Below are 230,686 nucleotides of genomic sequence, written 5' to 3' on the forward strand. Positions count from 1 at the left end.
CCACTGACCCCAGCTCGTTCATCAATAAGCGATTCGCCTCTTCCATCGCCAAAGGCAGACCGACCGCTTGCTCAAACCACAATACGAAGTCGTGAGTGGAAAAATGTAACACTGGTAGCTGTCGCTCCAACATAACGGCCTTTAGGATATGCGCGATGCGAACGTTATCAAAGGGGGAGGGTGAAGGGTTCATACTCGGGACACCTTTTATTGAGTAATACACAACCCAAATACTAGGGAGCTACTCTGTAAAATACCATCAACCCTTCCTATGTTTTATATGATTAAACCCTAAGCCTTCAACATCTCATCATCAAAAACAAAAAAACAGATTGATCAGTGGGGGGGCTTAAGTATAGGTATAAGGCACGCCCCTTTCAATTACAAGGATGTCATTGCACTATCAACTGTAAATGCATTACAAAATAATCAATGAGGCTAAATAATCTAGAGAGGGTGAAAAAAGTGGTAGAGTTATTACGTTATATGTCAACCCATATGACTGACTTACGTTGTTATAAATTTCCCGCTACGGTGTGTCGTTCGGGCTTCATCATTCGCTCTACCGCGTTACCCTCTCCCGAACTTATGTCAGGGAGAGGGTCCTTTTTTTTTGCAGAAGCCTTATTTACTGCTCACTTTGAAAAAACTCAATACCTGCTTTAAGGTCTCTGTTTGTTTCGATATGATATTGTTGGCCGATTGAGTTTGTTCAGCAACTGTCTAGAATGTGTTTGACCGTATCGTTTATCCCGCTAATCCGTTCTGTAATATCATGTGTGACCGCTCGCTGCTCTTCTGAAGCCGTTGATACCTGAGCATTCATCCCTGAAATATAGGTGACTTACTCACGAATGTCCCGAAAGGCTTGTGATACGGCATTCATCATTTGTTGGGCTATCTGCACCAGCAGTTTTGGATACTGAGTTAAGTGAGTACAATCACTAACGAGGTGAACCATGACAAACAAGAAGAAACGTATTATTTATTCTTTTGAATTTAAGGCTGAAGCTCTGAAGCTAGCAGATTAGCTGGGCATAGCTACGGCAGGCAAGACAGCTCTCCTTACATGAATCTCAGTTCTACGCTTGGCGCAAGGCTGTTAAGAAAGACATCATAACTAGTCGGTGAGAACAAAAGCTAGCTGCTGAAGTAGCCGAGCTTAAAAGGCAGTTGGCAGAAGAGATGGATATTGTAAAAAAAAGCCGTCACCGACTTCGCAAAAAATCTAAAACAGATTGTTTTGAATTCATGCTTGGACACCTGCTGCACTTTATTGTTGTCAGCATAGTAAGGTGTTCAGGGTTTCTCGAAGTGGTTTTTATTATTGGATTAAACATCGCCACAAGGCTATTCAACGCGAAGTAACTCGCCAATAACTTGACACAAAGGTTAAAGGACTAAATGGTTCAAGGCACATCCAGAAAGAGCTGTTTGAGAACGGTGATAGCCATGATGTTAAGCCAGCATGAAGTGTCAGAATTTAACGCCGAAAGCGGCACGCTGTTTAAGTGTACAATAGGATACCAGTCGCTCCAAACTTGTTAGCTCAGAACTTTAATGCAACGGCTCTTAATCAGAAATGGACGGATGATGTCAAGTATTTTGCTGTGATCATTGACCTTCACTCTCGACAAGTGATCGGTTGGTCGATGGATACCAAGATGATGGTAAATCTGCGAAGCATTATCAATGGCTCTACTTCGTCGAAGGTTCGCGGAGACAGTTATTGTTCATAGTGATACCAGTACTTGATCGAAAGATTATCAAGACCTCATCACTGCAGCAAAGTATGAGTAGGGGGGAATGCTTGTGTTGAAAACTTCTTCCATTCGATGGAAGTGGAAGAAGTTCAATACGAACCTTTCATTACTAGAGACGAGATATGTCAAATGGTCAGCGCTATTGGTTATCTAAGCCAAGTTGATTCTGAACAGCAAACTGTTGCTTAATAAAGAGTCAAGTTTGACTAGAGTAGTTCAGTTTTTTGAGTGAATTATAATGATTCATTATACTAAGTAATACCTCTCCTTGTATAATTTAGATTGACTCTTAGGGAATCAACCTTTTAGTCTGTTCATGATATAATAAACCTCATTCAGCTCCATTTTTATATAAAGGAAAATAGCGTGAAAAGAACAATGTTGGCGCCACTTTTAGTGGCATTACTTTCCTCAGCTTCTTGGGCTTCAGTAACCCCAAATGCTGAGGATTTTTGGTACTTCCAAGGCGAGCTAGGATACACGGTACTTTCTGAAGCTTGTTCAGATGGCTATACAGCATGCGAAGATTCTGGTGGTGGATTGGCTGGGAATATAGGGTACCAAATAACCCCTTATTTTGCTCTTCAAGGTGGCTATCGTTATTTGGGGCAGTTTGAACGTAGTCAAGGCAGCAATCAAAGTGAAGTCAAGCTGAGTGCATTAGAGTTGACAGCGGTAGGTTCTTACCCTCTGAATACTGATTGGTCCGTATACGGTTTGGTGGGAGCATCACTAGGGCAAAGTGTCTATACAAATGGGACAGTTCTCGATAACCTTTCCTCTAACGGAATGAATCTTAGCCCAACAGTTGGTACTGGGGTACGTTATCGCCTAAATAATCATTGGCAAACACATGCAGGAATTCAGTGGTCGCCGGATATGGCAGGCTCAACAACAGATGCAGGATTGGTGAGTCTTGGGATTCGTTACGAGCTTCCTTCAACTGAGCCTAGACAAACTGTGGTCGTTCAATCCGCTCCAGCTGAGCAGCAGGCCAAAATCAAAGAAGTGATTATCGAAAAAACACATCTGACGTTACCTTCTATCACACAAAACGCCTTTTTTGGTTTCAATGACGCCACGTTAACCGATGTAGCTAAACGTGAGATTACGGATGTTGTCACACGCTTAACCACTTATCCTAAAAGTAATGTACGCTTGTTAGGGTTTTCGGACAGTGCAGGAAGCACTGAGGTTAACAAAGTGATGTCAGAGCGTCGTGTTCAGGCGGTAGCGCAGTACTTGAAGGAGCAAGGAGTTCAACCTGAACAAATATCAATGGAAAGTTTTGGCAAGCTAGATCCAAGCTACTCAAATGAGACAGCAGAAGGTCGAGCGATGAATCGTCGAGTCAGTCTAATCATGGATGCTATTGTTATTGAGAGTGAAAAATAATGTATACGGCCTGAAGAACATCAGGCCCTTATCTCCCACATAATCTAAGTAATATCTTTATATAATTCCGAATGAAAAATTCGGAATTTTGATTGATTGTTTTATATAAAAAATATTCAATTGCGAGGTTTTTAGGTAAAGTATTGGTAACGCTGTGGTCTGATATTCTTTATCATCGTTTACCGACTACATAGAAGTCTCCCCTAAATACAAAGCCATCGATAAGAAAATATTTTTCTACAATCACATTGTGCTATCTGTTTTGATTTTTTGAACCATGTTTGTAGTTAATTTGTGGCTTTAATGATTAATACTATTGCATAAGCATAATATTAGTGGCATAAAGTTTGTCACTATTCTGTATAGAGTAAGTGATTTAGATGTCACTTTATCGTTATGAGTCAAGTACAAATATTTGAGGTCTCATGAGTTTATCTTATATCATTAACAAGAACATCAGGTTGGATTTAGGGTCTAATGAAATCAGACATTTACACACAGGGCTCACATTTCAGTTAGGTGCCAACGAAATAGATCTTTTAAAGTATTTGATTACCAACCCGGGCATTCTTTGTTCTAGACAAACTCTCATTGATCAGGTTTGGAGCTCAAAAGGGGTCTACGTTGAAGATGGTAGTTTAATGCAAACCATCTCTATGTGCCGAAAAGCACTACAGGATAAAGGTGGGAATATCATAGTGACGGAACGAGGCAAAGGTTATCGGTTCACGGCACACGTCACTACTGAAGAGAATACTGAGTTATGTGAAGATACCGATTTTGATCATCTTATTCTGAAAAAAGACAATTGGAAAACTTTCCTGAATATCAACAGCCTTCTTTGTTTTTCCATCCCAACTGTACTTTCATTTTGGATTTGCACCCTTTATTTTTTTCCAAAAAATACATCTACTTTTGTCAATCTATCTCCCTTCACAAAATGCCAAATAGTACAGAAAGAGCAAGTTTTATATAACTTTAGTAAAGGAATAAAGTATAGTATCGGTAAACTACATCTGCTCGTTGATGAAAATGGTCAATCCTTAAGTTTCACTGACTCTTTAGAAGGTGTAAATTGTGTTTATAAATAAAGGTATCCATTTTGCGTCATTGGGTGTTATCGGTTCCATTTTAGGTGCCTTAATCGGATATATTTGGTTTAGTGAAAAAAATATTGAGCTTGAAGGGATTTATAGCTCTGAAACATCATTTATTACTGTTGCGCATACCAATTTCGTCATCCATGAAAAACCTCATATAACCCTCAAACTTAATGGACACGATCAATATCACTTGTTTGTCACCTTATCCAAAGGCTTAGGCTTCATATCATCCGGTAATTTTGAATATAATGAGAAAAAACTGACTTTAAACTCGATCCATTATGAAAAAATAGTCCCGGATCGGCCTCTGACGTTTTTGGAAAAAATGTTGATAAGTCAAGGAACACTGATATTAGGCGGTGATATAGACTTAGTTATTATTGATAAAGACCGCTTTCTATTGATTAAACCTTATCATATTTCATACTTTTGTTCTAAACAGCGGTGTTGATTATCACTATAGTAATCTATATGACATCGTTAAGTATTTAATTATTATTACCAACACATTTATCCACAAAAACTGTGGATAAATGTTCGTTTCACTTGTTAAGTTAAATAGATCCTTACAGAAATTATATAAGTAGGTTTTTAATTTTTAATTAACTCTACCGCAGGTTAGATCCGATCTCGATCTAATGGTGGGTTGTTCATCCATTCAAATTTGACAGACAGGAATAACCTAGCTGCTAAAGAGAACAATATGGTTAAGAAAGCACTCTAATCTATTGATTAATAAGCAAATTAGTCGATTAAAACATTGTTATCTTGATGAGTTCCGTAAATGCTAATCAAAGTGACTCTGAGACAGCATTGAATGTTGAACTTGATAAGCATCTTGGGTACGAAAAGAATCCTCTAAGCCAAGCCTCTATAGGTATTCCACGAAGTCGATTATTATTGATGTTGGTGATTCAAGCTTCAAGTAAATTCTTGAAATGTAAAACATCGTCGAATGAGCCTCTGTTTTACATCATCTATTATTTTTTATTCTCTTTGATGTGATCCAAAATCAAAAGAGATGTTAAGAATAAGTCTTATCCTAAATTATTTATCTTATTTAAAAAATGCGTGTGTGCGTGTGAAAGAACAAAGAAAGTGTGAAAAAAATTGAAATAATAAATAATTAAACCAAACTACAAACTATGAAGGATCAAACTACTAATGAAAATGAATGTAAATATAATAACTAGCAGTGTGCTATTGTTTCCAGCACTCTCACTTGCCAACGATGGAGATCCTATAGAGCGCCTCCCTCTTAGCCAAGTACTTGCGGATGAAGAATCCATTGTTGCTCAGCAACCGGAAGGTTATGCCTTAGTGGTTGAATCTATTAGAACGTTGAATAACGATGAAGTAGAAAAAATAGCACCAAAACGAGCGAGCAACCCGGATAATGTTAAACGCATTGAGATGATTGTCTCAGAGCAAGATTGGAACCAACTGTTTCCTCAGCGAGATCCCGCCTACACCTATTTGAATTTCCTTAAAGCATCAGGAAAATACCCCGCTCTTTGTGGCGATTACGACGATGGGCGAAACGCGGAGGAGATCTGTCGTAAAACATTAGCTACCATGTTTGCCCACTTCACTCAAGAGACTGGTGGACATGATGCGAGCTCAGATACACCGGAGTGGCGCCAAGGTCTTTATTATCTCAGAGAGGTTGGTTGGGGTGAAGACACATCTGGTGGATACGGAATCTGCGACCCTGAAACATGGCAAGGCCAAGCTTATCCTTGCGGCACCAATCCTGATGGTACGTACAAAAGTTACTTTGGCCGTGGATCTAAGCAATTGAGTTACAACTATAACTATGGTCCATTTTCTCATTCAATTTACGGAAACGTAGAAAAGCTGCTTAATGAGCCGCAACTGGTAGCTGATACATGGTTAAACTTAGCCAGTGCTGTCTTTTTCTATCTCTATCCTCAACCCCCAAAACCGAGCATGCTGCATGTTATTGATGGAACATGGAAGCCGAATGAGAACGACTTGGCAGCAGGGTTAGTCCCTGGCTTTGGCGTCACCACCCAAATTATTAACGGTGGTGTAGAGTGTGGAGGTTCAGAGGAGCACATTCAATCCCAAAATCGTATCAAATATTATCAAGAGTTTTCTCGCTACCTAAGTGTCGAAATCCCTGATGATGAAGTTCTGGGTTGTAAAGGTATGAATCAATTTGATGCCAATGGCTCAGGCGCTCTTAACATCTACTGGGATGAGGATTGGTCATGGGATGAAAGTACACCTGATGGCCGCTCATATAAGTGTCAGTTAGTGGCGTATCAAGGTCCTTATTCATCATTTATAGAGGGCGACTATACCAAATGTGTCGAAGACAAATTTAACGTGACTGTCTACGACGACACCAACGGTAACCTACCTCCAACCGCGATGGCTGGTAATGATGTTGCTGTGAATATGCATCAGGCGCATGAAGTTGAACTATCAGGCTCTTACTCAACGGACACAGATGGAGAAATTGTTTACTATCAATGGCAACAAACAGACAGCTCTGGGATTGAACTAGGTTTTAATTCTCAAATTGGAGAGCGTGTAACGATTTCTGTTCCTGCTGTTGAACAGGAAATTGACTTCACCATTATGCTGACGGTGACCGATGATAAAGGCAAGCAAGACTCCGATACAATGACAATATCGACCCAAGATCTGACAGAAAATGAAGCACCAGTGGTATTCGTTTCTGGTCCAGAATCAGTGGTTGAAAAGCAAACCAACGTTTCTGTCAGCGCTTCGATTGAAGATAAGGATGAATCAGATAGCCATCTACTTTCTTGGCGGCTATCTGAGGAATTAGATTACATGCTCAGTAATAACGGTCAAACCATTACTTTTACCGCGCCAGAAGTAGACGTAGATACACCACTGTCCGCACACGTTTTAGTTGAGGATTCAGCGGGCAACCAAACTAAATCCTCTATGACAATGTTGGTGATGGATCTATCTGATGGTGGCAATGGCAGTTGTAACATGATCGATCCAAATGCAGGTGAATATCCGGCTTTTAACCCGGACCAGGTGTATACTGAAGAAAGTGAGCCAATTTCACATAATGGATTTGTCTATCAGGCTAATTGGTGGGTACAGGGCGATGAACCGACACCGGAGAATGGTGCTTGGGATCTATTGAGTAGTGTTGATCTTCCTTGGTCAGCAGCTACCGCTTATGACGGTGGTGCATTAGCCAATTATGGTGATCATCAGTGGCAGGCTCAGTGGTGGACTCAGGGGGAAGAACCAGGAACCGTTGACGTATGGGTTAATATTGGTCCAAACACCTGTTTGTAAGCCTTAAGGTCATATATGAGTCAGCGTTTACGTTGACTCTTTGCTTTTTTGTTCCCCCTACATAATCAATGCTTCCTCTAACTCATTATCAACACACTCTTTAAGCTCGAAGCCAGCTGTCTGGGGATTGACATACTATTTTCTTATCTTATGCTGTACTTTTTATCATCCTCGCCAAACGCTGCGTGAGCTTACGCGAGCGTTTAAGGCTAGGACTTGTCGCTCACCAAAAACATTTATAGGCGTTATCCGAAATGGCTGTGATTGGCTGGACCGGCTCTATGTAACTAGAGCCAGCTCCGTATGTCTTGTCCAATGCGAAGCAAGAGACAGCTTGATGAACAAGTACAGAAGACCCTTTCTATGAAAGTAATGCTGTTCGGTTTAGAGACTTGAACGATCCTAGGATCGATAACCCACATTAACTTTATTAGTGAGTTTTTTAGGTTTACTCAAGAATTGTTTTTGGCAAATGAAACCATTGAAGGTGATAAAAACTACGGGGCTGTGGTATCCTATTCAACTTAAATGGATAGAGCGAGCTTTGATTTTTACATCTAAAGTGAGTATTAGGAAATACTGCTTAGGGGGTGAGCACCAATGGAACAGAAAACAACGCTAGTAGGGGGAAGTGTTGGTATTAAAAAATCGACACTGAATCTGAATACTAATGGCGCTTATATCGATACTCTTTTATGGTAATAAATCGAATTACAGGAGATTAATTGTTGTTAAGTGAAATCAGCAGCTGTACTAATTCAGACCTGATCTGACAGTTACCCACTTTTCGACTTGGTGCCTGTCAGATTATATCTGGGCTAGATTCTTTTCAGCCACTTTCGTGGCCTGACCTTTCCCCGAGATCAGTACCACCTCAATGATGTTTCTTACCTTCACACTGCTTTATTGGCATACTCAACTGGCGTCATGTAATTGAGGGAGCTATGAGGCCGAATGTGGTTGTAATGCTCTCTCCATAGATTTATTTCGTAACGTGTCTCATCCAGAGTTCTGAACCAGTGTTGATTGAGACACTCATTTCTAAACTTACCATTTAAGCTTTCCACAAAGGCGTTTTGAGTTGGTTTACCAAGCTGGATAAAAGCAAGTGTTACCGAGGTTGCCTTAGCCCAAAAGAACATAGCCTTACTGGTGAACTCTGTGCCGTTGTCGCAAACAATATTGTCAGGCTTACTGCGCACCTCGAGCAGTTGAGTTAAAAATCGAGCAACCTGCTGATGCGGACACCAGTTGTCCAATGACCTCTCGTGAAAAGTCATCAACGACATTGAGTACGCGAAAACGTCTTCCATTACTCAACCGATCAGAGAAAAAATCCATCGACCAGCGTTGATTAGCTCGGGTAGGGTGAGCCATAATCAATCGAGGACGATATAGCTTTTTACGCTTCTTCGTTCTAACTTGGAGCCCTTCTTCCGTGTATAGACGATAGGTGTGTTTCTTATTCACAAACTAAGCCCTCTGTCTTTAGTAAGCCATGGAGCATCAGATAGCCGTAGCGAGAGTATTGGGCAGCGAGTTCTTTCAAGCGTTCGCGTAAACCCATATCTGACGGACTTTTAGGACAATATCGAAACGCTGTTCGACTCAAACACGCAAGCTTACAGGCCACTCTTTCACTGAATCGATGAGTATCAATGAGATATCGGACAACAAGCTTTCGAGAAGATGGTGTTACCACTTTTTTGAGACAACGTCCTTCATCGCTTCAACTTCGAGCAGTTTCTCAGCCAACAATTTCTTGAGCTTCCTGTTTTCAGATTCCAAATCTCTTAATCGTTTTGCTTTGTTCACTTCCACCCCTGCAAATTTGCTGCGCCAGTTGTAAACGTGCCCGATGATATTCCCATATCATGACAAATGTCGTCCACCTTAGCGCCAGCCTCGTGCTGCTTTATCGTCTTAATGATTTTTTCTTCCGTGTACCGTTTTTTCATTTTGAGATCTCCACTGTTTCTAGTGTATTAGAAATCTCATCAAAGTCATGGTGTAAATTGAGGGGGAAAGGTCAGGCCTTATGTACCTTCATCTATTTACGATCCGTAAACCTTGTATCTGGTACTACTAGACTTTTCACTCTGGTATCTAAGTACATCAAAGGAACTTTGTCTCATTGACATAATCCCTTGACCAAACCCATATGGATTTGATGACAGATTATTTGGTCATGTTCAGTAGCGATACCGCACTTTAACCTTTCCCACGCAAGTACTTGTGTCATATATTTTCCTCTGTAAGTTCAATCTTTGGCGTTAGCGCAATCACGCACGCATACTGCTTTCTATTTCCTCTAATCTTACAGTAAGCTCCCTCCATTTTCTTTACAAAACATTAAGTTAATATTGAAATAACTACCATACTATTAATGTGAAATGCTATTACGTTACTTTTGAGTCATATTCTCTGTGTGAAATGCTATTACGTTACTTTTGAGTCATATTCTCTGTGTGAATAGCTATTTGTTATTGTGAATAAAATACAAATTAACAGTTGTAAAAGCGTAATTGATTGTGTTTTTATGAAATATGTATGCTTACTCTATGTGTATTTTCGACGCACAACAAACATCAATTACCTTTTATAAGGGTTTTCTCATGTAAGGTTCTCGTTGCTGTTTGTAAATAAATATTTATATCTAGGAGAATTATAAATGAGAAAATTAATATTAATGGCTTTTTTTCTAATGTTTGGTCCATCTTTTGCTGATGCTGAGTCTAGTGAGTCAACAAATTACACGTTTGATACACAAGCATTCTATGAGGAGGTCGGGCCTAGCGTAATTGATATAACACTAACTGGATGGACAGATAAACCCGCTGACTACATAGATGGTAATAATCCCGATGGTGAAACATACAGTTGGCCTTTTATAACGGTTGTCTCTAATAATTGCTCTATTAATGTCACAGGTACCAATGACGAAAGTTATATCTTTGAATCACGATACGGCTGGATATTCACTTCTAAAATAGCCCCAGAGGAATGTGATATTAATCATATAACGCCAGTACCAGATAGAAATATCCTCTATTTCGATTTCAAACGTAACGAAGGAGAAGTGAACTATGACAACAGTATGAAACTAAGAATAACAATGAAGTCTGGAGAAGAGTTCAACCCTGAAAGCTTCTTTGTCATAGCAAGATATGTACAGAATAGCGACGGTGGCCTTGGCTTTTTAGACGAGTATCATATTTCCGAGTAACTTAGTCCATAAAGAGTTCCCTGATGAGGGCAACGTAGTTCACTTAAAAGGAGCCGCGTAGCGACTTGATATTTTTACCGCCCTAGACCGATTTGGCTTAGGGCGTTTGTCTATAAAGAGGATAGATAATTCGCCTCGAAGGCTCTTTAATCGTTTCGGCGTATTACCTAAAGACACCGCTTGACTTATCATTTTTAGCTGGCTATAAATTGGCAAGCGTACTTAAAGCTGATTTAATTAGGTAAGCGTCCTTGTTCGCGGCGGCTTGACTGCCTTCTCGTCTCACCAAGTTATAACCAAGTAGCAGTCCTCAGACGAACTCGACTGTTTTGCTTCTCAACACTAAAGCGTTGTGTTGCATTGAGCTCTTGATGTCACGATAACTTAATTCGATCTGTAACGGTCAACTATATTTGGAGACAGCTTTAGGCAGTTTTAAGTAATTCCATCTCATATTGTACTGGGGGAGATGTTACCCAGTTTGTAAGGTCGTCGCTTTTGATTATAAAACGGTTTGATGTAGTCAATTATGTCAGCAATCGCTTGTTGTCGAGTTTCGTACCCACGGTAGTTTACTCGCTCCGATTTCAAGCTTCTAAAAAGTCGTTCGGTCACAGTATTGTCCAAACAATTACCCGCCCGTCTCATGCTTGCCTCAATACCAAATTCTTTTAGTGAGTGTTTGTAAGATTCACTGGTATATTGACCCCCTTGATCTGGATGAAATACCACGCTGTCACAATCTTTCCGCTTTTGTACTGCCAAGCGCAGTGCGCGAGTCGTTAGCTCTCTATTAGGCTTATCGGAAAACGCCCAGCTAATAGTACTAATGCCGTTAGGATAAGCATTAACGCTTATACCTAAATGGGTATTTGGGTGGGACAAAAAGGACTGAACGTCGATACGTTCGGTCCTTTCTTTTATCAGGTAAAATGAAGTGGCTTATGCTCTCCCTCATCTGTTTGAGTTTACTTGGCAAAGTTCCATCAGGACTGAGTGCCAACCAACGTAATTGGGTATCTATCAAATTTATTGCAGCTGTAAAGCTTACTCTCGTTGGTCTTACATCGGCATTTTGAGCAATATGAATCATCTCTAAGCGCACCAAATTGTACGCCAGCAATACTCCCCAGAGCTCTTGTCTAACGCCAGCAGCAAAACGACTTCTCAAGGTGACCTCACTTTGTAGCTGAGTTTGCTTTATCTCACCGTAGCCTTATTCTATTTCCCAGCGCTGCCAATAGACAGCCAATAAGTCTTCTAATGAGTATTGTTCAGGCTCAACAAGTGATGTTATAAAATCTTCAATTTTGCCCTTTGGGTCTTTATAGAGGATAGGCGCGCTTGCCAATGAGTAGGTAAATTAGGGTTATTACGCCGAGCTTGGGAGGAGATTGGCATAGAGATAAGCATGTCGTTTTCAGCAAATTGCTTCACAACCTCATATCTTAATTTCCGTTTTACGGGGGTTAGCCAGTGGCTGTTAGAGGCTGCTGCATTCCACGATATCAATAGGTCGGCAGAAAAGTAGCAACGGTCAAATAGCGTGAGTGAGTTTGCTGGTACATCTGCTAACAATCGGCGTGCTAACGTGGCTTCACCAACCTGACATCGAATGCAGCACCCATCATAAAGTGAGTCTCGGTAGCCATCAGGCCGACCAGGCGAAGTTGAGGATAAGGTCTGTGTTTTTGAGAAATGAATCCAAATGTTTACGCGTTGTTTTCTGAATCTTGGCAACGAAAGGTTGTGCCATCCACGGCCATGATATTTAGTCCTAGCCCCTTATCTTTCACTAATGCGTTTCTCTCCCAAGCTGCCACAGAGGTTTTAAACAAAGCGGCGAGAGGGGCTTCATCTAAACGTTGCCTAGAGTCAGTAAGTACGCTAGGTGCAACACGAGACCAAGAATCCTAAGGCTTAGGTTGGAGAGCTAGGTCAAGAGAAATGCATACTTCTTTGATTGATTGATTGATTGATTTCGTTGTAGTCCCATCCAAATGACGAGCCAGACGGCTTGTTGCGCTGGTAAGCGTCGCCTTCTAATGCTTGCTTTAGACGTATCAAGCAAAGCTTGTTCTATCCATTCAAGCTGAATGGCATTAACTACAGACTCGTAATTTTTACNTCTAATGCTTGCTTTAGACGTATCAAGCAAAGCTTGTTCTATCCATTCAAGCTGAATGGCATTAACTACAGACTCGTAATTTTTACCATCCTCGATAGTCTCATGTGCCAAAAGCAGCTCTTGAGCAAACATAAAAAATCCCCACTAACCTTGTTAGTGGGGATTATCATACGATCTCAGGATCGTTCAAGTCTCTAAACCGATCAGCATTACAGCTAATAATACGGCATGAACATAAATCCATAATAACTGCGAGATAGAGCCAACCTTGTTGTGTCCGAATATAGGTAATGTCACCAGCCCGGTATTGGTTAAGTCTATCAGGGTTAAACTCGCGATTAAGCTTATTCGGCGCCTTTCCACCCGCTGGATAGTTATGCTGCTTTGGTCGTTTCGCAACTAAGCCAAGTTGTTTCATCCATCGACGAACTTTCTTGATGCCAATCGTAAACCCCATACTCTGTAATTCAGATCGCATTCGACGCTTCCCATACGTAGCATCCATATCACGATGAACTTATTTCATCGCAGCTCTCAATCGAACACTTTCAGTATCAATAACTTTGGGCTTTAACCGATAGTAAAATGAGCTAGCAGCGAGAGCTAAGCATCGGCAAATCTGTTGTATCGGGTAGCCTAACTTCTTTAGATTTACCGCAATTACTTGTTTTTGTTCATTTCCATTGCGAAGAAGGCCGAAGCTTTTTTTAACAGCTCATTATCACTTTTAAGCTGCTTGAGCTGTTTTTCTAACTCTTGAATTCGCAGTTGTTTAGCAGTCAGTGCTGTTGATTTGGGTGTAACGCCAGATTGTTCCTGCTTGTATTGAGTTACCCAGCGTTGAATTGAAGACAAACCGACACCCATTGCAGCGGCCGCGTCCTTATGTTTGTAACCATGAATGATCACGAGTTCAGCTACACTCACGTTTAAATTCGGGAGAAATGTTTCTTGGCATATGTAACCTCATTTAATCGAATGAAATAATACCTCTAAACAGATCTCCAATTTAAGTACCGTTACAAGTTGTTAGAGGGTGCTACAGCTAGCCTTCATAGTCGAGAGTTCTGAACTATTAAACTTTCGTAGCAGCATGGAAACTCTATAAAAAAGGAGCGATTCATCGCTCCCTTAATGATGAGAAAATGCTTACAAGAACGCGCGGTAAGGCAATTCTGGATCATTCTTGAAGATGTCAGCAAAGCCACGGGAGTGCTGGTAGTGCATGCGACCTTTGTCTGTTGGGTAAGTATACTTACCACCCACTTGCCAGAAGAAAGGTGCGAAGCTGTATTGAAGACGCTCTTTCTTCATGTTCCATAGCATTTCGATTTCACGTGGGTCGTTTTGGAAGTTAGCCCAAATGTCATGGTGGAATGGAACCACAACTTCACAGTTTAGAGACTCAGCAGCGCGAAGAATATCTGAAGACGTCATTTTATCAGTTACGCCACGTGGGTTCTCACCGTAAGAAAGCAGCGCTACATCGATTTTGTGGTCGTTACCGTGCTTCGCGTAGTAGTTCGAGTAGTGAGAGTCACCAGAGTGGTAAACAGAGCCGCCAGTTGTTTCTACCAAGTAGTTCACTGCGCGATCATCCATACCATCTAAAATGTCTTTATCTAGTGAAGACGTACCTTCTGGAAGAGTAACAAGCGCTGTACGGTCGAATGCGTCTAGAACCTTGATGTTTACGTCTTTGATGCGAATTTCGTCACCAACTTTAGCGATAACACAACGATCTTCTGGCACACCCCATTTCATCCATAAATCAACACACGCTTTAGGACCAATGAATTTCACGTGATCGCCACAGTTTTGTAGAACTGCTGCTGCAACGTTGATATCGATGTGGTCCCCATGGTCATGTGATGCCATTACCGCATCAATTTCTTTAATCGCAAATGGGTCTAGCGGGAAGATTGCAGTACGTAGGTTTGGTTGAAGCGCTTCAACACCACCCATACGCATCATTTGGTGTTGGTTTTTCATTTTTTGAACCGCTTGTGTCTTCTTACCAGTACCACACCAGAAGTCCATTGATAGGTTTGCACCTTCTTCAGATTTTAACCAGATACCTGTACAGCCAAGCCACCACATAGAGAATGTGCCTGGTTCAACGACAGTTTGTTCAATCTCTTCATTTAACCATGTGCCCCACTCAGGGAATGTATTTAGGATCCAAGATTCGCGAGTGATTTCGTTTACATTGCTCATGATAATACCTTTTATTTCAATAATTTGATTAATTTTGGATGTAGGGAGCCGAGCGCCTTAATTTGGACTAAGGCACTGAGCTGAAATTTATTATTATTTGAGGGCGGGTTAGCCCATTAGATTTACACTAAGATGACTTGCGTCCCTTGAGCTTCAATCTTTTTAACCACGTCTGGGTTGGCATCTTTACCGGTGATTACGATGTCTATTTGTTTAACATCGCAAAATAGCATTCCGGTCCTTTGACCAACTTTAGAGCTGTCTACCACAACGACTAATTTGTCGACTTGTTCTAACATCTGTTGTTCGGCAACGGCGGTTAGCATGTCGGCTTTATAGAGACCCGCATCAGTTAACCCTTTACCAGACGTAAACATCCAGTTCCCGGCATAGCCACCCAATGAGTTTGGTGCTGGGTTTAAAAAGATGTTCTGTGCCTTGTTGTACTGGCCACCAATGATGATCACGTCGTCATGATCTTCGTTGATCAAGTAGCTAGCGAGTGGGAAATAGTTAGTTACGATCTGAACATCATCCCCACACAGTTGCTGACCCAGTAGAAACGCGGTTGAACCACAGTTTATGACGACGGTGTCACCCGCCTGACAAAGCTCGGCAGCGGCATGCGCTATTTGAGCTTTCTCTTCATAAAACTCAGTACTGTTGATATTGAGCGGTGACCACTTTCTCTTTTGGTTTTCTATTCTTTCGGCGCCATTTCGTACCTTTCGAAGTCTGCCTAGCTCATCTAATTTTGCGATATCACGTCTAGCCGTAGCCGGTGAAACACTAAAACTATCAATAATATGAGAGACGTTAATCGTCTGCATTTCTTCCAGTAACGACAAGATGCCGTTGTGTCTTTGCACTTCGTTCATATTTATCACTCTATTTGTCTCTGTGACAACTTTATGATTACTTTTGATTTGTTTTGATTCTAATAATCACGTTTGTGATTGTCAAATATCCAGATAAGTAAAATCAGATCTTAATCACATTTTTATTTAAGTTGCTGTTTTTATTGTGTTTTTCTTTTTAAGTGTGATCCGAAGCTCAATTAACCACATTATTGAAGTGGATAATTGATATAAATCAAAGTAATCATAAATGAGCATTGAATGATTACTTTTGATTGTTAAAGTTTATCTCGTGAGCAAAACAAGACATCACTGAAACCTACAAACCATTAAAAATACAAATTATATCAGGGGTAAAGATATGGAGTTCTTATACGATATCTTCTATATTTTTTACAGTCAGGTTATGACCAAAGCACCTTTGCTGCTTGGTATCGTAACTTGTCTCGGTTACATCCTTCTCAAACGTGACGCAACAACCGTTATCTCCGGTTCAATCAAAACCATAGTTGGTTTTATGATCGTGCAAGTGGGGGCAGGAACGCTGGTAGCAGGTTTTAAACCTGTTATCGAAAAGATGAGTGAAATACATGGACTGACAGGCTCGGTAATCGACCCTTACACCTCCATGATGGCCACTATGGAAACCATGGGCGACAATTACTCTTGGGTTGGGTACGCAGTCCTTATGGCACTGGGCATCAACATTCTATTGGTTGCCTTCCGCAGAATTACGGGTATCCGCACCATCATGCTTACGGGACACATCATGTTCCAACAAGCTGGCTTGATTGCTGTTTTCTACTTCGTGCTTGGCGCGGGTATGTGGGAAACCATCATCTACTCTGCAATTTTGATGGCTCTATACTGGGGCATCTCTTCCAACATCATGTTCAAGCCTACACAAGAAGTGACAGGCGGAGCAGGCTTCTCTATTGGTCACCAACAGCAGTTTGCATCTTGGGTTGCAACGAAAGTTGCTCCGAAGTTGGGTGACAAGAACGACAGTGTAGACCACATCAATCTACCGAAATGGCTACACATCTTCCATGACAGTATTGCTGCGACAACTTTAGTCATGACGGCATTCTTCGGCATCATTCTTCTCTCTTTCGGTCTTGATAACCTTCAAGAGATGGCAGGTAGCACACACTGGCTGATCTACATCTTCGAAACGGGTCTGAAATTCGCGGTAGCGATTCAAGTTATCGTAACCGGTGTACGTATGTTCGTTGCTGAGCTTTCTGAAGCGTTCAACGGTATTTCTCAACGTCTCATCCCGAACGCGGTTCTTGCGATTGACTGTGCGGCTATCTACGCATACTCACCAAACGCAATGGTGTTCGGTTTCCTTTGGGGTGCAGTGGGTCAATTCACAGCAGTATTGGCGATGTTGGCTTTCGATGCGCCAATCATGATTATCCCTGGCTTCATTCCAATGTTCTTCTCTAACGCAACGATTGGTGTTTTCGCTAACCACTTCGGTGGCTGGAAAGCGGTGATGAAGATCTGTTTCGTGATGGGCATTATAGAGGTGGTTGGTTCAGCTTGGGCGATTCACATCTTCGCGCAATCAGGTACTGAGTTTAACGGCTGGATGGGTATGGCTGACTGGGCTCTTGTATTCCCACCAATCATGCAAGGTATCTCTAGCTCTAGCATGTTCTTCTTTGTTGTTGTCGCACTAGCGGGTGTTTACATGTACTTCGCATCGAAAGCCCTTCGTGCTGAAGAAGACGGCGAAGCACAACAAGCGCAAACTATGACAGCAGTAACTCCAGAAGGCGTAGAAGTTGAGGTTGAAGCGCCTAATTCTCAAGCGGCTAAGTCAGAAGCGCCTGTGAAATCTCAAGCGGTGGCTGAGGCTCCACAAGCGAGCGGCGCCATTGAACAGAAACCAGTACGAGTTCTTGTATGCTGTGGCTCTGGCCAAGGCTCATCAATGATGTGCTCTAAGAAGATTAAAGAGTTCTTAGATAAGAAAGGCGTACCAGCAACCACATTCAACAGTGCAATCACAGACTACAAATCACACTTAGGTTCATTCGACATCATCGTTACTTCGGTTGCGCTGGCTGAAAAGATTACCAATCTACCGGAAGGTAAACAGCAGCTAGCAGTGAAGAACATGATCATGGTGAAAACCTTTGGTGATGAGCTGATTTCACTTATCGAAAACAACTTCCACAAATAATTGAACTAGCCCAGCGGCAAAGCGGCTGGGCTAATAAAAATACTAATAACAAATTACTAAGTGAGCAAAACAATGAACTTGAAAGAATCTCTGATTACCAACAACTCAATCCAACTTAATGCAAAAGCAACCGACTGGCAGTCGGCTATCAAAATCGGTACTGATGCACTAGTTAAAGCAGGTGTGGCTGAAGAGCGTTACTACGACGCGATCATCAAAGCGATTTCGGCTGAAGGCCCATACATCTGTATTCACGATGCATTTGCTCTACCACACTGCCGCCCAGAAGATGGCGTGATCAAAACAGGCTTTGCATTAACAGTCTTAGAAACCCCAATTCTATTTGATGATGTAGATGAGCCAGTTGATGTGCTGATTACCTTGGCAGGTAAAGATTCAGAAGAACACATCGAAGGCACGATGCAGGTCGCGAACTTAATCGAGTTTGATGAAGACTTCTCAAAACTACGTGCATGTAAAACACCGCAAGATGTGGCGAACCTGATTGATATGGCGCTCGCACAAGCTGAAGCGGCTTAAGGAGTCGATATGTCCAAATATAGCCAATTGAAACAACGTGTTTTAGAAGCGAACTTGCAGCTTCCTAAGTACGGCTTAGTGACTTTTACCTGGGGTAATGTTTCTGAGTTTGACCGTGAAAATGGCGTGATAGCGATTAAACCTTCAGGTGTTGAATACAGTGACATGACGGCTGACGACATGGTGGTAGTGGATTTAGAGGGCAACATCATTGAAGGCAAGCTGAATCCTTCAAGTGATACTGCTACTCACCTGGAGCTTTACAAAGCGTTCCCAGACATCGGCGGTATTGTTCATACCCACTCTCGCAGTGCAACGATTTGGGCGCAGGCGGGCATTGATATTCCAGCTCTGGGCACGACACATGCTGACTATTTCTATGGTGATATTCCGTGTACTCGCAAGCTCTCGAACAGCGAAATTGCTGATCAATATGAGAAGAACACTGGCTTGGTGATCATCGAAGAGTTTATCCAGCGTCGTATCGACCCGATGGCAGTACCGAGTGTGATTGTGGCGGGGCATGCGCCTTTCTCTTGGGGCAAAGATGCCAAAGACGCCGTACATAACGCGGTGGTGTTAGAGGAAGTGTCGGCAATGGCATTGGCAACACGCTCGCTGAACAGCGGCATTAAGATTCAGCCGGAACTATCAGATAAACATTACCTACGTAAGCACGGTGAAAATGCTTACTACGGGCAGCAATAAGCGTGATGTGAGGAGAGGCGATGTATCAAGTATTGGCGTTAGACCTTGATGGAACCGTGTTGACCGATGATCACACCATCCATCCTGAAGTGAAAAAAGCGATCCAAGAGGCCAAGCAACATTGCCATGTGATGATCGTGACCGGTAGGCATCACACCGCAGCAAGGCCTTATTACTATGAGTTAGGGCTAGACACTCCAATTATCTGCTGCAACGGAACCTATGTGTATGACTACCAAACCGAGACTGTTTTAACTCAGGACGCTATCGAACATCAGCACGCTCTGACGTTCATCGACTTAGCACAGGAATACAAGCTGAAGATGGTGATGTACATCACCGATGCGATGACGTACTCCAACTACAACCCATTCGCCTACATGTTGGCGTTGGAAGAGTGGGCTGAGCAAGCGCCAGAGCACCACAAGCCAAATATCTATCGCGTGGATTCATTCTCAGAAACGGCTAAGAACACTGAGTTTGTGTGGAAGTTTGTGGTGGAAGGGGAGCAAGAGTCGGTTGACCGCTTGATGCAAATGCCTTGGGTCAAAGACCACTTTAATGGCGAACGTTCGTGGTCGAACCGAATCGACTTTGCCGCCAAGGGTAATAGTAAAGGCCGACGCCTTGCAGAATACGTGAATGAACTGGGTTTTCAGCCCTCCCAAGTGATTGCCATTGGTGACAATCACAACGACATATCAATGCTTCAATACGCAGGCTTAGGTGTAGCGATGTTTAATGCTGACGACACCATCAAATCGAACGCTCAAGCCGTATGCAAAACAGACAACAATCAAGATGGCCTTGCCTATCTAATACGTGAACAAATTAAAGGATAAACCATGACTAAACCAATGATTCAAATCGCCCTAGACCAAACGAACCTGCCTGCTGCTATTGAAGTGGCGAACAACGTAGAGAGCTACGTAGATGTTATTGAAGTGGGGACTATCCTTGCATTCGCTGAAGGCATGAACGCGGTTTCGACACTACGTAAAAACCACCCTGACCATATCTTAGTGTGTGATATGAAAACCACAGATGGCGGCGCGATTCTGGCTCGTATGGCATTTGAAGCAGGCGCTGACTGGATTACGGTTTCAGCAGCAGCGCACATTGCAACCATTGATGCATGTAAGAAAGTCGCTGATGAGTTCAATGGCGAAATTCAAATCGAGATCTACGGTAACTGGACTATGGACGACGCTCAAGCGTGGGTTGACTTAGGTATTACACAAGCGATCTACCACCGTTCTCGTGATGCTGAGTTGGCGGGCGTGGGCTGGACAGAAGCAGACTTAGTGAAGATGCGTGCTCTTTCTGAGCTAGGTATCGAGCTTTCTATCACTGGTGGTATCGTGCCAGAAGACTTGTACCTATTTGAAGGAATTAAAGCGAAAACCTTCATTGCTGGCCGCGCGTTGGCGGGTGAAAAAGGCCAAGAAACCGCTGAAGCACTGAAAGAGCAAATCAACCGTTACTGGAACTAGGAGGCGTTATGTACCAAAACTTAACGCGCCATCGTGTCGGGCTTTATGAAAAAGCCCTTCCGAATGACTTAAGTTGGGAGGAGAAGCTAAAAACGACGAAAGAGTTAGGCTTTGATTTCCTTGAAATTTCGGTCGATGAATCTGATGAAAGACGCAGCCGTTTAGACTGGTGCGATGAAGAGGTCTATGGCCTACGCCGCTTGTGTGAAGAGAATCAAGTGCCACTACAATCGATGTGTTTGAGTGCACACCGCAAGTTCCCATTTGGCTCAGCCGATCCGAAAGTGCGAGAGCAAGCCGTTATCCATATGGAGAAGGCCATTACGTTGGCGTACAAGTTGGGTATTCGCACCATTCAGCTTGCAGGTTATGACGTGTATTACGAACCTGCAGACAAAGCGACACACCTACGTTTTATCGAAGGTATGAAGCTCTCGGCACAACTGGCGGAGCGAGCAGGGGTGATGCTAGCCGTTGAGATCATGGATACGGATTACCTTAACTCTCTGAGTAAGTTTGAAGTGTTGAGCCGTGAGATTGATTCGCCTTATTTCACTGCGTATCCAGATGTAGGTAATATCTCAGGTTGGAACTATGACATAGTGACAGAGCTTAAGCTGAGTAAGCCGCGTATTACGCAGATTCACCTTAAAGACACGTATCGCGTCACTCCTGAATATAAAGGGCAGTTCCGTGATTTAGTGATTGGCGAGGGAGAAGTCGATTTCAATGCGATTTTCAAAACATTGAAAGAAACGGAGTGCGTAGTACCACTTGTTATCGAGATGTGGGCGCAAGATGAACACTGGAAAGAGAATATCTTGAAAGCTCAGGTTCGCTTAAACGAAGTTTGTCGTCAAACGGGTGTGATGCCTCTATTTGGAAATGAATGATTGGGAGCTAATTGCTCGGAAGTAAATCGTTTGGACAAGAAGCGCTTGGAAGCTCATCACGTAGTTTGAGATTGCGTAAAACAACAGAATAGCAGTAACCTATTAGCGAATCAAACATCGCTAATGTCAGAAAATTCATGCTCCTTTCTGGCAATAAAAACGTGCAGCATATTGCCCCCAATATATTGCACGTCCTGCTTTGTCTGCGGTGAAGAACTCGATCGTCGTTGGTTAGATAGCAACAGTGATGTGGTCGCGTCCTACCTTTGCCATCTCCATTAGCACATCGGTATGGTACTTCTTCTTCACGGTAACGTGAGTACCAATTTCACTGGCAATCTTTACGATTTCTAGTGCGTCTGTTGGGTGTAGAGAAGAGTCTTTGGCGATTTCGATATTTACGCCTAGTTTGACTAGTTCAATTGCGTTGGTGGAATGCATGATATTTTCCAGTTTTAATTTTGGGAGAAATATATTACTTTCGAACAATTTAACTCTGAGATATTCCTCCAGAAATCATATTTATATTGTTTTCCATAAGTATAACTCCGAGTTATTTTAATTAGATTGACTGCATAATCATGCAGGTGTGAAATGTCTTAATCAAAGTACAAGTTCGCACTGAACAACAATATTTAACTTATTTCTTTGTCCAACTTCGAGCTAGCTGGTGAAGCCAGCTCATGGAGGATGAATGATCGGGAGTTTAAATGATCGCTAGCCAACTTTTTTAAGCAGGGTGAACTAAGATGTAGGCTTGATGTATCTCGGTGTTCCACTCTTTCATTTCAGCAAGAAATAGGCTGTGAGCATTAATCGAATTGATAAGCTCTGGTGCACGCGCTAGTTGGATAAGCATCGATAGCGGGGTAACTTGATTGTGTTCTTTATCAAAACCATGTTCGACTTGCTCCTCTAGCATATAAAGGCTCCCAGGTTCCGCTTCACAACCCTCCTCAAACAGTCTTGATTCGATACCCTCTACGTCATAAAGGTGCACGAGTCGGTTATAAAGCTTTTCAGCACCGACGAGTTTTGTTTGCTTCGACTGTGAATTAAGTTGATGCAGTTTCATTTCTAGGTTCCCACTTTTTTCTTGCTACGCTAAGCATCAGTTTGATGTCTTTTTTTGATATTCGATAACGACTTATCGTTGAGCTTTGGCTTAAGGTACTTGATCAGTATGTCATTGCGTGATGTTACTGGAACAAAACGGGGAGATGCGGATACCTGACACAGCAAATGAAGCAGGGCGTGGGTAATGACATTGTGAAGGTTGTGGTAGTAGTCAAAGTCTCGTTTGATTTGCATAGCCAGGGGAACGTTGTGGGTCGAACCATAAGAATATGGGGGGAGCTGTGTTTTATCAACCGTAATACTGAGTTCAGAAGTGGTTTCCCATACTTTTAGTTATTCATGAATTACTAATGTTCGACCTTCCGAAAATGATAATTGTCCACTTTCGAGCTACGACCTAGATGTGACCACCAAGCGATTCTGTCGTACCAGTATGATACTTTAATACTCAGTTTTGGTAGTAGCAATTAGTATTAATCTTTATTTTTGGTCACGTTTAATCTTAACCGGTTCGAGAAGGGTTACTTGGCTGTTTAGTATCAAACTTAACCTTATTCCTCTCTTACACCACCCTCTAATGTCTCTATTGATGTCCCGCCACAGCACATTTTCCTTGATGGGTACTATGATTGTTGTAGCTGTTCATCCATTCGTCCAGATCTTTCTGTAATTCCTCCGTTGAGCCATACAGTTTCTTTCTGAATGTCACTTGGTGGAACTCATTTAATATGCTCTTGGGAAGCGTTCGCAGATACCTTTTTCTGTGGTGACATTACCTTGGTTTTCGTGTGGTCTATATCATTGATAGCTAGGCAGAGTTGGTAGTTGTGCTGTTCAACACGGCCATAGTATTCAGTACCTCAGTCAGTCAAGATTAGCAGCATTGGCACCCCATTTTAACGATTCCAAATAAACGTGTATACATGGAGAAACGTTACAAACACTTTACAAAGGGTTTGGTCGTACAAGAATGTTTGTTAGAGGCTTTGTTACTTGTTCTTATGATGAGAGCAGTACAGTTGCCATTGTTGAAGCTGCTAATATGTTGTCTGGAATTAATGCTTACCGACTCAGTACGCCATTGTATGCGGATACGGCCTATCCTGTTGTTGAGGCCACTCAAATTGAACTCGAAGCGGATGGGAAAATACGTAGCCGTGATGCATTAGCTTGGTACGTACAAGATATTTCCAAGCATGCACATTATTCTGAAGTGGTTGAAACATGGTGGAATATGAGAAGCTGCATTTTAACCCTACTGGCTTTCGTTCGTCACTCTTAGGTGGCCACATGAAAAAATCCTCGATGCTTTAAACAATAGTGGGATGTATGGACAATTAAAGAATGGCCTTTAGACATGCTCTCTAAGAAAAAGCGAGATAAAATTGGTTAAACACTAATGCGTATTAACATGAAGGAGATCGGGTAATCACATCGATGGAGATCAGTTTTCTCCGGCGTCATAGAACCCTCTTTTAACTTACATTTACTGATCTCCTTCCGTCAACTGACTACAGACTTTTCTCATTGATTCTCCCGCTAAGTTCACTTTGATGCTTCCGTGAACGAGACGGTCTAAGATCGCATCTGTGTGAGTCGCATCTCCGATAATCCTATGCCATTCCTCTATTGGGAGCTGGCTGATGAGCAAGGTTGAACCTTTTTGATAGTGCTGATCGATGATCTCCAGTAAGTCACTCCGCTGATTGGCAGTGAGTGGCTCTAGCCCCCAGTCATCGATGATGAGGTGCGCGCTCTTTGCAAGCTTTCCGAGAAGCTTGGAATAACTACCATCAGCATGACTTTGATAACACTCTTCTAAGAGGTTCTTTAGTCGGAAGTAGTAAACGCTATGGCTTTGTCGGCAGAGATGCCGACCTAGAGCACAAGCTAAGTAAGTTTTTCCACATCCAGTCGCTCCTGTAAGAAGGATATTTTGTTTCCTGTTTAACCATGACCACTTGCCAAGTTTCGTATCACGGATTTCTCTAGCTCTCTTCCTGAGCGGTAATCCAGTTCTTCTAACTCAGCATGAAGCCTGAAGTGCGCCTGCTTAAGCAGGCGCGCGATCCTTTGATCCGCTAGATGATCTGAAGTAGGTTGAGGGAGAGGCCGCTGGTCGAGTTCTTTCTCTAAGATGGATTTAATTCCTTTGAGTCGATAGACACCGGTCGCTAACGCTCGCTTGCACGCGTCATTCAGCCGGTGATAACCGTAGGGTTTATGTAGTTGCATTAACCCCATAAGATAACGATACGCTTGGGTCGGATGCTCTTTACTATCGAGGATATGGTTCATCAGTTTTACTGTCGAATCACCACTTATTGCCCCCATTCTAAGAAGCGTTCCGGTGTCCATTGTGCGTACTGACGGTGATTTTCTGGCTCTAATGTATTGTAACCGAACTGCTGTTTCCTTGGGTGGCTAGATACAAGTTGACCACTTATATGCGCTTCTAACTGCTCTCGCAGTAAGCGATATGGTACTGAGTAGTAATGTCCTTCAAGCTCTACATTATAGTCCATATGAACGCGCACTTTTTACGTAGGTGTATTGATACGTTTGCTGTGGGAGCGCGTTAGGCTCAGGTTTATCAAGCTGGGTGAAGAGCTCGTATCGAGAGCTCTTTAGCTTCTGCATCGGTCTTTGATTGAGTTCGACCAAGAGCTCCTTAATACGGTAGTTGAGTGAACCCAGGTTGAAGAAGGTTTCATGACGGAGCTTAGCCATTATCCACCTCTCTACGATTTGGACGGCAGTTTCTACCTTTGCTTTATCCTTGGATTTTCTTGGCCTTGAAGGCATCACAGAGACACCATAATGTGCCAACATCTGTTGGTAAGTAGGATTAATGTCGGGGTCATACCGACATGCTCTTGTTGTACTGCTTTTTGGGGTTTGAGCACCAATGGAACAGAAAACAACGTTAAGAGGGTTAAGTGTTTGTATTAAAATAAAAAAAAGCGCCACTGAATACAAATGGCGCTCATATCGATACTCTTTCCTAATCAGCTAATACAATCTGTCGTGCTCTGACTGGAATTTTGTGTAAGCACATCTAGTGACATGTCGGACGATTGACTCTGCCTCACTACTTGGCTGGTCTGTAAAAGGGCGATTTGTAAGCTCTACCGCAAATTTCCAATAGACCGCACACATATCAAAAGACCAATTTGGTCTATGTTCTCTCAATGCAAAGAAATCCTCGTTGCTTTCAATCGCTGGGTCACTATCTAGATAAAAAAACCAGTCGACGAGTTCTTTCATGAGTTTCTTGGTTAACACCTGAGTGTCACTCGTGGCGAGTTTTGATGGTAAAGGAAGGGCTCCATCAATAGCATAGACTAAGTGACAACCCTTTTCCCTCTGCTTGTGGTTAATGGTCGATACATTATAAAACCCTAGCTCTTCAAGCTTTTTCATCATCAATACATGCTGGCTTGGAGAGGTAATGAGGATGATTCTGTAGAGATGCCCTTGTTCATTACGGATCCCATACTGAATTTCAAAATCGACACCTTGCAAATCAAAAGGCTGTTTGAGTAGTTTTTCAAAATGTGGTGGCAGCTCTAGTGATGGCATACCTTTTATATACTCAGCGATACTTTCATCACTACTCGACGTTTGTACGTCAGTAATTACCGTTGAACTCACTGAGCGACAAGGGGAATAGAGCGTTTTTGGTTCAACGTGAACTGAATTCAGTGACTGCTTTTTGAGTAACTCAATGGCTTGATGCCAACTCATTTTCAAGCCATTTTGAGCTGAAACAAAGTCGAGTGCTCTAGCATGACTGAGCCGTTCACCATTAATTTTAGCTGAAGCTCTCAGCTTTTTAGCATCAGCCTTACAGGCACGCACAGTTCGCCCAGACGGAAAGATGAGGTGTTCAAAATGATCGGATTTTAACATGCACAATTCTCCCTATAGGGCATTGTATGTAGCCGCCTACACACGCCTAAGGAGGTTGTGTGAAAAAGTGAAGGTTAATTTGCTGATCTGAAGCGATCTTTGCCAAGGGCGGCTAACAGGGCGCAATAATCCCTTCACGCATTTTAAAGTAAGCATAACGATGAAGCAATGTAAAAACAGCCGCTGTTGGATATCAGGATCCCAGCTTGTTCAACCCTCACCTTGGTAAAGCGGCCTCAGTTCCCCCTGTAGGATGCTTGGTGAAACGTTGAATGAATACTGACCCAGCATATTAATATGTCGAGTCATCAGAGGTGATATACGTGCAATATCTTCATTGTTGATGCTTTCATGCTTGCTGACGTGAGCCACAGCTTCTTGTAAATAAATCGAGTTCCATAAGATGACAGCATTGGTGACTAACCCAAGTGCACTTAACTGATCTTCCTGACCTTCTCTGTATTTCTTACGAATTTCACCACGTTTGCCATGGCAAATATTTCTTGCGACAGCATGGCGGCTTTCCCCTCTATTGAGTTGGGTAAGGATCCGGCGACGATAATCTTCATCATCAAGGTATTTGAGTAAATACAGTGTCTTATTGGCCTTTCCAAGTTCGATGATGCCTTGTGTAAGCCCTGAAGGTTTGTCACTTTTTAATAATGACCGGACTAACTCAGAAGCTTTGACCTTGCCTAACGTGAGAGAGCCTGCCGTTCGCATCATCTCATCCCATTCAACAGTAATGCGTTCAGGCTTTAAGATATTGGTGGAAACGTCGTTCAGCGGCCCATAATCGGCATGTTTATCAAACCGCCACAAACTCGATGACCCAGCGTCAGCTAATCGAGGAGAAAATTGATAGCCTAGCAAGGCAAATAACCCAAAAATCAGATCGCTAGAACCGGCTGTGTCAGTCATTAGCTCCACAGGGGCTAGTGAGGTCTCTTGTTCGAGTAACCCTTCTAAAACAAACAAGGAATCTCGCAAGGTACCAGTTACGGTAATATCGTGAAAGCCACTGTATTGATTTGACATGAAGTTATACCAAGTAATGCCTCGATAACCGCCAAAGTACTTTTTATTAGGCCCAGAATTGACAGTACGTACTGGTGTGACAAATCGCATTCCATCGGCAGAGGCCACTTCACCACCGCCCCATATTTGCGCGATGGACAGTTTGCTTTGATGCTCCACTAAGCGCGCATTGGCTTTAATTAAGGTTTCTGAGCGCAAATAGTTTTGTTTCACCCACTGAAGCCTTGAGCGACTTAATGCCGGTATATGAGGTTTAATTAATGGTTCCAGTCCAATATTGCATGCTTCAGACATCAACACTGCACAAATACTGATATCAATATCTTTTGCTCTCGCCTTGGACTCACTGACATGGGTAAATTCTTCGGTAAACCCCGTAATGGCGTTGATTTCAACCAAGAGTTCCGTTAAATCCACTTTGGGGAGCAATTGAGTCAGTTGTTGTCTCAACTCCACTGTGGAGGCTGGCTCTTTATCTGGCTCCAGTGCTGAAATATTTAAACGAGGTTTATTATCCTTTGTTTCTACAGAGACTTGACTGTTCTCATCAAAGCGCGAAGCGACGAGATGAAAGGTTTCGTCGAGTCGGGTTTTTAATTGTTCTAATGCTTTTTGTGGTTCTACTGGATAGCTTAGGGAGCGGCAAACATGATGACGAGTCTGTTTCCATGCTTCTTTTGACAGCAACTTAGAGCGTGGATCTGACCAATTATTACTGTCTTCCAAAAACAGGTTTCGTCGACGTAGCCCATCTTGAAGCTGTGAAAGAAAACACAAGCAATAGCCTTGCTTGGAGATCTGGCCATCCTCTTGAAACACTAAGTGTTTCCATGTCGGCTTCACAATCTCAGTAGGCGCGTCTTTCAAAATACGCTTATGGCTGATCCCGCCTTCTTTCAAATAATTGTAGGCATTTAGCAAGGGCTCTCCAGCAGGAGAAGCTTTGAAAGGTACTTTATTGAGTAAGGTGGGTAAAAAGAGTCGTACACGACCATACTGCTCAACCAGCTCTTGATGGTACGGCGCATTAGCAGGCCTCACTAACTCTTTGACGGCATTCAGTGAATGACTCACTTGTTGTTTAGAAAAACGTTGGAAGATGGTCTCACGTAGGTGCTCATCTTTGATGTCATCATCGATGAGTAAACTGCATACTTGAGAAAGTAAAAGCGCTGATCTATCGAGATCTTTGAGTGTACGCAAACGCTTTTTTTGTCCGATATTTTTTGCAAGCGTACTCATTTGGGTGATCAGCATATCGAGAATATCAATGGCATCATCCAGTGTCGTCAGTCGATGTGTATGGATAAATGCCAGTAATAGGGATAACTTTTTGTCTTCAGGCATTCGAGCTAAACGATGAACAGAAGCCGTGACGGCATAACGGGCAATGGATTGAATACGAGCCTCTGGCAACGCTTCAAATGCAGCTTTCGGTATTGGGTAACTGAGAACGTGTTCATAGCGGCGGATAGCAGACACAAACGCTGGTCCACTCACAGTCGTCGGCCCTTTCCTTAAACGTTCTAAACGAGACTGCTTTCCACCGTCATGTTCAATTTCCAGTAACGTGTATAACTCTCTTGCTTGTTCTTCTGTAACTATCGACGCCAATCTTCGCCATAATCTTTTATCTGCTCGCTCTCTGACTTCCGCGACGAGACGAATGAGGACGGTTACTCCAGGTAGCAAGACCTTATTGTCTATCAACCACGAAGTGGCAAAGTCAAATAACGCACTTGGACGTTCGTTAGACACCCAAGTCCGACTGTACATTTGCCGAATAAGGCGAAATCCCATATGGGCGTCATGAAGCTCTTGATAGCCATAAGCTTGTTTGATTTCCCGATGATGCTCCCATAACGTATTCTTTCTCAAAGAATACCGATTCATAACTTCAATGTTTTTGATGTTCAATTGAGCAGCAACAAAGAGCAAGACATCTTCAGGAATACGGTCGAACTCCATAAAGAAAGTTCCGAGAAAACGTACGCAAGTCAGTTGTAAGGCAAAGCCGAGGCGATTGTGCTTCCCTCGATGCTTATTGATCAATGCTAAATCAAATTCATCCAGATGAAAGTATCGGGTAAGCTGTAATTCATTGGGGATGTCGGTAAAAGAACCGTATTGTTGCTTTTGCTCTTTTGTCAGGAATTCTACGGGCATGAAGGCATTTCTTGAATAGTGGAAAGATGGTAAACTTTGACTGATTATTAAGCTATTTGTTCCGTCGATATAGACCTATATTGCTGATACTAAAAGAGTTCTGTAGTAATTCACGAGTTGAGATACAACGTTCACTAAGCATGGTGATGTGGTATTAGTCATTCTATATCAGTTGAAGGTTCTGACTTATCTGTCTGTTGTTATGCAAATTAGAAAAGACTTTGATTATTATCGCTGTTTACACTCTACGGTGACCCACGCATTANGAAAAGGGCGTGCTCTATATGCTGGAAGAACATATAGAGCTTGGGTTTGATGCTGACAATAACCAAATCGCTCCCCTTTCTTTATTGATTGAGTCAGAAAGAGCGCCTGAGCTCGTAACCGTGATCAACTCACACGGATGCTTTATCGCGGAGATGAAAGAGTGGAATGTAATCACCAGTCAAGCCCACATTCTAATTCATCCGGTGTAAATCAATGTCATCACGGGATCAGATCAATAGCAACACCAACAATCGCACATACACCAAGAACCATCAAAGATACGATAGCGGTTATTGCTGTGGTACGGATCCATTTTAGCTCTTCACGCCTCATCAATAACTGCCGACGAAGAAATTCACCTTCCATTTTGTTGCGTTGCCAGCTATTTTCTTGAGCTTCACCGTACATTGATGCCAACTCATCGTCAGTGAGTTCATGTGGNGCCTCATCAATAACTGCCGACGAAGAAATTCACCTTCCATTTTGTTGCGTTGCCAGCTATTTTCTTGAGCTTCACCGTACATTGATGCCAACTCATCGTCAGTGAGTTCATGTGGAAGTTTAGGCATTTCCATCACCCTCCTTATATTGGGTCACAAAAATTTTTCTGCAACAGCACGTTTGCCCTTCGGATCCGAAGATTCTAACAAGTCCTGCTCTGGATAATAGAAGCCTGTCACGGATAAGTCGGTATCACCAATATCACCGATTTGCACTTTAACAGAAAGCTCAGTACCGTCATCCCAAGTATCTCTGATTGTTGCTTTACAAATTTCTCCGTGAAGCTCGAACTCAAACTGTTCATTGCTAGGCTGGTAATTTTTAACCGCAGTACGAATTAGCGTTTGACCAATTTTATCTCGCTTTTTCTGAGATAGCATATCTAAAGACCATTCTTTAATTGGTCCATACATCCCACTATTGTTTAAAGCATCGAGGATTTTTCTCATGTGCCCACCGGTGTATTGATTCACGAACAGCGATGAACGAGAGCCATGTGGAGTACCCAAAATGCAGCTTCTCATATTCCACCATGTTTCAGCCACCTCAGCATAACGTGCATGCTTGACAATATCTTGTACGTACCAAGCTAATGCATCACGGCTGCGGATTGTCCCATCCGCTTCGAGTTCAACTTGCGTGGCCTCAACAACAACAGGATAAGCCGTATCTGAGTACAACGGCGTATTAAGACGATAAGCATGAATATAAGGTAGCGCATTAGCATACTCAACAAGAGCATTAGCACCGTTTTCATCGTAAGGGCACGTCACAAAGCCTCTAACAAACATTCTTGTGTGATTGAGTCCTTTGTATAGTGTCTGTAGAGTCCCTCCATGCACATGCTTTCTGTCTGGAGTGGTTAAAATTGGATGCCAATCGGGATAGCCATCGACTGAGTGGCCTAACTCTTTTACTAATCGACTGAACTCGGCCACACCTTTTGCGGGATCAGAGAGACTTTTCGTTAAGTAATTAAGTGAAGACGCATTCGCTTCAGTTGCTGCAACGGGATTTCTGAACTCCATAATAAAACCTTACGTAAAATACACAACTTACGTTAAATTTACCATTTGCGAAAACCTAGATCAATACGAATATCTCTTGGTTTAAATTGGGTATACTCTATGAGTACTGGATATAAAATTAGATAAATTGGTTCGCTTTTATAGAAATCCTACCCTACGTGAACTACTATAGGGAACTCTACCCAAAACGAACTGGCAGGCTAAATTATGTTCATAAGAGCTTACCTAAGAGCATCAACTGATGAACAGGATGCTTTTCGCTCTAAGTTAGAGCTTACACAGTTTGCTAAGCAAAAAGGTGTACGAATAGCGAGTTTCTATGTTGAAACACAATCTGGTTCTAAATTAGATAGAGCAGAATTATCACGCTTAATTAAGGATTCACACCAAAAAGATATCTTGCTTATCGAAAAGGTAGATAGACTATCAAGACTACCTTATGAGCAGTGGAAGGTGCTCAAGCATCAGTTAGTGAATGCCGGTATTCACATCGTCGTACTCGATCAACCCATGACTCACGCAGTATTGGATGGCACAGCTGAGCATTCAATGATCTCAAAAGTGCTGACTGAATTTATGATTGACTTAGCCGCGGCAATGGCAAGAGATGATTATGAAACTCGAAGAAAACGTCAGGCCCAAGGGATAGAAAAAGCGAAAGCCTTAGGGAAATATCAAGGAAGACAACCCGATTACCAGCTCAGAGAAAATATTGCGCTTCTTTTGGATGAAGGGAAAAGTTGGTCAAAGATTCAAACACTACTGGGTTGTAGCCGTTCTACTATTGCTAAAGTAAGGAAACAGTTTTCCAGCAACGCCACCGACTCTCTACCTCGCCAATAAAATAGTTTTCGTTTACCATATGCACACTTAAGAATATGAATAAAGATTAATAACGTCATGGCACTATTGGATTTCAAACCGTTAAAGAGAGCGACTCAAGCTGGCTACAAACCTGTCGAAGGTGCTTTTGAAAGCCCTAAAACGTCGTCCTCTCTTTACGACTCCACCCCCGAGACACCAGAACCCCCACTCGAATGTCAGTGTCGAATCAAGATACATTGTGAGAAAAAAGACCTGAATGCTTTGACCGTAGGTGTCTGGACTCTTGGAAAAACCCAGGCAGACAAATCTATCACTCAATGGACTTCGATATCGGCGGATGACGGTACAACGTTGCTGACCGCTTTCTGTTTTGAAGAGGAAGAGAAAACGCTTTACCATGATGCTTTTCATCAAGCGGGTCACCCGACTTCGTACACCATCACTTCCACTTCATTATCGTCTGAACAAGTCAATGCCGAATTTGTTCCTGTTAAACTGGCTATTCAACCTCAAGAGACACGACTGGCTTGGGCAACAAAAGGGTATTTCTATCACTTTGTCGAACACCGTTTAGTCAAGGAGTATAAAGTGGTTGGCAATGGTCGTTGGACATTGCAACTGACTCGCTCAACTCATGGATTCTTGACCGATGAACTGATCTCGGAACATCACTACCCATCCATCTTGCTACCTTACCAAGTCGAAGGACAGGACGTGTCTCCACAGCACCTTCTATACCGAAAGGAAAAACTCACAGCAGAGACGCTGGCGAATATCAACCCAAGTTGGCTTAATGAGCATGCGCTAACTCTGGACCTAGCTCGTATTGTTGGGGAAAGAAAGAAGTCTCTCTTACCACGGCAACCTGCTTCTGAAGCAAACGAAGATGATGAGCTGCAAGCTAGTGAGCAAATGTGTCAAGCAGCTACGAAAGTACCAGAAGTGCCATCTCCGATTGAGTCACTGATGGATGTGCATCTGCTCGGGGACGTTTGGGGAACGTATCATGAATTAAAGCTATCAGATTCTGCGGTCAATATCATGGAAGACCGCACTGTCTCAAATAACGTACCTGTACTTAATCCGGGTCGTATGTACTGGCCACCATACAATCCCTTAGCCACAAAAGGGAAAAAAGATCTGAAAGTTATCTATACACAAGACGTAATAAAGTTTGCGGTACTTACACCAGATGAGTGGGCAGCATTCTTTGATACTTTTGACTATGTTAGGAACTTTAAGAGCACGGCGACAGGTCTATATGATGCTCGTGAAACAGCAAAAGCACTAGGTGGTGTAGGGGTTAGCGCTTTTGTGAGAAAAATTGACGGCGTAGAATATCTTGTGCTCAAGAATTACGACAAATGGAGTCAAACTCTACTGCACGGTAATGTATTCAGGACCACCAACGCACAAGTTGTCAAGTTAGGTCTTGGAGCGCTGGATTCAACCAAATCGATGGCAAAATATGTAAAAGTTTCAGCGCCTTTAGAGATCCTTGTAGGATCAGCAATTAATGTCCTTCAATATATACTGAATGATGAGTATACGTTGAGCGCACTTGCAGTCGATGAAGCAAAAATTCTGATGCAAATTTTGCTTGCTTCTGGTTTAGCCTTGGGAGCGGGTGCGCTTTTCCCCGTACTCGTTTCTACAGCTATGTATTCAGGTATAACCCTTGTTGTCAGCAATGCTGTGATTTGGACTGCTGATAAAATTACCGACTTTGAGAAGAAACTTATCCAAAAAGTATGGGAGTTATCGAAATGACCTATAGGCTGGTCTGGGGAATATGTTCATTATCGATATTGCTAGGATATGGGTGGTTGTGTTTTTGGTTCCTTAAGCCTTTTGTATCGGACGTAAACTTCGTTCTCTATGAACCTATTGGCTATCTGACCTCAGTGATTTTTGCTGGTTTTTCAGGATTTTTGGTCGTTTTAAGCCACCGATTCACTGAGGTTGTCTTACTTAGACCTAAAACCTTCCCTAGGAGCTTAGCTAAGTCTATGTTTATTCTAGGTGCGATAGTAGGTCTTGCTGTTAATCACGCCACCTTTTTTATATTGATAAAACCACACAGCATGATGGAGTGTAGCGCAAGTATGGGCTACAAAAATAATTTGATGTCTAAGTATGTTCTTGATAGCAACGATTGCGATTCAGCTAAGGAACAATAACCGCAATGGTCATTCATTAAATGATTTAAAATTATTTAAAACATAGAAACAAGCACTTAGCTTTATGAAAGTTGTCTCTTTTCCATCTGTGCTCAAACCATAAGACTTTGCTCGTGCTTGTTTACCGAATATTCCACCTTTTATCTAAGAGTCATTGCTCTTTGAGGGTACTATGGTTAAGCCTTTGACCGATGCTATTGCTAATGTTCCTGAAAGTCGTATCCAAATGTTGGACGCACGGCTCGCCTCGATTGATACAGACATGGCGGTTTCACTTTCCTTTGTTCGCCGAGCACAAGGGTTATCTTTTGATGATTTGGAACGAAAAGTGAGTGGTCTCAAAGGGTCGACACTCAAGCGGTATATGCAGCAAAGCTACGCGTCCATCCGCCCTCTTCATATGGTCGCAGCGATGTCTTGGGTTATGATGGTACCTATGACCAGTTTCTATTACGCACTCAAAGTAAAGGAACATTATCGTGGCATGGATAGCTATGCTGTCAAGGCGTTGTATTGCATTGGACGTTTACCGACAAAACAATTTGAACTGTATATTGAGATGGTCTTACAACTCATGGATGAGGGAGGTAAACAGCATTTTCAAGACTACCGAGAGCGGCTACTTTCTAGCACCCCGTTACCGACGTGTTATGAGCAACTCCTTCCTCCGGATGTATTGGATATGAGTGCTTTTGCTATTGATTACTATCGTTCAGCGGCAATCACCGTAAAGCATTTTAGGAAAAAGTATCAGATCCCAATAGAGGTTATAGCTCGTGTGTTGGGTTTATCAATATACCAGTATAGCCTTCTGGAAGATGTCAATAAAACAAGAGACTTTTCAGTGTCCGTAGGCTTTAGAGCTAAGTTAGGTTTCCAGCTAGATTCTCATGTAAACTTCACAAGCGAAATGAACCAATTTCCTCAATTTCACCAATTACGTCAGTTCCAGCATGTCAGAGACTCACTGACGACTAAAGCTTTAAGTCTAGTGAAAGCCCAGCATAAAAAACACGCGGTCGACATACTGATGAGTCTGTCAAAAATATACCTAGAAACTTAGGCGTTAAGACTGAAAGTGAAAATAATCAACCCAAAATACGCATTATCTTGGGTTGATTGTACCTAGCTACCACACAACAATGTAAAACAGTTATTTAGGTAATGGTTGCCAGTTGTTTTTGCAAGAGCAGCTGAGCCTCTGCCTGAGCAAGCATCGCTCTAACCACGGTTTCAGGATGCTGTAGATGCACAAGGTGGTCTGCATTTTTGATCACCACTAAGTGGCTGTTTGGAAGCTGTTGGGCAAACATTTCAGCGGTTTCTTTCGTGACATAGGGATCAAACTCCCCAACACAGATGGTACAAGGGGCGGTGATACGATCAATGTGACTTGGCGTGTGCACGAGAAGCCGAACTGAGTTTTCAAAAAACACGTCAATGCGCTCTTGAGGCATCGCCTTAATATTTCGCACGGTTGCTCTAATGATGGCCTTATTTTTAGGGATATTGTCATCGAGGACGGTCAATGATTCCGTAAAAGATTGTGCAAAAGCGCTTGGACTTACCATGGCTGCCGCAATCATTTTCTTGGTTGCTAATCGGCCAGAAGAAGGGATCCCTGGAACTCCGCCACAAATGGACATGGATTGTACATTAGGCCAGATATCGCAAAGCTCTACGGCCACAGCGGTCGCGTAAGAGAAGCCGATAATATGGGCTGCTTCCACCCCTAAATAACGAATAAAATCGCGCAACATTATCGCTTGATCTCTGATACTAACGGTTGACTCAAGATTTTCTGTGTGCCCAGTACCCGGTATTTCGATGGTGATACAGTTCATCTTGGTGGCAAACTGTGTTGAGAACGAGTGTACGCTTTCAATATCCTGTAAGGCCCCGAGTAAAAAAACAATATATTGCTCAGAGTCATCACAATATTGATAGGAGTAGCGATAGTGCTTGCCATTTAAAACAGTTTTGATGATGTCCATTATTTTAGCCTCTTTAGTTGAAATGGAGGCTTATAAATGATGGAGAAAACGATAAATGGCTAGGTAAAAATGAATATAAAGAACAGCATTTTGGAACAACGTTTAGCAGAAGCTGAGCAGCCAGTGAAAAACTTTATGGCTGATTTACTCGAAACGCTGGGGAAGCAAGCTCATAGTGCGAAAGAGCCAGAGTTGTACTTACGCTGCTTTGGCGCACAACTAGCGATTCGGCTGGTGTCATTTGAAGGCGATAAAACACACAGCAGCATGGAAGAGTAAGCTGATTTTTGGATTCAGTGAGTATTCCTCCTGACAGGTAATCGCTGAAAGCAATAATAACTGGTTGTGAAAGAGTATCGATATAAGCGCCATTTGTATTCAGTGGCGCTTTTTTTTATTTTAATACAAACACTTAACCCTCTTAACGTTGTTTTCTGTTCCATTGGTGCTCAAACCCCTTTATTGTTAAATTTGATAATTGATTAATCACTTACTACTTTTTTAGATAACTGCCGAAAATCATAAGGGGCAAGTTTTGAAAAGGTTAAAGGTGGTATTTCTAGTCCAGGTCATCGTAGCATTGACACTGGTGTTACTGGTCTCAGCATTTATTAAGTATCAGAATTTCAAAGAAAATTTACATCAAGAGTTGCTGGTTAATGTGCAAAATACCAGCCAAAGGATGTCGATTAGCTTGCCTAAAGCGGTTTGGGATTTTGACTTGGACACGGCAAAGGTGGCGATGTCGGCAGAACTGGATCTGCCTGAAATTTCAGCCATACAATTAATTGATGCTCAGGACAGCGAATTATTATTCCTAACAAAACAAGGTGAAGGAGACGAAAAAGAGCTTGTGGATGTCACAGATAAGCAAGCGTACACACCGGAAAACAGCCAATCAACCGAGCTGACCTTCATAGACTATGGTGAAGAAAACAAGGTCGGTAAGGTGGTTGTTTACTTCGATACTCATGCGATGGATGCCAAATTGGCTGACTCGCTACGAACCAACATAATTGAGTTGATCATTCTCGATATTATTATTTCCATTGTCATCATTCTGGCTCTGACAATGACGGTACTAAGGCCCATTTCTCAATTGACAGATGTTATTAAAGACTTAGCGTCAGGGGATGGTGATTTAACCAATAAACTGGCTTCGGCTAAATATCGTGAGTTTGATGAAATCACCAATGGGATCAATAGTTTCACTGAGTCTTTAAGAGTTATTGTCCAAGATGTTAATCAATCTTCTGAAGCCTTGGGTGAAAAAGCGTTGGCGAATGGGGCAACGGCAAGAACGAACGCAGAAAAGCTCGAATCACAGAAACATCAGCTTACGACCGTAGCAGCTGCGGCCACTGAGCTTAATCAGTCAGTCGCAACAGTCGCAGACACCGCCTCAGAAACTGCGCAACAAGCCCAAACAGCAACAAGCTTGGCCTCCAATGTCAACGAGGCAATTGAAAGCTCTGCCAGTGACATCATTAACATGCGTGAAGAAATGAATCATGTGAATGCAGAGATGCACATCTTGATTGAAGAGGGCGAGAAGATTACCACGGTGTTAAACGTCATTAATGATATTTCTGAGCAAACCAATTTGTTAGCACTGAATGCCGCGATTGAGGCAGCGCGTGCTGGTGAACAAGGGCGAGGTTTTGCGGTGGTGGCTGATGAAGTGCGTAATTTAGCTGTGAAAACCAGTGAATCCACGGAGCAAATCCAAAAAAATATTGCTGCGCTGGGGGTGGCCACCAAGTCAGTTGAGGATGAGTTGACTCGTATTGCCACCTTACTTGAATCAACCGCGGCTAGAGTCAGTGATTCGCAATCTTCGGTTGGAGAAGTTCAGAGCTTGATTACGATTATTTCCGATCGCAGTGGCCAAATTTCTCAAGCGACGGATGAGCAAAGGATGGCCGTTGAGGAAATCAGTCAGGCAATTGTAGAAGCATCGGAAGCGACAAATGAGGTTTCTTCAGGTGCGACTCAAAATGCCCAAAGAACAGAAGAAGTCTTGAGCTTAAGCCAGAGTATCGCCAGCCATATGGCGAAATTCCGCACTTAGGTTATTTCATAGAGGATATGTTATGAGAAATTTCGTATTACTGGCTTTCACAGCCCTATTTTCAATCACTGGTTATACTGCAACCATCACGGCAGCACAGGATCCTTGGGCACCATTTGTGCAAAAAGACAGTGCGAATCCTGGGGTGTCAGTTGAAATCATTACCGAAGCTTTCAAATCCCAAGGGCATGAGGTTGATTTCAAAATTATGCCTTGGACTCGGGCATTGAATGAAGTGAAAGATGGACGTATCGATGTCCTAGTGGCGACTTGGTTTACCAATGAAAGGACGTCTTACCTGAACTACAGCGATCCTTACTTAGAGAATTCGTTAAAATTCATTAAACGCAAAGGGGATGGGTTTGAATACAATGGCATGGATAGCTTGTCAGGTAAAACCGTGGGTATTATTCGCAATTACGGCTATGGTGATGACTTTTTAAATGCTTCTAATTTCAAAAAACCGGAGGCGAACGATTTGGTTGCCAATGCTAAAAAACTGATGGCGAAACGAATCGATCTGACTCTGGAAGATGAACTCGTGGCTAAGTCTACGTTGTCTGGGGCTGGCTTGAACCTAGACGATTTTGAGTTTACAAGTAATGCCCTTTCTGTGAACCCTTTGCATGTGACATCGGGATTAGCCAATCCGAATAACGCTGAGTATATTGAAGCCTTTAATAAAGGATTGGCAGAGATTAAATCTAACGGTACTTTTGAGAAGATTCTGGAGAAGTACGGTATTAAGTAAAATGAAATTCCTGTCACTAAAAGAACGCCAGCTTTCATGCTGGCGTTTATATTCCTATAGATGATTATGTTATTATTATGTTTTCTTTAATTCTCTTAAGTATAATTTATCAGAGCTCTTCTTAATAGTTCCATCCATAAAATAAGCGGTGATCTCCGATTCAATAAAAGAGAATCCTTCCCCATTCTTTTTAAACGTTATCTTGGGTAGCTTACTTATATCATCTAACCTGAAAAATTCATGAGAAGACAGTTGTATATTATGACTGCTACTGAACTTTATATCTAAGTGGTGTATAGGTTTAGGGGGAGTGATCGTTAAAGAGACACTGTTTTCAGAAGCGAATTCAAGTTCCACTGTAGCTTCTCCCCTTGACAAGTAACTCTCAAACATTTGACGTTGCATGAGTTTTCTATGTAGTCGAGCATCGTCACATGAAAATGTATAGCCTGAGAAAAATACTAAAAGTGTGATTATATATTTCATACCTGATCCCTAATCATGACCAGGTATTAGATAGTAAAAATATTAAATATATATTAAGAAGTATACTAATAATAATTAAAGTCAATGCATGTTGTCTCCATATGCAAATGTTTTTAATTGTGTTTTTATCGTATGGAGTAATAAAATGGTCACATTTGATATAAATAATTCTTCTCTTCAAACTTTGCCTAAATGAAGATTATCCATGTTAAAAAAAACACCAATAGCCGTTGCCATATTTGCATCGATGGCCATTTTATCGGGTTGCAATGATTCTGAAACAGAAGTTGAAAATCTAAGTGGTCGATGGACAACCGGAGACTTGCACATCCACTCTATTCAGTCGGATGATGCGCAAAGAAACTTAGAAGACGTATTGAATCACAGCTTTGAGAATTATGGTCTGGACTGGGCTATTTTGACTAACCATTTACGTATGTCTCAACGAGATCACGCCGGAGAAGATATACCAGAAGGTCCAATCCCTTTTTCTCTAGGTATGGAAAAATTTGAAGTACCATTTACTCAGTTTTCTCAACTCATGGGTCACTATCCAGGAAAGACGATCTTTTCTGCGTTTGAGTGGGATATGCCGGCGCACGAACATTTTAATATTGCTATTTTAGGAGATGAACCTCAGTCACCTGAGTCGTTAAAAGCCATTCAGCAGTTTGAGTATTACTTTACTGAACAACCTGCTAGCGCCTTCGACCTACAAGATGTGCTCGAATGGGAGGAACAAGGTGATAGAGCAAATAAGACGCACGATGATGCTTTAACTGCATTGGCTTGGTTACAGGAGCATTACCCTACCAGCAGCTTTGGTATGATCAATCACCCATCTCGCTATAACGATAATTATGTTATTTCCGACTTTCGTGAATTCCATGATACAGCACCTGATGTTGTTTTCGCGTTAGAGGGAATGATGGGGGGACAAATGGAACCAGATCGTGGCAGCTATGCTGAACCTTACAATGATAGTAACCTGCCTTACCGCTCTTATGGCGGCGCTGACTTCATCATTGCTGAGGTTGGTGGGCAGTGGGATGCACTATTAGGAGAAGGACGTCGAATTTGGAACTTTGCTAACTCTGATTATCACTTCAAAACCGATCATGGGGAATACAGTAGTGGTTATCGTCCGGGTGAGTATGCCAAAACCCACCTATGGATCCCAGATGCGGCTGAGCAGGGAATTAAGGGTATTCTAGAAGCATTGCGATCAGGTCGATCATTCAGTACCTATGGTGATTTAATTGATGCACTGAGCTTTAACGCCATGCATGATCGAGAAGTGGCCTATATGGGCGGTGATCTTTCAGTCAATCAGGGAGATGAAGTGACAATCACCATCCGCTTCAAAAGCCCTGAAACCAATAATTATGAGGAAGAAGTTGGGAGTAATGAGCCGGCGGGGATGAAGCCTGTTGTGCATCATGTCGATTTGATTGCGGGCGATGTTTACCCAAGAGCAAAACCGGGCACTCCGGAATATGATCAAGCGGTTAACCCATCAACGCAAGTAATTGCGCGTTTTACTCAAGATGATTGGACAGTGGATAGCGAAGGTTATGCAACGATGACGTTTAGCTTTACCGCTGAAGAAGACCAATACTTCCGTTTACGTGGCACTAACTTGGCACCTAATACCCCTCACGAAACGGATGAGTTTGGTAATCCACTCCCCGATGAGCATATTGATATTTCGGACCCCCAGTCAGAGTTTAATGCCATCAACGATCGTAACTATTATGACCTTTGGTTTTATTCAAACCCAATCTTTGTTTCTGTGTCAAAGTGAGCGCTATAGAGCAGGATGTGGCAAGCCACATCCTGCTAATTAGAGGCGAAGCCATCAGAAAGCTGACTTATATTCTCTGCGACCAAACAACGCAAAGAAAGTGATAAGGCATAAAGTTAATGGCCCAGTACTCCCTCCAGACTCCGCTTGTTCTGTTTCATATGTCATCGAAGTCAATACCCATCGGTGGTCACTAGGCCATACTTCTGGAGTGTATGGTATTTCGACATGGTCGTTAGCAAATGGGTAATCCGCATTTGGATCCGGACGGCCGCCGATGACAAAGGAATCTTTAACCTTCATTGGGTTAGAGACTGCATCTCGATAATAAATAAAGTCTATGCGATGAGCATCAGCCACACCATAATTACCCCAAGTAACGCCAGGGAAGTTAATTTCTGCTGGGAGATCGTTGTTTAATTCCTTATTGCGGTTCTGACGCGCTACATCATAAGTATCAACATACCCGAGATCATTGAGCATGATGTTAGACATTGGCATGGATGGAATGGCAAGAGGAATACGTTTTCCGCGGAGTGGTTTGTGCGCTTCATAGTCAGCAGCTGCCTGAGTATAGTCGTTATGACTTGGTTCGTTGTAGTCTCCGACAAAGAAAGCAGGGATAGAGTCACCAATCATGGCACTTTCTGAGATAATATTGTCATTGCCTTCTCCCCAGTTATCTGCAGCAGCTGTAACGATTTCTTCTTCGCTCCAACCTTGGTGTGCAGTGTAAGGTACATAATGATTAGCCCAGTCTGGGTCTAACCCTAGGTGTACTTCACCAAAGTAGAAGGGCTTACCATTAGGTAAAAGGACTTCGCAACCTTGTTTATGTTCGGCAACGACCTCTAATTTTGTGACGATACGATAGTTATGACAGCTATGCCATTCTTCCCCAGATTCGGACTCAAGTTGACTCTCAATAAACTCTGGGTCGAGTCCTTCTGTTTCCGGATGCATGTATTCCTGCATGCCAACCACATCAGCGTCGAGTTCTAAGATTGTTCTTATTACTTGTCCCCCACGGCCCATATGTAAACCATTCCAGTTATTGTCATCCCAACCGTAAAGGTCAGTCCGCCATACATTTGCTGACACTACTCGAATTTCATCACGAGATTTTTGAGGCAAGCGATTAACATAGAGTTGAGTATTGAGGTCATAGACAATTTCATACTTCTCAGAAGTTAAACCTGTAAAACGGTAGCCATCTTGGCTAATGCCCAGCTCTATGGCTCCTTCAGTCACTTCCTCTAAGGTATCATCACCGATGAGACCATCGTACGAAATAGTCACATTCTGCATTACTGAATTCGTCGTGGTGGGAAGAAGATCAGGATCAAAGTTGTTTGAAATGCCATCAATGTATTTTGGCAGGCCTTCTACTGTGACTGTTAAAACAGGGCGTTGTTCGACATTGAATGCCACACGTTGGCATTTTTCAGTGGTATAGTCAGACCCTTCTAAACAGGTGAGATAATAGTCTCCGGGAAGCTGAGGCGGCAAAGTGATGTTACCTGATTCCTCCGATAAATATGACCAGCTGCCGTAATTCTCATCTGGCTCAGAGCCATCCTTAAAAACGGCGACCCACTCTACACCTTGGTCCTCTGCTTCTACACCAGTATAGCTAACTGATATTTCATCAAGATTGGTGATTTTTTTATTGTTAATTTCTAGCGTTGTGGCTGCAGCATGGCTTGTGGCCAGCAAAGCTAGGGCAGCGACGCTGAGAGAAAATGACTGATTGTTCAAAATATCCTCCTTGTTATAAAGGTTGGAGAATATAAGTCACAAGTTTAAAAATGATGTTGCTTTTACTACACTTTCATTGGTTATTATTATATTTTTCAATTGTTTATAATTATATTGGGTGGCTTTTTCTGGAGCTTAGCTCAAGAAAATTTGACGGGCTTGTCTTTCGTTAGCCCTAGTTATCAAGACGCTACTTCACAAACTGGCCAACTCATTGACTTTTGGCATTGCCGTCAACGTGTGTTGGCGGCAATGTATTAAGAGTCTAATGTTTTATTTATATGGTCAATAATGAAAGCAAGTAATCACTTACATTTTTATGTTGGTACCTATACCGACGATCCAAGTCAGAGCCAGGGCATAGCTCAAGTAAGCCTCAACACTTCTTCGGGGGAGCTGACGCGACTTGATGATGCCATGGTGATACGCAACCCCTCTTACCTCACTCACATTTCCTCTGGTCTCTATACATTTTCTGAAGTTTCCCGTTCTGATAGTGCTGTTTTGGTGTTTCAGTCGGATGCTCGCTCTGACGTGTTGGCCATTGAAGGTGACTACCCTTGTCATATTGATGTGGATTGCCAGCAGCGATATGTGGCGGTGGCCAATTATGGTTCCGGAAATGTGAATGTCTACATGTTGGATGGCGATGGAAAGCCGCTCAAACTTGTCACGGACCTGTTTGTGGATGGCAAAGGAGCGAACAGTGAACGTCAGCAATCGCCGCACGCTCATCAGGTACAGTTTTTAAATCACACACCTCAGTTGGCTGTGGTCGATTTGGGCAGTGATTCGCTGCATCTCTATGACATTGATACACAAAGTGACCAGTTCCAACTTCATCAAACCGTGTCACTGCCTCCCGGCTGTGGCCCTAGGCATCTGGTGATGAATGGTGATGAAGACATGGCTTACGTTGTATGCGAGCTAGCGGAAACGCTGATTACGCTGACTAAGGAAGGTAACCACTGGCGTATGGTAGACCAGTGCGACTTACTGCCCGGCCAGCCAAAAGGAGAGGCCGCAGCAGCGATCAAGCTGTCTTCTGATGAGCGCTTTATTTACGTTTCTTGTCGTCAGCAGAATGCGATTAGCATTTTTGAGCTGGTGGATGGATTACCTTCGTGGTTAGCGGCGCAAGATTGTCAGGGCCAGTTTCCGCGAGACTTTACGTTATCATCTGATGGCAACTGGCTAATTGTCGCCAATCAACATTCTAATAATCTCGCTAGTTACCTGCGTTGCCAATCAACAGGTCTTCTTACTCCAGCCAATTACCAGTGCCAAGTGGATGCACCAGTATGTCTGATTGAGCATTTCGTTTAGAGGCGTGAGAACCTTTCGATAATTTGGTGTTATATCAATCTGGCCCTTCTTTCCCCATTCGTTTGGATGGGGATATTTTTCTAATGGGCTGAAATCTGACGTTTTATTTCATTCATTGTCTTCGCGGGTATTGATCTAATTTGCACTGTGAATGCTTTGCGCGTAGTAGTGATCTTTTTGTGAATACCCATCAAAAACTACGTGAATTCCTTAATGTGATTAATATCACATTTATCTATCTATAGATCGATCGGTTTAGTCAGTTAAAGGCGAGCAAATGACTTATTGCTCAATTGAACTGTTAGTCGGCAACTATCCCTTATCTTTCATGGCTTTCTTATGTGGCACGTCAACGGCGTTGTGGGCGATAAGTGGCTATTGATCAATACGTCAATTTCATAAATGGAAGGTTAGTTTCCAAGTTCGACAGATGAGCTTCAATTTCGATCTAAGCATAATGCGCAGAATGTAACATTGTATTTCAAAGTGTAACAATTAAACCGCATAAGCAGCATGGTTTTAACCGGATTGCTTATTTGATAACCCCACACTTTGCTTTGCGATGCTGCACATGCTCAACACATAAACATTCTAATGACTATAACAACCGGCCTTCAGGCATTGCCCTGCAACCGGACAAACATCGAGAAAGTTAATGGAAGCCTCAAGATATAAACGCATCCTGTCGAGGGGAAGTTTGGTGACCGCCATTCTGCTGCTCTCAGGATGTAATTCTGCTTTGCTTGACCCGAAAGGTGCTATTGGTGTCCAGGAAAAAGAGCTGATTATTACCGCTCTTTTGCTGATGTTGATCGTTGTGATCCCAGTGATTCTGATGACGATTTACTTCGCCTACCGATACCGCGCAACTAACACCGACGAAGAGTACGCGCCTGAATGGGCTCACTCGACCAAGATTGAAGTGGTGGTTTGGACGATTCCTATCATCATCATCGCGATTCTTGCCACCATTACATGGCGTTCAACGCACGAACTGGAGCCGTCTAAGCCTCTGGTGAGTGATGTGAAACCCATGACGATTGAAGTGGTGTCACTTGATTGGAAATGGCTGTTCATCTATCCGGAAGAACACATTGCAACGGTTAACTACGTTGTGTTTCCGAAAGATGTCCCGGTCAATTTCAAACTGACGTCAGACAACATTATGAACGCGTTCTTTATCCCACGCCTCGGGACGCAGATCTACGCGATGCCGGGCATGGTGACCAAGCTCAACCTGATTGCTAACCATGAAGGCGATTACAAAGGTTTTGCTTCTAACTATAGCGGCGAAGGTTTCTCGCAGATGAAGTTTACTGCGTCGGCTATGCCTGATCGCGCCGCATTCCTGAACTGGGTGCAGAAGGTCAAAGCCAGCCCAGATCGCATCGAAGACTGGGAGCAATTCCGCTCTCTGGCAGCGCCAAGTGTCGCTGAGCCAGTGACGCTGTTCTCCAGTGTGCCGCCGTTTTTGTTTACTGATGTCGTGACCCAGCATCCTGGTTCAATGAACTGTTTGCCTGAAAACCAAGGACAATCGTAATGTTTGGAAGATTAACTCTCGATTCAATTCCATACCACGAACCCATCATTGTCATCACCTTAGCGATTGTTGCTCTGGTTGGCTTGGCAGTGGTTGGCGCGGTGACCAAAGCAGGGAAATGGCAGTACCTGTGGAACGAATGGTTTACGTCAGTAGACCACAAAAAGCTTGGCTTTATGTACATCGCAGTTGCGATGGTGATGCTGATACGCGGATTTGCCGACGCGGTGATGATGCGCAGTCAGCAGCTGCTATCTTCTGCAGGAGAAGCGGGTTACCTACCGCCTCATCATTATGACCAGATTTTCACCGCGCACGGTGTGATCATGATTTTCTTCGTCGCTATGCCTCTGGTTATCGGCCTGATGAACATCATTGTTCCGTTGCAGATTGGTGCTCGTGATGTTGCCTTTCCGTATCTGAACAACCTCAGTTTCTGGTTGTTTATTGTTGGTGTCATCCTGACCAATATGTCGCTAGGCTTAGGTGAATTTGGTCGTACTGGCTGGTTAGCGTATCCGCCTCTGTCGGGTATTGATGCTAGCCCAGGAGTTGGGGTCGATTATTGGATATGGGCCTTGCAGATATCCGGTGTCGGTACCACGCTGACGGGTGTGAACTTCTTCGCCACTATCCTGCGTATGCGCACTCCGTCTATGCCAATGATGAAGATGCCAGTTTTCACTTGGGCGTCTCTATGTGCCAACATCCTTATCATCATCTCGTTCCCAATCCTGACAGTGACGATTGCATTGCTGACACTGGATCGATACCTCGGATTCCATTTCTTCACCAATGATCTTGGCGGCAACGTGATGATGTACGTCAACTTGATTTGGGCATGGGGCCACCCAGAGGTGTACATCCTGATCCTGCCAATTTTTGGTGTGTTCTCGGAAGTGACCGCAACCTTCTCTCGCAAGAAATTGTTTGGTTACACCTCGTTGGTGTGGGCAACGGTAGTGATTACTATTCTGGCGTTTGTTGTATGGCTGCACCACTTCTTCACTATGGGATCGGGTGCGAACGTTAACGCCTTCTTCGGTATCGCAACCATGATCATTTCCATCCCAACCGGGGTGAAGATTTTCAACTGGTTGTTCACCATGTACAAAGGCCGCATTCGTTTTACCACACCAATGATGTGGACGGTGGGCTTCCTGATCACCTTCTCAGTCGGTGGTATGACTGGCGTACTGATGGCGGTTCCGGGGGCTGACTTTGTTCTTCATAACTCAGTATTCCTAATCGCGCACTTCCATAACGTGATCATCGGTGGTGTGGTGTTTGGTTGCTTTGCGGCAATCACTTACTGGTTCCCGAAAGCGACTGGCTTCACGATGAACGAAGCTTGGGGCAAGCGTGCATTCTATCTTTGGATTGTCGGCTTCCTGATGGCTTTCCTACCACTGTACGCACTGGGCTTCATGGGCATGACTCGTCGCTTGAGCCAAGACATTAACCCAGAGTATTTCCCTCTATTGGCTGTTGCGGCGGCAGGTACTGCTGTGATTGCGATGGGCGTCGTATGCCAGTTCATCCAGATTTACGTCAGTATCCGTGATCGCGAACAGAATCGTGATCTGACAGGTGACCCATGGGGTGGCCGTACGTTTGAGTGGGCGACGTCTTCACCTCCGCCGTTCTACAACTTCGCGCATTTACCAAAAGGCGACGAACTGGACGCATTCTGGTATCAGAAGCAGAGCGGTGAGTTCGACCCAACCAAAGAAGTGGAATACGAACGCATCCATATGCCGAAAAACACGCCGACAGGTATTTATGTATCTGCATGGGCACTGGTATTTGGTTTTGCGATGATTTGGTACATCTGGTGGCTGGCAGCAGCGAGTTTCGTCGGCATCATCGTCACCTGTATCCAACACAGCTACAACGATGACGTTGACTACTACGTCGAAGTCGAAGAGATAAAAGCGATTGAAGCTGAGCGCCGTGCTCAGTTTGAAGAAGCAAATAAAAAACCTGTGCAAGATGATAATAAGAAAGACGCTCTGGAGGTGACGTATGCAAGCTAACATCGCGTCTCACGCTCATGATCACCACGACACCAGCGGCAACAAGCTGTTTGGTTTCTGGGTTTACCTGATGAGTGACTGCGTACTGTTTGCGACCCTGTTTGCGACTTACGCAGTACTAGAAAGCGGCTCGATTAGCGGGCCGACAGGTAAAGATATTTTCGAACTGCCGTTTGTGTTCGTTGAAACCATGCTGCTGCTGTTCAGTAGTATCACGTTTGGCTTTGGCATGATTGCGATGAAACGCAAAGATGTCGCGGGCTTAAAGCGTTGGTTGCAAGTGACTTTCTTGCTCGGGCTTGGCTTTATCGGCATGGAAGTGTACGAGTTCCATCACTTGATTGCTGAGGGCTACGGCCCACAGGCGAGCGCATTTCTTTCAGCGTTCTTCACGCTGGTGGGCACTCACGGCCTGCACGTGACGTTTGGTCTTATCTGGCTGGCGGTGTGCTATCACCAACTGTCGACGAAAGGTCTTAACGACAATATGGCGATGCGCTTTAACTGCCTGAGCCTGTTCTGGCACTTCCTAGACATTGTTTGGATCTGTGTTTTCACCATCGTTTACTTGTTGGGGGTAATGTAATGGATCAACATCTGGAAACGGGTGCATCGGATTACGTTAAAGGTTTCGTTGCATCTCTGATTTTGACCGTGATTCCGTTCTACTTTGTGTGGACGCAATCGCTGCCTGACACGACAACATATGTTCTTCTGTTTGGTTGTGCTCTGGTGCAAATCTTTGTGCACTTTAAGTACTTCCTGCATATGGAAGTGAAAACCTCCGATGGTCGCTGGAACCTAGTGTCACTGATGTTTACTGCCATCGTTGTCTTGATTCTTATCGCTGGCTCGGTGTGGATCATCTACAACATGAACGTCAACATGAAGCTGTAGGCCAGAGTATGCTGAAAAGTTATTTGTCTATTGCCAAACCGGGCATCATTTTCGGCAATCTGATATCTGTTGCGGCGGGGTTTTTCCTTGCCGCAAAAACAGAGCACGCAAGTCTGAACTTGTTACTGGCGACACTCGCTGGTGTCGGACTTGTGATTGCTTCAGGCTGCGTAGTGAACAACATCTTTGACCGAGACATCGACCAAAAGATGAAGCGCACTCAGAATCGAGAAACCGTCAAAGGTAATATCAATATCGATGTTGCTTTTGTCTATGCCTTGGTGATGCTGCTCAGCGGGACCGCCTTGTTGTTTCAGCTCGCCAATCCGCTGTCGGCAGTGGTAGTGCTTTTGGGCTACGTGTTTTACGTGTTTTTCTACACCATGTGGTACAAGCGTACGTCTGTGTACGGCACGCTGGTGGGTAGCATTTCCGGTGCAGTGCCACCTCTGGTGGGCTATCTGGCGGTAACAAACTACATCAGCCTTGAGGCCATTCTGCTGTTTACCATGTTCTGCTTATGGCAAATGCCGCACTCGTACGCGATTGCGATGTTCCGTATGCAAGATTACCGTGACGCGGGCATTCCAGTTTTGCCAGTGAAAGAAGGCATCAACAAAGCTCATCGCCATATGAAGGCATATGTTGCGGCTTTTGGTGCCGTCTCACTAGCTCTATTCCTATTGGGAGAGGCTGGCTATGAATACCTAGCGGTTACCGCTGTTGTGTGCTTCATGTGGACGCAGGTGACGTTTCGCAAGGTTGACTACAGCAATTACGTCCAATGGTCGAAATCGGTGTTTAAAGTCTCTCTGCTGGTGGTGATGAGCATCAGTGGTGTTCTGGGTCTGGAGCTGATTCCACTACCCATCTAACGAGTTAAGCGCTCCTTCCTGAATCTGCTAAGCCGATAACGGTTTTATGCCTGAGATATCCGATACCGGCATGTTTGTGTAAGCAGAGAAAGGGCGGGGCGCTTTTTATTGTTCGTAAGTAGATAACAGGTATTTTTTGACCTTAAGTAACGTATCGTATTTATACTCGCTCGTACTGCCATCAGAGTAGTATCCAGAAAAACCCTCTAAGTTGTTGCCCTGAGATATGTTGTTTTCACGTATCAGTGACCCATTTTCAAACTTGTACAGATAAGAAGTATATTGAGTACCTTTTATATCGAAGTGGTTTATGTCCCAGAGTATTTGGACTAAAAGGTACGGGTTGTTTCTTAAGGATATCTCATCCATACCGTTGAAAATCGGCGGTCCTCCTTCAACAGTATATTCGTCTACTTTGGTGGTCTTACTTCCGGTAGTGATGGACAGAAAGTAGGGAGCGTACTCGTGATCCTGTGCGGAAATATCAATCCTACCCCCTTGTTCTGTCACCAATGTGGCAATTGAGAAAGCGGGAAATGCAGTGGCCATAGCGAATGCTACTAGGGTGTTTTTTATTTTCATGACTATTGAAATCTCGCTCCAAAATGGGGAGGAAATGGCTTTGATACTTCTTTACCTTCATTACACATAGATAGCTTGCTTATTTTTCTACGATGCTATCTTTAAGGTTTTCGACTTCAAGATAATTATATACTCTCTCAGGAACTTTATTAGATTGATTATGTTTCCTCATTAGGTTGTAATAAATCAAATAATTTCTTTTCGCAAGTTTGTGGTTTTTTAATTCTTGATACGAATCAGCAAGGTTAAGGTAGGCGACAGTTCTATTAGGAACAATGGCTGTTAGTTTTTCTAAAATATCGATCGAAAATTTATGATATCCATCCTTAGAGAGATAATAAGCTATATTGTTATAATGGACTTGGTTTTCCTTTTTTATAGGGTATAGAGCATACAAATTTATAAATAGGTTTTTACTTATAGGTACTTCTTTTAATTTAAACCTTTTTTCAATCCAAGATAAATTATATTCAGAATCAACATAGATGTGACAATATTTATTGAATCCTTTGTCATTCTCCAGAAACAAAAGAGGTTCTAAGTCAGACACCGATGCACCCTCTAATAATATGTTAGTGTTCTTCTGACATTTTTTAGTTATTGAAAAGATACCATCTGATACATAACTTATATAAGATTTTGTTCTTCTTACTATAAATTCATTGTTTTCATACGATATGTATATTTCAAACTGTCCAGAGAAACTGTTACCTTTATTAACTATGGTGAATCCATCTGAGCTGGGTTTTATTTCTTTTAAAGTACTATACTCATCGATAGTAAAGTTACTAGCTTTGAGAACAAGACTATTACCCTTGTAGATAAACAGGGAATTATCAATAGGGTTGGTTTTTATCATGAATGATGAATTCGCAAAGTTCGCATTAAAATGCTCATCTTCAAAAGCTAAAGATGAGTTAATGAAAATTAACTGAAATATTGCTAATATCAAATAGTTTGACTTCATTATTCATTACACTTTTGTAGTTTCAATATGCCTTTATCGATGGGTAAGGAATAAAAAGGGAGATTAATCCTTTTTCCATCTGAATCGATTAACCCAAACCAATTAAACGAGATTCCATTTCTTATTTGGTTTATTTGTGCAATTGGATATGTAACATCTATTTTGTCAAATGGTATATCAAAGCCTCCTAGCCCGATATCTGACGAGCTGTAATATAGGTGATAACTATCATCATGGTTTAGGACTTTGGCTTTGATATATACTTGATTACTGGCCACTTCAATCACTGCTTCTTCATTCTTAATTGATACTTCCCCAAATGACTCATGAAAAGTCCCACATTCTAATGCATAATACCCATCAAAATTTTCACTTACTATTGAGTTAGATATGAGAGTGACTACAGCTAGTGATTTCATCCTTTTCAACCCCGAAGAATATAAATAGGTGATGGAAAAATGAATATTGTGAAAGTTATGGCGACCAAATGTTTCTTTCTAACACCGTTACTAATCATAACGATATTTCCTTATAATATAAATTCAATCTATTTTTGCAATATTCTTTGCTCTCGCTGTATAACTTGTTATTTATTTTACAGCTTTTGTTGATGTAGTCTTTCCATGGTTTCAGTGGCTGCTCTAAGGGTTTAGTATTATGTCCTTGACTGAAAATTAAATTACCAATCTCCACTCCAATACTCGGATCTAGAAATCTCGCTAAAAAATTTAGGATCTGGAAATGGTTCATATCTCCCACGCTGATTTAAATCTTCTCGCTTAAAAAAGACTCTGTTCCATTCGCCACTTGGATCCTTTCTTTCTGCTGCTAGTATTATATTTGAAGTTACATTCTTATATAGGTACTTGTATTTCCCTATATAAAAAACTATGGATTCATCATTAACGGAACCACCAGACGTCATTGACGTAGTAGAAGTTTTTTTTAGAGATTTCATTTTGGGAAAAGACCAACTCTATGTTACTTATGTTTCCGTATCTGTACGTAATCTCTTGCTCATTAAGGCAAAATGAGACTAAATTGTCATTTTCCAATATTACTGTGGATAATATTAACTCATTTTTATAGCAAAGTGACTGGCTATGAAATTTAGATCCACTTGCTGTAGATGAAAGTACTATTAAAGGTAAAGATAGAAAAATAGCTCTTTTCATTTTAAGTTTCAAAAGTTTATCTGAGCTTATACATTTCAATTTTATGGCATACTCAACACTGATTCGAGATAGGTATTGAGTTCTTTATACTCATTTGTCATACAAGAAGAGAAGTTAGCAAACTCTGCATCAGTATTTTCTGAATTATAAGTATGAAATTTGCATTTTGTCTCAGCATACTCTTCCCAAGAGCTAATCATTAAGGAAAATTTTTCTTTTCTTTTTGGAAAATACTCTTCTATTAGGTTCTTATTGTTCTCTACATTCTTGAATTCTGCCAATAGCTTTATGTTTTCATTATTATTGATGGCTTTGAGTTGTTCGTTTTCTGGTTCGTTGAAAGCCGAAACTGCTGGGAATCCAACGAGAATCAGAAGGTACAAATACTTTTGTCTGCTTAATGAAAGTTTATACATAACTAAATATCACTGTTCTAAAGGATTGCATGTTATTTTTTGTTTATAAACTTCTATCGTACATTTTTGACTATTCCATGGGGCCCCAACAACAAAATCTACATTACCTGAATTAACTTTTAAACTTGTAACATATATTGTTGGGTAATCATTTAATAGGTCTAGCCCGCTATCATCCAGTTTACAATATTCTTTTTTTTCTTTTTTATCTAATATTTCAACTGTTACACAAGGGTTACTTTTTTGAACATAAGAAACTATCCTTTCTTTTTTAATTGAGGGTGAGTAATTGGAATGATAGATACGTAACTCATCAATAAAAGCCGCTTTAGCTATTGACGAAAATAGTGTCAAGAATACCGCTATTTTCAATCTTCTGGAATTATGAATCATATGTTAAAATTAAATTTGACAGAAAAATGTTAATCAATCTTCTTGTTTAAAACCAAATAATTTGGAGTATACGGAGATGATTCTATTTGACTTATTTTTGACCAAACTAGTAGGTTGTCCTCTTGGCAGATAATAAACTTTGGATTGCTTGAAGAAAACGGATCTGTTGTCTCGCCTTTGTAACAGTTGGTGTCCATTTTGTTTAATATTATTGGTGGTCCGGCTTCAAGCCGGTCATTTATCTTTCTACCGTTATCAAAAGTAAAAAAATACTTAAGTGTTAATCTTTCACTTGAATTTTTTTCAATTTTTAAAAAATAAGTACTACTTGATTTTTCGCTTGTCCATTGACCTAATATTTCAGCATGAACACTTTGGGAAAAAATTACGACAAAGAAAATGGACTTTATAAAATTCATTAGTATACCCTAAAAATAATTAAATGAGCGTGCTCTGGTCAACCAACCTTCTCTAAACTTATCTTGGTTTGGTACATTATCAGCTCTATAGTTATAATATTCGATTCTCTTTTCTCGAAACGTGATATATAACTCCTTTTCTTTTCCTTGGGATATGAGCTCATTTGTCGCTTTTAAGGTGCCAGGCCCCATATTCCAGTCTTCGACAACATCACCTCCCAACGCATTTATGGCTCTTTGTAAAACCACAGCAGAGCCCTGAGGCGCATTGTAATAAAAATCTACAAATTGAAACGCTACGGGGCAGCTATTAATCTGATCTGCATAGGATTTTTTCCAGTAACCTTCTAAGAAAATAGCGTATGCTTGCTGGTCTGTGATATTTTTTAGAGTTTCGACGCTGGCCTCTACACCAAATAGCTTTTTAGAGTACCTTTTCCAAGTATCTAGTATGACACCTTTGTTTGTATGTCCTCCTACATCATCTGGATCGTTTATATAATCGCCTTCGTGTACCAATATTTCAGTATAAAACAAATGGCTCGGGTCACATTTTATCTTGGATTCTCCAGCTTGGGTAACAAAAGGCCAATAATGCCAGACACTTTTATCGTCTGGGAGCGTAATCTTGCTTTGTGTGTCTTGCATCCAGGAAAACTTATCCGCTCTTTCTCGTTCATGCTGTGAAAACATGTCGTGATGGTTCATGACCTCACTACGCCAAGGTGACTCTAGATAGTCCTTTTCAGAAACAAAACCTGTCATGTACTTTTCATCCATCACTTCTTTGGCGAGTTGATGAATCATAGAATAGCTATCTTTAGTGACGTCTGTATACCAGTCAGAAGGGTGCTTTGCGATAACGCGCTCAAAGTGTTTACGTTTGTTTTCTAAGTAAACTTTGGCTTCTCTTGGTTTGAATACCGAGAAATCAATCTCTTCACCTTTGGATAGCTCTTCGAGCAGTTGGCTATAGAACGCATTGGATACGCTCAGAGCGCCATCACTTCCACTGCCATCAATGATGATAAGAGGGCTTTCTTCTGCATTTTTTGGGGCAATCTTTTTTAAGAAAAACTCAGGCGGTTTTTCTACGGAAAATAGCTCTATGTGGACTCGGTTGTCTTCTTTCTTGGTGGCGTGGGCATCGTTACTGTACTCGTGAAGCCCCATATAGCCCAGTTCATCCCCCGCTTTCACTTCGATAGCGCCAAAGTCGATATTGAGTGGTAAGGGGAGGCCCAGCGTCACGACACTGCCATCACGTAGCGAGGCGGCATCCTTAGACATCCATTCTGGTTCAGAGACAGGCTCTGGGATCATCACTGAGGTGTCGTTAAGAATATCGAAATCGCTGTCTTTACCCGCAGCAAACCAGACGATTTTGCCTTTCATTTTCTTTTCGCTAGATGAAGGAGAGTCACCTAATTGAACAACACGGCACTTAATCATCTTATAAGTGTGGCCTCCAATTTCAAACCCTACGGTTTCTTGCTCTTCTGCATGCAAATATTCCAAAACCGTGCCGCTTGACATAGAGACTTTGCTTTCCACTTTCCCTCTTTCAGGAGCACCACCAAGTTTAAACGTTCGCACGTTCCACCCATCATCAACCAACTTATAGCGAGTCGTTAGCGATGAATTAGCCCCAATATCCGATGGTGGAGCAAGGTGCATGTAGAGAGAGTACAGTTTAAAGACTTCGTCATCCTTTTCTGGGTTTTTGTATTCATGTTCCAGTAGAACGAAGTTGTTACTGTATTTGAGTTCTTGGTCTTTGTATGTGGTGGTTTGATAGTCAGGGTGAATACGATACGCGATAATTTTCCCATCCATCATTGCTTGGATTGGTCTTAACCCTTTGCCCCATGGCACCATTTTGGATGTTAAATGAACACCACTGTGCCAACCATAACCTTGCCCTAGAAGGTAGCGCCCGCTTTTGACTTGATCGAAAAGTTTAGTGAAATCACTAAGCGTATGATAGGGCTCACCATTTCTTTGTGTTATAGGAAAAACTGCATCCATGAGGTCATACCTTAATCTGAGAAAACGTCATCAAAAACAATGAAAGAAGGACGGTTGAGGTTGTTGGCTTTGGTGTAGACAACAGCGTTGATTTCACCTGAATTCGTCGCGAAGCCCGATTGACCCGTGACATTAACGATGGTGCCAATCGCCATACCTGAGATGGTTAAAAGCTTATCGTTAGTCTGGGTTAGGATTTCACTGAAGACATCAGGAAGAGATCGAGACATCACTTTCATACCATCTCTGTACCCTTGAACGCCTTCTTGTACTGCCGTCAGAGAGCGAGCCTCGGCTTGGGTTTGAATAAACTCTAAGCGCGTGTCCAACGCGGCAATCAAGTCATCGATAAAGCCACAAAGCTGTTGATTGATAAGAGTCCATAGAACCATCTGAAGGTGCTGTATGGTATTACCTGTACCCAGCAAACGAAGCTTAGCGAGTAACTCAGAAGGTGGCTCCAGAAGATCGGCCTGGAATAGGATGCGCAGGATATCGCCGTTCTCATGCACTTTCTCGAAAAGGAGTTCAAGCAGGGATTCGTACTTTTCTAGTGATTCAAGATCTTCCTGAATATGGAAAAGGGATGAAACGAAAGACTCGGAGAAATCGTTAGAATGGTTTTTGCTGACCACATGGGGTGACAAGATTCGGCTTTGTTCGTAAACCATAGCCTTGAAATCATCATCGCTAAAAGAAGGCGAGAGCAAGATGCCCCAGTCATTGGAAACACCAACTTTGTCCTCCCAAAACGGCGCTCTTCTCCCCGCAACAAAAGTACAAAAGTCATGAGAATCTTCGTAGGTTTCTGTAGGAACATTCACAGGTAGAGTTGCGTTTGGGGTATAGGTGTCTGTGGTCTCTTTTAGCACCAAGATACATTCTTTTAGTGGTAAGCCGCCGACGGTGCCACAACCTGTTGAGTCTAAAACCCCGCCACCAATTGAGCCGCCACCAGATTCTCTGAGTTCAAACGGTGCGTTAGCGTAAGGTTGGCCATTAGGGTATTTGCAAGTGAGATCCAGCGTATAAGTACCTTCCTGATCTTCGGTGACAGATACCGATGGGTTCTGTACACCGCCAAGACACATAGTATTCGCTTTGTTCATCGTCATCTGGTCTGTCAGACGACACACTCCAATGCCTTCCATTGTTACAGTCGGAGAAGCCGAGATAAATTCGGCTTCGGACTCAATCGTTCCAGACGACACGCCTTTTTTGTCACCGCCTGCATCCCCTGTACTGACTGCAAACTTGCTGCCTTTGATAGCGATGCTGTTGCCACCATCCATAGAGACAGTCGTGGTTCCATCGACAAGATCGGCTGATTTTGCATTGTTACCATATGGAATGGGAACAACGGAAGGACCAACTGTGGTTAAACAAACATCGGGTAATGTGGCATTGGCTTCACCCCCCGATCCTTTATGGACCACGCTTAGCCCATTAGCACAAACTGTAACACCCATGACGCACCCTGAATTCTCATACAAAGATGGGTAATAATATAAAATAAAGCGCACATCAATCTCACCAAAAAACCAGTTAAAATGAATGGTTTAACGTTCTAAATAACTAAAATAAAAAATTTTGGCTGGATGTCTCACAAAAAGGGGGTTTAGCATTGTGAGGGGCGTCAATACTGGGGGGAGCATGACATATAGATAAGTGAATGTTAACGTCTGACTAATACATTTTTAATATATAATTAACCCACCCAAACGAGATGTAAATATGATTACAGCATTGGCGATCAATAATTATCGTTCGATCCTAAATCTGGTTGTTCCACTAGGCAGATTGAATGTGATCACGGGAGCCAATGGCACTGGCAAATCCAATTTGTATAAAGCACTTCGTTTATTGGCGGATACAGCGCAAGGTGGTGTGGTGTCTGCGCTTGCGACTGAAGGTGGCCTAGATTCAACTTTCTGGGCGGGGCCGGAAAAGATAACCAATGCGATGAAGCGAGGTGAACACGCCGTTGAAGCCACCGTTAGGCAGAAGGTCAAACGTCTCAAGCTTGGCTTTGCGACAGAAGAGTTCAGTTATGCGATTTCTTTAGGTTTGCCAAAACCAACGACATCGATGTTTGGTTTTGACCCAGAGATAAAACGTGAATGTATTTGGAATGGCCCGTTGTATCGACCAGCTAGTGCGTTGATAGACCGAAACGGGCCAGCGATCAAAGCGCGTGAAGGACGAAAATGGCAGGTAATTTCAAGCCATATCGCTACTTATCATAGCTTGTTCGATCAAATCGCCGATCCAATGGCGACGCCTGAGGCGTTTATGCTGAGAGAAACGATTCGTGGCTGGCGCTTTTATGATCATTTCAGAACCGACAAAGACGCCCCCGCAAGACTGCCTCAGCTTGGAACTCGTACTCCGGTTTTGCATCATGATGGTCGCGATCTGGCTGCAGCCTTACAGACCATTATCGAAATTGGTGACAAAGAGGTGCTTTACAAGGCCATCGACTATGCCTTTCCCGGTGCCACTCTCCGCATCGTTAATCAGGCTGATGGCCGATTCTCGTTAGAGTTTTCGCAGCATGGTTTATTAAGGCCATTAAGTGGAGCTGAGTTGTCAGATGGGACTTTACGTTACTTGCTGTGGGTGGCCGCTCTTCTTACGCCTAGGCCACCAAGCTTGATGATTCTTAATGAGCCAGAAACCAGCCTTCACCCAGATTTGTTACCTGCTTTAGCTCGTCTAATTTCTCACGCGGCAAAGAATACTCAAGTCTGGGTTGTGTCACATGCGCCTCGCTTGATTGCGGCTTTGGCTGAGCACCCTGAATATCATGCAATCCAGTTGGATAAGGAGTTCGGCCAGACGATCATTCCGGATTTAGACCCTCTTTCATCTCCAAATTGGTACTGGCCTGATTCTTAACTAGAAAGACCTCTTTCTATTTCTACTTCACCAACATGGGGCAAATAATGACCAATGTTCCTCTCGCTGAAGGCTATTAATGACTAAACTCAAAGTCATGTTCAGTGAAAGTGGTCTTTAGGGGAGGGCATAATGACAACCCAGAACATTCAGCACTTTTTTCATCCTGAGTCCGGCAGCTTGAGTTATGTGGTGGCAGATTCGGACACTAATGAGGCGATAGTGATAGATCCTGTTGCTGATTACGATGAGGAAAACTGTAAGATCAGCTTTGAATCCGCGCAGCAGATTATTGAGCACGTTAAACAAAATCAACTTCATGTCACCGCGATTCTTGAGACACATATTCATGCTGATCATTTGTCGGGTTCGTTCTATCTCAGTAAAGTACTACAAGCGCCTATCTACATTTCTGATCATGTCAAAGAGGTATACGCTAGCTGCAAGGATGATCTGTCACTTACCGATCTTTATCATTTTGAGCACTTCCTGTTGGAAAATGAACAACTGGATTTTGGCCATTCACATATAGAAGTATTAGAAACTCCCGGCCATCCACCATCTGATCTTACCTTTAAAATTGGTGATGCATTATTCGTGGGTGATTCACATCTTCATTCTGGAGAAGGGGATTTGGCTAAAGATAGCGACCCGACATTTGAGTCATTATCTAAGATATATGAACTCAAAGACTCGACCAAAGTGTACCTGTGTCATAATGAACCAAGCAGCCCGGATGAGTTGGTTTATAAGACGACACTTGGTGATGAATTGCGCGATCAGGGCTCTGTTCATCAGCCTAGCAGCAGAAACCCAAAGCTGCCGACCCCGAAGCTGGTAAGCTCCGCGCTAGAATATAACCTTACTGCTATGAGGCCACATATGTAGATGGAATTGCCACCACTGCGCAGGCCAGTGTTTGATGAGCTAAGCTCCGCCTCTAGAATCTTAATGAATTTGTTAGTGAAATTCCGCCTGTGGCGCTACAGCCGATGAACTGTGTGGTATTTAAAAAGGGGGACGTTTGTCCCCCTTTTTATCCATTACTGTTTGAGTTCGCGCTCAACGTAATCGTAAACGTACTGCCTTGATTCGGTTCAGACACCAGTTGAATATTGCCACCTAAGTTATCAACCATGGCTGCGGCAAGTGATAGGCCCAGTCCATAGCCTTCAATATTGCTGCGACTCGCATCAACGCGGTAGAGCCGCTCGAAAATCAAATCCTGATACTGTTTGTCGATACCAATACCTGTATCTGAGACAAGAATCTGAACGTGATGATCACTGGTTTTATCGGCTTTTAGAACAACTTTTCCGCCTGTTCCGGTGTATTTAATTGCATTATCGACCAAGTTCACCAGCGCCTGTGTGAGTTTTTCTGGGTCTGATTGAATGATGAGATTGTCATCAGCTATTGCCTGCAATTGAATCTGCTTGTCATCCGCTACGTCTTCATACCAGCTCACAACGGTTTTCAGCACCTCAGAGACATTGGTTGAGGTGCTTTGTTGCTGACGTTTGCCGGTGACCTCATCGTTGAGCTTCATTAGAGCGGTCAGCATATTGCTGGCCTGCATTGCATATTCAGCGCAATCAGATAAAGCGTGCTCCATCTGCTGGGGGTCTTTGCTGTCTAACAGCGCGGATTGTGAAGAGAGCGTAATTCGTGATAAGGGAGTACGGATATCATGAGCAATGGCATCGACGGTCGTATTGAGTGTAGTGGTGACATGATGCAATCGGGCGATAGCGTCATGCACACTGGCACTGATGACGCTCAGCCCTTGCGGTGTGGCGGCTGGTTTGTCCGTCATCTCTAACTTGCCTTGGCTGAGCTTATCCAGCGAATCTCCGAGCGTAACCAGTGGTGACATCGCGCTGCGAATAATGCGGTGAGTGAACAAAGTAGTGATAGCAACCAACACAATTAAGGCGTACAAAGTCATCAGCCATTGTTTGTAGGCGATGGCGTAACGCGGTTGATTGTCGAGAACTAACCAAAAATCCAGCGTTTCTCCTTCAATCTTCAGCGACATATATGGGTTAATAATGAAAGCCGTAAACCAAGATTTATCGTCAGTAAGGTAATCATTGAGTAGGATGTCGGCTGGCAAGTTGCTGTCACCAGCGACAAAGTTGGGGCTGGCCGTAGGCTCTTTCGAAATAGAAAAAGCCGCGATATTGTTTTCAATCAGGCGATGCGGATTGGCCGTCATGACGTGAATCAGTTGATCGGCTGAATCGTAGGTAAGAATACGCTGGTATTCAGTGGCCATTGAGTTGAGGATTTTCTTTTCGGTGCGGTATAAATCGAAGAAGAACATCACTCCAACCACTATTTCAACCAGTATCAGGCACAGCAATAAGATCGCCATAAACCGCATCAGTAGTGTGTTGCGTGCCTTAGCCAGTGCCTGCTCAATGTTGTGACTTGAGGACATAGCCAACCCCTCTGAGTGTATGAATTAATGGGGTATCAAAGCCTTTGTCCACTTTGCTGCGTAAACGACACACCAGTACATCCACCACATTGGTCTGCGGATCAAACTGATGGCCCCAGACTTGCTCAAGAATGGCGGTTTTTGAAATGACGGTTTCAGGGTTTTCCAGCATCAGCTTGATCAACATGAATTCTCGTTGATTGAGTTGAATCGAGGCGCCATTTCTTTCAAGTGAGTGTTTGAGTAGGTCCAGCGATAGCTCACTGTAGCTCAATTGATAACTTTGCGCAGGGTTCTGTTGACCTCGGCGGGCCAGTGACTGACAGCGAGCCAGCAGTTCCGGAAAAGCGAACGGCTTGACCAGATAATCATCGGCACCAGATTGCAGCCCTTTGACTCTTTCATCTACAGAGTGTTTTGCGCTCAGGATGAGAACCGGTGTTGCGTGGCCTTCTCCTCTTAGTTGAGCCAAGACTTCAAAGCCATCTTTTTGTGGCAACATGATGTCGAGCACAATCACATCGAAAGATTCGCTGATGGCTTCATGCAATCCGTCAACGCCATTGGTGGCGTGCGTTATTGTACAGCCTTCCTGCTGAAAGCCATTGATAAGAAAGCGTGCTATGTGGGTGTCATCTTCAATCAAAAGTATTTTCATCAGCTGTCCATTTCCTCACTCTCCCTAAACAGTCCTTCATACTCTACCAACAACCTTTCATGAATTTAACCAAGATTACAGCTTTGTAATGATTGAGAAAGTCTTCAGTAATAGAGCCTTAGTTAGGATGTACCTGTCGAATCAAACAAGGTCTACCTTACAGGAGTGAACATGAAAACTATCAAACTTAGCGTACTAGCAGCGTCTCTTGGCTTCCTTTCAATGTCTTTCAATGCGTCAGCCGCAGATAAAGGCCACACCGTATCAGTGACGCAAATTTCGTCTCAGTCCGCTTTCAGTCTGGCAAAAGAAGCCGTTAATCAATGTGAAGCGAAAGGCTACAAAGTATCAGCGACAGTGGTTGACCTGTCGGGCAATGTACTGGCTCAACTCCGTTCAGATGGTGCAGGCATCCACACCTTAGACAGTTCACGCAAGAAAGCCTTTACTGTGACCAGCATGAAACAGCCGTCAGGCAACCTGATGAAGCTGATCGCTGACAAGCCAATTATGCAGCCTTTGCAAAATATGGATGACAACTTGCTGTTCTTAGCGGGTGGTGTTCCTGTTCAGCTTGATGGCAACCTAATCGGTGCAGTTGGTGTAGGTGGAGCACCGGGTGGTCACCTAGATGTGGAATGCGCTGATGCCGCAATCAAAAAAGTGTTCTAATTTGAGTTAACCACTGCCTTTGAGTGAACTCAATTCCCCGACCAGAGACACTGGTCGGGGTTTGTTTGTATCTGAAGGTTAAGCATGAATCTGTTGGATTTTAAACTGCTCACACTGATTGAACTGGGCAAACTCCGACAGCTCTTGTTCGAGGGCAGAGTGAAAGTCATCTCGCTTTCTCAGTGTGGGTTCGATATGTAAGCTTAGCGCCTGAAGTGTCGAGGTTGGCTTGTCTACTTTGCAATCAACACGAGCGACTAACTTTCCATCCCACATGACAGGTAGGCAGAAGTAACCAAACTGGCGTTTATCCGCTGGCACATAGCACTCAAGCAAATAATCGAAGTTGAAAATTTTCTGAGCACGTTTTCTCTGGATCAGTAGATTATCAAACGGAGAGAGTATTTTGGCCTTCTGGCGATTGAGGCGCTTACCGAGCAAATCCAACGCGCCGTGGAACGTGTAATAGGTATGGCCGTCGACCTTAAAAGGGAAAATTTCACCTTGTTGGCACAATTGCTTCATCGTGTTGCTGACCAGCTGCTTAGTGTTTTTGAGTAGGTAATTGATTTCCGACAGATGACCAAAACCATGCGCTCTGAGGTAATTCATCACCAGATAACGCCCATATTCTTCATTGCTTGGCATTGAGGTATCTATTCCTGGCGGCAGGACTCGTTCTGTCAGGTCATACACTTTATGGAAGTTGCGCCTTTCAGTGATCATTAGATCACCTTGCATGTAGAGATTCTCCAACGCCTGCTTCGTGGGTTTGGTTCCCCAGCCCTGTTTTTTGACCCCCGCAGACTCAAAGTCTTTTGCCATTAATGGCCCTTCGTGCTCAATTCGACTCATGATGTCATTCATCAACTGGTTGTCGCGGCGATACCAATGATTCTGGTCTCCGGATTTTATGGCCTGTTTACGTGGCAGAGTGAAGCGATAATCTCGCATGGGTAAATAAGCGGCGGCATGAGACCAGTATTCAAACACAGAACGATTTTTTACCAGCTTATCGAGGTGATTGGGTTGATACTTTGAATTGCGGCTCCACAAGGTATGATGGTGGGCGCGCTGGACGACCGAGATAGTGTCGATTTGCACATAACCGATACGCTCAAATGTTGAAAGCGTGTTCTGTAACGCGCCGCCTGATTTTGGGCTTTGTGGCAAACCTTGAGAGAGTAGCGCGAGCTTTTGAGCCTGCGCAATTGAGAGTGTTTCCATACTGAAGTGAATCCTGTATCTACCCCGTCAGGGTATGAATGCCTGTATAATTTGCAGTGTAAACTCGATACATCAGTGTAATGAAAACGCCTGAATTATTCGTTGGGAAAGATCGAATTATGAGGGAAAGAATAAAAAGCCCCAGCGTGATTCTAGGGCTGAATTAGGTTTATTCACCGAGTGCTTTTTTCGCCAAACGCGCGGCGGCGTGTTTATGTCGGTTGAGAAGTTGATGCAAGTCGACACCAATCACTTCACTATTGAGAACGCGCCAGTGGCCCGCGACCATCACACGGTCTGCTTGCTGTGCGCCACATAAGATCAGAGCGGCTAACGGATCGTGACTGCCAGAAAAACGTATGTCATCGAGCTTGAACATAGCAAGATCGGCTTGTTTTCCGACGGCCAGCTCACCGATGTCGCTACGCCCCATGGCACGAGCAGAGCCTTGTGTTGCCCAGCGAAGGGCGTCGAAATGGGTGACATTGGCTGAGCCGTATTGTAATCGTTGCAAGTACATCGCCATGCGAACTTCGGCAATCATGTTGGAGCCGTCGTTGGATGCCGAACCGTCGACACCTAAACCCACTTTGACGCCAGCGGCTTCCAAATCGTTGTTTTTGCAGATCCCCGATGCCAACATCATGTTCGATGTCGGACAATGGCTGATCCCCACACCTGCTTTGCCAAGACGGCGGATCTCTTCTTGATTGAAATGAATACCGTGTGCCAGCCAGGTTCTATCATTCAGCCAACCAACGTCTTCAAGGTAATCGACGGGTCTCAGGCCGAATTTCTCCAAACAGAAATCTTCTTCGTCGAGTGTTTCACACAAATGCGTGTGCATCATGACGTTTTCTTGCGCCGCAATGTAGGCAGTTTCCTTCATCAGATCTGTTGTCACTGAGAAAGGTGAACATGGCGCAAGGGCGATTTGCGTCATGGCGCCATCGTGATGCTGGTGGTACTGGCGAATCAAGCGCTGGCTATCATCGACAATTGCTTGTTCCGTCTGAATGGTATGACGAGGCGGAAGGCCTCCGTCATCTTCACCAAGGCTCATTGAACCTCGGGTAAAGATGGCTCGTACGCCGAGTTTCTGCGCCGCTTCAACCTGAAGATCAATCGCATGTTCGAGCCCATTCGGCAGCAGGTAGTGATGATCGGATGCCGTGGTACAGCCAGATAGCATCAGTTCCACCAGTGCCAGTTCAGTCGCGACACTCATCATCTCTTCGTCGAGATTCGCCCACACTGGGTACAGGCTTTGCAGCCAGTGGAACAATTCTTTGTTCAAGGCATCAGGATAGGCGCGAGTCAGGGTCTGGTAGAAGTGATGGTGGGCGTTGATTAAGCCGGGGGTCACCACATGGTGCGAGGCGTCGACGACGTAATCTATCTGATGAGACGGCGTCTCGTTTTTTGCGATAAGTTCGACAATTTTGTTTCCCTGCACCACCAAGCCGCCTTGCGCGTCTTGATGATTTGCAGTGTAAATTGCCAGTGGATTCTTAATCCAGATGGTTTCCATTCATAGTAATCCTTAGCCATCTCAGCCATTTCAGGGGAGAGGGTCTTGCTCGATTTTAGGTTGAGTTATTGCCAGACTTGTCTGACGCTAAGTGTGTTTTGGTTGCTTCTAGAGAGGAGCAACCAAAACAGTCGTTATTCTTGCTGAGCTTTCAACGGGCTTTGTGCGTCTGGTGTTTGCTCTTCTTTCTTAGACTGTGCTAGCTCTTCTTGTACTTGATCGCGACTCTCTTTGAGAGCATCGCGCTCTTCTCTGCGGCTCGATTTCGGTAACAGTTGGTGCAGGAGAACGGTTGCGATGGTGCCCGTTGTGATGCCTGAATGAAGGAAATTAGCTATATCATGGGGTAAGTGCTGCAGCAGACGAGGCTCAAACGTCACAGCCAGACCAGAAGCAAGGCCAACACAAATCACCAGTGCATTACGTTTGGTATCAGCAGCTTTGATCAGCATACGAATCCCGGCGTAAGCGATCATGCCGAACATGACAAAACCGACGCCGCCCAATACCGGCTTAGGAATAGTGACGGCAATCGCAGCCAGTTTCGGAAAGAGTCCACCGAGAATAAGCAAACCACCGGTTGCGGCGACGACAAATCGGCTGGCAACGCCCGTAATGCCGACAATACCGACGTTTTGACTGAAAGAAGCCAATGGCATCGCGGTAAGAATTGCGGCAAGCGTACTGCCGAGGCCATCACCAAGCAAGCCACGTTGTAAGTCTTTACCTGACACTTGCTTATTACAGTTGTTGGCGAGCGCCATGAAGTCGCCTGTGGCTTCTGCGATCACGACGATGTAAACCAAACTCATGCTGACAATCGCGCTGGCGTGAAAGCTTAAACCGTATTTAAGCGGTTCTGGGCCACCGACCCAAGCCGCAGTTGACACGTCATCCAGATTAACCATGCCCATAGAAAGAGCAACGATGTAGCCACCTGCGAGACCTATTACAATCGCTGATGCCGCTACCGCCCCTTTACAGTACACTGATACCGCGACGACAATGCCCAGTGACACTATGGCGAGGAAAAGCTTGGGTAGTGTCGCGAAGTTTTCACTAGCCGCAGGCGCATCACCGACCCAGTTCATTGCGACTGGTAATATGGTTAAACCTATCAAGGTGACGACTACGCCGCTTACCACGGTCGGGAAGAGTTTGCGTACCTTGTCCATATAAAAGCTGGCGAAAATCACCACCAGTGAGCCGACTAGCGCCGAGCCCATAATACTAGCGACTCCTCCTTCACGGCCAATTGCAATAGCGACGCCAAGAAAGGCAAAACTGGACCCCATCACTACGGGTAAGCGAATGCCAATTGGGCCAAAGCCGAGGCACTGGGCCATAGTCACGATACCGGAAGCGAGCAAAGCAGCATTGATCAGAGAAACAATTTCTTCGTTGGGCAGCCCAATAGAGGCGCCGACGATGAGGGGAACGGCAACGATGCCGCCAATCGACGCCAGCATATGCTGGAGTGCTAGGAGTAAAGTGATGCCACGAGGCGGTTTTTGGTTAAGCGTGTACAGAAGTTTCATTTGTTTACCTCAGAGAGAGTTGGCGGTTTCGGTTATCTCTCGTTGAATGGTCAATTGCTCCACTCAACAGGTGACAGACTTCTACAAACTGCGTAGGGTCGACGGATGTTTCACCTGAGTAGGTACTCAGGTGAACGGATAAAGGTATTGATGATTAGATGTAAATCAGCTTAGCAACGAAGATAACTGTCAGGATGTACATCGAGATAGATACGTCTTTGGTTTTACCCGTGGCAACTTTGAGCACAGTATAAGTGATGAAGCCTAACGCGATGCCGTTAGCAATCGAGAAGGTCAGTGGCATCATCAGTGCAGTAATCGCAGCCGGAGCGCCATTGGTGAAATCTTTCCAGTCGACGTGCTGCATACTGCTCATCATCACAAAGGCCACATAGATCAGTGCGCCAGCTGTCGCGTATGATGGGATCATCCCCGCCAGAGGCGATAGGAATATGGCCGCGAGGAAAAGAACAGCAACCACTATGGCAGACAGACCTGTACGAGCACCCGCAGCCACCCCAGCGGCGCTTTCAACGTAGCTAGTGACCGGAGGACAACCTACACACGCACCTGCCACACTAGAGATACTGTCGGCTTTGAGCGCTTTGCTTAAGCCTTCAATCTTACCTGTTTCCTTGTTGATCAAGTGTGCTCGCTCTGCCACACCCATCAGTGTACCAGCGGTATCGAACATGTTGACGAACAAGAAGGCCAGAATCACGCTTACCATTGAGATGTTAAATGCGCCAGAAATGTCCATGGCCATAAAGGTTGGCGCAATACTTGGTGGTGCAGAGAAGAAGCCGTTGTAATGCACCAGCCCTAGCATCATACCGATCAGAGTCACACTCAGAATGCCGATAAGAACTGCACCAAAGATTTTACGTTCGCTGAGCACAGCGATGATCAGGAATGCAATGGCAGCGAGCATAGCATCTGGTTTAGTAAAATCGCCCAATGAGACCAAAGTTGCTGGGTTTTCGACGACAATACCTGCAGTTTTAAGACCAATCAGGCCGAGAAATAGTCCGACACCGGCAGTCATAGAGAAGCGCAAGCTTTCCGGGATACTTTCGATGATCCACTGACGAATCTTATAGAAGCTCATCCCGACAAACAGGATACCAGAGAGGAACACCGCACCGAGTGCGACTTCCCAACTGTAGCCCATTTCACTGACGACGGTAAACGAGAAAAACGCGTTGAGACCCATACCCGGCGCGAGGCCAACAGGCCAGTTGGCAAACAGCCCCATCAGCAAACAACCGATGGCGGCACCAATACAGGTGGCAACGAATACGGCGCCTGAATCCATTCCAGAAGCAGCCATGATCTGAGGGTTGACGAAAATGATGTACGCCATAGTGGCAAAAGTGGTGATCCCCCCGACCATTTCGTTTTTGACACTGGTTCCATGGGCTTTTAATTTGAAAAAACGCTCTAAAAAGCCACTAGGTTGACCTTCGGTATTGAGCACTTCTGCTTTGCTTTCATTCATGTCAGCAAGTCCTTTTATTTTGATGTTTCCTTAATTGAAGACCGCACTTCGCCAGGACGTCTCTGTCTCAGACGAACTTCAATTTTCCCGATTGAGTAGTGTTATGACGCTGTTAGGTGATGGTGAGTATTCGCGTTAACTGCCTCGATAGGTCGAGAAGCTATAAGGGGAAACCAATAACGGAACGTGATAATGGGCGTGTTTTTCATTCAACCCGAAACGGATCACAACATCATCAAGGAAAGCAATCTCTCCGAGATCGACATCCTTATTGCGGAAATAATCAGCAACGTGAAAAACAAGCTGATACTTACCAAGCTCAAAAGCTTCGCCTTCTAATACAGGCGAGTCAGTACGGCCATCGAAGTTGGTGGTAACCGTTTTAATCTTGGTAAGGTTGTCATCTTCCACTCGGAACAGTTCAACTTTGATGTCTGCTCCTGGCAGGCCATGCATTGTATCCAATACGTGTGTGGTTAGTTTTCCCATAATTCCTGTTCGCGCGTCGCGCTCTCCTTAGCTTTGAAGTGATCTTAAATTGTATACAAAGATGTTTTAAAACTTTGTTGGATACCTATATATGTACACAAAATATTCGGATAGTAAAGCTTGTTGTTATAAAAATGTTATTAAAGAATAATTGAGAAAATCAAATTTGTGAACTGTTGACGGCTAGAGGTTAGGCAGGATTGATTTCTAATATATTGATTAATATAGGTATATTAACAAAAAGTAACTTTAGCAACAAAATCTTTACATTAAGATATTTTATTGTATACAATGAATGTATGAAGTTGATGTGGCGTAGCCATCACGCCGAGCTTTTTAAGGAGAGCCTGAATGGATAAGGATTATTCACGAGATCTTGTTGGCTATGGGGCAAATCCTCCCCACCCCAAATGGCCGGGCGGTGCTCGTATCGCAGTGTCATTTGTGTTGAATTATGAAGAAGGCGGTGAGCGCTGCCTGTTGCACGGAGATGACGAGTCCGAAGCTTTTCTATCTGAAATTCCAGCAGCTCAGCCGATCAAAGGTGAGCGCCATATCAGTATGGAATCTATCTATGAATATGGTAGTCGTGCTGGCGTATGGCGCGTATTACGCCTGTTTGATGAATACGAAATCCCCTTAACTGTTTTTGCGGTGGCGATGGCGATTGAACGACACCCGGATGTAGCAAAGGCTATGGTGCATGCGGGTCATGAAATTTGCAGCCATGGTTATCGCTGGATTGATTATCAGTATATGGATGAGTCACAAGAGCGTGACCACATGGTAAAAGCGATTGAAATCATCAAAGCAATCACAGGTAGCAGACCACTTGGCTGGTATACCGGTCGAACTGGGCCAAACACCCGTCGTTTAGTGGCGGAAGAAGGCGGATTCTTATACGACTCCGATGCCTATGATGACGATTTGCCGTATTGGCACACCGAAGCGGGTCGTCCGCAACTGGTGATCCCATACACTTTGGATGTCAACGACATGCGTTTTGCTACCGCTCAGGGATTCAACTCTGGCGAGCAATTTTTCCAGTATCTGAAAGACACGTTTGACACTCTCTATGAAGAGGGTGAAGTGGCACCGAAGATGATGTCGGTTGGGTTGCATTGTCGATTGATTGGCCGACCTGGCCGTCTGGCCTCACTCAAACGCTTTCTTGATTATGTAAAACAGCACGATGATGTGTGGCTATGTCGCCGCATTGATATTGCTCGACACTGGCATGAACACCACCCATACACACCAAAAAAGGAGAAGTAATATGATCGAATTTCGTACCTGTAAACCATCGGAGATGGCTCGCGCGGAATTTGTCTCGCATTTTGGTGATGTGTATGAGCACAGTCCATGGGTCGCTGAAGCTGTATATGACAAAGGGCTGAGCGTCGACGATAACAAGATTGAACATCTGCATCAGCGTATGGCTGAAACTTTACTGGGTGCAGAGAAAGCACAGCAATTGGATTTAATTAACGCTCACCCGGATCTAGCCGGTCGTGCAGCCGTCAATGGGGAACTGACCGCCGCCTCTACTGCTGAACAAGCGGGGGCGGGCATTGATCAATGCTCTGCGGAAGAGTTCGAGAAATTTACCACTTATAACAACAGCTACAAAAGTCGCTTCAACTTTCCCTTCATCATGGCAGTGAAAGGGGCCAATCGTTACCAAATTCTTGAGTCGTTCGAGATGCGATTAGGAAATGATAGTGAAACTGAGTTTGCTACTGCGATTCAGGAAATCAACAAGATTGCCTTGTTTCGCCTACGAGATATGTAAGTCACTGAGCTGGCGACTATCTCGTAATAACGCTCTTTAGGAGCAGATAACTGACTCACTTAACCTATTTTTGATTAATTGGAAGGATGAAGGAAATGTCCTTAGATTTTGAACAATACATTAACCTTGCTGATGACAAACTGGGCGCACAAGCTATCTACGCGACCGATGATTTCTTTGCGGATAAAAGCCGCCTTTTACGCCGTGAAGCGCCGGAGTGGAAGGAAGGTGTTTATGACGACAATGGAAAATGGATGGATGGCTGGGAAAGCCGCCGTAAGCGTGGCGAAGGCTACGACTATTGTGTGATTCGTCTAGGCTTAGCTGGCACGATTGCAGGCGTTGATATCGATACCTCTTTCTTTACGGGTAACTTCCCACCATCGGCATCCATCGATGCGTGTTATTCACCTAATGGTGACCCAACGGATGCCTCTGAATGGCAAGAAATTCTGCCTTCAATGAGCTTGCAAGGCGATCATCATCACCTTGAGCAAATTGAAAGCGACGAAGTGTTCACTCACTTACGTCTTAACATCTATCCAGATGGCGGTGTTGCACGTCTTCGTGTTTACGGCCGACCAAGCGTGGATTGGGACCGCATTGATGCTCAGCAGAAAGTAGACTTAGCCGCTGTTGAAAATGGCGGTCGTGCGTTGGCATGTAGTGACGAGCACTACGGTAATAAATCAAACATTCTTGGCCCTGGCCGAGGTGAAAATATGGGTGATGGCTGGGAAACCGCACGTCGACGCACGCCGGGGAATGACTGGGTGATCGTTGCACTTGGGCACGCCGGTAATATTGACCGTGTTGTGGTGGATACAGCGCACTTTAAAGGCAACTTCCCAGACAGCTGCTCTATTCAGGCGGCCTACGTTAAAGGTGGCACGGATGATCAGGTGGCGACACAAAGCCTGTTCTGGCGTGAGCTTTTGCCAGCACAGAAGCTCAAGGCACACGACATTCATGAGTTTGTCTCTGAAGTGAATGAACTGGGTGCTGTGACGCATGTTCGTCTGAATATCTTCCCGGATGGTGGTATTAGCCGCCTGCGTTTATTTGGAACTAAAGCGGAATAAGCGAGGGAAGCACAATGAGCAATGGAATTCGCCGATTAAAAATAGAGCCACTCACCAAAGAGGCGTTTGCAGAATTTGGAGACGTTATTGAAGTCGAAAACAGCGACTACTTTATGATCAATAACGGCTCAACCCGTCGTTACCACAAGCTAGCGAGCACAGACGTGCAAGATCAAGGTGGTGAAGCCATCATCAGTATCTTTCAGGCCACGCCGCTGAGTTACCCTCTAACGATAAAAATGCTGGAACGTCATCCGCTTGGCTCACAGGCCTTTGTTCCGTTGCTTGGGCAACCTTATTTAATTGTTGTTGCACCGAAAGGAGATGACCCGCAGTTGTCGCAAAGCCGTGCCTTTATCAGCAATGGCCGACAAGGTGTCAATTACCACAAAGGTGTTTGGCACCATCCGGTGTTGGCGCTGACCGAGCGTGATCAGTTTTTGATCGTCGATCGAGGTGGTGAAGGGCATAACTGTGATGAAGTGTTTTTCGACACCGATTTGGTTTCTCTGCATCTGGAAGATATTCCAGGCAACAGCAGCACGGATGAAGAGCAACGCATGGAACAAGCGTTGTAATGCTGGCACTGCCCATCACAGGGTTCCCTTGTGATGGAAAGCGCTGGCAGTAAATAGGAGTTTATTATGGATCCACATATCACGGAGTGGTTGAATCTGGCGATTCGCTGGGTTCACATGATAGTCGGGATCGCCTGGATTGGCGCATCGTTTTACTTTGTTTGGTTGGAGAACAACCTAAACCGCGTTAACCCGAAAACTGGCCTGTCAGGCGACTTGTGGGCAATTCATGGCGGTGGTATCTACCACCTTGAAAAGTACAAGCTTGCGCCACCAGAAATGCCAGAGCACCTGCACTGGTTTAAATGGGAAGCATACTTCACTTGGATTACCGGTGTGTTGCTACTGGCAGTTGTTTATTACCTCAACGCAGAAATCTATCTGATTGCACCGGGCTCTGGCCTGTCACCTACCACTGCTATTGCGATTGGTGTGGGTGCGTTAGTCGCGGGCTGGTTCATTTACGATCTCTTGTGTGATTCGCCTTTAGGCAAAACCCCAATGTTGCTGGGACTGGTTCTGTTTGTGCTGCTTGTTGGTGCGACCTACGGACTGGCTCAGGTCTTCAGTGGTCGTGGTGCCTACATCCACGTTGGTGCCATCATAGGTACTATCATGGTGGGTAACGTTTTCCGCGTTATTATGCCAGCGCAGCGCAATCTGGTGAGTGCGATTGAAGAAAACCGCGAACCGGATCCGGCACTGCCAGCGAAAGGCTTACTGCGTTCTCGCCACAATAACTATCTAACATTGCCTGTTCTGTTCATCATGATCAGTAACCACTTCCCGAGCACTTACGGTTCGGAGTACAACTGGGCGATTCTAGCAGGTCTGGCGATCTTCAGTATCCTAGTACGACACTACTTCAACACACGTCATGGCAGTCAGAAATTTGCTTGGACGATCCCTGTGGCGGCGTTGGGTATGATCACGTTGGCGTTTGTGACTTCTCCTTATGCGAGCCGACCAGCGGCGCCAGTGGCGAAAGCACCGGTCGTACAACAGCAGGCTGCACCTGTTGCTGAAGCCGCAACAACAGAAGCAAGTGAAACCGCATCGGCATCAACCAATGAGCAGGCTCCTCAGGAGCAAGCAGCACCTGCAACAGGTGGTGTCAGCTTTGCCGAAGTGAACAAGGTCATTCAGGAGCGCTGCTCTGTATGTCACTCTGCCACGCCAACGCACGCAGCATTTGCGGTTGCGCCAGCCGGAGTGGTACTGGATACCCCTGAAGAGATCTTAACTAATGTTCCACGCATCATTTCTCAGTCCGTTGCGACTAAAGTGATGCCGCTGGGCAACCTTACTCAGATGACTGATGAGGAACGATCCCTTATCGGAGTTTGGGTGGAACAAGGTGCAGTTATCCAATAACTGTCCTTGCGGGACTGAGTGTCAGCCTGACTTCCTGTCATCCTATGTTCAGGCTGACATAGACTCCTCATTCCCAGCTGTCTCCAGACAGTGTATTTCCCTTTCCCCGGAACGTGTTCCGGGGTTTTTTATAGGTGTTAAGAAGCAAGAAATGCAAGGTTGTTGAAGTTGTGATGTTTATCTTCAATCAACGCATGCAGAAATTTCGGCTGTGCTACGTTTACTATTGATAGGTAACGCATTAGTTGTAAATGAAAGGCTGAGAGCGACATTTCTACCTTCTTTCTCTTTTCACGGGCTCATTAGATGCGCCCTACATTGGTCAATTATAAAAGGATTTAGATGTGACGAAATTAGCCATCAGCATCAGACACAAAACCATACTGGCGACAGTATTGGCAGTGGTTCTGGTGATCATCGTACTGATCAGTACCACCGTGAGCCAAGGTCGTAAGATCATTCTCGACCAAACCTATTCACAGCAGCTTCCGGCTTCGTTGGGAGAAGTGAGTAACAAAATTAAGCTTGAGCTGGAGAAACCGCTGGTTATCGCAGATGTGATGTCAGAGCTTTCCCAGCTGACCGAATTTACCGGAGAAGGCAGTGCACAAATCGTCGACATCCTTAGCCGTATCAAGCAACAGTTCGGTGCACTGACGGCGTTCTACGTTAATACCGTTGATAGTAGCTACTACATTCCGACCGGCAAATTGAAAGACATGTCGGCGCAGTCTAATGATGACCAATGGTTTTATGGCTTTCTCGCCAGTGGCAAGAAAGTCGAGCTATCGATTGATGTCGATGACTCTACTGGTGTAGCGACTGTGTTTGTTAACCATGTGGTGATGCAACAAGGCAAGCGTATTGGTGTTACCGGGATTGGCTTGTCGCTACAAAATATGGGGAAAACCGTCGCCAACTACTCACTGGGTGAGAAAGGTCAACTGATGCTGGTCGACAATCAAGGAGTAGTGAAAATTCACGCAGATGCCAATCTAGTTGGTAAATCACTCAACGACTTACAGTTGCGAGAATTGGCAGCGGAGCTGGGTAAACTCAGTGACACAGACTCACACATTATTGAAGCTGAAGTGAACGGCAGCGCCATGATTGTCGGGTTTATTGCCTTACCAGAGCTCGGTTGGACACTGGTTTCTCTTCAGCCTCAAAGTGAAGTGCTGGCGGAGCTGAATCAGTTTATTCAAACCATGACTTACATCGGTGTGGTAGTGGCCTTACTCTTTATTGTCATTAGTGCTTATATGACGAATGCTTTGCTTAAACCTCTGTCGACCACAGCAGACTTGCTGCTGGAAATAGGCGGCGGTGGTGGTGACCTGACGCAAAGGCTGGACGAAAGCCGCAATGATGAAGTCGGCAGCATTGCCCGTGGTTACAACCAGTTTGTTGCTTATATGGGCAATGTCTTGCAAGAGATCGATCGCTCGCGTGCTGATTTGGTGGCAACCATTGATCATATTGATTCTCAAGCCAGTGAGATGAAACATCAGATCCAAGGGCAGGAGCAGAACATTGACCAAGTCGCGACAGCGATCCATGAAATGAGCGCTAGCTCGGAAGAGATCGCCAGCAATGCCAACAATACGTCAGACAATGTGCAGCAAGCGACAGTAGAAGTGAAACATGGTTTGTCATCGGTCAGTGACACATTTTCTCATACCGAAGCGATGAGTCGACAGTTGGATCAGAGTAGTCAGAGTATTGAAAAGCTCTCTAATGATATCAACGCCATTGATACGGTACTGGATGTGATCAGCGGCGTGTCGGAGCAAACCAATTTGCTGGCACTCAATGCGGCGATAGAAGCAGCTCGTGCGGGAGATCAGGGGAGAGGGTTTGCTGTGGTAGCGGACGAAGTGCGCACATTAGCGTCACGCACGCAGGATTCAGCCAGTGAAATTCGCACCATTATCGAAAATCTTCAGGGCCTCAGCGATACGGTGGTGAAAGAAGTTGGCCAGAGTCACAGTACCGGTAAAGCGTGTTTAACCGCCGCTCAGGCTTCTGAGAAGCACTTAGAGTCTATCAATCAGTTTGTGGACGAGATTCACCAACTGAGTAGCCAGACCGCCACGGCGACCAATGAGCAGTCTCAGGTTATCAATGAAATTGCTCCGCATGTTTCGAGTATTGCTGATGTGGCACGCAGCAACACTGAGATGGTGAATCAAACCTCCCATCATTGTGCCGATCTGAAAGACAATGTGAATTCTCTCAGCCAGCTGGTGGCTAAATTTAAATTCTAACGAGTGGTGCAAAAAAATGCCCTATGCGTCAGCACAGGGCATTATTATTAGTGAGTAAGAAAATTAAGCGCCTGCTTTTTTCAGATTCACTTCTTCTTCTTTCACGCCGGCCATTGGATCGTTGAAGCGTGACTCATCCAGAGCCCCTTCCGACTTGGCAACAATGACGGTCACTGCACTATCACCTGTGATGTTTACGGCAGTACGGATCATGTCTAGTAGACGGTCAACACCCATGATAAGAGCGATACCTTCCAGTGGGAGGCCGACTTGGTTGAGTACCATCGCCAGCATTACCAGCCCAACACCCGGAACTCCAGCAGTACCAATAGATGCCAGTGTTGCCGTTAGGATCACCATCAGGTAATCACCCATGGTGAGATCAATATTGAAGGCTTGAGCGATAAAGGCGGTTGCGACACCTTGCATGATCGCTGTACCGTCCATGTTCACGGTCGCACCTAGAGGAACGGTGAATGAAGAAACACGGTTCTCTACACCCATGCGATTCTTCGCCGTTTCCATTGTGACAGGAATTGTCGCATTAGAAGACGCGGTGGAGAAAGCGAACATGATGGCATCTTCCATTTTCTTCAGGAAGGTGATTGGGCTAAGACCAGTAAAGCCTTTCAGCATCACACTGTAGGTAACCAGACCGTGAAGCACAAGTGTACCTGCTAGAACAACGAAGTATTCCGCTAGGTTTAGAATTGCACCCAACCCTAGGCCTGTGAATAGCTTCGCCATCAGGAAGAACACACCGTAAGGGGCTAGGTTCATTAGTAGCGCAACCAGCTTCATGATCACTTCGTTAAGGTCTGCAAATACAGCGGCAATACGCTCACCCGGTTTACCCGCAGCACTGATCGCGATGCCAAACAGCACGGCAAATACGATAACCTGAAGTGTTTTCCCTTCGGCCATTGCGCTGATTGGGTTGGTTGGGAACATGTCGATGATGACCTGACCCAAAGAAGGGGCTTCTGCCGATTTAAACGAGCTAGCGGCAGTGAGATCGGCACCAGCACCTGGTTGGAATAGGTTACCCATCGTTAAAGCAAGTGTGATCGCAACAGCAGTTGTCGCAATATAGAAAGCGAGTGTTTTACCACCCATTCGACCTAAAGTGGAGAGGTCTTTTAGTGAGCTTGTTCCGCAAACCAGTGAAACAAACACCAGTGGAACAACAAGCATTTTTAAGCTGGCGACAAATATCTGGCCACCAACTTCAAACAGTCCATTGACGATGTATGTGTCGACAAATCCGTTGTCGGCAAAGAGGCTGCGAATCGCAAACCCTGTCAAGATACCTGCTAACATGCCGAGAATAACGCGGCTGGTTAGCGACATCGGTTTCTTGGTATTCATAGTGAACACTCCTTATAGTTATGCACCTTGAGTTCACTTCAAGGCGTGCAGGAGGTTATCAGCCGAAGTGAAAAAAAAGAAAATAAAATGCGCTGATAGATTTGTAGATGTGATCTTTATCACTGGATCATATTGATGTTTAACCCTGTGGTAACAAAATTGGCAGGTTGTTTTATCTGAATGTTTTCAAATTTAACGTTTGAAGTGTTGGGTGTTAAAAAATAGGTCATTCTCATTACTTGAGAAATTAGATGCATATAGAGGTCGGATGACTCTATCTTTGCATAGATAATCAATGTTTATGCACTATCGAAGTTGTCACACTGGCCACAGCTCTCATCATTTTTCGACAATAATCCCAGTTTTTTTGCCGCTATCTACTCCCTGCTTGTCAGGCATTGATTACCCCTGTTAACGCATTCACTATGCCTTTGTAAATGCTAGCTACCTCATATTCAACGAGTTTCTCATTGCTTTGGCCGCGAATTTAGCTAATAACACCAATTTACCTAGGAGGGTTCCCCTTAGCATAGAAGCTCGACGTCTGAGACTACATTTAAATAAAGGAATAATTACAATGTCAGAGCTGAGCTATGCCAATACAGGTACGGTTTTAAAAGGCCATCCTGCGGTACTTAATAACTACAATTCATTTCCACATCATTCTGTAAATAGAAGTGGAGCAGATTACCCTCTGCTAGGCTTATCCCCTTCAATACAGAGAATTCAAAGTCAGATTGAGTTTGCTGCGCGAACCAGCTATCCAGTGTTTATTAGCGGAGAAAGTGGTACCGAAAAGCGTTCCATTGCTTCTCTTATCCATCTTAATAGACCGGAAGGTAAAGGGCGCTTCATTCTTATTCCGCCGACTATCCACAATCAATCGCAGTTTAAAGCGTATCTGGAAAGTAGCCTGAATCAAGCGAAACAAGGCACTTTATATTTGTCAGAAGTGGATGTTCTACCACAAGAGAAGAAAGACTACTTGACCACTTTATTCAGCCAAGAGGAGTTTCAACGCAGTTTGGCCGAAAAAAAAGTCCAGTTGATCATTTCCTGTACAGAGTCACTGAATAGTGCTGGAGGGAATCGGCAATTTCTCGCCAAATTACTCGGTACAGAAATTCCTCATTTAGAACTCCATATCCCCCCTGTTAGAGAACGGAAGCAAGACCTTTCTAATCATATTGATCACATCCTCAACAAGATCCAGTCTTTCACTACAACCCGATTTACTCCTGAAGCGATTCAACTGCTGCATAAATATCACTGGCCGGGGAATGTTGAGCAGTTACAGCGCGTTGTTGTGACGTTGGCTTCCTGCTGTGGTAACGACATTGATGTCACAGATATTCAAAATCTCGATCTTTTTCCAGAAAGTGAAACCTTCGATATTGTTGAAGCTGTGCTAAGCCAAGAGTTTAGCGGTTTTCGCCACCTCCATCCTGGGTTACTCAAAGCGCTCAATTATATGAGTAACAACTTCACTGAAGAGCTGACTCTCGCTGATCTCTCCAATTCGGCGTATACCAGTCAATCTCACCTGTCTTATCTATTCCGACAGCACATTGGATTTTCGTTCAAGTCGCTATTGGTGAAAGTTCGTATCCGCTATGCCAAGCAGATGATTGATGAATCACCAATGATGAAAGTGACAGAAGTGTGTTTGCAATCTGGGTTCGGTGATCTGAGCCACTTCGAGAAAATGTTCAAGCGTAATGTTGGCTGCACACCTCGCCAGTACCGTCAAAAAGAAAGAGACAAAGTACGCTTTTCTAACGCGACCTAAGTTGGTGAAAAGGCCGCAATTCTTGAGGGATTTGACCAAGTTATACAGCGGACTTCTTCCTAATATGGAAAGCATAGAGACGAACTTCAAGAGCCTCTGCAATGGAAATCAACATCGAGAAAATGCTGAGTCAATTTACCCCGACTACATCGCGCAATATGTATCTCAATATGGTGGCCGATTCGTTAGGGAAAGCTTCACAAAATGCCACACACGCTCAGCAGCAAATTCAGACCATAGTGGTCACTAATACGGCGTTAGGTTCCGGGTTGATTTATTCCATTGCAGCAAAAGGATCTTAGTCAGTTTTGAAGTGCAATGCTGCGCTTCTTAACCAGCAAAGGAGCATTTGATATGCCAGTAAATGATGCGGTCACTGATTCTGTGACGCAAGTAAACACCGAAGTAGTGGGCGACACCCCTGCTGTTGCGGGTGGAAACCTGTTGCTTTCAACCAGTCAGGCAATGGGCATCTCTGCTCTCAACAGTACAGGGGCAAACCAGCAAGCCACTTTGGTCCATCAGTCTTCGACAGTGCAGGGAGTGAATTCTTTACTCGCTACAGGTACCGCGGTTATTGGCCGTAGTGTCGAACTCATCCTAGAACCTAGCGCAAGCTAATTAACTGAAATTAGGAGCAAATTATGCCAGTTAATGAACAAGTAACAGACTCAGTAACACAGGTGAACACGAAAGTGGTTGGTGAAACACCCGCTATGGCCATGGGCAACCTGTTGATGTCTACCAGCCACGCTTTGAGTAATGCTGCTCACAACGCGACGGCTGCACAGCAGCAAGCACAAATCACTATGCAGGCTGCAACAGTACAAGGTGTGAACTCTTTGATGGCAATCGGTTCTTCGGTCATTGGCCGTGGTGCTGAAGGCATCATCGAAAAAGGCTAATTGATAGCCAAGTTGGAAAAACTAATTGTTAACAACAAATAAGGAACGAAACAATGCCAGTTAATGAACAAGTAACAGACTCAGTAACACAGGTGAACACAAAAGTGGTTGGTGAAACTCCGGCAATGGCAATGGGTAACTTGCTAATGTCTACCAGCCAAGCGTTAGGCACTGCTGCTCATAACGCGACAAGCGGTCAGCAACAAGCACAAATCACAATGCAGGCTGCGACTGTCCAAGGCGTTAACTCGCTTATGTCAATCGGCTCTTCGGTTGTTGGCCGAAGCGCAGAAGGCATCATCGAAAAAGACTCGTAATGCCGTACGCACCTTTGTCAGTCTAGTGGCTGGCAAAGGTGTCTTTGAAGGAGATGTGAATGAAAACGGTAAACACACCCCCTGAGCAGGCAGAGTCAGCATTCCATGCTGCGAATCAATCTGTGGCGCAATCCACTGCCATGGCACTTGCGGACGCAACAGATAATCTGCGCAACCTGAACACATTGAGTACCACGGCCATTGGTACAGCACTCAGTCAGCTATTGGAAACTGGGGATCCTAAATACATGGACATCATCAACCAAGCGCAAAAAGTGGTGACAAATGGCGCCGAGAACTTTGGTGTGGTAGGCGAAAAAGTCGCAACAGTGCTGCACGACCGCTCTCAGTAGATATCGCTGTTCTTCTCATTTCCATTTCAGGTTTGTGAGTTCAGCATCCGTTTCAGCGCCTGTTGAAGGCATCGCAAGGAGTGAACATGAAAGAGCAGGATACAAGATTCGAAAATGAGTTCGAACAAGAGCTCTCGCAAAATACGATTGACCAATTTAATACGCTGCAGGGGTTTTCGTCACAGCCGACCAGCCTGTTGGAAACCACTTTGGCTGATACGCTGGGTTTGTCTATGCATAACGCGGTTAGCACCCAACAGCAATCACAAATGACCACCGCGGCATCGGTAACCAACGCCTGTGCCCGATTGCTCCAGACTCAGACTCGACCGACGGTTGAGGCGAAAGTGGAGCCTAAAACCGAGCCCGCCATTTTTGTTGATGCCAGTCACCGACTGGGTAGAGAAGAAGGTGGCTCGGAAGACATTCAAGAAGGCGATGAAGAGAAGAAGCGTTCATTCAGTTTGCTGCGCTTTCTGAAGAGAGATAAAGGGGCGAGTGATGGCCAGCAATGATCCAATCAAGTTTGATGTCAATGAACAGCTTAAACAGATTGAGTCCTTTACCGCGCAGCAACAGCAGGATGTTCAGAAGCTTATTGCTGACTCGCAGAAGCGCTTTGGCTCCGGTCAGGTAAAAGAGTCTATCGATGAAGTGGAAAATGCAGTCACAGGCATGCTGGATAATATTGAGGGTCAACTTGAGCAAGAAATCAGCAAAATCAATCAGCAGCTGCAGGAGCTGCTTCCAAATGAAATTCAATAAGTGAGGTTATCATGCCGAAAAAAGTCAACGAGCAGATCACAGACTCCGTAACTCAAACCAATACTCAAGTACTGGCGGGATCACCGGCTAATGCAATGGGTAATTTGTTTACCTCTATGGGCTTAGCGATGTCGAACCTGAACAATAATGCGACATCAGCACAGCAGCAGGCCAATATTGGTATGCAGGCTGCGACGGTGCAGGGCGTTAACGCACTGACAGCGATTGGAACAGCGGTACTCGGGCGAGCTACAGAAGCAATCGTCGAAAAAGACGAAGAATAACGTTATTGCGCTTTGATTTTCTTGCCAACCGTACCAGTTGACCCAACGGCCAATTCAATTATGACATTGGCCTTTTGTTTTAGGAGTGAATCATGAGTGACAAGAAGGGTGCTGAAGATCTTAAACAAGTATCAGAGATGATCGATCAACTGACGGAGTCAGCCATGTCAGACACTATGGGTCTGCATATGCAAAATGCCGTCACCATACAGCAAGGTATGCAAGCCATCAGTAATGCTTCGACCTCGACGGCATGTGCATTGATCCTCAAAAAAGGCGGCTAACGGATAACCGCCAATGTCGAATGAGAGCACGACTGACAAGGCCAAACAATCGGTCGCTCAATCCACTGCCATTGCCGTGCAAGATGCGGCTGACAACCTGCGCAATCTCAACACCATTAGTACCACCGCTATCGGTGTTGCTTTGTCTGAACTTCTTGCCACTGGTGATCCCAAATACGTGCAGGTGATTGAACAAGCACAGAAAATCATGGAAAAAGGGACCGCCAACTTTGCTGAGCTAGGTAGTAAAGCGGCTGAAGTGGCGAAGAAGTTTGGTTAGTGGACGACACAAAAAATGGTGAGAAAAAACCATTTATTGTACGATTTAACGAAATATTGTGTCACGGAGGACAGCGGAAAAATTAACTTATTGAATTTTAATTAAAAAATATTTGGTATGACATTTGCTTTAATCCGATATTTTCTTCGTCTGGTGTAAGCATGAGTAACCATAACCCCCTTCCCCCTAAGACATCCATGTTTTGGAATAATCAACCTTTTAGTCATGATGACGCTGTTTCGGCGTACGACCAAGATGGCACATTGGCGTCATTGAACCAGAAATCTGATATCCCCTCGGATGATTTGGCAGGTTCTCCGCCTGAGCACAGCATGTTCTGGGAAGGTGGAACTGAAAAAATTGAGCCACCTGAACAAGACGTGCCCGCAGAAAAGCTCAACCTGAAGAAAAAAGAGGTAGAAGGGGAGACGATCAATATTGTTCCTGTGCGTTACGCCATCGACGAAATCGACGATCCAGAGGCAGAGCCCGCAACCAAACCATATGGGCTGCCTGAGGGCTGGAAGGGTAAAGGTTCAACAAAATACAGTTCAGATTCAGGTTTAGGCTATACGCTGAGGCAGCTAAGAGACGGTTGGTTATATGTTTATGACCACATGACTAAAGAGCTCGACGAATACGAGGTTCAAGGGGTGAATTTTACTCAGTATCTGATGAGTGAAAGTGAAGACCCTGAACTAGGCAAAGAGAGTCGTGGTCAGGCACAAGAAGCCAAGCCCTACATTACCTACCCGACAAAAACCGCCATATCATGTGTGTTTTCAAAGCACCGCTGGAGCTGGGAAAGCTATGAAAGAGTTCGTGCTGGCGAAACGAAAAATGGCCAGTTTATGTCGACTCGGGCACTAAAGCTGCCAGAGGCCTCTGATGTTGGTGATATTGAACTGTTATCTCAAGTGGCGGATATAGAAGATAGTGTGATTAATGATCATCGCTTTGCTAACAGCAGTGTCCTCACTTCGCTAGATAGTGAGTATCCAGATCTAGAAGTGAAACCTGTGGCATCCGCTGCGGAGATAAAAAGTACATTACCTCCTGACGAAGCTGCGTGCATCATGGCAATTGACGACTATTTGGCTGAAGGGCGTGATGTCTCAGCGTATTTTGTTGGGGTTGCTTCGCCATACCGATTATTCGAAGAGCAATACACTAGCCAGTGGGCCTTGATGCAAACTGCTATGCAACTTTGTATGTTCGGTTCAAAAGATGATCTTGATATGCCATCTATCGTCAAACGCAGAGGCCAGGAGCTTGAGTTCTATAAAGATCTCTCAAGCTATTATTCTAGTCGAAGTCTTGTGGACATGGCGAAGCGAAATGAAGCTTATCCTGGGCAGTTTAATGAAGTTAACAAAGAACTTAACAAGCTATATGGCTCAAACATGTCCTCAACAATGGAGTCTAGAGAAGCGTATTTCCAAGAAAAATACTGTGTTTCACCTACCCGATTAAAAAGTTACGAGACATGGGCGGCGACGGATAAATGGAGAAAAATGCTCGACTGGCAGCGTATGTTCTCTGAAATGGAAGAGTTGACCAACAAGCGCGAGGAATTATTCGAACCTGTAACAAAGGTGAGGGAAGATTTTCGAAAGACGTTAGAGAAATTGTCTCCGCGCCGTATTGAGTGGTTAATGGACTTATGGGATAGGGAAACTCAGGAAGAGTTACTGCACTATCACATGCAAATAGTCGAGGCCGTCACTTTTATCCAACATGAGGAGGATCAAGCATTTATCGCGGCAGAGTTCAGTAAACCGACGACGATCATTCCGCTCAATACGAGCGGTTTCAGTCGAGAACTTTTCAACATTCTAGGCTCTGCGATTCCAATGAGTATTGATGATGCTGCTACGGCTTCAGCGCAGCAACAAACAGAACCCAGCATTCAGGACAAATTTGCGTCGGCAGCTTCAAATTGGGGAAGCGCTACAGGTATTTACAGCAAGCTGGTGGATTTTCTCACCAACGAAGATGTTTATGGCAGCGAACTGCTTAAACCTCTCAGTGACGGAGCCAAGAATATTCACCTGCTTATCCACGAATTTGTTGAAGCGCTGTCACTTGCTGCGCCAAAAACGAGTGCCAGCTTCATCGCTCAGTCATCCGTACTGGTTTTATCTGCAGTTGCCCCGACTGCCACTGCGAATACAACGTACATGCGAATGGCCATGGCTGAACGCCTTGCTCTCAAGATGGGGCTGGAAGTGCCAGATGACTATTCAACGAAATTTGTCGAGTGGCGAGATAAGATCAAACGTAATGAGGCAACTTTAAAAGAATCTAAAGCGATGGTGGATGCGTTTAATCGTAATGATAAATCAGTGTCCAAGAGTGCTTTCAAAGCGGCTCGGGAAAAGTACACCAACGCTAAAAAAGTGCTTAGAGCCAGCATGCTGGAATACCCACAAAAGATTGTTCTACCGAAAGATTTTGCATCTGCGATGGCGAACGTGCGTCTGGATATTCTCAAGGGAAAAATTGATAGGCTCGGAGATTACTATAAGTCGGTAGGCGGGCTCGGTTTTATCGGTTTGTTGTTCAACCTTATCTCATTTCATGACGCCCTAGATGATGCATTTGAGGATGATTTTGTTCAGACAGATGAGTACCTGGCAATTATTCAAACAGGGATGTACTCGCTTTCTGCAGCTGTCGGTATTAGAACAAGCCAAGTTTGGTCGTCTCAATTGGGTAATGAGACCTTACGCAGATACTCTTTAAAGACCCTTACATCTAGGCAGATTGAGATAGGTGTAGATACTGCACAATTAAAGCAACTTAGTTTGTATAACAAATGGCTGGCAGGAACTGCCTTGCTAGGTTTATTAGCTACCTCAATTGAAGGTTATAGAGTTTACAATCGCTACACTAGTGCCAAATCCAGTGTCGAAAAGAACTTATTGCTTATACAAGGTACCTCTCTAGTGTCCTCAAGTGTAGTTCTAGGCCTTCAGACTGTTGGCTATTCAGGAATGTTATCCTTGTCTCTTACAGCAGGACTATTTGCAACTGCTATTTTGGCAGTAGCAGCTATTGCTTATGTTGCTACGACAATTCTACTAGAGCGTGAAAAGAAAGATGACTATCAAAGATGGTTGTCTAACCTTCCTTGGGGGTATTCTTCAACGAGGAACAGATGGAGTACCTCTCAAGAACTCGAAGCATCTGTAGAGGAAAATTCGAAACTAGCGCGTGAAGCTCTTGCAGAGCTAGACAAATTAATAAGACAGCCAGTTATTACGCAAGAACCAATCCTATCTGTCGAAAGTGGAAATTCAAGCTATCCTACAGTGATTTCGCATCAGATAGCACTTAAAATAACATTACGTATACCTAACACAATTAATATTGATGCTCTTAGAGTTTCAGCTTCTCATGAAACAGAAGAGTGGCTGAAGGTCGACAATAATACGGAACATATTGAATACAGTTCAATAATGTCAACTTCTTCAGAGCCTACTAGCAAGTATGTGACATTAAAAGTAGAATATTTAGGTCGAAACTTGGTATCTGGAGATCTAGTGTCAAATACTGAGTATGTTTACCAAAATGCTCTTAATGAAAAGAGCACATATACTGCAGAGTTTGATGCTAATTTGTCAAAACAATACCAGTCACTTTTGAATGGCGATAGTAGAATAATACAAACCCGAGGGTGAGAAGTTGGCGCATTTACCTTTTTATATAACGTTAGAAGAATTCTCAGAGTTACAAAAAAAACAGATAGAAGATATAGAGAATAGTACTCAGGTTTTTTCTTGGACCAGTTTTAACTTAGATGAAAAAGACAGATGGCTTAGGAAAAAGTGGTGGTTCTTTTCTATTCTATTAATTTCTGCACTTCTAATCGGTATTGGCTTAGTTGCAAATATAGAGATGTGGAAAAACATGGAAGGGCTTGCTATTTCTACTTTAGTCGGACTCTCTATAGGCTGGTTGGCTACATATATAAGCTTTGCAACGGATGATCGGTTTGATTACATTTTATCCAAAAAAGGTATTGTTGTGCACCAGAGCTTAGGAGAGCCACTTTGGGTTCCTAACGTAGTTAAAATTATTGGTTTTGTGGGAAGCGCAATTTGTTTAATCCTTGTTGCTTTTGTTGGCCCTGCAGTGTTAGTGGGTGCCGGAAGCTTCATGCTGGTATCGTTTTTTTTGATAAATAGAAAGCAAGATGAACCTTATCGTCGAGTAGTTCCATATGACCAATTCATGGCTATAAGAGCTAATAGAGAAAGAAATATTATATGTATATTTACAAGTATTGATTCATGCATACCGTCAATGAAGAATGAAGGGTATATATATCGAGCCTTGGCGAAAGCCTGTATACCTATTTTCCCTGACAACGAAGTACAATATTCAAATATTATTTCACTTTTAGAAAATGATATTGGGTTAGTTGTTGAAAATATAGAAGATCTCGACTTGATTTATGACAGTGAACAAGGTCCAGAACCATTCAAAACCTTTCATCAAAAAGGCGAGCACTATTCTATGGCAGAAGCTGTGACAAAAAGGGGGAATCCAGCCCACACCTAAAAAGCTAGGTAAAGCATGACTTAATGCCAAAGCCAAAAAGATGCCTCGGTTAAGCTGGGAATGACTTGAGAATACCCTGTAGAGTTTGGATTTAAACTCGAAAGGTAGGAAAGTGCATGAGAATATTAGACTTAGTGTTCATCATTTGGTTAAGCTTTTTAACGCTTTATCAGTTCAATATGTTATTCCGGCTAATGGTTGATGGTTGGTTTTAGAGAAAACCCATAGAGATAAAGCTCTATGGGTTTTTTACTTTATAAGCAGCCTGTTAGGTTTGGGCTGCCATCAAGCTAAGCTCTCAGCTTATCTGCTATAGTGCTGATGGCTGCATCGGTTCGACACGTCATGACCTCGACAAACTTGTGTGGCTTTTGTTCGACTAAGTGAAAAATGGTCATCAGTGCTAAACGCACCTGGTGGTCATTATGGTGGTTACTGTCGTGAATCAGGTCGGCAACCTCAAGCAGCTTTTGTGCTTGAGTTTTATCGCCATCACTCATTCCGGTTTTTCTTGCCACCCATTTAAATCCGCTGTAAGCAGAAATCAGCAATCCAAATGGTGTAACTTTGAATGAATAACGCACCGCTGCCCAATCAATATTGTCGATGGCTAAGATAATGGATGCCATGACGGGATCGTCATTCTTAAGTTTTAATGTCTCTTTACCATGTTGTTTGAGATCGTAAAGAAGCAGTTGTTTGGCCATATACGTATTGAAATCAACGGTTGCGGTTAACGGAGTCAGCAAGTTTCCGCCGAAATGGAGCCCTAATGCGGTTCCACCTCTACTGGCGATTTGACCAAGCGTAAACCATAAAATACTACGAGCATTTTCACGCAAAGTGGTAGGTATGCCGGTGATTTGTTTTTTGAACCATTGAAGCCATGGCTCTTCACTGGTTTGCCGTTGAGTTGCCTTAATCAAATCAAGCATTGGGTTGACTTGAGTAATGAGTGTGTCTATCGAATGGAAGCCTGCGAGTGGCATTTTCTCAAATGGAATTGAGACAAAATGAATCGATTCTGGTTTTTCGATTTCAGGTGTTGGGAAATCAAGCTTCTTGGTGATGACGTCAAGTTGCTTGTCAAAGAACTGAACGAAATCATCTTTGTTTGCGGGAGTGTCGCTGCCAAATAATCCGCTACATACCACATAAGGTGCTTCCGCAGTGCTGGTGACATCATGTGTGTCATATTTGATCTTCTGCCACAAAAAGTTCATCGCTGTGATGGTTTGCGGAGAGTATTCGTTGCAGAACAGATTAAAGGAATCTGAGCTGATTAGCTGCATTAACCAATCGGCATAGTTTGTCGAAGCGGGGTTAGTATCAAGGATATCTCTCGGGAGCTTTTTAGGATATTCAGATATCTCGGCTTTAATGCCATTGAAGCTAGCTTTGAGATCGGCATATAAAGCGCGAGCCATTGAGGCAGCATTGGATTTCTCTAAAACAAGAGAGGACACAAGGCTGGGGCATTGTGTACTTACTTCGGCGAGGTGGACTTGAGCACCACTCAGGCTTTTAACGGATTCTTTCGAGCTTGAGTTGATAAGCGAATCCAAGAAGGAGGAGTGTGTACTCACATTTTTGTCAGCGTATAAATCTGATAGCACAGTCTGCATATGAGCTAAAACACTCGGAAAGTCCTGATATAGGAAGTACACGAAGTCGCCGCTATTGAGCAGTAAATACGTCCAATCTCGGTACTGAACTTTTTCAGGTATCGTGCCTACGCTCATGTTCCTCATCTCATTTTCCCAATCCCCTCGGCTTTTGAGGATTGAGGCCAAATGCTTGCATGCTCTATTTCTGATGGTCATCACGGGCTCCTTACTGTTCTTCAGAGTTAATGTTTTCTAACTCTGTGAGTTGCTGCCACAGATACTCATCCATAGCTTGTTGTTGGCTGGTTGTGAGAGGGGCACTCTCGTTTTCAGTTGAGCTGCCTGAAGCCCCCTGTCTTAACGGGTTAGTGTTGGTTGGCATTGTTGTCACTCCAATTAGGTTGAATGGCTGGACGAAGCGTCCAAGGCGTGGAATTTCAAAAACGTCAGCACGTTGTGCTGACGAATCACACATGAAGTGGTTCAACTATATGAATCTACCGGTGGATTCACTCAGGCTTAGCTGTGATCTTCTCGGGGGATGTAATGCGGAGTTGAGAAATGGAAGCGATTCGCTGACTTATGAAACCAACAAAACTCGTCATTGGTTCGCCTAGGTTTCACATCGGTTCGCCAAAGTATTGGAGCCATAGCGTTGCTAGAGTGGAGGAAGCCGTGCGTCTTCATTACTGCTTAGCTTTTTGAGCTGTGATTTGCCAAAAAACTTCATGTAAAGGCGCGCTTCCAACCTTTAGTTCAGTAAATAGGAATCTAAGATGCCAATTAATGCCATTCAACAAAAAGCGCGTGAAATAAAGCGTCGTGTCGATAGTGAAATTACCGAGAAGTTTCTTGAAGTTGTTGCCGTGCCCACGGAAGCTGCGGCGTTAAGGGCCGATGCAGCGCTGCGTACGAAAGCGGGGCTCAACACCAATAATATTTATTACCACTATTTAAAGGGCGGGGCTGCGTTAACCAAGTTGAATACTGGTGGACACCCGACGAGTGATTGGGATTTTCAGGTGATGCCTGACTTGGCCACCTACACCAAGTGGGCGACGGGTGCTAATCCAAACGCAGAGTTGGATACTGTCCATGATGCAATGATTGAAGTCCTTGAGGATGCTGCGCAAGCTCTGAGAGCGGGTGTAGGGCCAAATGATGTCACTGTGGGCATGAACACCACGATGAACAACTGGTTAACTGGTGAGTTATTGGGGATCATAGAAAAGGTGGTCAGAGAAGAGACTGGGCTTGTCGGGCCAATAACCGTGGCGTATCAGAATAACCAAAGCCGATGTTACCAAGTCGGTCGCGACATGCGTTACTTGCCTGAATGGGAGATGCGCAACCATCGTTTGTTTAATAATAACAGCCAGAGAATTGAATTTGGCCCTCTTGATACGGTCTCACACACGATGACCGATAATATCAGTGGGTTAGGTTATCAGGCACAATGTACTCCAACCATCTATGTTAACCATACGATTCCTGGCTTCTTGCTCTATCGTCTAGCTATAGTGTATGACTTCAGGATCACCCATGGCGGTAATACGGAAGATATCCGATTTAAGTCGGAAGTGGTTGACTTGTCGACACCGCGTATGGGCAACCCTGAATCTTATATTTCAGTCAAAGATGAAGTCACCGTCTTGAGCGATGACCAAAATAATGAGTTTAAGATCCCTGGTTGGCGTTATATGTTGTTTGAAAACTTGCTGCTGATTGGTGAGATCGAGCTAGGTGTTAGTGGCAGCCCACATAAAGAGGCAAAGAGAAAGGAACGGGCAGCCGCCGCTTTTTATGCCATTGCCGGTTTGAACAACAACCGAGCGAACCTGAAAGCCCTTGGAAACGCAGCAACCATTCAAGAAATTCCCAACCAGCAAAACGGTACACATCGAAGAGGTATCATTCCGCAGGTAAAATATGATCTGCTTGGTAAAGTGAATCACTTTGCAGCTTCCGTCAATGAGCAAGGGCCGACCGGTGACGTGATTGATTACATCAATAAAGCAGTAGAAGGCAACTATGACCTAGCGATTACAGGTTCAGGATTGCTGCTCACATCGGCTTGTGATCAAAGTAATGTCAACAAGCTAATGAAGAACCTATCTAACCTCAAAGCCTGCATTCTTAACCCTTTAACTTTCTCTCAAGTCAACACCGCACTATCTATACTACTCAAACCAAACTCTACAAAGGTCAATCCAAACGACAAATTCAAAGTGGTTAACGATGCTTTGTTGAGTACTTGGTTGCAACTTGACAGCAAGGACTGCTTTAAGAATATGGATTTCCCTCTGGGGCTAGTCAAGCTTACTGTCAATACCAATGCGTATAACGACATCAAAGGCCGAGCCGTTTATCTTAAGAGCAAAAAGTTTGGTACTACTAATATCCATAATGTTCGAGTGATTGAAACAGTGAACTCGAAAGAGATTCTGGTGAGCTTTAATAGCCAGATACAACAAGGTATGAACCAACGAGTATTGAACCAGAATAACCGGGCTCACACGACATATATCTGCTTCACTCTTGATGCAAATTTAGATGGTAACAACCCTTCTAATGTTTATTACGAAGCGGTAGGTGACCAAAATAACGGGCCGTGGGCGGCGTTGGATTCTTGTGTGCCGTATAAACTCAAATCTTCCAATTGTGAAGATTTGCTGGGTATCTATCTGCAAACGATCATGTTGGTGCAAGTGCGATATCCACTGATGGAGTTATATCGTCAATTGAAAGCTAGAACCTAGTCGATTAAGGAAACAAAAATCCGCCATTAACGGCGGATTTTTTTGTGGCTGTCTCTGCAAATCTAGTTAGAAAGCCGCGAGCAGAAAACGAGGTTCGCCCTCTTTTTTCATTTGACTCAGTCTCGCAATCTGGGTGCTGCCCGTTAAGCTGGTATCGAGAACATAAGCGCACTGCCTATTGTTATCAAGTGGCTCGAAGTGCCTAATGTCTTCGCCACTGAAACTACCCCACAATCCGACCAACAACATCACTTCATCTCCGGGTAAGGCGTCACGCAATGCGGTGACTCGTTTGACATCATCATAGAGTTTATTGCGATCTTTTTTGGATGCCAGTTCGTCCTGATGTAGAACATGAAACTCAAACCAGAGGTTTTTTCCCGGAGTGACGATATGCAGATCCGCCTTTGACGCGTAGCGTTTGTCACAAGGTTCCACAGTATTCGGTTTGGTCACAAACTTAAGGTACTCATCGCCACCGAAATATGGTGACGCGAAATGGATGTCATCCATGTCTGAAGATTGCGTCAAAGAGAGGCTAAGATCGAGAGTTAACCACGAATGCACAAAAGGTTTGGCTTGAGACATAGCGATGACTTGGTTTGCCCGACTAAAATTGTGCTGGCTAGCGAGGTGGCTAAGTAGGGATTGCTGAATCATAAAGTTTCTCCGAATGCATTATGATGTCAGGGTATCAATCAGGGGGAGTAGAAACTCGGGATAAGCCAGCATAGAGTAGGGGATGCTGGCGTTAGGTTGGGGTCACGCGTTGTCCAGCCATTGCTGGGCATCATCCAGTTCATGTAAGAACAGTCGGCTTTGGCTTGCATGATTGGCTAGGTTGTAATCATTCAACAGATCAGGGCGAAAGGCGGTGCCCAGCGACAGACATTGGACTTGCTGAGATGGTGAAAAATAACTCAGTTGCTCAGACAAAATATCTGAAAGTTCTGGTTCTTCAATCCCCGCTTCAAAGCATGACCATAGCGCTTTTATCACTGGATACATGGGCTTGCTCTGCTGTCTTACGTCTGTGCTTTTGGCATATTCTGGTTGCCATTGAAATGTAGTGCCAAACAAAAAACAGCGAATCGTGTGCATCAGCAACCAGTAGTTGTGCTGAACTTCTGCCTTTTTTGCGTTGATTGACTTGAGGTATTGATACAACGCAGCCACAAACTTGCTGGTGGCAAGGCTATCGGCATTTGTCATGGCCAGTAGGATAGCGCGGTTAATCTTACCAGCGTATTTCTGCTCAGGTGAGGGGGGGCGATTGACTTCTCTCGCTTCATGAGAGTAGTGATATCGGCCAGTGATTCCGTGCTGCCCAAGTTTTGAACCTCGCTCATTGAGCGCCCCGCCATTGAGCCAGTCAACGTGACTTAACGGGTTAATAGGGCGCATCGACATCGGTCCCCCTGCTCGAGAGTGTTCTGACCATTCTTGCAGTTCCGGTGATGCCTCAGGTGCTGGCTGTGCTTCATGGATCGGAGAAGAAAGCGCCAGATAAGCCAGTTGGTATGCCAGCCGTTGGGCGAGGCCGGGTTCTGCTCCGGCCATTAATGCGGCGCTGAAGGCCGCATAATACATTTGGTCTGCTCGCATTAAGAGTCCTCCCAGTTGGGATTATTCAGTGGGGGCACTAAGGGCTTTAACGTTGCTGTTAAACTGAGGCAGTGTTTCAACAAAACGATTAATCACTTGCTCCGCAACGGACTCTTTCACAGAGGGTTCACTAATGTAGGTATCGACTTCTGAGCGGATATGGCCACCATTCAGCGCATCACGATCTCGTTGGTTAACGATAGCATTCACAGCTTGAGCAAAGGCAAAGCCATCGGTTTTACTGTAGATTCGGTGTTGGCTGCCAGTGTTCCCTGATTCAGGGTAGCGTGGCGCTGCATAAGAGACCATATATGGCTGAGTATTTGGATCGTTGCCAATTAGTTCTTCACATGAGAAGAGAACGAAGTCGGTAGAACGATAAGCATCCATCACTTGGTTACAGATAGGCAGATCCGCTTCGATGGCTAAATTGTAATCACAGAAGAAAACATCGACACCAGGGATCAAGCTGGAGATCATGGTATCAAATGCACTTTGTACCCCTTCTGGAAGTTCGTCTTGTTCTGGGACCTGAGTGTAAGGTTGTGATTTAACAGAATATGAACTTCGCCAGCGGGCCAATAGTTGTTTACCTTTGTGTCCATCTCGGTACTTATAGGCCACCTTGTAGCCGCTATCAAAAAAGTCTTCAACATCTGGCTGATCTGTTAAGAAAGCAAAAGTGCGTCCGTCAGAAGCTTCGCAAAGGCGAAATAGTAGTTGTCTCATTGGTTTCTCCTGTTGAGTAGTTACCTCCGCAGAATAGGGTTTTCAGGGCGTGCATACTTGGTGCAATAGTTCACTCTTCTGGGGTTATTGATGATCCGTTGCTCGCATGCAGGAACGTACGCCTGTCAGCCTACGAAGGTGAGGTTGACGAGGTTGTTCTTTGCCCTTTGAATTGGCAGGATTACATATCACTTTATCTTTATTTTCATCTACTTGAGAAGAACTCTCCTTTTGAGTGTCTACGGCGACTTTACGCTCACTCTTTGAAGATGGGCTGGCCTTAAAGTGAAATTGGTAAGTGTAAGTCGCACCGTCCTGATAGCTTGATGATTGAGACCAGTTAATGCCAATGGATGAAGTGTGACTGGCCGATGCTGCGGTGACTTCGGATTCCATTTTTGGTCTGAGCTTAATCGGTTCTTCACCAGATTCTGGGGGCTCGATCTCGCATGGCTTTTTTGCAGGGGTCACCTGCTCTTCGGCAGAGTCGGCCTTTTCAGTGCACACGGCTTCCTCTTGAGGGTGAGTGCTAAACACGCTTTTTGGCATACTCGTTAGGCAGCGGGCAAGATCTTGGACATAACTTTGATACGGGTTAAAGTGGGTATCAAATTCGGCGAGCTTAGTGTTGGCATTACTCGTGGCTTTGTCCGCCTCTTGTACGAGTGACTCACTTGTTGAAAGAGCCTCCTGGCTTGTCTGCGAAGTTGATGGAGGGCTTGCCGCTTCTGCGGTAGGAGAAACGGACGCTTCCTGCGGTTGTGCTTCTGCTTGCGAAGCCTGACTTAGTGTGCGATAGCGGGATTTGAGTCGGTAGCCACGAGGAACCCATATGACTCGACGGCGTCGGTATTTGCCCATTCTTCCCCCTTATGAGTAAAGTGGCGAGAGTTCTCCCGCCAGAAACCGTTACACTAGCGTGTTCACCAGTGCGCTAAATGTTTTATTGACGATCTTTTGTACTTCCGACTTGGCACTGATCTGCCAAGTAAGCATTTCAGCCTCGGCGATTTGTTTTTCACGCGTGATTTCTAACTCAAACTCTTCATCGGTTAAGTCGCCATTGTTTCTTGCGGCAATCAGCTCTTCCAGCGTGGACTTCTGTTTATCAAGTGTGACTGTCAGTGCACTGGCCAGCAGGTTTTTAATCGGTGAATCTTCAATTTGACTGGTGATCTGTTCAATGATGCTGTCTATGTTTTCCGTCATTTTCTGTTCCTTAAAATTATTGTTTGGCGAGTTCACCACGGATTAACGCATCAATAAGCCGCTGGTATTGGTCTAATCGACGCTTGATGAGAAAGTTTGACAGGGTGTGTTTTTGTTGATGTGTTTTCATGTCTTGTTGCCAGAACTGAACTAAGGTTTGCGCTTGTTTTAAAGTTTCTTGATTTTGCTCTCGTCTTGCTTGTCGGCGTTCTAGCCCACGAATGTTGACGTCTATCTTGAGGTATTGGTCGGCGAATCTAGAATAGAGGCGCTCATTTTCCGGTAGTGCCTGCAGACTGAGGTAAAGGAATTCAATATCGCGCTCGATACTTTGTGCTTGCTGAACGGTTTGAAGATCGTAGGGGGCGACCAAGCGTAGCGTGCAACCAGTCAGTAATAGTAAACAGGCGGCGAGCCAGCCGAGGTAATGGTTCTTCATTGTCTATCCTTATTTTTCGGGTTTCACGCCATGATGACGTGAAAGGGAGGAGTTCGCTCAGGCTAATTGGCTGAATAATTGGGTTATTTGACCGTGTTTATTGCTTGTTGAGTGATAAGTTAAAAGTAGGGCACGAAAGCGAGGAAGGTTATGTCAGATTTGATTAATGCACTCAAAATTGTCAAGAAAGCGTACAAACCCAAATTGCAAAAGCTGAAGATGACACCCGAGCAAGTAAAGCAAAAGGTCAAGGTCTATCAGAAAGTTATCAGTGTGCTGCAAGGCGTGGATAGGCTGGAATCGTTACAGAAAGAATCTTTGGAGATGGTGGCCAAATTGGTGAAAACCTTTGTTGAACAAGCCCCGGCAATGGCTAATCAGGCGCTCGACCCGCTGAAGAAGATTCAGGAGGCGACTCAGGCTGACGACGAATCCCATCAATCAGGCGATCAAGCAGAGTAAACAGCACTTCGATGCTGTAACCGGCGATAAAGGCCAGCGCCATAGGGGAAAGTGTCATATCACCCATCTCGGGCTTGAGTAACCAGCCAGTGATCATTCCGGCTAGGCAGCCAAGCGTGAGCCTTAGTCGATAGCCTACCTCACGACTTGCGGTATAGGTGAGGGTTCGGACTTGTTGCAGCAAGCTACGTAGAACGAAAATGAACGCCCCAAGCAGGCCATACATCAGTGGTAAAATGTAGTTTTGCAGCATTTGCAATACGGATTGGGCGGCGATCAGATTTGCGGAGTACTCGACTGGTGAATCTTCATTGACGGTTCTCTCGGCATCCAAAGGAATATTGCGTCCACCTAGCCAGATGTGGTTCCAGTTCCTAAGCAGTTGGTAGTTGGCTTCCATATCGGGTGGCATAGGTGAACCGAGTGTGTCTGAAGCACCTACTGAGGTCAGGAGGTTTTGTGTTAGAGCGTAACCAAACAAATAGTACATCTGAACAAGCAACAGGAAAATTAGCGTGAAAACCGTGTAGCGCCGATACCAAGTGATGACTCTTGACGCACCTGGTAATTCCAGCTTGCCATCTTTGGCGTCAGGGACGACAGCTTTAATACTCTCAACCGTCACTGGGTAGACCTGCTTGGCTAAACGGTCATAACATTGCAACAGCAAGGTTTCATCCTCAACACTCCAATGCCGAGTATCGATCCTATATTTGGCGCGGTAGATACCTTCAGCAATCCCTGGATCAATGGTGAGATCACCGTGACGAGCAACGTATTGCAGCAGTTGAATACCTTCGCGGATCAACTGCTGTAGATCAGACTCAGGAACCGATTCATGAGTCCGTGATCTTACTGGTGAGTCACTCGTCAACGGCTATCCCCTTTTGATTAATAGTTATAGCTGGACACTTCTCTGTCCTGATAATCGATCAGCGCGCAGCTACCGCCATTGTTGTTCCACAGGGCGGTAGGGCTATTAAAGCTGAACTCGTTACGCTCAAGCGAAGCTTTGTTGGTAAAGATGCGCAGCGATGTTAGTGGCGCAAGCTGAGTGTTTTCAGGGAACACAAAACAACGCTCATTGCGTAGTGCTTCTAAGCGCCAGTTGCTGAGGTCAACGATATATTCAGAGGTATTATGAATTTCAACATACTCATCCCCTTCACTGCGAAACTCTTCACCGTCATAGTTAATATGACTGATGATGGTATGGGGGTGGGCCTTATCACCATAAATGAAGCTGGACACCGTTTGTCCATTTTGGTTAACCAGCGTGCCAAGATCGCCTCGGTTATTCCACACTGGTTGATTAGAGCCGAAGCTGTGCTCAGATTTGCCAGAAGTATCAATTTTGATGCTTTCAGACGGTGATAAGTAGGTATGCTCAGGGAAGATATACTGCTGTTCAGGCGACCCGGCCTGGATGTGCCAGCCACTAATGTCAACGGTCAGATTGCCACGATTTCGTATCGTGATCGACTCATCCAATGGGGAGCTGCTTCCTTTAAAATCCAGTGCAGAAATTTCAACTTGATTGAGCACTTGCAGTTGATTGAGCTTTTGCCAGCACTCATCCATATTGTCTTGAGATAGCTTTTCTGGCATCGACAGTTGATCGAGAATTTTAAGTACTTCTTGTTGAATGTATTGGGTATTCACTGACACGAGTCACTCCTTGTTTTTTAGGGCATTGAACGTGTCTAATGTAGCGAAATCCCCGAAAAATACTCGGGGATTTTCAACTAGAATTGCCGTGAATCGATGCTCGGCTATTTTTCGATAAACAATAAAGTAATTATCAATGACAGCATCAGCAGTAATGGCCAATACCATTGTTTGACTCGCAGCCCTTGTTGGTACTCTAGTGCATGAATTTTCATCTCAGTGGTGTACGCCAGAGCGCCAATCGAGGTGAAAATGATTTGCAGATAAGCGAGAAAATAGAAATATTCGATGAAGATAACCCCTTGGGCGTTCAATTCTTCACGTAGGGCAACATGCGCAATGACTAAGATGAAAAACAATGACGCGCAGTATTGGAGAACGGTGGCAGTGTTGAAACCCCATAGTGCTTGCTGTTTTTCATCTTTTGTCCATAGAAGCAACATACAGTAAGTGAGAAAGCTCACGACCAACAGCGGCATGATATGGCTAATCAGTGGACCAGTGATGCTGCGTTGGATCACCATATTGTACTTAAGGTTGATGGTGCGATGGCCGTTGTAAAGCTGGTCAGTCTGATAACTAAAGTAACTTTGCAGCAGCTTCCAGCTACCAAAATCGTGCTCGGCCATCCTAATTCCGGGCAGGTCTTCGGGTCGCATTGACGGATAGCTGTCGAATTCTGGAACCAACATCAGGTAGCCAGATTCTGGCCTCGGAATCATAGTCAATTCAATGACTTCACGGTCAAACGGAAAAGACTCGTAATCAAAAGGCTGTTTGATGAGGGCGACAAACTGCCAGAGCTGAAACTCTTCACTTTCTCGAATCAAAGACCAAGAGGTATCCAGTGAATTATTGATATGCAGGGGGGGCTCATCGGTGGTTTGCTCTGTGGTGATGATTTTCCCCACAATGCTGACTTGATCGGCTTCAACAAGATCTAAGGACTCTACGGTTAAGTTGATAGGGTGAATGTGCTCAGAGGACGCTTTCCCCCCTAGAGGGTAATGAGCCTGCGAAGCCAGATAGGCGCTTTCTTCGTTGACTAATAATGCTTCTCCTTTACTCAACGGTTTTGGTGCAAGGGCTTGATACCAAAGCAGTAAAAGATAAGAAAGAAGGCACAAGGATAGAACAGTGAATAGGCGTCTTAATCGGTATCTCGAGGCGTTGGGAAAACGCAAAGAAGCGATAAAAATAATCAAGCCTGCGATGAGCAGAAACCAAACCAAATCATGATACCAAGCGTGAGAGGCGGTAGATTTTCGTAGCTCATCAGCATCAATGATGAGCCCAAGTTGAGCATCTAGGCCAGCGATGTTGCTCAGCACCATCCATTCTTCTCGACCTGTCACAGGATGAGAAAAGGTAGACAAGTTGCCTTTAGAAAGTTGCTCTGAGATCGATGCAAGAAGCGGATATTCGTTGCGATCTAAGCGATAAATATCCTTGCCTAGCACAGACTTATTAGGGTAGGCCAATATCTGCCCAGTATGTGAAATCAACATGCCAAAGCCTTGGCTTCCAAGGTCAAGGTTAAGAACTTGTTTCGTCAGGCTGTTGAGGGAAAAATTGAGAAAGACAATGCCATCAAAGCCGTTATTGATCTGCCCATCGTAGCTGGACTCAAACGGTACAATATATTCAGCCAGCCAGGTGTTGGCGTTAGTACCGAAATACGGCTCCATCCACATGCTGCCTTTTTCCATTGGTTGGTGAAACCAGAATGTGCGTGGGCCGTTGTTCATTCGGTCTGGCAAGGTGTAGTCGTAACGCTCTGAAATAAACTGGTTTGGACGATTCTCACCATTTTTTTGAAAGTAGGGCGAATACAAAGGGTTGGTTGACAGTGGATAGCGATTTTTGTGAAAGGCGATCCCTCCACGATGTGCGCCTTTGGTGGTCATCACGGATTGAGTGATCAAATCACGCAGCTCTTGATCATCATGTTGCTTCTGATTGATGGCAGAGGCGAGCAGTTCTGTCTTGTGTGATAACTCAGACAAGCGTTTATTAATGGCTTGAGTGGCGGTTTGGCTCTGCTGCACCAGATGATGACGGATTTCAGTATCGATATCTGCGTGCCACTGGTAAATACTGATGGTGATGAAGGCCGCGGCTGACCAAATGAGCGCGGCAATCCAGCGTAAATGGTAGTACTGCAATTCGGAAGGTTTGATCATGATTGGTCTCCCGATTCAACATGCCGATGTTGACGCTTTTCAGCGAGTGCGATGAAAGTCTTCAAAAAGCTTTGGCACAAGGCGCCACTGACAATAAAGAAACACGCCACCATGGTGTAAATAGGCAGTATCGCGTCGGCTTTTCCTGATGAAGCAATGTAGGAGTTTGATGTAGCCAGAATCTCGTCCACCCCAATAGCCGAGGCTGTGGTGGAAGCCATCAAGATGACTAGGAAAAATTGATTGACGGCCGATAACGAGAAGGACTTACCGCTGGTACGCTTTTGTGTGGCTAGGTCACAGCTGTAGCCCATGACAGGGATAGCCAGAGCGATGATAGCTTTACCTAAAGCTGGGACATACATCTCGAACCCCATCATTTCCCAGCGTGAGGGGACGATTAACGCCAAGTAGAACAGCATGACAAAACTGGGCACGTTGCAGAGCAAAGATTGAGCGCCTTTTGCCAACCATTTTATGGGGGCTTGGCTGTGATTCGCTCCACGGCTTAAGAGAGCCCCTAGTGGGAAGCCGATGGTCATTGCTGATATGGCAATTAGGATGTTGAGACTAAACGCGTAAGTGAGCGACAGCCATAAAGCCATGTCTGATAGAATCATTGCAACGCTCCTTTGTTGTTGATATCGGCCGAAGTTTGTCGTTTCAGATAATCGGAATAGCGTGTGAATAGCTTGCCGACAAGGTAAGCAAACAGCAGGACTTCGAGATAATAAAACAGAGCCAGAAGAGTCATGAGTAGGACGGGGTAGCCAGAACTCGAGACTAAGGTGTTAACGACAAGCACGGCATTGGGGGAAGCAATAACACTGGCCATGCCGGCTGCTTTGGCGAGATTGACTAAATTGGCTTTGACTCCTGCACTATGATGAAGGTATCGCTGAGTTAAGGAAAGTGGTGATGCCACTTCTGCCGTGACTAGGTTGTTGATTCCTGATGCTGTGTACAGTGCCAGTACCAACCACGCGACACTGGCTCCACTTAATAACCAATGCTGGCCGTGCTCATTCCAGAAAGATAAAGCGCCAAAATAGATCAGGTAAAGCATCAAAATCGGAGGGATTGAGCTTTGTAGGTGAGTCAGAAAGGCGATGGGTTTGGATACCCAGATTTTTGAACTCAGGGTCATTTGGGTAAAGCATAATGCCAGTGCTACCGCTGTAAAGATCGACACCAAAGTGAAGAGAGCGGTATGGAGCATTGACTGGATAAGCCGTTCGGTATCGAATCGGTCAAAAGGCCACAGTTTTTTATCACCCTGCTGACCAAGCGATATGACAGTATCAAAACAGAGTTTCTGCCGGCTTATTTCCTGGCTATTGGCTTGACACAAGGCATCACCATTTTCATCTACTGAGTTCCAGTTTTTGTGTTGCTGAGTGAGATAGTCCTGTTCAGGCAACTGCCATTGTTGAGCGAGGCTCTTTAGTCTACCATCTCTGATGCGGCTGGCAATAAAGCGAGACAACCAGTCTGCGAAAGACTGTGATGCGGTATCCTTGCGAGTGACCATTGACCAGTGAATGGGCATGATGGTTTCTACATCAACACTATAGTCACTCCACTCTTTTTGATTCGACAAGTGGAATAGGATGCCGCTGTCATAAGCCCATGCCTGACATTTATTCGTCAGCAGAGCCAGCTTGGCATCTCGGTTGCTCATTAAAATGATTGGTTTGATCCGATAATTTTGTACCAAAGACTTATTAAAGTATGCCCCAGCCGTCAGGCAGACGGGCTTTCCGATTAAGTCTGTCCACTGTGCAACAAGGTTGGATTTGTGGGCCAGTGCAGTGACACCACTGCGGAAATAGTGAGGTGTGATCATACGGACGCGCTGTCGACGTTGCATCGAATCGCCAACGGTAGCAATCAGCATATCGACTTGCCCTTCATTAAGTTTTTGGAATCGGTTAGCACTAGTGACTGTTTTGAATTCGACCTTGGCGTTGAGCGCTTGGCCAATCATTTTTGCCAAGTCGGGTTCAAAACCTGCCGGTTGACTATTACTGTCCAGCATTCCCCAAGGTGGGTAATCGGCTTTGACACCAATAACAATCCGACCAGATTGTTTAATTTTGCTCAGTAAGTCTTGCGCTTGAACATGTCCAGGGAGCAGCATGTAGCAGCACAAGAAGAGGGTAAACAAACGAATCATGCGCGCCTCCTTGCCACTACTAATAAGCCATAACCCAGTGATGCTGGCAGAAGGTTACACAGCAAATTATCTAAAAAGGCCATTACAGAACTCTGAATCACAAAACGCTCTGGAAAAATACTTTCTGCGGTGATTGTCTCGATTTCAAACCCGGCTTCAAGGAGCTCTGATTTAATCTCGTTTACAGTGTAAAGATGATAAAAAAGAGGGATTTTTCGGCCCGACTGGTAACGCTCGTATTGAATATCTCCCGGCAGTTGTTGCTGATTTCTTTGTTGCCATTGCCGTTTGAAAAAACGCCGTCGTCGATTAGGTACGGATAAGATCAGTGAGCCATCGGGTTGCATGTTTGTATAAAACCACTTTAAGAGTTTGATGCGTTCCGTTTGCTCTCGAATATGGCTCATGACACCAAAAAGAAGTAAACCTAACTGGAAGTTTACCTTGTGACTATCGATGTGTTGGATCAGTTGTGTTTGGTCGTTAAACCACTCCACGCGCTCGGAGTAGTGCTGCGTTGCTTGCTTGGCCTGTTGAACCGCTATTTCACTGATATCAAAGCCATACAGATGTAAGTTTGTTTGTTTGAGCAGTGGGTAGCTATATCGCCCGTTACCACATCCATAGTCCAGTGCTATTGCATCTTGATCGAGAAACTGAGCGTGATGAAAAAGGGTATTCAAGACCCGGATATTGGCTTTTGGATAGCGAGAGGTGTACAAGCCGATGCGATAATAATCATCGTAGGATTGTGCGATGGTTGTTGATTGGGAATTGTTCATGAATAGACTCCTTTCTGCGCCTAAGTGAAATTTGCGCAGGTTACCCTGCGCAAGCTGTTACGCTGAATGAGTCTGGTAAGCGGACTCCAATTTCTCGTCATAGCGGTTCTCTGCATAGCCAGGACCATTGTAGTAACGAGCAAAAGTTGGCCAGTCGAGAGCTTGTATTGCTTCGTGTAGCTTAGAATTTGACTTAATAAAGTTGACGAAGGCCATCAGGTGATGACGCTCAGCAACGAACATGTCGTGAACGAACGTTTCGACATCGTCATAACCTGCAGCCTGATGGTTAAAGCCCATGATTTGATAACGGCCGAAAGAGGCTGATTTCAGAGCGGCAGTTCTATCCAAGTCGATGGCTTGCTTCAGGCGGTCATACTCTTTTTCACCACCCACATAGAGTGAACGATCCCATTTTCGAGATGAGAGGTTCGGATGAGATTCATCAAAGCGACGATCACTGTATTTAGAGAACTGATGGGCTTCAAACAAAATGCAAGGTAAGCCAGACTCGAAGAAACCACTACCGGAAGATTCAACCTCTGAGACCGCTTTAATCGCGGCGACTTCACAACCCAGAGATTCGGCTGCATCATGATAGTCTTCGTCAGTCAGCCCTTTGACGGGGTCAATCGCTGGCAAGAATAAGGAACTAAGAGTTCTTTGCCCTGTCCCCAGAACTTTATTGAGTGTGCGGTGGCTTTTGCCATTCGCATCGATACGGCTATCAGGGTGATGAAAGCCAAGAATGGTTTTTTGCATTGCGGCGATCGCTAGGCACGTTGGTGATTGGTCAGTCTCTGAATGAATAACACCATCTTCTTGCAGTGGGGTTGTTAAGCCAATTTTATCACTCAACTGGTTCAAAGCTTTTTGTACGTTGAGTACGTCATCTGGTGTGTTGTCTGCGCCAATTCCAACCGACGAGGTTAAAGTGAGTTCTCTCATGTTTGACTCCATGTATTCTGGTTTGATTGATCCCTACAAACGCTACTGGAATTGAGAAATCACTAATTGGGCGGAGCCAGTGAATTTTCGGTGCTACCGATGAACTAAGGTTTTCAGAAGGAAAAGTTAAGATTTGGTCAAAAATAGAGTCCCGAGTGAAGTTGTCGATTGAGATCGCAACGATGGGTAATTAAGGGTGCTATGTTTGTATAAAAAATAACCTAACCAAATCGACTAAGATAAGCAAAGGAGCCGTTATGCTAGGTGAAGACCACTCTCTACTCAATGAGTTTCCACAGTATAAAGAAACCATTCGAGCATTAGCTAAAATGGATGAAAATTTTCTCGCTGCAATGAAGTCCTACGATTCACTAGATAAGGAAATCCGCAAATTGGAGATGATGGACTCTCCTGTTAGTGATGAAGAAATGCACAAAATGAAACATGATCGGGCAGTGATGAAAGATCAGCTCCATAAGCGATTGATTAGTGCGCATCGATAATATTAACAATAAGGTCAGAAAGCACCGGACTAGGGGAGCGCCCTTCCCCTAGGCTCATCATTCAACATATACAAGGTACTGTTCTAGAATTATCGTAAGACGAGGTAATTCCGAATTAGGCCTTCAGTTATGGGCATATTTACTTGCAATAAGTGCTATAAGTTTGTCGCCCCCAATGCATTAGCCTCTAGAGGCGGAATTTGCCACGCGTGTTTCCAGTTTCTCATGGCATCAAAGATGCCTACAAAGCTTGTAGACCTCGTTTACAAGGAGATAGAAGAAGGAAATCAAATCAAGAATTTCTGTATTATTAAAACCGAATGCGACAGTTGGATCACTGTTGACCTTAAATACCCATTTTCACAGATATACGATTTGAGTGGGGTAACTTATGTCGAAAGCTCAAACAATGCAACATACACAGATGTAGAACATCACTCTTCCCAAGGTGGCACCGAAACGGTCAAAATTCAGTCTGTGTTGAGGCTCATTGATGAGCCTCAAACTGCTGCAAGTGTGCATGACTTGTCTTACTACGCACGTTATGTTGTGCGTCTTATTATTCTTTGTCTATTAATTTTGATTGCTTTGATCTATTTCTTTCCTAAGCCTATCTTATTATTCATTCAAGTTGTCCCACCCGTTGTCTTCTTTAGTTGGGTTGTTAGGCAGTTTTTTAAAGATAGATAAAGCCTAGGTCGATTGGTCTACGTTGGATTAGTACCTTCCATGGTAAAAGCTGAATATCCTGGGCATGAACAGGTTGCACTTTAGGGCTAAATACTTAACTGCTTACTGAGTATTGAGTGCTAGCAACTTTTCAGTAAACTGCGCAAAACCGTAGCCGCCTGGCTCCGTCATTAGGACCGAAGGATGAAACGCCAAGCGATCCCAATAGTGCTTAATATTCGCGACCCCAACACTGTTTGGCATAATTTCAAACATGTGCTGGTCGTTCATTGAGTCACCGACATAACAGGCGCGCGTTGTGATCTCTTGGCTAGACAGGCCTTTCTCGGTAAGGAATGCTGTTGCTGTGGCCTTTTTCGAGTGCTCGCCATACCATGCATTAATGTGAATCGAGCTGGCGGTGGCGTGGGCACCTAAAGCATGAATCTTAGCGACAATTTCTTCGATCACGGTTTCGTCTACACGGGGGCGGTTCTGGCCGATATCAATCGCCACTTCACACAAGCGATAGGATTGATCCAGTGTCAGCGACAAGTCTGGGTAGTCACGTAGGATGTCTTCAACCTGCGCTTTGAGCTTTGTTTGGTCGTCGCGGATAGCTTCAAGAGGAACACCAGAGCGTAGGGTAAGATAGCCATCCTTCTTTTCCATAATAAACGCGCCGTTTTCACCCAGTACGGCATCCACAGGCCAAAGCTGGGCAATATGGTCACACCAACCCGCACACGCCCCCGTTACAGCGACCACTTTCTTGCCTGAGTCTCTTAATTTTTGTAGTGCGATTAAGGTCTCTGGCGGCAAACGGCCTTCCCAAGTCAGGGTGTCATCGACATCCGTCAGTACCCAGTCGACCTGTTTCCAGTTTTGGTTTAAATCATTCGTTACCGAATTCATTTCTACACCTCAAAATTCTTTCAATACATCGTGTTAAAGTAAATTCGGCAAACACATCACTAAGCTTTCTGAGAAAGTCAGCAGCATCAACACCGCCAGTAGCGCCAACAGTAGTGGCGCCACTTCTCGTACAAAATCAACCATACGTACCTTTAGGATGGAACATACGGTGAACATCATTGAACCAAATGGCGGTGTCACACCCCCAATCATGATATTTACAATGACAATGATGCCGAAGTGAACTGGGTTGACGCCCAAGTTCAGTACGGCTGGCAGTAGCAATGGCGTGAGGATGATCATCGCCGCGCCACCTTCAATAAACATCCCAACAACTAACAGCAGAGCGTTAATGAGTAGCAGCAATACCAGTTTGTTGTCTGTCAGTTCAATCAGTGCTGAGGCCACATTGTGTGGGATTTGTTCCAGCGTCATGTAGTAGCCAAACACCATAGCACCAATAATGATGAACATGACGCTACTGGTGCCTTGAACCGTTTCACGCATGATCATTGGAATATGCTTAAAGCCAAGCTCGCGATACACAAATGCGCCAATGATGATGCAGAGTAGAACCGCAATCGCACCTGCCTCTGTCGGTGTAAACAAACCAAAGCGCATCCCCAAAATGATGCCAAAAGGAATCAGCAATGCAGGCACGGCTTTCAGGAAGTAATGGAAACGCTCTTTCGCTGTTGCAGGCTCTGAACGAGATGGCTTGTACTTACGTTTGCGGGCGATAAACGCGATGGTCAGCATCAGGGAAGCCGCCATCAGGAGCGCTGGCACATAACCCGCAATAAACATCTGGTGAACAGAAACATTGGCGAGCAACGCAAAAATGATCAGGTTGATACCCGGCGGAATCACTGGGCTGATGCTTGAAGAAGCTGCGGTTACCGCTGCGGTAAAGGGTAGGTCATAACCGCGTTTAGTCATTTCTGGCGCCAGTATTTTCGACTGCATCGCAGCATCAGCGTTGGCAGAACCTGAAATGCCGCCCATCAACGTGCTTAATGCTACGTTAACCTGTGCCAGACCACCTGTTTTGTGGCCAATCATAGAATCGGCAAAGGCCAGTAGGCTTCGGCTGATCCCAGCGTAGTTCATGACCGAGCCAACCATAATGAAAAACGGTATCGCTAACAGCGGAAAAGATTCAGCGGAGCTGATGAAACGCTGCATAACCAAGCTCACGGGAATCGAATCATTGATGAATAAGAAGTAGACCATCGATGAGGCGATCAGTGAAAAAGCAATGGGAATATTGAGCAGAAAAAGGACAAATAGAATGATGATTGGCAGATAGCTTTCCATCGACAGAACCTATTTTTGTGAACGCTTAAGTAACGCGACGTCATCCACAATGAACTTCACTGTGTGAATAGCCATAAGAACAAAACAAAGTACCAGTACGCCGTTAATGGCGAAGTACGACAGGCCCATTACAGGCGTGACTTTGTTGGAAAGCATCAGGTATTGATAGCTCAGAATCGCCATCAAGATATTGAGGGCCAGTAAGAACACAGACACACCGAGCTTAAATGCAGGTTTCGCTTTGCTTGGCAGCATAGCGACCATGACGTCGACGCCCATATGCAGCTTATGCTTGTAACAAGAGCTGATACCTAAGTACACCGCCCAGATAAAGCAGATCACAGACAGCTCTTCGCTCCAAGGGACGACAAAGCCAAACCCGTAACGTAAAACGACGTTCACAATCACAACCAGTACCGTGATTGAAATAGCAATCGAAGCGAGGACCTCTTCAATATTTCTTAGTAAAAACAAAAAATCTTCTCCGGTAAATTACCTACTAACCATAGATAATTTACGAACAATGCGGCCTGAAAAACATCAAGCCGCATCTAGGTTAGTTAGTGTTTTGTGAGTTATTGAGCTGCACGAATCGTTTCTAGCTCTTGCATGATCTTAGCGTGGATGCCTTCGCTCCATTCAGGGAACTGGTTGTAGACATCAGCCGTTAGCTGGTTGAACTCTTCAGAGTTGACTTCGTTAAACGTTACGCCAAGTTCTTCCAGTTTCTGGGTGTATTCCGTATCTAGCTTGACCAGCTCAGAGGTGTTTGAAATCGCGCCCGCTTCCAGCTCTTCGTTAATGATTTGCTGCTGCTCTGGAGTGAACTTGTCCCACAACTTAGGAGAAATATAGATGCCGACTGTGCCAAGGAAGTGCTTGGTGAGTGACATGTTCTTCGCGACTTCATAGATCTTAGTCGAGTACATCGTCAGAATAGAACCTTCCAGACCGTCAACCACACCTTGCTGAACACCTGCGTAGGTTTCTGGGAATGGCAGAGATGCAGGTGCCGCGCCCATCGCAGATAGCGTGCTAATGAACAGTTGGCTTTGTGGCACGCGAATACGCATGCCTTTCATATCTGCAGAGTTCACGATCTCTTTGTTGGTGATCATGTGGCGGAAGCCGAACATGTAATCTGCATTCAGTACTTTAATACCTTTCTCTTCTGCTTTCGCTTTTAGCCCAGCGACAAACTCTGTGTCCATCATTGCTAGGTATTCATCGTACGTGTTGTAAAGCATTGGTCCAGCAAGCGCCGCGAAGTCTGGTACGTAGTCACCTAGGTAGGTTAAATCTTCGACCGCGATCCAGTTTGCACCGTTTACAACCTGCTCTAGGTTATCTTTGTATACAGGTAGCTGCCCGCCTGGGAATACTTTGATGTTCACTGAACCGTCAGTACGTGCACGGATTTTGTCTGTCGCCTTAATGAGCTCCTTAGTCAGTAACTCATTTTGCGTAAATACCAGGCTCATGTTGATGTTGATTGGATCAGCAGTCGCCTCAGCTTCAGGCTTTTTCGATTCACCACAACCTACTAAAAGTAGCGCTGCCGCTGTAATTACCGCACCTAATAGCTTTTTCATTTGTCAGTACCTTATTGATGGCTGTTTTATAAAAATTAGAGAGTGATATGTAATATTTGTAGAGTATGCGAGCAAATTATTACACTCATATGAACATTTTCATTATTAATATGAACATATTTTGAATGAGATCTCACAATTGTTTAGCAACATCAGCCATTGCCGCTGATGTCGTTTTTCAGCTAAATTAAAGGATATATCGTTATAAATAATAAAACTGTAATAAAACCAATCTATTGTCGCTTGGTTTTCAAATGAACATTGAGGGTACACTATGATTACAGGCCATCGCGGTGCGGCATCGTTAGCACCAGAGAATACTTTGGTGAGCATTGAACACGCTGCTAAGTCAGGTGCCCTATGGGTAGAAATCGATACCCAACTCAGCGCAGACAACGTTCCAGTTATCATTCACGATAAGACAGTTGATCGTTGTACCAACGGCAAAGGTAAAGTATCAGACCTTGATATTAAGGCGCTTAAAGCACTCGATGCAGGGAGCTGGTTCGGTACATCGTTCGAAGGAGTATCCATTCCCACTCTCGAAGAGGCGTTGGATAAATGTGTCGAACTCGGGCTCACGCTGAATCTGGAGTTGAAAACTTACGATGACAAAACCATCGACACCCTGGTCGAGCAAGTGGTTAAGGTAGTGAAGCAGAAAAACTACCCGCTGGATAAGCTGCTTTTATCAAGTTTTAGCAAAGAGGCACTGGCCATTTGCCAAGCGCAGATACCAGAAGTAAGACGTGGGTTCATCTGCGAAGTGTGGAATGATTTTAGCCTAGAGTCGTTGCAAGACTTGGACTTGTTCAGCATCCACATTGATCACAAAATTCTTGATGCTAAGATTGCGAAGTCGATTAAAAACGCGGGTTTGGTGTTAAAGATTTGGACGTTGAATGCGCCAGACAAAGCACAGGCGTTTTACGATTTGGGTGTGGATTACATCATCACGGATAAGCCAAACGAATTTTAGTAGGAACTATGGAACTGAACCAACGCCAAAAACAGATCCTCGCGACCCTTAAAGCAGATCAAGATGTTCAGATTGATCAGTTGGCCGAGTTGTTTTCGGTGACCACGCAAACCATTCGGCGCGATGTAAACAACTTGTGCGAACAAGGGCTAGCGCGTCGAGTTCACGGTGGGGTCAGTTTGCCTGCTACCTTAACAAACACCAGCTATCGCTTTCGTTCAGAGGTGGAATCTACCACCAAAGATGACATCGCAATGGCGGTCGCGGATGCCATTCCAGACGGTGCGACTGTGATGATTGGTATTGGTACTACAGTTACGCGCATTGCTCAGTTTCTATTGGGGAAAACTACCTTGCGCGTCGTTACCAACAACCTGCAAGTCGCGAAAATCTTAGAAGCCAATCAGAACATTGAAGTCTACCTTGCCGGCGGCCTGTTTCGCCGTGAGCATCAAGATCTGGTGGGGAGCAGTGTGGTCAACTTCTTCGAGGGCTTTGAAGCCGATATCGGCCTATGCGGTTGCGCGTCAGTGACAAGCAGTCACTTCGCAATGGAGCACGAGCAGTTAGAATCGGACCTGTCTCAATCCATCATGCGCAACAGTCGCCAAACTTGGCTGGTGGCGGATGCCACTAAATGGGAGCGCACTACTGCTATCAAGGTTGCGCCCCTTGCTCACTTTGAGCGTATTTACACCAATAAAGATCATCTACCCAATGAGTTGAATGTTAAAGTCATTCCAAGTGCTCTATCGCCAAGCAAAGAATAAGAACTCTTCCGGTATTTCAAGAACGTACTCCTAAATGCTAGCCCTGTTTATCGACTATTATTAATAGATATGTCTATACATGGAAGGGAAGCGACTTTAGTTTACTTCTGCGCCCTGACATGTTGCTTCACGCTTATCGAGCAAACCGCTGAATTGGGTGAGAAGTAGGGCAGTGATGACAATCAAAGCGCCGACCCAAGGTGTATTCATTAGGCCATGCTGTGCAACGATTAATCCTCCTCCCCATGAGCCTAAAGCGATGCCGACGTTAAACGCTGCTATGTTAAGTCCAGAGGCGACATCAACCGCATCAGGCGTATGTTTTTCTGCCAGATTAACCACGTAAACTTGCAACCCAGGGACGTTACCAAAGGCGAATGCCCCCCAGATTAGAATCGTAATAACAGCACTAACAGGATGGTAAGCAGCAAGGTTGAAGACAAACAGTATCATCGCAAGACCAATAAAAATGGTGGTAAGTGCTTTGACAGGGCCAAGTTTATCGGCCATTTTGCCTCCCCAGATATTGCCAATGGCAACGGACACACCATACACCAACATGATTAACCCTATGGTCCCAGAGCTAAATCCAGAAACGTTTTCCAGTATAGGGGCGAGATAAGTGAAAGCAGTAAAAGTGCCTCCATATCCAAGTGCCGTAATCGCATAAACCAGTAGCAACCTAGGTTCGGTAAGAACCTTTAGCTGGGCTGAAATTTTGGTTGCTGGTGGCTGTTTGAGATTAGCAGGGATTAACAGGGTACTGCCAAGCAAGGCAATGACGCCAAGAATAGCCACGGTGAGAAATGTCGCCTGCCATCCAAATGCTTGCCCGATATAGGTACCAAGAGGAACACCGGTGACCAAAGCAACGGTAAGGCCTGTAAACATGATCGCGATAGCACTGGCGGCTTTTTCTTTGCTGACCAGTCCTGTCGCAACAGTAGAACCGATGGAAAAGAACACCCCATGAGCCAGTCCGGTCAGGATGCGAGCGATGATCAGAGTTTCATAACTCGGAGCTTGCCACGCGAGTACATTGCCTAAAACAAACAAGCTCATTACGGACAATAGGACTCTCTTTCTTGGCCAGTTGCCAGTAAGCGCAGTTATGACAGGAGCTCCAATTGCCACGCCAAGCGCATATAAGCTAACCAATAAGCCAGCGGAAGGTAGGGATACTGCAAGGTCGCTTGCCATAGTCGGAATCAATCCGACGATAACAAACTCAGTAGTGCCGATAGCAAAGGCACTGAGGGTTAAAGCAAAAAGTGCAATTGGCATAATAAATTCCAATAATGATGTCGTGACTGCCATTATTGAAAATCTTTTATTTGTTAAAAATGGTGATTTTATCAAATTACTTTTGCTATAAATAAAGGTAATTAAATTTAATGGACGAAGACATGCGCACACGTTCAGATGAGTTAGAAATGCTACTCGCGGTTGTCGATAGCGGCGGGTTTTCAGCGGCAGCTGAAATGTTAAACATACAAGTTGCCAGAATTTCACGTGCGGTAAGCAAGGTGGAGAAACAGCTGGGTGTTTCAATATTGAACCGAACAACAAGGCGGGTAGAGTTAACCCAAGAAGGTCGGACTTTTGTTGACTCTGTGCGTAAGGGCCTTCACATTATTCATCAGGCTGAAGAAGATCTGATTTCTGGAAGCGAACGTCCTAGAGGTAAGTTACGAGTGGATGCCGCCAGTCCATTTGTTTTCCATCAGCTTGTACCGCTGATACAGTCATTCAAAGATACTTATCCAGAGATTGAGTTGGAAATAACCTCTAACGAAGGTTTTGTTGATTTGCTCGAGCAGCGCACCGATGTCGCTATCCGTATCGGACAACTAAAAGATTCAACATTGCATGCACGTCCACTAGGCAAAAGTGAGCTCTTCATCGTTGCTTCTCCCCAGTATCTGGAATCTGCTGGTGTGCCCCGCACAACGTCAGAATTACAGTCGCATCAATTGATAGGTTTTACATCACCTAAAGTGCTTAACCAATGGCCGCTAAAAGGAGTTGATATCATAGAGCCAGATATCACGTCGAGTAATGGTGAAACGGTTCGGCAGTTGGCACTGGCATCTAATGGTATTGCCTGTTTGTCTGGATTTATGGTTCGCGAAGATATTAAACAAGGTAGGCTGGTATCTTTGCTTGATGATGCCAAGCGCTTTGATACAGGGCGAGAGCAGGTCAGTGCTGTTTACTACAAATCTTCGGCAGTGGCACGGCGAATCTCCGCATTTATCGACTTCATTCAGCCGAAGTTAACCTTGTAGCAAGATTAGTTTGCGAGCGCAGTGCTTGACTAAAGCCACTGCTAATATGGATAACAATGATTTAAAAAGAGGAAAGATTATGATCAAAACAACAACTTCAGTAGTTGAAGGTCGACCTGTACAAGATTATTTGGGCGTTGTGGTTGGTGAAGCTATCTTAGGAGCCAACATTTTCAAAGATATGTTTGGCGCCATTCGAGATGTCGTCGGTGGCCGCTCGGGCGCTTATGAAAGAGAGATGGGCCGAGCGCGTGAGATCGCCTTTGCTGAAATGGAGGAGCGGGCACGTGAGCTAGGTGCGGATGGCATCGTCGGCATCGACATTGATTACGAAGTGATTGGCAGTGGTGGCAGCATGATGATGGTGAGCGTCAGCGGTACCGCGGTGAAGTTTTAAATAAAGGCTATTCAGCAAGGCGCTTTTACGCTGTAATGGGCGCCAATTGCCGATTTAGGAAAAACAGATGAAAATTTGGGTTGATGCGGACGCGTGTCCGGTCGTGATTAGGGATATTCTCTTTCGAGCATCAGAAAGAACGGGCGTGGAAGTCACTTTGGTGGCTAACCAGTTTATCCGCACACCTGCTTCTCCAAAAGTCACCATGCTACAAGTTCAGGCTGGCTTTGATGTGGCAGATAATGAGATTGTCCAGCGCTGTGAAGCCGGCGATCTGGTGATCACCAGTGACATCCCATTGGCCGATGAGATCATCACCAAAGGCGGCCACGTGTTGAGTTCTCGGGGTGAGCCGTTTACTAAAGAGAACATAAAATCACGCCTTAATATTCGTGATTTTATGGAAACCATGCGCAGTAGTGGTGTCCAAACTGGCGGCCCAGCACCGCTAAACCAAGCGGATCGACAGCAATTTGCTAACCATTTAGACAAATGGTTAGTGCAGTGGCAAAGGGCGCAAAAATAGGAGGAGTGGATGTCCTTGGTTAACCAGTTAGCGCTGTTTATTGATGTGGTGCAGCAAGGCTCTTTTACTAAAGCTGCGACTTTGCACAATATGGACAACTCATCCTTGTCAAAACAGATCAAAAAACTGGAAGTCGAGCTGGGTGTGCAGCTTCTTAATCGCTCAACGCGCTCCTTTTCCCTAACGCCAGCGGGTGAAGAAATTCTCGAGCAGGCACATAATCTGGTTGGGACTTTAGGGCATGTTCACTCCATCGCAGACTCTTATCAGGCAAGGCCGAAAGGACGCATACGCATTACCGCACCTTTGCATATTGGCCAGCACTACCTTCAGCCCGTGATTACGCAATTTATGCGCAGTTATCCTGAGGTGGAAATTAACCTGCAAATGGATGATAAGCGTTCAGATATTATTTCTGATCACTTTGATGTCGCATTTCGCCTTGGTCGGCTAGAAGATTCGAGTTTGATTGCAAAGAAAATCGCTGACATCAGGCCGGTTATTTTGGCGTCTGAAAGCTTTATCGAGCAGCACGGAGAACCTCAGACTCCGGACGAGCTAATGAGCTTGCCTTCAGTCGTCTATAGTAATGGGCCACTAACCGTAGATACGGCACGTATTAGCGAGGCACCGGGTGGTAGTACGTTCATAAATCACAAAATGACGGGTAAATATAAGGTCAATGATGTGCTGACATTATTGGCGGCAGTCCAAGATGGGCTTGGCTATGCCATGATTTCCTCCTCCAACCTATACCGCCCAGTTGCCGAGATGAATCTAAAGCCGATCCTGACGCATTACACTCTATGTAATCGCGGCCTCGCCCTTTACGCTTTGTACCCACATCGTAAGCAAACGGCGCTGGTTAGAGAGTTTATTTCTGCGGTGCAGGCACATATTGGTACACCACCAATCTGGGAAAAGCAAGTGCCTAACTTCGCTCAGCTCTATCCAACTCGCTAAAGCGTAGGTAATAAAAAGCCCAGCGAAGGCCGGGCTAATCAACAAAACTTAGTGATGATGTTTGTGGTTCATTCCACTCATGACCTTCTTGATAGGTGCTGAGACGGTCTGTTCTTCACCGTTTGCAAAGGTCAGTTTCACATCAATGCTCTCACCTTCGACCAGCGGCTTTTTCAAGTCAAATAGCATAATGTGCAGGCTACCTGGTTTTAGCTCAACCATGCCATTTGCCGGCACAGTAATTTGATCGATTTGACGCATTTTCATTACATCGCCCTCTTTAATCACGTCATGCAGCTCTACTTTACCTGCAGCTTCAGTGCTGGCAGCAACGATGACTCGATCTTTGGCGCTGTGGTTCATGATTTCAGTGAATACCGCACTGGTGGCTGCACTCGGTGGAGTCGCACGCGCATAGGTATGGGATAGCATGACGTCTGAAGCCGCGTGAGCAAGTGGGCTCAGAGCAATGGACGCTAAAATAAGGGCTTTTAACTTCATTAGGATTTTCCTTGTGACGTAAGTGTTTTCATCGCTTCAACCAAAGGAGCTGGTGTCAGCGTGTGTGGCACTTTAGTAATTAATGTGCCATCTGGTTTTAGGAAATAAAAATAGGAGCTATGGTCAAGGGTGTACTTCAGCTCCGAATTTTCTAATTGGGTCTTACGGAAAATGACGCCATATTTATGTGCCAAAGGCGTTGTGATATCGAGCGGAGCTGATAGTCCTTCAATCATTGGATGAAAATATTGTGCGTACTTGTAAGAATCTGCTGCCGCGTCACGCTCTGGGTCGAGTGAGACAAACATAGGTCTGAATTTAGACTTAACACTTTCGTCCACCTGATTCAGTGCACCAGCTAGCATGGCTAATGATGTTGGGCAGACATCTGGGCAACGTGTGAAGCCAAAGTAAACGATGCGTACGCGAGAGTCTTGTTGATCGAAGATTTTGACCGGTTTGTCATTTTCACCGAACAGGACGACTTCTTTACTGGTTGCAGCAGGAACCTCGATCGTTGGCTGTGAATCCAGATACGCTTTCACGCCAAAGCCAAGTGCAAACGCGGCAACTAAAATTAAAGACCAGTTCTTACTCATTGTTCCATCCTAATCGAGGTGCTCACACTGTGTTGGCCATCAGTGAGTTTGCCAACCCAAGTCATGGCATCAGTCGTACATACCGGCAGAATAACTTGGCCTGTAAACTGGCCTGTTGAGCTTTTATTGAGTTTAAATACGGCGGTACCCATTTCCATCTCGTAGCCTTCCAAAGTCAGCAACAGGCTTTCTTGTTGAGCTTCGGGCCAGTCTACGACGATTTCGGTAGGTACCAGTGGCTGACTGATGTCGCGATCAACTTTTATACGAACATTATCGCTTTCACAAGCTTGAGTGGTGAGTAAGCAGTATTCTGACAAAGGTTTGATTTGAGAACGGCTTTGAAACCATTGGTATAGGTCACCGGCGAAGAAGCCTGCACCCAGCGTTACAACGACTAAGAGCAGCTTTAGCAATGAAGACACGGTGTTCTCTCTTTGGTTTTAAAGCCGCAATCCTATCACCAAGCGAGACTAAATACCTCAGTCAACCAATAAATCTGTGCTTGGAATCAATCTACTTAATGATGAACATTGTGGCGGTGAATCCCATAAATGGCATGATCCAGAATTCGATCTCCAACTTTTTCCTTATTGGTAATGATCCCCTCTAGGGTCATACCTACTCGCTCGGCGACTCGTCGGCTCGGTAGGTTGTCTTTGGCGGCAGATAGCTGGACTTTCTCCATCTGGTACTCATTAAATGCAATATCAATCAGTTTGTTCACAACGCGCGTAATGATGCCTTTGCCTTGCTGGTGTTGCGATAGCCAGTAACCAATTTCGACGGTTTTAGTATCGTGATTTATGGTGTTAAAACTGCAGTTACCCACAATTTCATGATTGTAGAGAATTGCGCACGTCATTGATTTCCCTTCTGCATATTCATGTAATACACGCTGAACGAACATGCGGAAGTCTTGCTCAGACTGGCAGTAGGGAGGCCAAGCTAACCATTGTGATAAGTATTCCGTTTGACTGGATACTAATTCGCTGTACTGAGTGGCAAATGATTCCTGGACAAGAGCGAGTTCGAGTTCAGAGTCGATAGAGATTGTGAACATAAGGAACCTAAACAAGTTGAATATGAAAGGTTAACTTAACAGAGAATGACTGGTATGACCATAAACACCTGTTGCAAAAACATTTTTCATGTAGCACGAAGTTCGCCCAAGACGTTATACAAATCACAATTATATAAATAGTCTTAATGAATTTATGGTTTTTATGAAACGAAATCGTTTAGCCTTATAAATCTAAAATAAGAAAAATTAGTCAGTTAGGTTAATACGAATGGATGAATCGCTTGATAACGTAAGCGTAGATTTACGTCAGGTGCTATTTGAAATCGCTTCAGCTCTCGATGACGTTGGAATTGATGATATCAACCATGGTTACCGAGTTGGGTACATTGCTTATCAATGTGCTAAACGAATGGGGTGGGAGGAAGAGCTATCTCAACTCGCTTTTTCTCTGGGGTTGATTCATGACTGTGGTGTTTCACAGTCTGATGAATTGACCTATCTGTTCGAGTCAATGGCTCCGAAGAACACAAAGAAGCACTGTATTAAAGGACACGGGTTGCTGAGTGTTTGCCCGCCTTTAGCTGTTTTTGCTCTGCCGGTTTTGTATCACCATACTCAATGGCAACATCTGAGCTGTGAAGACAGATTGTCTGAAACGGATAAACAGCTTGCTGGGCTGCTATTTATTTCCGATCGAGTCGACTATCTCTACTCGCGTTTTTACCCGGATCAATACGGCAATATCACTGAAAATAATAAACGGTCTATTATTGGTGAACTCACCGCAAATGTTGGTACTTTATTTGAGCCGAATATGGTTCAGCATATGTGTGAATTGATCGATAATGACGACTTCTGGTTTTCTATGGAATCTCGTTATATAGAAACCATGGCAAGCCGCTTTCCTTCCATACCTTTCTTTTCATCGTGTTTGGGGTTAGAAGACACGATTGCGGTGGCAGAATTTTTTGCCCAGATTGTCGATGCCAAAAGTACTTTCACATTCCAACATTCTCGACATGTTGCAGAGTTAACCTCATTTCTAGGTAAACAATTGGGGTATTCGACGAAAGCGCAACGTATGTTGTATTTGGCTGGTTTAGTGCATGATATTGGCAAGCTGAAAACTCCAGTGGCTATTTTGCATAAACCTGCAGAGTTGACCGATGAAGAATACGCCTGTATCAAGCGTCATGCGACGGATACCCGCCATGCATTAACGAACATGTTTCGTTCCAGTCAAGTGATTGATTGGGCTTCAAACCATCATGAAAGGCTTGATGGTTCAGGGTATCCTTTAGGGAAGACGGCCAAAGAGTTGGATCAACCCAGCCGTATTGTTGCTATTGCCGATGTATTTCAGGCTTTGACGCAATCCCGCCCCTATCGACAAGGGGTCTTGCTTAACGAAACAATGCAAATTCTTCAGGGGTTGGTGGATGACGGTAAACTTGATGCGGTAGTGTTTGAATGCTTGATGGAGAATGAACTGGAGTGTTATCAGATTTCTACAGGTCACCCTGCCATAGAAAAAGCCAGCGCTTAATGCGCAGGCTTTTGGTTTATTGAGCTTGATTACTTTTCCAGCAAGAACTGTTTGAAGCGTGCTTGTGTTTCTGCATCGGCTTTGTTGTACCAGAAATGCAGCATCTCTTCCGCTGTGGAATCGCCTTTGACGCCTTCCTTCGTCACTTGAGCGGGTAGATGAACTGGTTGGACTGTGGCGCCTATGGCGGCGGCTGAAACCGCAGCCACACCACCACGACGGTTGTAATCAGCTAGCTCAATTTGGAAGTTACGCCCTATTTGCATTCCATCTTTTATAAGCTTGTCCTGAGTGACGGCAAGCGGTTTTCCGTTTTCTGTCGTCAGTTGCCAGTCTACATCTTTAATTTTCTTCTCACCTTCGTGGTGATCACGGTATTTCGGCATGTCGAACGTCAGCTCTGTATCACTAGTATTAAAAGTGGCAATGATAGGGTCGCTTTCAAGAATAATTCGGTCATTACCTTGAGTGAAGTACGGTTGATAGCGGAATAAGATTTGGTTCTCACCATTTGGCAGAGTCAGTGTTTTATTCGCCGAAAAGAAACCGCCAGACAATTCTGGTTTGGCATCATTTGCAACCAAGACGTCCACTGTCTCAGGGACGGTAATCGTGACTTCGGCCGCTGCCATCGCACTGAGGCTCAGTGCTGTTGCAGCCAATAATGTTGTACTGATTTTCATGACTTGATCCATTTGGTTTGGTTACCAATACTTTGCCTAGCAAGTTAATAGGTTTCAATTAGATGAATGTCAAAGTGATAAGATTTCACGGAAACTTAACTTTTAATGATGATAAATGTCTTAGTTATTCGAACTAGAGTGTGAGAGGTGCCCGTGACGAACTTTAAATAAGGCCTTTTAGGTTTATGAATGTTCGGCTTTCATTTATATAACGGATGGTTTTTGAGCGGCGTTTCACGGTAAATAGATAACAACACGACTATATTGATTGATGTGTCTGTAACCAAAATAAAGGATAACGCTATGAAATGCATTTGGATGCACGACAGCCGCTTAGTGTTGTCGCCATGGTATAACTTAGACTTCTGCTTGTCCCTGCTGAATAAAGAATCAGCACTTATTTAATTTCCTCAGGTGCATACGCGCCGCTCTTATTTGTCATTTTATTTTTGAATCCAATGCAGTTTTCTGCAGGGATAGATCTATCTATAGGAAATTAAACATGAAACGTATACCAGAGCCTTTTCGTATTAAAATGGTTGAACCGATCAAAGTGACCACATACCAAGATCGAGTCATCGCGTTGAATGAAGCTGGTCTCAACCCCTTCTTATTAAAGAGTGATGATGTGTACATCGACCTTCTAACAGATTCAGGGACAGGTGCGATGAGCGACAACCAATGGGCAGGCATAATGATGGGAGATGAGTCTTATGCCGGAAGTCGCAACTACTACAATCTTTGTCAGGCAGTGGAACATTTCTTTGGTTATAAGCTTACAGTGCCTGCTCACCAAGGACGCGGGGCAGAACAAATTCTGTTTCCAGCGCTGATTGAGCGAATGCGTAGCGTTCGCGGTGGGACGGAGCCGGTTTTCATCTCCAATTATCACTTTGATACAACCGCTGGACATATCGAACTGAATGGTGGTAAGGCAATCAATGTGGTGGATAGACATGCCTTTGATACAACGACGCCTTATGACTGGAAGGGTAACTTTGATCTCGATAAGTTGGAAGCCACGATAGAACAGTATGGCGCTCATAATGTCTGTGCGATTATCACCACCGTCACTTGTAACAGTTCAGGAGGTCAGCCCGTTTCGATGGAAAATATGCGTGCTGTCTATGAGTTAGCGAGTAAAAATGATATTCCAGTCGTGATTGATTCTGCCCGTTACTGTGAAAATGCCTACTTTATAAAACAGCGTGAAGAAGGGTATCAGGATAAGTCCATCTTAGAGATCATTCGTGAAATGTATCAATATGGCGATATGCTCACCATGTCAGCCAAAAAAGATCCAATGGTTAACATCGGTGGCTTGTGCTGTATTAGAGATCATGAGGAGCTTTTTCAAGCGGTGCGAACTCGCTGTGTTCCGATGGAAGGGTTTGTGACCTATGGCGGTATGGCGGGTCGAGATATGGAAGCGTTGGCTCGTGGTTTGTATGAGGGAGCAGACGAAGATTTTCTCCACTACCGGATCAGCCAAGTTCAGTACCTAGGTGATCGCTTACGTGAAGGTGGTATTCCTATTCAGTATCCCACTGGTGGTCATGCCGTTTTTGTCGATGCAGCGAAGATACTGCCACACATTCCACCTGAGGAGTTCCCTGCGCATGTTTTATGTAATGCCCTATATCTTGAATCTGGTGTGCGCGCCGTAGAAATAGGTTCACTTCTTTTAGGGCGTGATCCCGAAACAGGTAAACAAAAGCCGTCAGAGCTGGAGCTGATGCGTTTGACTATACCCCGTCGTGTGTACACCAACGATCACATGGATTACATCGCTGATGCGATCATTGCGCTCAAAGAGCGTGCTCATGAACTTAAAGGCTTAACGTTTGAGTACGAACCACCTGTACTGCGTCATTTCACGGCGCGATTTAAGTCCAAATAATCCTTGATTAAAACCTGCCTCCTAACCCCTTTAGGAGGCAGTATCTTCTATATGTTTTTATTACTATATTTGGTATCTCATTCTTTAAATTATTGACAAATAAGTATGTTTTTCTATATCTGATATTTTATAAAATATGGGCAGGTATCCTCATTTGTGATGTAACAAGTCTAAGATATACAATTATTTTCTGATCTTGCCTCGAAAAGAGTCTTTATTTTTTTCATCAAAAAAAAAGTCTCTCGAATACTGAAAGTGATGTTCTTCGTGATGTAGCAAAGAACAGCGAATACCGATCCTCGATAAGTTTTCCGGCTCACTACTTGGCCAGCTAGGCATTTAAGGCAACTTACGGCGATGGGTATCACTTCCCAACTTTCGGGTAAATGTACAAGGAATGAGAGAAATAGGTATGAATCGTATAACTTTGTGCGCCGCTAGTATCGCTTTGGCGCTATCCGGCACTGCGATGGCTGCACCAACAGCCCCAAGTATTGATGTCTACGGCTCGAACAATCTTCAGTTCTCGAAGATTGAATTAGCAATGGAAACCACCGCTGGTTACAACCAAATGGTGAAATATTTTGATGAAGCTGATATCGCTATTAAGTTTAATCAGTGGAGTGGCACAACAGGGGACACATACAAGGTTTACTTTGATGGTGTTGAGGTAGCTACTGGTCCAATTTCGGGTAGCCAAACAACAGCCAACTTCAAGTATGCGACAGGTGGTCGTTATCAAATGACCATTGAAGCTTGTGATGAAAGTGGCTGTAGCACGAGTGCGCCTGCTGAGATCGTGGTCGCAGATACCGATGGTGCTCATTTAGCACCACTGGCGATGAACGTCGATCCCAATAACAAGAGCTACAACACCGACCCGAGCACAGTCGTTGGTACTTACTTTGTCGAGTGGGGGATTTATGGACGTGAATTTACCGTTGATAATATTCCTGCCGATAATCTGACTCATATCCTTTATGGCTTCATTCCTATTTGTGGTCCGAATGAGTCTGTGAAATCTGTTGGTGGTAACAGCTACAATGCGTTGATGACCGCCTGTACTGGTGTTCCTGATTACGAAGTTGTAATTCATGATCCTTGGGCAGCTTATCAGAAAAGTTTCCCTCAAGCTGGCCATGAATACAGCTCTCCTATCAAAGGTAACTACGCGATGCTGATGGCGCTTAAGCAGCGTAATCCAGATCTAAAAATTATCCCTTCTATTGGTGGTTGGACGTTATCAGACCCATTCTTTGACTTTACTACCAAAGCGAACCGAGACACTTTTGTCGCTTCTGTTAAGCGCTTCCTGACGACTTGGAAATTTTATGATGGCGTCGATATTGACTGGGAATTCCCAGGTGGCGGCGGTGCGGCTCCAGATCTTGGCGACCCGGTGAATGACGGCCCGGCTTATGTCGCGTTGATGCAAGAACTACGTGCAATGCTAGATCAGCTGGAAGCCGATACGGGGCGCACCTACGAGCTGACTTCTGCGATCGGGGTTGGCTATGACAAGATAGAAGACGTGAATTATGCCGATGCGGTTCAGTATATGGATTACATCTTTGCGATGACATATGACTTCTACGGTGGTTGGAATAATGTACCGGGCCATCAGACCGCCCTTTATTGCGGAACGTTTATGCGTCCTGGCCAATGTGACGGCTCCGGGGTGGATGAAAATGGTGAACCGTACAAAGGGCCTGCTTACACAACAGACAATGGTATTCAGCTCTTGTTAGCGCAGGGCGTCCCTGCGAACAAACTGGTTGTTGGTACTGCAATGTATGGTCGTGGTTGGGAAGGCGTGACACCTGATACGCTTACCGATCCTAATGACCCAATGACAGGGACAGGGACTGGTAAGCTGAAAGGCAGCACAGCACAAGGTGTTTGGGAAGATGGTGTAATTGACTATAAAGGTGTGAAGTCCTTTATGCTTGGCGCGGATAATACTGGCATCAACGGTTTTGAATACGGATACGATGCGCAGGCTGAAGCTCCTTGGGTCTGGAATCGTTCTACAGGTCAGTTGATTACGTTTGATGATGACCGCTCTGTGAAAGCGAAGGGTGCCTATGTACGTAGCTTAGGTCTTGCTGGCTTGTTCTCTTGGGAAATCGATGCCGACAACGGTGATATTCTCAATGCGATGCATGAAGGGCTTGCTGGTGGAACTCCGGCGAATCGAGCTCCTGTTGCTGTAGCTGGCGCTGATATAACTGTGACAGGTCCTGCATCGGTTGTATTGGATGGCAGCAGCTCAAGCGATTCTGATGGCAGTGTTGCAAGCTATGCGTGGGAACAACTCTCAGGTACTAGTGTTTCACTAACGGGTGCAGACACCGCACAAGCAAGTTTTGATGTGGCAGAAGTTGCGCAAACTGAAACGCTTACTTTCAAACTGACAGTGACGGATAATGAAGGAGCTACGGGGACTGACACTGTGGTTGTGACAGTGCAGGCGAAAGACACAGGTCCTGTGAACACTGCGCCAGTTGCTGTAGTGTCAGCTCCTGCTACAGTGAATGCTGGAGACGTAGTGGTGGTTGACGCTTCTGGTTCTAGTGATGCCGATAATGATACATTAACGTACAGCTGGGATGTGCCTGCCGGACTTAATGCGACCATTAATGGTGCAACGGTGACGTTTACCGCAGCGGAATATACGCAAGATACTTCATTACTCTTTACGGTTACAGTGAGTGACGCTCAAGCGACCTCTTCTGCTTTGGCGACTGTCGTTGTTGCGAAGAAAGATACAGGTGGCGGTACTTGTACCAACGCTTGGGATTCTAGCGCAGTATACAATGGCGGTGACCAAGTGACTTGGGATGGGAAAGTCTGGGAAGCCAAGTGGTGGACACAAGGTGATGATCCATCTCAATCGGGCCAGTGGGGGGTATGGAAAGAAGTCGGCCCTGCAGACTGCTAATCTAGACAGCTCTTCTTATCGTAGGTAAAGAGAAGCCGCTCAATATTGAGCGGCTTTATTGTTTTTGTCAGTTTAGTTAGCGGCTCTCACTTTACCTTGCTTGAGATTGTTAAGTACCTCAGTTTTAGGTCCATCAGCAATCACACAACCTTTTTCCATGACGATGACTCGATCAACCACATCGAGCATGGATGTTTTATGCGTAATTAAGATCAGCGTTTCCGATGGCTTTAGTTGCGCTAATTGTTGCTTGATGTGCATCTCAGAACGGTTATCCATAGCACTGGTTGGTTCATCCATTAACAGCACTGGTGGGCGACCGAGGAAGGCTCGTGCAATAGTCACGGCTTGACGCTGTCCTCCTGAGAGTAACAAGCCGCCTTCGCCAACCTGACGTTCTAAACCAGCGGGGTCTTGCTGTGTAAATACGGTTACGCCAGCACGATTGGCGGCATCCATCACATCACGATCATCGGCTAGTGGGCGGCCAAGGGTAATGTTGTCGCGAATCGAACCATAGAACAGTTGGCTATCTTGAGGTACACAGCCGATGTTACGCCGAATATCAATGTGATGCAGTTGTTCAATATCGGTATCATCGATGCGTACATGGCCTTCGGTTGGCTTAAATAGACCCAGTATCAAACGTTCCAGTGTTGTCTTACCTGAGCCAATTCGACCAATGATTGCCACTTTCTCACCCGGATTAATCGTGATGCTTAGATCGCGAATAGATGCAATGGGTGAATCAGGATAGTGGAAAGTCACTTTATCTAGTTCAATCTTACCTTGAACAATAGGGCGGTGGATGTAGCGCTTCCCTTCTTCCTGTTCATCTGGCATTTCCATGACTTGCTCGATAATAGTCATAGACGATTTGGCTTGATTGTAGCGTGTAGAGAGTAAGGAAAGTTGGACCATAGGGCCAATGGCTCGGCCGCTAAGCATGGTGGCGGCAATCAAGCCACCCATGGTGAGTTCGCCTTCTGCTATCAAATACACACCAAGGATGATCATACCGACGTTAGACGCTTGTTGAACAAAACCAGCGGTATTTTGGATACCATCTGTGATGCGACGGCTCTTGATATTCCAGTTGGCCATATGAGCAACGGCTTCTTCCCAGCGGAACTGAAATTGGCTCTGTGCACCAAATAATTTTACGGTTTCAAGCCCTGACAAACTCTCAATCAAGTTAGCGTATTTCTGTGAAGCAAGACGTGAGCCTTCTTCAATGGTACGGCGCAATGGGCCCTGAATCAGCGCCGAGTAAACAATCAGAATCACGACGCCAGCAATGGGAACCAAGACTAGATTGCCAGCCATTAACCAAATCAAGACAAGGAAGAGTAAGGAGAACGGCAGGTCAATCAAAGAGCCAATGGTTGCTGAAGTAAAAAACTCCCGAATGGACTCAAATTCTTGTAAGTGGCGGGCGAAAGCCCCAACAGAGGGGGGCCTTGATTCCATGCGAATACCAAGAACTTTGCTGAACAGTTTGGATGAAATTAATATGTCCGACTTCTTGCCCGCCACATCAATGAAGTAGCTGCGCATGATCTTGAGTGTCAGGTCAAACAGGAAGATGACGAAAATGCCACTTGCCAGTACCCATAAGGTTTCAAACGCAAGATTGGGCACCACTTTGTCATAAACTAGGCGGGTAAACATCGGTGCAGCAACGGCAAACAAGTTAATCAGAATAGAAGCGATTAAGACATCGCGGTAGATGTTCTTTGACTGCCAGATAGTGCTCCAGAACCAGTGACCTTCACGGGTTTTGAGGACTTCCGGAGAGCGCTCATCGTAACGAAACTGTTTCTTAACCAGAAAATAGCGGCCAATGTAGAGCTCTTCCAGCTCATCCAATGGGATAGAGATTGGTACTAAACCGGATTCGCCTGTAACGATTTCAGCTTCCTGCTTGTCGCTGTTGATGGCGTTCAGCACACATGCATCGCCGCTTTTGAGTAACAAAACGACAGGTAAGACTAAATCTGAAATATCTTCGAGCTTGGAACGATTTTCTTTTGCAACTAGTCCAGCACGCTCTGCAGAGCGCGGAAATAGGAATGGCGTGAGCTTACCCTCTGTTAAAGGTAAGCCGTTAATCAATGCTTCCGGTGAATTGGCCAGCCCGAAGTAACGGCTGACGTAAATCAGCGAATTGAGTAAAGGATCCTGCATTTAAAACCTTTTTACTTATCGACAATGAAGCCTTGGAAGACATCAATAAAGTGTTCAGACAAAAAGTCCAACTGGGTTTGTGTCTCAACTCGCGACGCAATGGTCTTGATCCCAAGGTTATGTGCGGTACGTGAGATAGAAGTCAAAGTAAATTTCTGTTTCTCATCATCCAGGTGATGAGTGTAGAGATAATCCAGTTTCACGTAAGCAGGGCGGAACTCATTTATGTAGTCCAGCGACTGGAAATTACGCCCGTAGTTATCAACACCAAAATCTGAACCCGCGTTACGCACGGCATTGCAGAAAAGAGCAGTGTGGTGTGGCGTATTCACAAAGCAGCTTTCAGGAATTTCGAAATGCAATTGGCTGGCAACCGATTTGTGTCGGTTTAGCATCTGAGTGATCCAGCGGATGAAGCTCGGTTGAGCAATACTGCTTTGCGAGACGTTAATCGCGATGGGTTCGGCAAATTCGCCATTTTCTAAGCGTTCTACAATTGCCTTGATCACATACTCATCGAATAGGTGACTGGCATTCAACTGCTCAAGAGCGAATAAGTATTGATTAGCGCTAAAGCGCTCACCATTTTTATCTATAGAAGAGAAGACTTCACGGTGATAAGTTTTACCCCAACCGTCATTGGCAGCTTGGAAACGGAACTGGAACCAGTCATTGCTCATCGCTTCTTCGACTAGTGTCTTCCACTGTTGTTTACCCATCAGGTTCTCGGAGCTGTTACCGGTGACGTAGCCGTAGGCTATTTCTGGGTCGGATTTTGCCGTGGCTAAAGCATTATCTAGCATGGTGAGTACTTCAGACGCACTCTTAGTTGCTTCGCTGTAGACGACGCCAAGCGATAAGTTCGATGTGGCCATGCCGGTCGGGTCAGCATTGATGTCTTGAACGTAAGTTACGATGCTCTCTGACACTAGTTTAAGATCCGTTTCATCTATGTTTGGTAAGATAAAACCGAACTCGGCAGAGGATATACGAGCAAGTGTCACATCCGGCGAAGTCAAAGACACTTTTAGGTGATCTGCTAACTCGCGTACCATGCCATCGCCTGCTTCGTAACCTTTTTCCTCATACAACTCATGAATAAAGCTGGCTTCAAGAATGGCTACACCACCAAAACCACCTTCACCAAGCCATGAGTTCAACTGGCTCATATAGTAAGCGCGGTTGCCAAGCCCAGAAACAGGGTCAATATACGCGCGCTCACGGAGCTGTTGAGCTTCTTTGGCTTGAGCTTGGAAGGATTTCTCTACCTGTGCGGACATACTGTTGATGCCATCAACGACATAGATTAAATCTTTCGTGGTTGGTCTAGGAAGAGGATCTCCAAATTGATTGCGTGCCACCTGTTCCATTTTCTCCACGATGAGTTGAAGAGGGCGAAGGGCACGTTTAAGAATAAAGGCGATGGCCAAGAGACCAATAGTAAAAATCAGGCTGAAAGCAACAACCAAACGCTCGAATGCGTTCCACAACTGGGTGTAGGCATCCCCAGTGTGGCTGACGATTTCAACTTCGGCTAATTGCATCCATCCACTGGTCACTACACGCCGATCGTGAATTTTTTCAAACAAGTGTAGGTTGGTGAACCACTCTGGTACATCGAGAGGTTTGACTGGATAAGAGCGCAGAATCTCTTCGCCACTATCTAAGAAGATCAGTCGAACGACGGAATAACTGCTGCCATCAAATAGAGCATTGATAACAGACTCCACTGCGACCTGATCTTTGCTCTCTAGATAGGGAGCCAAAGCCAAGCCGACCGTATTAATGGTGTTATTCACTTCTGAGCGCTGCTGCTGCACTAAGTTATTGCGCGTGGTGTTAAATTCGATGATGAAAACCGAAGCCATCAGCATCAAAAATACAGCAATCATTCCCGCGACAAGCTGTTTATATAAAGTCATATTGCCTACTCATCGTAATTCACTATTGGTTTATTCAGTTTGAGTGATTTTTCACGGGCACGAAGATCATTCCACAGACTGAGTCGGGATGATTTTCCTGCCAGTTGCCCTTGTTTCGATTTCATTAGCCAAAGATTTTTACCGTTGAAACTGTAGATCGGTAATAAGTCTCGGCGCTTGGATGCTTTTTTGATTTGTGGATCGATGTTGTCGAGCAGAATAGGCTCTGCGCTGGGTTTCGAATAGTATGCGAGCACCATATGGAACTGATTTAGCGTGATGGCTTTCACGTATACCAAACGCAGCTTTCTATCTGAGACGCCTAGCTCGAGCAGAGAAAAATATTTGGCAATGGTAAAGTCTTCACAATCCCCAGCATTACTGCCCAAGAACTCGAGTGGGGTAGCCCAGTAGTCTTTCTTGCCCCACAAACGATCATCGTTAACAAAATTCAGTTGGTTGAAGAAATTATTGACCTCGGTAAGCTTCTGCCTTTCTGACAAGCCCTTAAATTGTTCCATCTCACGACGCCAAGTTTCGACCCGCTTCCCAGCTCTGTCCCCATAGGTGTTGCGCACAGCTTCAACCCAGCGCTGCTCTTGAGTATTAAGCGCCTGTGAAGCCGTGGAAGCCAAAATAATAAGCAGAGCTATTAGCCAATATTTCATGTGGGCTAAGCTCTGACCTTATTTGTCGTACTGGTTGTTGGCATTTTTATTCCTTCAATGCGTTGCCTTTGGCACCTAAAATAGGTTTGAGTAAGTACTCCATGACGGTACGTTTGCCTGTGATGATATCGACGGATGCAGTCATGCCAGGAATAATAGGTAAAGAGGTATCGTTATTGAGGCTGGTTTCTTTGGTTCGAACCCTGACAAGATAAAAGCTATTGCCTTCTTCATCCGTGGTGGTATCGGCACTGATGTGTTCAAGTGTTCCTTCCAACCCGCCATATTTGGTGAAATCGTAAGCGCTGAATTTGACAATGGCATGTAAATCAGGGCGAAGGAATGCAATATCTTGTGGTGCAATCTTAGCTTCAACGAGCAACGTATCTTCGCTTGGGACGATCTCCACGATGTCCATACCCGGTTGTATAACTCCACCCACAGTGTTGACATTGAGAGTTTTGACCGTGCCAGTGACAGGGGAAATGACCACTGTACGATTCACTCTGTCCTCTAGACCTACGGTAGACTCAGTAAGAGCAGAAAGTTTATCCTGCGCTTCGTTGAGCTTTTCTTGTTGCTCTGAACGAAATTTCTGTGCGGCATCAATACGACCAAGCATAGACTCTTTAATCGCTGATTTGAGTACGGGAACTTTCAGTTCGCTGGAGGTCATTTCTCGGCGAGTATCGTTTACCTGACGTTGAAGCTTGAGTAGTTCAATCCGTGGTACTACACCTTCATCCGCAAGGGGTTTAGTGATCTCTAGCTCTTTGCGTGCGAAGTTATAACTTTCACGCAGGTTTCTGACTCGGGCTTGAATTTCTACTAAATCCTGCTGTTTTTGTTTGACTTGTTGATCGATTAAAGAAATCTGGTTACGCAGATTGTTTAAATCCTGACGATATTCCGCGCGCTGACGCTCAACCAATTTAGGCTGTCGCTCTTCAAGTTGGGGCGGGAAAGCAAGCTTACTGAAATCGATCTGGACACTTTTCTGCCAAGATTTTTCACTGAAGTCTTCATTAATAGTGACACTCGTGATGGAAGCGGAGAGCTGCAGCACGCTTGCCGTTAGGTTGGCGACTTGTTGTTCTCGTTCGCGAAAATCAGAGCGGAAGCGAGTATCATCGATTAACAGTAGTTGCTGGCCTTTTTGAACCACCTGTCCCTCGCGAACAAGAATTTCTTTCACGAGCCCACCTTCAAGGTTTTGTACTATTTGTACTTGAGAAGAGGGAACAACTTTTCCTTGCCCTACGGTCACCTTATCGATTTGAGCCCATGACGCCCAGATACCCGCCAGAATGAAAAATAGAACCATCACCCACAGCATAATACGAGCACTACTCGGTGTATTGAGTAGAAGTGCTGCCGTTTTGTCATCCACATACTCAAGCTCATTACTTGAGAGCTTGTTGTAGCTGTCTTGACTCATTGATGTTCCTTGTTGCTTTGGCGTATTCGATTGATTCTATTATTCAAATTGGCAAATGTTAAGTTATAGCTGTTAGAACGATGTGCTATATCAAACACTTACATAATAGAAAACAATCAATCAGTTGTACTAAGTATATACGGGTATTTTTCTCGATAACTTGTTATCTGCCAACGACAGCTCTTTCTAATACATCAAATTCTCAGGCAATGTGGTACATACGCTTGTGTTCATGTATATATGAGCGCACAATCAGCAAAAAAATTTCGCAGGAGAGAAGATGGAACTCGAAGATATCCGCCGTGAATACAGTAAGGGTGGTTTGCGTAGAAAAGATCTTAAAGCTAACCCAGTGGATCAGTTCAACTTATGGCTACAGCAAGCGATTGACGCTAAGCTCACCGATCCAACGGCCATGACCGTAGCGACGGTAGATGAGCAGGGTCAACCTTTCCAGCGAATCGTTTTGTTGAAGCACGTTGATACTCAAGGGTTTGTATTTTATACCAACCTCGGTAGTCGTAAAGCGCAGCAAATAGAAGGTAACTCTCGAGTAAGCCTTCATTTCCCGTGGCATCCATTAGAGCGTCAGGTCCATATTACGGGTGTGGCAGAGAAGCTGAGTATTACGGAGAACATTAAGTATTTCTCCTCACGGCCTAAAGAGAGTCAATTGGCTGCAATTGCCAGTAAACAAAGCAGCCGAATTTCAACACGCGGAGTATTGGAAGGTAAGTTTCTTGAGCTGAAGCAGAAGTTTGCTCAAGGTGAGATTCCTGTCCCTACTTTCTGGGGCGGCTTTCGTATTAAGCCGGAAAGCATTGAATTCTGGCAAGGGGGGGATCACCGCCTGCATGACCGATTCCTGTTCTCCAAAGCAAACGGTGAGTGGCACATCGATCGGCTGGCTCCATAGCGTTACTTTTACTCACACAATACGCCGCTTTATGCGGCGTATTCATTATTGAGCACGACCGAAAGTTGAGTGCGTAATAGCGTGTGTGGTATGTGTGAGCCAAATCCTGCATCCAACGCCATATCGATTAACTGTGCTTTACTGTGAGCACCGAATTTTTCCCTTAGATGGAGCACGTAGTTTTCTAGCGTCTTGGTTGAGATGTTCATGATGTCTGCGATGTATTTTGGCTTCTTGCCATACAGCAGCAAGAAAAGGACTTCAGATTCACGTGTCGTCAGCTTTATTTGGTGATTTTTGGGCGACAGATGATTTAGTGATATCCGTTCTTCGTCGTGCAATCCAGTCGCTCGACAAATCCAATGCCCAACTTCGAGAATGGCAGTATCTGTCAGTTCCTGCCCATAGAATATGGTTCCCTGTACATTACCTTGTGCATCCAACCATGGGGACTTACTAAAAATATGAGTGTGCCAAGTGCCATCTGGGTAGGGGTGTATGTCGAGTACTTTGATTGGCCGCTTGTTTTCAATGACAAAACGATCTTGCTCTTGAAAGTCACTAGCGCATTTAGTGGTGGGACTTGGCATTTGGTGATCTGTGAGACCAATACAGTCTTGTGGTGAATTTAAACCAATCAACTTGGCGTAAGCGCGGTTCGCATAAGCAAAAATCGAGTTGCGGTCTTTGCAGCCCCAATAACCAGGTAGTTGATTAAACAGGGATATTAAGTGTGGTTCCAAGGTCATTCCTGCCGTTCACAGTATTCGACATATGATATCAAATGAGTAATCCGCCAATCCATTCCTGATTGCAGTTGATGGCTTGAATATAAGAAATTTTGGCTATATTTGAATTGTGTTTTGAATAAAAAATTGCCAGCAATCGACAGGAGAGCTGGCAAATACAAGAATTGTTCTTGTCGACGTGTAGAAGAGGTTCTATGAACTCAGTACGAGGAACTGAGTATAGACGTACCAATCGATACTAAGCTCAGTGTTGGCTGAACTCAGAACTGATTCTATCTGGATTATGGGTACAAAAAAGGGGGGAAATCCCCCCTGCTGGTCTACTTAGTGGATGTCACGTACAACTCGGAAGCCAACATAGTTAGCTGCGGACGAACTGGACAATGACAGCTGCTGATGCGCAGCGGCCATATCCGGAGAGAAGTTCCATGCGCCGCCTTTGAGCAAACCTCGGGCATCGCTAGTCCACTGCCAAACGTTGCCCACTGTGTCGTAAATGCCTAAACGATTGGGTTTGAAGGCATTAACGGGAGAAGTACTCTTGTTTGACCAAGGAGTACCACCCCAACCTGTATTAGCTTGGTTGGGAATAAACTGATCGCCCCACCAGTAATAAGTTTCAGCCCCTGCTCGAGCGGCAATTTCCCACTCATCTTCACTTGGCAATCGATAGCTGTGATTAGTCTTATTGCTTAACCAGTTAGCATAGGCCTGCGCATCATTTCGGCTCACACAAACAACAGGGGAGTTGGATGCTTGTTTAAAGCCTGGGTTTCGCCAGTAACCTTTTGAAATCGGTGTCACTTCACCTTTGACGATAGCTGTACAGGTGTTTTTTAATTCTGCGTCGGTTTGATAGTTGGTCGCATCAACAAAAGCTTTAAATTGTCCGACGGTAATCGGTGTAGTTCCAAACCCCAATGGGTGTTTGAGTTTTAGTTGCTTGGAACCGTGTTCACCCACAAGATATTGACCAGAAAGAATGGTAGAGAGTTCTGGCCCTTGAAGCCCTGAACCTAGGGAGTCTGCGAACTTGTCCCCTTCACGTAGAGGATTGGCTTTTTCAACCAAGACTGCGCGTAGATTTTGGTCACGTTTTACAGTCAGCTCGCGGTGGAAGGAGCGGTAGCCTTCTTTCTCAACAGTGATCATGTGTGGGCCAACAGGAAGCATGACTTCTACAGGGGTGCTACCGTAGTTAACACCATTGATCGTTACGTTATCGTCAAAAAGATTGGAGCGAATGGTCAAGGTGACCCAAGCGACTTCTTTGTTACTGACAAACGCATCTTTGTCACTCAAAGTTTCTGGCTCAAAACAGTATTGTTTATCGATACCGAGCAATGTACACGCTGCGCTTTGGGTTGGTCGAGCTTGCATTTCCACATCCATCAGGCTTCGGTAGCGAACACCATCATAGAAGCCCGATTCTTTGGATTTTGAGCGCAGTACATGAATATTGAAAGGTACTTTGTTGGCGTTCAGCTTGACGACTTGAGGCTCACTGGTGTTAGCAATAAGCTCGGATTGGAACTGCTTGACGGCTTTTTGCAAGGCAAGGTCACGTGTCTGGCGATCACATTGAGCGATGGTCATATCCGCTTGACAACGGTTAGTAAAGCTGACGGATAAAGTGTGAGCTTGTTGCAGCTCTTCTTGAAGACGTTCAGCGCGAGCACGGAGTTTATTTTGGTCTAAAACTTCAATGCTTTGTTCGATGGCTTCGACTTCACTATTTGCAAGATCCAGTTGGTGCTTGAGCTCTTGCAGCTGTTGTTCTTCAGATAGGCGTTGCTTTTGGTTTTGTTTTACCTTTGACCAAGCGTCTTGGTATTTTTCCTGCGTTGCAGCTAAATCGATGCTTGGGTTGTCAATCATTCGAGAATAGTCGCTTTCGAGGTTCGCTTTGGCTTCGCTGAGTGTTTTATCCAAAGATTTGACGAGTTTGGTTAACTCTGCGACAGACTGTTGTTGCTCTTCATACTTTGCGTTTTGCTCATCTCGAGCTTGTATTGCTGCTTTTAGCTCTTCGTGTTTGTCAAATAACTGCTGGTCGATCACGACAATAGGGTCTCGCGCCTCTTGGGCCAAAGCATTGGCAGTGAGAAAGCAAGGTGACAAAGCAAGAAGAAGGAGCGTTGGTAAACCAGTTCGCATTATCTATTTCTACAATTTTTTCTATCTGATGGGCTTATTCTAAACGAAAACGCCATTTTGTCTTAAGTTATAAAGCAATAACTTACGACAAAGTGGCGTTTTTGGTCAATTTTGTGCAATCCCCCTCTTTCTAAAAAGAGAAGTGGGTTAAATATCTGAATCCGGACGTAGCTTAACCCAAACTGTGTCATTGCTATGGACGGCAATAGTGCGATTGTAAGTTTGGAAACCGTCTTTAGAAACAGTGAACTGATGCTTACCCCTCGGGAGGACAACTTCGACTGGCGTGCTACCATAGTTGACACCGTTAATGGTGACACGATCTTCATACTGATCTGAGCGAACGGTAATGTTTGCCCAGCTTTTCTCTTTGTTGTTGCTTTGGTCTTTTTTCGTCACTTCCGCCCCATTCAGGCAGTAACGGGAAGAGACATTTAGTAGTTTACATGCTGCTGACGCTTCTGGACGAGCTTGAAGCTGTGCCTGCATTTCAGTGTAGTAACTGTTATTGCCTTCGAAGCCTGAGCGGATAATTTGGCTCTCTTGAACAAACACGTTGAGTTGAACACCTTTCAGGTTTTGCTTGGCAAGGTTCGCTTCGGTTAGACCGTCAAGTAGCTTCGCTTTGAATGTATTGACTGCACGTTGTTTGGTGAGGTATTTACCTTGATTAGTACACTCACCCAATGTCATGGTTGCTGAACATGTGGTTTTAAACGCGGTGTTGAGTACGTCACTTTCACGAAGTTCGGCATCGAGTCGTTTAACGCGTGCCTCTACTTTCTGTTCCTTAAGGTAAGACAGCTCGGAGTTAATACGAGAGCGTTTCTGCTTTATCTGAGATAAACGCATTTCCTGCTCGGTAATGGCTTGCTCTTGTTCAAGAATTTGTGTTTGGTTTTCTTTCACAGAGGACCAAGCTTGCTGGTACTCTTGTTGGAAAGACAGCAGATCGACATCTGGATCGTCTAGAAGGCGATTATATTGTTTGTCCAGTGCAGACTTAGCGCGATTACGCTTAGCGTTGAGCTCTTGCTCTTCACGCTGGTATTTGCTCAGTTCAGCCCTAAGTTGTTGTAAACGTTCGGACTCACCTTCGAACTCAGCGCCTAGCGCTTGCAGTTCGCTTTGTTTGTTTTCTAACTTACTATCGATAGCTGCGACAGGATCGGCAGAGTCAGCCGTTTCCGCAAAAACCGAAGTCGATACCCATATAGGGCTTAGCGCAATTAAAAGCGCTGGGATGCGACGTGTTATCATATTTCCCTGCAACAATTAACGTTTTATTACCAACGTAAAAACCCAAAAAAGACAAACTTTTGACAGTCCTTGTTCCCCTGTCTCTCCCAAGTTTTTCTTTTATCCCTGCATCTTTCTTTTAACAGATTAATCAGCGTTTGAGCAGAATAATCTCATGAGTGTATATAAAACTTGGATGCTACCTATCATTTTGAGTTGATTGGGGAAATATGCAAGTGAAGATTGAGCATCTGCAAAAAGAAATGTGGCTAGAAGTGACATATACCGTAATTTATGTGCACTTGATCATTCTTCCGAAGCTTATGTTGAACAGCTTTATCCTGTTTTAGGGACCCAGTTTTAAGCCTAGATCAAGGTTAGTATTTGCTCGATTGCATATGAGGTTGAATAGATTTCGGATTGAGAAGTTTTTGGTATAACATGCGACTCTAGTGTCATTTAAGATCACAAAACTGTGTTATGAGCTCATCTAAGCACCCAGCATTGACTGGTGAACATGCCAAACTTTTGTCACCTAAGCCTGCGGAGCTGGTGACATTGCCTTCTTATATGGATTGCCATGATCACAGCTATACCCAGATAGTCATTGGCCTGAAAGGGCAGGCGGAGTTTGAAGTCAGTGGGTTTGGTAATTTAGTTGGCCCGGGCCAAGGTTGTGTTGTGAGCTCCGGTTCAGGTCATGCGTTTGGTGGTGTGGTCGGCCAGTCAGATATCCTAGTTTTGAACATGCCCCCTCCGTCAGGAGATGATCCCTTGATGCTACAAAAGCTCAATGAAATCAGTCAGCGTGATACTTATTTTCAGCTCGACGGACAAATCCAGAAGCTCATACAAATGCTGGTGGCTGAGATGCATTCCAACCCGGAAGACTTGCTTCTTAGTCGTGCCTGCAACGATACGGTTATCGCACTTCTCCAGCGTCATATGTCGACGTTTGCTCCTTCGCGCAAAGAATCGCGTTTCGACCTTGAGGCGATTGATCGATATATCGAGCAGCACCTGAGTCAAAAGATCTCAGTTGCTCAATTAGCTGGTAGTGTCTTTCTGGGTGAAAGTCAATTTCACAACTTATTTAAAGAACAGATGGGAATCACACCTCATCAATATGTGCTCGGTAAGCGTATTGATATGGCTAAATCACTGATTGAAAAAGGGCATCTTTCACTTGGCCAAGTGGCAGAACTGACAGGCTTTTCTGGTCAAAGCGCTTTTACCCATACCTTTTCTCGACTGCAAGGCATGTCTCCATCCCGCTACAAGAAACAATTTGGTTAAATAAGAAAAGATTAACCATATATTATTTTGCTCATTTGCATGTGACTCTGTTTTTGTTTTGTTAATAATCAGAGTTTTTAGCAAAAAACTCGGAGCTTTTGACAAGTAATCCTCTCGCGCTCAAAATACACTGCAAACCATTGTAAGAATCCTGATGAATTTATCAGGTTTGAGATTGAGGAAAACGCATGTTTACAGCAACTGATGTGTTGAATGCCGAGTTTGTTGAGCAGCCGCTTAACAAACTGTGGTCATTGATCTCGCCACTTTATATGGTGGACGAATCCCAATGGCTTGAACAATTGTTGCCTTTGGCAATCCCTACTGATGCTGAAAAAGCACAGATCACCGCGAAAACAACTGAGCTGATCGAAACCATCCGCGCAGACAAAAAATCAATCCAGATGATTGATGCCCTGCTGCTTGAGTACAGTTTAGATACTCAAGAAGGTATCTTGTTGATGTGTCTTGCCGAAGCGCTAATGCGTATTCCGGATTCCGCGACTGCTGATGCTTTAATCCGAGATAAGCTCAGTGTTGCTGACTGGAAATCTCACCTTAAGAATTCAGATTCTGTATTCGTTAACGCGTCCACTTGGGGATTGATGCTGACGGGCAAAGTGGTGGGGCTTCCTGAAGCGGATTCTCAAAGTCCTGTCTCAGCAGTCAATCGCCTAGTCAACAAGATGTCAGAGCCAGTGATTCGTAAAGCGATGCATCAGGCGATGAAGGTGATGGGCCATCAGTTTGTTTTGGGTCGAAGCATTGCGGAAGCTCAGAAAAATGGCCGCAACATGCGTGATAAAGGCTTCACTTATTCCTACGATATGCTAGGTGAAGCTGCGCTGACCACTGCAGATGCGAGTAAATACTTCAAAGATTACTTAATGGCAATTGAAGCGGTTGGCCGCGATAAATATGGGTTAGAGACCAGCCCTGCGCCTTCCGTTTCTATCAAGCTTTCTGCACTTCATCCACGTTATGAGGTGGCAAACGAAGAACGTGTGATGACTGAGTTAGCTGATACGCTAATGCAGCTACTTCGCCGCGCTGTTGAACTTGATGTGGCGATCACTATTGACGCAGAAGAGGCCGATCGTCTTGAACTGTCACTCAAGTTGTTCGAAAAAGTGTATCGCAGCGACTTAGTCAAAGGTTGGGGCAAGTTTGGTCTGGTAATTCAGGCTTATTCAAAACGTGCACTGCCCGTGTTGGCTTGGATTAACGGCCTGGCAAAAGAGCAGGGCGATTTGATCCCGTTGCGCCTAGTTAAAGGAGCTTACTGGGATAGTGAAATAAAATGGTCTCAACAAGCTGGTTACGATAACTATCCAGTTTATACTCGCAAAGAAGCGACGGATGTTGCTTATCTAGCGTGTGCTCGATTCCTACTTTCTGAAAATGTTCGCGGTAATATTTTCCCTCAATTCGCCAGTCACAACGCCCAAACCGTCACATCAATCGCAGTGATGGCTCAGCATAAAGATTACGAATTCCAACGTTTACATGGCATGGGGGATTCCCTATATAACCATGCGATGGAAGCTTACCAGCAGCCAGTTCGTATTTATGCACCTGTGGGTAGCCACAAAGATCTCTTGCCATATTTGGTGCGTCGCTTGTTGGAAAATGGTGCAAATAGCTCATTTGTACACCGCCTAGTCGATGCTCGTTGTCCTGTTGAAACATTGACGCAGCATCCTGTCGATATGTTGAAAGCGTTTGATACGCTGAATAATGTCAATATTCCACTGCCACCAGAAATATTCCCTGAGCGTCGTAACTCATACGGTGTCAACGTTGATGTGGAGTCTGAGGCGAAGCCTTTTGAGCAAGCTGTTGAAGGGTTCTTAAATAAGCAATGGGTGGCGGGCCCGATCATCAATGGTCAAGCTTATGCTGAAAGCATGATCAAGGAAAATGTGAATACCGAAGTGGTCACAGCGCCTTATGACCGCCGTATTAAAGTCGGTCAGGTAGCCTTTGCATCTCTTGATCATGTTTCCGCAGCGATCGAAGGTGCACAGCAGGCATTTGCAAATTGGCAGAAGAGTGATAAAGCTCTACGAGCAGAGAAGCTGGATAAGTTAGCTGACCTGCTAGAAGAAAACCTCGCTGAGCTTGTGGCACTGTGCCATCAGGAAGCAGGTAAAACAATTCACGACAGCATTGATGAAGTGCGTGAAGCGGTTGATTTCTGTCGCTACTACGCTAAGCAGGTTGATGCTTTAGGTGAGCTTCAGCTACAAGGCTTTGATGGCCAATCTCGTACAGTGTCTCGTCAAGGACGTGGTGTCTTTGTCTGTATCAGTCCATGGAACTTCCCACTGGCGATTTTCCTCGGCCAAATTACCGCTGCTCTTGTTGCGGGTAATACAGTAGTCGCTAAACCAGCAGAGCAAACTAGTTTGATTGCTGCACGTGCAGTTGAGCTGATGAATGATGCAGGTTTCCCTGCGGGGACTATTCAATTGCTGCCAGGTCGCGGTGCTGAAATCGGTTCGGCATTAACCTCTCACTCTGCCATTGCTGGTGTTGCCTTTACGGGTTCAACGGCGACAGCGCAACGAATCAATCAAACATTGGCGGCTCGTGATGCTGAGCCAGTTCCGTTTATCGCGGAAACAGGCGGTCAAAACGCAATGATTGTTGATAGTACAGCGCTACCTGAACAGGTTGTACGTGATGTTATTCGTTCTGCGTTTGCCTCAGCAGGCCAGCGTTGTAGTGCTTTGCGCGTACTGTATGTTCAGGAAGACATCGCTGATCGCATCGTTGCACTGATTCAGGGGGCGATGCAGGAACTGAGTGTCGGCCTTCCTTATCTTCATTCCACCGATGTGGGGCCGGTTATCGATACGACAGCCAAAACCAAACTGGTTAAGCATATTGAGCGTATGACCGCGACGGAAAAGAAAGTGGCTGAACTTACTTTGGGTGAAGAACATCAACACGGTGATTTCGTTGCACCAAGTGCCTTCGAAATTCGTGATATTTCGTGCTTAGAAGAAGAGCAATTTGGCCCGATTCTGCATATTGTGCGCTTCAAGGCCAATGAACTGCATCAGATTGTAGATCGCATTAACAGCACAGGTTTTGGTTTGACTATGGGGATTCATAGCCGCAACGAAACCACTTACCGCTGGATTGAAAAACACGCACGTGTGGGTAACTGCTATATCAACCGTGATCAGGTGGGTGCGGTTGTTGGCGTGCAACCGTTTGGTGGTCAGGGCCTTTCTGGTACGGGGCCAAAAGCTGGCGGCCCGCACTACCTATTCCGTTTTACACAAACTTCGTTTTCTTAATCTGTTGGTAAGGAGAAAGATTATGGTTCATCAAGTAACTCGTTTTTCTGATGCTTACTCAGCTTGGGAAAACTGGAATCTGACTAGCTTTGATTCTAAAAGTGAGTGTTTGCTTTCTTTTAAACAGGCTTTGCAGTTAGAGCAAAAAAACTTAGCGTCCGTGATGGCTTATCATATTGAGCATGCTTCAGCCCTGCTGGCTGAAACACACCAATTGATTGGTCCGACAGGCGAAACTAACGAGTTGTATACCGCTGGCCGTGGGGTGGCGCTCATCATTCAAGAGGAGGCATCAGCGTCTTCTCAGCAGGCAACCGTAGCTCAGCTGACAGCGGCCTTAATTGCTGGTAATAGCATCATCTTGTGCAGTGATGATGCGCAACTTAGCCAGAATTTGGAAGCTGCCTACAAGCAGTCTTCCCTACCTATGAATCTATTACAATTTGCCTCTCTTGATGCATATCGTCAGTTACTGGAGTCAGATGTACGTAGTGTTGGATACATAGGTAATCAGGAGGTTGAACGTACAATCAACCGCCAATTAGCGAAACGTTCAGGCGCGATTGTTGGCCTAGTTTCGGAAACGGACGTGACTGCGATTCCGGTCGCACACGATCCACACTTATCGCTTCGCTTTATCACAGAGCGGACGAGAACAATAAATATAACAGCAGTGGGTGGTAACGCGACCTTGCTAGAGCTTGGGAGTGAAGCCCACTAATCCTTTCTCGGAGAGCCCTCACTCTGTGTAAGTGGGGGCGTTCATGGAAGGCGATCTTTTATAAGAGGACAAACACATGGAAAATAGCTTTGCTATTACGACCACGTTTATTGCGTATCTCATTCTGATGCTGGCAATAGGCGTTATTGCATACCAACGAACGAAAAACTCAGCGGATTACTTTTTGGGTGGCCGTTCATTAGGCCCTTGGCCAGCAGCCCTTTCCGCAGGTGCGTCAGATATGAGTGGCTGGTTACTACTAGGGCTTCCTGGCTATGCATATGCAGCGGGTATTGAGGCTTTCTGGCTGGCAGGTGGTCTGCTAGTTGGTACCTGGCTGAACTGGCTAATCAGTGCAAAACGTTTACGTACATACAGTATTACGACAGATGCTCTGACTCTGCCTGAGTTCTTGTCACGTCGCTTTAACGATAATTCGAAACTGATTCAGGTTATCTCTGCTTTCTTTATCCTTTTATTCTTCCTTTTCTACACCAGCTCAGGTCTGGTAGCGGGCGGAAAACTGTTTGAAACGGTATTCGGATTGGATTACACCACAGCTGTTATCATTGGTACGGTTTGTGTGGTTTCCTACACTCTATTCGGTGGTTTCTTAGCGGTATCATGGACTGACCTTGTACAAGGCCTTCTGATGGCAGCCGCGCTGATGATTGTACCTATTGCAGCGATGGAAGGTGGTTTTGGTCAACTAAGCTCTGATCTCACCAACATCAATCCTCAGTTGCTGACTTTCTGGAATGACACAAAAGGTGAACCCTTGTCAGCGATTGCGATCATCTCTTTGGTTGCATGGGGCCTAGGTTACTTTGGTCAGCCGCATATCTTGGCTCGTTTCAAAGCTGCTCGCAGCAACAAGGATTTAACCACTGCGCGTCGTATCGCCGTGATTTGGACCGCACTATCTATGGTTGGCGCAATGCTGGTTGGTCTGGTTGGTCTGATTTACGTTACCAACTCTGGCGTATCCATTGATGATGGCGAGAAGATCTTCATGCTACTGGTTAACTCTATCTTCCATCCGGTTGTAGCGGGTGTTCTACTTGCGGCGATCTTGGCGGCTATCATGAGTACGGCCGATTCACAGCTTCTGGTTTCTTCTTCCGCGTTGGCAGAAGACTTCTATAAGCAGCTGGTGAAGAAAGATGCAAGTTCAGAAGAGATTGTGATGGTTGGCCGTATTGCGGTAGTGGCTATTTCTATCGTCGCACTAATCCTAGCGATGACGCCAGACAGTTCAGTTCTTGGCCTAGTGTCTTACGCGTGGGCAGGCTTTGGTGCGGCATTTGGTCCTGCATTGGTGCTTAGCTTGTACTGGTCTCGCATGAACCGTAATGGCGCGCTTGCTGGTATAGTGATTGGTGGTGTGACTATCGTGGTATGGAAGCAACTAACAGGTGGTTGGTTCGATGTTTACGAAATTGTTCCGGGAATCATCTTCTCTACTATCGCAATTGTGGTTGTAAGCCTGATGACAGGTGAACCAGAAGAATCGGTAAAAGTGCAGCACGCGAAGTTTGAAAAACAGCTTACTGAGCTTGAATAAGCAGTGAACTGACGAAACATAAAGCCCCGATATTCGGGGCTTTTTTAATAAAATTGATTAATAATTGAACTTGGTTCACAAATTGAAAATGAAAATTTGAGCAATTGGAACTAAGGCCTTACTAATATGTCCACTATCAATAACGCTAACGCTCACGGAGAAAGAAAATGCCTCAGGTATATTGCCATTGCTGCCAAAAAGTGACTGCTCACAAAGTTGTTATGAAGCGATGCCAAGAAGAGCATGACTCTGTGAAAAAGAGCTTGGCGTGTTTCTTTGCAACCCTCTTCCAGGGCGCCCATTATGTAAAAATGGAAAAGCAGGCGTTTTGTCGTGTGTGCAACACTCAGGCAGACTTAGTCCAAGAGCGTGAGCTCTCGAACGTTGAAGCCGCATAAATTTCTATTCTTGCCAATAAAATTTCTTCTAAAGCTGTTCCTTTATTAGGTTTCATTGACTTGTTTCGATTATGATAAGCATAAAGAAAGACATCTAATCAGAGCGTTAAATGGACTTAGATAGAATTGATCGTGAAATCCTCCGTACCTTAAACCTAAAAGGTCGCCTACCTGTTGTAGAGCTTGCTAAGCAAGTAAACTTGACCACCTCACCTTGCTCTGAAAGGGTTAAACGCCTTGAAAAAGAAGGCTATATCAAGGGCTATCACGCTGAGCTCAGCCCAGAAAAATTGGGTTTAGATGTGCAGGTTTTCATCCATATTCGCCTTGATCAAACCAGTTTCTCTATTTTTGAAAAGTTCGCCAAAGCAGTGGAAGATATGCCAGAGATCGAAGAGTGTTATTCGTTATCCGGCGATTTCGATACCATGATCAAAGTACGAGTTAAAGATATGAAAGCGTATCAGAGCTTTATGTCGACCAAGCTCGGGACACTGCCAGGTGTGATACAGACGCGAAGTGAAGTGGTGATTGAGGAGCACAAAACCAGCTTTGGTGTAAACGCGGATTTGATAGCAACACTCTAGAAAAAGAAAAGGGAAGTATTCGCTTCCCTTGTTCGTCAATTGCTGGGTTCTACATCAGGCAATGAATGATGATGCGATACCGATTAGACCGCCAAAAACGCCTCCCCAGACTACCAGCCAGCCTAAATGCTCTTTAATCATTTTCTGGACGATTTCTTTGACCAGCTTTGGCGTTAGTTCACTTAGGCGCTGATCAATAATATTTTCAATGTTAGCCTGAATCTCTTCCATCATGGCTGGCGATTCCAGTTGACCCTTTAGGGCTTCTTTAACCGCATCGCTTTGACTGATTTCTACTACCGCTTCCTGCATTTTTTCAACAAAAGGTTCTTTTAATGGCTGCAGGGCTTCAGTGCCGCCAAACATGGCAAGCATACTGCCAAAGGAAGAGTTTGCAATGACATTGACCAGAGAATCAAACGTTGGATTAAAATCGACTTTTTCTAATACGGGCTCAAGGTTCAATGTTTTGCCTGACATTTCTTTGTTTAAGAATCGGTCGATGTTTTCTGCAGTAAAAAACTGTTCCATCATTAGGTTTTTGATTGCCGCTTTAAATTCTTCAAATCGTGCTGGAATAACCCCTGAACCGTATAAACCAGGGACTTTTTCAAACAGCATGTGAATCGCTAACCAGTTGGTGATTGCGCCAGAAAAAGCAAACAAGCCGGCGTAAAACGCGACTTGGTTGTCTGTTTGATAACCGCCAGCTAATAGCGCCAGTGCCAGCACATTTGTCAGTAAACTTTTATTCATTGGTTTTGTTGAACTTGGTTGAATGCGAATGGCGCGAGTATATATCAATTGTTGTGGCAGATTGAATATCGAAAACGAAAAAGCAGAGGCGAAACCTCTGCTTTAATGCTTTTAAACGGGTGGATTAAGCCGTTTGTTTTTGCTGATCTTCGTCGCCGATGAAACCGCCCGTCTGGTGCGCCCAGAGCTGAGCATAAATGCCTTCGTTCTGGATCAGCTCCTGATGAGTACCTTGCTCAACAATCTGTCCTTTGTCCAACACAATCAATCGATCCATAGCTGCTATGGTTGATAAGCGGTGGGCAATGGCAATAACCGTTTTGCCTTGCATCAGTTCATTGAGACTCTCCTGAATGGCCGCTTCCACTTCTGAATCCAGAGCAGAGGTCGCTTCATCCAAGATAAGCAAAGGCGCATCTTTAAGCAGCACACGTGAGATGGCGATACGCTGTCGTTGTCCTCCGGACAACTTGACGCCTCGCTCACCCACCTGAGCATCGTAGCCTTTGTTACCGAATGGGTCATTCAGTGTCTCAATAAACTCGTGGGCATGGGCTTGTTTGGTTGCGCGTAGCAGATCGTCTTCACTGGCATCAGGGTTTCCATAGAGGATATTGTCACGAATTGAGCGGTGTAGCAGTGAGGTATCTTGGGTTACCATACCTATATTGCTGCGCAGAGAGTCTTGAGTGACATCAGAAATCACCTGACCGTCTATTTTAATCTTACCGCTTTCAACGTCATGGAAACGAAGGAGTAGGTTGACCAAAGTTGATTTACCTGCGCCAGAGCGACCAACCAGACCGACCTTTTCTCCTGGCTTGATGTTAAGGTTGAGGTGGCTGATCACACCTTTACTTTCGTCACCATAATGGAAACTGACGTCGTCAAACTGGATACCACCTTGCTTAACCGTTAACGGCTTTGCATTGTCTTTATCTTGAATATCAATCGGCTTAGATAGTGTCTTCATGCCATCGACAACAGTCCCCATATTTTCGAATAGGGCGCCGACTTCCCACATAATCCACATAGACATGCCGTTGATACGCAAAGCCAGAGCGATGGCTATAGCAATAGCCCCAATACTGATCGAGTTGTCCATCCAAAGGTAGATAGAAAGAGCACCTATGGTGAAGACCAGCAGGTAGTTAGTGACTTCGACGGCGACGTCAAAACCGGTGACTAAGCGCATCTGACGATAAACGGTATCAAGGAAACCACGCATGCCATTCTCTGCGTACACAGTTTCCCGTTTGCTGTGGGAGAAGAGTTTAACCGTAGCAATGTTGGTGTAGCTATCTACGATACGCCCTGTCATCGTGGATCGGGCGTCAGCTTGCTCAGAAGCGACCTTTTTCAATTTAGGTACGAAGTAGATCTGAATAGCGATGTAACACAATAGCCAAATAACCATAGGGATCATCAGACGCCAGTCAGCTTGAGCCAGAAGTACGACGATCGCAGTGAAATATACGGATACATAAACGAAAACGTCCATGGTTTTCATTACGGTTTCACGGACTGCCAGAGAGGTTTGCATCACCTTAGTCGCGACACGACCTGCAAAATCATCCTGATAGAAATTCAGGCTTTGTTTTAGCAAGTAGCGATGCGCTAACCAGCGAATGGACATCGGATAGTTGCCAAGGAGTGTTTGGTGCACCAATAGTGAATAGGCAACGACCAAAACAGGCATGACAACTAAGAGCAAACCACCATAAAGCATGAGTTCGGATCGGTTTTCTTGCCAGAATGTTTCAGGGTTACTGGTTGACAGCCAGTCAACAAGGTTGCCCATGGCACCAAATAATGACACTTCTACGATGGCCACAACCGTTGCCATCAACGACATAAGGATCAGAGGTACTTCAAACCCGCGAGTGTAATAACGACAGAAAGCAAAAATTCCACTCGGTGGCTGAGAAGGTTCTTCATTAGGAAAAGGTTTCGTGAAACCTTCAAATTTCTTAAACATAACTCGCCTTAAAATTCACAACGCAGAAGAAAGCTATAGATAGCGGTTGCGCTTTGCATCATATGGTAGCTCGTTAATGTGTGAAATGTAACCGTATATCAACCATTTGTTATACCAATAGCTGCATAATATTCAGTCAAAGGGTTTTAAATGTCATTCTATCCATAAAATTTACTGTAAAACTTAAGATTTACAGTAAAAATATAAGATTAGTATCGATTGTTATGCATGAATTCAGTAATTGTTATCTTAACAATATGTCTACAATTCAGCGTAAGTGAGTGAGATATAACGAGTCTATCGCCATGTTCAAACAGCAAACACAACTAGAAAAGTCAGTTTCTACCGTGCAAAACGCCAACTGTGTGGTAATGGTTCCACCAAAAGAATTTGCGTTTAATGCTGAAACCGCTCGAGACAATGAGTTCCAACACCAAGTCAACGAAACCACGGAGCAAGTTCGCAAGCAAGCGATGCAAGAATTTAATACCATGGTTGGTCAGTTGCGCCAAGCTGGTGTTCAAGTTGTGGAATTTGATTACCCTCTTGGTGAAGTCGAAACGCCCGATGCCGTCTTCCCTAATAACTGGTTCAGCACTACTGCTGATGGTGCTTTGTACACTTTTCCTATGGCGTGTGAAAACCGTCAGCAGGAAGTTCGTCCAGATGCTTTGCGTGAAGCTCTAGAAGCCGCAGGGCGAAAGGTGGTGTCAGAAGATTCTCTGACTGATTACCTGGCTCAAAATGCACATCTAGAAAGTACGGGTGTTATGGTCATTGATCATGTGAATCGTACTATTTATGCGGCGTTGTCACAGCGTTGTGATCGTGAAGTATTGGAAGACTACGCTGAGCGTATCGGTTACGATCGTGTTGTGTCATTCCAGACTGCCTTACCGTCAGGCAAGCCGATCTACCATACGAATGTGATGATGGCGATCGGGGAGCGTTTCTGCGTCATTTGTGACGAAGTGATTCCTGAATTTGAACGTCGTTTTGTACTTAAGTCTCTGGCGAAAGATAAGCAGGTTATTTCTATCAGCCTTGAGCAGATGAACCAGTTCTGTGGCAACATTCTAGAACTTGAAACGGTGAATGGTGACAAAGTGATTGCCATGTCACAATCGGCGTACGATGCCTTCTCATCAGCACAACGTGCCCAACTTGCGAGCCACGGTAAGCTTTTACCTTTCAACGTTCAGACCATCGAGTCGATCGGGGGTGGCAGCGTTCGTTGTATGCTGGGTGAAGTTTTCTTACCAAGCCGGCAGACCCTTCTATAAATATTTAACAGCCTGTCATCTGACAGGCTGTTTTCTCTATACAATAACAAACCCGGCAAATGCCGGGTTTCACATTGATGAAGCGATTACTTAATCAGCCCCGCTTTTTAATACTTGAATACGCCTGCGTGAAGTGGGCGACGAGCGATCATTGACTACTATGAGCTTTTGGAATGAGATTCAGTAGACAAAGATGAAAAGAAAAGCAGCCAGTTGGCTGCTTTAGTGATTAGAGTTCGCGGCTTTCGGCAAACTTTTCTAGCCCCAGCACTAGAGCAATGGCACACAACATAAGAACGACAGCGATGCCTATTTGTGCTGGCTGTGACGTGATGGCTTCAAAGTCAAACGGTGATAGATTGCGCTCGACTAGTGGGACTTGCTCACCACTCGAATTCGTCCGCCAGGTTAGAGTCTCTTTCCAAGGCCAGATCTTTGGTAATGTACCAATCATTAAGCCAGTTAAAAAAATCAGAGTCACATCCCTGAAGCGTTTTAGTAGCCAAGACAATACGTGAGAAAAACTCAGCAAGCCAATCACACAGCCAGTGAGAAAGAGCAGCAAGATAGTCACATCCAGTGATTTCACCGCACCTAGAACGGAGCTATACATGCCGATGAGCAACAAAATGAAGCTGCCTGAGATCCCCGGTAAAATCATGGCACAGATGGCGATAGCCCCCGCAAACATGACATTAATATTGGTCGGATCCATTTGAAGTGGTTTGAGGATGGTAATGCTATAAGCAAACCCAACCCCGAGTAATAGGAAGATAAGTCGGCTGATACTTCTTTTTTCAATTTGCTTTAGCATATGGAAGACCGAAACCAGAATTAAGCCAAAGAAGAAAGACCAGAGAGGGATAGGGTGTGTCACTAATAGCCATGAAATTAGCTTTGCCAGAGTAGCAATGCTGGTTAGTACACCACCAAAGAGAGCGATAAGGAATAAGCCATTGATATGATTAAACGCAGCTTTCAATCCATCGCGTTTTAAAATACCAATTAAGCTTGGGTTAATACGCCGGATACTCTCCAATAATGTGTCATAAATACCAGTGATGAAAGCAATGGTACCACCAGAGACTCCTGGTACCACGTCGGCAGCGCCCATAGCTAAGCCTTTGAAGAAAGTAGATAGATAGTTCATTCGTTACAGCGGTTCAGTTTAGGTAGTGGGAGTATATCGGATTGACGTCAAAAAAGTATGAAAATAGTGAATGGATAAACTAGTTGATAAGATACTTGTTTAATACCGAATTGCACTTTTTTGCAAAATGCAATTTTCATTTTGCATTTTCATTATAATAAATTGGTGAAAAGTTGGATCAAGATTAGGGTTTTTGTGGGTTTTAAAGTTGGCACGATACCTGCTCTATTTAAGGTGACCCTTATTAAGCCGAGGGTCACCTAGCCAACTGACGTTGTTAGTGAATGAACTTGTTCACACAATATATACGCCAATCGCCATTATTGCGGTTGGCTTTTTTTTGCTTTTTAGCTCACTCTTCGTCAATTTACATTGATTCATAAAACGAATTTTCTCTCTATACTCGACAAACGCTCGTGAGTTTATTAATAATGTCCGCTTTCTTTTTGACCCTAAAGTACATCATCGGGTCTTACTGTTGAAAATCGCGTGGGAATATCCACAGTAGAGAGGGCACCTTTCAATAGAGAATATCTCAATCAATGCCTACAATTGTTACCTGATCCCTTGGTAACGAAAAGGCTTAGAGCTGTATGCTCTTTACTCGTTAGGGAAGATGAGTGACAAACAATGAAGAGGTTATATGAATCAGATAATTTCGGTTGGACCACTAGAATCTTTCTTAATTGCTATCAGCGTGTTATTTCTTGGTCACTTTGTAAACTCAAAGCTGCCAATTTTGAAGAAATTCAACATTCCAGAGCCTATTGTTGGTGGATTAATCGTTGCGATGATCATCACTGCAATGCATTTTAATGGCGTAAGTTTGGAGTTTTCACTGCCACTGCAGAATACCTTTATGCTGATGTTTTTCAGTACCGTGGGGTTAGCTGCAAACTATACGCAGTTAATGAAAGGTGGAGCGAAAGTCTTTGTTTTCCTTGCGGTTGCGTCTTTTTACATCATTATTCAAAACGGTGTTGGGGTGTCATTGGCTTCAGCTCTAGGTTTAGACCCATTAATGGGTTTGATTGCCGGCTCTATTACCTTATCCGGCGGCCATGGTACTGGTGCTGCATGGTCTCAAACTTTTACAGAGACCTATGGTTTGAGTAACACCTTAGAAATCGCGATGGCCTCGGCGACATTTGGTTTGATTATTGGCGGTATAATTGGTAGCCCAGTAGCACAGAAGTTGATTAACAAGAATAACTTTGAATCTGAATACGGGCGTGGTACCCAAACCCACGAAAAGTTCCCAGAAGTTGTGACGTATAACGAATACGAAGAAGATAAGGTGACAGCGAAAAAGGTCATTGAAATACTTTTTATCCTCCTCATTTGTGTCACTGGTGCTAAATATCTTGAACAATGGGTGAGCAGCTTAGAAATCAGCTGGCTGATGATCCCTGACTTTGTTTATGCGCTGTTTATCGGTGTGTTTATCACCAATATTCTGGAAGTGACCAAAACTCACAAAGTGGATGCGGAGACGGTCGATATTTTGGGTACTGTGTCTTTGTCGCTGTTTTTGGCTATGGCTTTGATGAGCTTAAAACTATGGAATATTTTCGATCTCGCGATTCCATTTCTGATTATCCTGTCGGTTCAGTCTGTCATTTTGGGTATTTTTGCTTACTTTGTGACGTTTAAGGTGATGGGTTCAAACTACGATGCGGCTGTTATTGCGGGTGGGCATTGTGGTTTTGGTCTGGGGGCAACGCCGACCGCTGTTATGAATATGGGGTCTTTGGTGAATAAATTTGGCCCTTCCCCACAAGCTTTTATGGTCGTACCGATTGTGGGCGCCTTCTTTATTGATATTGTGAACCTGATTATCCTACAAGGTTACATCTCCTTTATTGGCTAAGAGCATACTTAAATAGCAAAGGCCTCTTTTTAGAGGCCTTTGTACTATCTTGTCGACATTAATGGTCAAGATAGAGATAGTTTTGCCAACTCTTCATTCGGATGAGGACTTTGCGCATAATCGAAACGTGGGTGAATTTATCTGAATAAACCGCCACTTCGACAGCAGTACCCATGGGCAAATGATAATCAGATAAGTCGTCCGTAATTTTAAGTGTCACAAACACTCGTCCACTTGTCCGTAGTGCTTCTGTCCCTAGAAGAGCTCCACGGGCTTGAAATTGGCTTTCACCAATCGCAGGCAGTACATCGACTACTTCTCCTTTAAAAACCTTACCAGGAAGCGCTCTGAAGAGAAATTCTGCTTCATAGCCAGGTTGCAGGCGTTGTAAGGAATTTTGCCTAAACGCGGCCGCATAAAGTGTTTCCTCGGTATGAATAAAGGTCATCACTGGTGCTAATGGCAGTGGAACAGCCATAACGCCGGGTCGTAAGGCTAACTGGGTTGCAAAGCCATCGGTAGGGGCTCTGACAATGGTTTGCTCCAGATCAAACTCAGCCTGTCGTAGCTCTGCTAACAGGCGAGCCACTGTGGTGTTTTCTCCACCAATTTCAGAGTTGAGTGCGATCTTGGCTTGCTCCACCCTAGCTTCAGCAACTTTCACCGCCGCGTCAGCAGCTTTGTATGCCTGACGTCGTGTATCCAGTTCCTGTTCGGTGAACGCCCCTTTATCGAAACCGCGCTGATACCGTGAATATTCGCGTTGCGCTTTGTCTCGGTCTGCGATGGCCTGAGCTTGAGCAGCTTGCGCTTCTTGCACATCAGATTCTAGCCCCAGTGCGCCTTGGCTGGCTTCTTTTATCTGAGCTTCCAGTTTTTCAACTTCAGCTTCATAAGGAACCGGATCGATCATGAACAAAATGTCCCCTTTCTTAAGAGGTTTATTGGGTTCAACCGGCACTTCGATCACGCGGCCTCGCACACCTGAGACAATAGGTGTGCTGGAAAATACCTGATTGCCTAGCTGGGTGAACGGATGGTTGTAGTTCATCAGCAGAATTAGTGTGCCGACTAATACCACACCACCTAATACGGCCGTGGGCACGGTCCATTTATTGAGTGGAATATTAAAGATTTTAAATATGGCAATACATAATGCGGCATAGGTCAATATGAGGAGTAAATCCATTATTGCTCCTCCTTATTATCGTCGGTTCGGGTAGTGAGCGAAGGTTCAGCCTGATGTTGTTCTTTTAGTTGGTGCACGGCTTGCTGCAACTGATTAACTTGATCGATGAGTGAATCAACACGATGATGAATATCGTGCTGTTCTTCCTCTAGTTTCTGAAACCCCCATCCTCTTTCTTGACGCCACAATGTGGCCCATATCCAGAGAAATGGCCAAATAGCGTGTAGTGTGAACAAGCTGACCCAGCCAGCATAGTGGATGGCATCTTGATGCGGGTGCTGCCGCTCTTTGGCGATTTCATAGGGAATGTCGTGAATGACAATGATGCCGTAGAAAATGACCAATGCGACAAAAATAAGTAGGCCTAGCGCGAAGTAGTCCAAAAACATAAATGCGTCCCTGTTATTGTGTTTTTATTCAATAAAACGTACGGTGATACGAAGTTAAGTATAGAAATAAAAACAAGAAATTAGAGAGTGTTTACCCATTTTCTTAATCCAGTCTTAAGGTGAACGGATGGAGTTTCAGGGAGAAATTGCCGCACTATCTGCGGCTGTAGTTTGGGCGGTCGCGACTTGGATTTACAGCCAGTTTAGTCATCACTTTTCAGCGATGCAGCTCAATATTGTTAAAGGCGTTGCAGCGTCTGGGATGATGTTAATAGTCATGCCATGGCTTGATGGACCAGCCACTGAGGTATCCACTCTCCATTTGTTGATATTGGCGTTGTCCGGAATTATAGGAATAGCGATTGGAGACAGTGCCTACTTTGCCTCATTAAAGCGAATTGGTGCGAATAAAACCTTGCTGTTGGAGTCGTTGTCCCCGCCATTATCCGGTGTTTTAGCGCTAGTTGCACTGGGATCAATACTGCCCCTACAAAGCTGGGTAGGTGTCTTGGTCACCACTGCAGCGGTCACTTTTGTGATTTTTCAACCGGATGTCCACGGCGAAAAAACGCATTGGTCAGGTGTAGGATTTGGCATGCTGGCAAGTGTCTGTCAGGCCTCGGGGGTAGTCATTTCTCATTATGCGCTTGTTGCCGGAGATTTACCGCCTTTGTTGGGAGCATTGATTCGATTATCTGTCGGAGTGTTGGCGGTGGCTTTGGTTATTACTGTGTTTGAGAAAAAGCCGTTTTCATCGATGATTATGCATTTGCGTCAACTATCTACGTCGTCTTTTTTGTGGCTGTTGAGTGCCATCTTTGTTGGGACTTTTCTCGCTCTCTGGTTACAACAAATTGCGCTAAAACATGCAAATCCTGCGATTGCTCAGACGTTGATTGCAACCAGTCCACTGTTCATGCTGTTTATCTACATGGTTAAAGGCGAGAAGGTCACAGCCAAAAGCATGATGGGTACTTTGGCTGCGCTTGGTGGGATTTCTTTATTCTTTTGGCGCTAGTTTTACTCAGTGCACACTTGATTACGACCATTCGCTTTCGCCCGATAGAGGGCTTTATCTGCGCGATAGAAGGTACGCTGAGTATTTTCACCTTCGCGGTGAAGCGTAATACCAATACTCACGGTAAGTCCACGCTCACCAAGAATATTCTGCCAGCCAAATTTGAAAATGCGTTCTCGGTAGTTTTCCGCATGCATTGTTGCTTGCTCTAGAGTTGTACGTTCAAGAATCACCAAAAACTCTTCACCACCAAACCGGACACTCGATGCTCCTCTGAACTTGAAGTAGGCGGCCAGTTCATGGGAAACATTGACGATGGCTTTATCGCCCACCAGATGGCTGAGCTCGTCGTTAATCGATTTAAAATGGTCAATATCAATCACCATCAAAGCAAAAGGTACATCATGTAACAGCAGATCTTTGAGTTTTACATCGAGCCAGCGCCGGTTGTGTAGACTGGTCAGTGGGTCGGTAAACACGTCTTGCTGGAGCTTAGCTACGGTATGTTTTTGGTTTTCAGTTGTTTCCTTGAGTTCTCGGTTTTCAAGCTCTGATAGTATCAACTTAAGCTGCAGTTCAAATCGTGACAATCGACGTAACTGGGCAGCACCAAGCTCACCAATGGGAATTTGTTTCATTAAGTCACTTTCGATACGAAAAGCCCGCTTTTGGCAGGCCAGAGCTTGTTGAAAGTCACCTTGCTGCTCGTAGATATCACCGAGAGCAGTATTTAATTTTAGATTCAGCACAGGAGAGGCGTAGCGCCTTATTTTCTTCTGAGCTCTTTCTAATACCCAATTTGCGAGGTGCGGCTTGTTTGACTCGTTGAGGCTGTGTGCCAATTCAAGACGAATCATGTTCGATAGCCAAATAGAGTGGATGTTCCCTGCGGTGTATTGAACATTGCCCAAGGATTCAATGGCTTGTTCATGTTTACCCAGACGACGAAATAGCTTGGCCTGATAAAGCAAAATCTGCCCAGCCAGCACTTTATCGCTGACTAAAATGGCGAGTTCAGAACATTCTTTGAGTAAATCTTGTGCTGCGGAAGTTCGGTTAAGCTCAATATAACAAGCCAACATATACAGCTTATAACGTAGTCGCAGCGAACGGCTGGAAATGGCATGGTCAATACTGTCGATTTTCTGGTAATAGCGTAAGGCACGGTTATGGTCGCCATACGCATCACAAAGATTGCCCATACCCAATACCGCTAATACGTAGGCATCAATATGACTGGTGTCTACCGCAATGGTCGAAGAGGTAATGTATTCTTGAAGTGCGCCCGAGTAGTCGCCACTTTCAACCAACCTATCGGCCAAGCTATTTTTCACCTCAAGTATCAATTCAGCATCATTAGGTAAAGAGAGGTGTTCCAGCGCACTTCTTAACTCTTCAATACTGGTCTTCGGCTGCTTAAGTTCATTGCGATATTCAGCACTGATGATCAGGCTTTGTGCTTTTTCCTGTGGCGTTGTCGCAATATGCTGGCGAATATGATTCCAGAAAATGATCGCTTCTTCCCCAGACACAGAAGAAGCATCTAAACCCGATTCGGAGATTTTATTAAGCAATGTTTCCATTCTGTATTTCCAGTGGTTGGCTTTCTTCTAATTGTTCTAGGGTAAACGGGAATGTCAGGATGTCCTGAAAAACAACTTTTGGTAGTGACTTATTCAGGCCTTTGCGGTGCCATGGATAGATTTCAATCATTTGTGCCAACACGTGGAATACCTGCAATGCAGCGTCGTCTTTTTCTGACAGTAGGATACCTAAGCGATCGCTGCTTAGTCGAGAGAGCAAATCTCGATGAGTACAAAGTGAGTGTGCCAGTTCAGCACATACTTCAAGGTACTCAGGATCATTGTGTTGAATGATCACAACAGCATGATTGGATCGTTTAAGTTCCGTTTTAAACAACACCAATTGTTCCCACCAGTAAATCTCAGACACCATTTGATTGAGGTGTTTCTCAGGATCGTACTCGTGTTGACCTCGGATGCGGTTAATGAGTTTGCGAGCTCGTTGCTCAAGCTGGCGTTTTGATGCCCGAGCTTTATCGTTGCTGACGCGAGCCGTTTGCTCTCTGAGCATGTCTATTGAATATTTACGATATTTTTGAAAAGCTCGTAGTGCGGTTTTAAAGTCACCTTGCTCTTCAGCTACGCGGGATTGTTGAAAGCAGATTTGTGACAGTAACTCACCATTATCGAAAGAAGCCGCAGAACGCTCAGCCAGGACCAATAGCTTTGCGGCTTCGTCAGGTCGCTTTCTCAAAAGCTCCAATCTTGCTTGGCTGATATAGGAATGGGCTTTCATCCACACGAGGTCATGCTTTTCGGCGAGGGCTTGTGCTTTTCCTGTTGCCACTTCTGCATCTTCTATTCTTTCAAGGCCTAGCAGAGCTAGCCCTCGGAAGTCCCACATTTCGGCTTGCCAAGTTTTGTCATCGTGGCCTTTGAGTGCCTCGGTTGCGCCATCAAGTACCGTCAGCATCTCCACATAATTGTTGAGTAAGTAAAGATCCCAGGCGAGGAGAATCCTTGCTTTACCTTCCAGCCAACCTATGCGGGTGTTATTGGCCACGGTCACAGCCAGCTCATGAGTGGTTCTTGCAAGCTGGTACTCATGGGTGATACGCCAGACGTTTCCGAGCCCAATTAAGGATTCAATTTGGATTTCGATTTCATCGACTAGTGCAGATTGCTCTAATGCATTGATCCAGAACTGCTGGGCGGAATAGTACTTAGCCTGCCCCCAAAAATGGAGTGCGTGGATATGAAGGATCTCAGGAAGAAAATCGTCAGTGTCTAAAGAGTTGAGTTTGCTGTGAGCTTCTTTGATGTATTTCAGCCCACGCCGATAATCCATTAGACTCCAAGCACAGCGAGACATGATGATCAGGCACTGCACAGCCCCTTCCGGGTATAAAATCTGATTGGCGCGCGTTGCGCACTGTTCAGCGATAGCTAAAACCTTCTCAGGTTCGCTTTCAATTCGTGTTTTGAGCTGTTCAATCTCTGTGTCTAGCAGGTGCTGGCTTTTATCCAATGAATCAACCCCTTAGCAGCCATTTCTAATATTCATTCAAAAGTATTATAAAAATAGTGGCTGATGCAACTCTAGTAAAAGCATTAATACGCCTAAGGTTTAATGGCGTACTTCACAATATTAGTAATTATGAAAGCAGTTCCCGCAGAGTCAAAGGTGACTGAGTTAAACCAAGACTTTGCGCTGCAGTCATACCACTCTTATCTTGGTAGCACAAATTATGCCATGCTCGAAAAATGTCCAACATAGGCAGTAGCCCGCCTGGACGAAGCTTACGACGTGGCTCATTGATGAAGCTTTCAAACAGAGTTTGGAATCGTTGTTGATAGAACTCAGTTTGTCGAATACTTGCTTTGCTAAGCCATTCTTTAGGCTCGTTATTCTTGCCTGCTAGATAACAGATCCCTTTAGACGAGTTGGCAAAAGAGGTAATTGCCCAGCGGTCTCGCCACCATCCCATATGAACAATGTCGATTTTGCCAACTAGATGCTGTTCATTCCAGTTAGCGTCTTCTTCTACATACAGAAGGTCGACATTTTGACGCTGGATACGTGGTAGACAGACGCTGAGCGCCGCAGAGCGCAAAACTGGGTCCTGAGGTAAATAGATAGAAACCTGACGCTCGCTGTTACATAGATCCAAAACGTGCAGGAAATGGGCGTAAGATGTATAAGGTGGACGAATTAGCGCCCCTTTTGATGGGTAGTTGAACACCGTCAGGTTACCCATTGGGTCCTCGACATTACCGCGGGCTAAAATGGTTTGATACTGCTGGTCGATACGTTCTCTGAGCATCGGTGAAGGCTGTGGCACAGGAATGCTGGCCTCTGATGAGTGATCACGAGAGACAAATCGCGCGGTTTCTTGATAGGGGTCGTGGTCGATATCCCCTTGTGGCTCTTCATTGCTAGAGTAGTTGACGTGCTGGCAAAGAATATAGCCCGAGTTTGCTTCTCCAGTTGCGATCCATAAAACGCCGTTGTTGCTCTTAGGCTGCAGAGGCACATAGTAAGAGGCTAGCTCATACTTTTCGGCATGATTTACCCAACGAGCATCAAACATGGCGAGTTTGCGGCGGCATCGGCTAGCGATGTGATCGAGGTGATCGTAAAACGTCTTCGGGTTGATCTCTAATTTACGGCAAATTTCACGTACTGAGTAGCCCATAAAGAGCAAACCGAGGAGGTTTTCCTGAAAAGCGAGTTTTTTGTTGGCACCCGACCATTTATCTACGAACGTCGATTGGCACAGCTTGCAACGATAACGTTGACGGTCACCGCTGTAACCAAAGGCATGATACAGGTGTTTGTGAGTATGGACAGACAAGCCAAAGTTTTCGCAATCGGTATTGCGACACGCTGGAAGACCGTCACTGTGGAGTTGTCTTAAACGATGGAGTTCGTTTAACACTTCCTGATTGTTAAGTAAGGGGGGGAAAGCACCGCACTCCCGACAAACCATCGCAGGTCGCTTAGGGTTAGCATGTTGCACGACGTATCGATGTGCATCACTCAATCCAAAGTTGTCACACGCCAATGTTTTACAAAAGTTGAGTTGTAACCCGTCTGCTTCCTTAGGCAGTTTGCCAGTTGTCACTATCTCCCCCTCGGGATTATCTGGGCTGCCAGAGCCAAGGCGCTGGCAGCAAAAGAAAGGTCATTAGATGTTGATGGCTGTTTCAAGCGCAACTTTCATCATGTCATTGAAAGATTTTTGACGCTCTTCAGAGCTCAGCTTTTCACCACGAATGATGTGGTCAGACACTGTCAGGATAGTCAGTGCTTTGGCACCTAAATCGGCAGCAACACCGTAGATGCCCGCGGCTTCCATATCTACACCTAGAATGCCAAGCTTTTCCATCTTCTCAAAGATGTCTGCTTCCGGAGTGTAGAAAAGGTCAGCAGAGAATACGTTACCCACTTTTACAGGTACTTCTTGAGCGCGTGCTTGGTTTACCGCTTCTTCTAGAAGGCCGTAATCAGCAATTGCAGCGAAGTCATGATCATTAAAACGGATACGGTTCACTTTGGAATCTGTGGATGCACCCATACCAATGACAACGTCCATCAGGTTAACGTCGTCACGTACAGCACCACAGCTACCCACACGAATCACGTTTTTTACGCCATATTCAGCGATCAACTCGTGAACGTAGATACAAGCTGATGGGATACCCATACCGTGGCCCATTACAGAAACACGTTGACCTTTGTAAGTGCCTGTAAAGCCAAACATGCTACGAACATCACAAACTTGTTTTACATCTTCTAGGAAGGTTTCCGCGATGTATTTAGCGCGAAGAGGGTCACCTGGCATTAAAACTGTTTCAGCGAAATCACCTGGTTGAGCGTTAATGTGTGGGGTTGCCATAGTAGTTACTCCAAGTTTATTAGTAATTATGTGTTCTGATTACTAATTTTGTTGATTCTCAAAAAACTGTTGAAGCAATACTAGCTAGATATGATAAGGCTCCGTGAGAAGTGTGTCACAAAAGTTACCCATTTAACTATAGATATGAGTATCTATAACGTTTTTTGTTGAAAGGGTTAATGCAATCGATTTGGAAAAACGATTGCTTCAGAATTGAACCGAAAACGGATCAATTACGTAACACTTCGTTAAATTGTACATTTTTATTTCTTGTATAACTTTGGAATGTTGTGCTAAAACTTATACAAAAGATATTTTTGTACACATTAACAAGAATACTGGAGCATCATATGAGCAACGTAATCAAAGTCGGCATTAGTTCTTGCGTTTTAGGTGAAAAAGTTCGCTTCGACTCAGGACATAAGATCAGTAAGTTTGTTACTAAAGAACTTGCTCCCTTTTTCGAGTTTGTTCCTGTTTGCCCCGAGGTAGGGATGGGAATGCCTGTTCCGAGACCAACTATCCGATTGATCTCGGACCAGGAACGTATCGCTCTAGTAGAAACAAAAGATGCATCTATAGATCACACAGACAAAATGGTGGAATACTCCAAAAGTAAAGTGGCTGAATTAAGTCATACCGACCTATGTGGCTACATTGTCTGCGCCAAGTCACCGACTTGTGGTATGGAGCGAGTCAAGGTGTATAAGAAAGGTGGGGCCGAAAATATTGGTGTCGGCCTATACACACAAGAGTTAATGAAACAGATGCCGTGGCTTCCTGTGGAAGAAGATGGTCGCTTAAATGACCCTGTACTGAAGGAGAACTTCATTACTCGTATATACACGCTAAGAGATTTCTACGATTCAATGGAAGGGGAACCGACAGCAGGTAAAATTGTTGCATTTCACTCACGTTATAAACTGACTTTGATGGCACACCACCCTCAATCTTACAAAGAGCTTGGCCGCTTAGTTGCGAACATCAAAGATTATGATATTGATACTTTCTACCAGAAATATCGTGTTGGTTTGATGAAGGCGGTCTCTCACCGAGCAAGTCGCAAGAATAACACCAATGTTTTGATGCACCTTCAGGGCTACTTCAAACGAGACCTCGCTAAAGAACAGAAAGCTGAGCTGTGCAATGTCATTGACCAATATCGTCAAGGCACGTTACCGCTCTTGGCTCCCATCACTTTAATTAAACATTACTTGGCTGCTTATCCGGATGCTTATTTATCCGAGCAGAAATTTTTGCAGCCACACCCTCAGGAAATGCGCTTGAGATACGGATTATAAGATGAAGAGATACGCAATAAGAGAAATATCTGAGCTGACGGGCGTAAAACCAGTCACTCTGAGAGCTTGGCAACGCCGCTATAGTTTGATTGAGCCTGAAAGAACAGAAAAAGGTCACCGCCTCTATACTCAGAAACACATTGACCTAATCAATAAAATCCAAGGCTGGTTAGGCAAAGGAGTGTCGATTGGTAAGGTGAAAGCTTTGCTGGAATCAGGAGAGCAGGTTGAATCCGAAGTATCTGCTAGTGAAACTCAACTAGAGGATGTTGAGCCTGTTTTGGACGCTTTGGCCAACCTCAACAAAGGTAAGGCTGAAACCTTGATACATTCGGTGCTTAAAGAGTATCCACTCCATGTTGTAGAAGCCCAGTTTATTCAACCAGTAGTGCAAGCTCTTGGACTTGTCAGGCAGAGTCTGCGTTCACTTCAGTTTGGTTTATTCCATACGCTGATGCTAACCAAACTCAACGCTATCATTGAAGCTGAAAACAAAGTGGCACGTTCAGGTAAAGCGCTGTTTATTTGCGCTCAAGGCAGTATGGATATTGGTTCTCGTCTGATGGCACTTTCACTGGTGGAGAAGGGATATAAAGTCACCTTGATCGACGACGTTGAAGATTTGTCTGGCTTGATCGATCACCCATGCCTAGATGAATTCTCAGCACTGGCTATATACAGTGCGCGTGCGGTGAGTGAGTCTCAATTGTCTGCCATTAAACAACTGGAAGACTCTGTTTCAGGTGAGTTGGTGCTTTCAGAATTGCTTCAGCGACTTAAGGGGTAAAGTCATGAATCTTGTGTGGCTAAGGCGTGATCTAAGAGTCGAAGATAACGCTGCATTGATCAACGCCGTTGAGACGGGTGAACCGGTTGTCTGTATTTATGTTGCCACGCCAGAAACATGGCAGGATCATGGTTTGGCACCTATTCAGGCCGACTTGATCTATTGCCGCTTACAGGCATTAAAGCAAGATCTCGAATCTTTGCGTATCCCACTGCTTTATCAGCAGGTTGAAACATATACGAAGAGCGCCCAATGTGTGGCTGAGGTTGCTACTTTACTGGGGGCTACCCGAGTCTATGTGAATAAAGAATATGAGGTTAATGAACAGCAACGTGATGCTAAGCTTGAATCTTGTTTGAGTCATGCCGGAATTCAACTCGAGTCCAGCGATGATAAGTGCCTATTTACCCCTGGTAGCGTGGTAAACAAACAAGGCAGTTACTTCAAAGTCTTCACACCATTTAAGAAGGCCTATCTTGCAAAACTTGATGCTTGCTCGTTTCACGTTCGTCAACCCAAGGCAGTCACTTCGAGTGAACTACCTGAACAATTAGGCTCTCTTTTGCTTAATGATGATGTTAAATTCAGTTACTCAAGAGAGCCGAGTGACCAATATGTTGTTGATACACAATCAATCATTCAAAAGCTGCGAGACTTTGATAGCCAAGCTATTGAAGGTTATGCACGTAATCGTGACTTTCCAGCAGTTTCAGGAACCAGTCAGCTTTCACCCTATCTAGCCATTGGAGCTTTGTCCATTCGTCAGTGTATGGCGCGTTTGATGTTTGGCCAGACTCCTCCTCTTAGCCAAGGTAGAGAAGTCTGGCAAAGTGAGTTGATATGGCGTGAGTTCTATCAACATCTGATCTACTTCGAACCGAAGTTAAGTAAAGGTAGATCTTTTGTGGACTGGGGGGAACGCTTGGTATGGCACAATAAACCACAGCAGGTTGAAGCCTGGAAGCTGGGGGAGACGGGGTTTCCGATCGTCGATGCTGCAATGAGGCAGCTCAATCAGAGTGGGTGGATGCATAATCGGCTTAGAATGATAGTCGCGAGCTTTTTGACGAAAGATCTTCATGTGGATTGGCGAGTTGGGGAGCGCTACTTCATGAATAAGCTTGTCGATGGTGATTATGCGGCAAATAATGGTGGTTGGCAGTGGTGTGCTTCAACGGGCTGTGATGGACAGCCTTACTTTCGCATTTTCAACCCCATTACTCAGGGAGAGCGATTCGATCCAAACGGAGAGTTCGTTCGTCAGTGGATACCTGAATTGGCTCAGGTACCAGACAAACATATTCATCAACCTTGGAAATGGAGCGGTGTAAGAAGCTTGTCATATCCGTCGCCAATAGTTGATCACAAGGTCGAAAGAGAAGTAACCTTACGGCTCTACAAGGAAGCGAAGGACGCTTAGAATGTTGCGAACACTACTCTCTCTCTGTTGCTGCTTCAGTGCTTCACTATTTGCCGCAACCTATGAACTGCCTCCAGAGGGGAGTAATATGGTCGGACGGACGCAATATCACCAAGTCGAAAGTGGTGAAAACTTAGCTGATATTGCTAAGCAGTATGATGTCGGCTTTCTGACCCTAATGGCAGCGAATAAGGGTGTTGACCCTTTTCTTCCCGCTGAAGATTACGTGTTGACGATCCCAACCCAGATTATCCTTCCTCAGGTTCCAAGGGAAGGTATTGTCATTAATCTTGCTGAACTTCGTTTGTACTACTTCCAACCAGAGAAAAACTTGGTCCATATTTTTCCTGTAGGTATTGGTCGAGTTGGGCGTGATACACCTGAAATGGTCACCAGCATCAGTCAAAAAAGACCGAACCCCACATGGACGCCGCCAGCTTCTATTCGTAAGGAGTATCTTGAAAAAGGGATAGAATTGCCGCCAGTTGTACCAGCTGGGCCTGATAATCCTCTTGGTGAATACGCAATGCGTCTTGCTTACGGTGTTGGAGATTATCTGATTCATGGTACCAACAAAGATTTTGGTATTGGCTTGCGTGTGAGCTCAGGATGTATTCGTATGGATCCTAAGGATATTGATTGGCTATTTCCAAAAGTGAAACTTGGCGAAAAAGTGCGGGTGATTAATGAGCCAGTAAAGATTGCACTCGAACCTGACCGGAGTGTGTTTCTTGAAGCGCATGAACCGCTAACGCGCAGCGATGGTAGCAAAAAAGATTTGACGATTCCTCAGGAGCTCAGATGGTGGTTAGAAGAGTTTGATTTGTCTGATGCGAAAGCAAGAGCCGCGATTCTGGCGCAAAACGGAGTACCGGTAGAGGTGGTGTCACCAAGTGATTCCTACATTCATCAATCGCTTTAAAACGAATAGAAAGGGCCTGCAATTGCAGGCCCTTTCTGATCGAAAATTGACAGAATTACTTGGTGTAAGACTGAGCAATGTTGTCGATACGCTCATTAGCTCGTGCCGCTTCTTCTTGAGCAGACATTGCAGCATCGCCAGATTTACGTACTTCTGACTGTAGAGCCTGTACATCTTGGCTTAGTTGGCTAACTTGATTGCTTAGCTCGTCAATTTTTGCTGAAGATGCTTCGTCTGGACCAGAAGCACAACCCGCTAGAAGAAGTACAGAAGACGCCGCAGCTGCGATCAACATTTTGTTCATAGAAGAACTCCTTGCATTTAAAGTATCAAAAAGACGCCCTATACATTTCTGCTCATATAGTGACGGTTCATAAAGTGTAGACTCAAATCTAGGCTTCAAAAAGCAGAAAAAAGTCAAAAAAACCCAAGAATTTAAGCAATTATCAAATTAGTTGATACATGTCTCACTGGTGAGAGGTATAAATGTCAATGTTCTAACTACAATGAGGGGTGCAAAGGGAGTGAAAACAGATAATTTTCTGTGATCTCTATCCAGTGCTAACCTTTCACGGTATCATAGCGCGTTTTTGAACACTTTCGCGTTTAAGCCGTAACCAAGAGCAAGGCTGAAACGCACATTTGAACTTGGAGAATACTTTGCACTTTAAAGATTTAGGCCTAGACAATCGCTTACTGAAAAACCTGAAGCATTTTGACTTCAAGAAGGCGACAGAAATACAGCAACAAGCCATTCCGGTGTCGATTGCTGGTAAAGATCTGTTGGCTTCTTCAAAAACCGGCTCAGGTAAAACATTGGCGTTTGTGCTACCGATGCTACACAAGTCTTTAAAGAACAAAGCTTTTTCTGCAAAAGATCCTCGTGGTGTGATTTTGGCTCCGACGCGTGAGTTAGCAAAGCAGGTATACGGTGAACTACGCTCTATGCTGGGTGGTTTGTCTTATGACGCGACTCTGATTGTCGGAGGAGAAAACTTCAACGATCAGGTGAAAGCGCTGCGTCGTTACCCGAAATTTATCGTTGCTACACCGGGACGTCTTGCGGATCACCTTGATCACCGTTCTCTTCATTTGGATGGTTTAGAGACACTTATCCTTGATGAAGCTGACCGTATGCTGGATCTTGGTTTCGCGCCTGAGCTACGTCGAATCCACAACGCGGCTAAGCACCGTCGCCGTCAAACATTGATGTTCTCAGCAACCCTTGATCACGCGGAAGTGAACGAGATTGCTTTTGAGATGCTAGATGCTCCAAAACGTATCGCGATTGGTGTTTCTAATGAAGAGCATAAAGACATCACACAGAAATTCTATTTGTGTGACCACCTTGACCATAAAGAAGCTATCCTTGAGCGCATTCTAGAAGAAGCTGAATACAAGCAGTTGATCATCTTTACTGCGACTCGAGTGGACACGGAGCGCTTAACGGACAAACTCAACGAGAAGAAGCTTAAAGCAATCGCTCTGAGTGGTAACCTAAATCAGACTCAGCGTAACACCATCATGAGCCAGTTTGAGCGTGCAGTGTTCAAGATTCTGGTCACAACAGATGTCGCTTCTCGTGGTCTGGATATTGCGAACGTCACACACGTTGTGAACTTTGATATGCCTAAGCACACCGAAGAGTATGTTCACCGTGTTGGTCGAACTGGCCGTGCTGGTAATAAAGGTGACGCCGTGTCTTTGGTTGGCCCGAAAGACTGGGATAGCTTTAAGCGTGTTGAGGCTTACCTTCAGCAGGATCTTACGTTCTCTGAACTGGAAGGTTTGAAAGGTAAGTTCAAAGGAATTAAACCACGTAAACCTGATTACCGTGGTAAGAAGAAAGTGGTCAAGAAAGCCAAACCACAAGCGAAGAAAACAGCGAAGAAACCTGCTCAGCGTGATAAAGGTTTCTATCAGAATGTCGCTGTGGGTGATTCGGTCTTTATCCCGAAAAAGAAAGTCGCCCCGAAAGCAGACGACGAGTGATAAGAAAGCCACCTGTACTAGGTGGCTTTTTTGTATGTATTTAACGGAATTTGTGCCGTTAAAAAGGTTGTTAAATTAGTAGCATAAGATAGCTTTTCCACCAGAAAATATAATTGAGAGCGGATTTCTGAAACCAGCAAGATTAGAAACTGAGACCACAACATCCAGTGTTTATATTTTGCTTACTATGCGCATTTTTCTCTGTTTAGAGTGAGTAGTGATCGGGTGACCGATTGCATATGGCACTTCACCGCGAAGTGCTCCTACTTAACGACAGACAGAAGAAAAAAGATGGAACTTAAAAAAATAACAGTGGCAGTGGCTAGTGTATTACTTAGTGCGAATGCCTACGCCATCAGCGCGCCCGTACCACAGGTTGTCGAACTCGATGCAGAACACAATCACGAACATCACCATGGTGTAGAAGATCAACACCTCGAATACACCCCAACGAAACTCACTCCCAAAAAGCCTCAACCAACAATCAAAGCGTTCAACATGATTGCGGCTGATGAAGCGGCTGTACCATGTGACGTTGAAGCGTTTGCGACATCAAACAGCACCAGCCTGATTAATACCATCACAACTCAAGGTGCTAGCTGTGTTAATGAGCTGTTCTCTGCTGAAAGCCGTATTCAGGAGACAACGTTTGAATCTGGCAACATGTTTAACGTTGCCAAGCACACCACAACTTTAGCTAAGAATTACCAAGGTGGAGGAAGCGATGAGCTGGAAGCTTTGTTCCTCTATCTACGTGCTGGCTATTACGCGGAGTTTTACAACGATAAGGTAGGCTTCACTACGTGGGTGCGCCCAGCGGTGAAAGAGGCAGTAGATGCGTTTGTTGCCAACGGCAACTTCTACGAGAACAGTGATGCTCACGGTAAGGTGTTGGCAGAAGTGATCATCACTATGGACAGTGCCAGCCTTGAACATGAATACATTGGCGTGGTCACGCAATGGCTAAATCGCTGGAACTCGGATTACGCTAAAAATTGGTATATGCGTAATGCGGTCAACAGTGTATTTACTGTGTTATTTGGAGGAACTTGGAATGATGAATACCAAGCTAAAATCGGTGAACAGACTGATCTAGTCAATGCATTGTCGAATTTTGCATTGAACCGAGCCTCCATTGGTCGTGATGATGAGTTTATGACTGCGAACGCTGGCCGTGAACTTGGCCGGCTTACGCGTTATCAAAATACGACCATTGAGGAGATTGTCAAAGCCAAGGTGAAGCAGATCTTCGAACAGTATGAAGTGTATGGCTTTGGCGATGCGGTATGGCTGGCAACGGCGGACACTGCTTCACATTACTCGGATTGTACCGATCTAGGTATATGTAACTTCAAAACAGAGCTGAAGTCTCTAGTGCTGTCACAAAGCTATACTTGTGGCCCGTCGGTTCGTATTTTGTCCCAGAATATGACTCAAGTTCAGCATCAGTCAGCTTGTGAAAAAATGGGCTATGAAGAAGGGTATTTCCATCAGCGTCTAGAAACGGGTAATCAGCCAGTTGAAGATGATCATAACACCCAGCTACAAGTCAATATTTTCGACAGTAGTGATGACTATGGTAAATATGCTGGTCCCATATTCGGTATTGATACTAATAATGGTGGTATGTATCTCGAGGGTGATCCAGCCAAGCCAGGAAATGTTCCTAACTTCATTGCTTATGAAGCTTCATACGCCAATCCAGATCATTTTGTCTGGAACCTAGAGCATGAGTATGTCCATTACTTGGATGGGCGATTTGATATGTATGGTGATTTTGGTCATCCAACTGAAAAGGTTGTGTGGTGGAGTGAAGGGGTAGCGGAGTATATCGCCAACGAAGACAACAATCAGAAAGCCATAGACACGATCAAAGACGGATCCACCTACACACTCAGTGAAGTCTTTGAAACGACGTACGACGGCTTTGATGTTGACAGAATCTATCGCTGGGGATATCTGGCTGTCCGCTTTATGTTTGAGCGCCATATGGATGACGTAAACCAGATGCTGGTGGAAACGCGAAAAGGCAACTGGTCGCAATACAAAACCATTATCAGTGGTTGGTCTACGGCTTACCAAAGTGAGTTTGAACAATGGCAACAAGAGTTGGTTAATGGTGGCTCAGATCCACAGCCACCAACCGCAGTAATATCAGTCAAAAGTGAGGGACAAATAGGTGAAGCCATTTCATTCAGTAGCAAAGACAGCTCAGACTCCGACGGTGAAATCTCAAACTACTACTGGGAATTCGGTGACGGCTCGACCAGTACACAGGCCAATCCGACGCACCAATACAGCCGTGAGGGGAGTTATTCGGTCCGTTTAACCGTGACGGATAATGATGGGTTAAGCGCTAGTACTAATACGTCGATCAATATTCGTAGCCAAGGCGATAATGATTCACTGCCAACGGACTGCGCGGATCGTTCAAAAGTCAGAGGGGGAAGATTGGTCGCGGGAGAGCCTGTCTGTTTAGCTTCTCAATCACCTATCTGGCTCAGCATTGAAGGGGTGAATCAGTATCAATCCATGTCGATTACATCGGCGCATGGGATTGGCGATCTGAAGTTGGAGTACAGCAACTTCGGCTGGCCAAATGACGAAGGCTCTAATCTTCATGGATGGTCTGATAATTCAGGCAATTCAGAATGTATCACCATTAATGGTCAGGCGAATTACTGGGGGTACTTGAAAGTCTCTGGAGAGTTCAGCAACGCAGCACTGGTGGTTGACTTCAATACATCAGGTTGCCGTCAATAGGTCGTGACTTCGAACAAAGCTCAGCATTCGCTGAGCTTTTTCGTTTTTAGCTTCACTGAGGGATTAACGTCGCTGACAAGTGGTGCACCCTCGACATGCGGAGCGGGAATGAAGATCCAGACGGCTACGCTGAATTTTGCAGTAGGCACTTTTCAGGCAGCGCCGCGCTGCAAACCAATCTTCAGGTTTTACCATAATTAAGTAGCCGTTAAACCGCTTCACTAGAGGCGTTCGATACTCACTTATAAAAGCTGGATCGTAACCGATCTCGAAATAATCTAACGCCTCCTCTATAGAGGATAATTGGGCAATTTTTCGTTGGATTTCAGCGTCGCTCATCGTCGAAAACATCTGGAGAATGTGCCGAAATTATCTCATCTCTACTGATAAAGTTATTGATCTAAATCGAATCTAGTAAGGTGTGGGCAAATGTTAAATTTCGAACAATAACCGATCAAAAAATAGACGTTTCATCACACATTTTCATTAACTTACGTGATTTTTATCTTGTCATATATTTATAACAAATATGCAACTTGTTTGCTTTAAGTTCTAGCCTTCAAATAAAAACTAAGGAACAAAACATGAATCTTAAGCAGTGGAATATCTTGTTAGCGTCTCTGATTGCGCTTCCCGCTTTAGCGGACACAGATGTATATTTAACCAACAATTCGGACCAGTCTCTGACTATTCAAGTGAGCCATGATGGCACCGATTTACTTGAATATGGGGAAGAATGGAAACAACACACAGAAACGCTTGGGCCATGGGAGACCAAACAAGTACTCAGCTTTAATCGTTGGGAAGGGGTGAAATCGGGCAAGACATACCAATTCAACACTGTCGTTTCCAACCCTGTGGGTGAAAGTGTCGTACTAAACCAAGTGATGGAAGGGCATTGGTATAACTCAACCATTGAATATGGAGTCTCTTCATCTGATGTTGAACTGGCTCTAAAAGATGACCGCAATCTACACCGCTTTAATACGGCCGCATTTGGTGAGCGACAAGCGGAGTTGGCGTTTAAGTCTGCGAATACCGCTCGTTATGATGACCTTTACTACACCATCACTCCTGCCAAAGTCGATGAAGCGGTTGATCCAGATGAAAACACACTCAAGTTAATGACCTACAACATCTGGGCACTGCCTGTGATTGCTTCACATATTGGTGATCGCTACGCCTTGCTCCCTGAATATGTCAAAGGTTACGATGTGTTGGCTCTGCAAGAAGTGTTTGCTAGCGGTCGAGAGGAGTTTCTACGCGAATTGGCAAAAGAGTATCCTTATCAGACCAAGATGTTAGATAAAGATGGCATCAACATTTACGACGGCGGTGTCACTATCGTCAGCCGCTACCCAATCGTCAATCAAGCACAGTATGTATTCCCTGATTGTACCGGAACGGATTGCTTCGCAGACAAAGGCGTCAACTACGCAGAAGTCATTAAAGGTGGTAAGGCTTACCATGTTTTTGCTACGCATACAGCGTCATTCGATACAGATACTGCTCGTGACTACCGCCAGCGCCAGTTTAAACAGATTCGTGAGTTAGCAACATCACTTAACATTCCGCCCAATGAAACGGTTGTCTATAGCGGAGACTTCAATGTGAATAAGCGCAAGTTCCCAGGTGACTATCAGCAAATGATTGCGAATCTCAGCGCAATTGAACCGCAATATTCTGGCTATACGGAATCGACTTTCGATCCGCGTATTAATGATTTTGCAGGCGAAGCCATGTCTGGTGGCGAGAATGTTGAATATCTTGATTATGTCATGGTAAGTGATGAGTACGCGGTGAAATCATTCAACGACAACCGTGTTGACGTTCCGCGCAGCACAGATGAACGCTTGTGGAAGCATTACAATCTATCCGACCATTTCCCTGTGTCGGCGGTGATTAAGTAATGGTTTATCGTTACCTGTTGTTGATGCTCGCCGTGGTGGCGGGCATCTTTCTCTGGCCTTCCGATGAGGTTGTTAATTCTCGGGCGATGGTTGAGAGGGAGTTTTCGGAACAATATGTCGCTGCTAACCAGAGTCTTGCTCGAACAGTGGAAGAGGGTGAAAGTCAGTCCGAAAATACGATTCCCCATCAAGGCAAAGTATTAAATCCTCTTGCGGAAGCCTCAGGAAACACGCTGGTTGAAGCGTTGGAATCTTTTTGGCAACAGTGCCAACAGCGCAACGATTGTGAACAGCTACTGGTTCAGCTCCAAGCTGAACTGTCGGACGCTAGGTATCACCTCCTTGCTCGTTACCCTCAATTGAAAGCCCAGTGGCAAGAGGTAATGGGAGAGCTGGAGCTCAATCAATACCACTCGTTAGCTGATCGAATTGAAGAAATGAAGCGGCAGGCATTGTTAATTTGGGGCGAGCTCGCAAGTGTTATGTTTGTTGAAGAATATGCGCTCTATGACTTTAGTTTGGCATCTCAGGACTTAGCGACTGATAACGCCGAGAGTTATGTTGAAAGCTATGAAGCATTGCTGAATCAATGGCAACCCAATGAAGAGTCGCTGTCTCTAGATAGCGGTGCTGCACGTTATGAAAAAGGCGTAAGTCTAATACCAAGTACGTTTACGCAGCAGCAAAAGGATCAAGCAAAAGCAAAGCTCGCCACCAAATACCTCAATGCTGAACAGTCGGCATCCATTGCTCAACGAGAGCAGCAAGTCGCGAGTCAGGAGGCACAAGTCGCAAGCTATCAAAGCCAGTTATCTGATCTCAAACAATCACTCGATCAGCAACGTTCAACGGCGGGGTCAGCAATGTCTGATCTTGAGTGGCAACAGTACGTTGAGCAGCAGATTAGCGACTTTCGTATTAACTTTTTTAACTATAACTAATTGTTAAATAAGTGTTTTATTTAATCGTTTGCGAAGATTTAATCTAAGAAATAATCGGAACCAGCCTCTAAATTGCTCATCAACCGGTCTTATGTGACTTATAGATCATTGATATAACGCAGCTCCAAATCATTACAATAAGTGTGGTGTTGCGTATGAAGCACAATCAACGTTTGTTTATTCCCAAGAAAATTGCCAGTGCTTTGCTATTAGCTGGCATCAGTTTCCATGCCTTATCTGCTCCGGAGTGTGAGTATGAGTTGCTTTCGCACTCTTCTGACTGGCTGACACAGATCAAACGAGCAGATTCGTCGTGTTATCACTCATGGTTCAATGCGCCTGAAGAAGCAGCGGCGGGCATCTACAGCGAAACGTCAATAAGACAAGTACAGCGCGAGTTGCTTGAAGAAGTGACGCAGTATGAGGGAGATGAGCAGCAGGCTAAGCGAATTGCTAACCTTAGCGAATTTATCAAAGCGGCGTACTTTGCGCGTTACTCAACCCAATCAAGCTATGGCTATTATTCTGAAGAGTTGAGTCGTGAGCTTGCCCAAATTTCAGCTCGATTCTTAAGTAGCCAATATGCTCAAGCGCTGGGGCGCGAACAGGTACGTGCGATGTCTGCGATGAGCATCATGGTCGATAGCGTGAAACAATTACCTATCGCAATGCCTGCCATGTTAGACCTGCTTGAAAGTTTCAACCGCCAAAATAGCCAGCGGCTGCAGTATGTGGATGGATTAAACAATTTGTTCAGAGCGATGAGTGGTCACGTAGCGCGAGATTATTTTTATGCAGATCTTGCAGCTCACCCTGACTATCTGGTGAGGCTGGAACGGTTTGTTGATCAGAACCGCTGGGCACTGGGCACAGACGCTGAGTTTCTTATCTACAATGCGGTACGTGAATCTGGCCGGCTATTGGCGAGTAGAGATGAGAAGTTACGCAACCAGGTGATGGCGTTTATGAAACGTACGCTAGAACGTAATTCGATCGGCAGTGAAGGCGAACGTTTATGGATTGCGGCTGCGGAGATGATCTTGTTTTATGCGCCAGAGGAAGGCAAAAAACTAAAGCTTGAACAAAGTAAATCGCAGCTTGAGCTTAGCGTTCTTCCTTACCGTTATGAATGTCAGGGTGCCGCGATCATTCGTTCGCAAAACTTATCAGAGCAACAATCTGAACAGGCGTGTGAGGTTCTGTCAGCAGTTGAAGCTGACTTTCATCAGGTGGTGAACTCTGGTTGGGTTCCGGTCAATGATGATCACAATGATAATGTTGAAGTGGTGGTCTGGAAGGACAATGATGCTTACGTTACCTACTCTAATTTTCTGTTCGGCAACAGCACAGACAATGGAGGGCAATATCTAGAGGGTGATCCATCCAAACCTGATAATGTGGCTCGCTTTTTAGCCTATCGCTACGACTCCGGTGATGAACTTGCCATCCTAAACCTTGAGCATGAGTACGTTCACTATTTAGATGGCCGTTTTAACCTCTATGGTGATTTTAGTGATACTTTAAGCCGTGGTCGTATGGTCTGGTGGCTGGAAGGATTCGCAGAGTATATGCATTACCGCAAAGGCTACCAAGCGGCGGTAGATTTAATTGAACATCAGCCACTGTCTTTCAGCGAAGTCATTGAAACCACGTATGATGATGACGTGAACCGCATCTACCGCTGGGGTTATCTCGGGGTTCGGTTTATGTTGGAAGAGCACCCTCAACACATGGCTCGTTTATTAGAGTCTGCAAGGAGAGGAGACTATGTGACTTGGAGCGAACAAGCGAAGCGTTTGGGTGTTGAGTTCAATGACGAGTTTGAATTGTGGCTAGAAGCAGTCTCATCTACCGATTCTGACTCGCACAACGATGACGGTGAGAAAGAACAATCGCCCCAAGGCTCAGCAGAAATAGTGAGTTTTGCCGCCAACCATTCTCAGATCTTTAGCGCTAACGCCTACGAGGAGCATCTGTTTTACATTGATATCCCTGCGGAAGTGACAGAATTCTCCGTTTCGATTGAAGGTGATGGGGACGCTGATCTATATGCAAGTTACCAGAGTGTTGCGCACTATTATGAGTACCAGCTTTCGGACTTTCAGCGAGGAAGTGAAGAGTCAATCGAGATTGAACCTCAGCCAAACGGGTACATTACGCCGGGTCGCTACTATTTCAGCTTAACAGCCCGCGAATCATTTGGATCTGTCAGGGTGACAAGCAAAACAGTCACTCAATCCCCTACCGTTGAGCAAGATGACCTGACGCCAAAACTGATGTCAGCGAATGACCCCCTGCGAGTAAAGGTGAATAAGACACGTTATGTGGGTATGTATGTTGAAAGACCAGCAACGGTTCGGCTTTGGATAAACGCGCTAGACGAAACTCCAAGTAACGTGGACGTCTTTATTGGCAAACATTCTTGGGCAACACGAGAAGACTTTGATGCAGCTAGTCAGCAAACTGGTAGCAATGAGTTTGTTCAGTTTGAGGTAGAGAAAGCGGGTTATGTTCACTTTACGTTAAGCGCTGAACAGCAAGGTGGAGAAGTCGAACTTTACGCCACTTATTAGAAAGGACAAAAGAGCACTTAAGGTGCTCTTTTAGCTAATAATATTATGAATTGCTTATTGATTGGATTATTAATTCGCACATTCTAATTTAGATAAGATTAAATATCATACAATTTGGTTAAAAAGTGATCTTGAGCTGGAAAATGGAACAAAAAGCAATCGTTTTACTTCCACTTATTGATATTGCTGATAGGTTTTTATGTGTAGGGCAAATGCTCTATATAATGATAAAAATTAAAATAAGGATCATTTTTATGAGACCAAATCTATCTATTAGCATGATGCTTGCAACGGCGGTGGTTGGCTTCCAGTCGAATGCGCAGACTGTAGACACAACAGATGCTCAATCTAAGGCTGAGGCGATTGCACAACAGAAACAGTCCATCGCTTTGCAGATCAGTGCTCGCTATGCTGATCTTGAATCCTCTATCAAGTCACAGATTAACGAAGAGCATCTATCAGCACCTCTGAACAACCTACAGTCTGCTCAGCCATATTCTGCGTTTAGTCAAAAAATGCAAAAAGCGGATCGTAGCTATCGCGCCATGAAAGGCATTAGTGAGTACAGTGATTCAATCATGGAGCTGCGTATCGCGGACGCTTCAATGGTGAAAAACTGGAAAGAGGGTGAAAGCCCACTGTTCGCGTTCGAGCCTTCAGGTGATGACTCTAACTGGCAATTTATCGAGGCGTATGATGTTTATGGCCAGGTGCATCAACTGGATGTTTATGAGATGCCAGATGTCCCTGTATTGGTTGTCGATAGTAATGGCGCAGAAGAGCTGCGTGCTGGCTTGATGGCCATGCAAGCTGAGATGAAGCGTTTAGGTCAGGATACCGAGCTCACAACCAATGATGCAGCACCTAAGCCCGTTACTAAGATGAGCAAAATGAGCCGCTCGGTCATGGCTGCTGATGTTGAGCCTCTTAATACCACTCAGTTGACTAAAATTCGTTTGAATGACGACCAAGAGCCTTGGATTTCAGGCAAAGCTGAAGTCTACGCCATTATTACTGGTGTCGATCCAAGTCGCGTTGAGCCAGAAATTGATTTAGTCGAAATGCCTTACCTTGATTACGATGGTCAAGACTATTATCCAGGGCAGACTATGATCCTTTGGCCGCGCTATCGTTGGGGCGCTGTTGACATGATTCTGATGGAACAAGATGACGGCACTGACTATAAAGAGCTTGCTAAATTGTTGGTGAAAGCGGCAGAAGAAATTCTGAAAATGATCCCAGATCCAGAAGTTCAAGGCTACGCCATTATTGCTCAGATTACTGGTAAGATCATCGATGTGATTCCTGATGGCTTACTAACCAACGATGATGACTATGTCGATGTTTATTACACCTTGATGCAGAATACAACATATGTTGATCGTCCTGGGGCTGGTGGTAATGCCATCGCCACCTTCAAACCAGTGACCATTTCACCGACGGAATAATTGACAGTATTCTGATTTTCACCCAAGGGCGTATATTTGAAAGGATATACGCTCTTTTTGTATTTATATTTTGTATGTAATGCACTCATTCATTACCATTTTTTTAATGGTGAATGTTATCACTTAATTAGCTAAATTATTCTTGATGTGAATGTGACTCTATATTTATATTTATTGTGAGCGAATGTTATATTTGTATTTTTTATTGTTTTGTTTTATTTATTTCTTGTGGTTATTATTTAATGTTACCTAGCTCTTATTATTCAAAAAAAATATCATAATCATTATCTTTGAATATTTATTAGCATTCATTTTTACTATTGCAATAGTTAATTTTACTTGCAGTGAAATCTATTTTTGTCGATTTATATATGGTTAGATATCCTTATATTGCTTATCTCTAGTTATTATGTCGCGTTGCCATTATCGAGCTTGAAAATATAATTTAGCCACTTTTTTGCAACGTCACATCGGCACCATGTTGAGATACCCATATATAACTAAACTTTTTCTCACCATCATAACCATTTTATCACTGAGTTCTTGTGGAGGTGGTGGAGGTGGTGGTGATTCGTCACCACAGTCCAGAGATACAGGTACGGTTTCCGGGATAGTGTTTGATGCACCCGTCTCTCAAGCTGTTGTTACCGCCTACGAATATCAAGATGGCAAAGTCGGTCGTAAGTTAGGCTCTGCCACTACGACAGCATACGGTGAATATTCGATTGAAGTCGATGCGGCTTCAATGCCTTTGTATATAGAGGCGAAAGGGGGCGCTTACAAAGACCCTCTGACGGACGAGGTGATAGAAACCAGTGAAGGTAAACCGATTCGGATAGTCAGTGTTATTAACTATGGTGAAGGGAATGATCAAGATGTGATGCTCACTCCCTTGACTTATATGGTGGCGGGCCTTGCAGAATATAAGATCAAACAAGGTGAAGAAGCTTCAAGGGCTGTAGATGATGCACTCAATACGATCAATGCTATGTATGGGTTCAATGTCAATTCCGTGAAGCCTATTGATATTACCAAAGAGGGAATCAGTGGCTCTGCGAGCGATGGACACTTGTATGGTGCATTGTTGACCGCTTATTCTTCCTATGCCTATGACTTAATTGGTGAAAGTGGTAATGCGGGTAATGTTTATAGTTCGTTGAACCTGTCTGATATTGGTTATCGAGACATTGTTGCTGATGGGCTTCTTAACGGTTCGGAGCTTATTGGGTCGTTTGATGAAGATATTTATTTTGGTGAAGAAAAAGTGACACCTGATACTTATACCAATCAAATGGCAGAACATACCTTAGTGGTTGTCAGTGATCCTGACCTGAACGTTTCCAATACCCCGGTTGAAGATTATCTGGTGATGGCGGAGCACTTAAACGCATTAGGTACCAATGGTTCAACCGACGGTGCGATTCCTGCGCGTGAAGAAACGGTCATTGATGAGGAGCCTCCGGTTGCGATACGAGACGGGGATGGCGTGCTTAAAGGCACAGAGTCCATTGATATCACTCTGACTGATACGATCGGTATCCAGTCGGCGGAAGTGACATTAAAGCACAAGTTTGATAGCGGTGAGCAATGGACTGATGTGATATGTTCTGCTGAACCAGCTGAAGGGGATATCTGTTGGCTTGATACAAGTGAGTTTGTTGAAGGGCCAAGAGAAACAAGTTTAAAAGTTTACGTAGACACAGAAAAACTGGACCCAGAGAGTGTTGAGGCCTCACCAGAAGCGTATTTGTTGATTCATGCTACTGATGTTCTCGGCAATGAACATGGACCCCAAGTAGGGTCTCACATTCCATTTGAGTGGGACAATATCGCGCCTATCATTGAAATCACTTCGGCTGAAACTATCAATAGTGAAGCTGAAAGCTATGTTCTTAAAGGTTTGGTCAAAGAAGATCCCAATTTATTAAAAGATGGAAATGTACTTGTTTCTTTGTCTAATGGCAAAGCAGAGCCTTATAGCTGTGAGGAAGTTTTTGGGGATGAAATTTGGTGTAAGTTTGAGACTGTTGGTTATTTAACGGATAGTTTTGGAGAACAAGCAAATTTTGAAATTACAGCCGAAGACATTCACGGTAACGTTGGTACTCATAACTTTACATTATATAACGATAACACCCCACCAACGTTATATTTGGAATACCCAAACGTATTCTTTGACTTTGAAAATGAGCAAGGGGTTGTTTATGAACGTGAGTATTCTGACATTACATACAATAGTGACTCAGTAGAAACTGCTACAGAGTATCTTAAAGTTCTTTACGATTATGCATCAAAGGGCTTAGCTATCACTTTGGGAGCAATTGATGATGATCTGGAGTTTACAGACTTCATCGCACAAGATCTTGTAGATCAATCGGTTCCATATGTAGCAGTAACCATCACTGACCAAAATGGTTCAGAAACCTATGGCTCCTCAGCAGAGAACCTCACTTTGAGAGTTAAATATTACTCCAAAAAAGAAGGTGAGGATGAATACCATCAGCATATCACAACAGAGCAAGTAGCTAGTAAAGCAGAACCAGGTGAAAACAAAGGGATCCCTTTTAAAAAGTTAGAGCCTGAAGAAGACGGTACAGTGCCTCAAATGACGTATTATGTACCCTATGTTAAAGAAGTTCTTGGGGTCATTTATGGAAATAAAACATCTCAGGATAGACAAAAATTGGTTATTTCGACTTTAGATGCGTCTGGCAATGAAAGTGAACCACAAGAAGTCTATTACCGAACTTCATTTGATATGCCTGAAGTGACGATTGTTACTCCCTTTATTGATGCTTCAGTGAGGTTAGAAGGTTTGAGTGATCTCGGTGCCTTTAACTACATAGACTCATGCGACACAGTGCAAGTGGATGGTCAAGAGGATGTTGCCAGCTGTACTATTGCTTATGATTCGTCAGGGTATGAGTTCTTTAGAGTGTACTTAAGTGATAAGGGGGGAGAAACACATTATTATCAATGGAGCAATAGTACGTCTACGAAAGTTACTATTCCCGAAACTGCGAATATTGGAGCGTATTTTTCTGCAGTAGATGAGAATACCGTCTATATAACTGAGTTCTCTAGCTACCACACAGGTTTATTTGATAGCCAGTGGGATAAGTTAGATGGAGCGGATAAAACCGCAGGCACCGCCCGAAAAATTTTAGCTGATGTTAATTCTGCTCTAGATTCGCAACCAAACTCTATGCTTGGGTTTGATCCTGTTACGACGAAATATGCGACCAACAAAATGTTAGAGGATCCTTTGCCTGAACCTCTTTCAGATGAGTATATCTACCGTTTCTTACTCGAAAGCTTAACCAATATGGCGGAGATCCAGTCGGTTAATTCGTTGAATTACGCCTTAGCCTTCTATCAAGACTTATCGCATGATGGTAAGGCAAATGGAGAAGGCAGCAGCGGCAGCATAAAGATTGGCAATTATGAGCTGTCTTCAGCCACGTACCGTGAAGAGCTTGCTCAAGGTTACTATGATGTGGCGCATGGAATTCACAATGTAGATTCTATGGAGGTACTTGAGCAAGCCAACCATTTTGCGACAGCGAACCCAACATTTTCTGGTGAGGATATCTTTGATGATGAAGGTGGCAGCATTGATCAGGAAGCACCGTCGGTCAATGTGACGCCGAACCTAATACAACAGGAGGGAGCTTATACCGAAGCGGGAGGAACCGATTATAACATCGCAGGTAAAGTCCACTCTAAGGTAACAATTGAAGATATCGCCACAGTTAATGAGCGGAAGACAGAATTGTCAGCCCACTGGGTGAATGACTCAAAAAAAAAGACGTTGACCGATATAGAATTTATTCTCAATAACGATGAATCAACGGAGTATAAAAAAGTCTACGATTTCACGATTGATTCTCTAGCCTCTGATTTCTCGGAAGCTGAACGATTTGAAATTGTCGCTAAGGTGGAAGATGGATTCGGCAATTTTGAAGGCCCTTATGTGGCATCAACTTATTATGTAGATAACGAACCACCTGCGGGAAGTATTACTGCAGTGGCTCCTGAGCATCCAACTGAAGCTGATAATGTAACTGTAACACTACAGTTCGAAGAACCAGTGAAAGCGGTCACTGCAACATTTGATGGCATCGATATTGATTTTGGTGAATCTCAAGACTTCAAAGAGCTCTGGACTGGGACAACATCGCAAGTGATTTCACTTAATCCTAATGAGAATTCGAAACAGTTAGTGGTGAGTAACTATCACGATGAACTCAATAATGTTGGTGCGGAGTTCTCTGAGGACATCATTGTTACGCCGGTCATCACAATCGATAACGTAACAGAGGATAACATCGTTAGTGAGGGTGAAGATGACGTTACAAATATAACCTTTAGCGGGACAACAACAGGCTTTTTAAAAGATAGTGAACTTTCCGTCAAAGTGGTTTCAGACAAGCGCCCGAATATCGATAAATTTGAATTCACCGGGGTCAAGGTAAACCAAGATGGTACTTGGTCAATACCGAATCAAGATATGTCCAATTGGGAAGAGTCGGACTTCATAATTGAAGTGAGAGGCCGAAATAGTGGCGAGTCTGAGGAGGTGGTTGAAGAAAAGAATTCCGAATACATTGACAGTATCAAACCGGAAGTCCTGGATTCTCAAATTTCCATGTCTGGAACCACAGGCACTATTATGTCTGCCCACTCGGAAGAGGAAGTGTTGATTGATGGTGAAGTAGCGACCGTCACGCTGACCTTCAGTGAGCGAGTGAGCCAACCAGAAGCAGTTCTGAACGGACAAGTGATTACCTTTAGCCAGCTTGATGACGTTGCCAAAATCTGGGTGGGGACGAGCCCAGAGCTTATCCTGCCGGATAATTCATCCACATCAAAGCTAGTTGTAACAAATTACGAAGACACAGCAAGTTCACCGAACTTAGGAGACAGTTTTGAGAAACCGGTTGATGTTAAGCCCGTCATTACCATGCCGAATATTGATGATTTATCGACCAGTGAGGCTGATGCCTTTGTTATATCGGGGAGTTCAAAAGGCTTTGAAGATGGCGCAGAGTTGAGCGTAGCCGTTTCGAGTGATAATCCACTTAATGATGAATTAGATCTGACCGCAACAGTGAGTGAGGGGGCTTGGGCAACCTTACCGAAAAACCTCTCATCATGGGAAAGCGGCACCTTGATCATCACGGTTAATGGTATGAATGACCACTCTCACGCCGCTGACGAAGCAAGTCAAGATGTTGAGTTGCAGGATGATATTGTGCCTGAGGTGAGTACTATCAGTGTGAACTCAGGAGATCCTATCATCGATAACCAAACGGCCTTCGTCAGTGTGACTTTCAGCGAGCGCGTGGAGAATGTTGTTGCAAACGTTGATGGTGTGAACGTGAATTTTGTCTCTCGAGATGGGGCGAAGACGGTATGGGAAGGGACCACGTCGGATGTGGTGACAGTGAACGCCAATGAAATGCTCAAAACCGTGACCTTAACGCAATATCAGGATGCGCAAGGCAATAGCGGACAGGAGGACTCAACTGAAGCCCCTGTGAAACCCGTGATTGAGATTACGGAGCGAGGTGGGCCCATCGATGAGCAAGAATCCCGTCAGCTAGTGATTGAGGGCACGGCGCGAGGCTTTCAAGCGAATGATGAAGTGACGGTTGTGGCTCGACTGAACGGGAGCGCCCAGGAGCACCATTTTGAAGAGACGGTCGTAGTAGCACAAAATGGTGCTTGGAGTACTTCACCGCAGAATATTCGTGATTGGCCAAGTGGTGATATTAATCTCACGGTTGTTGGTCTGAACAATAATGGTGTGGCGGCGGATACCGCGACCGATACCATTACTTACACCGATGCCACACTACCTCAAGTGGTNGGTGCTTGGAGTACTTCACCGCAGAATATTCGTGATTGGCCAAGTGGTGATATTAATCTCACGGTTGTTGGTCTGAACAATAATGGTGTGGCGGCGGATACCGCGACCGATACCATTACTTACACCGATGCCACACTACCTCAAGTGGTTGGTGAGATTGCCTTTGAACCAGCGGTGCCAGAGGATGGTAAGAAGGTCACAATTACAGCGAACTTTAGTGAACTTGTAACGAATGTGACGGCGACCGTGGGCGGTGTAGATGTGGTCTTCACCGGTAATGAACCCGCCCAGCAGTGGGTAGGACAAACGGACGAAGCCATTACCCTGTCGTCCAATGAAGACACGATTATCGCGGTGGTAAATGCGGGCTATCAAGACCTCTCGGGTAATGAAGCGGGCAGTGATAAAGAGACAGCAACTGGGGTGAAACCAGTACTGTCTCTAGATACCGTGGAAGGTAACAATGAGATTGACTCTGAAGAGGCCAAGCATGTGGTGATCCAGGGTACGGGCATTGGTTTCGCGGGTGATACGAAAATGATTACCGTTACAGTGACCTCGCAAGAAGAGCCATCTTTTATTTGGCAAGAAACAGTGTCTATTTCCGAAGCTGGAGTTTGGACCACGAACAGTGGTGGTCAGGATATCTCTGATTGGCCAATGGGGCTTATCACTGTTGAAGTCACTGGTACAAACCAGCAAGGGATTGCCGCAGAGCCCGTGACTAATAGTTCGGTATCCATTGTAGATACTTTACCTCCAACGGTAACGGAAGTGGAGTCTCTCACGCCATCTGTGCCAGAAGAGGGTAGCATAGTGAGCTTAACGGTTAACTTCGATGAGCCTGTAAAAGGGCTCTCCGGGAGCTTTGCTGGAGTACCTATGACCTTTACTAAAGTCACTATGGGTGATGATATCTCCGAGCAGTGGGCAGGCCAAACAAGCAGTGAGATTAATTTAACGCCCGGCAGTGCGACGGAAGAGTTTGTATTAAACACTTTTGAGGATGCTTCAGGCAATACTGCAGGGCAAGTGTATAAAGAACCGTTTTTTGTTAAACCACTGATTGAAATCGAGCCAGTAACAGGTGATAGCGTTATCGATGCAGGTGAAGCTGGCGAGTTTTACATAACGGGTCAATCCAAAGGTATCGAGCACAATGGCACGCTAACCGTGAAAGTTAAGCGGAACTTTAGTACCAAGCTTGATGAAGTTGTTACAGTAACATCGGATGGCTCTTGGTCTACTGGCAAAATAGATGCGACGAACTGGAACTCCGGAGAATTTGAAGTGCAGGTTTCAGGTAATAACAGTGGAAATGTGAGCGCAGACCAAGCGACTCAAACAATTACCGTTCAATAATTACTCACCTCTCCTGAGATTAAAAAGAGTAAATACCCAGTGTATTTACTCTTTTTTATTAGCCTTTTTTGCAAGAAAGCTGGCTACCTGATTCTGCCGTCATTGAAATGGTGTTTTCATTCACTGCCTTTAATTTCCACTTTTCGGTTACGGTAGGGGAAAGTTCGTCAGCGAAAACTTTCCGCAACTCGTCAGGCGAGTTGTCTGAAAAAGTGGTTTCCAGCTTATCAATCACTTCTAGTAGGGTCGCGTTGCGTTTCATCCACTTCCCGTTACTGAGTATATTGACGTCATATGTGCTGTCGGTATCTAAATTGGTTATTTTCAGCAGTGACTCTTTTTCATAGTGTCCATCTTCGAAGTAATGGACGTTGTCACTGTATTTGAGGTTAACGAGTTCGATGGTCGATTCTGCGGAGCATTGCCACTGACCAGAAATGTCTTGTTCAAACTTTGGTGTGGTAACACAGCCGGATATGGCAAGCGTAGCGATTAGAATAGATAGCGATTTCATGGTTTTAATATTCCGAGCCAATACATCAGTGGAAGTGTATTGGTATTTGTATTGATTATTCATTGGTGGGATTCTATCAGTATTGCTTATTCTGATCGATATTGATAAATCACAAATCTATCAAATGGTTAGTCGTAAAAAAGCCAACCTTACGGTTGGCAAAGAAGTTACAAAGGACAAATGGTTAAATCGGCTTTGTGGCCGAATTCAGCCAATTCTGGGTATCTGAGTCCAAATAGGGGCTGAGTTGTTCAAGGCATTGTTGATGGTAAGTGTTGAGCCAGTGCACCTCGTCTTTCAACAGCAACGATTTATCCAACATGTTAGTGGCTATAGGCGCTAAAGTTATGGTTTCGAAGCCATAAAACGTCCCAAACTCGTTTTCTTCCAGTTCAACCACTTTGAGGATATTCTCAATGCGAATTCCATACTGACCTTGACGATAAACGCCCGGCTCGTTGGTGATCACCATCCCCGGTTCTAGCGCCACTTCTGCTGGGTTTTGAGAGAAGTTCTGCGGTCCTTCATGGACATTCAGACAGATGCCAACGCCATGTCCAGTACCACATTTGTAATCTATACCGTGTTGCCACAAAACGCCGCGTGCCATGATATCCACATTAGCGCCAGTGGAGCCTTTCATAAAACGGGTTTGGGTGAGACGAATCACGGCCTTGAGCACTAAGGTGTAGTCGCGACGTTGTTGCGCCGATGGCTGACCAAAATGGAAGGTGCGGGTAATGTCTGTCGTCCCCCCTAGATATTGACCGCCTGAATCGACTAGAAAGAACTGGCTTTCATCAACGCGGTAATTGCTCTTATCGTCGGCAGCATAGTGCATTTTCGCACCATGCTCGGCGAAACCAGCAATGGTTCGAAAGCTCTCCCCAATATAGCCGTTAATTTCCTTGCGATATCCCATTAAGGTTTGTTCAGCGTTGAGCTCTGTAACCTTACCGCTGGGTACTTGCTCGTCTAGCCATTTCATAAACCTGACGACGGCGGCACCATCTTTGCGTAATGTCTCCTCCATGCTGGTAAGCTCAGTGTGATTCTTACGTGCTTTCATAGCAGTGACTGGGCAAGCCATATCGAGCAAACGCACTTGAGAAGGAATGTGACTGATCAACAAACAGTCGGTGTTTCTGCGATCATGAATGAGTACCGAATCAGGAGTCATTTCTTTTAACGTCTTGCTAAGCTGCGTGTAGTCTTCCATCTCTATACCGTGCTCGGTCAGAGTAGCGATCACGTCAGATGTCAGCTTTTGCTTGTCGACAAAGAGTTGGCATCTGTTAAGGGTAATCAGCAAATAACTTTCAGAAATTGGGCAGTACTGGGTATCCCCACCGCGAATATTGAGCGCCCACATCACATCATCAAGCGTGGAAACGAGCAGTGCATCAGCCGTTTTTTGCTCGAGGACGCGACGAATTCTTGTGATTTTTTCACTTGCCGTTTGTCCCGCAATTTCGAGTGGATGATTGAATAAAGGCGCGTTCGGTCTTGCAGGGCGGTCGGCCCATATTGGGCTGATCAAGTCCTGATCAAGGACCAGCTGTATCGACTTGGCTTTAAAGGCGGCTTTCAACTCCAGATAAAATTGCTGGCTGATGCTTCGTCCATCAACACCTACTCGACTGTTTTGCTCCAAACTGTCCGCGAGATACTGTGCAATGGTAGGAGTTTCCGGTAAACGGGCTTTAAACAAGGTTAATCCTGAGCCCTGTAATTGCTCGGCAGCTTGGATATAGTAGCGTCCATCTGTCCACAGGCCGCCGGACTGTGTCGTGATGACGGCGTTACCCGCTGAGCCAGTGAAGCCTGAAATCCACTCTCTTGCCAGCCAGTAATCTGCCGAGTATTCGCTGGAGTGTGGGTCATTGTTTGTCACTATGTAGGCGTCAAATTGGTGCTCAGCCATTTTCTCGCGCAGAGCATTAAGGCGCTGAGCAACGGTCGTTAAGGTCATGGGTTATAAGTTCCTATTTGTGTATGAGTACAGAAAATCTGATGGTCTGAATGTCCGCTAAGTGTGGGCTTTTGTTGAGCGCACTGGTCACTGGAGTCCGGGCAGCGCGTTCTAAACACGCAACCACTTGGCGGATTGAGAGGCGAGGGAAGGTCGCCGGGCAATAGCTGAACGTTCCTCTGTCTTGCCAAGGTAGGGTTGGCAACTGGGACCGCAGATAACAAGGCTTTGGTATAAGGGTGATGAGCGTCATCAAAGACTTTGTCGTATCGGCCAATCTCCATCGGTTTACCCAGATACATCACCATGACTCGGTCACTGATGTGACGCACCACGCTAAGATCATGAGCGATCATCACCATGGTTAATCCCATCTCTTGCTTAAGATCATCAAGAAGATTGATGACCTGCGCCTGAATAGAAACATCCAGTGCGCTAACGGGTTCATCACAAACCACAAGATCGGGCTTGAGAATCAAGGCTCTGGCAATCCCAACTCGCTGACACTGGCCGCCTGAAAACTCATGGGGGTAGCGGTTACGTTGGCTGGCTAAAAGACCAACTTTATCCATCATTTTAATCACGCGCTGCTCCACTTCTGAGCGCGACAGGCTGGGCTCGTGAGTCAATAGAGGCTCGGCAATACACTCTGAGATAGTGAGTCTAGGGTTGAGGCAGGCCGATGGGTCTTGAAAGACCATCTGAAACTCACGCCGCTTATCGGCGAGTTGATGTTTCCCCAACGCTAACAGATCTTGCTCTTTCCAATGCAACTGCCCGCTTGAAGGTTCAATGAGCCTTAATAGCGCCCGCGCCAGTGTTGATTTACCGCAACCCGATTCGCCAACAATACCGAGTGTCTCGCCACGATAAACATCGAGGTCGATGCCATCCACCGCTTTGACCACTTTGCGCTTACTCGGCAGGATGTGTTTGTTGATGTTAAAGTGCACGCGCAAATCACGCGCTGAAAGCAATACTTGCTGTTCCATGTCGCTCTCCTATGCTCGACGCGCTATCTGAGTAACTGCCTGAGGTCCATTAACATGACAAGCCAGAGACTGATGTTGAGATAATGACCGAAATGGTGGTACTGACGCGTTACATTCTGGTCGATAGTGATTACAGCGCTCTTTAAATGGGCAGCCTTTACGTTCTGTGAGAGCGCTCGGTGGGTTACCGGGAATGGTGGGAAGCCTGTCCATATCTTTAGTGATGGAAGGGATGGCTTCGAGTAGGCCTTGGGTATACGGATGAGCAGGATGGTTGAACAGCGAATCTGTATCCGCTTCTTCCATCTTCTGCCCACCGTACATAACCAACACCCGGTCGCACATCTCAGCAACCACGCCCATATCGTGCGTAATCAACAAGATTGCTGTGTGAAATTCAGACTGCAGATCGCGTAATAGAGAGAGAATCTGCGCTTGTACCGTCACGTCCAAAGCGGTGGTGGGCTCATCAGCAATCAGAAGTTCCGGCTTACACAATAAGGCCATCGCGATCATCACACGTTGTCGCATGCCACCAGACATCTCGTGAGGGTATTGAGCCATACGTGTGGCGGCGGAAGGGATCCTCACGGCATCAAGCATGGTGATCGCTTCACGGTTGGCATCACTGCGGTTCATGCCTTTGTGAACCATCAACACTTCAGAAAGTTGCTTGCCGACTTTCATAAATGGATTGAGTGATGTCATCGGATCTTGAAAGATCATGCCGATTTTTTCCGCGCGAATGTGGTTAAGCTGCTTTTTGGACATGCTGACTAAGTTTTCGCCATGAAAACTCGCTTGACCCGAAACAATACCGTTATCGGCAGTCAGACCCATCAAGGCAAAAACGGACTGACTTTTCCCTGAGCCAGACTCACCAACAATACCCAGTGTTTCACCTTTGTGGATGTTGTAGGACAGATTACTGACGGCATGAACTTCACCATCAGGCGTTTTGAAACGCACATTCATATCTTTGATCGATAAAATACTCATGGGGCCTCCTTAGCGATCTTTAGGGTCGAGGGCGTCTCGCAGCCCGTCTCCGATGAAGTTAAAGCAAAACAGGGTGGCGACTAAGAATATGGAAGGGAACATCAGTTGCCACAAAGCCACATCAATGGTCTTAGCGCCTTCCGCAATCAGAATGCCCCAGCTCGTATCAGGCGGCTGAACGCCGAGCCCGAGAAAACTAAGGAAGGATTCAAACATAATAAAACCGGGCACCATAAGTGAGGAGTACACCATCACAATGCCGAGTACGTTAGGCAGTACATGGCGGCGAACGATAGTGAAACGAGAGACACCAATGGAATGGGCGGCTTCGATAAACTCGCGTTTCTTGATACTAAAGGTCACGCCGCGAACAACACGGGCAATTCCTAGCCAAGACACCATGCCAATCACAACAAAAATCAGATAGATGTTGTTGCCGAACAGGGTGACAAACAAAATGACCATAAACATGAAGGGTACTGAGTCGAGTACTTCAATGATTCGCATCATCACACTATCGACCATGCCTCCGATGTATCCGGATAATGCTCCCCAAGCTGTGCCGATAATCACGGCAACCAGTGCGCCCATGAATCCGACCATGATTGAGAGACGCCCACCTTGCATGGTACGGGCAAAGATATCCTGACCAAGATCATCGGTACCAAAGTAATGGCCAGAACTAAACGACGGTTTACCTAGCTCATAGGGATCCACGACGACATTCCAGTCGATTTCATCATGGCCGAATGCCGCGATCTGCGGGCCAAAAATGATGCATACGATGATAAACATCAAGACATAAACCGACGTCATAGCGGCGCGGTTTTTGCGAAAACGTGTCCAGGCATCTTGCCATAGACTCCGGCCTTCAACCGCTTCAATCTGAGCACTCATTTGCTCTGTCAGTTCCGTGGCATCAATGCGTTTGGTTAACATAGCGACGCTCCTAAATTCGAATGCGTGGGTCGATGATGGTGTAAAGGATGTCGACCACCAAATTGAAGAAGATGGTCAAAGAGGCGACGATCAGCGTTATGCCCATCACCAAACCGTAGTCTCGGTTGAGGGCACCTGAGACAAAATGCTGCCCCATGCCGCCAGTGCTGAAAAAGATGTCGATGATGACCGAACCTGTTACTACCGCGACGAAGCTAGGGCCGAGCATGGCAATGATAGGAATGAGTGAAGGGCGTAGCGCGTGATGAAACAGAATGTAGCTGGTCGACAGGCCTTTCGCCTTTGCAGTGCGGATGTATGGCTGATTGAGCGTCTCTATCATGGCACCGCGCATCACGCGCGCAATGCTGGCAACGGATCCAATCGCCAAGCTCAACACGGGTAAAATCAAGAAAGAGAGCTCACCCCCTTCCCACCCACCGGCAGGTAGCCAACCGAGTTGAATCGAGAAAATCGTGACTAACACCGGAGCCAACACAAACGCAGGGATGACCACTCCTGTCATTGAAAGTGACATAAGTAAATAGTCAACTTTTCCATTGCGGTTCAAAGCGGCGATAGTGCCAAGTAACATACCTAATGGCACAGAGATATAAAACGAGATAACACCAAGGATCGCCGACACTGGCCAGGATTGGGCAACAAGCTGAGTGACGGTGAAATCCTGATAGACAAAGCTTGGGCCGAGATCGCCTTGAAGGAAGTTGGTGATGTAAATGAAAAACTGAACCAGAAAGGGTTCGTTCAAGTGAAATTTGGCTTCGATATTTGCCCGTACCACTTCTGGCATTGGGCGTTCCATATCAAATGGGCCACCGGGCGCGATATGCATTAACCAAAACGACACCAGTGCAATAAACAGCAATGTCGGTATGGCAATCAGACAGCGGCGCAATATGTACAACAACATGACATTTCCTTGCGTAGAAAAAAGCCCGTAGCCTGTGCTAGGGATAAGTGACAGGCTCGGGCAAACTCGGGTTAATGTGCTTTCACATAGACATTTTTGCGGTAGTAAGAGGATTCTGGATTGGTACGCTCATAGCCACCAATGTAATCCTTGATCAGGTATTGATCGTTGCCATTGCGGTACATAGGGATGATCGCCATGTCCTGAATCAGAAGCTGTTCCGCAGCAATGTATTCCTTTGACGGGTCACTGAGGGTCTTCGATTCAGCCATCAGGCGATCATATTCTGGGTTGTTGTACTTTGAGTCATTGTATTCACCGGTCGAGACAAAGATGTCCAGCCAGGTTGAGGCTTCGTTATAGTCAGCCGTCCAACCACCACGGTTAATGTTGCCCGGATCTTTCAGCGCATAGAATACCTTTGGCTCAAGTTGCTTAATTTCGACTTGTGCGCCTAACACACTTTTCCACATGCCCGCCATCGCGGTGGCCATTTTGACGTCTTTAGAAAAAGTCGGCACGGTGAAAGTGAGCTTAAGTGGATTACTCTTGCTGTAACCGGCCTCTTTAATCAGCGCTTTAGCCTTGGCGTTACGTTGTTGCTGAGTCCAAGTTGCGAATTCCGGTGTGTGAGATTTGAAACCATCGGTTTGAGGTGGAACCAGAGTAAACATTGGAATGCCGCCATTTTTGGCGATGGCTTTTGTGATGATGTTTCGGTCGATAGCGTAGGAGAGCGCCTGACGGACACGAAGGTCTTTGGTCGGGCCCTTACTGGTGTTGAGATAGTAGAACGTCGAGCCAAGTGATGCACTGGTGTCCGCCACTTGCTCTGGATATTGTTTTAGAAGCTTGTTCTTTTGAGCCGAGGGAATCGACAGAGCTTGGTCAATTTCGCCGGCTAAGTAGCGATTTAGTGCAACGTTGGCATCTCCGATAGGTAGCCAAGTGATTTGGTCAAGTATGACGTTGTCAGCATCCCAGTATTTCTCATTCTTTGTCATCACCATTTTTTCGTTTACTTTCCACTCAGACACAGTGAAAGCGCCATTGGTGACGATGTTTTTTGGCTGAGTCCACTCGCTGGCGTATTTTTCTACCGTGGCTTTGTGAACTGGTGCAAGGACAGGGTGGCTCAGAAGTTTGATGAAGAAAGGTACCGGCTTTTCTAATGTCACTTCAAAGGTGTGATCATCAATGGCGCGCACGCCTAAGGTGTTAGCTGGTGCTTCACCTTTCATAATCTTGGCGGAGTTTTTGATTCCTGGAATCGCGGCAAACCAAGCATAAGGTGACGCGGTTTTCGGGTCGATAAGGCGCTGCCAGCTATAAACAAAATCGTGTGCCGTTAATGGGTCACCATTCGACCACTGAGACTGACGCAACGTAAAGGTGTAGACAGTGTTGTTGTCATTCGCTTGCCAGCTTTCAGCGATGCCGGGAATGGTTTTGCCTTGCTTATCCTGTACTGTCAGACCTTCAAACAAGTCTCGCCCTAGATTGAACGCTGGCTCTGCGGCCTGTTTTGCCGGATCAATTGAAGTGACCTCAGCTCCATTGTTTAAAACAATCTCTTGTTTTTCAGCGAGCTGCGTTCCTAATGGGTATGGTTTGGCGAGAGCATTGCTGGCAAATAATGCCGTTGCAATAGCACTCAGTGCGATCAGTTGTTTTGCTTTCATAGCTTCCTCGTAATGTCCTTATCGGATGAAATCCCTATCATCTGAAGGGAGGGAAATCAGACACTCAAAACGACCGGAGTGGCGAGTACTGCACAGAGTGAAAGGGATAGATAAAATGTATATTGTATAAAATACTTCAACAATCGATATTTAACATTATTGTAACAAGGTGGCGATTTTAGAGACTTGCGGTCTTATAAAATGAGACTGAGCGAAAAATGAACAAATGAAAGTTTGAGAATGAATCCAGAGTCACAGAAAGTTGATGGAAGTGATACTTCAAACGTACTCTGGCCCTAGCGTCTGCGGAATTTTGCTGAAACCTGTTTAAGCAGCTCCCCATCTATCTCTGGTAATCCGTCGGAGAAGTAAATCTGCTGGCCAGGTGTCATCCTGAGCAAAACATTGCTCAGTTCACCTTCATCATTGGCGCAATTCGCCGCGTGCATTTCACTGACTTTACGATCCACTTCCTGTTCGAGTTTGAGCCTCTGGTCTTGGGTCAAACGCACTCTGGCCTGACAAACTTGAGAAAGGGTTGAGTCTTCCATCGAGATCGTTTCAAAACGGCGCTTGAATAAGGTATCGAGTGCAGTGCCTTCTTCCATGATAAATCGCCTGCCAGAGCGATACACTATCTTGTCACCGTGCGCTTCCAGATAGCCAAGGATTTCAGCAATGCTGAGGTAGAATCTCAGGCTGGTATCTGAGAGTTGATACTGCTCGGCAATTTGTTGCGGTGTTTGGTTACGTGAGGTAATGAGGTAGATAAAGTCGAGAAGGTAAGGGTGTTCAACAAACAGAGCGTTTTGCTCATCAGAGAGGAACTGCTCATTGTCTCGTTGGATCTGCACCGCCAATTGCGTCAGTTCCATCAGATCACTATTGAGGTGATTGGTGTACATCAGGATCTTGTCCAGACCCAATGAAGGATTATGCAAATGCCGCTTTATAGTCGAAAGCGGCACGCCGGTTTTCTCAGACAATTCGCTATAGCACAAACCTTCGTTCTTGATTTTCTGGCGGATGGCAGCCAGCAAAAATTCTGGTCCTATATGCATGGGTTTCAGCCCTGATTGTTTTGGCGCTCGATAAGCAAGTTGCGAATATCAGCACCAGCTTCGAGGATATGTTTTTTCAGCATGTACTTCGCCCCTTCAATATCACGGTTTTGGCACATTTCCAGCAGAGCGACATGCTCCTTGTCGGCTTTGACTATGCCTGATGTAAACAGAAGCTGCATACGAATATAGCGGTCACACTTGGTATTCAGGTTGTAGATCACATCCATGGTTTCTGGCATTTCAGCGGGCTCATACAAGGCTTTGTGCAACTCATAGTTGTAGTTGCTCCACTCTTCCACTTCGTCTCCGCGGCTGACAACATCTTCAAATCGCTGACGAATTTCATTCGCTTTAGCGAGATCTTCATCGGTCATTTTCTGGATAGCGCGTTCCAGAATAAAGCATTCTACGACGGCGCGAAGTTCAAATAGCTCATCAATCTTCTCAGGTGATAGCTCGGTAACAGTGGCACCTTTATGCGCCTCAAACGCAACCAGCCCTTGCGCTTCTAACTGCATCAGAGCTTCACGCACTGGAATTCGGCTGACGTTGAACTCTTTGGCGAGGGCATCTTGACGTAGGGGTTGGCCCGTCTTTAATTCCCCTTTGAGGATCTTGGTTCGGATCGCTTCTTCGACCAACTGCGTTCGAGTTTTAAAAACAGGTTTTTGCGACATCCAAGTCTCCGCTCACATCATTCTTATTCAATATTTTATTCAATATACCATTAGTGTCCGGCATTGCGACCCTTGCAGCCGTTCACCTGTTTGTTTTTTGGGATGGGTCAAAACAAAAAGGTACCGTTAAGGTACCTTTTTGAACAGTGACTACTGACCATCTACAGTCCGACGCACGTTAAGTGGGTTTGCTTGCTGTAGAGCTTTAGGCAATAACTCGTCCGGCATGGATTGGTAAGCGACCGGACGCAACCAACGTTTTATCGCTTCCGCCCCCACTGATGTGCTTGCAGGCATGGTTGAAGCTGGGTAAGGACCGCCGTGCACCATGGCATAGCTGACTTCAACCCCGGTGGGCCAGCCATTAAACACTAAGCGACCAGCGACTTCTTCAAGCTCAGTCACCAGTGTCGCTGCGAGTGCATAATCTGCTTCTTCTGCCTGAATGGTAGCCGTCAGGCTTCCGGCCAGATTCTGGCTCAACTCAAGCATGTCTTCGGCGCTTTCACATTTGACGATAATGGATTGAGGGCCAAAAATTTCTTCCTGCCATTGTGGGTTGCGTCGCCACTGTTCACTGGTGGTTTCAAATAGATACGCGGGTACACCTTGTTCAGGCTGGGATTGGGTAAGTGTCAGCCCTTGCTCGCGAGAGCGCAGCTCACTTTGTTGCAAGTAACCCTGTTTGATCCCTTCTGTAAGCATGATCTGCCCAGGCTGGTTTTGAATCCCTTGACGTACTGACGACAGGAATTGCTTGCCAGCGTTATTATCGACGATGAACACCACCGCAGGCTTAGTACAGAACTGACCGCAGCCCATATTCATCGACAGCAGATACTCTTCGGCTAAAGACTGGCCATGCTGCGCCATACGTTGGGGGAGGATGAAGACAGGGTTGGAAGCGCCCAGTTCACCGTAAAACGGAATTGGCTCTGGGCGCTGCTGAGCAATATTATAAAGTGCACGTCCACCAACAATCGATCCGGTAAAACCGACCGCCTTGATCTTAGGATGAGAAACTACGGACTGACCTAACTCATGGCTGGTTCCTTGCAGCAGAGTAAATACCGCTTGAGGCAAACTCATCTCATCCAATGCTTTGGCAATACATTCAGCGACTTTTTCACTGGTGCCAGGGTGTGCTGGGTGCCCTTTGACTACCACCGGACAACCCGCTGCCAATGCTGACGCGCTATCCCCACCGGCCGTGGAAAAAGCGAGAGGAAAGTTAGAGGCACCGAAAACCGCAACCGGGCCAAGAGCAATGTTCTGACGGCGAATATCCGGTTTTGGTAGTGGCGAACGCTGAGGATCTGCGGTGTCGAAAATCGCTTCCTGCCACAAGCCACTTTCTACGACATTGGCAAATAACTTAAGCTGCGCAGTTGTACGGCTTAGCTCACCGTTAAGCCTTGCGTGCGGCAGCGCTGATTCAAGATGAGCTCGTTCCACAATACCTTCTCTGGCTTGCTCTAGCTGGTCGGCGATATTGTGTAACAGCTTAGCTCGAATCGCTGGGGAGGTTTGGCGAAATGATGTAGCCACCTCAGCCGCGGCATTGGCCGCAAAGTCGACATCAGATTGCTGATGCTCTGGAAATTGTCCTTCCAATACCTGCTCGTTTGCGGGATTGAGGGTAGAAAAAGTGCTGGTTTTACTCATGGTCGTGTCCTGTTGATCTTGGGCTATTTAAGTTCAAATCCAAATGCATATGGGTCGTTATCATCCACCCAGATGGTGTTGTGTCCGGTAACCTGAGCCCAGCCTTCAATACTGGGTAAGATGGCAGCTTTCCCATTGACTTCCGTAATGCCTTCGATGCGGCCAGTAAACAGGCTGCCAATGATGCTTTCATGAATAAAATCATCACCTTGCTTTAGTTTTCCTTTCGCGTGCCATTGTGCCATTCGGGCGCTGGTACCTGTGCCGCAAGGGGAACGATCGAGTGCTTTCTCACCATAGAAGACAGCGTTGCGAGCGGTAGCTTGGGGCTGAGTTGGTGAGCCAGTCCAGAGTACGTGTGAGACACCACATACTGTTGGATCGTCGGGGTGGATGCATTCAACAGCATTGGATACGGCTTTACGTACCCGAGGGCTAAACATCAGGATTTCGTCTGAGGTGTAATGCTCCAGCCCCAGATAGTTTTCCTGAGGATCAATGATAACGTAGTAATTACCGCCATAAGAGACGTCAACGGTGATCTCGCCAAGGCCTTCCACATCGACGGTGACATCTTGATGAGCGAGATAGGCAGGCACATTGAAGATCTTCACAGAAGTGATCTTTTCGCCATCGCGCTGATAGTGCACTTCTATCTGACCTGCCGGTACATCAAGGATCAGTCGGCCTTCTTCTCGTGGAGTAATCAATTTTTGTTCTAATGCTGAGGTGACTGTGCCGATTGTGCCGTGTCCACACATGGGCAGGCAGCCACTGGTTTCGATAAACAAGATCGAAGCATCAGCGTTTTCGCTACAGGGGGGCAGGACAACAGAACCAGACATCATGGCGTGACCACGTGGCTCAAACATTAAGGATTGGCGGATCCAATCATAATGTTTAAGGAAGAACTGCCTTTTCTCACTCATTGTTTTGCCCTGCAGTGGCGGTACGCCACCCGCAACCAGACGCACCGGGTTACCACAGGTATGTGCATCAATGCAGAAGAAGGTTCCTTGTCTCATTTCTCGCTCCTTGGATACGAAATTGGTTGAACTGCTTTGGAGGGATGTTATCGTGATGTTAAGTATATTTTATACGATTTATTTTTTGAAACGTGATAAGGAGCAAAATAAATGGTGAACAAAAATTCCTCACAAGCGCAAAAAATTGCGGTCATTGGTGGTGGTATTATTGGGCTGTGTATTGCGCTCAAGCTGCAAATGAATGGCGAAAAAGTCACGATATTTGAGAAAGACAATGCGGGAGAAGGATGCTCTAAAGGCAACGCTGGCCACTTCGCAACGGAGCAAGTTTTCCCATTAGCAACACCGGCACTTATCCCGCAACTTCCTAAGATGTTATTGAGCCCATCAAGTCCGGTTTCTATCCGTTTTCAAGACATCCACAAAACGCTGCCATGGATGATTCGCTTTCTGATGAAAGCGAGAAAATCAGCCACTGAACACGCGACTCAAGCATTGACTGAACTCAATCGTTCGGCGATGGAAAGTTGGCAACGCTTGTTGGAAGAAATTGGGCTGAGTCATCTGATCGTGGATGAAGGCTCACTACTTGTTTTCGAAGACTCTCATCTATTTTCGGCTTACCAATCCACTTTGAATGCCATGGATGAGCAAGGAGTGAGTTATCAGGTTTGGGATAGAAAAACGGTACGAGAAAAAGTGCCTAAACTTTCTCATTCGGTGAATCACGGTGTGTTCTTTCCAAAAACCTCACATAGCTTGAACCCTTATGATATGTGCGTTGAGCTTAAGTCTTACTTTCAAGGCTTATCGGGGGAGTGGAGTAAAGGGGAGGTCGAAAACATCCAAGAAAAGGACGAGAAAATGGTCGTCACTGTTCAGGAACGTTCGCAGAGTTTTGATAAGGTCATTGTTGCCACTGGGGCGGAATCCGTTTCCCTAGTTAAGCAAATGACGGGAATAAAAGTGCCACTACAAGCGGAACGCGGCTATCATCTAATGATGCCAGATCTGGCGAAAACTCTGCCGTTTCCGGTGAGCTCAGCAGACAGAAAATTCATCATGACGCCCATGCAGAATGGGTTGAGACTAGCGGGCACTGTTGAGTATGCTGACCTAAATTCACCCGCTAATATGCGCCGCGCAACCATGCTAAGAAATCTTGCGAAATCGGTGCTTAAACCAGAATGTAATTTGGAAAATACAGGAACATCCTGGATGGGAAATCGACCTTCATTACCGGATTCTTTACCTGTGATTGATAGCCTGAAAAACGGAAAAATGCTGTTTGCTTTTGGTCATCAACATCTGGGGTTGACTCAAGCGGCGGTGACTGCAGATTTAATTGTTCAACTTCATCGTGGCGAGCAACCACATATAAATTTAGCGCCATTCTGCCTAAATCGATTTGGCTAAAAAATTTTAAAATTTAATATTGTATAAAATATACCGCTGAATTATGTTAATGCAAAGTTAACCGAAGATGGGTGTGTTCAGAGTTATAAAAATTTGGGGGGAACTCGGCAGAGCAACTCGGATAGACGTTCACACAAGCAACCTCACTCATGTTCTGACAGAGAATGGGAAATCTCTGTCCTGTTTTTGGAGGATCTATGATTAATATCGACGCGCAGCAAATCGTCAATTGTCTTTCGATGCGAGGACTTATCGAATCGATGCGCCAAACCTATACCGAGCAGGCAACCATTCCGCAGCGCAGAGTGATGCCGCTTGAAGACGGTAGTTATGACGCTTTTGCTCTGCTTCCTGCATGGAGCGAGTCGCTGATCACCGTTAAAGCGTTCACGTATTTCCCTAACAATGCTGAGCAAGGCAAAGACAGTCTGGCGTCGAAAATTCTCGCCTTTGATCGCGCTAACGGTGAGCCGCTTGCGCTACTCGATGGCAAAGTGTTGACCTTCTGGCGCACAGCGGCGGCGTCAGCGCTCGCGGCGGATTATCTGGCCAGACAGGATGCAAGCAGGCTGCTGATTTGCGGCACTGGAAATCTCGCCCCATACATGGCGTGGGCGTACGCAGCGGTACGACCTTTGAGTAAGGTGTTGGTTTGGGGCCGCGATGAAGCAAAAGCTCGTCAAACGATGGACGAGATTTTATCCGCTAGTGAATATCAAGCGCTGCCTGAATCAAAACGTTTTAGTGTTGAAGTGGTTGACTCTGTCGATCAAGCGCTGAGTGAAGTAGACATGGTGACGTGTGTAACAGGTGCGAGTCAGCCGCTGTTTAATGGTCGAAATATCCAAGCTGGCACACACATCGATCTGATTGGCAACCACGACAAAGACAAACGAGAGTGTGATACTCAAGCGGTCACTCGCTCCACCGTATTTGTCGACAGCAGAATCAACGTACTGGCGGAAGCCGGCGATCTATTGATCCCTATTGAAGAAGGTGTCTTCAGTGAGCAACAGATAAGTGCGGAACTGCCTGAACTGTGCAGTGGGCGCCATGTTGGCCGCGAAGACTCGCAGCAAATCACACTCTATAAATCCGTGGGCAGTGCATTGGCGGATTTGGCGGCAGTGAAGTTTGTTTTAACGCAGAAACAGGTTTTTTAACTCTGAGTGGCATGACTACTCATCACGTGGTTTCGGCCGCTATTTTAAATTGCATACAATATACAAGTGGAAGGTTATTGATGAACGTAGATTGGAAAGGTGTATACCCAGCAGTAAGTACCCAGTTTCGCAAAGATCAGAGCATTGATTTAGATGCGACACAAACGGTGATCGACAACCAGATTAATGATGGTGTCAATGGCATCATCTGCCTTGGAACCGTGGGTGAGAATTGCGCGCTGTACCCAGATGAAAAACGTCAGGTGCTTGCAGCAGCACACGAAGTGGTGGCAGGTCGAGTGCCCCTGATTGCGGGCACTGCGGAGTCGATTACATCGGCATCAATTGATTACATGCAAGATGCGCAAAAGATAGGAATCGACGGTTGTATGGTGATGCCTGCCATGGTGTACCGTACTTCAGACAGTGAAACGGTCGATTACTACTCCACTTTAGCGCAAGCGACTCCGGAAATGCCCATCATGATCTACAACAACCCGGTCTCTTATGGCGTTGACGTTAACCTAGATTTGATGGAGAAACTTGCTGAGTACGACAGCATTGTTGCGGTGAAAGAGTCAACGACAGACACCCGCCGCATTACTGAACTCTACAATCGATTTGATGACAGATTCACAGTGTTCAGCGGTGTGGATGACATTGCACTAGAGTCGTTGATGCTGGGGGCTAGCGGTTGGATATCTGGTCTGACAAACGCATTCCCAGAAGAGTCGGTAGCGATCTATAAGTTAGCCAGCCAAGGGCGCTACGCGGAAGCGCTGGAAATTTACCGTTGGTTCCTGCCTTTGTTGCGTCTGGATACGATTCCGACTCTGGTTCAGTGCATTAAATTGGCTGAACAGGTTTGCGGCCGCGGATCCGAGCAGGTTCGAGCACCTCGACAGAATCTAAAAGGAGAAGAGCGCGCCAAAGTGATCGCTATGGTTGAGCACGCCATTGCTACGCGTCCGGACCTAACTAAATACCAACTTTAACTCCTAATTGGGCGGTATAAACCGCCCATTTCATTCAGTCACGCAAGGAGTTGTACCAAGGTACAAATTATTTAGTTACGAAAAATTATGACCTTAAATGAAATGTCATTAATAGCAATTTGTGATCTTGATTCGTGTAATTAAACCAATATTGGCAGTTCAATCAGTTAATGAGGATGAGTTCACGGTTTTTCTGAATAGTAAATTTACACTGCAAAAAAATAACAGACGCAGTAAAAACATAACTACATCAGGACATCTACATGAAAAAGAACATCATTGCCCTTGCTCTTAGTGGCGCAATTGCGTTAATCGCTGCCCCTTACTCTTTGGCTGCTAATGATACGACGGTTCAAGCGTCAGCAGACTACGCACAGCTTGTCACTAAACGTCAGGTGGTGGATCAATTGTTGGCTGACGCAGTGACGGCGTTTAAATCTCCCGCACGTATCTCTCATGCAGGTTTTACAGCAAAAATGCCAAGCAATATGGAGATCGTCACTAATCGACTTTTAGAAGCTTACGACCTCGAACCTTACCGCACTGACTTACTGATTTCGGCGGCCAATGCGCAGATCTACAACAAGAATGTCGATCGCGCAATTGAGCTGTTTGAACAAGCTTTGATGGTCGCTCCTGATGATATTGATTTGCACGCGTATCTGGCGGTTTGGCAACGCTTTAAAGGTAATGATGCTGAATCAAGCAAGCATATGGAAAAACTTCATAAGTTGAATGCAGGCAAGGCCACTGATATCACTCGTATCTTTGAAACCGTAGATCGTGTTTTGGCGACGCCGCTAAAAGACAGCGCAGAAAAAGGTAAGCTGAATGACAAAGGCGCGATTGTGACCTTAGGTTATGCTTTAAACCCTGATGGCTCAATGCACCAGATTTTGGTTGAACGTCTTGAGACGACGTTAACCATGGCGAAGGCCAACCCTGATGCTTTGATTGTGCTAACGGGTGGTGTACCTAAAAACCATAAGACGGAAGGCAAATTGATGGCCGATTGGTTAATTGCCAAGGGGATAAGCCCAGATCGTATCATCGAAGAAAACTACGCGACCAGTACCGTTGGTAATGCTTTGTTTAGTAGTTACGCACTGGCTCGTCATAACATTAAACACGCCACTATTATCAGTTCTGCTAGCCATGTTCGACGCGGGCAGACTTTGTTTGAAGTCGCCAGTTGGCAAACTGGCCCACAAGGCATCACGTTTGACACTGTAGGCTATCCAGACAAGCCGTTGAAGGAACTCACAAAGGCAAGTGATAATGAGCTGCTCGGTATTTATCGAGATGCTCTACGGACCTACGGCATGTGGAGTTACCGCTCTTACCCACTAGAGTCGAGGTAAAGCATCAGTCAAAGAAAAAGGCCACATCAGTGGCCTTTTTCTTAGTCGTTACTTTTTGGTGAACCAAGCAGAAATAATAGTGCTAAATCTCTGAAAAACGCTTTCGAAGATCATATTTATCTATTTTTAATTTGATTAAATCAGAGCATTTTATCTCTAAGTTACTTATATTAATTGTTATGTTATAACATAATTGTTTTCCTTTTGGAGTTGGAACCTATTGTTATGCAGAAATTGAATCAAGTGCTTGTCGTGGCAGGTACCCATGGTAATGAATTAACCGGTTTGTACCTTCAGAAGTTGATCAAAGATGGGAACTACTCGGTTGAGCGTTCAACGTTTGAAGTGAAAAGTGTTGTCGCTAACCCAGAAGCGGTGAAAAAGAACGTGCGGTTCATTGATGTTGATCTCAATCGTCAGTTTTCCGCTACTGCACCTGTTAAGGAGTCACAAGAAGCAAACCTAGCAGCTTTCTTCCGTGATCAACATGCGCAAGTCGAAAATCAGCTAATTGTTGATTTACACAACACGACCAGCAATATGGGCGCGACATTGATTTTGTTGTCACACGTTCCTTTTTATCGGCAGATGGGAGCCTATGTGAAGCATCGTATGCCAGAGGCTAACGTATTGTTTGAAGACCGAAAACCATGGGCTGAGCAACCTTATTTATGCTCAGTCGGTCAATACGGTATTATGTTGGAAGTAGGAGCTCAGGCACATAGCTCTCTGACATATGAAACATTAGAGCTTATGAAGCAATTGCTCACTGCCATATTAGACTTTGTTGAACTGCATAATTTGGGTAAAGCGACCATGGGTTCAAGTTACGATGCCTATCGATATACAGAGGAAGTTTCATTCCCTCTGGATGGTGATGGGATGCGTCTTGCAACGGTTCATCCGACAGTTTGTGGGAAAGACTTTGAAGTTGTTAAGCCCGGGGAGCCACTGCTCGCTACTTTCTTTGGCTATGACGTGCATTGGCAGGGAGAGAAGGAAGTGTACCCACACTTTATTAATGAAAGTGCCTATTGCACCAGCAATATTGCCATGGCACTAGCAGAGAAAATACGTATTACTCTATGACGACAGAAGCGGAGGGAAATGTGGCAACAATCCCTCCGAGATGATTAAGTGAGCAAGCAGGCCAGCAATTTCGCTTCTAGATTGTCGTCTAATTGCTGGGAAATGAATTCTACACGGCTTTCAAACCCATCATCCAATACCGCTTCGCTGAGCCCGTCTGAGGTCATATTGTAGCCGAGTACTCCTAAGTCAGTGATAAAGACGGCTTTCATACGCTCGACCTTGAGGTCAAGCAGCATTAGTGTCAGCTTCTTCCGACAGAAAACTTTATCAGGTGAGAAGCGCCACCCAATACTTCGGAACCCTTCCCCTTGATTAACGGCTTTGATTATCCCACTTTCTGGCATAGGTAAATCTGCCGCTAAAACCTTGGGCTTACCGTGATCGTGGTGGTGATGAGCTTTTTCATTGGCCTGTGTTGGGCCTTCAAACTCGTGATAGGGTATGGCTCCGAACTTTGAAAAAATCACTCTTTTTTCTGAGCCCGATAGGGATTGTATATACGACTCAAGCTGTTGTTTCTCGTCGCCTTGATATAAGTCGACCTTGTTACCTACTACAGTGTCAGAAATAGCGATTTGTTGGTTGAATGTATCGTGGTGTGTGTACTGTTTATCCGATAGTTGACGAGCGTCGACGAGAGTTAATGTTTTCTGTAAAGACAACACCTCACGATAGTGTGCTGATGACAGTACTTGTAATACCTCTTTGGGGTGCCCTAACCCTGTTGGTTCGATGAGAAGTCTATCTGGCTTGGCTTCGGTTAGCAGCTGGTTGAGCGCGATTTGCATAGGAAGGCCGGCCGCGCAGCACATACACCCACCTGGGACTTCACGAATGAATACTTGATCGGGTTGTTTGTGCTGACCTTTGAATAGGCTGCCATCAACGCCAATTTCGCCAAATTCATTAACCAGAATTGCCCAGCGCTGATGGCCTGGCTTTTGTTTCATTAGTTGGAGAATTGCGGATGTTTTACCCGCACCTAGAAAGCCAGTAATGATGTTGGTTGGTACCGCTGAAATTGGATGTTTAGAGCTCATTGATTATTCTCCTATATCCCTTAACCAAGGTGTGATTTGCAGAAACCACAGACTCTGAGAAAGCAGAATATTCAGGAGGCACTTTGGAAATGTTCGCTAACTGAAAATCTGCTCCAATATTGGTCATTGGCGGCACATGAAACCCTTCAGGTAAGTCCTGTCCATCAACAACGCAGTTATGGCGAATGACACACCCTTTGCCGATAGCGGCATTAAAAATCACGGAGTTAAAACCGATGAAGACATCATCGCAGATGTCACAGGGGCCATGAATAATTGAGCGATGGGCGATCGAAGAGCGTTCACCAATGGTTACTGAAGCGCCTGATTTTGAATGGATAACAACACCATCTTGAATATTGGTATCACGTTTAATGATAATAGGTTCCATATCGCCTTGGTCATTGACTTCATCAGCTCGAATGACGGCATAGGGCCCAATAAATACATTATCTTCGATAATCACTTTGCCACAGATGATGGCGGTTGGGTCAATGAATGCCGTTTCGGAGACGACAGGCATGTGCCCGCTCGGGTTTCTTCTTAACATGTAAGTATCTCAATGGTTTGATGTTACGTTAACGGTTGAATAGCAGTGCATGCGCGCCTGAAAATTGGCTGATGACGTGTTCGCCATCGAATACTTGTTGGCCGTTAACCCAAGTGCGTTGGACCTTTGAAGAGAAAGTATGGCCCGCAAAAGGACTCCATCCACAGTGATATAAACTATTGCTGTGGGTTACGTTTGTGGGGAAATTGATATCGACCAACACGAGATCAGCGTAGTAACCTTCACGTATAAAACCACGATCTTGAATGGCGTATCTGATGGCCGGGTTGTGCGATACCTTCTCTACCACTTGAGTTAGGCTTAGGCGGCCTTTACTGACGTGATCGAGTAAGCTCAGTAGAGCATGCTGTACCAGTGGCATCCCTGCAGGTGCTTGCTCATAAGGTACTTGCTTTTCTTCTAAAGTATGTGGCGCATGATCTGTGGCGATAATGTCGATGTGGCCTGTATGAAGAGCTCGGATCAATGCATCACGATCGCTAGGATATTTAATCGCAGGATTACATTTGATCAAATTACCTCGCTCCGCGTAATCTTGATGGCTAAACCACAAATGATGGACACACGCTTCTGCAGTAATGAGTTTTCCCTGAATTGGGCCTGGTTCGAACAGTGAGAGTTCTTTCTCAGTGGTGATATGGAGAACATGCAGCTGAGAGCCATGTTTTTTAGCGAGTGACACTGCGTAAGATGAAGACGCATAGCACGCTTTATCATCTCGAATGTTTGGGTGATCCTCGATTGTGATCGGTTTGTTGGTTTGCTTTAAATCAGCAAGGTTTTGGGCAATGATTGGACTGCTCTCACAGTGCGTGACAATTAATACAGGTGATTGTGCAAAGACGCGATCCAGAGCTTGTGGGTGTTCGACCAATAAATCTCCTGTCGAAGCACCCATAAAGACCTTGATACCACAATGCTTCGAAGGGTCAAGACGTTGTATTTCAGCTAAGTTATTCTCTGTCGCACCAAGATAAAATGCATAGTTGGCAGCAGAGTGCTGTGAGGCAATGGCGTATTTTTTCTCAAGTGCTTCAAGCGTGGTTGTAGAAGGGTTAACATTAGGCATCTCCATGTAACTGGTGATCCCGCCGGCTACAGCAGCTCTTGACTCTGAAGCGATAGAGCCTTTGTGAGTTAATCCTGGCTCACGAAAATGTACCTGATCATCAATCATGCCCGGTAATAGGTAGTGACCATTTGCGTCGATAACCTGATCATTAAAGTTTGCTGAAATGTTCACTTCAATCTTATCAATTCTCTGACCAACAATACGTACATCCATTTGCTTCACTATGCCTTCACTGACGATGTGGGCATTCTTAATTAGTATTGAGGCCATCACTTTTAGCAATCCCCTTTTCGATTATTGAATGTGGGAGTTATGAGGAGGTTTGACAGCATTCGTCGCACAGGCAATTAATTTCAACCTGAGGTGTGAGAAGCTTAAATCCAACTTGTTCAGCGTCTGATTCAAGGGTTGTGACCATGGAAGGATCTAAAGTCTGCTCTTGCGTTTTGTTACATCGACGACAAATTAAAAACTGTGGGACACCGTGGGCGTGTTCGTGATGAATGTGAGCGCATGCGACGTATTTGCTAGAAACGTTAAGCCGGTGGACTAAGTGCTCTTCTTCTAAAAAATCCAAAATGCGATAAGCAGACATGGCTTGAATGGTTTCACCAAAATGTGCTTTTGCGTAATCCATTAACTCGTAAACAGATAGAGCTCTGTTAGCATGAAGAAGAGTAGCGAGCACTTGCTTCCTTTTTGATGTGAGTCGTTTACCTTTCGCTAGACAGTGCTTTTCTGCCTGCTTAACCATTGATTCGATTGCTTCCATAACTTTCACCCAAACTGCGTATTTGCTGGTGTTCCATTATTGTATATTTAATATGTTATAACATAACATTTTGGTCGCAATAAGCCCTTTCCCCATAATTGTCGAGTAAGAAAATGAACGTCTTCGAGCTTGGTGTGCTGTCTACCTCTTGCCTTTCTCTAAACACGCCAAATTATAAAAAATGTCATTGACCTCAAGTTAGGTCGAGCTTTTATAGTGCGTGAGAATTGAACGTACAATAGAGAGAGCTAGAAATGTCAGATAAAACAATCACTTTTCATAATCCATCACATCTATTCAATCCTACGCCATATGGTTTTTGTCACACAGTAACGGCTCCATCTGATGGACAACTTGTCTATATCTCAGGTCAAAGTGGGGGAGAAGGCGTTGAGCACCGTTTAAGTGAAGACTTTCGCCAACAAGTGCAGAGTGTTTTAACCAACTTGGATATTGCCCTGACTGCCCATGCACTGAGTTTCGGCGATGTTTTAAAAATTACAGTGTTAATCGTTGATCATAATGAAAGCAAACTGAACATCTGGAGCGATGAGATGCTTAAGCGTTGGCCATGTGATCACTTACCAGCCAGTACGTTAATCCCAGTTCCAAGGCTGGCGCTTGATGGGATGAAAATAGAGGTGGATGCCGTTGCTTTTAAAGCGACGTAATTGATATTGCAATAAAACTTACTTGATTGAGAACGTAAATACACCAGTGAAAATGATGCACTTTAGGTTATCCAAATGATGTTTAAAAACTACTTAACGCTGCTTGCCATTGGGCTCATTTGGGGCTCGCAGTTTATTTTTCAGAAACTCTCTTTAACAGGGTTTGACCCAGTTTGGATAGGTACATTTCGCGCCATCCTTGGAGCACTTACGTTGATCCTGATTTGTAAACTCATAGGAATAACAAGTACTAGCAAGCAGTGGGGGCTTTTCGCTTTGATTGGCTTGTTAGAAGCGGTGATACCGTTTGTTCTAGTGCCTTGGGCCCAACAAAAATTATCCAGCTCAATCACAGCAATACTTATGGGGACACTGCCGTTTTACGCCTTACTTCTCGCACCAGTACTGATTAAAGGTGCAAGAATAACAAAGGGCAACACCATCAGCGTTATTGTAGGCTTTGGCGGGCTGCTAGTTTTATTTTACCCTGAGTTAGCATCCAGCTCTCAGCAAATTAACTTATTGAGTTCGATGGCGATTGTTGTTGCGGCCGTGTCTTTTGCGACTGCATTACTGTTACTTAACCGAGTGCAGCAAGAACATCCACTCATCGTTGCACGTAATGTGCTATGCATGGCGAGTGTTCAGCTCACCGTCATAGCGATGATCACCACGCCATTGAGTCAGTCTAATCCGACAATATCTTCAATGCTCTCGCTAGTCTATCTTGGTGTCATGTGCGCGGGGATAGTTTATTACCTGTACATGAGGAGCATCAAAAACGCGGGGGCTGTTTTTACCTCAATGACTAACTATCTTGTTCCTGCTGTGGGAGTAGTGATTGGTGTTTTTCTAACAGATGAATCGGTACAAAACAATACTTGGTTGGCGTTAGCGATCATCTTGTCAGCACTGCTTATCAATCAGATTATCGAGAATAAACAAAACAAGAGTGAGTGATCACTTGTTGACCGTGTACCACGGCTAATTGAGCCGTGGTACCGGACAAGCCCCTTTGTTACCATAGTGTGCAGACTGGATGAGCCGAACTTGCTATGACAGTTAATGGCTTACCTTACCGCGTAAAGATTTGGTTTGTGATTTTATTCCCTTGGCTTTCAATCGCCTTTCTTTGGAGGCTCGGGTCGGTTTGGTAGGACGGCGCTTTTTTTGTACAACGTTAGCGGAGCGAATCAGCTCAGCGAGACGATTCAGTGCATCTTCTTTATTCTGCTCCTGAGTGCGGTATTGCTGGGCTTTGATAGTAATAACCCCTTCTTTTGAGATTCGAGAATCCTGTAAAGCCAGTAAACGTTCTTTGTATATTGAAGGGAGTGTTGAATGCTTAATATCAAACTGTAGGTGTATTGCAGAGGAGACTTTGTTCACGTTCTGTCCACCAGCCCCTTGAGCACGGATTGCCGTTAGTTGAATTTCCCATGCCTGAAGTGTCACTGTGTTCGAAATTTTGAGCATGAATGGGGTGGGTTGCGGAGTGATAGGTCAAGTGTAAAGCGAAGAGAGGCTAAATACTATAAATCAAAGTGCTTAAACTTGATATCAAGGCAGTAACTGGGTCAGGTATTGGACGATCTAATCAGTGAGCAAGCCTATGTAGAGCTCGCTGGCTAAAAACGAGATAAGATAATGGGAAGGCTCTGGTCAGTTTGAAAATGGCGAATCGTGGATTTCTTAGATTCGTCACAACTTCTTTCTTTTGTCACAAATAGTCACATTCGTTTCTATCACGGTGAGTTATAGTTCTTCTAACGTTCATTTGCTCACCTATCCTATGTTAACAGCCAACACGTATACGATAACTCTAGTTGAAGATGATGTGGAATTAGCTGATTTAATTAGAGATTTTTTGCAGAACTATGAGTTTGAGGTCAATGTTATCACCGACGGAATCCGCGCTGTAGATGCCATTTTGGAAGGGCAGCCGGATCTGGTCATTCTTGACATTATGCTGCCGGGCCAAAGTGGCATGGATGTCTGCAGAGCCATCAGAGCGGGTTATCAAGGTATGATCTTGATGCAAACAGCGCTGGATGACGATATTGATCAAGTGATGGGGCTTGAACTTGGCGCCGACGATTATGTGGTAAAGCAGGTTAAACCGCGTTTGTTACTGTCACGTATTCGTGCATTGTTACGTCGTCAGCAGCGTCAATCTGCAAGTAAACTCAATGATGAGTTGACGTTTGGGCACTTAATGATCAATTTAAAACATAGAGCAGTAACCATTGATAACCAGTTGATTAAGCTAACCACTTCCGAGTTTGACTTGCTTCATCTATTGGCTAAGAACGCAGGTCAAGTGGTGTCTCGCGATGAGATTGCACAATCGATTCGTGGTTTTGAATATGATGGCTTGGACAGAACGATCGATAGGCGTATTTCTCGTTTAAGGCGGACATTAAAGGATGATCCACAAGAGCCGGAGTTAATCAAAACAGTCCGAGGCATAGGTTACCAGTTGTGTGTATCTACAGAGGATGTGGCATAGTGATTCGAGCATTTTCTATTCTATGGTTGGCGGTCTTTGTTCCAATTGTCTTGCTGATTATTCCCACCTCTATTAATCCCATTCAACGTTTGAATGAGTCATTTTCAGAGCAGTTTTACAAACAAGTTTATGCCGTTAACTTTGATATTTTGAGTGGAAAGCTGCTCGCGCAACCACAAATACAATGGCTGGGTATTATCCAGTCCTATGCCGAGCATTTTGCTTATCCTCTTAAGTTGGAATCGCTTGATAAATACCAAGATGATGCAGAAGTCTTCCATTCTATTAAGAGTGGCGAGATTACCTTTCTGTTTGGGGACCCAATGGCACTGCTTAAACGTGTGGGCCAAAGCAATTACCTTATTTACTTTGCGTTAAATGAATCGACTCAATTGGCAGCATTGAATCAAGCTGCGGGTTCATTGTTCCTTGCCTCTGAGCAGCTTCGGGCCTTGCCAAGAGAGGAGTGGCCTCAGGACTTAGCTGAGAAGAATACAATCATTCCGTTTCAGATTAGTTTAAAAAACGATGAGGACTTGTCTGACAATGCTTTGTCAGCCATTGAAGAAAAGCCAGGAGAAATAGTCAGTTATATTAATCAACAAGGACAAATTGAGCTACTGGCCCCTGTTGCTGATGGAGTCTGGCTTCATGTCCATGATGATATGTCTCAGAGCACACAGTTAAAACTCACCTCTGCGATTGGTGGATTATTCTTCGTTATTATTTCTCTGGCCTTGGTTTTGTGGGTGCTTCCTCTTTGGCGAGATCTCAAGCGCTTGGTGCATACCTCGAACGAGTTTGGACAAGGGTTACTCTCCAAACGGGCAAAGGCTTCTCGCTTATCGGTGGTTTCACAATTAAGCCATTCATTTAATACTATGGCGGACAACATTGAACGATTGATCGCCGGTCAGCGAGAGCTGACCAATGCGATAGCCCATGATTTGCGCACCCCATTGTATAGGTTGCGCTTTGCTTTGGAGATGATAGAGGATGAGACTTTACCTCGGGCACAAAGAGATAAATATCACACGACCATACAGTCGAGCATTGAAGATCTAGACCATTTGATCAATCAAAATTTATTGCTTTCAAGATACAATCGCATTGCAGATATAGCTCAATTTACCCAATGTTGTCTGGCAGATGAATTGGCGAAGGAGGTTGAATTTTTTCGTCTAGAGCATGTTGATCTGGAGGTCAAATTTTATTGTTCACCGCACTTACGCTCGCACTATGCCTTTATCGACAAAGCAGGGTTAATGCGTGCGGTGAAAAACCTTCTTGCGAATGCAAGTCGGTTTGCCAATAGAACAATATCGATATCTTTCGCTTATGAGAATGATGGGTATTCCCTCAATATTGAAGACGATGGTCCTGGTATTGATGAGCAAGATAAAGAAAAAATCTTTGAGCCTTTTATTCAGCTTGATAACCAAGAACGAAGCAGTGAGAAAGGGCATGGACTTGGTTTGGCCATCGTTCGTCAAGTAATGAAGTGGCATCAGGGTCAGGTGAATGTGACCTCATCACCATTGGGAGGGGCTCAGTTTATCCTGACATGGCCAACTATTAAAGGGTCAGCGCAACCAGTAGAAGATCAGGCTATAAATACAACGCCATGAATACTAGCAGCAAGAGTATCACTGTGTTGCAGCTCCGCGCACTCATAGAGAGTGGCCATACCTAGTCATATTTTGATGCACATGGCCATTTATTGCGCCTGTGAACTCCATTTATTTCTGCTTGTTGGTGGTGTCACGGTATATTCGACCGGAGTTTAAAACCGGTACATAGCCTGAAACGGTACGGTCTTCCATGATATTGACCGCAGATTCTGAGAGCGCTAATTCATGGTATCTGCCCCAAACATTGCCAAGTAAATGCACTTCTTTCAGTGATTCAATCGGCGCAGCCATTTCCGGTGGCTTCATGAAAGCCTTGCACACCGACTCACTGACTGTGAGTTTATCTCCAACCCTAAGCTGAGTTGGGTCTGCATCATATTTAGGATTAAGCTGTAGCAAGGCTTTGGATGACAGCCCATATTGAGCGGCGATATCGGGCCATAATTCACGCTTACCTGTTTCAGGAACTCGCTGCACAATATGAGTCTGACTTGGCACGGTGTCATCTTGCTTTACTTTACTGGCTGGCTCTCGCTTAATGAGAGGTTTTCCTCGTTCAGCCACAATACTGGGTAAATCCAGAGTCATGGCATGTTGATTCAGCCAAGCATGATCTAGGCTTGCTAATGTTTCTGCGGAGAGTTTTTCTGAACGATATAGAAGGTGCTGGGGTGAGACTTCACGCCTTTCTATTTTATAGGGTAGTAATATGGCCGGGTAATGGTGCTCTGAGACTAATTCATCGGTTAGCAACTCATGAGTTGAGCGAGTGAGTTGCAGTGTCCATCGACCGTTTCCGACCACTTTGTATTCTTTTATAAGACGATTCTCAACAAAATGATAAAAATAGCCTTCTGTCGCCCAAGCTAACCGTGTTTCATTGGGTTGGATGGCTAATTTGACCGGGATAAACTCTGCATTGACATACTCTGAGGTGCATGTCGTTGAGGTAACCTTGTATGAAGTTGAGTGGCCTGCCTGTTGAAAAGCATCATGGTAAAGGGTTTTTTCTTCTTTTTCGAAACAGAGAGCTGTCAACAGTGTATTACCGTCATCAGACGACATTGCTGACCACTGCCTCACCGGCTTGTCCGCTTGGGTTCTACCAAGTGTCCATACGCCCACAGTTAATGCGTTCAGATCCTCTTTCTCACAATGTATTTTTATTCGACATTGATACTCAGGCGTCGGTTCAGGTGTATCGGGCACAGAGTGGTAGAAAGAGGAGGATGTTTTAGGACGTTGAAAAGCGCCTTCTATGGGTTTATAGCCCGCATGAGTCACTCTTGTACGTGGTTTAAAATCCAATGCAGCCATAGGTGATCGTGTTTATTCATATGGTGAAGGGTGCGTATGGTAAACGAAAAAAGCCGCTTTAGCGATGAGTGGTTATGGGTGTATTAGTTAGGTTGGTGAAATTGTGACCATTGCGGACACAAACTGTCCATAACTGGGTGGAGATTGATTTGATTGGTGAATGTTACTTTTGATTGGCTTGATGAACAGTCACTCAAAAAGGAATTCGCATGTACGTCAGAACAAGGCCTTTATTGGTATGTCAATCACTACTTTTCATCATTTTTTCTCCGAGTACGTCTGCGCAAGTGGATCCATCAGTATTAGGTTTTAGCGGGGTCATTAGTGTTAATGCTGGTTATATACGCAGCCAATCCCAGCACAATACCCACGATGATAATGCTGTGACACAAGACTTATCCAACAGTGGGGAAAAAGTAAATCAAGTCTCGCCGATGTTATTAGGTCGCCTGCAGTACAATTTTGGTCAGACGATCATTTTCTTTGGCAATAGCGAAGATCAGGTAACAGAAGCCAACTTCCAAGCAGAGCTTGGTTTGTCACAAAAAGTAGGCAGAAACATGGCGATTACGACCGCTCTGTTTGGTAGCCTGCCTGGGCAAGATGAAGTGTGGCGAGACCCTTATTTAACGGGGGTTTCAAGAAGTGTCACCGACCATACGGTATCTGGCCTCAGGTTTGCGATGGATTTACATGGTCCATTGTCCGCTTCTTTAAAATATGCGTACGCGCAAAGTGAAGTCGAGACAGAAGAGATCGGTTTTTCTCAGTCACTGAGTGATGCGCAACGTTCGCTTCTCATGCGTGACAGTGATTACCATCGATTTGGAGTGGAGAGTGCTCTACCCATCAGTCGTTCGTTTACTCTTGTGCCAGCCATTTACTATAGCCTCAGAGATGCGGAAGGTCGTGCCCACTCTTTCGAGAAAATTGATGGCCAAATTGCTCTGGCGTTTCACCGCTCAAATCATACTTTGACCTCGACGTTCCGTCTTGGCTCCGCAGAGTATGACGCAGATAATCCCGTTTTCAATCGCAAACAAGATCAGCAAAGCTTCGGCTTTTTCTCGGTTTATAGCTATCAACGTTTACTTGGCTTACCTAATACCAATCTCAACCTGATGGCGGGATATCAACAAACAGACTCCGAGATCGACTTCTACAGCAGCGAAAACCTTTTTCTATCCACGGGTGTCAGCTTCCAATTTTAATGACGCGAGGAATAAGCATGTCTAATCTAGTTAAGTTTCTATTATTGTGCGCTTTGGTTATCTTGTCCGGGTGTGATAGTGATGCCAGCGATGCAGAAAAATATACCAAACCTACAGTTGATGCAGGCAGTGATAAGGTTTACAACCTACCACAAAATACGATTTCACTCAGTGGCTCTGCAAAAACCTACCCGAAAAACGTCTACAGCATTAAAGAAACAAAGTGGACACAAACATCAGGGCCAGTGCAGTTAGCTATTTTGAATTCTGATAGTTTAACTGCGACCTTAATCAACCCAACACAAACAGGCACTTACACCTTTGAGCTGTATGTAAAAGATAGCGGGGGAAGGACGAATACAGATAGTGTGAAAGTGGTGTTGACACAAAGTGCTCAAGTCGCAACGGTCCGAAGCAGCCTCGGTTACAGTGATGACTACGAGTTGATGTGGAAAACATTCGCTCAAGACACAAGCCGATATTCAGCGGTTGAAGATAAGTGGCAGCAACTCTATCAACCTTACCTAGTGGAAGCTGACCGTGTTAACTCTGATGAGGAATGGCAGGGGCTGGTGACTCATATGATCAGCGAGTTAGATACAGAACTTTTTGAGTTGCAAATTAATGATGAAACGACCAGTCAGCTGAATTCGACAACCGGTACAGTGTTTTGGGTAAAGCGCAATGGCGTAGGACGGATCGGATTTGAAACGATAGCTGCGTTGTCTAGCCACGAGTTGTTATCTTTGCTTTCTGCTGCTCTGCGCGATTTATCCGACTGTACGGATATTTACTTGGACTTTAGTGCCAGCGGTGACTTTGATGAGCAACTGTTCCTCACCTTAATTTCCACACTCGCTGCTCATGACGTCAGGATTTGTCCTACTGGCGCTGACAGTGAGTGTGTAGAAGTAAACGCTAACCCTGATGCTGTTGATGCTCGGTTTGTGGCCGAAGGAGCCAATAGCCATAAATACGCTCAACAAGTGGCCAGTTTCCTTGATTCGCAGGAACAAGGTGACGCGCGGTTTGTCTATCAACCCAGCTTATCTTTGACCTCAAAACTCATTTTGAAATGATGTGAAAAAAGTCTACTTTTAACTGATTGGGTAATACACAAGGAGAACAGGTTATGCAAACAAATCCGGTTGGTTGGTTTGAAATTTATGTTGATGATATGGAACGAGCAAAGGCCTTTTATCAAACGGTTTTTGAGGTGTCTCTAGAGCAGATGAATGATGAAGCCAAGATGGGGGTGGAAATGTGGCTATTCCCAGCATCGATGGAGCAGTACGGTGCTACAGGCGCTTTAGCCAAGATGGAGGGCGTTTCCGCAGGAGGTAACAGTACCATGGTGTATTTTTCATGTCAGGACTGCAGTGTTGAAGAGGCGAGAGTGGCGGAGGCTGGGGGAAAGGTTGAACATTCGAAATTTTCTATTGGCCCGCATGGCTTTATCGCTATCGTATCCGATACGGAAGGGAATATGATCGGCCTACACTCTATGGCATGATCGCCGAATGCTTCCCTCACTGAACGATTCGCCGAGGGAAGCATTGACATTATTCCCAAGAATAGCTCGTCTTTTTGTTTGGTTTACGCTTTTTCTCAACTTCTGTCACACAGAGGAAGTCTTCACGAAAGTCAGGATTGTCTTTTATTGCTAATGGCACAAATAGGCGGATCTTTGTGCCTGCGACTATTACGGTTTTGTTGCCCATTACGGCGATATCACCGCAATGTAATCTGATGCCTTTCATGGTTTGCACGGATGCACGAGAGGAAGAGAATACGACGGGGTAGCCAAACAGAGTCAGGTCTTGGTTGGTCAGAGTAACGGTTTCTTTGAAGGTCACTTCGAAGTATTGCTCTTCAGAGCGAATGATGCTTTCCAGCTCACGTACTTTGTCTTCAACAGACGCGGAAAACACCCATTGACCGAGAATGCTTTCCCACTTTCCGCCTAATCTCAGGCATTTCTTGTAAAGAAACTGATTTTTACGACCACTGCTGAGTGTACAAATGTCGATATTATTTTGCTCTTCAAGGGGCAGCGTGAGTTTAAAGATGGCTTCGTTGGAGTAGTATTTGTATTTGTTCGAGACTTCTTCAACGTGCAACTCGACTTCACCGAGCGGCAAGTCGCGACTGTAATCGTCGATGATGATTTTACAATGGGAACGCCCTGTAGAAGCGAGAAAGAAATCTCGCTCTTTTTTTAGAATATTAAAGGTTCTCATCGTCGCCGTTTGTTTCTCGCAGAATTTGTTCCATTAAGGCTTGCTGTTCACGATCGATTTGTTCTCGCTTAGCTGGTTTTGTTGGCTCGGTGACGTCTTCCCATACGCTATGGTCTGTGTCTGGTTGAGGGGTCGCTTTCACAGCACCACGTAGCTTGTCAATACGAGAAAGCATACTGCCGATTTTTCCACTAGGCCGTATTCCTTGAGCCATACGACGCTCAATCTCACGATCAGTGTCAGTCGGTTCTACTTTAAGGACACTCTGTTCTACGTCTTTTTCTCGTTGATCAAGTGTCTGATCGAGGTTGTTTTGTACTTCTTGATAAGCGTTGATGTACAGCACTTTAAATTCCTCGGCGAGATTTTTCTCAGACAGTGATTTTAGGTAGCTGTTTTTACGGTTGAAGATATACTTTTCAACGCGAGTTTGCGGATCCTTCTTAATTAAGATGCGATGGCGGGCTTCAAGAATTTCATTGTTGAGTGGTAAATCTTTTAACATCGAGAGCAAAGCGAGTGCGGGTGGCCACTCTTTACCTGCTACCAGACGTTCACGCAGATGGTGAACGATGCGCTCAACATCATCCATTGAAAGTTCTGATGCGAAAGCGGCAAATTCATCATCTGGTTCTGACCCATACATGTGGGTGAATTGGGTTGAGAAGTTCTCCTGCATTTTGCCGAAGAAGGCCATGATGTGCTTACGTTGTTCTACGGAATAAGGGCGCAGTACATCCTTCAACTCCTGATTAAACTCGCTATTGATTATTGCGTTTGAAATCGCCGCAGGAGTCGCAGGCTTTTGAGTCTGTTGCACCGTAGGGGGAGTCTGTTTGGTCACTGATTGAGTTTTCTGAACAGGCTTGTCCTGACTTTTTTGCTTCCAAGAAGAGGCGATCTCGTTGATATCTTTCATCTTTTACCTAATCGTCAAAATCAAAGTTGAAGTTTGCCATCTTTTTCTTGAAGGCTTGGTTGGGGGACATTTTCGTCGCTGCTGGCTTTTTATTACTGAAACCTTTGCCTTGCCCATAACTTTTTTCTGTATGCAGGTGTGCGTGAAGACGACTGTTCAGATCGTCTTGGTTCATCAACGGCTGACCAATGGCTTGAACTTTCTCTACGAAACTTGCCCAAACGTTGGTTTGATTGGCGAACCCACTACGGAACATAATGACCTCCGCCCAAGACTCAATGACATTCGGTGACAGCTCTTCAACGTTAATCGTTTTACCCTTTGCACCAGAGGGATTGAGTGGTTTGACTTGAGTCTTGTGGAATTGCGGCACCTTGGCAATCGGTTCTGAAGTAGCATACACCGGAATAGAATGCTGGTTACCTACATTCACTTTGCACTTAATATTGCCTTGCTTACGGGTGTATGTCTTGCTCAAGGAAATAATGGCTTGCTCAACCGCCAGTTTACCAAGGACATGATCAATCGTGGATTCAGAACCATTGGTCATTTCTTGTAGCTCTGCCATGGTGGTAATCACCGCGCCACTTCGATCGGACAATTCTGCCAGAGCGAGTAAGACGAGTTTTTCTTCCATAGTGACACAAGGATGAGACCAGGCTCGTTCAATAAACTTTGAAGACATGTTCTGAATCCAGCAATAACAGACTAATAAGGAAATTATACGATTTGATAGGGCGAACACCAACCATTGATCTCGGTGTTCGCCTTGATTTCATTATATCAATGACAGATTGGCGGCAGTTTGTTCGCCCATCTCGAACAGTTTGTCGAAAATACGCTCGCCGTCGGCTCTCAATCCGTTGTGCTCGTATTCATTGGTAATCCATGCTTTGGCATTAGGCATCATTGACAATGTTTCGCGGCTGATATCCATCTCAACAAACATATCATCGGCGTAAACCGCACAGCTCACAGGGACTTTATTTTGTGAAAGTTGAGTTTCACAGTACAGCGGTGACCAGTCCTTCTTTTCGGCCAACAACTCAGCGGCTTGTTTGAGTGGTTTTAGCGTTACATATTGGTCGAACATCCATGGGAATACCATTTCCCCAGTAAAGTAAAAGTCTTGCCCTTGCTGATAATTGAACGCTGCGTTTTCTTGACGGATGCGATGTGCACTCCATTGTGAGGCGAATCCCTGACAGTAGATGGACTCATGCAAAATGGCATAAATTGGATTGGTCTGGAAATTCTGCTCCATGAGCATACTATTGAGGAATTCATAGCGTAGTTGAGGTTTCCCTTCTACGGTGATCAAGGCATTTTCAAGTAAATAATACGTAGGTAGGAATGTATCACTAACGCCAAAGTTAATCCCAACCTGTTGGAACTGCTCAACGGTTAAACGCTGGCCATTGGGCAGGTACACTTCGTTGTGCAGAATATGATTGGCAATTTGCTGACATAATTGCTGTGCTTTAGGAAACTGGCTGAAAAAGGCTTGGTTCTTTTCCATCGTGCGCTTAAACGTCGCACGATAGACATCGTCTGGGTGAAGGGAAACAGAGGGTACGCCACCAGTGATGTAGCTTCTCGACAAGCTCTCTGGGAACAGAGACAGATAAGTCAGAGAGCAGAAACCACCAAAGCTCTGGCCTAGGATTGCCCATTTATCGACACCGAACTGCTCACGGATGAATTCCGCATCTCGCACTATGTTGTCGGCGCGGAAATGGCTCAGATACTCTGCCTGCAGTTGTGGCTGTAAATGGGCCAATGTTTGATGATTAACAACCGAGCTGTTACCAGTGCCACGTTGGTCAAGCAACAACACGCGATAGTTTTGCAACGCGCGCTTTATCCACCCGTTATTGCCGTTTTGGCGTGGTGATGGAAACCCAGGCCCTCCCTGAAAATAAACTAGCCATGGTTTAGACGAATTCTTGTCTGCAACGAGAGACACTTCACGAGCAAAGATATCGAGATGTCCTTTCTCCGGGGCAGAGTAATCTAATGGCACAGTGAATGAGTGGGGGATGTAATGCAGTCCTGCGTCGATAAATGCTTGAGCGTTCATTATTATTTCCTTTTGTGAAGTAGGCTACTTTACTCCGGCTGAAGCGGATAACCAATCCTATCAGGTCAAATCGGAGCGACAAAGGGGGAAGCTTCAACTGGATGAGATGTTATCGCTGTTCAAATATTTTGAATAACTAGCTCGAATCCTTAAGCTCAAGTTTCGACCAGAGGAAGATAGACTGTACTTATCACTCTTGAGGAGAAAAACAATGAGCCAGCTTCGAGAAATCCGTCAAATCATTTCAGCCCACGCCACATCTGATGGTGACGGAGTCAAAATTAGCCGCGTTGCGGGATTTAATAACGCCAACTTTTCACCATTTTTGATGATGGATGAGCTTAAGTCTGATCAACGTTCCGATTACATTGGTGGCTTTCCTCCTCACCCTCATCGAGGCATTGAAACCTTGACTTACATGTTGAAAGGGCATTTCCAACATAAAGATCATATGGGCAATGTCGGCGAATTACGTTCTGGTGGCGCTCAATGGATGGCGGCTGGACGAGGTGTGATTCATAGTGAAATGCCTATCATGCAGGATGGCGATTTGCATGGATTCCAAATTTGGATAAACCAGCCTGCGCGCGACAAGATGAAACCTGCTCAGTACTATGATTTCCAACCTGAAACTGTCACAGAATATCATAATGATAGTCATGGCTTGCTGCGGGTATTGGCAGGTGAGGTGTCGATCGATGGCCATTTAGAACAAGGACCGTTAAACAAAACCGGAGTGCTGTTATCAGTTTCAGACTGGCGTTCTGAAACTCACCACAAGATTAAGTTAATCACGCCGCAGAAATTTAACATGATGCTTTATGTTTATCAGGGTGCAATTAGTGTGAAAGAACGCAAAGTGCAGCAAGGCGAAATGGCGCTTTTGTCTGCGGGTGAGGCGGCTGAACTGGCGGCAATGGAAACCAGCGGCGTGCTGATTTTCCAAGGGGAACCGATCGATGAACCTGTGGTGCACTATGGCCCGTTCGTGATGAACAGCATGCAAGAAATTGAACAGGCGATCAGCGACTACAACAACGGCGAGTTTGAAAAGTATTGATATTAAACCGTGTGAATAGATAGTTGCACTATTTCGTCTAAACTTTACGTATTAGCTCCTGACTTTGGGGGCTATAAAACGCAAAAAGCGAATAATCCACTGCCATTCACTTTTTGTTTTGCCACGTGTCTAAGATACGTGGCTTTTTTCTTGGTTTTGGCCTTCATTTTAAACCAACTCGATTAAAAACCAGGTGTGGGAATTAATGGCGGCTGTTAAAATCAGTACTTTATATCCGATGAAGCACTTTGACTGACATCATACGGCCTGCCAGCAACAGCTGGCAGGCTGGGGTGCGTTACAATACTGCTGATTTGACCATGCCAGCTTCTGCGTGGCCTGGAATGTTACAGGCAAACTCGACGTTGTTATCACCATGGAAATGCCACAGTAACTGCTTGGCTTTGCCCGGAGCAACCGTCACTGTACTACCAGAATCATGAGCGTGGTTGCCCATTTTCTTCATCATCTCACGGTGCTTGAGTTGCTCTTGTGCTGAGCCTATTGAAAACTCATGGTCGATTTTCCCTTTGTTCATGACCACAAACTGAACTACGTCATTCGGTTCTATATCCACCTCTTTTTTGAATGTAATGCTCATATCATCGTCTAGGATCACGTGGACCACTTTGTCCGGTTTAGCTCCTTTGGCAGGCATACCGACATCGGACATCTCGTCCATATTCATTTGTGAATGGTCCATCCCTTTCATATCGCCCATCATTTTCGAATGGTCCATACCTTCCATATTCATTTTGGAATGATCCATGGATGAGTGATCCATTTGAGCGAGAATTTGAGTGCTAGCCAAAGTGAGTGCAAGTGCCAGAATTGTTTTTTTCATCATTGTTTCCTTAAGTAGTAGGGTGCCCCGAAGCGCTGAGCTACGGGGACATGGTTCTATGGTTATGAGTGACGTGAGATTTCTCTTTGTTTCCACAATTTGAAAATGGCCGGTAGTACCAGAAGCGTGAGTAGCAGCGCCGATGCCATTCCACCAATCATAGGGGCGGCGATTCGTTGCATGACTTCAGAGCCCGTACCTTCGCCGTACATGATCGGTACAAGACCAATGATGACGGTCAGAACTGTCATCATCACAGGTCGAACTCTGAGACCTGCGCCGTCTCGTATCGCCATCGACAGATCATCGGAAGTAATGGCGTGATTCTGCTCTTGGGCATCCAGCTTTTTGTAGTGCCAGGCTTGGTTGAGATACACCAGCATGATGACGCCAATTTCGACGGCGACACCCGCGAGGGCAATAAAGCCGACCCCAACGGCAATCGAGAAGTTATAGCCGAGGTAATGCATCAGCCATAAGCCACCCACCATGGCGAGAGGGAGAGTCATCATGATGATCAGCACTTCGCCAATGCGACGGAAGCTGAAGTAAAGCAGCAGCATAATGATCGCCAGCGTAATCGGTACCACGACACTTAAGCGCTCTTTCGCGCGTTCCATATATTCATACTGACCTGACCAAGCCAGAGAATAGCCAGCGGGCAGATTGAGCTGATCAGCTACGACTTGTTGTGCTTCGGCAACGTACGAACCGAGATCTCGTCCATCGATATCAACGAATACCCAGCCATTAGGGCGAGCGTTTTCTGTTTTGATCATCGGTGGGCCGTCTTCGTAACGAATATCAGCAACATCAGCCAGTGCGATACGAGCGCCATTTGGAGTAACCAGAGGTAGGTTCTGTAGTTTCACCACTGAATCACGGTAGTCCTGCGGGTATCGAACATTAATCGGATAGCGTTCCAGCCCTTCTATGGTTTCCCCAACGTTCATGCCTCCCACCGCAGTGGAAATCACGCGTTGCACATCTTTTATATTGAGGCCATAGCGAGCGGCAGAGCGACGCTTAATATCGATAGTGACGTAGCGTCCACCTGCGACACGCTCAGCATAAACAGAAGCCGTACCATTGACCTGATTTAGAATAGGCTCCAGTTCAGCACCGATCTGTTCAATGACGTTAAGGTCGGGGCCTGCGATTTTGATCCCAATAGGCGTTTTAATGCCAGTTGCCAGCATGTCGATGCGGGTTTTGATTGGCATGACCCACGCATTGGTTAGCCCGGGGAACTGCACTAGATCGTCAAACTCTTTGCGCAGCGATTCGGTGGTTACACCTTCACGCCATTGCTGGCGAGGTTTCAGCTGTATGACGGTTTCAATCATGGTCAATGGTGCTGGGTCGGTTGCGGTTTCGGCGCGTCCGATTTTCCCCCATACCGTCTCAACCTCAGGGATGCTCTTAATCAGCTTATTGGTCTGCTGTAACAGCTCACGTGCTTTACCAATCGAGATGCCCGGATAGGTGGTCGGCATGTACATCAAATCACCCTCATCGAGTGGAGGAATGAATTCGCTGCCAAGCTTACTGGTTGGGTAGTAAGCCGATGCCATAAGTCCCATCGCAATGACGATCATGGTTTTAGGGTAGTTCAGGCTCAGGTTGAGTAAGGGTTTGTAAAGCGAGACTAACCCTTTGTTGACTGGGTTTTTGTGTTCTGGGAGCACTTTGCCACGAATAAAATAGCCCATCAGAACAGGCACTAGCGTAATCGCTAAGCCAGCAGACGCTGCCATGGCGTAGGTTTTGGTAAATGCCAGTGGCGAAAACATTTTGCCTTCCTGACCTTCTAAAGCAAACACAGGAACAAAGCTCAACGTGATGATCAGCAGAGAAAAGAACAGCGGTGCGCCGACTTCTTCAGCGGCCTTGCCAATGACTTGCCAGCGGTTTTTATCGGTGAGTGGAGTGCGTTCAATGTGCTTGTGAACGTTTTCTATCATCACGATTGCGCCATCGACCATGGCTCCAATGGCGATGGCAATACCACCCAATGACATGATGTTGGCGTTAATTCCTTGCCAGTGCATGATCACAAACGCAGTCAGAATACCCACTGGTAGGCTCAAGGCGATAACCAGAGATGAACGGATATGGAACAGGAACAAAGCACAGACAATCGCAACCACGATGAACTCTTCAGCCAGTTTCTTCCATAAGTTTTCTACCGCAGAGTCGATCAACGTAGAGCGGTCATATGTCGGGACGATTTCGACGCCGTCAGGCAAGCTGCGTTGCAGCTCGGTCAGTTTGGCTTTGGTTTTGGCGATCACTTCACTGGCATTCTCACCGAAGCGCATCACAATCACGCCACCAACGGCTTCACCTTCACCGTTGAGCTCAGAAATGGCACGACGCATTTGTGGGCCAAGGTTAATATCTGCGACATCACCCAGCAGAAGTGGGGTGCCTTTTTCGGTTACTTTGAGTGGTAGTGAGCGGATATCTTCGATGCTAGTCAGGTAACCTGTGGTGCGCACCATGTGTTCAGCTTCGGCGACCTCAATCACGGAGGCACCTGTCTCCTGATTGCCGTTTTGAATCGCGTTGTTTACCTGTTGTAATGTCAGGTTGTAAGCACGCAGTTTGGCGGGGTCAATCTGGACCTGATATTGCTTGACCATACCACCTACAGTGGCGACTTCCGATACCCCATCAACGGTTTGCAGTTCGTATTTGAGAAACCAATCCTGCAAGCTGCGTAACTCGGCTAAATCGTGTTGTCCGGTTTTATCCTGAAGAACATAGCTGTAAACCCAGCCAACCCCGGTAGCATCGGGCCCCAGCGTTGGTTTGGCATTGGATGGCAGCTTTGGTGCAACTTGGCTGAGATACTCCAGCACGCGCGAGCGGGCCCAGTACATATCAGTGTCATCATTAAAGATGATGTAGACATAGGAGTCCCCAAAGAAAGAGTATCCCCTGACGGTTTCTGCACCGGGTACAGCCAACATGGCAGTGGTTAATGGGTAAGTGACCTGATCTTCGACCACCTGAGGTGCTTGGCCCGGATAGCTGGTTTTGATGATAACCTGAACATCCGATAAGTCAGGAATTGCGTCTACAGGCGTATTCTTTACACTGTAAAGACCAGCCAAAACAATAGCTAAGGTGGCAATCAATACTAGGAGTCTATTACTGATTGACCAACGGATAATTGCATTGATCATCGTTAGCCCTCATCCGTTGCCAATTGCTTGAGCAGGTAATCTGCACCTTGTCGTTCAACTAGAAATCGAACGCGCTGACCTTCCTCAAAACCCGATAGATCCACTTCATCGCCAACCGAGAAGTTCATCTCACCGGCCTGCCAGTTCCACTCTGCTACAGGGAGGTGGTTTAAGGTGATCATGCCAAAGTCGGCCATCAGCATAGAAATATCGCCTTGCAACCAAAGCTCGCCAGCAACAACAGAGTCATCCACTTGGTAGTCGACAATTTCGTACTGTCCAGACTCGGCTTTTTGCATTTCAAACTCTATGCTTTGACCTGTTGTGAATGCACTCGCATCGACGTCTTTAGCGAGAGTAAAATTCATGACCATGCCCGGCCAATCCCATTCAGGTACCGGCTGGTGGTTGATCGTCAACATGCCATGATCAGCCATAACATCGGTGATCTCTCCCTTAGCCCAAACGGTCTCCTCATCTGGCTCAACACCATTAATGCGCGCAAGGTCGGCAGACTGGCTCGATTCAGAATCGAGCATAAAGTGCGCGGAAGTCACCACTTGATCGTCTTGGGTTAAGCCCTGCAAAACTTCAACCCGATCTCCGGCTTCGCGGCCTGTTTCAATGCGAGCAGAGCGGTATTTTCCTTGGCCTTCTGCCAGAACGATGCGAGCCATGCCGCCTGAGCGTATTACCGCAGATTTAGGAATAGTCAGTACCGACTCTTCACTGACAGGTTGAAGAGCAATGTTGGCGAACATATTGGGCTTGAGCTCGCCATCTGGGTTAGGGAATTTAAGTCTGACGCGCAGAGTACGAGTATTAGGATCAAGAATCGGGTAGACGTAGTCGACCTTACCCTGCCATTCGTTGCCCGGAATGGCATCCAATGTCATCGAGGCTTCACTGCCAGCTTTAATCCATTGCGCCTGACGTTCGAACACTTCTGCGTCTACCCAAACATTGTTCAGTGGGCCTGCGCTGATCACTGCTTGCGCGGGTGACAAATACCCCCCTTCGCGAATGCTCAAACTTGCAATCACACCGTTAGCTGGTGCCTTTATTTCAATGGTTTGTGACGCTTTACCGCGTTTTAGAATCGCTTTAATCTGTGCACGGTCTACACCTAGTGTCACGAGTCGTTCAGTGGCACCTTTGACTAAGCCGGTTCGGCCTGTTCGAGAGGCATTGAGCAATTCCTCCTGTGCTTTCACCAACTCAGGTGAATAGAGCGTAAACAGCACATCGCCCTTGTTGACTTTCTCACCAATCGCATTGATGAACAGCTTTTCAACCCAACCCGCGACGCGTACGTTGGTTTGCCACAGTTGGCTTTCATCAAACGCGATGTAACCGACCGTTTCAATGCGAGGCGAGAGAGGTTCTAGGGTTACGGGTTCGGACTTGACGCCGAGGTTGTTTTCTACCGAAGGATCAATCGTAATGGTTCCGGGCTTATCTTGTTCTCCCGCCATGTCTTCGGCGTAAACTGGAATTAAGTCCATGCCCATTGGTGACTTACCGGGCTTATCTCGCTTGTAGTTCGGGTCCATCGGAGCAACCCAGTAGAGAGGTTCTGCAGAATCAGAAGAACCAGACTCCGCCTTGGCGTCCATTCCCATGCTAGATCCGGCTAGGAAATGATTAGCGGAATAGCCCAGCGCGCCTCCTACCAACAGAGCGATAGCAGCGATTTGTAATGTTTTCATGTCAGATACCTTATTCTTGTTCGCCTTGAGCCAAAGTGACGGGCTCAACTTGATAATCAAAACCGTCCAGTAGGGCAGCTAAGTTGCTGTTCACAATGTTTAAATCTGCAATCAGACGTTGCTGTTCAAGTTGCAGAGCAAGTTCATCGGCAGAGGCCGTAATGACATCGTTAAACTGAGACGTGTTGTTCTGATAACCTCGCTCAACCGCGCGAATTCGTGCGTTGGCCTGAGGAAGAAGGATGGACTGATACCGTTCTAGTCGTTGGGCTAAATTGGTTCGGTCGACAAGCAAGGCGTTGACTTTGGCATTCATCTGAGCCAGTAAGGTGTCTTTCTGGGACTTGGCTGCGCCGACCTGATATTGGGCCGCAGCGAGATTTCTGTCCTGACGATTTCCCGTGAACAGAGGAATGTCCATGGTTAGATAGGCACTAACTAGGTCTGATGCAGGTTCTCCCATCATGCCGTTGGCCTGACGGTAGGCGTACATGACTTCAACGCCAAACTGAGGTTGGTAAGCCTGCTGTGCAATTTCAACCTGAGTTTCGGAAGTGGATATAGTTTGGCTGGCCATTTGTACCATTGGGTGCAGGCTGAGCTGCTGGTAATACTCGGAGTTTGCTAGGTTCTCGTTCAGCTGTTGGTCGAGCTTGGCCCAGTTAAGCTGATTGGATGCGCTGATGTTTTGAATCTGTTCAGACCAATTTGCTCCCAACCATTCTGAAAGCTGGGCCATCAAGCGCTGTTGCATCTGCTGATTAGCCTGAAGCTTCTCATCCAGTTTGCTTACTTGAAGCTGAGCATTGAGCAGATCCTGAGCTTCACTTTTACCAATCGAATAGTTGGTCTGAATGAAGTTTTCCATTTCTTTAAGCAAACGACGGTTTTCCAGCATGATGGTTTTCGCCTGCTGCTGATAACCCAGTTCAAGCCAGAGTTGGGTCATGCTGTTAATGACATCCAATTCTCGGGCATCAATTTGTAAACCGACGCCATCCGCTTGTTGATTGCTTTTCTTTTGTTGTAACTCCAGTGTTGAGCCACGCTCAAATTGTTGCATCAATCCGACGGAAATGTTCGTCATCGGATCTTCGTCGAATTTGAAGCTGTCGACAGGTAGGCCACCGAAGCCAACTTTGATTTTGGGGTCTATTAGCGTGGCATTGGCAACGCCGGTCTCGCGCAAAGCTTGTGACTGAGCAAAATATTGCTTTCGATTGCTGTCGTTGTTGAGTGCCATGCTGATCAATTGTGATAGCACGGCTTGCGGCTGGTGAGTCTGCTCTTGCAAGTTGCTTGCTGATACAGGCGCAAACCAGACCGCGGCGCTGACAGAAAGCGCCATAATCCTTGATTTGATTTTCACTTTATTGTCCGTTTCCGAGTGCCTGACAGGCACGAAAAACCATCTCCCAAAGCAATAGGCTGGGAGTCGATAATAGAGAACGGATTACGCTATCGGAGGGCGATAGAGTGAACTTAAACGGGTAATGACCTGACCTTGGACATCTGAATGGATCAGAGCCAACTGAGTTGAGATTAGTAGAGGTTTATCAATTCGGGGAATGGGGGCGAAAACCGTTGCACACATCACGCTACAACAGTTATGAACCATCTCTTCGCTGGTTTCACAATGGTCTGATGGAATTGAAGAATCTGTCAGCGCTGAGCTCATGTTCATTGCCATGCCACAGTGAACCTGCTTGCTACCGGAATCGCTGAGCATTTCGAACGTCATTAGGGTTTCGCTAGTAGCAAAACTGGATACCAACATGGCGTTCATGCTGATAAATAGAATCCAGTATTTACGAATCGAAGGGAAGCCCATACGTAACCTAAAATGACGATAACTCGGCTAGCATAAAGCTTCCCCTAGGGGGAAGGTCAAGCGGTGTATTAGGATTCTGCCGTCGCTTCTAAATTTAAAATGGACTGTTTGATTTGCTCAGGTAAGTTTGCTTTGCAGTTGTTTTTAAAATCAAACATCACACAGGTGGCGCGCCCTACGGTACTGACTTTACCGACTTTCTTGCTCACAACCTGATACTCCATAGTGAATCTGTCTTCCTGAATGTCAACGACTTTAGACCCTATCATCAGAGTGTCTGGATAGGCGATGGGCATTTTATAGCGGCAGCTTGTTTCGCCCAATACTGGGCCGATATGGCTTTGGCTTAGGTTGACGAGAAGATTGATGTGCTCAAAGTAGTCGAGTCTTGCGGTTTCAAAGTAGCGAAAGTAAACCACATTATTGACGTGTTGCAGAGCATCCATTTCACCCCAAGCGACCGGAATTTCTGTGATGACAGGAAAGCCTTTTAGTAACGATTCCATGCGTGTTCCTTGCATTGGTTTTTAGAAGAGTTTTATTCTAATGCTGAATCAAGTGGTTTGGTGAAAATGTTATCAAAATGTGATCTTTAATAACTAAGTCAATACCCGTCTTTACTTATACAGATCAGAGGAGTAGGTTTTAAGGAGGTAACCTGATGGAGGATCTGCAATGACCGCACCCGATGGTTTTAATCTCGCCAAAGTCGATAAGCGTACTGACTGGACGCCTGAGTTATTCAGTTTACGCCTTACTGGCGCCCCTCTCACCTTTAAAGCGGGCCAATTTACTAAGCTTGCACTATATGACGATGATGGCCAATTGGTCAGCCGAGCGTATTCAGTCGTCAACGCACCACTCAACAGCAGCGATATGCTGGAATTTCTGATTGTATCCAACCCAGAAGGTAAGCTGACTCCAAAGCTGCAGCAGTTGAAAGAGGGGGATTCTATCTACGTAGGAACTACTGCCTACGGGGATTTAATTTTGAGCTCCATCCCTAAACCGACTCAAGACTTATGGCTGCTTTCAACGGGGACAGGAATCGGTCCTTTCTTGTCTTTACTTGATGATATTAATGTTCGCCCGGGGTATGAAAAGATTGTTTTGGTACATGGTGTGAGGCATGAAAAAGACTTAGTGTATCGATACTTGATTGAGCAGTTAGTTGAACAATATGAGGGGCGTTTGGTTTATGTGCCTGTCGTGTCAAGAGAGCAGTGCCCTAATGCCTTGTATGGCCGCATTCCTCAGCTGTTGGATCAACGTGAAATTCAAGAAAGAGCGCAGGCAGAGCTCACTCAGGAGAACAGTTTTGTCATGCTGTGCGGAAACCCAGAAATGATCAAAGAGACCACCAAGACTTTGCAAGGGTTTGGGTTAGAAAAATTCCGTCGAGCGACAGGCGGTAATATTACTTTTGAGCGCTATTGGTAGGGCTCAATTATCGTAGGGAACTTGTTTGAGTTTCCACATTTCAACCGTGTGCTTGGATTTATCACATAATCCAAGCAAGATCTGATACTTGGGATCGTAAGGTTTGCCAATGTAGGTTGTTCTGATCAACTCATTGGTTTTTAAGTCCACTTGAGTGACAACTCGGCCTTTAAAGTTTTGGAAGATCACAAACTGCTCGCTTTCATACACCATCTGCTCGCGATAAAACCAAAAGTTGTCAGCAGTATGGAGTAGGCGACATTTCAAAGGTAAAGCGCTCGCATCGACTGTTGGTGCGGGCGTTGTAAGCAATAGCAAGTGCAAAAGTAAAGGGCTCATCTCTCCCTCCTTTACCACCTCTCAAATTAACTTAAGTATAGGTAAGAGACTTTATTTTGCTGATCTAGGTTGGCAGGTAAAACAAAGGCCCTGAAAGGGCCTTCGAAAAAAGATTGATTTGCAATCTGAGATTAGAAAATCAGATGAGCAATACCGGCAATCACAGGCAGTGTGATTAAGGTACGTAGAATGAAGATGGCAAACAGTTCAAAGATGTTCACTGGGATACGGCTGCCAAGTAACAGCGCACCAACTTCAGACATGTAAATCAGCTGAGTGACAGACATAGCAGCAATAACGAAACGTGTCATTTCGTTATCAATAGACGACGCTAGAATCGCTGGGATAAACATATCAGCAAAACCAACCACGATAGTTTCAGAGGCCGCTGCCGCTTCTGGGATGCCTAATAGCTCAAGGAATGGGATGAACGGTTGACCTAGGAAGCTAAACACCGACGTGTACTCAGCAATCACTAGAGCAATCGTACCTAGGCCCATTACTACAGGCAGCACGCCAAATACCATGTCTACCGCGTTACGCACGCCTTCACCAAAGACATCTTTAAATGATTTTACTTGGCTCGCTTTCGCTAGTGCCAGCTCCATACCCCAAGACACGCTTGTATGGCCTGCAGGAATAGCATCGGCATCTTTTGCTGGTTCAGTACCATCGATGAAAGCGTCTTTCTTCATGCTTAGAGGAGGCAAGCGAGGAATGATGATCGCTGCCACAATACCCGCCAGACAGATTGCACCGTAGAAAGGTAGGAACAAGTGTTCCAGTTCAACCTGAGCAAGAACAACCAAGCTGAACGTGATGGATACCGCTGAGAATGTGGTACCCACGACAGCCGCTTCGCGCTGTGTGTAGAATTTGTTTTCGTATTGCTTGCTGGTCAGCAGGATACCGACTGAGCCATCGCCAAGCCAAGAAGCCATACAGTCGATAGCACTACGACCAGGTAAGTTAAATACAGGGCGCATCACTTTACTTAGCAGCGTGCCAAACAGCTCTAGCAAACCAAAGTTAAGTAGCAGTGGGAGCAGTAGACCTGCAAAGATGAATACTGAGAATAGCGTTGGCAGCAAACCTTCTAGTACTAGGCCGCCAGTATTTTCTTCCCATACGGCTTCAGGGCCAACTTGGAAGAAGGTCATCGCAACAGCAAGACCACCAATAACACGCACTGCCAGCCAAAGAGGGCTTGGGTTAAACAGGTTGTTCAAAAATGGGTTGTTAGCAATAAATGCAGGGTTCTTAATACGGCATAGCAATGATGTTGCCGCCATAAACAAGATGATAGACGTGACCATGCCTACAAGGTGATCACCAAATACAGCTTGGATGGATTTTGCCAGTACGGCGACTGGAATGGTGATATCACCGTCATAGCTAATCGGCGCCATGAAAAGAAACAGACCCAGTAAAGAAGGGATAAAGAACATCCAAAAGTTGCCTTTACCTTTCGTCTGTTTGATAGATTGAGCGTTATTCTGCATTACAATTCTCGTGTTACTACTAGTCAATATGATAGGCCAATCCACCTGGCATATATATTCACTATACATCTGCATTTAATCATCGGGCGCAAGCCTACTGTCTTTCGAATACCTTTGCAATACTATTCAATAAAAACCGCTAAATATTCATGATTAAATGTGCTATTTTCGTTCAATGGTGGATTTTTGTTTTGCTGATGTTAATTTGATTGAAATTATGTTGCAACCGTGAACTGTGTGTGGTCTTTATTTTTATTTTGAATAATAGAGGTGGGACTCATAAATTCAGTGTTGAGTCGCTAGACAGGGCAAGGCGTTGAGCGTTTTTAGGTGTATCAAAGTGGGTAGAGAGAAAAATGTCGAAATCGGATAAATAGACATTTTGAGAGAATAAAGTCAGCGATTTAATCGTGAAAATAAAAAAACCGCCCAGTCAGGCTAGGCGGTTTTTACTCAGTTATCGCGCCGTTTTATTTGCCGCTTACCTGACCAAGTTTCAGCCAAGTATCAATCACAGTATCGGGGTTGAGTGACACTGAACTGATCCCTTGCTCCATTAGCCATTCAGCCAGATCATCATGGTCAGATGGACCTTGACCACAAATACCGACGTATTTACCAGCTTTAGTCGCAGCATCGATAGCCATTTGCAGCATGGCTTTAACAGCAGGGTTGCGTTCGTCAAACAGGTGAGCCACGTCGCCTGAATCACGGTCTAGGCCCAGTGTTAGCTGAGTCATATCGTTAGAACCGATTGAGAAACCGTCAAAGTACTTGAGGAACTCGTCTGCCAGCACGGCATTAGATGGTAGCTCACACATCATGATGACTTTCAGACCCTGATCGCCACGGCGCAGATCGAACTTCGCAAGAAGATCGATAACCGATGCTGCCTCGCTCGGAGTACGCACAAATGGGATCATGATTTCAACGTTCTTCAGACCCATCTCATTGCGAACACGCTTAATCGCCTGAGTTTCTAGCTCGAAACAGTCTTCAAATACAGGTGAGATATAACGTGACGCACCACGGAAGCCCAGCATAGGGTTTTCTTCATGCGGTTCGTAACCTTTACCACCAACTAGGTTGCTGTACTCGTTGGACTTAAAGTCAGACATACGAACGATGACGCGTTTTGGCCAGAATGCCGCAGCGATAGTCGCGATACCTTCAGTCAGCTTGCTGACGTAGAAATCGATAGGATTTTTATAGCCACGGATACGTTGAGTGATTTCTGCTTTTAGCTCGTCACTTTGTGCGTCGAAGTTCAGCAGCGCTTTCGGGTGAATACCAATCATCTTGTTGATGATGAATTCCAGACGCGCCAAGCCAACACCTTCGTTTGGAATCTGCGCGAAGTCGAATGCACGGTCTGGGTTACCGACGTTCATCATCACTTTAGTTGGTAGCAGTGGTAGTTCGTCAACCGCAGAACGCTTCACTTCGAAGTCCAGCTCACCTTGATAAACGTAACCTGTCTCACCTTCAGAACAAGAGACAGTAACGGTAGCGCCGTCTGTCAGCTTTGAAGTGGCATCGCCACAACCAACGATTGCTGGAATACCTAGCTCACGCGCGATGATGGCTGCGTGACAAGTACGGCCACCACGGTTGGTGACGATTGCCGAGGCCTTCTTCATTACTGGTTCCCAGTCTGGGTCAGTCATGTCAGTAACCAGCACGTCGCCATCTTGAACCAAAGACATTTGGTCTAGCGAGTCAACCAGACGTACGGGGCCAGAGCCGATACGCTGACCGATAGCACGGCCTTCGACCAAAACTTCTGCTTTGTTGTTCAGCTCGTAACGCTCAATCACGTTCTGTTCGCTTTGAGAACATACGGTTTCTGGGCGAGCTTGAACAATATAAAGTTTGCCATCAATGCCATCTTTCGCCCACTCGATATCCATCGGGCGCTGGTAGTGCTTTTCGATGATCATCGCTTGTTGTGCCAGTTCTTTGATTTCTTCGTCATTTAGAGAGAACTGCTCACGCTCTTGTGCTGAGGTATCAATGATATCGACTTGCTTACCAATTTCTTGGTTGGTCGAGTAGATCATCTTGATAAGTTTAGAACCGAATGTCTTCTTAACAATCGGATGCTGACCCGCCTCAAGCATTGGCTTGTGAACGTAGAACTCGTCTGGGTTTACTGCACCCTGAACGACCATCTCCCCTAGACCCCAAGAAGACGTAATGAACACAACCTGATCAAAGCCAGATTCAGTGTCTAAGGTGAACATAACACCTGAAGAGGCTTTATCTGAGCGCACCATGCGTTGGATGCCCGCAGACAGCGAGATACCACGGTGGTCAAAACCTTGGTGCACACGGTAGGAGATAGCGCGGTCATTAAACAGAGACGCGTAAACGTGTTTCGTTGCTTCAAGTACCGCATCAATGCCTTGAACATTAAGAAAAGTTTCTTGCTGGCCGGCGAATGAGGCATCCGGCAAGTCTTCAGCGGTTGCTGAGGATCGAACGGCGACTGAAAGCTCTGTATTGCCTTCAATCAGTTCTTGGTAGTTTTCTCGAATATCCTGCTCAAGATCAGCAGGGAAGGGAGCTTCTAAAACCCATTGACGGATGGTGGCACCTGTCTTACGCAGAGCTTCTACATCCTCAACGTCTAGTTCATCGAGCAGCTGGTGGATTCGTTCATCCAGACCTTCATAGTCAAGGAATTGGTTAAACGCGTAAGAAGTAGTCGCAAAACCATTCGGTACTGAAACGCCAGCATTCGATAGATTTGAAACCATTTCTCCAAGCGAAGCGTTTTTACCGCCGACTTTGTCGACATCTTCCATGGAT

197 protein-coding genes and 8 pseudogenes (1 of these 205 cut by a window edge) are annotated in these 230,686 nt (G+C 45.1%); 97 read left to right on the plus strand and 108 right to left on the minus strand.

Features of this window, described 5'->3' with window-relative positions; all coding sequences use genetic code 11:
• A partial coding sequence (locus tag L1D15_RS00005; RefSeq protein WP_239874235.1) for a hypothetical protein occupies positions 1 to 193 on the minus strand: 193 nt, incomplete at its 3' end.
• A gap of 766 nt (positions 194 to 959) precedes the next feature.
• On the opposite strand from L1D15_RS00005, the pseudogene L1D15_RS00010 reads away from it, so the two are divergent.
• The 5 genes and pseudogenes from L1D15_RS00010 (at position 960) to L1D15_RS00030 (ending at position 7,573) form a co-directional block, all read left to right on the plus strand.
• Positions 960 to 1,952, plus strand: a pseudogene (locus L1D15_RS00010) (transposase).
• Between the two features lie 177 nt (positions 1,953 to 2,129).
• Complete coding sequence (locus L1D15_RS00015) at positions 2,130 to 3,158, plus strand: OmpA family protein (protein WP_239874236.1); 1,029 nt, start codon at positions 2,130 to 2,132, stop codon at positions 3,156 to 3,158.
• Between the two features lie 425 nt (positions 3,159 to 3,583).
• Positions 3,584 to 4,249, plus strand: coding sequence for a winged helix-turn-helix domain-containing protein (locus L1D15_RS00020; RefSeq protein WP_239874237.1), 666 nt, complete (start codon positions 3,584 to 3,586; stop codon positions 4,247 to 4,249).
• A complete protein-coding gene (locus L1D15_RS00025; protein WP_239874238.1) occupies positions 4,236 to 4,712 on the plus strand; it encodes a hypothetical protein in 477 nt (158 codons plus the stop codon). The genes L1D15_RS00020 and L1D15_RS00025 overlap by 14 nt, the downstream gene beginning before the upstream one ends.
• A gap of 713 nt (positions 4,713 to 5,425) precedes the next feature.
• The gene (locus L1D15_RS00030) at positions 5,426 to 7,573 is read left to right on the plus strand and encodes a chitinase (RefSeq protein ID WP_239874239.1); all 2,148 of its coding nucleotides are present in this window, start codon (positions 5,426 to 5,428) and stop codon (positions 7,571 to 7,573) included.
• Between the two features lie 893 nt (positions 7,574 to 8,466).
• Here L1D15_RS00030 and L1D15_RS00035 read toward each other — a convergent pair.
• Positions 8,467 to 9,531: pseudogene (locus L1D15_RS00035) on the minus strand (IS3 family transposase).
• Positions 9,532 to 10,244: 713 nt separating this feature from the next.
• Here L1D15_RS00035 and L1D15_RS00040 point away from each other — a divergent pair.
• Positions 10,245 to 10,799, plus strand: coding sequence for a hypothetical protein (locus tag L1D15_RS00040; RefSeq protein WP_239874240.1), 555 nt, complete (start codon positions 10,245 to 10,247; stop codon positions 10,797 to 10,799).
• Positions 10,800 to 10,838: 39 nt separating this feature from the next.
• Here L1D15_RS00040 and L1D15_RS00045 read toward each other — a convergent pair.
• The 6 genes and pseudogenes from L1D15_RS00045 to ulaR all read right to left on the minus strand — a co-directional run.
• Positions 10,839 to 11,196: pseudogene (locus tag L1D15_RS00045) on the minus strand (IS4 family transposase); the annotation flags it as partial.
• Between the two features lie 450 nt (positions 11,197 to 11,646).
• A pseudogene (locus L1D15_RS00050) lies at positions 11,647 to 13,059 on the minus strand (IS4 family transposase).
• A 34-nt stretch (positions 13,060 to 13,093) separates the two neighbouring features.
• Complete coding sequence (locus tag L1D15_RS00055; RefSeq protein ID WP_275658267.1) at positions 13,094 to 13,432, minus strand: IS3 family transposase; 339 nt, start codon at positions 13,430 to 13,432, stop codon at positions 13,094 to 13,096.
• Between the two features lie 155 nt (positions 13,433 to 13,587).
• A complete protein-coding gene (locus L1D15_RS00060; RefSeq protein WP_239874242.1) occupies positions 13,588 to 13,854 on the minus strand; it encodes a transposase in 267 nt (88 codons plus the stop codon).
• 222 nt (positions 13,855 to 14,076) lie between these two features.
• On the minus strand, positions 14,077 to 15,144 hold the full coding sequence (gene ulaG, locus L1D15_RS00065) for an L-ascorbate 6-phosphate lactonase (protein ID WP_239874243.1): 1,068 nt from the start codon (positions 15,142 to 15,144) through the stop codon (positions 14,077 to 14,079).
• A gap of 122 nt (positions 15,145 to 15,266) precedes the next feature.
• Entirely contained in the window at positions 15,267 to 16,022 is a 756-nt protein-coding gene (ulaR, locus tag L1D15_RS00070; RefSeq protein WP_239874244.1) for an HTH-type transcriptional regulator UlaR, read from the minus strand.
• Positions 16,023 to 16,362: 340 nt separating this feature from the next.
• Here ulaR and L1D15_RS00075 point away from each other — a divergent pair, with 340 nt between their 5' ends.
• The 6 genes from L1D15_RS00075 to L1D15_RS00100 all read left to right on the plus strand — a co-directional run bounded on the left by L1D15_RS00075 (position 16,363) and on the right by L1D15_RS00100 (position 21,829).
• Positions 16,363 to 18,195, plus strand: a complete 1,833-nt coding sequence (locus tag L1D15_RS00075) for a PTS ascorbate-specific subunit IIBC (RefSeq protein ID WP_239874245.1) — start codon at positions 16,363 to 16,365, stop codon at positions 18,193 to 18,195.
• Positions 18,196 to 18,267: 72 nt separating this feature from the next.
• Positions 18,268 to 18,735, plus strand: a complete 468-nt coding sequence (locus L1D15_RS00080; RefSeq protein WP_008215917.1) for a PTS sugar transporter subunit IIA — start codon at positions 18,268 to 18,270, stop codon at positions 18,733 to 18,735.
• Positions 18,736 to 18,744: 9 nt separating this feature from the next.
• Positions 18,745 to 19,443: an L-ribulose-5-phosphate 4-epimerase gene (locus L1D15_RS00085; RefSeq protein ID WP_152469916.1), complete on the plus strand. Its 699-nt coding sequence runs from the start codon at positions 18,745 to 18,747 to the stop codon at positions 19,441 to 19,443.
• 20 nt (positions 19,444 to 19,463) lie between these two features.
• Positions 19,464 to 20,285: a pyridoxal phosphatase gene (locus L1D15_RS00090; RefSeq protein ID WP_239874246.1), complete on the plus strand. Its 822-nt coding sequence runs from the start codon at positions 19,464 to 19,466 to the stop codon at positions 20,283 to 20,285.
• Positions 20,286 to 20,288: 3 nt separating this feature from the next.
• Positions 20,289 to 20,936: a 3-keto-L-gulonate-6-phosphate decarboxylase UlaD gene (locus tag L1D15_RS00095; protein ID WP_239874247.1), complete on the plus strand. Its 648-nt coding sequence runs from the start codon at positions 20,289 to 20,291 to the stop codon at positions 20,934 to 20,936.
• A gap of 8 nt (positions 20,937 to 20,944) precedes the next feature.
• Complete coding sequence (locus tag L1D15_RS00100) at positions 20,945 to 21,829, plus strand: L-ribulose-5-phosphate 3-epimerase (RefSeq protein ID WP_239874248.1); 885 nt, start codon at positions 20,945 to 20,947, stop codon at positions 21,827 to 21,829.
• A 231-nt stretch (positions 21,830 to 22,060) separates the two neighbouring features.
• Here the strand turns inward: L1D15_RS00100 and L1D15_RS00105 are convergent, their stop codons facing one another.
• The 3 genes and pseudogenes from L1D15_RS00105 to L1D15_RS00115 form a co-directional block, all read right to left on the minus strand.
• The gene (locus tag L1D15_RS00105) at positions 22,061 to 22,270 is read right to left on the minus strand and encodes a hypothetical protein (RefSeq protein WP_239874249.1); all 210 of its coding nucleotides are present in this window, start codon (positions 22,268 to 22,270) and stop codon (positions 22,061 to 22,063) included.
• A gap of 289 nt (positions 22,271 to 22,559) precedes the next feature.
• A pseudogene (locus L1D15_RS00110) lies at positions 22,560 to 23,140 on the minus strand (DUF2913 family protein).
• A 317-nt stretch (positions 23,141 to 23,457) separates the two neighbouring features.
• Positions 23,458 to 23,802 (minus strand): annotated as a pseudogene (locus tag L1D15_RS00115) (integrase core domain-containing protein); the annotation flags it as partial.
• Positions 23,803 to 23,876: 74 nt separating this feature from the next.
• Between L1D15_RS00115 and L1D15_RS00120 the strand changes: the two are divergent.
• Positions 23,877 to 24,188, plus strand: coding sequence for a hypothetical protein (locus L1D15_RS00120; RefSeq protein ID WP_239874250.1), 312 nt, complete (start codon positions 23,877 to 23,879; stop codon positions 24,186 to 24,188).
• Positions 24,189 to 24,392: 204 nt separating this feature from the next.
• Here L1D15_RS00120 and L1D15_RS00125 read toward each other — a convergent pair whose 3' ends face one another.
• From L1D15_RS00125 to L1D15_RS00140, 4 genes and pseudogenes are all read right to left on the minus strand, one after another.
• The gene (locus L1D15_RS00125) at positions 24,393 to 24,890 is read right to left on the minus strand and encodes an ATP-binding protein (RefSeq protein ID WP_345779243.1); all 498 of its coding nucleotides are present in this window, start codon (positions 24,888 to 24,890) and stop codon (positions 24,393 to 24,395) included.
• 122 nt (positions 24,891 to 25,012) lie between these two features.
• Positions 25,013 to 25,821: pseudogene (locus tag L1D15_RS00130) on the minus strand (IS21 family transposase); the annotation flags it as partial.
• 97 nt (positions 25,822 to 25,918) lie between these two features.
• Positions 25,919 to 26,818 carry a glyoxalase superfamily protein gene (locus L1D15_RS00135; RefSeq protein WP_239874251.1) on the minus strand — a complete coding sequence of 300 codons (900 nt, stop codon included), beginning with the start codon at positions 26,816 to 26,818 and terminating at the stop codon, positions 25,919 to 25,921.
• A gap of 210 nt (positions 26,819 to 27,028) precedes the next feature.
• Positions 27,029 to 30,022 (minus strand): Tn3 family transposase, encoded by a 2,994-nt coding sequence (locus L1D15_RS00140; protein ID WP_239874252.1) that lies wholly within the window; start codon positions 30,020 to 30,022, stop codon positions 27,029 to 27,031.
• Between the two features lie 266 nt (positions 30,023 to 30,288).
• On the opposite strand from L1D15_RS00140, the pseudogene L1D15_RS00145 reads away from it, so the two are divergent.
• Positions 30,289 to 30,498, plus strand: a pseudogene (locus L1D15_RS00145) (DUF2913 family protein); the annotation flags it as partial.
• A gap of 384 nt (positions 30,499 to 30,882) precedes the next feature.
• On the opposite strand, the gene L1D15_RS00150 reads toward L1D15_RS00145, so the two are convergent.
• Positions 30,883 to 31,818: a hypothetical protein gene (locus L1D15_RS00150; protein WP_239874253.1), complete on the minus strand. Its 936-nt coding sequence runs from the start codon at positions 31,816 to 31,818 to the stop codon at positions 30,883 to 30,885.
• Between the two features lie 207 nt (positions 31,819 to 32,025).
• Between L1D15_RS00150 and L1D15_RS00155 the strand changes: the two genes are divergently transcribed.
• The 3 genes from L1D15_RS00155 to L1D15_RS00165 all read left to right on the plus strand — a co-directional run bounded on the left by L1D15_RS00155 (position 32,026) and on the right by L1D15_RS00165 (position 35,886).
• Positions 32,026 to 32,661 (plus strand): recombinase family protein, encoded by a 636-nt coding sequence (locus L1D15_RS00155; protein WP_239874254.1) that lies wholly within the window; start codon positions 32,026 to 32,028, stop codon positions 32,659 to 32,661.
• A 57-nt stretch (positions 32,662 to 32,718) separates the two neighbouring features.
• Positions 32,719 to 34,413: a hypothetical protein gene (locus L1D15_RS00160; RefSeq protein WP_239874255.1), complete on the plus strand. Its 1,695-nt coding sequence runs from the start codon at positions 32,719 to 32,721 to the stop codon at positions 34,411 to 34,413.
• Positions 34,414 to 34,995: 582 nt separating this feature from the next.
• Positions 34,996 to 35,886 carry a hypothetical protein gene (locus tag L1D15_RS00165; protein WP_239874256.1) on the plus strand — a complete coding sequence of 297 codons (891 nt, stop codon included), beginning with the start codon at positions 34,996 to 34,998 and terminating at the stop codon, positions 35,884 to 35,886.
• Positions 35,887 to 35,980: 94 nt separating this feature from the next.
• Here L1D15_RS00165 and L1D15_RS00170 read toward each other — a convergent pair whose 3' ends face one another.
• Positions 35,981 to 36,817, minus strand: coding sequence for an alpha/beta hydrolase (locus tag L1D15_RS00170; RefSeq protein ID WP_239874257.1), 837 nt, complete (start codon positions 36,815 to 36,817; stop codon positions 35,981 to 35,983).
• A gap of 90 nt (positions 36,818 to 36,907) precedes the next feature.
• Between L1D15_RS00170 and L1D15_RS00175 the strand changes: the two genes are divergently transcribed.
• The 3 genes from L1D15_RS00175 (at position 36,908) to L1D15_RS00185 (ending at position 39,639) form a co-directional block, all read left to right on the plus strand.
• Positions 36,908 to 37,096: a hypothetical protein gene (locus tag L1D15_RS00175; RefSeq protein WP_239874258.1), complete on the plus strand. Its 189-nt coding sequence runs from the start codon at positions 36,908 to 36,910 to the stop codon at positions 37,094 to 37,096.
• A gap of 256 nt (positions 37,097 to 37,352) precedes the next feature.
• Positions 37,353 to 38,888: a methyl-accepting chemotaxis protein gene (locus L1D15_RS00180; RefSeq protein WP_239874259.1), complete on the plus strand. Its 1,536-nt coding sequence runs from the start codon at positions 37,353 to 37,355 to the stop codon at positions 38,886 to 38,888.
• Between the two features lie 22 nt (positions 38,889 to 38,910).
• Positions 38,911 to 39,639 (plus strand): transporter substrate-binding domain-containing protein, encoded by a 729-nt coding sequence (locus L1D15_RS00185; RefSeq protein ID WP_239874260.1) that lies wholly within the window; start codon positions 38,911 to 38,913, stop codon positions 39,637 to 39,639.
• 75 nt (positions 39,640 to 39,714) lie between these two features.
• Here the strand turns inward: L1D15_RS00185 and L1D15_RS00190 are convergent, their stop codons facing one another.
• Positions 39,715 to 40,125, minus strand: coding sequence for a hypothetical protein (locus L1D15_RS00190; RefSeq protein ID WP_239874261.1), 411 nt, complete (start codon positions 40,123 to 40,125; stop codon positions 39,715 to 39,717).
• 205 nt (positions 40,126 to 40,330) lie between these two features.
• On the opposite strand from L1D15_RS00190, the gene L1D15_RS00195 reads away from it, so the two are divergent.
• Positions 40,331 to 41,929, plus strand: coding sequence for a hypothetical protein (locus L1D15_RS00195; protein ID WP_239874262.1), 1,599 nt, complete (start codon positions 40,331 to 40,333; stop codon positions 41,927 to 41,929).
• 54 nt (positions 41,930 to 41,983) lie between these two features.
• Here L1D15_RS00195 and L1D15_RS00200 read toward each other — a convergent pair whose 3' ends face one another.
• Positions 41,984 to 43,687, minus strand: a complete 1,704-nt coding sequence (locus tag L1D15_RS00200) for a hypothetical protein (RefSeq protein WP_239874263.1) — start codon at positions 43,685 to 43,687, stop codon at positions 41,984 to 41,986.
• A gap of 291 nt (positions 43,688 to 43,978) precedes the next feature.
• Here L1D15_RS00200 and L1D15_RS00205 point away from each other — a divergent pair, with 291 nt between their 5' ends.
• The 6 genes from L1D15_RS00205 to cyoE all read left to right on the plus strand — a co-directional run bounded on the left by L1D15_RS00205 (position 43,979) and on the right by cyoE (position 50,364).
• Positions 43,979 to 45,013 carry a lactonase family protein gene (locus tag L1D15_RS00205; protein WP_239874264.1) on the plus strand — a complete coding sequence of 345 codons (1,035 nt, stop codon included), beginning with the start codon at positions 43,979 to 43,981 and terminating at the stop codon, positions 45,011 to 45,013.
• A gap of 655 nt (positions 45,014 to 45,668) precedes the next feature.
• Positions 45,669 to 46,556: a ubiquinol oxidase subunit II gene (cyoA, locus tag L1D15_RS00210; RefSeq protein WP_239874265.1), complete on the plus strand. Its 888-nt coding sequence runs from the start codon at positions 45,669 to 45,671 to the stop codon at positions 46,554 to 46,556.
• Positions 46,556 to 48,592, plus strand: a complete 2,037-nt coding sequence (gene cyoB / locus L1D15_RS00215) for a cytochrome o ubiquinol oxidase subunit I (protein WP_239874266.1) — start codon at positions 46,556 to 46,558, stop codon at positions 48,590 to 48,592. Before cyoA ends, cyoB begins: the two co-directional genes overlap by 1 nt.
• On the plus strand, positions 48,582 to 49,178 hold the full coding sequence (gene cyoC, locus L1D15_RS00220; RefSeq protein ID WP_021455231.1) for a cytochrome o ubiquinol oxidase subunit III: 597 nt from the start codon (positions 48,582 to 48,584) through the stop codon (positions 49,176 to 49,178). Before cyoB ends, cyoC begins: the two co-directional genes overlap by 11 nt.
• Entirely contained in the window at positions 49,178 to 49,489 is a 312-nt protein-coding gene (gene cyoD / locus L1D15_RS00225) for a cytochrome o ubiquinol oxidase subunit IV (protein WP_006961883.1), read from the plus strand. Before cyoC ends, cyoD begins: the two co-directional genes overlap by 1 nt.
• Before the next feature lie 8 nt (positions 49,490 to 49,497).
• On the plus strand, positions 49,498 to 50,364 hold the full coding sequence (gene cyoE / locus L1D15_RS00230) for a heme o synthase (protein ID WP_239874267.1): 867 nt from the start codon (positions 49,498 to 49,500) through the stop codon (positions 50,362 to 50,364).
• Between the two features lie 105 nt (positions 50,365 to 50,469).
• Here the strand turns inward: cyoE and L1D15_RS00235 are convergent, their stop codons facing one another.
• From L1D15_RS00235 to L1D15_RS00270, 8 genes are all read right to left on the minus strand, one after another.
• On the minus strand, positions 50,470 to 50,946 hold the full coding sequence (locus tag L1D15_RS00235) for a hypothetical protein (protein WP_239874268.1): 477 nt from the start codon (positions 50,944 to 50,946) through the stop codon (positions 50,470 to 50,472).
• A 79-nt stretch (positions 50,947 to 51,025) separates the two neighbouring features.
• On the minus strand, positions 51,026 to 51,913 hold the full coding sequence (locus L1D15_RS00240; RefSeq protein ID WP_239874269.1) for a hypothetical protein: 888 nt from the start codon (positions 51,911 to 51,913) through the stop codon (positions 51,026 to 51,028).
• Complete coding sequence (locus L1D15_RS00245) at positions 51,913 to 52,332, minus strand: hypothetical protein (protein WP_239874270.1); 420 nt, start codon at positions 52,330 to 52,332, stop codon at positions 51,913 to 51,915. The genes L1D15_RS00240 and L1D15_RS00245 overlap by 1 nt, the downstream gene beginning before the upstream one ends.
• A 797-nt stretch (positions 52,333 to 53,129) precedes the next feature.
• On the minus strand, positions 53,130 to 53,504 hold the full coding sequence (locus L1D15_RS00250; RefSeq protein ID WP_239874271.1) for a hypothetical protein: 375 nt from the start codon (positions 53,502 to 53,504) through the stop codon (positions 53,130 to 53,132).
• 9 nt (positions 53,505 to 53,513) lie between these two features.
• The gene (locus tag L1D15_RS00255) at positions 53,514 to 53,858 is read right to left on the minus strand and encodes a hypothetical protein (protein WP_239874272.1); all 345 of its coding nucleotides are present in this window, start codon (positions 53,856 to 53,858) and stop codon (positions 53,514 to 53,516) included.
• A 68-nt stretch (positions 53,859 to 53,926) separates the two neighbouring features.
• Positions 53,927 to 54,316: a hypothetical protein gene (locus L1D15_RS00260; RefSeq protein WP_239874273.1), complete on the minus strand. Its 390-nt coding sequence runs from the start codon at positions 54,314 to 54,316 to the stop codon at positions 53,927 to 53,929.
• Between the two features lie 9 nt (positions 54,317 to 54,325).
• Entirely contained in the window at positions 54,326 to 56,344 is a 2,019-nt protein-coding gene (locus tag L1D15_RS00265) for a glycosyl hydrolase 108 family protein (protein WP_239874274.1), read from the minus strand.
• Positions 56,345 to 56,355: 11 nt separating this feature from the next.
• Positions 56,356 to 57,813 carry a DUF4150 domain-containing protein gene (locus L1D15_RS00270; protein ID WP_239874275.1) on the minus strand — a complete coding sequence of 486 codons (1,458 nt, stop codon included), beginning with the start codon at positions 57,811 to 57,813 and terminating at the stop codon, positions 56,356 to 56,358.
• Positions 57,814 to 58,078: 265 nt separating this feature from the next.
• Between L1D15_RS00270 and L1D15_RS00275 the strand changes: the two genes are divergently transcribed.
• Both L1D15_RS00275 and L1D15_RS00280 read left to right on the plus strand, forming a co-directional pair.
• Complete coding sequence (locus L1D15_RS00275) at positions 58,079 to 59,242, plus strand: AAA family ATPase (RefSeq protein WP_239874276.1); 1,164 nt, start codon at positions 58,079 to 58,081, stop codon at positions 59,240 to 59,242.
• Between the two features lie 132 nt (positions 59,243 to 59,374).
• Positions 59,375 to 60,130, plus strand: coding sequence for an MBL fold metallo-hydrolase (locus L1D15_RS00280; protein ID WP_239874277.1), 756 nt, complete (start codon positions 59,375 to 59,377; stop codon positions 60,128 to 60,130).
• Between the two features lie 148 nt (positions 60,131 to 60,278).
• Here the strand turns inward: L1D15_RS00280 and L1D15_RS00285 are convergent, their stop codons facing one another.
• On the minus strand, positions 60,279 to 61,685 hold the full coding sequence (locus L1D15_RS00285) for a HAMP domain-containing sensor histidine kinase (protein WP_239874278.1): 1,407 nt from the start codon (positions 61,683 to 61,685) through the stop codon (positions 60,279 to 60,281).
• Positions 61,663 to 62,343, minus strand: a complete 681-nt coding sequence (locus L1D15_RS00290; protein WP_239874279.1) for a response regulator transcription factor — start codon at positions 62,341 to 62,343, stop codon at positions 61,663 to 61,665. The genes L1D15_RS00285 and L1D15_RS00290 overlap by 23 nt, the downstream gene beginning before the upstream one ends.
• Before the next feature lie 171 nt (positions 62,344 to 62,514).
• Between L1D15_RS00290 and L1D15_RS00295 the strand changes: the two genes are divergently transcribed.
• Positions 62,515 to 63,015: a heme-binding protein gene (locus L1D15_RS00295; RefSeq protein ID WP_040122112.1), complete on the plus strand. Its 501-nt coding sequence runs from the start codon at positions 62,515 to 62,517 to the stop codon at positions 63,013 to 63,015.
• Between the two features lie 78 nt (positions 63,016 to 63,093).
• On the opposite strand, the gene L1D15_RS00300 is transcribed toward L1D15_RS00295, so the two are convergent.
• The 5 genes from L1D15_RS00300 to uraH all read right to left on the minus strand — a co-directional run bounded on the left by L1D15_RS00300 (position 63,094) and on the right by uraH (position 69,298).
• Positions 63,094 to 64,242, minus strand: coding sequence for a crosslink repair DNA glycosylase YcaQ family protein (locus L1D15_RS00300; protein ID WP_239874280.1), 1,149 nt, complete (start codon positions 64,240 to 64,242; stop codon positions 63,094 to 63,096).
• Between the two features lie 169 nt (positions 64,243 to 64,411).
• Complete coding sequence (locus L1D15_RS00305) at positions 64,412 to 65,773, minus strand: 8-oxoguanine deaminase (protein ID WP_239874281.1); 1,362 nt, start codon at positions 65,771 to 65,773, stop codon at positions 64,412 to 64,414.
• Between the two features lie 134 nt (positions 65,774 to 65,907).
• On the minus strand, positions 65,908 to 67,311 hold the full coding sequence (locus L1D15_RS00310; protein ID WP_239874282.1) for a nucleobase:cation symporter-2 family protein: 1,404 nt from the start codon (positions 67,309 to 67,311) through the stop codon (positions 65,908 to 65,910).
• Positions 67,312 to 67,465: 154 nt separating this feature from the next.
• Positions 67,466 to 68,809, minus strand: coding sequence for an NCS2 family permease (locus L1D15_RS00315; RefSeq protein WP_239874283.1), 1,344 nt, complete (start codon positions 68,807 to 68,809; stop codon positions 67,466 to 67,468).
• Between the two features lie 135 nt (positions 68,810 to 68,944).
• Positions 68,945 to 69,298, minus strand: a complete 354-nt coding sequence (gene uraH, locus L1D15_RS00320; RefSeq protein ID WP_239864788.1) for a hydroxyisourate hydrolase — start codon at positions 69,296 to 69,298, stop codon at positions 68,945 to 68,947.
• 351 nt (positions 69,299 to 69,649) lie between these two features.
• On the opposite strand from uraH, the gene puuE reads away from it, so the two are divergent.
• The 6 genes from puuE to L1D15_RS00350 all read left to right on the plus strand — a co-directional run bounded on the left by puuE (position 69,650) and on the right by L1D15_RS00350 (position 76,391).
• Positions 69,650 to 70,573 (plus strand): allantoinase PuuE, encoded by a 924-nt coding sequence (puuE, locus tag L1D15_RS00325; RefSeq protein ID WP_239874284.1) that lies wholly within the window; start codon positions 69,650 to 69,652, stop codon positions 70,571 to 70,573.
• Position 70,574: 1 nt separating this feature from the next.
• Positions 70,575 to 71,090 carry a 2-oxo-4-hydroxy-4-carboxy-5-ureidoimidazoline decarboxylase gene (gene uraD / locus L1D15_RS00330; protein WP_239874285.1) on the plus strand — a complete coding sequence of 172 codons (516 nt, stop codon included), beginning with the start codon at positions 70,575 to 70,577 and terminating at the stop codon, positions 71,088 to 71,090.
• A 95-nt stretch (positions 71,091 to 71,185) separates the two neighbouring features.
• Positions 71,186 to 72,172 carry an allantoicase gene (alc, locus tag L1D15_RS00335; protein WP_239874286.1) on the plus strand — a complete coding sequence of 329 codons (987 nt, stop codon included), beginning with the start codon at positions 71,186 to 71,188 and terminating at the stop codon, positions 72,170 to 72,172.
• Positions 72,173 to 72,186: 14 nt separating this feature from the next.
• On the plus strand, positions 72,187 to 72,750 hold the full coding sequence (locus L1D15_RS00340; protein ID WP_239874287.1) for an ureidoglycolate lyase: 564 nt from the start codon (positions 72,187 to 72,189) through the stop codon (positions 72,748 to 72,750).
• A 66-nt stretch (positions 72,751 to 72,816) separates the two neighbouring features.
• Positions 72,817 to 74,124, plus strand: coding sequence for a urate hydroxylase PuuD (locus L1D15_RS00345; RefSeq protein WP_239874288.1), 1,308 nt, complete (start codon positions 72,817 to 72,819; stop codon positions 74,122 to 74,124).
• Between the two features lie 344 nt (positions 74,125 to 74,468).
• On the plus strand, positions 74,469 to 76,391 hold the full coding sequence (locus L1D15_RS00350) for a methyl-accepting chemotaxis protein (RefSeq protein ID WP_239874289.1): 1,923 nt from the start codon (positions 74,469 to 74,471) through the stop codon (positions 76,389 to 76,391).
• 63 nt (positions 76,392 to 76,454) lie between these two features.
• Here the strand turns inward: L1D15_RS00350 and L1D15_RS00355 are convergent, their stop codons facing one another.
• The gene (locus L1D15_RS00355) at positions 76,455 to 77,759 is read right to left on the minus strand and encodes a dicarboxylate/amino acid:cation symporter (RefSeq protein ID WP_239835649.1); all 1,305 of its coding nucleotides are present in this window, start codon (positions 77,757 to 77,759) and stop codon (positions 76,455 to 76,457) included.
• Between the two features lie 577 nt (positions 77,760 to 78,336).
• Between L1D15_RS00355 and L1D15_RS00360 the strand changes: the two genes are divergently transcribed.
• The 13 genes from L1D15_RS00360 to L1D15_RS00420 all read left to right on the plus strand — a co-directional run bounded on the left by L1D15_RS00360 (position 78,337) and on the right by L1D15_RS00420 (position 87,302).
• Entirely contained in the window at positions 78,337 to 79,548 is a 1,212-nt protein-coding gene (locus L1D15_RS00360) for an AraC family transcriptional regulator (protein ID WP_239874290.1), read from the plus strand.
• Positions 79,549 to 79,649: 101 nt separating this feature from the next.
• Positions 79,650 to 79,850 (plus strand): RebB family R body protein, encoded by a 201-nt coding sequence (locus L1D15_RS00365; RefSeq protein WP_006960107.1) that lies wholly within the window; start codon positions 79,650 to 79,652, stop codon positions 79,848 to 79,850.
• Positions 79,851 to 79,902: 52 nt separating this feature from the next.
• A complete protein-coding gene (locus tag L1D15_RS00370; protein ID WP_239864771.1) occupies positions 79,903 to 80,169 on the plus strand; it encodes a RebB family R body protein in 267 nt (88 codons plus the stop codon).
• A 23-nt stretch (positions 80,170 to 80,192) separates the two neighbouring features.
• The gene (locus tag L1D15_RS00375) at positions 80,193 to 80,453 is read left to right on the plus strand and encodes a RebB family R body protein (RefSeq protein WP_006960109.1); all 261 of its coding nucleotides are present in this window, start codon (positions 80,193 to 80,195) and stop codon (positions 80,451 to 80,453) included.
• Between the two features lie 53 nt (positions 80,454 to 80,506).
• Positions 80,507 to 80,770: a RebB family R body protein gene (locus tag L1D15_RS00380; protein WP_006960110.1), complete on the plus strand. Its 264-nt coding sequence runs from the start codon at positions 80,507 to 80,509 to the stop codon at positions 80,768 to 80,770.
• Between the two features lie 59 nt (positions 80,771 to 80,829).
• The gene (locus tag L1D15_RS00385; RefSeq protein ID WP_239835646.1) at positions 80,830 to 81,123 is read left to right on the plus strand and encodes a hypothetical protein; all 294 of its coding nucleotides are present in this window, start codon (positions 80,830 to 80,832) and stop codon (positions 81,121 to 81,123) included.
• A gap of 86 nt (positions 81,124 to 81,209) precedes the next feature.
• A complete protein-coding gene (locus L1D15_RS00390) occupies positions 81,210 to 81,638 on the plus strand; it encodes a RebB family R body protein (protein ID WP_239874291.1) in 429 nt (142 codons plus the stop codon).
• Positions 81,625 to 81,888 carry a hypothetical protein gene (locus L1D15_RS00395; protein WP_239864767.1) on the plus strand — a complete coding sequence of 88 codons (264 nt, stop codon included), beginning with the start codon at positions 81,625 to 81,627 and terminating at the stop codon, positions 81,886 to 81,888. The genes L1D15_RS00390 and L1D15_RS00395 overlap by 14 nt, the downstream gene beginning before the upstream one ends.
• A gap of 11 nt (positions 81,889 to 81,899) precedes the next feature.
• Entirely contained in the window at positions 81,900 to 82,172 is a 273-nt protein-coding gene (locus L1D15_RS00400) for a RebB family R body protein (RefSeq protein WP_019277222.1), read from the plus strand.
• Between the two features lie 92 nt (positions 82,173 to 82,264).
• Positions 82,265 to 82,456, plus strand: a complete 192-nt coding sequence (locus L1D15_RS00405) for a RebB family R body protein (RefSeq protein WP_099608220.1) — start codon at positions 82,265 to 82,267, stop codon at positions 82,454 to 82,456.
• Between the two features lie 13 nt (positions 82,457 to 82,469).
• Complete coding sequence (locus tag L1D15_RS00410; RefSeq protein ID WP_239835643.1) at positions 82,470 to 82,736, plus strand: hypothetical protein; 267 nt, start codon at positions 82,470 to 82,472, stop codon at positions 82,734 to 82,736.
• A 161-nt stretch (positions 82,737 to 82,897) separates the two neighbouring features.
• Positions 82,898 to 86,419: a toxin VasX gene (locus L1D15_RS00415; RefSeq protein ID WP_239874292.1), complete on the plus strand. Its 3,522-nt coding sequence runs from the start codon at positions 82,898 to 82,900 to the stop codon at positions 86,417 to 86,419.
• Positions 86,420 to 86,423: 4 nt separating this feature from the next.
• Positions 86,424 to 87,302 (plus strand): hypothetical protein, encoded by an 879-nt coding sequence (locus L1D15_RS00420; protein WP_239874293.1) that lies wholly within the window; start codon positions 86,424 to 86,426, stop codon positions 87,300 to 87,302.
• A gap of 290 nt (positions 87,303 to 87,592) precedes the next feature.
• Here the strand turns inward: L1D15_RS00420 and L1D15_RS00425 are convergent, their stop codons facing one another.
• Together L1D15_RS00425 and L1D15_RS00430 are read right to left on the minus strand one after the other, a co-directional pair.
• Positions 87,593 to 89,125: a hypothetical protein gene (locus tag L1D15_RS00425; RefSeq protein ID WP_239874294.1), complete on the minus strand. Its 1,533-nt coding sequence runs from the start codon at positions 89,123 to 89,125 to the stop codon at positions 87,593 to 87,595.
• A gap of 10 nt (positions 89,126 to 89,135) precedes the next feature.
• Positions 89,136 to 89,384 (minus strand): hypothetical protein, encoded by a 249-nt coding sequence (locus tag L1D15_RS00430; protein ID WP_239874295.1) that lies wholly within the window; start codon positions 89,382 to 89,384, stop codon positions 89,136 to 89,138.
• A gap of 301 nt (positions 89,385 to 89,685) precedes the next feature.
• Here L1D15_RS00430 and L1D15_RS00435 point away from each other — a divergent pair, with 301 nt between their 5' ends.
• The gene (locus L1D15_RS00435; RefSeq protein ID WP_239874296.1) at positions 89,686 to 91,668 is read left to right on the plus strand and encodes a hypothetical protein; all 1,983 of its coding nucleotides are present in this window, start codon (positions 89,686 to 89,688) and stop codon (positions 91,666 to 91,668) included.
• A gap of 66 nt (positions 91,669 to 91,734) precedes the next feature.
• Here L1D15_RS00435 and L1D15_RS00440 read toward each other — a convergent pair whose 3' ends face one another.
• The 6 genes from L1D15_RS00440 to L1D15_RS00465 all read right to left on the minus strand — a co-directional run bounded on the left by L1D15_RS00440 (position 91,735) and on the right by L1D15_RS00465 (position 95,650).
• On the minus strand, positions 91,735 to 92,328 hold the full coding sequence (locus L1D15_RS00440) for a hypothetical protein (RefSeq protein ID WP_239874297.1): 594 nt from the start codon (positions 92,326 to 92,328) through the stop codon (positions 91,735 to 91,737).
• A gap of 102 nt (positions 92,329 to 92,430) precedes the next feature.
• A complete protein-coding gene (locus L1D15_RS00445; protein WP_239874298.1) occupies positions 92,431 to 93,273 on the minus strand; it encodes a hypothetical protein in 843 nt (280 codons plus the stop codon).
• Positions 93,274 to 93,294: 21 nt separating this feature from the next.
• Positions 93,295 to 94,002, minus strand: a complete 708-nt coding sequence (locus L1D15_RS00450; protein WP_239835635.1) for a hypothetical protein — start codon at positions 94,000 to 94,002, stop codon at positions 93,295 to 93,297.
• 84 nt (positions 94,003 to 94,086) lie between these two features.
• On the minus strand, positions 94,087 to 94,863 hold the full coding sequence (locus L1D15_RS00455; protein ID WP_239874299.1) for a hypothetical protein: 777 nt from the start codon (positions 94,861 to 94,863) through the stop codon (positions 94,087 to 94,089).
• Between the two features lie 48 nt (positions 94,864 to 94,911).
• A complete protein-coding gene (locus tag L1D15_RS00460) occupies positions 94,912 to 95,211 on the minus strand; it encodes a hypothetical protein (RefSeq protein WP_239835633.1) in 300 nt (99 codons plus the stop codon).
• A 16-nt stretch (positions 95,212 to 95,227) separates the two neighbouring features.
• Positions 95,228 to 95,650 (minus strand): hypothetical protein, encoded by a 423-nt coding sequence (locus tag L1D15_RS00465; protein ID WP_239874300.1) that lies wholly within the window; start codon positions 95,648 to 95,650, stop codon positions 95,228 to 95,230.
• A gap of 150 nt (positions 95,651 to 95,800) precedes the next feature.
• Here L1D15_RS00465 and L1D15_RS00470 point away from each other — a divergent pair, with 150 nt between their 5' ends.
• Complete coding sequence (locus tag L1D15_RS00470; protein WP_239874301.1) at positions 95,801 to 96,112, plus strand: hypothetical protein; 312 nt, start codon at positions 95,801 to 95,803, stop codon at positions 96,110 to 96,112.
• Here the strand turns inward: L1D15_RS00470 and L1D15_RS00475 are convergent.
• The 7 genes from L1D15_RS00475 to L1D15_RS00505 all read right to left on the minus strand — a co-directional run bounded on the left by L1D15_RS00475 (position 96,024) and on the right by L1D15_RS00505 (position 103,869).
• Positions 96,024 to 96,986, minus strand: coding sequence for a hypothetical protein (locus L1D15_RS00475; RefSeq protein ID WP_239835630.1), 963 nt, complete (start codon positions 96,984 to 96,986; stop codon positions 96,024 to 96,026). The two genes, L1D15_RS00470 and L1D15_RS00475, sit on opposite strands and share 89 nt — an antisense overlap.
• Before the next feature lie 17 nt (positions 96,987 to 97,003).
• Complete coding sequence (locus tag L1D15_RS00480; protein WP_239874302.1) at positions 97,004 to 97,780, minus strand: lamin tail domain-containing protein; 777 nt, start codon at positions 97,778 to 97,780, stop codon at positions 97,004 to 97,006.
• A 104-nt stretch (positions 97,781 to 97,884) separates the two neighbouring features.
• Positions 97,885 to 99,963, minus strand: a complete 2,079-nt coding sequence (locus tag L1D15_RS00485; RefSeq protein ID WP_239874303.1) for a hypothetical protein — start codon at positions 99,961 to 99,963, stop codon at positions 97,885 to 97,887.
• Positions 99,960 to 100,583 (minus strand): hypothetical protein, encoded by a 624-nt coding sequence (locus tag L1D15_RS00490; protein WP_239835627.1) that lies wholly within the window; start codon positions 100,581 to 100,583, stop codon positions 99,960 to 99,962. Before L1D15_RS00490 ends, L1D15_RS00485 begins: the two co-directional genes overlap by 4 nt.
• Positions 100,580 to 102,139 (minus strand): transporter substrate-binding domain-containing protein, encoded by a 1,560-nt coding sequence (locus tag L1D15_RS00495; protein WP_239874304.1) that lies wholly within the window; start codon positions 102,137 to 102,139, stop codon positions 100,580 to 100,582. Before L1D15_RS00495 ends, L1D15_RS00490 begins: the two co-directional genes overlap by 4 nt.
• Positions 102,136 to 102,921 carry a methyltransferase domain-containing protein gene (locus L1D15_RS00500; RefSeq protein WP_239874305.1) on the minus strand — a complete coding sequence of 262 codons (786 nt, stop codon included), beginning with the start codon at positions 102,919 to 102,921 and terminating at the stop codon, positions 102,136 to 102,138. Before L1D15_RS00500 ends, L1D15_RS00495 begins: the two co-directional genes overlap by 4 nt.
• Positions 102,922 to 102,978: 57 nt before the next feature.
• A complete protein-coding gene (locus L1D15_RS00505; RefSeq protein WP_239874306.1) occupies positions 102,979 to 103,869 on the minus strand; it encodes an N-acetylmuramidase family protein in 891 nt (296 codons plus the stop codon).
• A 257-nt stretch (positions 103,870 to 104,126) separates the two neighbouring features.
• On the opposite strand from L1D15_RS00505, the gene L1D15_RS00510 reads away from it, so the two are divergent.
• Positions 104,127 to 104,372, plus strand: a complete 246-nt coding sequence (locus L1D15_RS00510) for a DUF465 domain-containing protein (protein ID WP_239835618.1) — start codon at positions 104,127 to 104,129, stop codon at positions 104,370 to 104,372.
• Positions 104,373 to 104,609: 237 nt separating this feature from the next.
• Positions 104,610 to 105,062: a hypothetical protein gene (locus L1D15_RS00515; protein ID WP_239864740.1), complete on the plus strand. Its 453-nt coding sequence runs from the start codon at positions 104,610 to 104,612 to the stop codon at positions 105,060 to 105,062.
• 102 nt (positions 105,063 to 105,164) lie between these two features.
• Here L1D15_RS00515 and L1D15_RS00520 read toward each other — a convergent pair whose 3' ends face one another.
• From L1D15_RS00520 to L1D15_RS00535, 4 genes are all read right to left on the minus strand, one after another.
• Entirely contained in the window at positions 105,165 to 105,956 is a 792-nt protein-coding gene (locus L1D15_RS00520; RefSeq protein WP_239874307.1) for an HAD-IIB family hydrolase, read from the minus strand.
• A 33-nt stretch (positions 105,957 to 105,989) separates the two neighbouring features.
• Positions 105,990 to 107,273, minus strand: coding sequence for a TRAP transporter large permease (locus tag L1D15_RS00525; protein WP_239874308.1), 1,284 nt, complete (start codon positions 107,271 to 107,273; stop codon positions 105,990 to 105,992).
• A 9-nt stretch (positions 107,274 to 107,282) separates the two neighbouring features.
• On the minus strand, positions 107,283 to 107,747 hold the full coding sequence (locus tag L1D15_RS00530; protein ID WP_198562599.1) for a TRAP transporter small permease: 465 nt from the start codon (positions 107,745 to 107,747) through the stop codon (positions 107,283 to 107,285).
• 101 nt (positions 107,748 to 107,848) lie between these two features.
• Positions 107,849 to 108,865: a C4-dicarboxylate TRAP transporter substrate-binding protein gene (locus L1D15_RS00535; protein WP_239874309.1), complete on the minus strand. Its 1,017-nt coding sequence runs from the start codon at positions 108,863 to 108,865 to the stop codon at positions 107,849 to 107,851.
• Between the two features lie 274 nt (positions 108,866 to 109,139).
• Here L1D15_RS00535 and L1D15_RS00540 point away from each other — a divergent pair, with 274 nt between their 5' ends.
• Both L1D15_RS00540 and L1D15_RS00545 read left to right on the plus strand, forming a co-directional pair.
• Complete coding sequence (locus tag L1D15_RS00540; protein WP_239874310.1) at positions 109,140 to 109,844, plus strand: glycerophosphodiester phosphodiesterase family protein; 705 nt, start codon at positions 109,140 to 109,142, stop codon at positions 109,842 to 109,844.
• A gap of 8 nt (positions 109,845 to 109,852) precedes the next feature.
• The gene (locus tag L1D15_RS00545; RefSeq protein ID WP_239874311.1) at positions 109,853 to 110,614 is read left to right on the plus strand and encodes a DeoR/GlpR family DNA-binding transcription regulator; all 762 of its coding nucleotides are present in this window, start codon (positions 109,853 to 109,855) and stop codon (positions 110,612 to 110,614) included.
• A 96-nt stretch (positions 110,615 to 110,710) separates the two neighbouring features.
• Here L1D15_RS00545 and L1D15_RS00550 read toward each other — a convergent pair whose 3' ends face one another.
• On the minus strand, positions 110,711 to 111,898 hold the full coding sequence (locus tag L1D15_RS00550; protein ID WP_239874312.1) for an MFS transporter: 1,188 nt from the start codon (positions 111,896 to 111,898) through the stop codon (positions 110,711 to 110,713).
• 122 nt (positions 111,899 to 112,020) lie between these two features.
• On the opposite strand from L1D15_RS00550, the gene L1D15_RS00555 reads away from it, so the two are divergent.
• The 4 genes from L1D15_RS00555 (at position 112,021) to L1D15_RS00570 (ending at position 114,788) form a co-directional block, all read left to right on the plus strand.
• Positions 112,021 to 112,902 carry a LysR family transcriptional regulator gene (locus L1D15_RS00555; protein ID WP_239874313.1) on the plus strand — a complete coding sequence of 294 codons (882 nt, stop codon included), beginning with the start codon at positions 112,021 to 112,023 and terminating at the stop codon, positions 112,900 to 112,902.
• A 79-nt stretch (positions 112,903 to 112,981) separates the two neighbouring features.
• Positions 112,982 to 113,299, plus strand: a complete 318-nt coding sequence (locus L1D15_RS00560; protein WP_239874314.1) for a heavy metal-binding domain-containing protein — start codon at positions 112,982 to 112,984, stop codon at positions 113,297 to 113,299.
• 67 nt (positions 113,300 to 113,366) lie between these two features.
• On the plus strand, positions 113,367 to 113,825 hold the full coding sequence (locus L1D15_RS00565) for a YaiI/YqxD family protein (RefSeq protein WP_239874315.1): 459 nt from the start codon (positions 113,367 to 113,369) through the stop codon (positions 113,823 to 113,825).
• Between the two features lie 9 nt (positions 113,826 to 113,834).
• Positions 113,835 to 114,788 carry a LysR family transcriptional regulator gene (locus L1D15_RS00570; RefSeq protein WP_239874316.1) on the plus strand — a complete coding sequence of 318 codons (954 nt, stop codon included), beginning with the start codon at positions 113,835 to 113,837 and terminating at the stop codon, positions 114,786 to 114,788.
• 48 nt (positions 114,789 to 114,836) lie between these two features.
• On the opposite strand, the gene L1D15_RS00575 is transcribed toward L1D15_RS00570, so the two are convergent.
• From L1D15_RS00575 to L1D15_RS00590, 4 genes are all read right to left on the minus strand, one after another.
• The gene (locus L1D15_RS00575) at positions 114,837 to 115,289 is read right to left on the minus strand and encodes a copper chaperone PCu(A)C (RefSeq protein ID WP_239874317.1); all 453 of its coding nucleotides are present in this window, start codon (positions 115,287 to 115,289) and stop codon (positions 114,837 to 114,839) included.
• The gene (locus L1D15_RS00580; RefSeq protein ID WP_239874318.1) at positions 115,289 to 115,888 is read right to left on the minus strand and encodes an SCO family protein; all 600 of its coding nucleotides are present in this window, start codon (positions 115,886 to 115,888) and stop codon (positions 115,289 to 115,291) included. The genes L1D15_RS00575 and L1D15_RS00580 overlap by 1 nt, the downstream gene beginning before the upstream one ends.
• Positions 115,885 to 116,313, minus strand: a complete 429-nt coding sequence (locus tag L1D15_RS00585; protein ID WP_239874319.1) for a hypothetical protein — start codon at positions 116,311 to 116,313, stop codon at positions 115,885 to 115,887. The genes L1D15_RS00580 and L1D15_RS00585 overlap by 4 nt, the downstream gene beginning before the upstream one ends.
• Positions 116,314 to 116,408: 95 nt before the next feature.
• Positions 116,409 to 116,951 (minus strand): GNAT family protein, encoded by a 543-nt coding sequence (locus tag L1D15_RS00590; RefSeq protein WP_239874320.1) that lies wholly within the window; start codon positions 116,949 to 116,951, stop codon positions 116,409 to 116,411.
• A 229-nt stretch (positions 116,952 to 117,180) separates the two neighbouring features.
• Between L1D15_RS00590 and L1D15_RS00595 the strand changes: the two genes are divergently transcribed.
• Entirely contained in the window at positions 117,181 to 118,458 is a 1,278-nt protein-coding gene (locus tag L1D15_RS00595; protein ID WP_239835606.1) for an HD domain-containing protein, read from the plus strand.
• Between the two features lie 29 nt (positions 118,459 to 118,487).
• On the opposite strand, the gene L1D15_RS00600 is transcribed toward L1D15_RS00595, so the two are convergent.
• Entirely contained in the window at positions 118,488 to 119,141 is a 654-nt protein-coding gene (locus L1D15_RS00600; protein ID WP_239874321.1) for a DUF2057 family protein, read from the minus strand.
• Positions 119,142 to 119,643: 502 nt separating this feature from the next.
• On the opposite strand from L1D15_RS00600, the gene L1D15_RS00605 reads away from it, so the two are divergent.
• Both L1D15_RS00605 and L1D15_RS00610 read left to right on the plus strand, forming a co-directional pair.
• A complete protein-coding gene (locus tag L1D15_RS00605; RefSeq protein WP_239835604.1) occupies positions 119,644 to 121,041 on the plus strand; it encodes a tryptophanase in 1,398 nt (465 codons plus the stop codon).
• A gap of 412 nt (positions 121,042 to 121,453) precedes the next feature.
• Positions 121,454 to 123,982 (plus strand): glycosyl hydrolase family 18 protein, encoded by a 2,529-nt coding sequence (locus tag L1D15_RS00610; protein ID WP_239874322.1) that lies wholly within the window; start codon positions 121,454 to 121,456, stop codon positions 123,980 to 123,982.
• Between the two features lie 72 nt (positions 123,983 to 124,054).
• Here L1D15_RS00610 and L1D15_RS00615 read toward each other — a convergent pair whose 3' ends face one another.
• From L1D15_RS00615 to L1D15_RS00630, 4 genes are read right to left on the minus strand one after another with little or no spacing between them, the layout of a single operon-like run.
• Positions 124,055 to 126,169 carry a type I secretion system permease/ATPase gene (locus tag L1D15_RS00615; protein ID WP_239864715.1) on the minus strand — a complete coding sequence of 705 codons (2,115 nt, stop codon included), beginning with the start codon at positions 126,167 to 126,169 and terminating at the stop codon, positions 124,055 to 124,057.
• Between the two features lie 11 nt (positions 126,170 to 126,180).
• Positions 126,181 to 128,091, minus strand: coding sequence for an EAL domain-containing protein (locus tag L1D15_RS00620; RefSeq protein WP_239874323.1), 1,911 nt, complete (start codon positions 128,089 to 128,091; stop codon positions 126,181 to 126,183).
• A gap of 5 nt (positions 128,092 to 128,096) precedes the next feature.
• Positions 128,097 to 128,759: a transglutaminase-like cysteine peptidase gene (locus L1D15_RS00625; RefSeq protein WP_239864711.1), complete on the minus strand. Its 663-nt coding sequence runs from the start codon at positions 128,757 to 128,759 to the stop codon at positions 128,097 to 128,099.
• A gap of 46 nt (positions 128,760 to 128,805) precedes the next feature.
• Entirely contained in the window at positions 128,806 to 130,197 is a 1,392-nt protein-coding gene (locus tag L1D15_RS00630; protein WP_239835599.1) for an HlyD family type I secretion periplasmic adaptor subunit, read from the minus strand.
• Positions 130,198 to 130,477: 280 nt separating this feature from the next.
• On the opposite strand from L1D15_RS00630, the gene pdxH reads away from it, so the two are divergent.
• Positions 130,478 to 131,113: a pyridoxamine 5'-phosphate oxidase gene (gene pdxH, locus L1D15_RS00635; RefSeq protein ID WP_239835598.1), complete on the plus strand. Its 636-nt coding sequence runs from the start codon at positions 130,478 to 130,480 to the stop codon at positions 131,111 to 131,113.
• A gap of 29 nt (positions 131,114 to 131,142) precedes the next feature.
• Here the strand turns inward: pdxH and L1D15_RS00640 are convergent, their stop codons facing one another.
• The 3 genes from L1D15_RS00640 to L1D15_RS00650 form a co-directional block, all read right to left on the minus strand.
• On the minus strand, positions 131,143 to 131,856 hold the full coding sequence (locus L1D15_RS00640) for a helix-turn-helix transcriptional regulator (protein WP_239874324.1): 714 nt from the start codon (positions 131,854 to 131,856) through the stop codon (positions 131,143 to 131,145).
• A gap of 330 nt (positions 131,857 to 132,186) precedes the next feature.
• Positions 132,187 to 134,019 carry an SUMF1/EgtB/PvdO family nonheme iron enzyme gene (locus tag L1D15_RS00645; protein WP_239874325.1) on the minus strand — a complete coding sequence of 611 codons (1,833 nt, stop codon included), beginning with the start codon at positions 134,017 to 134,019 and terminating at the stop codon, positions 132,187 to 132,189.
• Positions 134,020 to 134,166: 147 nt separating this feature from the next.
• Positions 134,167 to 135,279 carry a PEGA domain-containing protein gene (locus tag L1D15_RS00650; protein WP_239874326.1) on the minus strand — a complete coding sequence of 371 codons (1,113 nt, stop codon included), beginning with the start codon at positions 135,277 to 135,279 and terminating at the stop codon, positions 134,167 to 134,169.
• A gap of 459 nt (positions 135,280 to 135,738) precedes the next feature.
• On the opposite strand from L1D15_RS00650, the gene L1D15_RS00655 reads away from it, so the two are divergent.
• The 6 genes from L1D15_RS00655 (at position 135,739) to L1D15_RS00680 (ending at position 143,132) form a co-directional block, all read left to right on the plus strand.
• Positions 135,739 to 136,554, plus strand: coding sequence for an AraC family transcriptional regulator (locus L1D15_RS00655; protein WP_239864703.1), 816 nt, complete (start codon positions 135,739 to 135,741; stop codon positions 136,552 to 136,554).
• A 188-nt stretch (positions 136,555 to 136,742) separates the two neighbouring features.
• Positions 136,743 to 139,862 (plus strand): bifunctional proline dehydrogenase/L-glutamate gamma-semialdehyde dehydrogenase PutA, encoded by a 3,120-nt coding sequence (putA, locus tag L1D15_RS00660; RefSeq protein ID WP_239874327.1) that lies wholly within the window; start codon positions 136,743 to 136,745, stop codon positions 139,860 to 139,862.
• A 22-nt stretch (positions 139,863 to 139,884) separates the two neighbouring features.
• A complete protein-coding gene (locus L1D15_RS00665; protein ID WP_239874328.1) occupies positions 139,885 to 140,583 on the plus strand; it encodes a 1-pyrroline-5-carboxylate dehydrogenase in 699 nt (232 codons plus the stop codon).
• Between the two features lie 76 nt (positions 140,584 to 140,659).
• Positions 140,660 to 142,147, plus strand: a complete 1,488-nt coding sequence (gene putP, locus L1D15_RS00670) for a sodium/proline symporter PutP (RefSeq protein WP_239874329.1) — start codon at positions 140,660 to 140,662, stop codon at positions 142,145 to 142,147.
• 167 nt (positions 142,148 to 142,314) lie between these two features.
• The gene (locus L1D15_RS00675) at positions 142,315 to 142,545 is read left to right on the plus strand and encodes a hypothetical protein (RefSeq protein ID WP_239864697.1); all 231 of its coding nucleotides are present in this window, start codon (positions 142,315 to 142,317) and stop codon (positions 142,543 to 142,545) included.
• A 110-nt stretch (positions 142,546 to 142,655) separates the two neighbouring features.
• Positions 142,656 to 143,132, plus strand: coding sequence for an Lrp/AsnC ligand binding domain-containing protein (locus L1D15_RS00680; RefSeq protein ID WP_239874330.1), 477 nt, complete (start codon positions 142,656 to 142,658; stop codon positions 143,130 to 143,132).
• Between the two features lie 54 nt (positions 143,133 to 143,186).
• Here L1D15_RS00680 and L1D15_RS00685 read toward each other — a convergent pair whose 3' ends face one another.
• Positions 143,187 to 143,888 carry a DUF445 domain-containing protein gene (locus tag L1D15_RS00685; RefSeq protein ID WP_239874331.1) on the minus strand — a complete coding sequence of 234 codons (702 nt, stop codon included), beginning with the start codon at positions 143,886 to 143,888 and terminating at the stop codon, positions 143,187 to 143,189.
• A 124-nt stretch (positions 143,889 to 144,012) separates the two neighbouring features.
• The gene (locus L1D15_RS00690) at positions 144,013 to 145,866 is read right to left on the minus strand and encodes an ABC transporter ATP-binding protein (RefSeq protein WP_239874332.1); all 1,854 of its coding nucleotides are present in this window, start codon (positions 145,864 to 145,866) and stop codon (positions 144,013 to 144,015) included.
• A 305-nt stretch (positions 145,867 to 146,171) separates the two neighbouring features.
• Here L1D15_RS00690 and L1D15_RS00695 point away from each other — a divergent pair, with 305 nt between their 5' ends.
• A complete protein-coding gene (locus L1D15_RS00695) occupies positions 146,172 to 147,149 on the plus strand; it encodes an arginine deiminase-related protein (RefSeq protein ID WP_239835586.1) in 978 nt (325 codons plus the stop codon).
• Between the two features lie 229 nt (positions 147,150 to 147,378).
• Here the strand turns inward: L1D15_RS00695 and L1D15_RS00700 are convergent, their stop codons facing one another.
• Positions 147,379 to 148,299: a DUF368 domain-containing protein gene (locus L1D15_RS00700; RefSeq protein WP_239835585.1), complete on the minus strand. Its 921-nt coding sequence runs from the start codon at positions 148,297 to 148,299 to the stop codon at positions 147,379 to 147,381.
• A 643-nt stretch (positions 148,300 to 148,942) separates the two neighbouring features.
• Here L1D15_RS00700 and gltS point away from each other — a divergent pair.
• Positions 148,943 to 150,169 carry a sodium/glutamate symporter gene (gltS, locus tag L1D15_RS00705; RefSeq protein ID WP_239835584.1) on the plus strand — a complete coding sequence of 409 codons (1,227 nt, stop codon included), beginning with the start codon at positions 148,943 to 148,945 and terminating at the stop codon, positions 150,167 to 150,169.
• Between the two features lie 58 nt (positions 150,170 to 150,227).
• Here the strand turns inward: gltS and L1D15_RS00710 are convergent, their stop codons facing one another.
• Both L1D15_RS00710 and L1D15_RS00715 read right to left on the minus strand, forming a co-directional pair.
• The gene (locus L1D15_RS00710; RefSeq protein WP_239835583.1) at positions 150,228 to 151,358 is read right to left on the minus strand and encodes an HlyD family secretion protein; all 1,131 of its coding nucleotides are present in this window, start codon (positions 151,356 to 151,358) and stop codon (positions 150,228 to 150,230) included.
• Positions 151,358 to 151,747 (minus strand): DUF3302 domain-containing protein, encoded by a 390-nt coding sequence (locus L1D15_RS00715; protein ID WP_239874333.1) that lies wholly within the window; start codon positions 151,745 to 151,747, stop codon positions 151,358 to 151,360. Before L1D15_RS00715 ends, L1D15_RS00710 begins: the two co-directional genes overlap by 1 nt.
• Before the next feature lie 127 nt (positions 151,748 to 151,874).
• Here L1D15_RS00715 and L1D15_RS00720 point away from each other — a divergent pair, with 127 nt between their 5' ends.
• Entirely contained in the window at positions 151,875 to 152,765 is an 891-nt protein-coding gene (locus L1D15_RS00720; protein ID WP_239874334.1) for a DMT family transporter, read from the plus strand.
• A 2-nt stretch (positions 152,766 to 152,767) separates the two neighbouring features.
• On the opposite strand, the gene L1D15_RS00725 is transcribed toward L1D15_RS00720, so the two are convergent.
• The 4 genes from L1D15_RS00725 to deoD form a co-directional block, all read right to left on the minus strand.
• Positions 152,768 to 154,348, minus strand: a complete 1,581-nt coding sequence (locus L1D15_RS00725; protein ID WP_239835580.1) for a GGDEF domain-containing protein — start codon at positions 154,346 to 154,348, stop codon at positions 152,768 to 152,770.
• Complete coding sequence (locus L1D15_RS00730) at positions 154,332 to 155,816, minus strand: hypothetical protein (RefSeq protein ID WP_239874335.1); 1,485 nt, start codon at positions 155,814 to 155,816, stop codon at positions 154,332 to 154,334. The genes L1D15_RS00725 and L1D15_RS00730 overlap by 17 nt, the downstream gene beginning before the upstream one ends.
• A gap of 127 nt (positions 155,817 to 155,943) precedes the next feature.
• Complete coding sequence (locus L1D15_RS00735; RefSeq protein ID WP_239864678.1) at positions 155,944 to 157,413, minus strand: lactate dehydrogenase; 1,470 nt, start codon at positions 157,411 to 157,413, stop codon at positions 155,944 to 155,946.
• 63 nt (positions 157,414 to 157,476) lie between these two features.
• Positions 157,477 to 158,187: a purine-nucleoside phosphorylase gene (gene deoD, locus L1D15_RS00740; RefSeq protein ID WP_006960227.1), complete on the minus strand. Its 711-nt coding sequence runs from the start codon at positions 158,185 to 158,187 to the stop codon at positions 157,477 to 157,479.
• Between the two features lie 350 nt (positions 158,188 to 158,537).
• Here deoD and L1D15_RS00745 point away from each other — a divergent pair, with 350 nt between their 5' ends.
• From L1D15_RS00745 to L1D15_RS00760, 4 genes are read left to right on the plus strand one after another with little or no spacing between them, the layout of a single operon-like run.
• A complete protein-coding gene (locus L1D15_RS00745) occupies positions 158,538 to 159,488 on the plus strand; it encodes a DUF523 and DUF1722 domain-containing protein (RefSeq protein WP_239864677.1) in 951 nt (316 codons plus the stop codon).
• Position 159,489: 1 nt separating this feature from the next.
• Positions 159,490 to 160,275 carry a MerR family transcriptional regulator gene (locus tag L1D15_RS00750; RefSeq protein ID WP_239874336.1) on the plus strand — a complete coding sequence of 262 codons (786 nt, stop codon included), beginning with the start codon at positions 159,490 to 159,492 and terminating at the stop codon, positions 160,273 to 160,275.
• 4 nt (positions 160,276 to 160,279) lie between these two features.
• Entirely contained in the window at positions 160,280 to 161,695 is a 1,416-nt protein-coding gene (phrB, locus tag L1D15_RS00755; protein WP_239874337.1) for a deoxyribodipyrimidine photo-lyase, read from the plus strand.
• Position 161,696: 1 nt separating this feature from the next.
• Entirely contained in the window at positions 161,697 to 162,617 is a 921-nt protein-coding gene (locus tag L1D15_RS00760; RefSeq protein ID WP_239864674.1) for a L,D-transpeptidase family protein, read from the plus strand.
• 55 nt (positions 162,618 to 162,672) lie between these two features.
• Here the strand turns inward: L1D15_RS00760 and L1D15_RS00765 are convergent, their stop codons facing one another.
• Positions 162,673 to 162,921, minus strand: a complete 249-nt coding sequence (locus L1D15_RS00765; protein WP_239835573.1) for an Lpp/OprI family alanine-zipper lipoprotein — start codon at positions 162,919 to 162,921, stop codon at positions 162,673 to 162,675.
• 344 nt (positions 162,922 to 163,265) lie between these two features.
• Here L1D15_RS00765 and L1D15_RS00770 point away from each other — a divergent pair, with 344 nt between their 5' ends.
• Entirely contained in the window at positions 163,266 to 164,609 is a 1,344-nt protein-coding gene (locus L1D15_RS00770; protein ID WP_239874338.1) for a DEAD/DEAH box helicase, read from the plus strand.
• A gap of 291 nt (positions 164,610 to 164,900) precedes the next feature.
• The gene (locus L1D15_RS00775) at positions 164,901 to 167,372 is read left to right on the plus strand and encodes a collagenase (protein WP_239874339.1); all 2,472 of its coding nucleotides are present in this window, start codon (positions 164,901 to 164,903) and stop codon (positions 167,370 to 167,372) included.
• 63 nt (positions 167,373 to 167,435) lie between these two features.
• Here the strand turns inward: L1D15_RS00775 and L1D15_RS00780 are convergent, their stop codons facing one another.
• The gene (locus L1D15_RS00780; RefSeq protein ID WP_239874340.1) at positions 167,436 to 167,711 is read right to left on the minus strand and encodes a nitrogenase-stabilizing/protective protein NifW; all 276 of its coding nucleotides are present in this window, start codon (positions 167,709 to 167,711) and stop codon (positions 167,436 to 167,438) included.
• 245 nt (positions 167,712 to 167,956) lie between these two features.
• Here L1D15_RS00780 and L1D15_RS00785 point away from each other — a divergent pair, with 245 nt between their 5' ends.
• The 5 genes from L1D15_RS00785 (at position 167,957) to L1D15_RS00805 (ending at position 181,478) form a co-directional block, all read left to right on the plus strand.
• Positions 167,957 to 169,282 carry a sphingomyelin phosphodiesterase gene (locus L1D15_RS00785; RefSeq protein WP_239874341.1) on the plus strand — a complete coding sequence of 442 codons (1,326 nt, stop codon included), beginning with the start codon at positions 167,957 to 167,959 and terminating at the stop codon, positions 169,280 to 169,282.
• Positions 169,282 to 170,223 (plus strand): chromosome segregation ATPase, encoded by a 942-nt coding sequence (locus L1D15_RS00790; protein WP_239874342.1) that lies wholly within the window; start codon positions 169,282 to 169,284, stop codon positions 170,221 to 170,223. The genes L1D15_RS00785 and L1D15_RS00790 overlap by 1 nt, the downstream gene beginning before the upstream one ends.
• A 155-nt stretch (positions 170,224 to 170,378) precedes the next feature.
• On the plus strand, positions 170,379 to 172,796 hold the full coding sequence (locus L1D15_RS00795; protein WP_239874343.1) for a M9 family metallopeptidase: 2,418 nt from the start codon (positions 170,379 to 170,381) through the stop codon (positions 172,794 to 172,796).
• Positions 172,797 to 173,050: 254 nt separating this feature from the next.
• Complete coding sequence (locus L1D15_RS00800; RefSeq protein WP_239874344.1) at positions 173,051 to 174,244, plus strand: DUF3103 domain-containing protein; 1,194 nt, start codon at positions 173,051 to 173,053, stop codon at positions 174,242 to 174,244.
• Between the two features lie 457 nt (positions 174,245 to 174,701).
• The gene (locus tag L1D15_RS00805) at positions 174,702 to 181,478 is read left to right on the plus strand and encodes a tandem large repeat (RefSeq protein ID WP_239874345.1); all 6,777 of its coding nucleotides are present in this window, start codon (positions 174,702 to 174,704) and stop codon (positions 181,476 to 181,478) included.
• A gap of 58 nt (positions 181,479 to 181,536) precedes the next feature.
• Here L1D15_RS00805 and L1D15_RS00810 read toward each other — a convergent pair whose 3' ends face one another.
• The 11 genes from L1D15_RS00810 to L1D15_RS00860 form a co-directional block, all read right to left on the minus strand.
• Entirely contained in the window at positions 181,537 to 182,055 is a 519-nt protein-coding gene (locus tag L1D15_RS00810; RefSeq protein ID WP_239864666.1) for a hypothetical protein, read from the minus strand.
• Between the two features lie 121 nt (positions 182,056 to 182,176).
• Complete coding sequence (locus tag L1D15_RS00815; protein ID WP_239874346.1) at positions 182,177 to 183,964, minus strand: aminopeptidase P family protein; 1,788 nt, start codon at positions 183,962 to 183,964, stop codon at positions 182,177 to 182,179.
• Positions 183,961 to 184,956 (minus strand): oligopeptide/dipeptide ABC transporter ATP-binding protein, encoded by a 996-nt coding sequence (locus tag L1D15_RS00820; protein ID WP_038157351.1) that lies wholly within the window; start codon positions 184,954 to 184,956, stop codon positions 183,961 to 183,963. The genes L1D15_RS00815 and L1D15_RS00820 overlap by 4 nt, the downstream gene beginning before the upstream one ends.
• 9 nt (positions 184,957 to 184,965) lie before the next feature.
• Positions 184,966 to 185,955 carry an oligopeptide/dipeptide ABC transporter ATP-binding protein gene (locus tag L1D15_RS00825; RefSeq protein WP_239874347.1) on the minus strand — a complete coding sequence of 330 codons (990 nt, stop codon included), beginning with the start codon at positions 185,953 to 185,955 and terminating at the stop codon, positions 184,966 to 184,968.
• 9 nt (positions 185,956 to 185,964) lie between these two features.
• Positions 185,965 to 186,894 (minus strand): ABC transporter permease subunit, encoded by a 930-nt coding sequence (locus L1D15_RS00830; protein WP_038157356.1) that lies wholly within the window; start codon positions 186,892 to 186,894, stop codon positions 185,965 to 185,967.
• Positions 186,895 to 186,904: 10 nt separating this feature from the next.
• A complete protein-coding gene (gene oppB / locus L1D15_RS00835) occupies positions 186,905 to 187,825 on the minus strand; it encodes an oligopeptide ABC transporter permease OppB (RefSeq protein WP_239874348.1) in 921 nt (306 codons plus the stop codon).
• A 71-nt stretch (positions 187,826 to 187,896) separates the two neighbouring features.
• Positions 187,897 to 189,507, minus strand: coding sequence for a peptide ABC transporter substrate-binding protein (locus L1D15_RS00840; protein ID WP_239874349.1), 1,611 nt, complete (start codon positions 189,505 to 189,507; stop codon positions 187,897 to 187,899).
• Positions 189,508 to 189,803: 296 nt separating this feature from the next.
• Positions 189,804 to 190,568 carry a transcriptional regulator gene (locus L1D15_RS00845; protein ID WP_239874350.1) on the minus strand — a complete coding sequence of 255 codons (765 nt, stop codon included), beginning with the start codon at positions 190,566 to 190,568 and terminating at the stop codon, positions 189,804 to 189,806.
• A gap of 5 nt (positions 190,569 to 190,573) precedes the next feature.
• A complete protein-coding gene (locus L1D15_RS00850) occupies positions 190,574 to 191,248 on the minus strand; it encodes a GntR family transcriptional regulator (RefSeq protein WP_006960251.1) in 675 nt (224 codons plus the stop codon).
• Positions 191,249 to 191,398: 150 nt separating this feature from the next.
• On the minus strand, positions 191,399 to 192,913 hold the full coding sequence (locus L1D15_RS00855; RefSeq protein WP_239874351.1) for an aldehyde dehydrogenase (NADP(+)): 1,515 nt from the start codon (positions 192,911 to 192,913) through the stop codon (positions 191,399 to 191,401).
• Between the two features lie 23 nt (positions 192,914 to 192,936).
• Positions 192,937 to 193,938 carry a 4-hydroxyproline epimerase gene (locus L1D15_RS00860; RefSeq protein ID WP_239874352.1) on the minus strand — a complete coding sequence of 334 codons (1,002 nt, stop codon included), beginning with the start codon at positions 193,936 to 193,938 and terminating at the stop codon, positions 192,937 to 192,939.
• 111 nt (positions 193,939 to 194,049) lie between these two features.
• On the opposite strand from L1D15_RS00860, the gene L1D15_RS00865 reads away from it, so the two are divergent.
• From L1D15_RS00865 to L1D15_RS00885, 5 genes are all read left to right on the plus strand, one after another.
• A complete protein-coding gene (locus L1D15_RS00865) occupies positions 194,050 to 195,315 on the plus strand; it encodes an FAD-dependent oxidoreductase (protein ID WP_239874353.1) in 1,266 nt (421 codons plus the stop codon).
• A gap of 197 nt (positions 195,316 to 195,512) precedes the next feature.
• Complete coding sequence (locus L1D15_RS00870; RefSeq protein ID WP_239874354.1) at positions 195,513 to 196,478, plus strand: ornithine cyclodeaminase family protein; 966 nt, start codon at positions 195,513 to 195,515, stop codon at positions 196,476 to 196,478.
• An 80-nt stretch (positions 196,479 to 196,558) separates the two neighbouring features.
• Complete coding sequence (locus L1D15_RS00875) at positions 196,559 to 197,473, plus strand: dihydrodipicolinate synthase family protein (RefSeq protein WP_239874355.1); 915 nt, start codon at positions 196,559 to 196,561, stop codon at positions 197,471 to 197,473.
• Between the two features lie 263 nt (positions 197,474 to 197,736).
• Positions 197,737 to 198,834 carry a YdcF family protein gene (locus tag L1D15_RS00880; protein ID WP_239874356.1) on the plus strand — a complete coding sequence of 366 codons (1,098 nt, stop codon included), beginning with the start codon at positions 197,737 to 197,739 and terminating at the stop codon, positions 198,832 to 198,834.
• Between the two features lie 225 nt (positions 198,835 to 199,059).
• A complete protein-coding gene (locus tag L1D15_RS00885) occupies positions 199,060 to 199,923 on the plus strand; it encodes an aspartoacylase (protein WP_239874357.1) in 864 nt (287 codons plus the stop codon).
• 44 nt (positions 199,924 to 199,967) lie between these two features.
• On the opposite strand, the gene L1D15_RS00890 is transcribed toward L1D15_RS00885, so the two are convergent.
• From L1D15_RS00890 to L1D15_RS00905, 4 genes are read right to left on the minus strand one after another with little or no spacing between them, the layout of a single operon-like run.
• The gene (locus tag L1D15_RS00890; RefSeq protein WP_239874358.1) at positions 199,968 to 200,966 is read right to left on the minus strand and encodes a GTP-binding protein; all 999 of its coding nucleotides are present in this window, start codon (positions 200,964 to 200,966) and stop codon (positions 199,968 to 199,970) included.
• Positions 200,956 to 201,516 (minus strand): carbonate dehydratase, encoded by a 561-nt coding sequence (locus L1D15_RS00895; RefSeq protein ID WP_239874359.1) that lies wholly within the window; start codon positions 201,514 to 201,516, stop codon positions 200,956 to 200,958. The genes L1D15_RS00890 and L1D15_RS00895 overlap by 11 nt, the downstream gene beginning before the upstream one ends.
• 28 nt (positions 201,517 to 201,544) lie before the next feature.
• Positions 201,545 to 202,879 carry a dihydroorotase gene (locus L1D15_RS00900; RefSeq protein ID WP_239874360.1) on the minus strand — a complete coding sequence of 445 codons (1,335 nt, stop codon included), beginning with the start codon at positions 202,877 to 202,879 and terminating at the stop codon, positions 201,545 to 201,547.
• Between the two features lie 40 nt (positions 202,880 to 202,919).
• Positions 202,920 to 203,381: a transcriptional repressor gene (locus L1D15_RS00905; protein ID WP_239874361.1), complete on the minus strand. Its 462-nt coding sequence runs from the start codon at positions 203,379 to 203,381 to the stop codon at positions 202,920 to 202,922.
• 254 nt (positions 203,382 to 203,635) lie between these two features.
• Here L1D15_RS00905 and L1D15_RS00910 point away from each other — a divergent pair, with 254 nt between their 5' ends.
• Both L1D15_RS00910 and L1D15_RS00915 read left to right on the plus strand, forming a co-directional pair.
• The gene (locus tag L1D15_RS00910) at positions 203,636 to 204,052 is read left to right on the plus strand and encodes a RidA family protein (protein WP_239874362.1); all 417 of its coding nucleotides are present in this window, start codon (positions 203,636 to 203,638) and stop codon (positions 204,050 to 204,052) included.
• A gap of 78 nt (positions 204,053 to 204,130) precedes the next feature.
• A complete protein-coding gene (locus tag L1D15_RS00915) occupies positions 204,131 to 205,012 on the plus strand; it encodes an EamA family transporter (protein ID WP_239875095.1) in 882 nt (293 codons plus the stop codon).
• Positions 205,013 to 205,114: 102 nt separating this feature from the next.
• On the opposite strand, the gene arfB is transcribed toward L1D15_RS00915, so the two are convergent.
• On the minus strand, positions 205,115 to 205,528 hold the full coding sequence (arfB, locus tag L1D15_RS00920; protein WP_239835547.1) for an alternative ribosome rescue aminoacyl-tRNA hydrolase ArfB: 414 nt from the start codon (positions 205,526 to 205,528) through the stop codon (positions 205,115 to 205,117).
• Between the two features lie 316 nt (positions 205,529 to 205,844).
• Here arfB and L1D15_RS00925 point away from each other — a divergent pair, with 316 nt between their 5' ends.
• On the plus strand, positions 205,845 to 206,561 hold the full coding sequence (locus L1D15_RS00925) for a winged helix-turn-helix domain-containing protein (protein ID WP_239874363.1): 717 nt from the start codon (positions 205,845 to 205,847) through the stop codon (positions 206,559 to 206,561).
• Positions 206,561 to 208,189, plus strand: a complete 1,629-nt coding sequence (locus L1D15_RS00930) for an ATP-binding protein (RefSeq protein ID WP_239874364.1) — start codon at positions 206,561 to 206,563, stop codon at positions 208,187 to 208,189. Before L1D15_RS00925 ends, L1D15_RS00930 begins: the two co-directional genes overlap by 1 nt.
• A gap of 111 nt (positions 208,190 to 208,300) precedes the next feature.
• Here the strand turns inward: L1D15_RS00930 and L1D15_RS00935 are convergent, their stop codons facing one another.
• Positions 208,301 to 209,509, minus strand: coding sequence for a LysM peptidoglycan-binding domain-containing protein (locus L1D15_RS00935; RefSeq protein WP_239874365.1), 1,209 nt, complete (start codon positions 209,507 to 209,509; stop codon positions 208,301 to 208,303).
• Between the two features lie 209 nt (positions 209,510 to 209,718).
• On the opposite strand from L1D15_RS00935, the gene L1D15_RS00940 reads away from it, so the two are divergent.
• Genes L1D15_RS00940 through L1D15_RS00950 form a run of 3 tightly spaced genes read left to right on the plus strand, consistent with a single transcriptional unit; the run spans position 209,719 to position 212,233 of the window.
• Complete coding sequence (locus L1D15_RS00940) at positions 209,719 to 210,720, plus strand: DUF2860 family protein (protein ID WP_239874366.1); 1,002 nt, start codon at positions 209,719 to 209,721, stop codon at positions 210,718 to 210,720.
• Between the two features lie 17 nt (positions 210,721 to 210,737).
• Positions 210,738 to 211,799, plus strand: coding sequence for a hypothetical protein (locus L1D15_RS00945; protein WP_239874367.1), 1,062 nt, complete (start codon positions 210,738 to 210,740; stop codon positions 211,797 to 211,799).
• A 53-nt stretch (positions 211,800 to 211,852) separates the two neighbouring features.
• Positions 211,853 to 212,233, plus strand: a complete 381-nt coding sequence (locus L1D15_RS00950) for a VOC family protein (RefSeq protein WP_239864633.1) — start codon at positions 211,853 to 211,855, stop codon at positions 212,231 to 212,233.
• 49 nt (positions 212,234 to 212,282) lie between these two features.
• Here L1D15_RS00950 and L1D15_RS00955 read toward each other — a convergent pair whose 3' ends face one another.
• The 4 genes from L1D15_RS00955 to L1D15_RS00970 form a co-directional block, all read right to left on the minus strand.
• A complete protein-coding gene (locus L1D15_RS00955; RefSeq protein ID WP_239874368.1) occupies positions 212,283 to 212,960 on the minus strand; it encodes a hypothetical protein in 678 nt (225 codons plus the stop codon).
• The gene (locus tag L1D15_RS00960; protein WP_239874369.1) at positions 212,947 to 213,879 is read right to left on the minus strand and encodes a hypothetical protein; all 933 of its coding nucleotides are present in this window, start codon (positions 213,877 to 213,879) and stop codon (positions 212,947 to 212,949) included. Before L1D15_RS00960 ends, L1D15_RS00955 begins: the two co-directional genes overlap by 14 nt.
• Positions 213,880 to 213,886: 7 nt before the next feature.
• Complete coding sequence (locus tag L1D15_RS00965) at positions 213,887 to 214,564, minus strand: hypothetical protein (protein WP_239835537.1); 678 nt, start codon at positions 214,562 to 214,564, stop codon at positions 213,887 to 213,889.
• 93 nt (positions 214,565 to 214,657) lie between these two features.
• Positions 214,658 to 215,959, minus strand: a complete 1,302-nt coding sequence (locus tag L1D15_RS00970) for an alpha/beta fold hydrolase (RefSeq protein WP_239874370.1) — start codon at positions 215,957 to 215,959, stop codon at positions 214,658 to 214,660.
• 211 nt (positions 215,960 to 216,170) lie between these two features.
• Here L1D15_RS00970 and L1D15_RS00975 point away from each other — a divergent pair, with 211 nt between their 5' ends.
• Positions 216,171 to 217,019, plus strand: coding sequence for a pirin family protein (locus L1D15_RS00975; RefSeq protein WP_239874371.1), 849 nt, complete (start codon positions 216,171 to 216,173; stop codon positions 217,017 to 217,019).
• Positions 217,020 to 217,317: 298 nt separating this feature from the next.
• Here L1D15_RS00975 and L1D15_RS00980 read toward each other — a convergent pair whose 3' ends face one another.
• The 6 genes from L1D15_RS00980 to L1D15_RS01005 form a co-directional block, all read right to left on the minus strand.
• Positions 217,318 to 217,863: a cupredoxin family protein gene (locus tag L1D15_RS00980; RefSeq protein WP_019275418.1), complete on the minus strand. Its 546-nt coding sequence runs from the start codon at positions 217,861 to 217,863 to the stop codon at positions 217,318 to 217,320.
• Between the two features lie 62 nt (positions 217,864 to 217,925).
• Complete coding sequence (locus L1D15_RS00985; protein ID WP_239874372.1) at positions 217,926 to 221,054, minus strand: efflux RND transporter permease subunit; 3,129 nt, start codon at positions 221,052 to 221,054, stop codon at positions 217,926 to 217,928.
• A 2-nt stretch (positions 221,055 to 221,056) separates the two neighbouring features.
• On the minus strand, positions 221,057 to 222,763 hold the full coding sequence (locus L1D15_RS00990; protein WP_239874373.1) for an efflux RND transporter periplasmic adaptor subunit: 1,707 nt from the start codon (positions 222,761 to 222,763) through the stop codon (positions 221,057 to 221,059).
• A 10-nt stretch (positions 222,764 to 222,773) separates the two neighbouring features.
• Positions 222,774 to 224,165, minus strand: a complete 1,392-nt coding sequence (locus L1D15_RS00995) for a TolC family protein (RefSeq protein WP_239874374.1) — start codon at positions 224,163 to 224,165, stop codon at positions 222,774 to 222,776.
• Between the two features lie 51 nt (positions 224,166 to 224,216).
• Positions 224,217 to 224,594, minus strand: a complete 378-nt coding sequence (locus L1D15_RS01000) for a hypothetical protein (RefSeq protein ID WP_239874375.1) — start codon at positions 224,592 to 224,594, stop codon at positions 224,217 to 224,219.
• A 68-nt stretch (positions 224,595 to 224,662) separates the two neighbouring features.
• Positions 224,663 to 225,100 (minus strand): acyl-CoA thioesterase, encoded by a 438-nt coding sequence (locus L1D15_RS01005; protein WP_239874376.1) that lies wholly within the window; start codon positions 225,098 to 225,100, stop codon positions 224,663 to 224,665.
• Between the two features lie 169 nt (positions 225,101 to 225,269).
• Between L1D15_RS01005 and L1D15_RS01010 the strand changes: the two genes are divergently transcribed.
• The gene (locus tag L1D15_RS01010) at positions 225,270 to 226,034 is read left to right on the plus strand and encodes a ferredoxin--NADP reductase (protein WP_239874377.1); all 765 of its coding nucleotides are present in this window, start codon (positions 225,270 to 225,272) and stop codon (positions 226,032 to 226,034) included.
• Positions 226,035 to 226,037: 3 nt separating this feature from the next.
• Here L1D15_RS01010 and L1D15_RS01015 read toward each other — a convergent pair whose 3' ends face one another.
• The 3 genes from L1D15_RS01015 to ppsA form a co-directional block, all read right to left on the minus strand.
• Positions 226,038 to 226,373 carry a hypothetical protein gene (locus L1D15_RS01015; protein ID WP_239874378.1) on the minus strand — a complete coding sequence of 112 codons (336 nt, stop codon included), beginning with the start codon at positions 226,371 to 226,373 and terminating at the stop codon, positions 226,038 to 226,040.
• A gap of 131 nt (positions 226,374 to 226,504) precedes the next feature.
• Positions 226,505 to 227,875, minus strand: coding sequence for a YjiH family protein (locus L1D15_RS01020; RefSeq protein ID WP_239874379.1), 1,371 nt, complete (start codon positions 227,873 to 227,875; stop codon positions 226,505 to 226,507).
• Between the two features lie 470 nt (positions 227,876 to 228,345).
• Positions 228,346 to 230,686, minus strand: the 3' portion of a protein-coding gene (ppsA, locus tag L1D15_RS01025; protein ID WP_239874380.1) for a phosphoenolpyruvate synthase. The gene runs 32 nt beyond the window's last position; the window shows 2,341 of its 2,373 coding nt (coding positions 33–2,373); its start codon lies off the right edge, out of view — the gene reads right to left on this strand; it ends in the stop codon at positions 228,346 to 228,348.

It is taken from the genome of Vibrio sp. Isolate25 (assembly GCF_022398025.1).
Taxonomy (GTDB): Bacteria; Pseudomonadota; Gammaproteobacteria; order Enterobacterales; family Vibrionaceae; genus Vibrio; species Vibrio coralliilyticus_A.

Bases quoted from the DNA above. Each gene is read 5' to 3' on its own strand.
- L1D15_RS00020 (WP_239874237.1), top strand. From the start codon at position 3,584: ATGAGTTTATCTTATATCATTAACAAGAACATCAGGTTGGATTTAGGG.
- L1D15_RS00030 (WP_239874239.1), top strand. From the start codon at position 5,426: ATGAAAATGAATGTAAATATAATAACTAGCAGTGTGCTATTGTTTCCA.
- L1D15_RS00040 (WP_239874240.1), top strand. From the start codon at position 10,245: ATGAGAAAATTAATATTAATGGCTTTTTTTCTAATGTTTGGTCCATCT.
- L1D15_RS00055 (WP_275658267.1), bottom strand. From the start codon at position 13,432: ATGGATGCTACGTATGGGAAGCGTCGAATGCGATCTGAATTACAGAGT.
- ulaG (WP_239874243.1), bottom strand. From the start codon at position 15,144: ATGAGCAATGTAAACGAAATCACTCGCGAATCTTGGATCCTAAATACA.
- ulaR (WP_239874244.1), bottom strand. From the start codon at position 16,022: ATGAACGAAGTGCAAAGACACAACGGCATCTTGTCGTTACTGGAAGAA.
- L1D15_RS00075 (WP_239874245.1), top strand. From the start codon at position 16,363: ATGGAGTTCTTATACGATATCTTCTATATTTTTTACAGTCAGGTTATG.
- L1D15_RS00080 (WP_008215917.1), top strand. From the start codon at position 18,268: ATGAACTTGAAAGAATCTCTGATTACCAACAACTCAATCCAACTTAAT.
- L1D15_RS00085 (WP_152469916.1), top strand. From the start codon at position 18,745: ATGTCCAAATATAGCCAATTGAAACAACGTGTTTTAGAAGCGAACTTG.
- L1D15_RS00090 (WP_239874246.1), top strand. From the start codon at position 19,464: ATGTATCAAGTATTGGCGTTAGACCTTGATGGAACCGTGTTGACCGAT.
- L1D15_RS00095 (WP_239874247.1), top strand. From the start codon at position 20,289: ATGACTAAACCAATGATTCAAATCGCCCTAGACCAAACGAACCTGCCT.
- L1D15_RS00100 (WP_239874248.1), top strand. From the start codon at position 20,945: ATGTACCAAAACTTAACGCGCCATCGTGTCGGGCTTTATGAAAAAGCC.
- L1D15_RS00105 (WP_239874249.1), bottom strand. From the start codon at position 22,270: ATGCATTCCACCAACGCAATTGAACTAGTCAAACTAGGCGTAAATATC.
- L1D15_RS00120 (WP_239874250.1), top strand. From the start codon at position 23,877: ATGTTTGTTAGAGGCTTTGTTACTTGTTCTTATGATGAGAGCAGTACA.
- L1D15_RS00135 (WP_239874251.1), bottom strand. From the start codon at position 26,818: ATGTTAAAATCCGATCATTTTGAACACCTCATCTTTCCGTCTGGGCGA.
- L1D15_RS00140 (WP_239874252.1), bottom strand. From the start codon at position 30,022: ATGCCCGTAGAATTCCTGACAAAAGAGCAAAAGCAACAATACGGTTCT.
- L1D15_RS00150 (WP_239874253.1), bottom strand. From the start codon at position 31,818: ATGGAGTTCAGAAATCCCGTTGCAGCAACTGAAGCGAATGCGTCTTCA.
- L1D15_RS00155 (WP_239874254.1), top strand. From the start codon at position 32,026: ATGTTCATAAGAGCTTACCTAAGAGCATCAACTGATGAACAGGATGCT.
- L1D15_RS00160 (WP_239874255.1), top strand. From the start codon at position 32,719: ATGGCACTATTGGATTTCAAACCGTTAAAGAGAGCGACTCAAGCTGGC.
- L1D15_RS00165 (WP_239874256.1), top strand. From the start codon at position 34,996: ATGGTTAAGCCTTTGACCGATGCTATTGCTAATGTTCCTGAAAGTCGT.
- L1D15_RS00170 (WP_239874257.1), bottom strand. From the start codon at position 36,817: ATGGACATCATCAAAACTGTTTTAAATGGCAAGCACTATCGCTACTCC.
- L1D15_RS00185 (WP_239874260.1), top strand. From the start codon at position 38,911: ATGAGAAATTTCGTATTACTGGCTTTCACAGCCCTATTTTCAATCACT.
- L1D15_RS00190 (WP_239874261.1), bottom strand. From the start codon at position 40,125: ATGAAATATATAATCACACTTTTAGTATTTTTCTCAGGCTATACATTT.
- L1D15_RS00195 (WP_239874262.1), top strand. From the start codon at position 40,331: ATGTTAAAAAAAACACCAATAGCCGTTGCCATATTTGCATCGATGGCC.
- L1D15_RS00205 (WP_239874264.1), top strand. From the start codon at position 43,979: ATGAAAGCAAGTAATCACTTACATTTTTATGTTGGTACCTATACCGAC.
- cyoA (WP_239874265.1), top strand. From the start codon at position 45,669: ATGGAAGCCTCAAGATATAAACGCATCCTGTCGAGGGGAAGTTTGGTG.
- cyoB (WP_239874266.1), top strand. From the start codon at position 46,556: ATGTTTGGAAGATTAACTCTCGATTCAATTCCATACCACGAACCCATC.
- cyoC (WP_021455231.1), top strand. From the start codon at position 48,582: ATGCAAGCTAACATCGCGTCTCACGCTCATGATCACCACGACACCAGC.
- cyoD (WP_006961883.1), top strand. From the start codon at position 49,178: ATGGATCAACATCTGGAAACGGGTGCATCGGATTACGTTAAAGGTTTC.
- cyoE (WP_239874267.1), top strand. From the start codon at position 49,498: ATGCTGAAAAGTTATTTGTCTATTGCCAAACCGGGCATCATTTTCGGC.
- L1D15_RS00235 (WP_239874268.1), bottom strand. From the start codon at position 50,946: ATGAAAATAAAAAACACCCTAGTAGCATTCGCTATGGCCACTGCATTT.
- L1D15_RS00240 (WP_239874269.1), bottom strand. From the start codon at position 51,913: ATGAAGTCAAACTATTTGATATTAGCAATATTTCAGTTAATTTTCATT.
- L1D15_RS00245 (WP_239874270.1), bottom strand. From the start codon at position 52,332: ATGAAATCACTAGCTGTAGTCACTCTCATATCTAACTCAATAGTAAGT.
- L1D15_RS00250 (WP_239874271.1), bottom strand. From the start codon at position 53,504: ATGTATAAACTTTCATTAAGCAGACAAAAGTATTTGTACCTTCTGATT.
- L1D15_RS00260 (WP_239874273.1), bottom strand. From the start codon at position 54,316: ATGAATTTTATAAAGTCCATTTTCTTTGTCGTAATTTTTTCCCAAAGT.
- L1D15_RS00265 (WP_239874274.1), bottom strand. From the start codon at position 56,344: ATGGATGCAGTTTTTCCTATAACACAAAGAAATGGTGAGCCCTATCAT.
- L1D15_RS00270 (WP_239874275.1), bottom strand. From the start codon at position 57,813: ATGGGTGTTACAGTTTGTGCTAATGGGCTAAGCGTGGTCCATAAAGGA.
- L1D15_RS00275 (WP_239874276.1), top strand. From the start codon at position 58,079: ATGATTACAGCATTGGCGATCAATAATTATCGTTCGATCCTAAATCTG.
- L1D15_RS00280 (WP_239874277.1), top strand. From the start codon at position 59,375: ATGACAACCCAGAACATTCAGCACTTTTTTCATCCTGAGTCCGGCAGC.
- L1D15_RS00285 (WP_239874278.1), bottom strand. From the start codon at position 61,685: ATGTCCTCAAGTCACAACATTGAGCAGGCACTGGCTAAGGCACGCAAC.
- L1D15_RS00290 (WP_239874279.1), bottom strand. From the start codon at position 62,343: ATGAAAATACTTTTGATTGAAGATGACACCCACATAGCACGCTTTCTT.
- L1D15_RS00295 (WP_040122112.1), top strand. From the start codon at position 62,515: ATGAAAACTATCAAACTTAGCGTACTAGCAGCGTCTCTTGGCTTCCTT.
- L1D15_RS00300 (WP_239874280.1), bottom strand. From the start codon at position 64,242: ATGGAAACACTCTCAATTGCGCAGGCTCAAAAGCTCGCGCTACTCTCT.
- L1D15_RS00305 (WP_239874281.1), bottom strand. From the start codon at position 65,773: ATGGAAACCATCTGGATTAAGAATCCACTGGCAATTTACACTGCAAAT.
- L1D15_RS00310 (WP_239874282.1), bottom strand. From the start codon at position 67,311: ATGAAACTTCTGTACACGCTTAACCAAAAACCGCCTCGTGGCATCACT.
- L1D15_RS00315 (WP_239874283.1), bottom strand. From the start codon at position 68,809: ATGAATGAAAGCAAAGCAGAAGTGCTCAATACCGAAGGTCAACCTAGT.
- uraH (WP_239864788.1), bottom strand. From the start codon at position 69,298: ATGGGAAAACTAACCACACACGTATTGGATACAATGCATGGCCTGCCA.
- puuE (WP_239874284.1), top strand. From the start codon at position 69,650: ATGGATAAGGATTATTCACGAGATCTTGTTGGCTATGGGGCAAATCCT.
- uraD (WP_239874285.1), top strand. From the start codon at position 70,575: ATGATCGAATTTCGTACCTGTAAACCATCGGAGATGGCTCGCGCGGAA.
- alc (WP_239874286.1), top strand. From the start codon at position 71,186: ATGTCCTTAGATTTTGAACAATACATTAACCTTGCTGATGACAAACTG.
- L1D15_RS00340 (WP_239874287.1), top strand. From the start codon at position 72,187: ATGAGCAATGGAATTCGCCGATTAAAAATAGAGCCACTCACCAAAGAG.
- L1D15_RS00345 (WP_239874288.1), top strand. From the start codon at position 72,817: ATGGATCCACATATCACGGAGTGGTTGAATCTGGCGATTCGCTGGGTT.
- L1D15_RS00355 (WP_239835649.1), bottom strand. From the start codon at position 77,759: ATGAATACCAAGAAACCGATGTCGCTAACCAGCCGCGTTATTCTCGGC.
- L1D15_RS00360 (WP_239874290.1), top strand. From the start codon at position 78,337: ATGTCAGAGCTGAGCTATGCCAATACAGGTACGGTTTTAAAAGGCCAT.
- L1D15_RS00365 (WP_006960107.1), top strand. From the start codon at position 79,650: ATGGAAATCAACATCGAGAAAATGCTGAGTCAATTTACCCCGACTACA.
- L1D15_RS00370 (WP_239864771.1), top strand. From the start codon at position 79,903: ATGCCAGTAAATGATGCGGTCACTGATTCTGTGACGCAAGTAAACACC.
- L1D15_RS00375 (WP_006960109.1), top strand. From the start codon at position 80,193: ATGCCAGTTAATGAACAAGTAACAGACTCAGTAACACAGGTGAACACG.
- L1D15_RS00380 (WP_006960110.1), top strand. From the start codon at position 80,507: ATGCCAGTTAATGAACAAGTAACAGACTCAGTAACACAGGTGAACACA.
- L1D15_RS00385 (WP_239835646.1), top strand. From the start codon at position 80,830: ATGAAAACGGTAAACACACCCCCTGAGCAGGCAGAGTCAGCATTCCAT.
- L1D15_RS00390 (WP_239874291.1), top strand. From the start codon at position 81,210: ATGAAAGAGCAGGATACAAGATTCGAAAATGAGTTCGAACAAGAGCTC.
- L1D15_RS00395 (WP_239864767.1), top strand. From the start codon at position 81,625: ATGGCCAGCAATGATCCAATCAAGTTTGATGTCAATGAACAGCTTAAA.
- L1D15_RS00400 (WP_019277222.1), top strand. From the start codon at position 81,900: ATGCCGAAAAAAGTCAACGAGCAGATCACAGACTCCGTAACTCAAACC.
- L1D15_RS00405 (WP_099608220.1), top strand. From the start codon at position 82,265: ATGAGTGACAAGAAGGGTGCTGAAGATCTTAAACAAGTATCAGAGATG.
- L1D15_RS00410 (WP_239835643.1), top strand. From the start codon at position 82,470: ATGTCGAATGAGAGCACGACTGACAAGGCCAAACAATCGGTCGCTCAA.
- L1D15_RS00415 (WP_239874292.1), top strand. From the start codon at position 82,898: ATGAGTAACCATAACCCCCTTCCCCCTAAGACATCCATGTTTTGGAAT.
- L1D15_RS00425 (WP_239874294.1), bottom strand. From the start codon at position 89,125: ATGACCATCAGAAATAGAGCATGCAAGCATTTGGCCTCAATCCTCAAA.
- L1D15_RS00430 (WP_239874295.1), bottom strand. From the start codon at position 89,384: ATGTGTGATTCGTCAGCACAACGTGCTGACGTTTTTGAAATTCCACGC.
- L1D15_RS00435 (WP_239874296.1), top strand. From the start codon at position 89,686: ATGCCAATTAATGCCATTCAACAAAAAGCGCGTGAAATAAAGCGTCGT.
- L1D15_RS00440 (WP_239874297.1), bottom strand. From the start codon at position 92,328: ATGATTCAGCAATCCCTACTTAGCCACCTCGCTAGCCAGCACAATTTT.
- L1D15_RS00445 (WP_239874298.1), bottom strand. From the start codon at position 93,273: ATGCGAGCAGACCAAATGTATTATGCGGCCTTCAGCGCCGCATTAATG.
- L1D15_RS00450 (WP_239835635.1), bottom strand. From the start codon at position 94,002: ATGAGACAACTACTATTTCGCCTTTGCGAAGCTTCTGACGGACGCACT.
- L1D15_RS00455 (WP_239874299.1), bottom strand. From the start codon at position 94,863: ATGGGCAAATACCGACGCCGTCGAGTCATATGGGTTCCTCGTGGCTAC.
- L1D15_RS00460 (WP_239835633.1), bottom strand. From the start codon at position 95,211: ATGACGGAAAACATAGACAGCATCATTGAACAGATCACCAGTCAAATT.
- L1D15_RS00465 (WP_239874300.1), bottom strand. From the start codon at position 95,650: ATGAAGAACCATTACCTCGGCTGGCTCGCCGCCTGTTTACTATTACTG.
- L1D15_RS00470 (WP_239874301.1), top strand. From the start codon at position 95,801: ATGTCAGATTTGATTAATGCACTCAAAATTGTCAAGAAAGCGTACAAA.
- L1D15_RS00485 (WP_239874303.1), bottom strand. From the start codon at position 99,963: ATGATCAAACCTTCCGAATTGCAGTACTACCATTTACGCTGGATTGCC.
- L1D15_RS00490 (WP_239835627.1), bottom strand. From the start codon at position 100,583: ATGATTCTATCAGACATGGCTTTATGGCTGTCGCTCACTTACGCGTTT.
- L1D15_RS00495 (WP_239874304.1), bottom strand. From the start codon at position 102,139: ATGATTCGTTTGTTTACCCTCTTCTTGTGCTGCTACATGCTGCTCCCT.
- L1D15_RS00500 (WP_239874305.1), bottom strand. From the start codon at position 102,921: ATGAACAATTCCCAATCAACAACCATCGCACAATCCTACGATGATTAT.
- L1D15_RS00505 (WP_239874306.1), bottom strand. From the start codon at position 103,869: ATGAGAGAACTCACTTTAACCTCGTCGGTTGGAATTGGCGCAGACAAC.
- L1D15_RS00510 (WP_239835618.1), top strand. From the start codon at position 104,127: ATGCTAGGTGAAGACCACTCTCTACTCAATGAGTTTCCACAGTATAAA.
- L1D15_RS00515 (WP_239864740.1), top strand. From the start codon at position 104,610: ATGCCTACAAAGCTTGTAGACCTCGTTTACAAGGAGATAGAAGAAGGA.
- L1D15_RS00520 (WP_239874307.1), bottom strand. From the start codon at position 105,956: ATGAATTCGGTAACGAATGATTTAAACCAAAACTGGAAACAGGTCGAC.
- L1D15_RS00525 (WP_239874308.1), bottom strand. From the start codon at position 107,273: ATGGAAAGCTATCTGCCAATCATCATTCTATTTGTCCTTTTTCTGCTC.
- L1D15_RS00535 (WP_239874309.1), bottom strand. From the start codon at position 108,865: ATGAAAAAGCTATTAGGTGCGGTAATTACAGCGGCAGCGCTACTTTTA.
- L1D15_RS00540 (WP_239874310.1), top strand. From the start codon at position 109,140: ATGATTACAGGCCATCGCGGTGCGGCATCGTTAGCACCAGAGAATACT.
- L1D15_RS00545 (WP_239874311.1), top strand. From the start codon at position 109,853: ATGGAACTGAACCAACGCCAAAAACAGATCCTCGCGACCCTTAAAGCA.
- L1D15_RS00550 (WP_239874312.1), bottom strand. From the start codon at position 111,898: ATGCCAATTGCACTTTTTGCTTTAACCCTCAGTGCCTTTGCTATCGGC.
- L1D15_RS00555 (WP_239874313.1), top strand. From the start codon at position 112,021: ATGCGCACACGTTCAGATGAGTTAGAAATGCTACTCGCGGTTGTCGAT.
- L1D15_RS00560 (WP_239874314.1), top strand. From the start codon at position 112,982: ATGATCAAAACAACAACTTCAGTAGTTGAAGGTCGACCTGTACAAGAT.
- L1D15_RS00565 (WP_239874315.1), top strand. From the start codon at position 113,367: ATGAAAATTTGGGTTGATGCGGACGCGTGTCCGGTCGTGATTAGGGAT.
- L1D15_RS00570 (WP_239874316.1), top strand. From the start codon at position 113,835: ATGTCCTTGGTTAACCAGTTAGCGCTGTTTATTGATGTGGTGCAGCAA.
- L1D15_RS00575 (WP_239874317.1), bottom strand. From the start codon at position 115,289: ATGAAGTTAAAAGCCCTTATTTTAGCGTCCATTGCTCTGAGCCCACTT.
- L1D15_RS00580 (WP_239874318.1), bottom strand. From the start codon at position 115,888: ATGAGTAAGAACTGGTCTTTAATTTTAGTTGCCGCGTTTGCACTTGGC.
- L1D15_RS00590 (WP_239874320.1), bottom strand. From the start codon at position 116,951: ATGTTCACAATCTCTATCGACTCTGAACTCGAACTCGCTCTTGTCCAG.
- L1D15_RS00595 (WP_239835606.1), top strand. From the start codon at position 117,181: ATGGATGAATCGCTTGATAACGTAAGCGTAGATTTACGTCAGGTGCTA.
- L1D15_RS00600 (WP_239874321.1), bottom strand. From the start codon at position 119,141: ATGAAAATCAGTACAACATTATTGGCTGCAACAGCACTGAGCCTCAGT.
- L1D15_RS00605 (WP_239835604.1), top strand. From the start codon at position 119,644: ATGAAACGTATACCAGAGCCTTTTCGTATTAAAATGGTTGAACCGATC.
- L1D15_RS00610 (WP_239874322.1), top strand. From the start codon at position 121,454: ATGAATCGTATAACTTTGTGCGCCGCTAGTATCGCTTTGGCGCTATCC.
- L1D15_RS00615 (WP_239864715.1), bottom strand. From the start codon at position 126,169: ATGCAGGATCCTTTACTCAATTCGCTGATTTACGTCAGCCGTTACTTC.
- L1D15_RS00620 (WP_239874323.1), bottom strand. From the start codon at position 128,091: ATGACTTTATATAAACAGCTTGTCGCGGGAATGATTGCTGTATTTTTG.
- L1D15_RS00625 (WP_239864711.1), bottom strand. From the start codon at position 128,759: ATGAAATATTGGCTAATAGCTCTGCTTATTATTTTGGCTTCCACGGCT.
- L1D15_RS00630 (WP_239835599.1), bottom strand. From the start codon at position 130,197: ATGAGTCAAGACAGCTACAACAAGCTCTCAAGTAATGAGCTTGAGTAT.
- pdxH (WP_239835598.1), top strand. From the start codon at position 130,478: ATGGAACTCGAAGATATCCGCCGTGAATACAGTAAGGGTGGTTTGCGT.
- L1D15_RS00645 (WP_239874325.1), bottom strand. From the start codon at position 134,019: ATGCGAACTGGTTTACCAACGCTCCTTCTTCTTGCTTTGTCACCTTGC.
- L1D15_RS00650 (WP_239874326.1), bottom strand. From the start codon at position 135,279: ATGATAACACGTCGCATCCCAGCGCTTTTAATTGCGCTAAGCCCTATA.
- L1D15_RS00655 (WP_239864703.1), top strand. From the start codon at position 135,739: ATGAGCTCATCTAAGCACCCAGCATTGACTGGTGAACATGCCAAACTT.
- putA (WP_239874327.1), top strand. From the start codon at position 136,743: ATGTTTACAGCAACTGATGTGTTGAATGCCGAGTTTGTTGAGCAGCCG.
- L1D15_RS00665 (WP_239874328.1), top strand. From the start codon at position 139,885: ATGGTTCATCAAGTAACTCGTTTTTCTGATGCTTACTCAGCTTGGGAA.
- putP (WP_239874329.1), top strand. From the start codon at position 140,660: ATGGAAAATAGCTTTGCTATTACGACCACGTTTATTGCGTATCTCATT.
- L1D15_RS00675 (WP_239864697.1), top strand. From the start codon at position 142,315: ATGCCTCAGGTATATTGCCATTGCTGCCAAAAAGTGACTGCTCACAAA.
- L1D15_RS00680 (WP_239874330.1), top strand. From the start codon at position 142,656: ATGGACTTAGATAGAATTGATCGTGAAATCCTCCGTACCTTAAACCTA.
- L1D15_RS00685 (WP_239874331.1), bottom strand. From the start codon at position 143,888: ATGAATAAAAGTTTACTGACAAATGTGCTGGCACTGGCGCTATTAGCT.
- L1D15_RS00690 (WP_239874332.1), bottom strand. From the start codon at position 145,866: ATGTTTAAGAAATTTGAAGGTTTCACGAAACCTTTTCCTAATGAAGAA.
- L1D15_RS00695 (WP_239835586.1), top strand. From the start codon at position 146,172: ATGTTCAAACAGCAAACACAACTAGAAAAGTCAGTTTCTACCGTGCAA.
- L1D15_RS00700 (WP_239835585.1), bottom strand. From the start codon at position 148,299: ATGAACTATCTATCTACTTTCTTCAAAGGCTTAGCTATGGGCGCTGCC.
- gltS (WP_239835584.1), top strand. From the start codon at position 148,943: ATGAATCAGATAATTTCGGTTGGACCACTAGAATCTTTCTTAATTGCT.
- L1D15_RS00710 (WP_239835583.1), bottom strand. From the start codon at position 151,358: ATGGATTTACTCCTCATATTGACCTATGCCGCATTATGTATTGCCATA.
- L1D15_RS00715 (WP_239874333.1), bottom strand. From the start codon at position 151,747: ATGTTTTTGGACTACTTCGCGCTAGGCCTACTTATTTTTGTCGCATTG.
- L1D15_RS00720 (WP_239874334.1), top strand. From the start codon at position 151,875: ATGGAGTTTCAGGGAGAAATTGCCGCACTATCTGCGGCTGTAGTTTGG.
- L1D15_RS00725 (WP_239835580.1), bottom strand. From the start codon at position 154,348: ATGGAAACATTGCTTAATAAAATCTCCGAATCGGGTTTAGATGCTTCT.
- deoD (WP_006960227.1), bottom strand. From the start codon at position 158,187: ATGGCAACCCCACACATTAACGCTCAACCAGGTGATTTCGCTGAAACA.
- L1D15_RS00745 (WP_239864677.1), top strand. From the start codon at position 158,538: ATGAGCAACGTAATCAAAGTCGGCATTAGTTCTTGCGTTTTAGGTGAA.
- L1D15_RS00750 (WP_239874336.1), top strand. From the start codon at position 159,490: ATGAAGAGATACGCAATAAGAGAAATATCTGAGCTGACGGGCGTAAAA.
- phrB (WP_239874337.1), top strand. From the start codon at position 160,280: ATGAATCTTGTGTGGCTAAGGCGTGATCTAAGAGTCGAAGATAACGCT.
- L1D15_RS00760 (WP_239864674.1), top strand. From the start codon at position 161,697: ATGTTGCGAACACTACTCTCTCTCTGTTGCTGCTTCAGTGCTTCACTA.
- L1D15_RS00765 (WP_239835573.1), bottom strand. From the start codon at position 162,921: ATGAACAAAATGTTGATCGCAGCTGCGGCGTCTTCTGTACTTCTTCTA.
- L1D15_RS00775 (WP_239874339.1), top strand. From the start codon at position 164,901: ATGGAACTTAAAAAAATAACAGTGGCAGTGGCTAGTGTATTACTTAGT.
- L1D15_RS00780 (WP_239874340.1), bottom strand. From the start codon at position 167,711: ATGAGCGACGCTGAAATCCAACGAAAAATTGCCCAATTATCCTCTATA.
- L1D15_RS00785 (WP_239874341.1), top strand. From the start codon at position 167,957: ATGAATCTTAAGCAGTGGAATATCTTGTTAGCGTCTCTGATTGCGCTT.
- L1D15_RS00790 (WP_239874342.1), top strand. From the start codon at position 169,282: ATGGTTTATCGTTACCTGTTGTTGATGCTCGCCGTGGTGGCGGGCATC.
- L1D15_RS00795 (WP_239874343.1), top strand. From the start codon at position 170,379: ATGAAGCACAATCAACGTTTGTTTATTCCCAAGAAAATTGCCAGTGCT.
- L1D15_RS00800 (WP_239874344.1), top strand. From the start codon at position 173,051: ATGAGACCAAATCTATCTATTAGCATGATGCTTGCAACGGCGGTGGTT.
- L1D15_RS00810 (WP_239864666.1), bottom strand. From the start codon at position 182,055: ATGAATAATCAATACAAATACCAATACACTTCCACTGATGTATTGGCT.
- L1D15_RS00815 (WP_239874346.1), bottom strand. From the start codon at position 183,964: ATGACCTTAACGACCGTTGCTCAGCGCCTTAATGCTCTGCGCGAGAAA.
- L1D15_RS00820 (WP_038157351.1), bottom strand. From the start codon at position 184,956: ATGGAACAGCAAGTATTGCTTTCAGCGCGTGATTTGCGCGTGCACTTT.
- L1D15_RS00825 (WP_239874347.1), bottom strand. From the start codon at position 185,955: ATGAGTATTTTATCGATCAAAGATATGAATGTGCGTTTCAAAACGCCT.
- L1D15_RS00830 (WP_038157356.1), bottom strand. From the start codon at position 186,894: ATGTTAACCAAACGCATTGATGCCACGGAACTGACAGAGCAAATGAGT.
- oppB (WP_239874348.1), bottom strand. From the start codon at position 187,825: ATGTTGTTGTACATATTGCGCCGCTGTCTGATTGCCATACCGACATTG.
- L1D15_RS00840 (WP_239874349.1), bottom strand. From the start codon at position 189,507: ATGAAAGCAAAACAACTGATCGCACTGAGTGCTATTGCAACGGCATTA.
- L1D15_RS00845 (WP_239874350.1), bottom strand. From the start codon at position 190,568: ATGCATATAGGACCAGAATTTTTGCTGGCTGCCATCCGCCAGAAAATC.
- L1D15_RS00850 (WP_006960251.1), bottom strand. From the start codon at position 191,248: ATGTCGCAAAAACCTGTTTTTAAAACTCGAACGCAGTTGGTCGAAGAA.
- L1D15_RS00855 (WP_239874351.1), bottom strand. From the start codon at position 192,913: ATGAGTAAAACCAGCACTTTTTCTACCCTCAATCCCGCAAACGAGCAG.
- L1D15_RS00860 (WP_239874352.1), bottom strand. From the start codon at position 193,938: ATGAGACAAGGAACCTTCTTCTGCATTGATGCACATACCTGTGGTAAC.
- L1D15_RS00865 (WP_239874353.1), top strand. From the start codon at position 194,050: ATGGTGAACAAAAATTCCTCACAAGCGCAAAAAATTGCGGTCATTGGT.
- L1D15_RS00870 (WP_239874354.1), top strand. From the start codon at position 195,513: ATGATTAATATCGACGCGCAGCAAATCGTCAATTGTCTTTCGATGCGA.
- L1D15_RS00875 (WP_239874355.1), top strand. From the start codon at position 196,559: ATGAACGTAGATTGGAAAGGTGTATACCCAGCAGTAAGTACCCAGTTT.
- L1D15_RS00880 (WP_239874356.1), top strand. From the start codon at position 197,737: ATGAAAAAGAACATCATTGCCCTTGCTCTTAGTGGCGCAATTGCGTTA.
- L1D15_RS00885 (WP_239874357.1), top strand. From the start codon at position 199,060: ATGCAGAAATTGAATCAAGTGCTTGTCGTGGCAGGTACCCATGGTAAT.
- L1D15_RS00890 (WP_239874358.1), bottom strand. From the start codon at position 200,966: ATGAGCTCTAAACATCCAATTTCAGCGGTACCAACCAACATCATTACT.
- L1D15_RS00895 (WP_239874359.1), bottom strand. From the start codon at position 201,516: ATGTTAAGAAGAAACCCGAGCGGGCACATGCCTGTCGTCTCCGAAACG.
- L1D15_RS00900 (WP_239874360.1), bottom strand. From the start codon at position 202,879: ATGGCCTCAATACTAATTAAGAATGCCCACATCGTCAGTGAAGGCATA.
- L1D15_RS00905 (WP_239874361.1), bottom strand. From the start codon at position 203,381: ATGGAAGCAATCGAATCAATGGTTAAGCAGGCAGAAAAGCACTGTCTA.
- L1D15_RS00910 (WP_239874362.1), top strand. From the start codon at position 203,636: ATGTCAGATAAAACAATCACTTTTCATAATCCATCACATCTATTCAAT.
- L1D15_RS00915 (WP_239875095.1), top strand. From the start codon at position 204,131: ATGTTTAAAAACTACTTAACGCTGCTTGCCATTGGGCTCATTTGGGGC.
- arfB (WP_239835547.1), bottom strand. From the start codon at position 205,528: ATGCTCAAAATTTCGAACACAGTGACACTTCAGGCATGGGAAATTCAA.
- L1D15_RS00925 (WP_239874363.1), top strand. From the start codon at position 205,845: ATGTTAACAGCCAACACGTATACGATAACTCTAGTTGAAGATGATGTG.
- L1D15_RS00935 (WP_239874365.1), bottom strand. From the start codon at position 209,509: ATGGCTGCATTGGATTTTAAACCACGTACAAGAGTGACTCATGCGGGC.
- L1D15_RS00940 (WP_239874366.1), top strand. From the start codon at position 209,719: ATGTACGTCAGAACAAGGCCTTTATTGGTATGTCAATCACTACTTTTC.
- L1D15_RS00945 (WP_239874367.1), top strand. From the start codon at position 210,738: ATGTCTAATCTAGTTAAGTTTCTATTATTGTGCGCTTTGGTTATCTTG.
- L1D15_RS00950 (WP_239864633.1), top strand. From the start codon at position 211,853: ATGCAAACAAATCCGGTTGGTTGGTTTGAAATTTATGTTGATGATATG.
- L1D15_RS00955 (WP_239874368.1), bottom strand. From the start codon at position 212,960: ATGAGAACCTTTAATATTCTAAAAAAAGAGCGAGATTTCTTTCTCGCT.
- L1D15_RS00960 (WP_239874369.1), bottom strand. From the start codon at position 213,879: ATGAAAGATATCAACGAGATCGCCTCTTCTTGGAAGCAAAAAAGTCAG.
- L1D15_RS00965 (WP_239835537.1), bottom strand. From the start codon at position 214,564: ATGTCTTCAAAGTTTATTGAACGAGCCTGGTCTCATCCTTGTGTCACT.
- L1D15_RS00970 (WP_239874370.1), bottom strand. From the start codon at position 215,959: ATGAACGCTCAAGCATTTATCGACGCAGGACTGCATTACATCCCCCAC.
- L1D15_RS00975 (WP_239874371.1), top strand. From the start codon at position 216,171: ATGAGCCAGCTTCGAGAAATCCGTCAAATCATTTCAGCCCACGCCACA.
- L1D15_RS00980 (WP_019275418.1), bottom strand. From the start codon at position 217,863: ATGAAAAAAACAATTCTGGCACTTGCACTCACTTTGGCTAGCACTCAA.
- L1D15_RS00985 (WP_239874372.1), bottom strand. From the start codon at position 221,054: ATGATCAATGCAATTATCCGTTGGTCAATCAGTAATAGACTCCTAGTA.
- L1D15_RS00990 (WP_239874373.1), bottom strand. From the start codon at position 222,763: ATGAAAACATTACAAATCGCTGCTATCGCTCTGTTGGTAGGAGGCGCG.
- L1D15_RS01000 (WP_239874375.1), bottom strand. From the start codon at position 224,594: ATGGGCTTCCCTTCGATTCGTAAATACTGGATTCTATTTATCAGCATG.
- L1D15_RS01005 (WP_239874376.1), bottom strand. From the start codon at position 225,100: ATGGAATCGTTACTAAAAGGCTTTCCTGTCATCACAGAAATTCCGGTC.
- L1D15_RS01010 (WP_239874377.1), top strand. From the start codon at position 225,270: ATGACCGCACCCGATGGTTTTAATCTCGCCAAAGTCGATAAGCGTACT.
- L1D15_RS01015 (WP_239874378.1), bottom strand. From the start codon at position 226,373: ATGAGCCCTTTACTTTTGCACTTGCTATTGCTTACAACGCCCGCACCA.
- L1D15_RS01020 (WP_239874379.1), bottom strand. From the start codon at position 227,875: ATGCAGAATAACGCTCAATCTATCAAACAGACGAAAGGTAAAGGCAAC.